Below are 230,686 nucleotides of genomic sequence, written 5' to 3' on the forward strand. Positions count from 1 at the left end.
AATGTTGTTTGTTTATCCACTGATAAGGCAGCTTACCCAGTAAATGCAATGGGAACATCTAAAGCAATGATGGAAAAAGTAGTTGTTGCAAAGGCTAGACAAAGTAAAGACACTAAGATTTCATGTACTCGCTATGGTAATGTTATGTGTAGTAGGGGATCAGTTATTCCACTGTGGATTGATCAAATAAAAGCCGGGAATGCAATAACTATTACGGAACCAACAATGACTCGTTTTATTATGTCTTTAGAGGAAGCAGTTGATTTAGTCCTTTTTGCATTTGAAAATGCGGTTTCAGGCGATATTTTGGTACAAAAAGCTCCTGCTTGTACTATTGAAACGCAAGCAAAGGCAGTTATGGAACTATTTGGCGGTCGGGCAGAGGATATCAAGGTCATTGGAATTCGGCATGGAGAAAAAATGTATGAGACTCTTTTGACAAATGAAGAGTGTGCTAACGCTATTGATATGGGTGATTTCTATCGTGTTCCAAGTGATAAACGTGGTTTAAATTATGATAAATATTTTAGCGAAGGTGATACAGAAAGAATTGAACTAACAGAATTTAATAGTCATAATACTCAGTTGTTAAATATTGAGGAAACTAAAGAAAAAATTGCTGCACTTTCTTATATTCAAGAAAGACTAAGAGAAGAGTGAGTTAGAGGATACTATCAAATGAGTAAATACGAAATGCTAAGTTGGAAGGATAATGACAAGTTAAAACTTTTAATAATTGTTGGAACTCGTCCAGAAATAATTAGGCTTTCTGAGGTGATAAAAAAATCTAGACGATATTTTGATGTTATCCTCGCCCATACGGGTCAAAATTATGATTACAATCTTAATGAAGTATTCTTTAAAGATTTAGATTTAGAAGAACCAGACGTTTACCTTAATGCGGTGGGTGAGCATCTAGGTGCTACAATGGGAAATATTATTTCAGAAAGTTATGATTTGATGTCTACAATTGCTCCAGATGCAGTTTTGGTATTAGGAGATACCAATTCATGTTTGTCTGTCATCGGTGCTAAAAGGCTTCATATTCCCATTTTCCATATGGAAGCAGGAAATAGGAGTAAAGATGAGTGTCTACCAGAAGAAACTAATCGCCGTATTGTAGATATTATTTCTGATGTTAATCTAGCCTATTCTGAACATGCGAGAAAATACCTTGCTGATACGGGGCTACCTAAAGAGAGAACCTACGTTACAGGCTCTCCAATGGCAGAAGTCTTAAAAGCTAATTTAACTAAAATTCAAACTTCAGACATACATAAGAAGCTTAGCCTTGAGAAAGGGAAATATATTCTTCTTTCTGCACACAGGGAAGAAAATATTGATACTGATAAGAATTTTCTAAGTTTATTCAATGCTATAAATAAGCTAGCGGAAAAATATGATATGCCAATATTATATTCTTGTCATCCACGTAGTAAAAATAAAATTTCAGCAATGGGTTTCCAGTTAGATAAGAGGGTTATTCAACACGAACCGTTAGGTTTCCATGATTATAATTGTTTACAAATGAACGCTTTTGCAGTTGTATCTGATTCGGGAACTTTACCAGAAGAATCAAGTTATTTTACGTCAGTTGGTAAATCTATTCCAGCAGTTTGCATTCGTACTAGTACAGAACGTCCAGAGGCTTTAGACAAAGGAACATTTGTTTTATCTGGAATTGATGAAAAAGGGTTACTTCAAGCTGTAGAAGTAGCAGTTGAAATGAACAAAAATCAGCATATTGGGCTACCTGTTCCGGATTATGTTGATGAAAATGTGTCAGATAAAGTAATAAAAATTATTCAATCTTATACAAATATTGTTAATAAAATGGTTTGGCGTAAAGATTAGATTATTTATCTTAGGAGAATTGAATGAGAGTCTTAGTTACAGGCGCAAAAGGAATGGTTGGTACTGCCTTAGTCAATCAACTTAGAAATATTAGAGATAACAAAAACAGAACACGGTCTGATTTAAAGATTGATGATATTTTTGAATATGATATGGATTCAACCGTTGATGACTTAGAATATTTCTGCCAGAATTCAGATTTTATATTTAATTTAGCTGGTGTTAATCGACCAAAAAATACGAAAGAATTTATGGCGGGAAATTTTGGTTTTGCAAGCACATTATTAGACACGCTAAAAAAATATAATAATAAGGCACCTATTATGCTTTCCTCATCAATTCAGGCGACCTTAGTGGGTAGATATGCCGATGGTGACTATGGGAAGAGTAAACTAGCTGGTGAGAATTTATTCTTTGAATACGCTAAGTCAGAAGGTGTTAAAGTAGCTGTATATAGGTTTCCAAATTTAATGGGGCATTCAAAACCGAATTATAATTCAGCAGTATCCACTTTTTGTCATGCTATAGCAAACGATTTAGAATATACTGTCAGTGACAGAAATGTTAAGATAGAACTATTATACATTGATGATCTGATAGAAGGTATGCTAGACTTGTTAGAAAATAAGGAAGTAAGATGTGACTATGATGGTGTCGTTCCTCACCCTTATTTACATGGTAAGTATTGTTATATTCCTAAAACCCATGTAGTAACATTAGGTGAAATTGTTGATTTATTAGAAAAATTCAAACAGCAACCTATTAATTTATTGATGCCAAAAATTCCGGAAGGGTCCTTCGCAAAAAAATTATTCTCCCTTTATTTAACTTACCTACCCATCAATAAATTTAGTTACCCTTTAAAAATGAATATTGATGACAGAGGATCATTTACTGAATTAGTTCATACAGAGGATTGCGGCCAAGTAAGTATTAATATTAGTAAGCCGGGTATTACCAAGGGACAGCATTGGCATAGTAGTAAGTGGGAGCAATTTATCGTTGTGAGTGGTCATGGTTTAATTCAAGAAAGAAATATTGTAACCGGAGAAATTGTTGAGTTTGAAGTTTCAGGTGATAAAATTGAAGCAATCTATATGGTTCCGGGTTGGACTCATAATATTATTAACTTATCTGAAACAGATAATCTTGTAACCGTTATGACTTGTAATGAGATATTTGATCCTGAACATCCAGATACATATTTTGAAGAAGTTTAGAGAATACTTTATAGAGTGGGTAGTATGGAATTAAAAGTAACCAATAAAACAATTCTTGTCACAGGCGCTGCTGGTTTCATTGGGAGTAACCTTGTACTTGAACTATTAAAAGAAGAACATGTTGGTCATATTATCGGTCTTGATAATATGAATGATTATTATGATGTGTCTTTAAAGGAATTTCGTCTTAATCAGATTAATAATCTTGCAGAAACTAGTAAGTCTAGGTGGACTTTTATCAAAGGTTCAATTGCTGATAGAACACTTGTAGATGATATTTTTACAACTTATAAGCCTGATATTGTTGTGAATTTAGCGGCACAAGCGGGGGTGAGGTATTCTATTTCACATCCTGATATTTATATTGAAAGTAATATTATTGGCTTTTACAATATTTTGGAAGCCTGTCGACATAATCCTGTCGAACATCTTGTTTATGCGTCCTCATCATCTGTATATGGATCAAATGCCAAAATTCCTTATAGTACGGAAGATAGGGTAGATAGTCCTGTATCGTTATATGCTGCGACTAAGAAGTCTAATGAGTTATTAGCACATTCTTATAGTAAACTGTATAATATTCCTTCAACAGGCTTGCGATTCTTTACTGTTTATGGACCTGCAGGTCGTCCTGATATGGCGTACTTTGGCTTTACCAATAAATTAATTAAAGGTGAAACAATTCAAATTTTTAATTACGGAAATTGTAAACGTGATTTTACTTATGTTGACGACATTGTCAAAGGCATTACTTTAGTGATGAATGGCGCTCCCAAAAGAAGCCAAGGTGAAGATGGTTTGCCAATTCCTCCGTATGCTATTTATAATATAGGCAATAGCCACCCAGAAAACTTACTTGATTTTGTTACAATTCTTCAGGAAGAATTAATCGCGGCAGGAGTATTACCTCATAATTATGACTTTGAGTCTCACAAAGAACTTGTAGCAATGCAGCCAGGAGACGTTGCTGTTACCTATGCTGATACTAGTGCACTGGAAAAGGAGTTTGGTTACACCCCTAATACAAGTCTTCGTCAAGGGTTGAAACAATTTGCTGAATGGTATTATGACTTCTATGTGAAAGGACAATAACATGAAAAAAATTGCGGTAGCGGGTACTGGATATGTTGGGCTTTCGATGGCGGTCCTTTTGGCTCAACATCATCAGGTAACAGCGGTTGATATTATTCCTGAAAAGGTGGAGATGATTAATCAAAAACAATCTCCTATTCAAGATAAGGAAATTGAGGAGTTTTTGGCGACAAAAAACTTGCATTTAAAAGTAACTCTAGACGCTCATGAGGCTTATGTAGATGCGGAATTTGTTATTATTGCTGCGCCAACAAATTATGATAGCAAGCGTGATTTCTTTGATACTAGTGCTGTAGAATCAGTTATTGAAGCTGTTTTGGCTGTTAATAAAGATGCCGTTATGGTTATCAAATCGACGATTCCAGTTGGTTATACAGAAAGTGTTAGAGAAAAATATCATATAACAAATATCATTTTTAGTCCCGAGTTCTTAAGAGAGTCTCGCGCCTTATATGACAACTTATATCCAAGTCGGATTATAGTTGGAACAGATAAAGGTGATTCTGACCTGACAGATAAGGCAATTGCTTTTGCTAACTTGTTGCAGGAGGGGGCTATTAAAGAAGACATTGACACTTTAATTATGGGATTTACGGAAGCAGAAGCTGTTAAGTTATTTTCAAATACCTACCTTGCCTTACGTGTGTCCTATTTTAATGAGTTAGACACTTATGCTGAAAGTAAAGGGCTTGATACTAAATCTATTATTGAGGGTGTTGGTCTTGACCCCCGTATCGGTAGTCATTACAATAATCCGTCGTTTGGTTACGGTGGTTACTGCCTGCCTAAAGATACCAAGCAACTTTTAGCTAACTATAAAGATGTTCCACAAAATATGATGACGGCTATTGTTGAAAGTAATCGTACTCGTAAAGATTATATTGCTGACAGAGTGCTTGAGATGGCTGGTGCTTACCAAGGATCAAGCGATTACAACCCTGAAAAAGAAAAAGATATTACGATTGGGGTTTACCGCCTCACCATGAAGAGTAATAGTGATAATTTCAGGCAATCTTCGATTCAAGGTATTATGAAACGAATCAAAGCCAAAGGTGCTAAAGTTATTATTTTTGAACCAAGTTTAGATCAATCTGTTACATTTTTCGGAAGTCAGATTATCAATAATTTAGATGAGTTTAAAAAAAAATCACAAGCTATTATTGCGAATCGTTATGATTCAAGCTTGGATGATGTTAAAGATAAGGTCTATACTCGTGACTTATTCCGCCGTGATTAAAGGTTGCTTTTATCCCCTAATTATTATGCATTAGCATTGCCCTTTTAATTTTCTTGTGTTATATTTATAATATAGTTTTTGAGCGAAGTGTATGGTAAAGGATGGTGTTGTATGAGTGTAACTGAACAAGATGGTCACAAAGTTTTAATTCAAAAATTATTGGTCAGTATTCACTATTTGACACTGTTTAAGGATGAGTTATTACTAGTCGAAAAAACGCCTTCTATTTTAGGAGAAAATTTTCCGCCTGCTTTAGTGCAGTCTGAATTAGGAGATATCGTAGCCGCCATCAATGGATTAGATTTCCAGCAACGCTTAATAGAATCTACTTTTTGGTACGAAGAAAACGCCTTCAAATTAATGAATAAAACCCTTCAGATTGTTGATAAATGGGTAAAGGGTTTGGATGATTTGATTTCATTGTGTCAATCAAAAGAAGTTTTTCAAGCAATCTTGGGCGATAACCGGATTCGGGTCTTTGGGGTTTTGATTGATGTTTTTTCTTCTTTGAAAATCATTTCGATGTCCTTAAAAGAAGTACCTGTACCGCCAGTTCTTTATGAGCAAATCAAGATGGTCAATATTGAAGAAGAAGCTTTCCGTAAGCACTACCATAGTCCCAAACAGATGGCTCCTGAAACTCAATTTAGTCCGGAACACATACAAGGATAAAAATCAAGTCTTGCTTTGTACTGACCCCCAAAAGTTAGACATTATATTTTAAGCAAAGGATTTAGTTCTGTATTGTACGGGACTAAGTCCTTTTAGTTTTACTTTGATCCGTTTATTGTTGTAATAATCAATATATTTTTTAATAGCTTTTTCTAAATCTCCCAGAGATTTATAGTAGCTCTCATAGCCATAGAACATTTCTGACTTTAATATGCCAAAGAAGGATTCCATTATCCCATTGTCAGGGCTGTTTCCTTTACGTGACATAGATGGACGGATACCTTTAGAGTTTAAAAAGTGATGATAATAGTTGTGCTGATACTGCCAGCCTTGATCACTATGTAAAATAGTTCCGTTATAGTATTTATCTGGAAATGTCTTTTCTAGCATCGTTTTAATTTGGTTTAAGTTAGGAGAACGTGAAATGGTATAGTTTATTATCTCGCTATTATAACCATCAAGAACTGGTGATAAATAGAGTTTTCCCTCAGGTAAAGCAAATTCAGTCACATCGGTGTAACACTTCTCAAAAGGTTTAGAGGCTTCAAAATGGCGTTGAATAAGGTTATCTGCTTTCTTTCCAACCTCACCCTTATAAGATGAATAGCGTCTTTTGCGACGTATTCTCGCTGCCAAACCTAGTTCTTTCATCAAGCGCTGAACTCTTTTGTGGTTGATGATAAAACCTCTGTTACGCAGTTCCAAAGTGATTCGACGATAGCCATAGTTACCTTTATGTTTCTGATAGACTTCTTGAATTTGGTTTTTAATGGACTTGTCTAAATCATCTTGTTCTAGTTGCTTAAGATGATAGTAATAGGTTGAACGAGCTAATTGAGCTGCTCTTAGAAGTAAACCTAATCTAAATCCTCCATCAACCATTTCTTTAATGATTTCTGTCGTTCTTTCTCGATAGCTTCGTCCCGTTCTTCTAACTCTTTTAACTTTTTTAGGAAGGCGTTCTCCGTTCTGAGATATTCGTTCTCTTCCTGAAGGCGCTCTAATTCAGTCATTTCTTCCCAAGTTTTCTTTGGTTTACGTCCCATTTTTGCTGGTCTCCCTTTTGTTGTCTCAACAATAGTATAACCATTTTTCTTGTATTGCGCTATCCAATTGGCAAGAGTTCCTGGATTTGGGAAGGCGTAATCTAGAGAAACTGACATTAAGGATTGCCCATCTTTCAAGACTTTATTAATCATTTCTTGCTTCATTTCAGGTGAATAAGCTTGGTACTTTTGCTTCTTAACGATCTCAACTCCATAACGATCCATCAGTCGAATGGTATATTTTAAGTTGCAGCGGGTTACTCCAAATTGAATCTCTAATTGAGTCCAGGAAACACCTGACTTCTTTAAACGATAAATTTCTAATTTATCTTCATAACTTAATTTCATACAAAAACACCCCAAATGTTAGATTTTTTGTCCAACTTTTGGGGTGCAGTACACTTTTAGCAGGGCTTTTTGAGTAGACTACTTATACATTTCCCTATGTATTTTGTTAGAAAGTTAACCATTTTTTTGACACTTCTTTTTAAATAAGATATAATAACAAAAATAGCATACCTTTAACAAGTCCAGAGAGGCTTCAAGGTTAAAATAGTAAAAGTAAGAGCGGTTTGCTCTCTATTTTCTGTAACCTTACTCTCTGAGAGTAAGGTTTTTTTGTGTAGAAAGGAAGTTAAATGTTTGAAAAGCGTCCCATTATTGCGTTAGATTTTTCGGATTTTGAAGAAGTGAAGCTCTTTTTAAAGGTTTTCCCTGAGGAGGAAAAATTATATGTCAAAGTTGGAATGGAACTTTATTATGCTGTCGGTCCAGAAATAGTTTACTATATTAAATCTTTAGGGCACAGTGTTTTCCTTGATTTAAAATTACATGATATTCCTCATACGGTTAAAGCCACGATGCAAGTTCTGGCTAATATGAGAATTGATATGACTACTGTACACGCTGCTGGTGGAATTGAGATGCTGAAAGCTGCACGTGAGGGACTTGGTCAAGAAACTCGGTTAATAGCTGTCACCCAATTAACCTCAACTAATGAAGAAGAGATGCGTCAGAACCAGAATATTCAAACATCATTACTTGAGTCAGTTCTTCATTATGCTAAAGGAGCAGTCACATCTCAACTCGATGGTGTGGTTTGTTCAGCTCATGAAGTTAAGGCAATTAAAGAAGTGGCACCGGAGAGATTTATTTGTGTAACGCCAGGTATCCGACCGCAAGGAGCAGAGATTGGAGATCAAAAGCGTGTGGTGACACCTAAAGAAGCAAAAATAATGGGAAGTAACTATATTGTTGTAGGTAGGCCTATTACCCGAGCTCAAAACCCTTGGAAGGCCTATCAAGCTATCAAGAAGGAATGGAATGCCTAAAAGCATTTTTGAAGAGAATTGAGGAGAATAAGATGACTTTAGCTAAACAAATTGCTACTGAATTATTAGAGATTAGAGCTGTTTCTTTAAAGCCTGAACAGCCTTTTACCTGGGCTTCAGGCATAAAATCCCCAATCTATACAGATAATCGGATTACTCTTTCGTATCCCAAAACACGAACCTTAATTGAAGATGGCATCGTAGAAATTATTAAAAGGCACTATCCTGAGGTAGATATCATCGCAGGAACGGCGACAGCAGGTATTCCACACGGTGCTATAGTTGCTGATAAAATGAATCTGCCTTTTGCTTATATTCGTAGTAAGCCAAAAGACCATGGCGCAGGTAATCAGATTGAAGGATATATTGAAAAGGGACAAAAGATGGTTATCGTTGAAGATTTGATTTCAACTGGTGGTTCAGTTCTTGATGCTGCTGCCGCAGCTATTCGAGAAGGAGTAGAAGTACTTGGAGTCGTTGCAATCTTCACTTATGAATTGCCAAAGGCCAAAGCCAACTTTGATAAGGCAGGTATCAAGTGTCAGACTTTGTCTAACTACTCCCTCTTAATCCAAGTAGCCAAAGAAAATGGCTTTGTTAATGCTGAAGGCTTGGCTTTGCTAGAAAAATTCCAAGAAGACCAGGAAAATTGGCAAATGAAATAAAGGATTTTGTTTTTGAATGTTCGTCACCTTTTTCATGATATAATGAGTAGAAAAGGAAGGAGAAGCTTTTGCATGACTTATAAAACTCTTTTAACCGACTACAGTCAGGCTTACCGAGATACGGATCATTTTTATCATTTTAAAGATTCTGATTTGAAAACTCGCTATTATTCAAATTATCTTGATTACAAAATTTTACCCCGTTTAGAGCAGTTAAGTGCAGATTTAGCCTATCTGAGAGAAGAGCAAAAAGATTACCCTCTAGACTACGCAATGGTCTTTTTTCCTGAAAACGCTGAACTTCCGGAAAACATAAAAGCCTACTTGAAAGCTGAACAGTTTGAGATTGAAAAGCACATTATTTTTAGCACCCCTATAAGTCGTTTAAAGCTTAGTCAAAAGGTAATTGATGGTATTACTATTGAGAGATTAAGTGAGCGGCTTTTCAGGGATTACCTTGATTATAAATATCAACAGCGCTTAGTTTATGGCGAAAAATTTGCTAAAGAAATGCATGTCTGGGATCAAGTCCACCTTCCTGAAAAAGGGTCTGAAATTTTGATTGCACGAGATGATCAGGATATTATTGGAGATGTAACGGCTTGGCATTATGGTGACTATATTGAGATGGATGATTTTAGTGTTTTAGAAAACTATCGTGGAAAGGGAATTGGCTCTGCTCTACAAAAAGAAGCTAGTAAGGGATTTCAATATGCTATCCTCATTTCTGAAGAAGAAAACCGTCAAATGTATGAACACCAGGGCTATGAGGAAGTAGCTCATTACTGGACGGGTACTCGCAAAGAGGAGAGTCATAAAAAGAAGGACTAGCTTATCTGTTACCTTAACTCGGAGTATTGTGTAACATAACACTATGAGAAGATAGGTTTAATGACCTTAAAAAGCGATTATTATTGAAATCCAAGCTCACTTTTTAAGAAGTTGTACTTATTTTGATTTAAAAGAAAAAGTGGTTTATACTAAAGCGAGATCAATTTAGCCGGAGAGTACAGAATGAAAACATTAAAAGATGCAAGTGAAATGGCCCATGCTGTCAGAACACGCCGAGTAACGCCACTAGAACTAGTAGAAGATACAATTGCCAAAGCCAACAAAGTTAATCCTGATTTAAATGCGATTGTGTCAACGCGGTATGAAGAGGCGCGTGAAGAAGCTAGGAGTCGTGATTTTTCTAATTTGCCCTTTGCAGGTGTTCCTATTTTTATTAAAGATTTAGGGCAGAATTTGACTGGCTCTTTAGCTACTTCAGGGTCCGTCCTTTTTCAAAAGAACTATGCAACTGTGACTAGTCGTTATGTTCAGAAATTGCGAGACTTAGGTTTTATTATTTTAGGAAAAACCAATGTCCCAGAATTTGGTTTTAAAAATATTAGCGATAGTAAAGCGAATGGTACAGTCAATCTGCCCTTTGATCTTACGCGCAATGCGGGAGGATCGTCCGGCGGAGCAGCTGCTTTGATGGCAGCAGGAGTAACGGTCATCTCAGCAGCTAGCGATGGAGGTGGCTCGATACGAATCCCTGCTTCTTTTAATGGTCTGATTGGTTTAAAACCTAGTCGGGGGCGTATTTCGACGGGGCCTGAGTCCTACCGTAGTTGGCAAGGAGCATCAGTTCATTTTGCTTTAACCAAATCAGTGAGAGATACAAAAAACTTACTGTTCCATCTGCAGGAGTGTCAACTTGAAGGGCCTTTTCCCTTACCTCTACTAAGCGAGGATGTACTTTCTAATGCAAAATCTGTTCCGCTAAAAATTGCTCTATTAAGTAATGAAGTAGACGGAAGCCCTTTTTCAGATGAAGTTAACAAGGCCTTAGGAGAGGTAGTGACCTTTTTAGAAAATAATGGTCATACGATAACTTCTATTAATCGTCTACCCTTTGATATGGAAGCCCTGATTGATTCTTATTACTTTATGAATGCAGCTGAGACAGCAGCCATGTTTGACGAGATTGAGCAAGCAATCAAACGCCCGCTTACAAAAGCTGATATGGAGACAATGACCTGGGCCATTTATCAAGCAGGCCAGAATTTAAAAGCTAAAGATTATTCTAAGGTTATTTCTGAGTGGGACTTCTATAGTGCTTGTATGGCTAACTTTCATAAGGAATATGACTTGTTAATAACACCAACAACGCATGACATTGCTCCTAAGCATAGGCAACTTGACCCAACCCCTGACTTGATGGCAAAATTGGCTCAGGCTGAAGGCTATACGAGCAAAGAACAATTGCAGCTAGTTAAAGAGATGTTTCAAAAAGGTCTAGCACTCAATCCCTATACCCCACTTGCTAATTTAACGGGACAGCCAGCAATAACCTTACCTCTTTCCTTGGTTAAGGATAAATACCCATTAGGTATTCAATTTATAGCGGCAAAGGGTCGTGAAGACTTACTTTTACAAATAGCATCGCTCTTTGAAGAAGCTGGACAATTTAAAATGAAAATCTAATATATAATACAAAGAGAATCTATTATAGGTTAGGTTCTCTTTGTTTGTAAGCATTGCCATGACTGAAACAAAGGGTATAATGGTATACTAAACTTATTAAAAAAAGGAGTGTTTTTTCTAATGAAAAAAATCTATACATATATGTACTGCACCCCAAAAGTTGGACAAAAAATCTAACATTTGGGGTGTTTTTGTATGAAATTAAGTTATGAAGATAAATTAGAAATTTATCGTTTAAAGAAGTCAGGTGTTTCCTGGACTCAATTAGAGATTCAATTTGGAGTAACCCGCTGCAATAAAATATACCATTCGACTGATAGATCGTTATGGAGTCGAGATCGTTAAGAAGCAAAAGTACCAAGCTTATTCACCTGAAATGAAGCAAGAAATGATTAATAAAGTCTTGAAAGATGGGCAATCCTTAATGTCAGTTTCTCTAGATTACGCCTTCCCAAATCCAGGAACTCTTGCCAATTGGATAGCGCAATACAAGAAAAATGGTTATACTATTGTTGAGACAACAAAAGGGAGACCAGCAAAAATGGGACGTAAACCAAAGAAAACTTGGGAAGAAATGACTGAATTAGAGCGCCTTCAGGAAGAGAACGAATATCTCAGAACGGAGAACGCCTTCCTAAAAAAGTTAAAAGAGTTAGAAGAACGGGACGAAGCTATCGAGAAAGAACGACAGAAATCATTAAAGAAATGGTTGATGGAGGATTTAGATTAGGTTTACTTCTAAGAGCAGCTCAATTAGCTCGTTCAACCTATTACTATCATCTTAAGCAACTAGAACAAGATGATTTAGACAAGTCCATTAAAAACCAAATTCAAGAAGTCTATCAGAAACATAAAGGTAACTATGGCTATCGTCGAATCACTTTGGAACTGCGTAACAGAGGTTTTATCATCAACCACAAAAGAGTTCAGCGCTTGATGAAAGAACTAGGTTTAACAGCGAGAATACGTCGCAAAAGACGCTATTCATCTTATAAGGGTGAGGTTGGAAAGAAAGCAGATAACCTTATTCAACGCCATTTTGAAGCCTCTAAACCTTTTGAGAAGTGTTACACCGATGTGACTGAATTTGCTTTACCTGAGGGAAAACTCTATTTATCACCAGTTCTTGATGGTTATAATAGCGAGATAATAAACTATACCATTTCACGTTCTCCTAACTTAAACCAAATTAAAACGATGCTAGAAAAGACATTTCCAGATAAATACTATAACGGAACTATTTTACATAGTGATCAAGGCTGGCAGTATCAGCACAACTATTATCATCACTTTTTAAACTCTAAAGGTATCCGTCCATCTATGTCACGTAAAGGAAACAGCCCTGACAATGGGATAATGGAATCCTTCTTTGGCATATTAAAGTCAGAAATGTTCTATGGCTATGAGAGCTACTATAAATCTCTGGGAGATTTAGAAAAAGCTATTAAAAAATATATTGATTATTACAACAATAAACGGATCAAAGTAAAACTAAAAGGACTTAGTCCCGTACAATACAGAACTAAATCCTTTGCTTAAAATATAATGTCTAACTTTTGGGGGTCAGTACAATATCGCTTTAGCTTTTTCAGTTTTTGTTTTAACGGCTTGCGCCTCAAAAAAAGATGACCAAGGTCAGGCTCAATGGAATAAAATTGAGAAGAAGGGTGAACTGAAAGTAGCAACCTCAGGAACTCTTTTTCCACAGTCATTCCATGATAAGAAGAATAAGTTAACAGGCTATGATGTTGAAATCATCAAAGAAGTTGGGAAACGCTTAGGACTTAAGGTTAAGTTCACTGAGATGGGGGTTGATGGCATGCTTTCAGCTCTTAATAGTGGTCAGGTTGATATAGCAGGATATTCCATTGAAAAGGATAGTAAGAATGCAAAGAAATTCTTGTACACTAATGCCCATAAATATTCCTTTGGTTCGATGATTGTCCGCCAATCAGATGATTCTGGAATTAAATCATTGAAGGATTTAAAAGGTAAAAAAGCTGCGGGAGCTTCGACAACTTCATATATGAAAGTGGCTAAGAAGTTTGGCGCTAAGTTAGTTATCTATGATAATGTGACTAACGATGTTTATCTAGAGGATGTCGCTAATGGCAGAACTGACGTTATTTTAAATGATTTCTATCTTCCAATGGCAAGTAAAGCCCTTCCTGATATTCCTGTGAAAGTCTTAAAAGGTGTTTATTACAACCCTTCAGAATCAAACTTTGCTATTAAGTTAGGTAATGAAAAACTTCAGAAGAAAGTAAACAGTACCTTAGCAGAAATGAAAAAAGATGGGACTTTAACTAAATTATCTAAAGAATTCTTTGCTGGTCAAGACGTATCAAAAGAGAAAAAATATGACTTTAAAAAAATTGACGTTTCAGACGTTGATTAATTAGAAATGGACAGTTGCCGATGAAATTTATTGATTTTCAATTAATGAAAGACAGTCTCTGGTTTGTACTTTCGGGACTACCATACACTATTGGAATCTCGGCGCTGAGTTTTTTAACTGGTATCAGTTTGGGGGTTCTGTTAGCAATCCTTGGAAGATCACAGCATGGCTTTTTCAGAAGAGTTGTGAAGGTTTATATATCAATCATGCGCGGTGTTCCTATGATTGTTGTGCTCTTTATGTTGTATTTTGGGATGCCCTATTTTGACCTGCAATTGCCAGCCTTGCTTTGTGCTTATATTGGCTTTAGTTTGGTGAGTTCGGCTTATATTTCAGAGATATTTAGATCTTCTATTAATGCTGTCGCCTTAGGGCAATGGGAAGCAGCCAAAGCGCTGGGTCTACCTCAAAAAACGGTCATAAAAAAGGTTATCTTACCACAAGCTATTCGAATTGCTATTCCGCCACTTGGAAACGTTGTTATTGATATGATAAAAAGCTCATCACTAGCAGCAATGATCACAGTTCCTGATATTTTTCAAAATGCCAAGATTGTTGGCGGTAGGGAATGGGATTATATGTCCATGTATATTTTAGTGGCGTTCATTTATTGGTCCCTTTGTTATTTATTCGAAAATTTTCAAGCTTATCTGGAACGTAGATTACAACTTCCAAATGGATAAAAAAGTGTTTAACCTCAGAAATCACTGGTTTCTGAGGTTTTTATCTGTAAAATATGCTAAAATATGAGCTAAAGAAATGAAATTTTTTTGCTCTAGAAGAAAGGTAGTTTATGAAACATTCAACTTGGCATAAGATGATAAAAGCGTCTCTTCCGGATGATTATTTTGCTAGAATCAATCACTTTTTAGATCAGGCTTATCAATCAGGGATAATCTATCCTAAACGTGAAAATGTTTTTCGTTCTCTAGTAGAGACGCCCTATGAAGAAACAAAAGTTGTCATTTTGGGTCAAGACCCTTACCATGGCCCTAGACAAGCGCAAGGCCTATCCTTCTCTGTGCCAGATGACCTACCAGCACCTCCGTCTCTTCAAAACATGCTAAAGGAACTAGAGACCGATATAGGACTGCGTGATCATCATGATTTATTACCTTGGGCAAAGCAAGGGGTACTTTTATTGAATGCCTGCTTGACCGTTCCTGAACATCAGGCGAATGGGCACGCAGGGCTTATTTGGGAACCTTTTACAGATGCTGTTATCAAGGTTGCTAATAGCAAAGACACCCCTGTCGTTTTTATCTTATGGGGAGGCTATGCTAGGAAAAAGAAGACATTGATTACCAATCCGAAACATTTGGTGATTGAAAGTGCTCATCCTAGCCCTTTATCGGCCTATCGTGGTTTTTTTGGTAGCCACCCTTACTCACGAACGAACCAATTTCTTGAAGATAATGGTCTTGCTCCCATTGATTGGTTGTCTTAATACGATTTTTAGATAAACTAGAACTTATGCCTGCTACTGATAGGTTCCTAGTTTAGGAGTGTTAAGATTAGTAGTCGAAAAGTTTTTTATTAATTTAAAAATTCCCTCTCGTTTGAAAGGGAATTTTTTTGTGGTTATGATTTTTTCTGCTGGCTTAGGTTTAGTCCCCAAGGAACGAGATTTTCTTTTTTTGATCTGATGCGCTGGATGTTATCTTTATGACGATAAATAATGAGTGTCGCCAGCGAGATGACGATAACAAGCAAGATAGGGTCTGGTTGATTTAAGAGGAAATGGATTCTTGGGAAGACAAGTACAGTAATCGCGGCAATAATGGCTGTGCAGATACTTGATAGTGAAATCATACTGAATAGATAGAGAATCACTAAAAAGATAATGGCCAGAAAAAGGACGTAGAGCGGTGAGTAGCCAAGGATAACTCCAGCACTGGTTGCTACGGCCTTGCCTCCTTTAAATTTAGCAAAAAGAGGGAAGGTGTGTCCGACTACTGCAAAAAATCCAAAAATGATGGGTGATAAAAAGGTAACTCCAAAGATGATTGGCAACAGGGTCGCAATAGTCCCTTTTAGAATATCAATTGCTAAGGTAGCAAGACCGGCCTTAATCCCTAAGATGCGGAAGGTATTGGTTGTACCAGTATTGCCAGATCCGTGTTCTCTCAAATTGATATGGTAAAAATATTGGCCAATCCAGAGCCCTGTAGGTATCGAACCAAGGAGATATGCAATAATAATTAAGAATGTTAGTTTCATAGTTTTTATTATACCATAAAGCTTTTTTTAGATGAGTCAATCTCACTTAAATTTAGATAATAAAAAAATAACTTTGCAAAATTCTCAAAAAACTTGTAAGATTATAAAGATGAAAAAATCTGGAGGTCACTTTGGCTAAAAAAGAAATATCCATAACCAATTATAATGATGATGCAATACAGGTCCTTGAGGGATTAGATGCTGTTCGCAAGCGCCCAGGGATGTATATTGGCTCTACAGATGCAACCGGTCTCCATCATCTCATTTGGGAAATTGTAGATAATGCTGTCGACGAAGCCTTATCAGGTTTTGGTAACGAAATCAAGGTTACCATTAATGCTGATGGCTCAGTTAGTGTTGCTGATAGTGGACGGGGGATGCCAACTGGTAAACATGCTATGGGAATACCAACTGTACAAGTTATCTTCACTGTCTTACATGCTGGAGGTAAGTTTGGACAAGGTGGTTATAAAACCTCAGGTGGTCTCCACGGTGTTGGTTCATCAGTTGTCAATGCCTTGTCTAAGTGGCTTGAAGTTGAAATTACTCGTGACGGTTCAGTTTATAAGCAACGCTTTGAAAATGGTGGTAAACCAGTCTCAACTCTGAAGAAGATTGCTTCAGCTCCAAAGAGTAAAACGGGCACAACAGTTACTTTTATGCCTGACGATAGTATCTTTTCAACAACTGATTTTAAATTTAACACTATTGCAGAGCGGCTTAAAGAATCAGCTTTTCTTTTAAAGGACGTCAAGATGTCTTTGACAGATCTGCGCGGAGAAGAAGCTGTTACAGAAGAATTTCACTATGAAAATGGCGTGCAAGACTTTGTATCTTATCTCAATGAAGATAAGGAAACTTTGACTCCAGTCATTTATGTTGAAGGAGAAGATCAAGAGCTTCAAGTGCAAGTAGCACTCCAGTATAATGATGGTTTTTCTGATAATATTTTATCCTTTGTCAATAATGTGCGAACCAAAGATGGTGGTAGCCACGAGACTGGTTTGAAGACGGCTATAACAAAGGTTATGAATGATTATGCCCGCAAAACAAATCTTTTAAAAGATAAGGACAAAAACTTAGAGGGCTCTGATTATCGTGAAGGATTATCAGCTGTTTTATCGATCTTGGTTCCTGAACAACATTTACAATTTGAAGGACAAACCAAGGATAAACTGGGAAGCCCACTGGCTCGTCCAGTTGTTGATGGAATTGTATCTGAAAAATTGACTTATTTTTTACTTGAGAATGGTGAATTAGCGACTAATCTAGTTCGTAAAGCTATTAAAGCCCGTGACGCTCGCGAAGCTGCTCGGAAGGCTCGAGATGAATCTCGAAACGGCAAGAAAAATAAAAAAGATAAAGGTCTGCTCTCTGGAAAATTAACCCCAGCTCAATCCAAAAACGCTAAGAAAAATGAACTTTATTTGGTCGAAGGGGATTCAGCTGGTGGTTCAGCTAAACAAGGTCGTGACCGCAAGTTTCAAGCTATTTTGCCACTTCGAGGTAAGGTTTTAAATACTGAAAAAGCTAAAATGACGGATATTCTCAAGAATGAGGAAATTAATACCATGGTTTATACCATCGGCGCTGGTGTTGGAGCTGACTTTAGAATTGAAGAGATTAACTACGACAAAATCATCATCATGACGGATGCGGATACTGATGGTGCCCATATTCAAACTTTACTGCTAACCTTTTTTTACCGTTATATGCGCCCACTTGTTGAGGAAGGGCATGTCTATATTGCTTTACCGCCTCTCTACAAAATGTCTAAAGGTAAGGGCAAAACAGCTAAGGTGTCCTATGCTTGGACAGACGGAGAGCTAGAAGACCTACGAAGGGAATTTGGAAAAGGGGCTATGCTACAGCGCTACAAGGGTCTAGGTGAGATGAATGCAGACCAACTATGGGAGACAACTATGGACCCTGAAACTAGGACTCTCATTCGTGTGACTATTGACGACTTAGCGCGTGCAGAGAGACGTGTGTCTGTGCTGATGGGAGATAAGGCGGCCCCTAGACGGCAATGGATTGAAGACAATGTTACATTTACACTTGAAGAGAACACAGTCTTCTAACACGCACAGTGAGTTCTAAGTGAAAATAACAATAGCTTGCTTAAAATTAAAATGCAACTACTTTTAATTTCTCACTTTGTGATTAATATTATATAATTGTATATAATAATTAATTTACTTAACTATTTAGAGCAGTGATTGATCATTCTGTTTCTAATTTGGACGATGTCTTATTTCAAATTTGTGAGGTAGAGCTATGAAAAAACATTTTGATAAAAAGCAAGCTATGGAAGAGTTGCAAAAAGGCTATAAAAAGGCTGATCGCCTGCTAAAAGATGATGCTAAAATGGAATCTTTCCTTGATAAATTGGAAAGAAGAATTAAGTGGATTCCGTTTATCAGACAAGAATTAAAATCGGTACCCATTCTAATTAGTATGGTCCGTAGCTATTGGAAAAGGGATTACAGACAGGTGCCTCGAAGAACTATCGTAGCTATCGTGAGTGCTTTAATCTATTTTCTATCTCCAATTGATTTTATTCCTGACTGGATTCCTTTTTTGGGACAATTAGATGATGCACTTGTTGTCGCTACTTGTTGGAATCTGGTTTATAAGGATATTGAGGATTACCGTCAGTGGAAAAAAGCGCGGCCAGTGTTCTCTGACTAAACTCTTTTCTTCTTGGAAAATGATTCAATAAGGTCTGATTAGTTTTTCAAGACAGGTTCAGGTGGTCATTAACTACAAGAACTTGTCTTGATATTTTGTGTAAGGAATAATTTTTCCAAATTAGCATTAAGAAAAATCTTAAAGCTTTCATGTCGCCTTTGAGTTACCTCTTTTACTTGAAATATACCTTTAAACAAACAGAAAGGAATTGAACCTGCTCTAAATGCTGCATCAAAAAGATAAGTCTCATAGAAAATCAGGATTTCCTAGTGATTATTTATATTATCTTTGCAGTTTTGGGGTTTGGTATCTTAAATATGAGTAACATTCAAAACATGTCCCTAGAGGATATCATGGGAGAACGCTTTGGGCGTTATTCCAAATATATTATTCAGGAGCGGGCTCTACCTGATATTAGAGATGGTCTAAAACCTGTTCAACGTCGTATTTTATATTCCATGTATAAAGATGGAAATACTTTTGAGAAAGGTTTCCGTAAATCTGCAAAATCTGTAGGGAATATCATGGGAAATTTCCACCCTCATGGGGATTCCTCAATTTATGATGCCATGGTGCGGATGAGTCAGGATTGGAAGAATCGTGAAATCCTTGTTGAAATGCATGGTAATAATGGCTCGATGGATGGTGATCCTCCTGCAGCTATGCGTTACACAGAAGCCCGTTTATCAGAAATTTCAGGCTATCTTTTACAAGATATTGAGAAAAATACGGTACCATTTGCTTGGAATTTTGATGATACAGAAAAAGAGCCAACAGTTCTGCCAGCAGCTTATCCTAACCTCTTGGTTAATGGTGCTACTGGTATTTCTGCAGGTTATGCTACCGATATTCCTCCACATAATTTAGCAGAAGTGATTGATGCGACGGTTTATTTAATTGATCATCCTAAAGCTAAATTGGACAAATTAATGGAGTTTTTACCTGGTCCAGATTTTCCGACCGGAAGTATTATCCAAGGTCAAGATGAGATTCGTAAAGCGTATGAAACAGGCAAAGGGCGAGTAGTTGTTCGTTCAAAGACGGAGATTGAAGAGCTTAAAGGCGGCAAACAACAGATTATTGTTACTGAAATTCCATATGAGATTAACAAGTCCGTTTTAGTTAAAAGAATTGATGATGTTCGTGTTAATAACAAAGTTCCTGGAATAGTAGAAGTCCGTGATGAATCTGACAGATCTGGTTTACGAATTGCGATTGAGTTGAAAAAAGATGCCGATACACAGACTGTTTTAAACTATTTGTTGAAGTATACTGATTTACAGGTCAATTACAACTTTAATATGGTAGCTATTGATAACTATACACCACATCAAGTTGGTATTCAAAAGATACTTAGCTCCTATATTGCGCACCGTAAGTCAATCATCGTTGAACGTTCCAAATTTGATATGGCTAAAGCCGAAAAGCGCCTTCATATTGTTGAGGGACTGATTCGAGTTATTTCTATCCTTGATGAAGTGATTGCCTTGATTCGTGCATCTGAAAACAAAGCGGATGCAAAGGAAAACTTGAAAATCAGCTACGCTTTTACCGAGGAGCAAGCAGAAGCTATTGTTACTTTGCAACTATATCGTTTGACGAATACCGATATTGTTACTTTGCAAAATGAAGAGGAAGAACTTCGTAATTTAATAACTACTTTGGGAGCTATTATCGCTGATGAAGCTACCATGTATAATGTGATGAAGCATGAATTACGAGAGGTTAAAAAGAAATTTGGCAATCCTCGTCGTTCACAATTACAAAAAGAGACAGAGACAATTGAAATTGATACTGCTAGCTTGATTGTGGAAGAAGAGACCTTTGTTAGCCTTACACAAGGTGGGTATATTAAACGCACCAGCCCTCGATCCTTCAATGCTTCAACGATTGAAGAGGTTGGTAAACGTGATGATGATCGCTTAATTTTCGTAACCAGTGCAAAAACAACCCAGCATCTTCTTATTTTTACAGATTTAGGAAATGTTATTTACCGTCCTGTGCATGAATTGCAAGATATTCGCTGGAAGGAAGTTGGTGAGCACTTATCTCAAACTATTACTAACTACGGTAATGACGAGAAGATTTTGTATGCTGAGCTTGTTGATGATTTCAAATCAGTAACTTACTATAGTGTGACACAATTAGGTCAAATTAAGCGCTTTGCAAGATCAGAGCTAGCACCATGGCGTACCTATCGCTCTAAATCACTTAAATATGCGAAACTAAAAAATGAGCAGGATCGTATTATTGCTGTTCAGCCTATCCTATTTGACGATATCATGTTGATTTCACATCAAGGTTATGCCCTTCGTTTTTCTAATGAAGAAGTGCCCGTTCAAGGATTAAAAACAGCTGGTGTGAAAGCGATGAATCTTAAAAAAGGTGACTATATTGCTTCTGCTTTCTTAGCCTATACAGACAGTTTCTTTGTCCTAACACAACGCGGCAGCTTGAAGCGAGTTGCTATGGAGGATATCCCGCAAACGAGTCGGGCGAACAGGGGGCTATTGGTTCTGAGAGAATTAAAAAATAAACCTCATCGTGTCTTCTTAGCTGGCGCTGTTAGGAGTTCAGTTTCAACTAAAGCCATTGATCTATTTAGTAATCCTCAAGTTGACAATGATGAACCTAGTTTAAGATTGATAGTTACTAGTAAAACTGGTCAAGAATATTTAGTGAATTTAGCTAACTATTCCTTGTCTGAACGAACAAGTAATGGTACTTTTATTTCAGATACCATCTCAGATCAAGAGGTCTTATCAGTAAGATTTGACTAAAAAGGACGAAAGTTCTTTTTAGTTTGAATCTATTTTTCTGAAAATTAAAAACATTAGAATATAGTTGCTTTTCACGAAAATTACGATACAATATATAAAAGCAGAAATGAGGATACGATATGACACTTGATATAGATTGGAATAATCTAGGATTTGAATACCATAAGTTACCTTACCGTTATATTTCTTATTTTAAAGATGGACAATGGGATCAGGGACAATTCACCGAAGATGCTAATTTACATCTATCCGAAGCAGCACCAGCTTTACACTATGGGCAACAGGCTTTTGAAGGTTTAAAAGCTTATAGGACAAAAGATGGTTCTATTCAGCTCTTTCGTCCTGATTGCAATGCTGCTCGTTTACAAGCAACAGCAGAGCGTTTATTAATGCCACGAATATCAACAGAACAATTTATTGATGCGGTTAAGCAAGTGGTTAAAGCGAACCAAGAGTATGTTCCTCCTTATGGTACAGGAGCAAGTTTATATCTTCGTCCCTTATTAATTGGTATTGGGGATGTTATCGGTGTTAAACCAGCTGATGAGTATATCTTTACTATCTTTGCGATGCCAGTAGGAGCTTATTTTAAAGGTGGCTTAATGCCAACAAATTTTATTGTTTCTGAAGAGTATGATCGTGCGGCTCCATTTGGAACGGGAGCAGCAAAGGTCGGAGGCAACTACGCTGGCTCGCTTTTACCAGGAAAAGCGGCAAAAGCTAATGGTTTTTCTGATGTGATTTATTTAGATCCGGCCACTCATACTAAAATTGAAGAAGTTGGCGCAGCTAATTTCTTCGGTATCACCGCTAATAATGAGTTCATTACTCCTTTAAGTCCATCAATTCTGCCGTCTATTACTAAATATTCTCTTCTCGAATTAGCCGAAAAGAGATTAGGGATGACTGTTATTGAAGGAGATGTTCCAATTGATGATTTGGATAAATTTGTAGAAGCTGGTGCTTGTGGAACAGCTGCTGTTATCTCACCGATTGGTGGTATCCAGTACCATAATCATTTGCATGTTTTTTACAGTGAGACAGAGGTTGGACCAGTAACCCGACGTTTGTATGACGAATTAGTTGGCATTCAGTTTGGTGATATTGAAGCCCCAGAGGGATGGATTGTAAAAGTTGATTAAATCCAAAGCTTGCTCTTGCAAGCTTTCAGATTGAAGACAAACTGGCCTAAATCTCCAGTTTGTCTTTTCTTTTACTTTCATTATGATTATTGGGCTAACTTTGGCAATTTTCAAGCCAATTAAAAAGGATATTCTCGCCATTATCTTACTATATTTTTTCATATTCAAGCACGCTAAAGTCAGTCCAACGGTTGCCTCCATTTTGGACTTTCCTTTTAATCTCGTGTAGCGCAAATTGTGATATTCTTTAGCTGTTCCAAATAAGCGTTCTATCGTTTCTTTGCGCTGTTGATAACATTCTTTCATCCCTTTTTGGTGTCGGATGTCTTCACAGACTTCTAAATCTTCTTTCCATAGATGACGAGTGATAACTTTTTGATGGGTTTTCGATTGGGTACAGACTGATAATAGCGGACAGGTCTGACAGATAGCTGGATCACTTTTGTACTCACTATAGCCATCTCGAGTAGTGGTTGAATAACATAAGGGGTGGTTCTCTGGACAGAGGTAGACATCATAATACTCATCATAGACAAACTCTTTAGGACTAAGCATTCCTTTTTTGCCACGTGGTCTAGTATATGGAAAAACGGGTGTGATACCTAGAGATAATAAATAGTGGGCAATGCTGGGTGTTTTATAACCAGAGTCTGCGATAAGATAGCTTGGTTGTAATGCTTTAATTTGGTCAAACAGTTCTGGGAAAGCCTGACTATCATGAACATTCCCAGCGTGAATACTATATCCTAGTGCCCAACCATATTTATCACAAGCGACTTGAGCATTATAAGCAAAAACTTGTTTGTGTTCTCCCTTATGAAACCAACCGCTATCAGAGTCGGTTGTAGAAATTTTCTTACTTGTGGGCTCTTTTTCTCTGGCGAGCCCTAACAACTTTTTTCCGTGTTTTTCCCTATCTTTGGCAATTTCTCGCTCTAATTGGGCACTCATGAATTTAGCTTGCGCCTCTACTTCCTGATTGATATATTTGTGATTGTTAGCAACTGCTTTAATATGGGTACCGTCCACAAAGATTTCAGTAGGGTCAATTAACCCGGCATTCAGGCAGAGCCCTAAGATATGAGAAAAGATAGCTTCAATGACTTGTTTATCTTGGAAACGACGACTGTAGTTCTTTCCGTATGTTGTGAAATGAGGCACCTTATCTTCTAAAGTCAACCCAAGAAACCAGCGGTAAGCCACATTAACCTCAATTTCCTTGATGGTTTGACGCATGGAACGAATGCCAAAGAGACATTGAATCATGGGAATTTTCACTAACATGACAGGGTCCAAACTAGGACGACCGTTATCCGCACAATAACTGTCCTTCACTAAGTCATAAATAAATGAAAAATCTATCGCTTCATCAATTTGACGCAAGAGATGGTCTTTAGGAACCAAGTCATCTAAACTATAGAAACCAACTTGATTGCGATTGTAGTTAGGATTTTCTTTGTGGAACATACTGAGACCTCCTAGAACTTCTTATCTTTATTATAACTCTTAGCAAAAAGAAAAGCCCTAGAAAAATCAATTTCTAAGGACTTTGTCTTCAATCTGAAAGCTTGCTCTTGCAAGCTTTTTTCTTTTTGTGTAAAATGGATGAAGCGAGGTATAGAATGAGTAAAAAAGATAAAAAAATTGAAATTCAAATTGTTGATCACAAGGTTTCACTTGAGAATACTCTAGTAAATGGTTATCAATTACTAAATGGAAAACGTATTGTTGGTGAAATTGCAGAGCTTGATGAAAGATTCGTTGTTGTCAACAACGGTAGTGCAGAAAGCTTCTTCAAAACCTTGGAACAAGCGGTTGAAAGTATCATTGAAAGCTACAATTTGAATCACTAAAGTGGGTAAAAACACTTGCGTGAGCAATAAAACTATGGTAGAATAGTTTTTGTTGTTATGGAAAGATAGCGAAGAGGCTAAACGCGGCGGACTGTAAATCCGCTCCTTCGGGTTCGGGGGTTCGAATCCCTCTCTTTCCATTTCTATTTGGGGTATAGCCAAGCGGTAAGGCAAGGGACTTTGACTCCCTCATGCGTTGGTTCGAATCCAGCTACCCCAGTCAGAGGTATCAGATAGATTCTGAGACCGTCAAAGATAAGAGTTGTTGTCGTTGCGGGTTACCTTGAGAAAATATATTGTTATCAAAAGCAAGCATAGCTTGCTTTTGTTGGAGGATTTTTTAGAATGAATGAATTTGAAGATTTGCTAAACAGTGTTAGCGAAGTAAACCCTGGTGATGTAGTCACTGCGGAAGTTTTAACAGTTGATAACGGTCAAGCAAACGTTGTTATTGATGGTACTGGTGTAGAAGGTGTTTTGACACTTCGCGAATTGACTAATGATCGTGATGCCGATATCAATGATTTTGTTAAAGCTGGCGACACAGTTGAAGTGCTTGTTCTTCGTCAAGTTGTAGGTAAAGATACTGATACAGTTACTTTCCTAGTATCTAAAAAACGTTTAGAAGCTCGCAAAGCATGGGACAAACTTATTGGTCGTGAAGGTGAAGTAGTTACTGTTAAAGGTACTCGCGCTGTTAAAGGTGGTCTTTCAGTTGAATTTGAAGGTTTACGTGGATTTATTCCTGCTTCAATGATTGATACTCGTTTCGTACGCAACACTGAAAAATTTGTAGGTCAAGAATTTGACGCAAAAATTAAAGAAGTTGATGCTGCTGAAAACCGTTTTATCTTATCACGTCGTGAAGTCATTGAAGAAGCTTCTGCAGCAGCTCGCGAAGAAGTATTTTCAAAACTTTCTGAAGGTTCAGTTGTGACTGGTACTGTTGCTCGTTTAACTAGCTTTGGTGCTTTCATCGATCTTGGTGGTGTTGATGGACTTGTTCACGTTACTGAGTTATCTCATGAACGTAATGTTTCACCTAAATCAGTTGTAAGTGTTGGTGAAGAAGTTGAAGTTAAAGTTCTGTCAATTGATGAGGAAGCTGGTCGTGTATCACTTTCGCTTAAAGCAACTACCCCTGGACCATGGGATGGTGTTGAACAAAAACTCGCTCAAGGTGATGTTGTTGAAGGTAAAGTAAAACGTCTTACTGACTTTGGTGCTTTCGTAGAAGTACTACCTGGAATTGATGGACTTGTTCATATTTCACAAATCTCACACAAACGTGTTGAAAATCCAAAAGATGTACTTTCTGTAGGTCAAGAAGTTACTGTTAAAGTTCTTGAAGTAAATGCAGCTGATGAACGTGTATCACTTTCAATCAAAGCTCTTGAAGAACGTCCAGCACAAGCTGAAGGTGAAAACAATAACAACAACAATAACAGTGAAAAACGCCAATCACGTCCACGTCGTCCAAAACGTGAGGCTAAACGTGACTATGAATTACCAGAAACTCAAACTGGTTTCTCAATGGCTGATTTATTCGGTGATATTGAATTATAATAAAGTTTAAAAGCTAAGATTTTCTTAGCTTTTTTTCTAATCAAAATTTGTGATTTCTATTTCGAAAATTTTATTTTTGTGGTATACTATTATGGTGTTGCCACCTTTAGTGTAATGGATATCACGTAAGATTCCGGTTCTTGAGATGGGAGTTCGATTCTCTCAAGGTGGATTTAAACCGCGTTTTAAAGCCTATTAAATTAGGCTTTTTTTCTTTATTGTCCTAAATAAATTCTTTACTTGACTTACTGATTCCAGTTCTTATTGTTTAAATACATGTAAGTATACTGTCAAGGTGATGTTCGGCTTTGTATGACCAATTAATTTAGAAAACGGGACCACATTGTTCTTATTTTTAATTACGTCCGATACATAAGTATTTCTCAATGAATGAAGATGAATATTGCCTCTGACAACCTTCTTAAGCGTCTTATTAACAAGCAGTACTCAATAACTCGATAAATATTCTATCTTTGATTTTATAATGCTTAATATACTTAAGGTGGATTTATATTTCAGAAACCTTTAAGTAACAAATAAAGCACTAGCCTATAGCTAATGCTTTATTTGTTATATCAATTCTATTTGAGAAGACCCCTTTGGCTAAGCTGGATAAGTTTATCATTTTCGAATAAGAGGTTAATATGGCTTCCTTGAGTATTTGTTTTTAAACCACTAACCCAAACAGCTTGTAGTTGTATTTTGTCACTAGAACTAGCATGAGTATAATCATCTGGCTCAGTTAATATTTTTGTCACTTGGTTATAAGTCATGCCTTTTTGAAGTTTATTATAGTCTTTTAGAGAGATTTTGGGCTTTCTATTAAAAGCAAAATTAGCAATGGACTTGACAATAGTAGAATTTTGATACATATTTGCTTGGATAGTGACTTTATCAAATGTCCAAGTGTAATTATCGAGGGTAACATTCCCAGCAGGTTTTTTTTCGTGCTTACTTGGATTTCCAAATAAGCTTGTTAAGTCCTCGATAGAGGATCCCCCTTTGAATTCTTGATCGGCGCTGGCGATATGAATTTTCTCAAAAGCAAGTCGCTTGTCCTGATGAGAAGCTGTTTCTTGAGACTTGGCGATTAGTGATGGTTTGTCTTTAGATGACGTTTTATTCTCGGAACTTTTGCTACAGCCAACCATACTAAAACAAAGGACAGGAAGGAGTAGTGTCAAAATGAATGAACTTTTTTTCATAGTTTAAATTATTTCTCCGTTAATATTATATCAGTTATAACATATTTCGATCAGGTGTGAGTTAAGCACCCAGTGTAACTCTAGTGAAGGTCTAAAAAATAAAACCCTTACAGGTAAGGGTTCAGTAAGTTTTAATGGAGCTGGTGGGAGTCGAACCCACGTCCAAACACCTGCCAACATATTCGTCTACAACCATAGGTTATGTTTTGATTTAACAAGGTAAGGACACATAACTCAAGCCATTACCGTGCGAATCTAAAAATCTCTTTTTGAGGCAGTAGACACTACCTTAAACGTAGCTTGTTATTTTGAGACTTCTAACAGGACACAAGCAATCTTGTAGAAGTCACGCTAGCTGGTTTTTAGGCAGCTAAAGCGTAAGAGTTTGTATTTTTTGCAGTTATATTTAACTGGCATTTTACATCTGCCGATGGGTCGCAGAACATGTCTCATAATGCCTGTCGAATCCGTAACAACCCCTTTGTTAAAAGGGTAAGAAAAACTTACAAGGATTATTATATCAGAAAATATTTCGTATGGCAAAATTATCTATCTTATGGTATGATAAAAGCATGAAAATCAAGAATCCAAAAGCCTACGCTTTTTTTCAACAATTATTTAAAGTCTTGGGAATTATAGCTCTTATAGGGTCCTTTGTTTTAGCTTTTTGGTTATATAAGATGGGGATATTTAATGATAAAAATGTATTGAAAGATGTTATCAACCAATACAAATTTTGGGGGCCATTTATTTTCATTATCATCCAAATTTTTCAAATTGTTTTCCCAGTCATTCCTGGAGGGATAACAACTGTTTTTGGATTTCTTATTTTTGGTCCTATCAAAGGTTTCTTACTCAATTATTTTGGGATATTAATTGGGAGTTATATTCTATTTATTCTGGTTAGAATTTATGGGAAAAAATTTATTCTCCTTTTTATTGATGAAAAAACGTTCTATAAGTATGAAAAAAAACTAGAGACACCTGGTTACGAAAAACTTTTTATTTTTTGCATGGCCTCTCCTATAGCTCCAGCAGATATTATGGTTATGATTACTGCTCTAACAAATATGTCGGTCAAACGCTTCATGACGATTATGATGATTGCAAAGCCGATATCAATCATTGGTTATAGTTACCTTTTCATCTTTGGGAAAGATATCATTAACTTTTTCTTTAAATAATAAAAAGGTCGGGATAGATTCCCGCCTTTTTCGTTTGTAACTAATTTTAGTATTATTGTAAGTTGAGCTTAGATTTCATGATGAAATGTGTTCCAAAATAGTAGAGAATGATTTGGAATAATCCTTCTAAAGAAGAGATTAAGAAGTAATAATTACTTGTGTAATCAATCTCCCGATCAAAGCCAAGCCCTAAAAGGTTTGTGTTGATGTATGTGAAGATAATGCTGAGAGTAATTTGGATGCAAAAGTATGCCATAAAGGCTTTTAATCCACGACGATTTGCAAATAGCTGACCAATTGAAATAGCGAAATAAATGGCAAGAATACTTGATAGAGTTGATAATACTATCGTAACGCAAATAAAGGCGATGAGGTTCATATGTTGAGGAGCAACTTTTAATATTTCATTAATACCCTTTAGAAGGTCTGATTTATCAAATTGAGGTAGAATTAAAATAGCGAAGGCTACTGCTAATACCAAAAGGTTAAAGAAACTGTAAGTAACTGAGGATACTAATTTTGCTAGAATTAGCTTATGCTCTGATACAGGTAAGGTCATTGTTAGGTAACCTTCTCGCCCATAAATGTTTTTGTTAAATCGGTTAATAATAATCAATAAAGTTGCTAGAAGGGAGCCAGCAATTAGGGCTCCAAAAATAAGGATAAGTGAAAAAGGTAAGAATTTTGAAAAAAGGCTAATATCAGGATTTTTCTTTACTAATATTTTTATAACAAATGATAGAATGGCAGCAATTGCAACTATTCCAGCGTTCAATCCAAAGTACCACTTACCTACTGATTTGAACTCATATTTTAATAATTTCCCAAACATTGCTTCCTCCTATACTTTGTAAGTGTTTCTAAAGAGAGTGTCAATGGACATAGCATGGCTTTCTCTCAACTCATCTACTGATCCCATAATAGCAACTTGTCCATCTTTAAGAAAAATGACTTCATCAAGAATAGGTTCAATATCAGAAATAAGGTGGGTGGAAATGAGAACGGTAGCATCTTCGCTGTAATTATTAATAATTGTTTTCAAAATATAATCACGAGCAGCAGGATCCACACCACCAATTGGTTCATCAAGTATGTAAAGCTTTGCTTTACGACTCATCACAAGAATCAATTGCACTTTTTCCTTATTCCCTTTTGAGAGATTTTTGAGATGATCATTTAGGTTTAAATGAAGATCACGAAGTAAGCTATGGGCTTTAGTAACATCAAAGTCTTCGTAAAAATCACTGAAGTAGTCAATGATATCTGAAATTTTCATATCCTCTCGCAAATAGGAAGTATCAGGTAAATAAGAAATAATTTTCTTTGTATCGGTTGAGGGACGATAGCCATCAATGACGATATCACCTTTATTAGGCTGGATTAGACCATTAATTAGCTTAATCAAAGTCGTTTTCCCAGAGCCATTAGGTCCAAGTAAACCAATGATTTTTCCAGATGGGATTGTCAAGGTTAAATCATCTATAACCTTTTTACCTTTGAAAGCCTTTGAAACATGGTGTAGCTGTAAAAGTTGTGACATCCTAAGAACCCTCCTTTAGAAAATCTTCAAGTTCTGGTACAATTTGTGACTTATCAAAGCCAATTTTTACCATATTGTTAACGAAGGATTTAAGTTCACTTCGAGACAATTCACGACGTTTTTCTGCAATTAATGCTTGATTATCCGTTACAAAACGACCAGCAGTGCGTTGGGAATAAACAATACCTTCACGTTCTAATTCGGTGAAAGCCCGTTGCATGGTATTAGGGTTAACCCCAGCAGTTTCTGCATATTCTCGTACAGTTGGTAATTGTTGACCAATATTAATCTCATGACTGACAATTTGCATTTTGATATGTTGTGCAATCTGAGCATAAATCGGCGATTTTTCATCAAAATTCCAAGACATACGGTCTCCTCTCTTTGTGATTAAGTATCACTTGTACTATATAAATGGTACAGAAAAAAATAGTAAAAGTCAACATATTAATTTCTAAATTGTCCTTAGATCGTTATGAGATATAAAAAGAGAGCACAGTAATCAATTTCATAGTATAATAGAAGAAATCAGTTCAAGGAGAAGCCATGTTTGCACAATTAGATACCAAAACGGTATATTCCTTTATGGATAGTTTAATTGACTTAGATCATTACATCTCAGAAGCTAAGAAGATTGGTTATCAATCAATTGGCATCATGGATAAAGATTGTTTATACGCTGCGTATCATTTTATTATTAAAACTCAAAAGGCTGGTTTGCAACCTATTTTAGGGTTAGCAATAGATTTTCCAATTAATGGGAACGAGGAAGCTTTATATCTCATTGCAAAAAATAATCTGGGATATCAAAACCTTTTAAAAATTTCGACTCTGCGTATGTCGGCTGGGTTTAGCCCTGAGACAATTAAGGATTTTCTTGGTGGTCTGATAGTTATACTGCCTTATAGGTCTCACTTACATGATATTGATCTTGGATTTCCTTACTTCACTGGTGTTTTTGAGGAGACTGAGCTAGCTCAGCCCCTCCCTCTACAAAAATTAGTACCTTTACGAACTGTGCGATATTTTGCTGATTCCGAAAGGGAGACCTTGCAAGTTTTACACGCTATTCGGGATAATGTAACGCTCGCAGAAACGAAAGTCGTAGAAGCTGGGCAATATCTGAAAGATCCATGGGAAATTTCACAAAAGTTTGAGAAGCTTTATCCAGGCATCAATGCCCATCTGGCTAATTTATTGAAAGATGTTCATTACGATTTTAATCATGAATTTAAATTACCAAGGTTTAACCGTCAAAAGGCAGCTAAAGATGAACTGCGACAATTAACCGAAACTGGTTTAAAGGAAAAGGGTCTGTGGCAAGAAATTTATCAAAAGCGTTTGGAAAAGGAGCTTCAAATCATCTCGGACATGGGCTTTGATGACTATTTCTTGATCGTTTGGGATTTGCTCCGCTTTGGGCGTAGTAAAGGCTATTATATGGGCATGGGACGTGGCTCTGCAGCGGGTAGTTTGGTTGCTTATGCATTGAATATTACTGGTATTGATCCTGTTAGGAATAATCTGCTTTTTGAACGCTTTTTAAACAAAGAGCGTTACAGTATGCCCGATATTGATATTGATTTACCAGATATTTATCGTTCAGAATTCTTACACTATGTTCGAAATCGGTATGGTAGCGATCACTCTGCTCAAATTGTAACCTTTTCAACTTTCGGAGCAAAACAAGCTATTAGAGATGTCTTTAAACGGTTCGGTGTCCCTGAATATGAGATTAGCAATTTAAGTAAGAAAATAGGCTTTAAAGATACTTTGGCATCTATCTACGACAAAAACATTAGTTTTCGCCAAACGATCAATAGTCGCTTAGAATTTCAAAAGGCATTTGAAATAGCCAAACGAATTGAAGGTAATCCTAGACAAACATCTATTCATGCTGCAGGAATCGTTATGAGTGATGATCTTTTGACAGACCATATTCCTTTGAAAGAAGGGATAGAAATGATGGTGACGCAATATGATGCACCAGCAGTTGAAGCAAACGGCCTTTTGAAAATGGATTTTCTTGGCTTAAGAAATCTAACATTTGTTCAAAAAATGAAAGAGAAGGTTGCTAAAGACTTTGGCAAAGAAATCATCATAGAAGAGATTGACTTGGAAGATCCGAAAACACTAGAGCTATTTGCTCAGGGTGATACTAAGGGCATTTTTCAATTTGAACAAAGTGGTGCCATCAGCTTATTGAAACGAATTAAACCTAAGCGATTTGAAGAAATTGTTGCAACAACAAGTTTAAATAGGCCAGGGGCTAGCGACTACACTAATAATTTCATTAAGCGTAGAAGAGGGCAAGAAAAAATTGATTTAATTGATCCTATCATCGCACCTATCTTGGAACCGACTTATGGCATTATGCTTTACCAAGAGCAAGTTATGCAAATTGCACAAGTTTTTGCCGGTTTTACTTTAGGCAAAGCCGACCTTCTCCGCAGAGCTATGTCCAAAAAGAATCTATCAGAAATGAAAAAAATGGAGAATGACTTTATAGAAGGTGCCATCGGTCTTGGTCGTTCTGAAGAAACAGCTAAGCTTTTATTTAATAGAATGGAGAAGTTTGCTGGTTACGGTTTTAATAGAAGTCATGCCTTTGCTTATTCCGCTTTAGCTTTTCAGTTGGCCTATTTTAAGGCACATTACCCTGCCGTTTTCTATGATGTCATTATGAATTATTCAAATAGTGATTATATCAGTGATGCCTTAGAATCAGATTTTAAAGTGGTACCCTTGACCATTAATAATATCCCGTATAATGATAAAATTGATGCAAATAGGATTTATATGGGATTGAAAAATATTAAGGGGCTACCACGCGATTTAGCTTATTGGATTATTGAAAAACGGCCTTTTTCGAGTATTGAGTCCTTCCTAAGTGCCTTACCAGCTAAGTACCAGAAAAAAGACTTACTGGAGCCTCTATTTGCTGTTGGTTTATTTGATCTCTTTGAACCTAATCGTAGAAAAATTTTAAACAATCTGGACGGGTTATTAATTTTTGTTTCGGAACTTGGCTCTCTTTTTGCGGACTCGTCCTTTAGTTGGTTGGATTGTGATGATTTTTCAAATAGGGAGAAATACCAGTTGGAAGAAACCTATATAGGTATTGGGCTTAGTCCGCATCCTTTACTAGAAATTGCTGAAAAAACAGATCAAGAGTTTACTCCAATAACAAAACTTCTTAAAGATACTGAGCAGACCGTTCTTGTTCAAATTGAAAAGGTAAGGATTATCCGCACAAAAAGTAGTGGTCAACAAATGGCTTTCCTAACTGTAACTGATACTAAGAAAAAAATTGATGTTACGGTATTTCCTCAAGAGTTTTTGCAGTTTAAACATCTTTTGACAGAGGGGCAGATGGCATTTATCCATGGAAAAGTAAAGGAACGTGACAATCGTCTACAAATTGTTGCGCAAATGATTACTTTAGCTAATCAAAAGAAATACTGGATTTTACTTGAGACTCATGAAAATGATCAGCGGATTGCTAAAATTTTAGGAGAGTTTATGGGCCAATATCCCGTTGTGATTCATTATCAAAAGACCAAGGAAACACTTCAATTAAGCCATATTCTCGTAGATGGTAGTCCAGAATTAGAGGAGGCACTTGAAGAATTAGTTGTGAAAACGGTTTTTCGATAAATTTAGCCCAATAGTGAAGAAATTTGCAAGGGAATATGCTATAATGGGAACGTTAAATTAATTAAAGGAGTACCAAAATAATGAAACGTATTGCTGTTTTATCAAGTGGTGGTGATGCCCCTGGTATGAACGCTGCTATCCGCGCGGTTGTTCGTAAAGCAATCTCAGAAGGTATGGAAGTTTATGGAGTTAACCATGGTTATGCAGGTTTGGTTGCTGGTGATATTTTCCCTATCAGTTCTAGAGACGTTGGGGACAAAATTTCGCGTGGAGGAACTTTCTTATACTCTGCTCGTTATCCAGAATTTGCACAATTAGAAGGTCAATTAGCTGGTATTGAGCAACTTAAGAAAAATAACATCGAAGGTGTGGTTGTTATTGGTGGAGATGGTTCATATCATGGAGCAATGCGCTTGACAGAACACGGCTTCCCTGCAGTAGGAGTTCCTGGAACAATTGATAATGATATTGCTGGCACTGATTTTACAATTGGTTTTGATACAGCTGTAAATACTGCGGTTGAAGCTATTGACAAATTACGTGATACTTCTTCAAGTCATGGCCGTACATTTGTTGTTGAAGTTATGGGACGTAACGCAGGAGATATTGCTCTTTGGGCAGGTATTTCAAGTGGTGCTGATCAGATTATTGTACCTGAAGAAGGTTTTGACATTAAACAAGTTGCCGAAACCATTGAAAATGACTTCAAAAAACAAGGTAAAAACCATCATATTATCGTTCTTGCAGAGGGTGTTATGAGTGGGGCTGAGTTTGCTGAAAAACTTAAAGCTGCTGGGGATAAGAGTGACTTACGTGTAACAAACCTAGGACATATTTTACGTGGTGGTTCACCAACTGCACGTGACCGTGTTCTGGCTTCACGATTAGGGGCACACGCTGTAAAACTTCTTAAAGAAGGCCGAGGTGGTTTGGCAGTCGGGATTCACAATGAAGAACTAGTCGAAAGCCCAATTCTTGGAACTGCCGAAGAAGGTGCTTTATTCAGTCTAGCTGAAGATGGTAAGATTATTGTTAATAATCCTCATAAAGCACGTCTTGATTTTGCTAAATTAAATCGTTCACTTTCAAGATAAAAGTAAGCTGTAAGCTATAATTAATTTTTGTTAAATGTCGACAGTCGACAAAAAAATAAGGAGTTTCATAATATTATGAGTAAACGTGTAAAAATTGTTGCAACACTTGGTCCTGCGGTAGAAATTCGTGGTGGAAAAAGATTTGGCGAAGATGGTTACTGGGCTGGTCAACTTGACGTTGAAGAGTCAGCAAAAAAGATCGCTGAATTAATCGAAGCTGGTGCAAATGTTTTCCGTTTCAATTTCTCACATGGCGACCATCAAGAACAGGGTGATCGTATGGCAACTGTACGTCGTGCAGAAGAAATTGCACGTAAAAAAGTTGGCTTCCTTTTAGACACTAAAGGGCCAGAAATGCGTACAGAATTGTTTGAAGATGACGCTAAAGAATATAGTTACCTAACTGGTGAACGTATCCGTGTTGCTACTGAACAAGGTATTAAGTCTACTCGTGAGGTCATCGCTTTGAGTGTTGCTGGTAACTTAGATATCTATGATGAAGTTGAAGTTGGTCATACTATCCTTATTGACGATGGTAAGCTAGGATTGAAAGTTGTTGAAAAAGATATTGCTACACGTCAATTTATCGTTACCGTTGAAAATGATGGTAGTATTGCAAAACAAAAAGGTGTTAATATTCCAAACACTAAGATTCCATTCCCTGCTCTAGCTGAGCGTGATAATGCTGATATCCGTTTTGGTTTAGAACAAGGCTTGAATTTTATTGCCATTTCATTTGTACGTACTGCTAAGGATGTTGAAGAAGTACGTGACATTTGTCGTGAAACTGGAAATGACCATGTTCAATTATTTGCTAAAATTGAAAACCAACAAGGTATTGATAACCTTGACGAAATCATCGAAGCAGCAGATGGTATCATGATTGCGCGTGGAGACATGGGAATTGAAGTGCCATTTGAAATGGTGCCAGTTTTCCAAAAAATGATTATTACCAAAGTGAACGCAGCTGGTAAAGCAGTTATTACAGCAACAAATATGCTTGAAACAATGACTGAAAAACCACGTGCTACCCGTTCAGAAGTTTCAGACGTCTTCAATGCGGTTATTGATGGTACTGATGCAACTATGCTTTCAGGTGAATCAGCAAATGGTAAGTATCCTGTTGAGGCAGTGCGCACAATGGCGACAATTGATAAAAATGCGCAAACACTTCTTAATGAATATGGCCGCTTAGATTCTTCTACTTTCCCACGTACTAATAAGACAGATGTTATCGCCTCTGCAGTTAAAGATGCAACGCATTCTATGGACATCAAACTTGTTGTAACGATTACTGAAACTGGTAATACAGCCCGTGCTATCTCAAAATTCCGCCCAGATTCAGATATTCTAGCTGTTACTTTTGATGAAAAAGTGCAAAAAGCTCTTATGATTTATTGGGGAGTAACTCCAATTGTCGCAGACAAACCATCTTCTACCGACGATATGTTTGAAGTAGCTGAAAAATTAGCTCTTAAGTCAGGAATGGTTAGCTCAGGAGACAACATCATTATTGTTGCTGGTGTCCCTGTCGGCTCTGGTGGAACTAATACAATGCGAGTTCGTACTGTTAAATAAAATTTCTAAAATCACAAGGAATTCCTTGTGATTTTTTGTTCATTGAATAGTCTTCTTCCAAGTTCTAGTCTTTTGTTATCAGGCATAACATGCTATAATAGACATAAGATTAGGAGTAAATATGGTAAAAAGAGATTTTATTCGAAATATTATTATTATTTTAATTGTAGCTATTATTGGAGTACTTTTAAGTATTTTTGTCTTTTCTACATTTGAAGTTACGAAAGAATCAGAAAATTCTTATCTAAAAGCAGGTGACTTGGTTACCATTAAACACAATGTAGAGCCTCAATATAAAGACTTTGTTGTTTATAAAGTGGATAAAAAAGAATATGTTAGTCGAGTGATAGCTACTGAAGGGCAGAGAGCAACCTATATGGACGATATTTTTTATTTAAATAATCGTATCAAAGACCAACCTTATATCGAAAAGTTGAAAAATGACTACTTAAGACATTCACCTACGGGAAGCCTCTTTACAGATGATTTTAATATATCCACTATTTCAAAAGGAGAGAATACAGTTATTCCTAGTGGGAAGTATCTTTTGTTAAATGATAATCGTCGTAATCGTGCCGATAGCCGTCAGTTTGGTTTGATTGATAAAAAACAAATTAAAGGTGTTGTTACCTTTAGAGTGCTACCTATCGATGAATTTGGTTTTGTAGAAGTTGACTAAAGAAGTGGAAGGCAAGCTCTTCCTAGAAATAAATGATTACTAAAAGGCATGATTTCTGTTTCATACTGAGGGTCATGTCTTTTTAAATTCCTTAAAGAATATCAACCTTAAAATTAGTTAAGAAAATATTTGTGTATAAGCTGTCCTATCCTTGAGAAGGTTTATCAGACCTCCTTTGATAGCTAAAGGGACACTTTTCGTTACCTTTCAAATAGCTTTGATTTTTCTAAATTAGACTATACCAATATAATGTTTGACAATGAAAAATCATTATTATATACTAATAACATAGCTTTTTGAGTATCAAAAGCAGACTATACCAATTTTGAAAATAATAAAAAGAAAGAAGTAAGATAGCTTACTTGGTGTTTATTTATGTGTGGAATCGTTGGAGTAGTAGGGAATCGTAATGCAACAGATATTTTGATGCAAGGACTGGAAAAGTTGGAATATCGCGGTTATGACTCAGCTGGTATTTTTGTGGCAAACGGAGAGAATTCAAGTTTGGTCAAATCTGTTGGTCGTATTGCTGATTTACGTGCAAAAATCGGTATTGATGTAGCTGGTAGCACAGGAATTGGTCATACCCGTTGGGCAACTCATGGACAAGCAACTGTTGAGAATGCTCACCCTCATACTTCAGCTACAGGGCGTTTTGTTTTAGTTCACAATGGTGTTATCGAAAACTATCTACAAATGAAAGAAGAGTTTTTGGCTAATCATAACTTTAAGGGGCAAACCGATACAGAAATTGCTGTTCATCTAATTGGAAAATTTGTGGAAGAAGATAAGCTAACAGTATTGGAAGCCTTTAAAAAAGCTTTGTCAATTATTGAAGGCTCATATGCCTTTGCTTTAATTGATAGAGAAGATGCGGATACCATCTATGTGGCAAAGAATAAATCTCCTTTACTAATTGGTCTTGGTGAAGGCTATAATATGGTTTGTTCAGATGCGATGGCTATGATTCGTGAAACAAGTGAATTTATGGAAATACATGACAAAGAGCTTGTTATCTTAACAAAAGACTCTGTTAAAGTTCTTGATTATAAAGGTAATGTTCTTGAACGTGAGTCCTATACTGCTGAACTAGATTTATCTGATATTGGTAAAGGAACTTATCCTTTCTACATGCTAAAAGAAATTGATGAGCAGCCAACTGTAATGCGTAAATTAATTTCAACTTATGCAAGCGAAGATGGCAAAATGGCTATTGATCCAGCAATTGTAAAATCAGTACAAGAATCTGACCGCATTTATATTCTTGCAGCAGGTACATCATATAATGCTGGTTTTGCTGCTAAATCAATGATAGAGCAGCTCACAGATACCCCAGTTGAATTAGGGGTTGCCTCTGAGTGGGGTTACAACATGCCTTTACTAAGTCAAAAACCAATGTTTATTTTGTTAAGTCAATCTGGTGAAACTGCGGATAGTCGCCAAGTATTAGTAAAAGCTAACCAAATGGGAATTCCAAGTTTAACTGTGACAAATGTTCCTGGTTCAACTTTATCTCGTGAGGCAACTTATACTATGCTCTTACATGCAGGTCCAGAAATAGCAGTAGCCTCAACTAAAGCTTACACTGCACAAGTAGCTGCCTTAGCATTCCTATCAAAAGCTGTTGGTGAAGCAAATGGTAAGAAGGAAGCTGTTGAGTTTGATTTAGTCCATGAGTTGTCACTTGTTGCCCAATCAATAGAAGCAACTTTATCAGAAAAAGACTTGATTGCTGCAAAAGTTGAAAAATTATTAGCGACAACACGCAATGCTTTCTATATTGGTCGAGGTAATGATTATTATGTTGCCATGGAAGCATCTCTTAAATTAAAAGAAATTTCCTACATTCAATGTGAAGGTTTTGCTGCTGGTGAATTAAAACATGGTACGATTTCACTTATTGAAGATCAGACACCAGTTATTGGCTTGATTTCATCTAGTGAACTGGTTGCTGCACATACACGTGGAAATATCCAGGAAGTTGCAGCACGTGGCGCAAGTGTTTTGACAGTTGTTGAAGAAGGACTTGAACGTGAAGGTGATGATATCGTCGTTAACAAAGTTCATCCATATCTTGCAACAATCGGAATGGTTATTCCAACACAATTAATTGCCTACTATGCTTCATTACAACGTGGTTTGGATGTTGATAAACCACGTAACTTAGCAAAAGCTGTAACAGTAGAATAAAAGTTTAAAAGATATCCAGAAATAGATATTTCAGATTGAAGAAAAAGTCCATTTTGGACAATTTTCTTCAATTTTTTTCTTTATTATGAAAATCAATAACTCTCAGAAACATTGGAATAGCAATATCTCTAAGAGTTTAATATTTTGCCATTTTACGCAAGTCTATTCACATTTTTTAATTGTTAGGAGTTTGTCTACGTTTTATAAGATAACTAGAAATAGTTATCTTTTTTGTCACAAATTCTGTGCCAAAGTTTGAGTTTTCCCGATACCTCTTACATGATATGATAAAAATGTAAATAAACTAGGAGGCGGTTCTGATGGAACAAAAATCTTCACTTAAAGTTAAAATTCAAAAGTTAGGTACAGCCCTATCGAATATGGTCATGCCTAACATAGGGGCATTTATTGCATGGGGAGTTTTAACGGCACTTTTTATCCCCACTGGTTGGATGCCAAATAAAGAATTTGGTGCTGTAGTCGGACCAATGATTACCTATTTATTGCCACTACTAATTGGCTACACTGGTGGTTATGTTATACATGGTCAACGTGGTGCAGTGGTTGGGGCCATTGCAACATTTGGAGCTATTGCAGGCTCAACGGTACCCATGTTTATCGGTGCTATGGCTATGGGGCCTTTAGGTGGATGGGTTATCAAAAAATTTGATGAGACCTTCCAAGCCAAAATTCGTCCAGGTTTTGAGATGTTGGTGAACAACTTTTCAGCCGGTTTAATTGGATTTGGGTTATTATTGCTGGCTTTTAAAATTGTAGGGCCATTTGTTGCTGTTTTTACAACTGCTGTTGGTCACGGCGTACAAACCATTATTGATATGAAGCTTTTGCCTTTAGCAAATATTCTTATTGAACCAGCTAAAATTTTATTCCTTAATAATGCACTTAACCATGGTATCTTTACACCACTTGGGGCAGAACAAGTTGCTCAAACTGGTAAATCAATTCTCTTCTTGCTCGAAGCAAACCCTGGCCCAGGTCTTGGTATTTTATTAGCTTACTTAATATTTGGTAAAGGGGCAGCGAAATCATCTTCTTGGGGTGCTTTAATTATTCATTTCTTTGGTGGTATTCATGAAATTTACTTTCCATATGTAATGATGAAGCCTGCTTTATTCTTAGCTGTTATTGGTGGTGGTGTTACAGGTACATTTACTAACCAATTATTGGGTTCAGGTCTTGGAGGACCTGCATCACCAGGCTCTATCATCGCTATTTGGGGAATGGTACCAAAAGGTGATAATTACCTATATAACCTAAGCTCTGTATTAGCAGGTGTATTCTCAGCAGCGGTTGTTTCCTTCTTAATTGCTTCGGTTATATTAAAGGCAGATAAAACAGAAGATGACGAAAGTGCGTTAGTAGAAGCACAAGCGGCAACGAAGCAGGCAAAAGCAGAAGCAAAAGGTCAAGTTGTGACAGATGCAAAGGAAACCTTCTCAGGTGATACTATTCAACAAATCATCTTTGCTTGTGATGCTGGGATGGGAAGTTCTGCTATGGGAGCTTCAATCCTTCGCGATAAGGTGAAAAAGGCTGGGCTAACAATCCCGGTAACCAATAAAGCTATCTCTAATTTAACTGATGTGACAAATACTTTGATTGTGACTCAACAAGAACTTGCAGCTCGTGCAGCTCAAAAAACGCCACGTGCCAGCCATGTTTCAGTCGATAATTTCTTAGCTACGCCAAAATATGATGAGATAGTTGCACAGCTTGTAAAAAAGCCTAATCCAGAAGCTCTTAAGCCTCAAACGCAACCAGTTACAAATCAAGAAGTGATTGATTTACATAATATTGATGAAGTAGTCTTTGCCTACGGTGATGCTAAAGGTTCAGCGACTATGGGACAAGCTACTTTAGAAGAAATTTTCAAAGTTAGAAATATTAGTATTCCAATAACAAAGGTTGAAAATCACAAACTAGCTGACCACAACTCAAGCAATATTTTGATTATTACAAGTATTGATAATCAAGCGCAGGTGCAACAAGTGGCGCCTGCTGCAACCTTACTTGCTCTTGACAGTTTGGTCACTACTAATGAATACGACAAAATGGTCGATAGAATCTCTAAATAAGTTAGAAATGGTGTATAATTAATTTATGCAACTAACAAGACGAGAAGAAGAACTTTTGAAAGCTTTCCTGACTTATGGAAAGCTTTCAATTGATAATATGAGTGATATTCTGAAGGTTTCAAAGCGAACAGTCTATCGGGTTTTGAATGAACTAACTGATAGTTTGAAACCATTGCAATTTGTCATTCATAAAGATGATCAAAAATACTATTTAAGTGGTGATTTGGAACAGTTACAGTCTTTTACTAGTCAGGAACTATTTACTAAATGTGAACGTTTAAATCTGATTACTTATCACTTATTGATCAATGAGCAAGGTGTGACAAATGACTATTTACAAGCTATTTTGGGGGTTAGTAATGTTACTATTATTCAAGATATTGCCTTGATTGAGGAGCGTTTGGCAGATTTTAATATTCCTATCAATCGTCAAAAAGGCTATCAGCTTGGATCAATCCCAATTTCAAGAAGACGATTTCTAGCTATACTTTTATGTAATACCATAAATCTATCTGATTTTTATCAGTTACAAATGGGTTACTATTCTCTTATTCCAAAGGAAACCTTAGCTAGAGCATGTCAGATCTTTCAAAGCTATCAGTCTGAACTACCAGAGATGGATTCAAAGTTGTTCCAATTTTTTGTTTTTCTATTAGCCTTAAGCAATTGGGATCAGATTCCTCAGGAAAAGCAACAGGTCAGTAAACTGTCCCTTGATTTTTCCAAAAAAGTTTTTGCAGACCTTTCCAAGGAACTACAAACTTTTTATCCCTTACAAGAAATTTTATATTTTGCTAGAATGCTTGATCAATTAGTACTCAAGCGTCAAGAAACGCCACTGTTTCAGGAAAATTTTGATAGTGAGTTTTTTTATAATGTAACGAATTTGATTGATAAAGTAGCGCTATACACTAAAATCAACTTTACAAAAGATCCCAAGCTATTTAAATTTTTATTTAACCACATTCGCCTTAGCTTAGCTGTACCTCTTATTTTCGCTGATAGTCATACCACTGATTTAGCTCATCAAGCTCTAAGTCATAGTGATTATCTCCATCGCCTGATTAAATTACTGGTCATGGAGATTTTTCCGCAATTCCTTCGAACTGAAAGTGAGTTGGAGCTGATTACCCTCCACTTTGCTTCCAGTTTGAGACGTAGTCCACAAATTTACCCGATCCGTTTGTTGTTGTTGACTGATGAAAGGCCATTAGCAACTGAGCTATTAATTACTCGCTTGAAAAACATTGCTCCTTTTATTGAAAGTATCCAAACAAAAGGCACTGATAAGCTTTCAAAGAGTGATTTTGAGCTATTTGATGCGGTTTTATCGACAAAATTACTAGCCAATAACCAAGTTCATTTAGTTTCAACCTTTCCTAGTCCAAATGAACTGGTTGAGTTAGAAAAGTTTTTAAATCAGGTACAGGTCAGTCGAGACTTTAAGCCAAGAGATGATATATTCTTACCGTCTAACCTTCATTTTAAAGATTATTTTGAAGCTAGTCAGTTTCTCTTAGAGGCCTTTACAGTCACTTATATCTATAACAGTGCGTGCTTTGAACAAACAATTGTCGAAATCATCTCTGATATCCATCAGGTAAAGGATAAAGATTATCTAGCTCACAAACTTATTGAGCGATTTCATGAAAGCCCTATGGCAATTCCAGAAACCAATCTTGCTCTCGTTCATACTCAGTCCAGTCAGGTGGAACATTCAACCTTTATGGTTTTTGAATTGAATCATCCCGTTAAGGCGAAGTCTATGAATGGTCAAGATGAAGTGGTCAATCGGATTTTGGTCATGCTCACGCGACTCAATGAAAGTGAAGAGATTAGAGATTTAATGACTGCCATAAGTCAATCCTTGATTGAAAACCACCTTTATACGGAAATATATCGTAAGGGAAATTACGACATTATTTATCAATTATTGAATCAAATTTTTACTGAAAAAATTAAAAAATTGGAGAATTAACATGGAATTTCAAAAAGAACTCATAAAACTTAACCAATCTTTTCATAGTTATGAAGAGGCTATTCGTTATTGTGGTCAGCTACTTTACCAAAATGGTTATGTTGAAGAGGGCTATATTCAATCAATGCTTGATCGTAACCAAGAATTATCTGTCTATATGGGAAACTTTATAGCTATTCCCCATGGAACAGATGCAGCTAAAACAAACGTTAAAAAATCAGGTCTGACAGTAGTGCAAGTTCCAGATGGTGTTAACTTTGGGACGCAAGAGAATCCTCAAATAGTTACGGTCCTATTTGGAATTGCAGGCATTGGTGATGAACATTTGCAATTAATCCAAAAAATTTCAATCTTCTGTGCCGATGTTAATAATGTTGTTAAATTAGCTGATGCTAAAACAGAAGAAGAAATCATTAATTTATTAAATACAGTAGACTAATTAGAAATTTGCAGTAAAAGGAGTAAGTCATGAAAAAAGCAGTTCATTTTGGAGCAGGAAATATTGGTAGAGGATTTATCGGAGAAATTTTAGCAGCAAATAATTTCTCTATTCAATTCGTGGATGTTAATGAAACAATTATTAATGCTTTAAACGACAGACATACTTACGAGATTGAAATTGCAGAAGATGGTAAACGTCATATTAAGATAGAAAATGTAGCTGGTATTAACAATCAGTTAAATCCTGAGGCAGTTGTTGAGGCTATTGCTGAGGCTGATATTGTTACAACAGCTATTGGGCCTAATATCCTTCCATTTATTGCAGAATTGATTGCTAATGGTATCCAAAAGCGTCAATCAAATGGTATTCAAACCCCTCTGGATATATTAGCATGTGAAAATATGATTGGTGGATCTCAGTTCTTACTTGAGGAAGTTAAAAAGTATTTATCAGATGAGGCAGACCATTATCTCAATTCCTATATAGGTTTTCCAAATGCAGCTGTAGATAGAATTGTTCCGGCTCAATCACATGAAGACCCCTTATTTGTAATTGTTGAACCTTTTAATGAATGGGTGGTTGAAACAAGTCGAATGAAAAATAAAGATTTACGACTTATCGGTGTTCACTACGAGGAAGATTTAGAACCTTTTATCGAGCGTAAATTATTTTCGGTCAATACCGGCCATGCTACGTCAGCATACACAGGAGCACACGCAGGCGCTAAGACCATATTAGAAGCTTTGCAATTACCAGAAGTAAAAGAAAGACTACAAGCTGTGTTAGCTGAAATTAGATCCTTACTGGTGGCTAAATGGAATTTTGATTTAGCAGAGCTAGAGGCTTATCATAGCATTATCATCAGTCGCTTTGAAAATCCTTATATTGTTGATGACGTGGTTCGGGTAGCAAGGACCCCTATTCGCAAACTTGGATATGACGAACGTTTTATCCGTCCTATTCGAGAACTTAAAGAACGTCAGCTTCCCTATGATCAGCTTTTGAAAACAGTTGCCTATGTGTTTAACTATAAAGATGCGAACGATGAACAAAGCAATCAACTTCAAGTTATGCTATCAGAAAATAATTTAGAAAAGGTTGTAGCAGATGTGACTTCACTTGAAGATCGTGACCTTATTCAAGAAATTGTTACAAGTATTAAGACAACAGCTTAGTTGAGATCTTCCCCTCTGATTAGTAGAGGGGTTTTTCTTTAAAAAAATCATTTTTAAAAACGCATTCAACTTGTCAAATAGCCTTATCTAAAGTAGAATAGTTAAAATACAGAATAGTTAGACTTAGGAGATAATATTATGCCACTACCAAATTGTTTACAATGCCAATCCGAGTATGTTTATGAAGATGGTCTTATGCTCATTTGTCCCATGTGTAGTTTTGAATGGCCAGCAGATCAAACAACTCTCTTAGAAGAAGCGGACACTTTAAAAGTCCTTGATAGTAATGGAACACAGCTACAGGATGGGGATAGTGTTACAGTCATTAAGGACCTTAAAGTAAAAGGTGCACCTAAGGATATTAAACAAGGTACACGTGTCAAAAATATCCGTTTAGTTGAAGGTGATCATAATATTGATTGTAAAATAGATGGTTTCGGTGCTATGAAGTTGAAGTCAGAATTTGTAAAAAAATTGTAGAATATTTTTACTTACCTTGTATCTTTATTCAAAGTTCTCCCAAAATTTCAGATAATTTGGTATAATGAGAACACTTATTTTCATTATTGGAGTATAAATGTCATATATATTACAAGTTCTTCCCAGTTTGTTGGACGGGGCTAAGGTTACCTTACAAGTTTTCTTCATTGTTATTAGTCTCTCCATTCCTTTAGGTGCTCTGTTGGCATTTTTGATGAAGGTACCCTTTAAACCCTTGCAATGGTTTTTGACCCTCTACGTCTGGATAATGCGGGGCACACCTTTACTTTTGCAATTAATCTTTTTCTATTATGTCTTGCCAAATGTGGGCCTTACCTTTGATAGGATGCCAGCAGCCATTTTAGCTTTTACTATGAACTATGCAGCATACTTTGCTGAGATATTCCGTGGGGGTATCGAAGCAATTCCTAAAGGACAATATGAAGCTGCTAAAGTGCTAAGGTTGAATCAGTTGCAAACCATTCGCTATATTATTTTGCCGCAAGTTTTTAAAATTGTACTACCAAGTGTTTTTAACGAAGTGATTAATTTAGTTAAAGATTCCTCCTTGGTTTATGTCTTAGGTGTAGGAGACTTGTTGCTGGCAAGTAAGACAGCAGCTAACCGTGATGCAACCCTCGCACCGATGTTTATTGCGGGGATGATATATCTTTTGCTTATCGGGCTCGTCACAATTTTATCACGACATATCGAAAAGAAATTTAACTATTATAAATAAGGAGGCCACATGTTAGAACTTAAAAATATTTCCAAACAATTTGGCCATAAGCAGATATTTGATCGTTTCAGTTTGACAGTTGCCGATGGCCAAATCCTTTCTTTGGTGGGGCCTTCAGGCGGTGGTAAGACAACTCTTTTAAGAATGTTAGCTGGTTTGGAGCCTATTGATTCTGGGGAGATTATTTATGATGGTGAAGCAGTTCCGATTGATCATTTAGAAAATCGTCATTTACTTGGTTTTGTTTTTCAGGATTTTCAACTTTTCCCACACTTAACGGTACTAGACAATTTGATTTTATCACCAACTCTCACTATGGGTTTAAACAAAAAGCAGGCAAAAGTCAAAGCTGAAGAAATCCTGGGGCGCCTAGGGCTTAAAGATCATCTTGAAGATTATCCTTTTTCCTTATCCGGAGGACAAAAGCAAAGGGTGGCATTAGCAAGAGCGATGATGATTAATCCTCAAATTATTGGTTATGATGAACCAACTAGCGCTTTAGATCCAGAATTACGTGATGAAGTTGCTAAGTTAATCTTGCAAAATCGTCAGATTGGGATTACGCAAATAGTTGTCACTCATGACCTTCAATTTGCTGAAACAATCTCAGATCAGATTATAAGGGTTAATCCTAAATAAATAGGTAATGATAGGAGTAGATCAATGAAAAAACTAGTTATGATTATGATGACAGTCGTAGTCGCTATATTTTTAGTTGCTTGTGGCAAATCTCAGGCCACCAAAGGTGATTCATGGAAGACGTATAAAAAAGACAAAACAATCACTCTAGGATTTGATAACACCTTTGTTCCAATGGGCTATAAGGACGAATCGGGTAAAAATACTGGTTTCGATGTTGATTTAGCTAAAGCAGTTTTTGCAGAGTATGGGATTACTGTTAAATTTCAAGCTATTAATTGGGATTTAAAAGAGACAGAACTTAAAAATGGTAAGATTGATATGATTTGGAATGGTTATTCCATGACTAAGGAACGCCTAGCCAAAGTTGCTTTTTCAAATCCTTATATGAAGAATGAACAAGTCCTTGTATCGAAAAATGATGCTCATATCAACAGTTTTTCAGATATGAAAGGGAAAACTTTAGGCGCTCAATCAGCTTCTTCTGGCTATGATGCATTTACTCGTTATCCAAAAATTTTAAAGAATAATGTTAAAGGTCAAGACGCTACTCAGTACGAAACCTTCACACAAGGCTTTATTGATTTAAAAAATAATCGGATAGATGCTTTACTGATTGATAAAGTTTATGCTAACTATTATCTTAAGCAAGAAGGCGAGTTAGAAAAATACCACATTACGAAAAGTGAATATGCAGGGGAAAACTTTGCTGTTGGTGTTCGCAAAGAGGATAAAACCTTAGTCAAAATGATTAATAAGGGATTTAAAACTCTTTACAAAAACGGAAAATTTCAAGAGATTTCAAAAAAATGGTTCGGCGAGGATGTAGCTACCGATCAAGTAAAATAGATGTAAACAGATACTTTTAATGCTCCTGATTTGTCGAAAATATTGTTAGACAAATCAGGAGTATTTTTGTAATTACTAATATTTTAATAATTATAATAAAAATTATTTATGTCTCATCTAGCTGATTTAAATAGCTAGGTACAAAAAATTAAATATTCAGATAATATAAGCGTGCTTAATAATTTATTTTACCAGCCTTTGTTATTTCAAATGGGAACATAGTTTAATAATTCAAAAAATTAAAAAAACGATACTAGGATGCTGCTCTTGATAAATTTAATCTAATAATATGACTATTAAAGTAACTTTACAAGTCGAAATTATTTCTATTAGTGTACTCAAATTATATTTGACGAAGAAATTGATAAGTAGTATGATACATGCGTAAGTACTTATTACCATATATTGCAATATATCATCAATTAGAAGAGGAATCACTATGGATATTAAAAAAATACTTTATCTATCAGGTTCAGTTGCAAGTATAGCTTTATTTTCACCAGTTCTTACTACCGTAAGTGCAGATCAAGTTAATGGGGCACAAAATACAACTGCAGTAACTAGCATAAATACTCAAGAAAAAGCGCAACTAACTAATCGCTTAACTCAAGAAAGTAATCAATTGAGTGCTTTGAAAGAAGAAGTTAAAGGAACACCTAATGAGAAAACCGTCACTACAGCTATTAATACTGTGAACGGTCTTGAAACATCTTTAAGAGCTAATCCTGAAACTATTTATGATTTAAGTTCAATCGGTGCCAGAGTTGAAGCACTTTCTGATGTTGTTCAAGCTATTGTCTTTTCAACAAATCATTTGACAAATAAAGTGGAACAAGCACATATTGATATGGGATTTGCCATTACCAAATTGCTTATTCGAATTGCTGATCCATTTGCTTCTGTAGATTCTATAAAAGCGCAAGTCGAAGCAGTGAAACAGTTAGAGGTAGCTGTTCTTAAATACCCAGATTTAAAACCAACTGACAGAGCAACTCTTTATACCAAAGCAAAACTAGACAAAGCTATCTGGAGCACACGAATTACCCGCGATCAGAAAGTTTTGAATGTTAAGAGCTTTGAAGTTTATAATACCTTGAATAAAGCTATCACTCATGCGGTTGGAGTGCAGCTAAATCCAAGCGTAACGGTTGCACAGGTTGACCAAGAAATTGTAACGTTACAAAAAGCTTTAGATACTGCTTTGCAATAAAAATATTACGTTCTATACGATATCGTTTCTTCATAATATTAAAAAGCTGAGTAAGTTGAACTCTAGATAGTATTTAGGGTTCAACTTGCTCAGTCTTTTAGTTTCTTTTAGAGATTTTGTAATGTTTTGCCGTGAGACAATGTTTATTTTTGGGTGTTATTTGATGAAAAATTAAGTACCAAATTTCATTGCGCCGCCAAACACTTGTGTGATGACTTTCTTCGAGTTCATAGGTAATGAGCTTTGTCTTTTGGCTAATTGATTGCAAGTGAAAGTTTTTAAAATTGCTAGGATAGAAGGTTGGTTTATTGAGTAGGGTCTGCCGGTTAAAAAGTTTTCCTGTCTGATCAATTAAAGTAAAGTTCTCAGAGATGTGTTCTTCATAACCAGGTATTTTTGAGAGGAATATTTTTTCATTGCGGTAAATTTTTAAGGTAACATTTTCAATCAACTCATCATCAGGAATTTTTGCTGGCTCCACATGAATGTCTATATCGTAAACAGAGAACTTTTCGCTTAAAAGGCTTTCAACTTGCTCAGTAATAGCGTGACTTTCATAAACTGATAAGTCGGGGTTCATTTCTAAAACGATATCTAAGTAGACATTACTACCATAGGTGCGACCTCTCTGGGATTTGACAGCTTTTATTTTGGGGATTTTTAAGATTGCTTCTTCGTATTGCTTCAAGTGCTTATTATCAAAGCCGTCTGATAAACTAAAGGCGCTTTGCATAAAAATATCATAAGCGGTTTTCAAAATAAAAAAGGTAATGATAATAGCAGCGATTCTATCGACAATTGGTAAATTTAGAGAAGCAGCGACAATTGCAATAGAAGTTCCAATTGACGTTACTGCATCTGATAAATTGTCTTTAGAAGCAGCAACTAGAGCGCTAGATTTCACTTGCTTTGAGAGTCTTTTATTGTAGAAGTAAACCATCAGCATTATTATTGCGGAAATAATACCGACAATTGCTCCTAAGGGATCTACAGGGGCTTGCTTATCAAGAACCATATTTTGAATCGTTTGAATAAGCACTTGAAAGCCGACAATAAACATAATAAATGAGGTTATTAGACTAGATAAGTCTTCAAATTTCCAGTGACCAAATTTATGGTTAGCGTCAGCAGGCTGACTCGCAAGCTGGAGACCAATCAGGAGTGCTACATTTCCGACGATATCTGATAGATTATTAAAGCCATCGGCAATTAAAGAGCTTGAGTTAAGGAAGTAACCACTTAGCAACTTTGCAATACTGATGATTAAGTAAGCTACGATACTAACAATAGGACCTCGTTTAGCAAGTTTTAGGTTGATAATAGGATCTTGAGTCATTACTTCTCCTTAAAATTCAATACTTTTATTATATCATATTCTAATATATAGAGATGTGAAACATGTTTCTCAGTTTATGCTTTACCGGAAGAAAGTGTTTTTAAGTCTTTTCTGTTTATTTTAAAATTTGCTTGGAAAGTGGTATAATTTTAAAGTTAATAGATGTATAGAGTTATGAGGAGTAAAAATGAATCCCTTATTAAATGGAATGAATGATAAACAAGTGGAAGCAGTTCAAACAACAGAAGGACCGCTTTTAATTATGGCTGGCGCAGGTTCTGGAAAAACGAGGGTCTTAACCCATCGAATTGCTTATTTAATTGATGAAAAATGTGTCAATCCTTGGAATATTTTAGCTATTACTTTTACCAATAAAGCGGCACACGAAATGCGAGAAAGAGCGCTAGCTTTAAACCCTGCAACACAAGACACCCTGATTGCTACGTTTCACTCAATGTGCGTCAGGATTTTAAGGCGAGAAGCTGATCATATAGGCTACAATCGGAATTTTACGATTGTTGATCCTGGCGAGCAGCGAACTTTAATGAAACGTATTTTAAAATCTTTAAACATTGATTCTAAAAAATGGAGTGAACGGTCAATCTTAGGTACCATTTCAAATGCCAAAAATGACTTGCTAGATGAAAAGGCATATGAAGCCCAAGCCTCTGATATCTATACTCAAATTGTTGCGCGTTCTTATAAAGCTTATCAGGAAGAGCTACGACGTAGTGAATCCATGGATTTTGATGATTTAATCATGATGACTTTAAGGCTTTTTGATCAAAATCCAGAAGTCTTAGCTTATTACCAGCAACGTTATCAGTATATCCACGTCGATGAATATCAGGATACCAACCATGCCCAGTATCAGTTGGTAAAATTGCTAGCCTCACGTTTCCAAAATATCTGTGTGGTTGGTGATGCTGATCAGTCTATCTACGGGTGGCGGGGTGCTGATATGCAGAATATACTGGATTTTGAAAAAGATTATCCCCAAGCAAGAGTTGTTTTATTAGAAGAAAACTACCGTTCAACAAAGACAATCTTGCAAGCTGCTAATGACGTTATCAAGAATAATCAAAATAGACGTGATAAAAAGCTATGGACACAAAATAGCAGTGGTGAACCAATTGTATACTACAGAGCAAATGACGAAAGAGATGAAGCGGTTTTTATTGCGTCGACGGTCTCAAGTATGTGCATGGAAATGGGGAAAAGCTTTAAAGATTTTGCCGTTTTATATCGGACAAATGCGCAGTCTCGGACAATAGAAGAAGCCTTTCTCAAATCAAATATCCCTTATACAATGGTGGGAGGAACAAAATTCTACAGCCGAAAGGAAATCCGTGATTTGATTTCCTATTTAAATATTGTGGCCAACCCATCTGATAATATTTCTTTTGAAAGGATTGTCAACGAGCCTAAACGTGGTGTAGGACCTGGTACACTTGAGAAATTGAGGCTATTTGCCTATGATCAGGAAATGTCATTATTAGAAGCATCTAGTCATTTATTCCTCTCTCCTTTGAAAGGTAAAGCAGCTCAAGCTATTATGGATTTAGCAAGTCTTCTAAGTGATCTGCGCAATCACTTAGACCAATTAACAGTTACTGAATTGGCACAAGAAATACTTGATAAATCAGGTTATTTGCAGGCTCTAACGATTCAAAATACTTTGGAAAGTCAAGCGCGGATTGAGAATATTGAAGAATTCTTATCTGTTACTAAAAACTTTGATGAGGCAAGTGCAACTTTAAAAGAAAGTGGACTTGATAGATTGGGTAGGTTCCTAAACGACCTTGCTTTAATAGCTGACACTGATGACTCTAAGCACGATGTAGCTGAAGTGACTTTGATGACTTTGCATGCGGCTAAAGGTTTAGAATTTCCAATAGTATTTTTAATTGGGATGGAAGAGGGGGTATTTCCTTTATCACGATCTCTTGAAGAGCAGAGTGAATTAGAAGAAGAAAGACGATTAGCTTATGTAGGTATAACTAGGGCTGAGGAGATTCTTTTTTTGACTAATGCTAATACACGTACTTTATTTGGTAAAACCAACTACAATCGACCAACTCGTTTTTTACACGAAATTTCAGATGAATTGCTTACTTACAAGGGCTTAGCACGCCCAACGAGCAGTTCTTTCGGGGTGAAAATGACCCATCAAAATCAGACACAATTTGCCCAAGGAATGAGTTTATCCCAGGCTATTCAAGGGCGTAAGTTGCAAGCTCAACCTCATGCTATTAACTCGGTGGATTTGCCTTTTGGCAGAAATAACCAAAGTAGCGAAGTGCATTGGGAAATTGGTGACATTGCTCAGCACAGAAAATGGGGGAAAGGAACAGTTCTGGAGGTATCTGGAAGTGGCAAGACTGTGGAATTAAAAATTAAATTTCCAGAAGTTGGTCTGAAAAAGTTACTGGCCAGCGTAGCTCCTATTGAAAAAGTTAAATAATATAAAAGGTTAGAAATCTCATCACACTGGGATTTCTAGCCTTTTACTTTTTCAAAAATAAAAAAAATTAAAAATCCAGTGCTTTTTTCTTGCAAATAAAAACGTAAGAGGTATAATAACAATATAAATAAAAAAACGAGTGGTCACTATGACAAAACCTTTAAGTATATGATTAGAACAAATAATTGTTATGCTTTATATTTATACTTTAGATTATTGACACTTGCTTTTAGATTTATGTAGTCACTTTTTAATCGACTAAGGTTAATTACAGAGTGATGAATCTTTTTTACAACAAGCATACAGTGCAATGCACTAATAGAAGGAGAAATACTATGGGTATTATTTGGACATTATTAGTTGGGGCCTTGATTGGTTTGATCGCTGGAGCACTTACAAAGGGTGGCTCAATGGGCTGGATTGCTAATATCTTAGCTGGTCTTATAGGCTCTTGGTTAGGCCAAACTTTATTAGGAACATGGGGACCATCCCTCGCAGGTATGGCATTAATTCCATCAATTATAGGTGCTGTGATTGTTGTCATAATTGCTTCATTCATCCTAAGAAAAGTTAATTAACCCTCGGCTAGAGCTAGAGAGAATTAGTGATATTAAATAAAAATAATTATCAAAATACTAAGGAGAAATATTATGGGACTTATTTGGACATTAATCGTTGGAGGCCTTATTGGTCTAATCGCCGGAGCACTTACAAAAGAAGGTAGCTCAATGGGCTGGATCGCAAATATTGTTGCAGGTCTTATTGGCTCTTGGTTGGGTCAAGCTCTACTAGGAACATGGGGACCCTCCCTTGCAGGTATGGCGTTAATTCCGTCAATTATAGGTGCAGTTATTGTAGTTATTGTAACTTCATTTATGCTACGTAAAGTTGGTTAAGTAGAGTTGCTTATTAGTTGGTAAATAATTGAGTACTTAATAAAGATAGAATCAATTATCCTGATTCTGATAGAGGAGGAAAAATATTATGGGACTTATTTGGACATTAATCGTTGGGGGTCTTATTGGTCTAATTGCTGGAGCACTTACAAAACGTGGTGGCTCAATGGGCTGGATTGCAAATATCGTAGCAGGTCTTGTTGGTGCATGGGTTGGTCAAGCTCTATTAGGAACATGGGGACCATCTCTCGCAGGTATGGCGTTAATTCCGTCAATTATAGGTGCAGTTATTGTAGTTATTGTAACTTCTTTTGTACTAAGTAAACTTAATTAATACATTAATGATTGTCAAAAGTATTAACAGAGCTATTGAAAAGTAAGAAAGAGGTAGGTATGGCAAAGATACTAAAAATATTTTATAGTTTGTTTGGTCTTATCCTCCTATCCATCTTTATTATGGTAATGGGAGTTACTCAGGGTTATCTAGATATGCCTTCAAGTTATGACTGGTTTGGCTGGGATTTAGACAGGGTTCCTGGCTTCCTTGATCCTGGATTGTATTACTATTTTTACTGGGTAGCTGTTGCTTTAGCAGCTTTAACCATCATAGGGATTTTAGTAGTTATATTTTACCCACGTACTTATACAGAGGTACGTCTTAGTAAAAATCAAGGATCCTTGCTTCTTAAAAAGTCAGCAATCGAGTCTTATGTCCGCACCGCGATTCAAAATGCCGGTTTAATGACGAAACCAAATGTCACAGCAACTCTCTATAAGCGGAAATTTAAAATTGATGTTACGGGTCGTTTAGACTCACGGGTAGCTGTTAGTGACCAAATCCGTGGAATAAAAGAAGGTATTGATACTGGTTTTAAAGAATTTTTCGGAATTGATAAACCTGTCAACCTAAAAGTTTATGTAAAAGATATTGCTCAAACTGAAAAAAAATACGGTAAAGGTAGCCGTGTAGAATAGGAGATAAAGATGGAGTTTTTTGAAAAATATAAATATCCTATTGTTGGTGGGGTCATTGGCTTAATACTTGCTATTTTACTAATGACTTTTGGCTTCTTTAAAACCCTCCTAGCTCTCATTTTTATTGTGTTGGGTGTCTATGGTGGTTTATTCGTAAAGAGAACAGGCATTTTTGACCAATTTATCGGCCGTCGATGAGAGAAATAACTCATTTCCTCTCAAGACTATTATTTTTAAATAACGTATCTAAAAAGGAGAATAATTATGACTGACACATTTATCAAAAATACTCAAGTAGCTGACGCACCAACTATTCGTGGTGAATTAACTTACGAAAATAAAGTAATTGAAAAAATTGTTGGTTTAGCAGTAACTCATATTGATGGTTTATTGGCTGTTAATGGTGGTTATCTCGCGAATATCAAAAATAAATTAGTTAACACTGATACAGCCCGTGAAGGTGTTTCGGTTGAAGTGGGTAAAAAGCAAGTAGCTGTTGATTTAGATATTATTGCTGAATATCAAAAACACGTACCAACTATTTTTGATGAAATTAAGAAAACCATTGAAACTGAAGTTAAGAAGATGACTGATTTAGATGTTATTGAAGTTAATGTTAACGTTGTCGATATTAAAACTAAAGCTCAACACGAAGCGGATACTGTTAGCCTTCAAGATAAAGTGGCAGAGGCAGCGCACGCAACAAGTGAATTCACTAGTAAACAAGTTGGCAATGTAAAATCTACAGTTAATGATAATATGCAAACTGAACCTCGCGTGAAATAGTTTAGTAAGGTTAGATTGATAGAAGAAGGTGTTTAAATATGTCAGATGAAAAATTGAAAGCAAAAATGGAACAAGTTACTGGCTCTGTTAAGGAGTCTTTAGGTAAACTTTCTGGGGACAAATCATTGGAAACAGAAGGTAAAGTCAACAAAACAACTGGTAAGGTTGATGAAGTTACTGCTGATACAAAGGATGCGCTTGATGGCCTAGCAAAAGGTCTTAAAGATAAGACTAAAGAGTAGAGGAGAGCTTATGACTGCTAAAGATATCAAAAGTACATTAACTTATGATGATAAAGTGATTGAAAAAATTGTTGGCCATGCCCTTGAAAATGTAGACGGGCTTTTGGCTGTCAGCGGAGGATTTTTCTCAAATCTTAAAAATAACGTTATGAACAGTGATTCAGTAACCGATGGAGTAAATGTAGAAGTTGGTACTGAGGAAGTTGCGGTTGACCTTAATATTATTGTCGAGTATGGCAAAGATATTCCAAAAATTGTTGAACAAATAAAAGCAATTGTGTCTCAAAATGTTGACGTTATGACTCACCTTAACGTTGTGGAGGTTAATGTCAATGTTGTTGATATTAGAACTAAGGAAGAACAAAAAGCTGCAGAAGTAACAGTTCAGGATCGTGTTGAAAGTGCTGCAAGTTCTACGTCAGAATATGTAAATTCAAAGACAAATCAAGTCAAAGAAGCCATTTCTAATAATACTAATACTGAGAAAACAGTTAACTAGTTTTTTAGGTGATTCTTAATGGAAAGACAAGAGAGCTGGTTTTAAACCGCTCTCTGTTTTATGTTATACTTTATAACCGCTATTGAAATCTTTTGTGAAATGTGATTTAATTAGACTGTTTGAGTAAGATTAAGTATAGTAAGGAAGTGAAAAATGACTACAGCTAGTAAAAATGAAGTAACAACTTCAAAATACCAAAAGATTGCTATCTCTGTTGCTCAGAGAATAGCAAGTGGGGAATATGAAGTTGGAGAAAAGTTAAAATCACGGACAACAATAGCATCAACTTTTAACGTATCACCTGAAACTGCAAGAAAAGGCCTTAATATTTTAGCTGATTTAAAAATATTAACCCTCAAGCATGGTAGCGGTGCTATTGTTTTATCTAAAGAAAAGGCTATAGAATTTATTAACCAATACGAGTCAACACACTCTATAGCTGTGATTAAAGAAAAGATTCGGGAAAATATCAAGAAACAAAATGATGAATTAAATGATTTATCTCTACTCGTCAATGATTTCTTAATGCAAAGTCAAAATATTAGTAAGCAATTTCCCTTGGCCCCTTATGAAATTATTGTCAATAAAGATACAGTTCATTTTGGAAAGTCAATTGGTGTGTTAAATTTATGGCATCAAACAGGAGCAACCGTTGTTGCTATTGAACATGAAGGGAAGTTCCTCATTTCTCCCGGGCCATATGCTGTTATTGAAAAAGGAGATCATATCTACTTCGTTGGAGATGAAGCAGCTTATTCTAGAATGAAAAATTATTTTAATTTATCAATGGGACTTTAATAGTGCTTATCTGTCGTTAGTGAGATTTTTCATATTATTTACCTAATGACAAAGACACAAGGTCTTGATACATTTTTTAGGAGGTATAAGCTAATGACAACCTTTATCGGGAAACCCGTAACCTTAGCTGGGCAACAATTTCAAGTAGGTCAAATAGCGCCAGATTTCACCTTATTATCTACGGGTTTAGAGAAAAAATCGTTATCGGATTTTAAGGGTAAAAAAGTTATTAGTGTGGTTCCATCAATTGATACGGGTATTTGTTCAACTCAGACGCGTACTTTTAATAAGGAGTTAGCTAGCTTGGAAGATACCTATGTGATAACAATTTCTGTTGACTTACCATTTGCACAGGCGCGTTGGTGTGGGGCAGAAGGACTTGATCAGGCAATCATGTTATCCGACTATTATGACTATTCGTTTGGTAAGTCTTATGGCTTATTAATGGAGGAATGGCATTTGCTTGCTCGTGCGGTCCTTGTACTAGATGCTGATAATAAAATTGTTTATACACAATATTTAGAAAACGTGAACTCTGAACCAGATTATATTTCAGCAATTACCGCTCTAAAAGCAATTCAATAAAGCTCAGAAAAAGCCAAGAAGCCCCTTTCTTGGCTTTTTCTGAGCTTATTATATGCCAACAGTTTTCAGAATAATATCCGTTAGTTCTTCGGCCGATTGCTGACCGCCGGTTTTAATCCAATAAGAAATGATGCTTTCAATACTAGCTAAGTAAACCTCCAAGGCGTATTCAAAGGGAATACCGCCATATTGTTGTCTGACAATTTTTTGGTGATCTTCTAAAGTTAAGAGCACTTTATAGATAAAATCTTTGAGAATCTCTTTGACATGTAAGCTCTGTGACTGTGAAATGGCTGCAATAAAATCAAATTGTTTGGCCAATACGGTTAAGGTTTCAATTAGTAACTCTCTAGTATTAGTCGCAATTTCAGGGGCATCTAAAACCTGAAAAAGCTTATTAAAATATTCATCTTTGAAGTAGTTAATCATCTCATATTTATCTCGGAAATGTAAATAGAAAGTTCCGCGGTTAATACCTGCTCTTTTGGTTAAGTCTGATACCGAAATAGTTTCAAAATCTTTTTCAGCTAGTAAAGCAATCAGAGCCTCTCTTAAAAAGTTTAGGGTTTCAGTTTGTCTTTTACTCATCAGATTATCTCATCTTAAATCAACACTTCGTTCAGTTTTGTTCTTGTGCGCTAATTGTGAACATTATATAATAGGAATAGAATTAAATCAACAGTCTGTTCAGATAAAAGGAGTATATCTCGTGGCTTACATTGAAATGATTGAATCGAGTAAAGTTTACCGAATGGGAGACAACATCATAAAAGCAAATGATAAGGTGAGTTTTGAGATTGAAAAAGGAGAGTTAGTTGTCTTTCTTGGAGCTTCTGGAGCAGGAAAATCTACTGTTTTGAACATCTTGGGAGGAATGGATACAAATGATTCTGGTCACGTTATCATTGATGGTCAAGATATTTCGCGGTACTCTACTAAAGAGCTAACCCGTTATCGCCGGAGAGATATTGGTTTTGTTTTTCAATTTTATAATTTAGTTCCAAATTTAACAGCAAAAGAAAATGTTGAGCTGGCCGTTGAAATTGTTGATGATGCGCTTGATCCCAGTTATGTTCTTTCTGAAGTCGGTCTAGACAAACGAATGGATCATTTTCCCAGTCAGTTATCCGGCGGTGAGCAACAACGTGTCTCTATTGCGCGTGCGATTGCAAAAAAACCGAAGTTGCTACTTTGCGATGAACCAACAGGTGCTTTAGATTATAAAACTGGTAAACAGATATTGCAATTGCTTCAAGATATGGTTCAGACAAAGGGGGCAACCGTCATTATTGTGACTCACAACTCAGCTTTAGCTGATATAGCTGATCGTGTTATTTATATGCATGATGCCCAGGTCATTAAGACAGTACTTAACAGGAACCCTCTATCCATTGATGACATTGATTATTAGGGAGAGGAAGCTTGTAAATGAATAAAACTTTATGGAAAGAGCTTTGTCGCTCCATTTGGTCAACCAAAGCTCGTTTTATTTCACTATTTTTATTAATGGCTTTAGGCTCTTTTGCCTTGATTGGTCTCAAAGTAACCAGTCCGGACCTATCTAGGACAGCTAACCATTTTATTGATAAAAACAAGATGATGGACCTGAGTTTAGTCACCTCCTATGGATTTTCTGCTGAGGATATACAAGATTTAAAGAGTATTCCGGACGCGGATTATGAATTGGGGCACCTTTTAGATGCAGAAATAATAGAGACGCCAAAATCTATTCGACTTTTTTCAATACCTAAAAAGATTTCTAAGATATCCATTATCAAAGGAAGATTACCGCAAAAAGAGTCTGAAATTGCGATTTCAAGTTGGCAGAGCAAAAATTATCGCCTTGGACAGACAATAGAAGTGAAGCCTGCTAAAAAGAAACTAATAAAGGTTAACAAATTAAAGATTGTTGGTTTTGTTAATTCATCAGATATATGGTCTAAGCAAAATTTAGGAAGTTCACAGGCTGGGGACGGTAATTTAGCTCTATATGGCTTTCTAAGCTCTTCTAATTTCGAAATGGAGAATAACATTGCTAGGATAACTTTTAAAAGTCTAAAAGGCTCTGATGCCTTCTCCAAAGATTATAAATTAAAACTACAAGAAAAAGAAAAAACGGTCGATCGTCTCTTTACTGATAATGCAGAGAAAAGACTTTTATCCCTGAAAGAAGAGTCTTTAAAGAAAATAAGCGTTTCTGAAGAACAAGTGGACAAGGCTAAAAAAGAAATAGCTATTAAAGAAAAATCCTTGCAATTACTACCACAAGTAGATCAAGTTGAGGTCGCCATGAATGAGCTACACACAGCTCAGGCTAAGCTGGAAGAAGAAGATAAACAGATTATAGAAGCCAAAAAACGCATTAATCAATTAGTTAAGCCTAGCTATACTGTCTATAATAGGGAAACAATACCAGGCGGTGATGGCTATAACATTTATGATACTTCAATGACTAGTATTTCACAGGTAGGTAATATTTTTCCCGTTGTTCTCTACCTAGTAGCTGCCTTAGTGACCTTTACTACGATGACACGCTTTGTGGACGAGGAAAGAACTAACTCGGGACTTTATTTAGCCCTGGGCTATAAGAAGAAAGCTATTCTGGTTAAGTTCCTTAGCTATGGTTTTTTAGCAAGTTTTTTTGGAACTAGTCTAGGGATCTTAGGTGGAACTTATTTCTTGTCAAGTATGATTGCAGAGATTATTACCAAACCATTGGTGATTGGACGAGTCCAAATGGATTTCTATATGACGTATACCTTTTTAGCCTATTTCTTAGCGTCCTTATCTGCTTTACTGCCAGTTTATATTATTGTTCGTCGTGAACTTTTCCAAAAACCTGCTCAGCTTTTGTTACCAAAGCCCCCAAGTAAGGGAGCTCAAATCTTTCTAGAGAAAGTACCTTTTATTTGGCAACGACTGTCTTTTACCTACAAGGTAATGGTTAGAAATATTTTTCGCTATAAACTTAGGATGTCGATGACTATCTTCGGCGTTGCTGGTTCTGTAGCTCTCTTATTTTCAGGTCTAGGGATTCAGTCCTCCTTATCAAAAGTGATTGATCATCAGTTTGGAGTGCTGACGCCCTATCATATTATGGTGATTGGCAAAGCTAATCAAGAAGGAGTAGATGATAAACTAAGCCAGTCTCTATTGATGGATAAGGAAATCAGAGAAAAAGAAAGGATTGCTGTGTCTAGCACCAAACTTGTTATAAAAGGTCAAAGTAGCAAAAGGGCAGTTAGTTTAATAGCTACCTCTGATTCAAACTTGTTACCTCTTATTAATTTGCGTGATAGTAAAACGCAGAAAACTTTGGAACTTTCTAAAGAGGGAGTTATCTTGTCAAAAAAATTGGCTTCTTTTTATCAGGTTATTCCTGGACATAGTCTAACTTTGAAAACTGACACAAATCAGACTTATAAAGTTAAAGTAGTCGCAATAGCCGATATGAACGTAGGTCACTATATCTTTATGTCACAAACTTATCAGAAAAAAAAGTTTGGTCAGACAGAGTTTCACCCTGGCTATCTGCTTAGATTGAATAAAGGCGACGCCTCGTTTGTAAAAGCATACGCTAAAAAATTATTAAATAGATCAACTGTTCAAGCTGTAGCACAAAATACCCTTGTCATAGAAACGGTGAAGTCTGTCGTTACTTCCCTAAGAGATGTTATGACATTATTGGTTGTCCTATCACTCATGTTGGCATTGATTATTTTATACAATTTAACGGCCATTAACATTGCTGAGCGGTTAAGAGAACTATCCACGGTAAAAGTCTTAGGTTTTTATGATTATGAAGTGACCTTATACATTTACAGAGAAACGGTAATCTTGAGTATCATTGGTATCATCTTGGGTCTAGTTGCTGGTAAGTATTTGCACCAACTATTAATGAGTCTTATGGGATCATCTACTATGAGCTTTGGCTATCAGGTCGATAGTTACGTTTATTTTGTTCCTGTTATAGCAATTTCTCTTATTGTTATGTTGCTCGGAATTATGGTATCTTATCAGTTACAGAGGTTAGCAATGTTAGATGCTTTGAAATCAGTAGATTAATAATAGAGGCTAGATTTGAATTTTCGAATCTAGCTTTTTTTAACTTGAATAAATACAAAAATAATGGTAGTATTTAAATACTACGATATAATAGAAGGATACTAGAAAATGGATGAACGTCTAGAAAGCTATCTTAATAATAGTGATATCAAAAAGATTATCATAGGCGATGTGGTCGAGTGTTTTAAGGGGAAGGCAGTGAGTAGTAAAGTTGAAGATGGAGAATTTGCCTTAATTAACCTTTCTGACATGAGTTTAGCAGGGATTAATTACCAAAACCTTCGCACTTTTCATTTGGAACGCAGACAACTTTTACGTTATTTTTTAGAAGATGGAGATGTTCTCATTGCCTCTAAAGGAACAGTGAAAAAAGTCTGTGTCTTTCAAAAACAAAAGCGAGAGATTGTTGCATCGTCAAACATTACAGTCTTACGGCCACTGGATAAACTGAGAGGATATTATATCAAATTTTTCTTAGATTCTGATATTGGTCAGGAATTTCTGAATCGTGCGGATCATGGTAAGGATGTTATTAACTTATCTACTAAAGAACTGTTAGAGATACCTGTTCCCGCTATGCCTTTGGTTAAACAAGATTATTTGATTAATCAATATTTACGGGGGTTAAGCGAGTATCAACGGAAAATTCAACGTGCTGAGCAGGAGTGGTACCATTTACAAAATGACATTGAAAAAAGTATATATAAATAAAGGATAACTAATGCCCCTATTAGAACGAACTATTAAAATGGTGGTGACAACCATCTTAGCTATTCTCATTGCTCAAAGTTTACACTTGACCTATGCCATTTCTGCTGGCATTATTGCCTTATTGAGTTTACATGATACAAGGAAAACAAGTTTAAAGGTGGCACGAGAACGGTTATTTGCCTTCTTTTTGGCATTTTGTATCGCTTTTTTGTCTTTTATAGTATTTGGCTTTTCAATGTTAGCTTTTACAGTTTACTTGAGTTTTAGTATTCCAATACTTTACTTTTTGAAATTAGAATCGGGTTTAGTTCCGATAACTGTTCTAGTTACTCATCTTTTCGTTTTTAAAAGTCTTAACTTCCACATTCTGAGTAATGAATTTTTGCTATTTATTGTCGGCACAAGTACGGCCTTGTTAGGGAATGCCTACATGAAGACTCCAAAAAAAGAGATACAGCAGTACCATGAAATAATTGAAAAAGAACTCAAAGACCTGCTTTTTCAACTCGAATCTTCCTTGTTAACGCATTTTGATAACCGACTCTATCACTCTTTAGAACAATTAGAAAATTTATTGGAGCAAGCCTTAGTCTTGGTTTATAGGGATAGCCACAATCAAGTCTTTCAGCAGACTAATTACCATGTTCATTATTTTGAGATGAGGCGTCATCAGCTGAGAATAGTAGACAAGATGGTTAAGAGTTGCAAAAAAATAACAGAACGCAACCGTCAAAGTATTTTGTTAGCTCATTTCATTCATGAAACAGCTGAACAACTCAGTGAAACCAACTCTGCTTTAACTTTGCGGGAAGATATTTCCCTTTTATTAGAGACATATAGGCAAGGGGAACTCCCAAAAACTCGTCTTGAATTTGAAAATCGGTCACAAATTTTTCAAATCTTGCAAGATTTAGAACAGTTTATTCTTGAAAAAATAGAATTTTATAAAGAATACAAAGAATATTATTAATCTATTTTTTAATAGCATCTTAGAAGACCTAGGCTAGGTCTTTTTTTGGTATAATAGGAACAATATAAGTTTAGGATGGAAAATGATTATGAATGAAATAAAATGTCCTCATTGCCAGACAGTGTTCACTATTAATGAGTCAGAATATAGTCAACTACTGGCACAAGTTCGTGGTGAAGAATTTGAAAAAGAGATCAAAGAACGACTCTACAAGGAGTTAGCATTACATGATCAAAAAGCCCAAAACACTTTACAAGAAGAATTAGGTCAAAAAGACTTGCTTATCCATCAACTTGAAAATCAATTGGAGCAACAACTAAAAGAAGAAAAATATAAACAAGAAAACGAATTAGCTAAAAAAGATCAGGAAATCTTGTCTCTTCAAGGCCAACTGGACAAGATTGCTTCACAAAATGCATTGGAACTTGCTAACACTTTGTCAGATAAGGATAAAGAACTGAACAATCTCAAAAATAAATTAGAAAAACTAGAGTTGGAGAATCAGACTAAGCTACAATCTGCCCTTAATAGTGTAGAAAAAGAGCGGGATCGTTTGAAAAATGAATTATTACTGCAAGAAAAAGAAAGTGCCTTATCCCTATCTTCTTTAAAGAGTGATTTCCAATCTCAATTAAAGGCTGCTAATGAACAAGTTGAATTTTATAAAAACTTTAAGGCGCAGCAATCAACAAAAGCAATTGGTGAAAGTTTAGAACTTTATGCTGAAACAGAATTCAATAAAGTTCGCAGCTATGCCTTCCCTAATGCGCACTTTGCTAAAGATAATGAACTTTCTAGTCGTGGCTCAAAAGGAGACTATATTTATCGTGAGCTGGACGCCAATGGGGTGGAAATCTTATCAATCATGTTCGAAATGAAGAATGAGGCTGATACGACTAAAACCAAACATAAAAACAGTGATTTTTTTAAAGAGCTTGACCGTGATCGTCGTGAGAAAAACTGTGAGTATGCTGTTTTAGTGACAATGCTTGAGGCAGACAATGATTACTACAATACTGGAATTGTTGATGTTAGTCATGAGTATGAAAAAATGTACGTGGTACGTCCACAATTTTTTGTGCAAATAATTGGCCTTTTGAGAAATGCTTCGATGAATGTACTGCGATATAAGCAAGAGCTCGCTTTGGTTAAAGAGCAGAATATTGATATTACACATTTCGAAGAAGATTTGAATATTTTTAAAACAGCTTTTGCTAAGAATTACAATTCAGCAAGTACTAATTTCAAAAAGGCTATTGACGAAATTGATAAATCGATTAAAAGGATGGAAGAGGTTAAGCGTTTCTTGACGACTAGTGAAAATCAGCTTCGTCTGGCTAATAATAAACTTGATGATGTTTCTATCAAGAAGCTTACTCGACATAATCCTACTATGGCTGACAAATTTAAGCAACTAAATAAATAGTAGGTGAAGATTTTGGAGAGCCGCTCCATTAAAGAATCTAAAACTCCGAGTTTGGAGTTTTTTCTCTTGGCAATTAAGTTTTAAAACGGTTATAATGATGTGAGTATAGGTCGTATATTAGAAAGATTGAGAAATGAACGGAATCATAAATGTCAAAAAAGAAGCGGGAATGACGTCACATGATGTTGTTTTTAGATTGAGGCGCATTCTTAGAGAAAAGAAAATTGGTCACGGTGGAACTCTAGATCCCGACGTTGTAGGTGTTTTACCAATTGCAGTCGGCAAAGCGACAAGGGTTTTAGAATTTATGACTGAGGCTGGTAAAGTTTATGAAGGACGAGTAACCTTAGGTTTTTCAACGGATACCGAAGATGCCTCAGGATCTATAGTTGAACAGACGCCAGTGACTAGACCACTAGAGGAGGATGTTGTTGATGGGGTAATGGCTTCTTTTCAGGGGGAAATCACTCAAATTCCACCGATGTATTCAGCTGTTAAAGTCAAGGGACGTAAATTATATGAGTATGCCCGTGCAGGTGAGGAAGTTGAACGGCCACAACGACAGGTTACCATCAGCGAATTCAAAAGAACTAGTCCATTAATTTATGAAAACAATCTATGTCACTTTGATTTTAAAGTCTCGTGTAGTAAAGGCACTTATGTCAGAACTTTAGCTGTCGATTTGGGGCAAAAACTGGGTTATGCGAGCCATATGTCTTACTTAGAGCGGACGGCTTCTGCGGGCTTAAAACTTGATAATGCCTTCACTCTATTAGATATTGAAAAAATGGTTGTTGAGACTGATTACTCTTTTTTGTTACCTATCGAATATGGAGTTACAGAATTAGCCAAACTAATGATTAGTGAACAAGAATCAAAAGAATTGTCTTTTGGACGACGGATTCAGTTGCCAAGTTCGGAAGATATTTTAGCTGTATTTCATCAAGAGCAGTTGATAGCCATCGTTGAAAAATGTAATGAGGGTTATAAACCGAGAAAAGTCTTTCTCTAAACTATAAAAAGAGAAGAAGTAGTGAGAAAAAAATGAATATTAAACACATTAAAATTGCAGAGGAAATTTTCGAACCCGAAGAGACTATCCTTGTTTTAGGTTATTTCGACGGTTTACATCGTGGTCATAAAGCACTTTTTGATAGAGCGCAAGCCATTGCCGCAAAAGAATCTCTTAAGGTTGTGACATTCACATTTACTGAGTCGCCAAAGTTAGCATTTGCACGTTTTGAGCCAGAGTTATTGTTACATATTGTTTATCCAGAAAAAAGATATGAGAAATTTGCTGAATATGGAGTGGACAATCTCTATCTTGTTGACTTTACTACCGCATTTTCAAAAATTACTTCTGATAATTTTATTAAAGAATATATTGGTCGGCTAAACGCAAAGCATATTATTGTAGGTTTTGATTATAAATTTGGTCATAACAGAACTAATTCTGATTATTTACAACGAAATTTTGAAGGGACAGTTCATACTATTGAAGAAATCTCTTATGAAGATCGAAAAATTTCTTCAACTTGGATAAGAGAGTTAATTAAAAAAGGTGATGTTGCCAAGGTTAATCAACTGCTAGGTTATGAATTCTCTACAAGAGGAATGGTTGTCCATGGCGATGCGCGTGGGCGCACATTGGGATTTCCAACAGCTAATTTAGCTCCCATTGATCGCACTTATTTGCCTGCTGATGGAGTATATGTGACAGATGTTATTGTCAATGGTCAGCGCTACAGATCAATGACAAGTATTGGTAAAAATATTACTTTTGGTGGTACAGAATTAAGGTTAGAGGCTAATATTTTTGATTTTAATAGGGAGATTTATGGGGAATCAATTGAGATCATCTGGCTAGAAAAGATACGAGAAATGACCAAATTTGAAGGTATTGAAGACTTAGTAGAGCAGTTAAAGCGGGATAAAAAAATAGCTTTAAATTGGCACTGAAATACTTTTGCGTTCTGAAAATCGATGAATTATCCTTAAAAAAGGATAGCCAATTTTATTAAATTTTTGTATAATAAAGTAAGTATATTGATAGAGGGAAAATATGGTTACCTTATTTTTATCACCTAGCTGTACCTCTTGCAGAAAAGCAAGAGCGTGGCTTATAAAACATGAAGTAAATTTTCAAGAACATAATATTATTACTAGTCCACTAAGTCGTGATGAGTTAATGGCTATTTTGGCTTTCACTGAAAATGGTACAGAAGATATCATTTCAACAAGGTCAAAGGTTTTCCAAAAACTTAATGTTGATGTTGATGAATTGTCGATTTCTGACTTGATTACGTTAATTGCTGAAAATCCAAGTTTATTGCGCCGTCCTATCATTATGGATACTAAAAGGATGCAAATTGGTTTTAATGAGGATGAGATACGAGCTTTTTTACCAAGGGATTATCGTAAACAGGAATTGCGTCAAGCAACGATTAAAGCTGAAACTGAGGGATAACATGTCAGATAATTATACTTATCCACTTGACATAAATTGGAGCACTGACGAAATTACATCAGTGCTTTCTTTTTTAAATCAGGTTGAAAAAGCTTATGAAGCGAAGGTAGAAGCTAGCCAACTCTTACAAAGCTATGCTACCTTTAAAAAAATTGTTCCTAGCAAATCGCAAGAAAAGCAGATTGATAGGGATTTTCAAAAAAATAGTGGCTATTCGACCTATCAGGTAGTTAAAAAGGCTAAAGAACTTGAGAAGGGGTATTTTTCACTTGGAAGATAAATATTCATTTGCCCAAAAATTAATTAAAGAAGCTGCAGACTTTATTAAGAAGAAGATGTCTGAAAGTCTAGCTATTCAAGTTAAAAGTAAACATGATGATTTAGTTACCAATGTTGACCAAGAAACACAGGACTTTCTTATCTCAAGCATATTAAATTCTTATCCAAATGATTATATTCTAGCTGAAGAGGATGAGGTTCGTCATCCAATTTCAGATGGTAATGTATGGGTAATTGATCCTATTGATGGGACAGTTAATTTTGTGGTTCAAAGAAACCATTTTGCTATCATGATCGCTTATTATGAAGATGGGAAAGGCCGTTTTGGCCTCATCTATGATGTTATGAATGACTTACTGCTTTCAGGTGGAGGGACTTTTGATGTCTATCTTAACGAGCAAAAAATAGAGCCTTATCGTCACAAACCATTGGATAGATCCTTAATCGGTTGTAACGCGGGCTTGTACCTAAACAATGATTATGGAGTAACTAACTTAATCAGTCATAGTCTAGGGGTCAGAATATATGGCGGAGCTGGTATTTCAATGCTAAAAGTCATGACACAAGAACTAATAGCTTATATCTCCTATATTCAACCTTGGGATTATGCGGCAGCCTTAATAATTGGTCAAAAGTTAGGATATAAAATCCAAACTTTTGAAGGGAGGACACCAGATTTTCAAACGAGACAAAAGTTGATGTTTTTTCCCGAGTCTGAATGGAAGCATTTTGAAAGTTATTTAGATATATAAGTTTTCAATGTGCTTTTTTTATCTTAAAATTTATATAAAATTTAGCCAAAAAAGCTGTAAAAAATATCATCCTTTTGGAGTTAAAGCTCTTTAAATGGTAACTTAGATATGTTACTATTATGTTTGAGTTTATTATTAAAAGCTCCTCTACTTTTTAATGAATAGGAAATTTAAAATGAGTATGAAGAAGAAGTTCTTTTTTGTAAGTGTGTTAGCATTAACCACAGTTTTTCTAACGGCATGTTCTAGTTGGATTCAAAAAGGAGAATCCATCACAGCAGTTGGATCTACTGCTTTGCAACCCTTAGTGGAGGCGACAGCAGATGAATTCGGAAAGCATCATTTAGGAAAGACCATTAATGTCCAAGGTGGCGGTTCTGGAACAGGACTTTCGCAAGTGCAATCAAAATCTGTTCAAATTGGTAACAGTGATCTCTTTGCTGAAGAAAAAGATGGTATTGATGCTAGTAAATTGATGGATCATCAAGTGGCTGTTGCTGGTTTAGCAGTGATTGTTAATCCGAAAATAAAAGTCTCAAATTTAACAACTGAACAACTTCGCCGCATTTTCTCAGGTGAATATACTAACTGGAAAGAAGTTGGTGGTCAGGATTTAAATATCTCAGTTATCAATCGTGCGGCAAGCTCGGGCTCTCGTGCCACTTTTGATGATGTTATTATGGGTGATGTCAATGCCAAGCAAAGTCAAGAGCAAGATTCAAACGGAATGGTGAAATCAATTGTTTCTCAAACACCAGGAGCAATTTCCTACCTGGCCTTCTCTTATGTTGATGATTCAGTGAAAGCTCTCAAATTAAATGGTTTTTCACCAACGGCTAAAAATGTAAAAACAAATGACTGGCCAATTTGGTCATATGAACATATGTATACTTACGGAAAACCTGATGGTCTAACACAAGAATTTTTAGATTATATGTTATCTGAAAGTGTTCAGCAAAAAATTGTAACACACATGGGTTATATTCCAATGACTGAAATGAAAGTTGTTAAGTCACACGATGGAAAAGTAACTAAAAAGTAACGAGGGAATTATGAATAATCAGGATTTAGCGAAAAAACTAGTCTCACCTTCTAAAAATTCACGTTTAGAAAAATTTGGTAGAATTCTTACCTTTCTTTGTTTGGGACTAATTGTATTTATAGTTGCAATGATATTAATTTTTGTTGCACAAAAAGGTCTATCTACCTTCTTTGTTGATAAGGTCAATATTTTTGATTTTCTATTTGGAAATAGATGGGAACCAAGTGTCAAAGGAAAGAACGGTATTCCAATTTTAGGTGCTTTACCGATGATTAGTGGTTCATTTTTGGTCACCATTCTATCTGCTTTAGTAGCTACACCCTTTGCTATCGGGGCTGCAGTGTTTATGACTGAAATCTCACCAAAATATGGGGCTAAATTATTGCAACCAGCGGTTGAATTACTAGTCGGTATTCCATCAGTTGTATATGGTTTTATTGGTTTACAAGTAATTGTACCTTTTATCAGGACAATTTTTGGCGGTACTGGGTTTGGTATTTTATCTGGTGTTTGTGTTTTGTTCGTCATGATTTTACCGACTGTAACTTTCATGACCGTTGATAGTTTGAAAGCTGTCCCTAGGCACTACCGCGAAGCAAGTATGGCAATGGGGGCTACAAGATGGCAAACTATTTGGCGTGTTGTTTTGAACGCCGCTCGGCCGGGGATTTTCACAGCTATTATATTTGGTATGGCTAGGGCATTTGGTGAGGCATTGGCTATTCAGATGGTTGTTGGTAATTCTGCTGTTATGCCAACGTCATTAACAACGCCAGCGGCTACTTTGACATCTGTATTAACAATGGGGATTGGTAATACTGTTATGGGAACAGTTCAAAACAATGTTCTTTGGTCCCTTGCATTGGTTTTATTACTAATGAGCTTAGCTTTTAACTCATTAGTAAAATTAATTACGAAAGAGAGAAAGAGAAACTATGAACGCTAAGAAAGTCGATAAATTAGCAACTGGTACCTTGTACACCATTGCTGGAATCATTGTAGCTATTCTAGCTTCATTAATTCTTTTCATTTTATTACGTGGACTACCACACATTAGTTGGCATTTTCTAACAGGAAATTCATCTTCATATGAAGCTGGTGGTGGTATTGGTATTCAGCTCTATAATTCATTTTTCCTCTTAATCATCACTTTGATTATCTCAATTCCATTATCAACAGGAGCAGGTATTTACCTTGCCGAGTATGCTAAGAAAGGTCCTCTTACAAATTTTATTCGGACGTGTATAGAAATACTTTCATCTTTACCATCAGTTGTCGTTGGTTTATTTGGTTATTTAATTTTTGTTGTCCAATTTCAATATGGCTTCTCAATCATTTCCGGAGCTTTAGCCTTAACGGTATTTAATCTTCCGCAGATGACTCGAAATGTTGAAGATAGCCTCTTACATGTTCACCATACCCAAAGAGAAGCAGGACTAGCATTAGGCCTATCACGTTGGGAGACTGTTTTTCATGTTGTTATTCCAGAAGCTTTACCAAGTATTGTAACAGGTATTGTCTTAGCTTCAGGTCGTATTTTTGGTGAAGCAGCTGCCTTGATTTATACAGCTGGACAATCTGCTCCAGCATTAGACTGGGGAAATTGGAATCCACTTAGTGTCACTAGCCCAATTTCAATTTTCCGTCAATCAGAAACTTTGGCAGTCCACATTTGGAAGGTTAACAGCGAAGGCACTATCCCAGATGGTACTTTGGTATCTGCCGGTAGTGCAGCAGTCTTATTGATCTTCATTTTAATTTTCAACTTATCTGCTCGTTTCATTGGTAAGAAGTTACACTCGAAAATGACTGCGGCAAAATAAGCTAGAGGAGAAAACATGACAGAATATAACTGGGAAGAACGCTATATTAAAACCTTTTCTGAAGCTAACCTTGCGTTATCAACAAAAGATTTACATGTTTATTATGGTAACAAGGAAGCGATCAAGGGTATTGATATGCAGTTTGAAAAGAATAAAATTACAGCTTTAATAGGTCCCTCTGGTTGTGGTAAATCAACCTATCTAAGAAGCTTAAACCGTATGAATGATACGATTGATGTGGCAAAAGTAACAGGTGAAATCATATATCAAGGTATTGATATCAATCGACCTGAAATGAATGTTTTTGAAGTTCGAAAGCATATTGGAATGGTCTTTCAACGCCCTAATCCTTTTGCAAAATCTATTTATCGTAATATTACTTTCGCCCATGAACGTGCAGGTATTAAAGATAAAAAAGTGCTAGATGAGATTGTAGAAACCTCTCTAAAGCAAGCCGCTTTATGGGATCAAGTTAAAGATGACTTGCATAAATCTGCCTTTACCCTTTCTGGTGGACAACAGCAACGTCTGTGTATTGCTCGCGCAATTTCGGTTAAACCTGACATTCTTTTGATGGATGAGCCTGCTTCGGCTTTAGATCCTATTGCAACAATGCAATTGGAAGAAACAATGTTTGACTTGAAGAAAAACTATACCATTATTATAGTAACGCACAACATGCAACAAGCGGCTCGTGCCAGTGATTATACAGCCTTCTTTTATTTGGGAGACTTGATTGAATACGATAAGACACGAAATATTTTTCAAAATGCCAAATGTCAATCAACCAATGATTATGTTTCAGGTCACTTTGGATAGAAAGGAACAGCATGTCAAACCCTATTTTAAAAATAAATGATCTTTCTGTTTACTATAACAAAAAGAAAACCCTGAAAAATGTCTCGCTTGATATCTATCCAAATGAAATCACCTCTTTTATTGGACCTTCAGGATCTGGTAAGTCAACTTTATTGCGCGCTATTAATCGGATGAGCGATTTAAATCCAGAAGTGACCGTTACTGGTTCAATTACCTACAATGGCCATAACATTTATAGTCCAAGAACAGATACGGTTGATTTACGTAAAGAAATTGGAATGGTTTTTCAGCAACCTAATCCCTTTCCGATGTCTATTTATGAAAATGTTGTCTTTGGTTTACGAATTAAGGGTGTGAAAGATAAACAAGTTTTAGATCAAGCTGTTGAGTTTTCATTGAAAGGTGCATTTATTTGGGAAGAAGTCAAAGACAGACTACATGACTCAGCTTTAGGTCTTTCTGGAGGTCAACAACAACGTGTTTGTGTTGCTCGTGTATTAGCGACGAGTCCTCAAATTATTTTGTTAGATGAACCAACCTCAGCCTTAGACCCTATTTCAGCGGGTAAAATTGAGGAGACACTTTTTGCCTTGAAAAAAGACTATACTATGGTTGTTGTTACGCGTTCAATGCAACAAGCTTCCCGCTTATCTGATCGGACTGGATTTTTCTTAGCAGGTGATTTGTTGGAATTTGGTAATACTAAGAAAATGTTTATGAATCCGGAACGTAAAGAGACAGAAGATTATATTTCTGGTAAATTTGGTTAATGTTACCGTAATTGATAAGGAGAAACAATGTTAAGAACGAAATTTGAAGAAGAATTAGATAAATTACATAATCAATTCTATTCAATGGGAACTGAAGTTTTAGCACAACTAAACAAGTCAGTTCGCGCTTTTGTTAGTCATGACCGTGATCTAGCAAAAGAAGTCATTGAAGCAGATGTTATTATTAATGAATTTGAAACAAAATTAGAAAAAAAATCGCTTGAAATTATTGCTTTGCAGCAACCTGTTTCTAATGATTTAAGGACTGTTATAACTGTTCTTAAGGCTTCTAGTGATATTGAACGAATTGGTGATCATGCCTCATCTATTTCGAAGGCAACCATTCGGATGAAGGGTGAAGAACGGATTCCTTTAGTTGAGGAACAGATTAATCTTATGGGTAAAGCCGTAAAACACATGGTTGAAGATGCCCTAAATGCTTACATTACTAGCGATGATGTCAAAGCGTACGAAATTGCTGCTCATGATGAAGTTATTGACAATTATTACCGTGAAATTCAAACTTTGGCAGTAGAAGAAATTAAGAAAACTCCTGATGCAGCATTTGCTGGGAAAGAATATTTCCAAGTCTTAATGTATCTTGAACGAATTGGTGATTATGCTCGTAATTTGTGCGAATGGATAGTCTACTTGAAGACTGGAAAGATTATTGAATTATAATAAAGTATGATATAATAGTGGTTAGAAAGTTTTTTTCTAATCACTATTTTTCTAATCATAAATAAAGGAGTTTTATGAAGACAGTAGAACATCTTATTGAGAAATTTGTTCCAGAAAATTATAATATCTTTCTAGATATTAATCGTGAAAACAAAACATTTACCGGGAATGTTGCCATTAACGGAGAAGCACTTGATCATAATGTTTCATTTCATCAAAAGGATTTAATGATTCATTCTGTTTTATTGGATAACGAAGCTGTTCATTTTCACAAAAATGATGAAAATGAAGCGCTTCATATAGAGCTACCTGTAACGGGCTTGATGACCTTAGTTATTGAATTTTCAGGGCATATTACTGATAATATGACTGGTATTTACCCATCTTATTACACAGTTGATGGCCAAGCAAAAGAGGTTATTTCAACCCAATTTGAAAGCCATTTTGCAAGGGAAGCTTTTCCATGTATTGATGAACCGGAAGCAAAGGCAACGTTTGACCTTAGTATTAAATTTGATCAAGCTGAAGGTGAAATAGTTCTGTCAAATATGCCAGAAATTAATGTGGAGCTAAGAAAAGAAACTGGTTTATGGACTTTTGATACTACGCCAAAGATGTCTTCATATCTCTTAGCTTTTGGCTTGGGAGAATTGCAGGGCATCACAGCAAGGACTAAAAATGGTACAGAGGTTGGGATTTTCTCAACAAAAGCACATCCTAGCAGCGCTTTAGAATTTTCATTAGATATAGCTGTGCGGGTTATTGACTTTTATGAAGATTATTTTGGTGTCAAATACCCTATCCCACAATCCTATAACTTAGCTTTACCTGATTTTTCTGCTGGGGCAATGGAAAATTGGGGCTTAATCACATATCGCGAAATTTATCTACTAGTTGATAAGAATTCCACAGCCTCAAGTCGACAACAAGTTGCATTAGTTGTCGCGCATGAGTTAGCACATCAATGGTTTGGTAACCTAGTCACGATGAAATGGTGGGATGACCTTTGGTTAAATGAAAGTTTTGCTAATATGATGGAATATGTATCCGTTGATGCTATTGAACCCTCATGGAAAATTTTTGAGGACTTCCAAACGGGAGGGGTTCCATTAGCCTTAAAACGTGATGCAACTGATGGTGTTCAATCAGTCCACGTAGCTGTCAATCATCCTGACGAAGTTAATACCTTGTTTGATCCAGCAATTGTTTATGCAAAAGGAAGTCGACTTATGCATATGTTGAGACGCTGGATTGGTGATGCTGATTTTGCTAAAGGATTAGCTCTCTATTTCGAAAAACATCAATATAGTAATACTGTCGGTCGTGATTTATGGAATGCATTAAGTGAAAGTTCAGGTAAAGATGTCGCAAGTTTTATGGATGCTTGGTTGGAACAACCTGGTTATCCAGTAGTAACTCTATCAGTTGAAGATGATCAGCTTCATATTCGCCAAGAACAATTCTTTATCGGCGAACATGACGAAAAAGACCGTCTTTGGCCTATTCCTCTGAATGCAACCTGGGAAGAGATACCAGATATTTTAACGGAAAAAGAACTTGTTATTCCAAATTTTAGTCAATTACAAGCAGACAATATAGTTCCGCTAAGGTTAAATACTGAGAATACGGCACACTATATTACTAACTATCAAGGGCCTATTTTTGAAGCGATACAAGATGACCTCAAACAACTTGATCAAACTAGCCTACTCCAAATTATCCAAGAGCGTCGTTTATTGGCAGAAAGTGGTCTAGTTTCGTATGCCGAGTTAGTAAGCTTGATTGCTAAACTAACCGAAGAAAAAACTTATATGGTAGCTTCCGCTATTGACCAAGTTCTCGTAGGACTAGATACTTTTGTAGATGAAGAATCAACTGCGCAGTTAGATTATAATAAATTGGTAACTACTATTTTTAAAGCTGATTATCGTGCGCATGGCTTTGAAAAAGTAACAGGTGAAACAGATGAAGCAGAAATGGTTCGTCAGATTACCCTAGGTCAGTTAATTGCTACAGGTAATGAAGATGCTGTTCAAGTAGCGAAAACAATATTTGAAGCACATGCTGAAGATTTAACTAAACTACCAGCTGCCACAAGACGTTTTGTTCTCCTCAATCAGATGAAGTATTTTGAAACAGAAGACCTGGTTAACTGCTATTTTGATACTTACATTTCTACGACAGATAACAATATTCGCGTTGATTTGGCTTATGCTATATCTAGAACTCATAGTCAAGCAACTCTTCGTCGGATTTTAGTTAGCCTTAAAGACAAGATGATTGTTAAACCGCAAGATTTAGCAATGTGGTACCGTTTCTTACTTTCTCAAGAGTTTACACAAGAAGCAACTTGGGAATGGGCACGTGAAGACTGGGAGTGGATTAAAGCAGCATTAGGTGGAGATATGAGTTTTGATAAGTTTGTTATTTATCCTGCTAATATTTTCAAAACGAAAAAACGTCTTGATGAGTATCAAGCCTTCTTTGAGCCTAAGTTAGACGATATGGCGATTAGTCGAAATATCAAAATGGGTATTAATGAGATTTCAGCTCGTCTTGCTCTCATCGAAACAGAAAAACTAGCTGTTTATCATGCTTTATCAGATGTTAGCCATAAAGATTAGTAGTTTGTGTTCTCTTTAAATGTGGTAGCTTAATTGATGAAAAGGAAAGCCTAAGGTTTTCCTTTTTTGTGAATACTTTTTTAGAAAATATTAAGCAAAATATGATATGATTTAAGGTGATAGTACTGAACGGAGTGATAACCTTCAGGGATGCTAAATAGGAGAAGTGCAATGATAAAAATATTACTAGTTGAAGATGATTTAAGTTTATCAAATTCTATTTTTGACTTTCTCGATGATTTTGCTGATGTTATGCAAGTTTTTGATGGAGATGAAGGTTTATATGAAGCAGAAAGCGGGGTTTATGATTTAATTCTTTTAGATCTAATGCTCCCAGAAAAAAATGGTTTTCAAGTTCTAAAAGAGCTTAGAGAAAAGGATATCAAGACCCCTGTTTTAATTATGACTGCCAAAGAAGGTTTGGATGATAAGGGGCATGGTTTTGAACTAGGAGCTGATGACTATTTAACAAAACCTTTTTACTTGGAAGAGCTTAAAATGCGTATTCAAGCCTTACTTAAACGAACCGGCAAGTTTAATGAATACAGTATTACATTTGGTAATCTTAGAGTTGACCTTGATCGTAATTCTGTGAAAGTGAATGATAGTGCCGTTGAACTATTAGGGAAAGAATATGATTTACTCATCTATTTGCTTCAAAATCAGAATGTTATTTTACCAAAATCACAAATTTTTGATCGGATTTGGGGCTTTGACAGTGATACCACTATTTCGGTTGTAGAAGTCTATGTTTCTAAAATTCGAAAGAAATTAAAAGATACTGATTTTGCAGCAAACTTACAGACCTTACGTAGTGTTGGCTACATTTTAAAAGCAAATGACTAAATATAGAGCTATTATTACATCAGATAATTTTGATCGTTTCTTTCATTTTTTTGCCGTTTTTACAGGTATATTTGTTGTGATGACGGTTATTATTTTACAAATTATGAAAGTGGGGGGTTACTCATCAGTAGATACAAGTTTGACAGCTGTGGCGACTCATTCAACTCTCTATGCTAACCGAACGATGGAAAGAATTTCTTCTTTCTATTTTGATGGACAAGATTTAAATTTCAAAGCAAATCTAGATGATTTAAAAGGGAAAAACAGTGATCAACCTGTCGCAAATACCGATATTATTCTATTTAATGCTAATGGTATGGTAATTAATACCTTTGATGCCCTTTCTAATTTCCAAAATTTCTCTTTTAAAAAGAGTGATTTAAATGAAATCAAAACTAGAAAACTTGTTAATTACTATGGTCATGAGGAAAAATTCCATACTATTACCGTTAGAGTGCACTCTAATAATTACCCATCAGTTGCCTATTTAATGGCTGTTGTTAATGTAGAGCAATCTGAAAAAACTAATGAACGCTATGAAAAAATAATTATTATAATCATGATTTTATTTTGGCTTATTTCTATTTTGGCAAGTATCTATTTAGCCAATTGGAGTAGCAAACCAATTCTTGAAAGCTATGAAAAACAGAAGATGTTTGTTGAAAATGCCAGTCATGAATTAAGGACGCCTTTGGCCGTACTCCAAAATCGTTTAGAAACACTTTTTCGCAAGCCCAACGAAAGTATCTTAGATAATAGTGAAGCAATTGCCTCAAGCTTAGAAGAGGTTCGTAATATGAGAATATTGACGACGAATCTTTTGAATTTAGCTCGTCGCGATGATGGCATTAAACCTGAAATAGTAGAGATACCAAGTCATTTTTTTGATGGTATTTTTGATAATTATAAATTAATTGCTGAAGAATATGGAAAAGGCTTTGAGTCTGTTAATACCGTTACAAAGCCAATCAGAATGGATAAATCTTTATTAAAACAGTTAATGACAATTTTATTTGATAACGCGATTAAATATACAGATGAGTCAGGTTTTATTAAAATCATTGTTAGAAATACGGATAAACATTTCTTTATTACTGTTGAAGATAATGGACCAGGTATTACAGATGCCGACAAAAAGAAAATATTTGACCGTTTTTATCGAGTAGATAAAGCTAGAACAAGGAGTCATGGCGGCTTTGGATTAGGATTATCACTTGCTCAACAAATCGTTACTTCTTTAAAGGGGACTATTCTTGTGAATGATAATAAAGGCAAGGGTAGTGTGTTTGAGGTTAAACTTCCACTAAATTAAAAAGGTTAGAACCTGTTGTTCTAACCTTTCAGATTGAAGAAAAAGTCCATTTTGGACAAATTTCTTCAATCTTTTTCTTTATTATGAAAATCAAAAACTCTCAGAAATATTGGAACATCAACATTTCTAAGAGTTTAATATTTTGCCATTTTACGCAAGTCTATTCAAATATTTTTATTTTTAAGAGTTTGTCTACGTTCTAAAAGGTTAGAACCTGTTGTTCTAACCTTTTTTGTGTAAAGAAAAAACTCCTTGTGGAGTTTTCATTGGATATTTATTAGCCAAGTTTAGCAGCAAGACGTGCTTTATCGCGGCTAGCTTTGTTAGCGTGAATCAAACCTTTAGACTCTGCTCTGTCGATGCTTGAAGAAGCAGCGCGGAAAAGCTCTTCAGATGGGTTTGCTTCAAATGCCTTGATAGCAGTACGCATAGCTGATTTTTGTGCGGAATTTTTTTCGTTTGCTTTAACATTAAGTTCTGCACGTTTGATAGCTGATTTAATATTTGCCAATGTTTTCACCTCCGTATTAATCTAACTACACTATTATATAGGATTAATACTAGTTTGGCAAGTCATATTTATTTTTTGATAAAGATTTGATCAATTTTGTGATCTTGTGCTTTATGCAAGATGATTTGTGCACGGTTTCGAGTTGGTTCAATATAGTTTTCTAAATTAACCAAATTGACATTTTTCCAGACTTCTTTAGCAAAAGTAATTGCTTCGTCTCTAGGCATGGATACGTATTTAGTGTAAAAATTAGTGTCATCATTTTTGGTTAATTCAAGAATGCTTTCGAACCGTTCAATATACCAATTTTCGATATGGTTCCTATCAGCATCAATATATATTGAAAAATCAAAATAATCGTTCATGTAGAGGCGATTATTTTGCTGATTCTGAAAAACGTTTATTCCTTCAACTATTAAAAAATCAGGGCTTTCAATAGTTTGCAAATGGTTAGGAATAATATCATAAATTTCATGAGAATAAACTGGTACCTCTGTAGTGATACCGTTTTTCATCGCATCTAAGAAATTCAAAAGTAACTCCATGTTATAAGATTCAGGGAATCCTTTGCGATTTAAGATATCATGTTTTGATAAATAATCGTTAGGATAAAGAAAGCCATCAGTTGTCACTAATTCTACTTTACTGGACTTAAAGGTTCTAGCTAAGAGTAGTTGAAGCAGACGACTTGTTGTAGATTTTCCAACTGCCACTGAGCCTGAGACACCGATGATAAAAGGCCGATAATGAGCATCTTTTTTTAAAAAAAGGCTTTTAGAAAAAGACAAATTTTCTTGGTTAATTTTGTATATCTGTATGAGATTTAGAAGTGGAAGATAGACTTCAATAACATCTGTAATGTTGATATTATCGTTTAGACTTGTTATAGTTTCTAGTTCATCTTCGGTTAGCAAGGGACGAGACTGCTGGTGAAGATCTTTCCAGGATTGGCGAGTCATTTTTATAAAATTAATAAATTCATTGGTCATAATAGCTCCTTATTGAATGACAATAGAGCTATTATACCATTTTAAAAAAGATATATAAAAAAATATCGACTATTATATAGAAATAAACCCTTTAGAATAGCTTATGTAAGCGTTTTATTAAGGTATTCACAATAGTCAGATAGTTATCATTCTAAAAGTTCGTAAAAAAACGAACAATATGCAAAAAAGGTTTAAAAATAAGCGTCTTGTAAACCGTTTCAAAGTATGTTAGAATGTATAAGCATCGAAAATAGATAGGAAAAAGCATGTCGAAAATGTATTATGATGAAAATCCAGATAGTCAACATGACATTCATAAATTAGGTGTTAAACTCTTAGGTCAAGAGTTCACTTTTTTTTCAGATTCTGGTGTTTTTTCAAAAAAAATGATTGATTTTGGAAGTCAAGTTCTTCTCAATAGTCTATCCTTTGGAAAGGGAGAAAGTCTATTGGATGTGGGGTGTGGCTATGGTCCCTTAGGAATTACTCTTGCCAAGGCCCAAGGAGTCAGCGCGACACTAATTGATATTAATAACCGAGCTATTGAGCTTGCAAAGAAAAATGCAACCTATAATGAAGTTGAAGTGACGGTATACCAATCAAATATCTATGAAAATGTTATCGGACAGTTTAATCATATTATTAGTAATCCCCCTATTCGAGCAGGTAAAAAAGTTGTGCATGAAATTATCGAAAAAGCCTTCGATTTTCTTCACTCAAATGGTGACCTAACAATTGTCATCCAAAAAAAACAAGGGGCACCAAGTGCTAAAGAAAAAATGGAATCAATCTTTGGCAACGTAGAGATTGTAAAAAAAGTAAAAGGCTATTATATTTTAAGGAGTATTAAAGGATGAGAGCCGTTGATTTAATTCAGAAAAAAAGAGATGGGCAAGAACTTTCCACTCAGGAGATTGAATGGTTGGTTTCTAATTATGCCAAAGGAATTGTGCCAGATTACCAAATGTCTGCATTTGCTATGGCAGTTTACTTTAAAGGCATGACAACTCGCGAGACTAAAGACTTGACTATGGCAATGGTTAAATCTGGTGAGCAGATTTATTTATCGGCAATTCCAGGTATTAAGACAGATAAACATTCTACTGGGGGTGTTGGCGATAAGGTGACCTTAATCCTTGCACCTTTAGTAGCGAGTTTCGGTGTGCCAGTTGCAAAAATGAGTGGTAGAGGTTTAGGCCACACCGGAGGTACACTGGATAAATTAGAAGCTATCAAAGGTTACAATATTAACATTAGTCAGGATGAATTTATTAAACAAGTTCAAGAAATTGGGCTCTCGGTTATTGGCCAGTCGGATAAGTTGGTTAAAGCTGATAAAATGCTCTATGCTTTACGCGATGTCACTGCTACCGTTGATATTATTCCTCTGATTGCTAGTTCTGTTATGAGTAAAAAAATTGCAGCTGGTGCTGACAGTATCTTACTAGATGTTACAGTTGGAGATGGTGCTTTCATGAAGACCATTGAAGATGCTGAAAAATTGTCACGTTTAATGGTTGATTTAGGGAAGGAAGTAGGACGTAAAACAATTGCAGTTATTACTAATATGAGCCAGCCTTTGGGTCGAGCTATTGGCAATCGTTTAGAAGTATTGGAAGCAATTCAGATAATGCAAGGGGAAGGCCGTGAGGATGTAACCAACTTCATTTGTGATTTAGGTCAATTAATGCTAGAACTTGCTGGAATTTCAAAATCAAAAGATGAAATTAAAGAACATCTAGTTTCAGGCCATGCTTTAGCCAAGTTTGAAGAGATGGTTAACCGACAGGGAGGGGATTTAATTGATCTTTACAGACCTTCAAGTGCAAAAGTACAGACTGAAATCTTTGCAAAAGCAGATGGTTATATTACAGAACTACCAGCATTAGAATTTGGCTTATTTGCGATGAAACTAGGAGCAGGTAGAGCTGTTAAAACCGATCAACTTGATTACGAAAGTGGGATTGTTTTTGACAAGAAAATCGGTGATTCTATCACAGTCGGAGACCGTATCGCAGTGATTTATTCTAGTCAAGATTTAAGTCAAAATGTGATTACAGAATTCGAAAAAAATGTTAAAATAGGTGAAGAGCGAATTGCTCCTAAAGAGATTATAGAAGTCATATCTTGAGGTGTTTTAATGAAAATAAATAAATATATTGACCACACTTTATTGAAAGCAGATAGTGTGAAGGAACAATTGAATCAATTATTATTAGAAGCAAAAGAGTATGATTTTGCTAGTGTTTGTGTTAATCCATCTTGGGTATCTTATTGTGCGCAATCTTTAAGAGATTCTGATGTTAAAGTTTGTACGGTAGTTGGTTTTCCTCTTGGAGCAACTACATCAGAAACAAAGGCTTTTGAAACTAAAAATGCTATTGAAAATGGTGCAGATGAAATTGATATGGTCATCAATATTGGACGTATGAAACAAGGTGATTACGACTACGTAGAGAATGACATTCGAGCAGTAGTGGAAGCAAGTGGAGACAAACTTGTGAAGGTCATTATTGAAGCATGTTTATTAACTGATGATGAAAAAGTTAAAGCTTGTACGTTGGCCGTTAATGCTGGAGCTGACTTTGTTAAAACATCAACAGGATTTTCAACGGGTGGAGCTACTGTATCAGATGTTAAATTGATGCGTCAAACTGTTGGTCCCAATGTTGGTGTAAAAGCTGCTGGTGGTGCTCGTTCATTGGAAGATGCGTTAGCTTTTATTGAAGCTGGAGCTACTAGAATAGGTACATCTGCTGGTGTGAAAATTATCAATGGGGAGACATCTAATGGTGGCTACTAAGTTAGAGTCTGCTGCCATTGAGGCTAGCAAATATGCTTACGTTCCCTATTCAAAATTTCCAGTAGGCGCAGCTCTATTGACAAGTGAAGGTAAACTCTTTACTGGATGTAATATTGAAAATGCTAGTTTTGGATTAACAAACTGTGCAGAGCGTACAGCGATATTTAAAGCAGTATCGGAGGGACACAAAGAATTATCTGAAATTGCCATTTTTGGGGAAACACAGGAACCAGTTTCTCCCTGCGGAGCTTGTCGCCAAGTAATGGCTGAATTTTTTGAACCCACTGCCAAAGTAACGCTCATTGCTAAAGATGGTCGTACTACTTTGACAACGGTGAGGGATCTGCTTCCATATTCTTTTACAGATTTATCTTAAAATCTGACTTTAACTTGTTATTTGGCCATAAGGCTATATATATTTTTTCAGCAAGGGATTGCTAGAAACATTTTTAGGAGGGTTCATTTTCATGAACAAGAAATTTATCGGTCTTGGTTTAGCTTCTGTAGCTTTAGTAAGTTTAGCTGCATGTGGACATCGCGGTCCTTCAAAATCTGATAGCAAAAATGCTAAAACAGATTTAAAAGTAGCAATTGTTACTGACACTGGTGGTGTTGATGATAAATCTTTCAACCAATCAGCTTGGGAAGGCTTACAAACTTGGGGTAAAGAAATGGGTCTTAAGAAAGGGGCTGGTTTCAACTACTTCCAATCAAATAGTGAATCTGAATATGCAACTAATCTAGATACAGCGGCAGCTGACGGTTACAAAGTTGTTTACGGTATTGGTTTTGCTCTTAAAGATGCTATTGCTAAAGCAGCAACAGATAATAAAGAAACTAAGTATGTTATCATCGATGATGTTATAGAAGGTAAAGACAATGTTGCTAGCGTAACGTTTGCTGATAATGAGGCTGCTTACCTTGCTGGTATTGCGGCTGCCAAAACCACAAAGACAAAAGTAGTTGGCTTTATCGGTGGTATGAAGGGTACAGTAATTACACGCTTTGAAAAAGGTTTCCAAGAAGGTGTTAAATCTGTTGATAGCTCAATCAAGGTTAAAGTTGATTACGCTGGATCCTTTGGTGATGCTGCTAAAGGTAAGACAATTGCTGCTGCACAATATGCTAGTGGTGCAGATATCATTTATCAAGCTGCTGGTGGAACTGGTGCGGGCGTCTTCAACGAAGCAAAAGCACGTAATGAGAAAAAAACTGACGCTGAAAAAGTTTGGGTTATCGGTGTTGACCGTGACCAAAAAGATGAAGGAAACTTCACATCTAAAGATGGTAAAAAATCAAACTTTGTGCTTGCATCTTCAATCAAAAAAGTTGGTAAATCAGTTCAACTCATTAACAAACTTGTTGTTGATAAAAAATTCCCTGGTGGCAAAACGACTGTTTATGGCTTAAAAGATGGTGGTGTTGATATTGCAACAACTAATCTTTCAGATGATACTATAAAAGCAATCAAAGAAGCTAAAGAAAAAATTATTTCTGGTGACATTACTGTTCCAGATAAATAAATCTAAAGTTTGAGCGACCTTTGTCGGTCGCTCTTTTAGACTGAGATAATTTTTGTCTCAGTAAAGCTTGCGATTGCTGGCAAGCTTTGCTGAAATAAAAGTGTGAATTGAAAGGAAGCGCGATCCTATGACTCAACATGTCATTGAAATGAAAGAGATTACAAAAAAATTTGGTGATTTTGTCGCAAATGATCATATTAATTTGACCGTCAAAAAAGGTGAAATTCATGCCTTACTAGGAGAAAATGGAGCTGGTAAGTCTACTTTGATGAACATGCTGGCTGGATTACTTGAGCCCACTGAAGGCGAAATTTTGATTAATGGTAAACCTGTTCAAATTGATTCTCCTTCTAAGTCTTCTCGCTTAGGAATTGGAATGGTTCATCAACATTTTATGTTAGTTGAAGCATTTACCGTTGCTGAAAATATTATTTTGGGAAATGAAACGGTTAAAAATGGTTGTTTAGATTTAAGGAAAGCAAGTAAAGAAATACGAGACTTATCAACGAAATATGGCTTATCGGTTGATCCTGATGCCAAAGTTGCTGATATATCAGTTGGGGCTCAACAACGTGTTGAAATTTTAAAAACACTTTACCGCGGTGCTGATATCCTAATTTTTGATGAACCAACTGCTGTTTTAACACCTTCTGAGATCCAAGAATTAATGGTTATTATGAAAAACTTGGTTAAAGAAGGTAAGTCTATCGTCCTTATTACACATAAATTAGATGAAATTCGTGCAGTTGCTGATCGCGTAACGGTTATTCGCAGAGGAAAATCAATTGAGACAGCTAATGTTTTAGGAGTTAGCTCTAAGGAATTAGCAGAAATGATGGTTGGACGCTCTATTTCTTTTACAACAGCTAAAAAACCTTCAGAACCAAAGGAAATAGTTTTATCGATTAAGGATTTATTTGTTGATGAAAACCGTGGAGTGCCTGCTGTTAAAGGGCTGTCACTAGATGTTAGGGCTGGTGAAATTATTGGTATTGCTGGTATTGACGGTAATGGACAAAGTGAATTAATTCAAGCTATTACTGGTTTACGCAAAGTAAAATCTGGCATGATTACAATAAAGGGTAAAGACGTTACTCAGTATTCCTCACGTAAAATTACTGAATTATCAGTTGGCCATGTTCCAGAAGATAGGCATCGTGATGGCTTAATTCTAGATCTTTCGTTGGCAGAGAATACGGCCTTACAAACCTATTATAAGGAACCTTTAAGTAAAAATGGTATTTTAAATTATGCTAAAATTAATAATTATGCTCGTCAATTGATGTCTGAATTTGACGTACGTGGTGCTAGTGAATTAGTTCCGGCTAGAGGCTTTTCTGGAGGAAATCAGCAAAAAGCTATTATTGCCCGTGAAGTTGATCGCAATCCTGATTTACTGATTGTTAGTCAGCCAACCCGTGGCCTTGACGTTGGTGCAATTGAGTATATCCATAAACGTCTGATTGAAGAGCGTGACAAAGGGAAAGCTGTCCTAGTAGTTAGCTTTGAACTTGATGAAATTTTGAATTTATCTGATCGAATTGCTGTTATCCATGATGGAAAAATCCAAGGCATTGTTATGCCAGAAACGACTAATAAACAGGAGTTAGGAATTCTTATGGCTGGTGGTTCAATTGATAAGGAGGAAGAAAATGTCTAAAAAGGCACAAAAAATTGCAGTTCCTGTCATTTCCGTCTTATTAGGTTTTGTACTTGGTGCAATCATTATGTTTATCTTTGGATATGATCCAATATGGGGTTACGAAGGCTTATTTAATGTTGCTTTTGGTAGTGTTAAAAATATTGGTGAAATACTAAGAGCAATGGGGCCACTGATTCTTATAGCTTTAGGCTTTACAGTTGCAAGCCGAGCAGGTTTTTTTAACATCGGTCTCTCCGGACAAGCTTTGGCAGGATGGATTTCTTCAACTTGGTTTGCCCTTTCACATCCAGACATGTCTCGTCCATTACTGATTTTATTGACAGTAATAATTGGGATGGTAGCAGGGGGAATCGCTGGAGCAATACCTGGTATTTTACGTGCCTTCCTAGGAACTAGCGAAGTTATTGTAACCATTATGATGAACTATATTATTTTATATACTGGTAACGCTGTTATCCAAAATGGCTTCGCAAAAAATATTAAACAAAGTATTGATTCCTCTGTTCAAGTTAGTCATAATGCTAGCTATCAAATGTCGTGGCTATCCGAATTAACAAATAATTCAAGGCTTAATATTGGCATTTTCTTTGCTCTAATAGCTATCTTTATTATTTGGTTCTTACTAAATAAAACAACTTTAGGATTTGAAATTCGCTCAGTTGTCTAAATCCTCATGCCAGTGAATATGCTGGTATGTCTGCGAAAAGAACTATCATTCTTTCAATGATTATTTCAGGTGCACTAGCTGGCCTAGGTGGTGTTGTTGAAGGATTGGGTACTTTTGAAAATGTATTTGTTCAATCAAGTTCTTTAGCTATTGGTTTTGATGGTATGGCAGTGAGCCTTCTCGCAGCTAATAATCCACTTGGTATCTTTTTCTCATCTTTCCTTTTTGGTGTCCTAAATGTTGGTGCACCTGGTATGAATGTTGCTGGAATTCCTCCAGAACTGGTCAAAATTGTGACAGCCTCAATTATTTTCTTTGTGGGGGCACATTACTTAATTGAACGTTATATGATTAGAAGTAAAAAAACAACTGTGAAAGGTGGTAAATAAGATGTCATTAGTTACAATTCTTTCATTGTTAATATCTTCAATGTTGATTTATGCTACCCCTCTTATTTTCACAAGTATTGGTGGTACTTTCTCAGAAAGATCTGGTGTTGTTAACGTCGGATTAGAGGGGATTATGGTAATGGGAGCATTTTCAGGTATTGTATTCAACTTAGAATTTGTTGATACATTTGGAAAAGCAACCCCTTGGATTGCCGTTTTAGTTGGCGGTTTAGTTGGACTAATCTTCTCATTGCTCCATGCTGTAGCTACCATTAATTTTAGAGCAGATCACATTGTTTCTGGTACTGTTTTAAATCTATTAGCTCCTTCTCTAGCAGTCTTCCTAGTAAAAGTTTTCTACGGAAAAGGTCAAACTGATAATATTCAAGCTTCTTTTGGTAAATTTGATTTTCCTATTTTAAGTGATATTCCTATCATTGGTCATATTTTCTTTAAGGATACAACCTTAGTCGGCTATTTAGCTGTTGGTTTTTCTTTCCTTGCCTGGTTTATTCTTTATAAAACACGTTTTGGTCTGCGCTTACGTTCAGTAGGTGAACACCCTCAGGCAGCTGATACACTGGGAATAAATGTTTACCTAATGAAATATTATGGTGTTATGATTTCTGGTTTCCTTGGTGGTATCGGAGGGGCAGTATATGCACAATCCATTTCAGTTAACTTTGCCGTAACGACGATTTTAGGTCCTGGATTTATTTCACTTGCTGCAATGATTATTGGTAAGTGGAATCCAGTAGGAGCAATGTTATCTAGTTTATTCTTTGGCTTGTCTCAAAGCTTAGCTGTCATAGGGGCTCAGCTACCTTTATTAGAAAAAATTCCGACAGTATATTTAGAGATAGCACCATATCTCTTCACTATCATCATTCTTGCCGCTTTCTTTGGACAAGCAGTAGCACCTAAAGCAGATGGTGTTAACTATATAAAATCTAAATAAAAGATTAAATTTAAAATATGTAAGAAGCTCTAGAATTTCTGGGGCTTTTTACATATTTTAAATTATAGCTTGAAGAATAAAAACGCTAATATTTTACGAAAAATCTAATCTTTTTGAAATCTATTGCTAAACAAATGATAATAATGTATTATTATTAACGGACATTCTATTGGAGGAATATATTGTGAAAAGTAAAATTCGCTCGAAAAAATTAATTATGCTTCAGTTATCACTTGCTGCAACAAGTGTTTTATTAACCCAAGTAAGCAGTGTATCAGCTACTGAATCAAATTCAGAAGCAGTCGTTTCGAAGCAGGTAGAGCAACCTGTTGCTATCAACTCAACAACTGAGTCAGTAGAAACTACTGAGCAGGTTGGTAAGGAAGTAGAAGCTAAAGAAACAATTACTGAACCAGTTTCTGAAGAACAACAAAAACCATTGATTGATCAAGTAGATCCTTCAAATGTTAAAGAACTTTGGGAAAAAGTTGGTAAAGGAAAAGGAGCATTAATTGCTGTCATTGATTCTGGAATTGAACAGACGCATGACATGTTAAAACCTAGTGATAGCAGTGATTTAAAATATAAAAGTGAAGAAGAAATAGAAGCTAAGAAAAAAGAGCGTGGGATTGATAGAGGAAAATGGGTAAATAATAAACTTGTTTTTTATCATGATTATAACTCGGGAGTAAACTCTCCAAAGGCTAATAACGATAATCTATATCACGGAACCCATGTTGCTGGCGTTGCTACAGGTTCAATGAAAAGTGAAAAAAATGAACTTTTAATGGAGGGAGTTGCTCCAGAAGCCCAACTAATGTTTTTAAAAGTTGGGGAAACAAAAGTTATGTCTGAAAAAGAAAATCTGTATGCTTTAGCGATTGAGGATGCAATTGCTCTTGGTGCTACAGCTATTAACATGAGTGTTGGGAATGTTGGTAAAGCCAGTGACGAATTAAAAGAGAGTGTTCATAGAGCGTTAAATGCAGCTAGAGAAAAAGGGGTAGCAGTTGTTGTTGCAGCTGGAAATGAATTTGCAATGGGAGGCTCTTCCTTAAAACCTTTAGCTAAGAATCCTGATTTTGGTGTTATTGGGACACCTGCAACGACAGATGATGTTCTTACTATTGCAGCTTATGTTGCACCAGAAACTATAAGTGAAGTTTTTACTGTTAAGGCTAAGAATGAATCAAAAGAATTAGCGGTAACTGTGGCTAGTCCTTTCCCTAAAGGAAAAGAACTGAATTTTGTTTACATTGGGGATGGTTTAGAAAATGATTACCGTGATAAAGATGTCAAAGATAAGGTTGTCGTTGTAAACTATGGAGGTGTTAAAACTTCAAAAGCAACTGCTGAACTTGCTCAATCTAAAGGAGTAGCTGGCGTTCTTGTTCATCACAAAGATTATAAGCGACCTCTCTTACCTTTAAATTATCACGGGCAATTACCTATGGGTTTTATCAGTCTTGAAGATTTTGACTATCTTAAGTCTTTAGACGAAGCTACTTTAAGCTTTGATCGAAAGAAAAAACTTGTAGCAGTTCCTGGTGGTAGACAAATGGCAAACTTCTCAAGTTGGGGGCTATCTGCAGACGGTAATATGAAACCTGATCTATCTGCTCCAGGCTATGAAATTTATTCTCCATCTTTGGGCAATACCTATAGTCCAATGTCTGGAACAAGTACAGCTAGTCCACACGCTATGGGAATTGTTAGTCTAGTACAAGAATATGTTAAGAAAAAATTCTCTCAATATAGTCCTGAAGAGCAACTAAGATTAGTCAAAAATATTTTAATGTCAACAGCAAGTCCAATTATTAGTCCAGATGATAATACCTATTACTCACCTCGACTCCAAGGCGCGGGTGCTATTGATGCCAAAAAAGCTATTGCTACAGAAGTCTTTGTGACAGGAACAAACGGTTTAGCAAAAATCAATTTAGGTGATGTCTCAAATACATTTGTATTAAAAGTCAAATTACATAATATGAGCAGTCAAGCCAAGCAGTTTAAGTACTATGCAACAGTACTCACAGATAAAGTTGAAGATGGCAAAATGACACTACGTCCTAAGGAATTATATAAAACGGATAAACAAGAGGTTAATCTTGCTCCTAATGAGGTAAAAGAGGTTACAATCACAGTTGATATTAGTAAGTTTGATACTGAATTAAGTAGTAAAATGATTAATGGCTACTTTGTAGACGGTTTCGTTCATTTTGACACAAACGATGGAGTTCAAAATGCTCTTTCAATTCCTTTTATTGGTTTTAAAGGCAAATTTGCTGATTTAGAAGCTCTAGATAGCCCGATCTATAAGAGCCTTGAAGGTACCTTCTATTACACTCCAGAAGCAGAACAAGATAAATTAGACTTCAAAGTTGATGGCATTCAACAAATAAAAAATAGCCACTTTACAGGCTTGATGACAGATTTTACACCTTGGTCAATAGTAGAAGGAAGTAAATCCGAAGAGTTTGTAGCTGAACTTTCTCCAGAGATTTCGACTGAAGATTTCCTTGGTTCCTATACAAAAGAAGGAGATGAGACAGTTCGACGCTTCCATTTCCAAGATGGTAAGCCATATCTCGCTATATCTCCAAATGGTGATAATAATATGGACAGTCTTGTTTTTAAAGGTATTTTCTTAAGAAATACTAAAGATATTAAAGCACAAGTCTTTAAAAATGATGATTTAACAACTCCAATTTGGGAAAGCCAAGTTACACCGTTTGCTCAAAAACACGTCAATACTAATGAATTAAAGCAAGGTGTCTTGGAGAAAACAAGATGGGATGGTAAAGATTCTTCTGGTGATACCGTAAAAGAAGGAAAATATGTTTATCGTGTAATTTATACCCCAATTGCAAAGGGAGCTAAGGAACAGTTTGTGGACTTCAATATTTTAGTTGATTTAACTTTACCAGAGCTTCCTAAGGGTATTAGTTTTGATTCAGAAAAAAGAAGTTTGACAATTCCAAAAGTCTTTAGTGAGCACTCAAATAACGCTTACCGGGATCGTCTTTATTACAAATATGGAGATGAAATTGTTAATTTTATTTTCTTTGACAGAGATGAAAATGGTCAATTTATCTTACCAACAGAAATTGAAGATGAGTTGAGCGGAGAAATGATTACAATCGATATTAGTAAAACGGATCGTTTATACTATGTACTAGAGGATAGAGCTGGTAATTATAGTGCTATCACACTTGAAGAATTGCTTAAAAATAAAGAAAATGAGAAATCAAATGAAATTCTTGTAGGTCAACAAACTCCAGTTTTACCTGAAAAGGAAAATCAATTAAACAAGCAAAGAACTGTTGTAAAACCACTTGTCTCTATAGATGAGCAAAAAGCATCTCAAAACAATGCAAAATCACTTCTCAAAGAACTACATATAACTAAAGAAGGCGTTGATTCTAAAGTAGCTAATGTCGTAGAAGGACAAGAAAAAGAAAATTCATTACCTATGACGAATGATTCACAGAAAACACATAAAGTTTTAGGTAGCCTAGCTCTTATTTTAGCTTTAGTTTTAGCTTCTATATCATTCTTTAAAAGAAAATTACATTAATTCAAAAAAGAAAGTTCTAAAAAGGCACTGCCCCCCTAAAATGAGACAAAAGAAAAACACTCCTGTTGAAATCTAGTAAACTAGAAACAGGAGTGTTTTATTATGGGAAAAAACATATTCTTGGGAAACGAAACTAGCTTGTATCAAAATGAAGAATGCAGGCAAGTCTAACAAGGTTATTATGGAAAATCTAGGTATAAAAAATGATAGTCAAATCTATACTTGGATGAAATGGTACGAAAATGAGGAACTTCATCGTTTCCATCAAGGTGTATATGGCAAGGGATTAGAACAGTTGTCTGAAGTGGAACAATTACAATTACAGGTTGACCTCTAAAAAAGTATCGAGGCTTGATAAGGAAATCGATAAAATAAGTCTTATCAAGCTTGTGGAAGACTATAAAAAGAACTACCCGATTGCTGTCATTCTAGACTGTTTTGATGTTAAGCGGTCGACCTATTACCGTTGGAAAAAGGAATTTGAGAAACCACACAAAAGAGATAAAATCATTGAATTAATTGAACAGCTCTGCGTGGAAAATCACTTTATTTATGGCTATCGTACCATTACGCGTTTACTTAAAAAAACCTACGGACTGACTGTTAATACAAAGAAAGTCTATCGTATCATGAAAAATAATGGCTGGCTTTGTCGGACACGTACCAAGAAATCGCCAAATCTAGGTAAAGCTTATTATTTGACGGATAACAAATTGAATCGGGATTTCCATGCCGATAAGCCTATGGAAAAGCTTGTAACAGATATTACCTACCTAAATTTTGGTAACGGTAAATTGTATCTCTCTTCAATTATGGACCTCTATAATCGTGAGATTATAGCATATACTATCTCAGATTGTCAGGACACCGATTTTGTACTAGACATCCTTAATCAGTTAAAAATGCTTAAAGGGGCAATCTTACATAGCGATCAAGACTCAGTGCATACTTCTAAGGCTTACTATCAGGCTTGCACGAAAAAAGGCATTATCCGATCAATGTCCCGAAAAGGAACACCTGCAGATAACGCCTGTATTGAATGGTTTCACTCCGCCCTAAAGACTGAAACCTTTTATCTCCATGATATGAGAAAATACAACAAGGATAGTATAACAAAAATTGTTAAAATGACATAACATTTTATAATGAAACTAGAATTCAACAGAAACTAAACGATCTGTCTCCTGTACAGTACAGAAGACAGATCGCATAAAAGTGTTTTTCTTTTGTCCCGCTATTGGGGTACAGTGCCAAACTAGAACTTTCTTTTTGATTAATCTTTTACAAAGGAATTGATTTCAGCTTCAATATTTTTGATTTTCATCTCTGCATCAGAAAGGGTAGCACCTACAGTAGCGATGTAAAATTTAATTTTAGGCTCTGTTCCAGAAGGTCTTACAGCGATCCAAGAATCATCAGCTAATGTATACTTGAGAACATTGCTTGGTGGTGTTGTCAGTTTTTCAATACCATCTTTAGTTGTTGACGTTTGCTCTTGAAAATCTTCTGTTTTGATAATATTAGTAGTATTAAATTGGCTTGGCGCATTATTTCGGAATTTATCCATAATCTTCTTAATTTCTGCGGCACCATCAACACCTGATAAGGTAACAGAAATTGTTTTTTCAGCAAAATAGCCATATTCTTTGTAAATTTCATCAATACCATCAGCCAATGTCAAACCTCTGGAGCGGTAGTAAGCTGCAATTTCAGCAACAATTAGAACGGCTTGAATAGCATCTTTATCACGTACAAATGGTCTGATAAGATAACCAAAACTTTCTTCAAAGCCGAACATGTAACTATAATTATGTTTTTCTTCAAATTCTTGGATTTTTTCTGCAATAAATTTAAAGCCAGTAAGGACATTAAACATGGTCGCTCCGTAACTTTCTGCAATCTTTGTTACTAATTCCGTTGAAACAATAGATTTTGCAAGTGCAGGATTTTCAGGCAAAGTTCCTGCTTGTTTATGAGCTTCAAGGATATATTTTGCAATAATTGCGCCAATTTGGTTACCTGATAAGTTCCGATATGAACCGTCAGCTTGACGAATTTCAACACCTAGTCGATCGGCATCTGGATCGGTAGCAACAAGAACATCAGCGTTAACTTGACGACCGAGCTCCTCAGCGAGGGCGAAAGCAGCCTGACTCTCAGGATTAGGTGATGTCACTGTTGAAAAATCAGGATCTGGTTTAGCTTGTGCTTCAACAACTTCAACAGATTCAAATCCTGCCTGTTCTAAGGCGCGACGAGTTAACATTTCTCCAGTTCCATGTAGCGGTGTATAGACAATTTTCATATCCTTACCAAATTCCTTGATAAGTTCATGATTAATGTTAACCTTTTTTACTTCTTTAAGATACTCAGTGTCAACTGCTTCACCAATGACCTCAATTAATCCCATTGCTTTTGAGTCCTCTAAGTTAGCTAATGCGATTGAGAAAGGATTTTCGATGGAACGAATAAATCCTGTCAAGGCATCAGCATCGGCAGGAGGCATCTGCCCCCCATCAGCACCATATACTTTGTATCCGTTAAAAGGGGCAGGGTTATGGCTAGCTGTTATCATGATACCAGCGAAAGCATTTAAATGACGAACAGCAAATGAGAGTTCTGGTGTTGGTCTAAGGCTCTCAAAAACATATGATTTAATCCCATGTGCTGCTAAAACTTGAGCAGACTCAAAAGCGAACTCAGATGAAAAGTGTCGAGAGTCGTAAGCGATAGCTACACCACGATTTTTGGCCTCTGGTCCTTTTGATTCTAATAATTTTGCTAACCCCTCAGTGGCCTGCCGAACAACGATAACATTGATACGATTTGTACCTGCTCCAATAATGCCACGCATACCCGCAGTACCGAACTCAAGATTAGTATAGAAGGCATCTTCTTTGGTTTTTTCATCCATCTGCATTAACTCATCATGTAAATAATCTGGCAGACTAGGTACATTTAGCCACTTTTTAAAGTTTTCTGTATAGGTCATTAACTATCTCCTTATTACTTTTTAAACGCTTACAGTATACCATTTTCGTGGCGAAAAATCACTTTTTTTTGTGGAAATTTGCAAATTTCTTTCAATTGAAATTTTTCAGAAAAAACCTCGCTTATCTCATTTAGCGAGGCTTACTATTTTATTTTTTTATTTTGCTTAAGGTTGGAATGACAGCCATAACAACGATAGCAGATATAACCATTTCCGCAATTGCATTTGAGGATACAATCCCAGCTAAAAGAGACTTTATATTACCAGCAAACACACTTCCAAAGAAGATAAATATTCCTCCAAGTACAAAGATAGTGTTGGTTAGTGATCCAATAATTCCTGAAACTATTAAACCGACCTTATTAGTAAGATATTTATAGCAAAAATAAGGTGTAACTCCAATAAGCACGCGAGGTACAATTGCAATCACTAATGAAAAAATATTACCGTGGTCTACAAATGGTGAGAAGAGATAGCTTGTAGGAAGTAAGATAATAGTATTTGTGATAACACTGATAATTCCCATAAGCCCACCGAGCATGCTGCCGATTCGGGGGCCGTATACTATTGAAGCAACGATGACGGGGATATGAACAAGGGTTGGTTTAATAGGAAGGGGCCAAATATTGAAGACAAAGGAACTGATAAAATGTATCAGCAACATAATCGCAAAAAAGATTGATAAAATTGCGACTTCAGAGGATTTTCGACGATTCATTAGATAACTCTCCATTAAATTTTCTGCAAGGTTGTGGATTTAGAGACTAAAAACTGTTAACCCTCGAAAAAATCAAGGATTATAGTGTAGATATCTTGAACATCAGCAAGTGCTCCTATTCCCGTATCACCACAAGCTAACAAGGATGATTGTGGTAGAATTTCTTGATACCCAATACTCTCAAGTCGTTTGATATTTTCTTGAGTGATGGGATTAGTATACATTTTAGTATTCATTGCAGGTGCAATCATTTTTTGGGTTGTTTGAGGAAGAGCAAGAGCAACGCTCGTGACAATATTATCAGCAAAGCCATAGGCCAAGTGCGCAATAGTATTAGCGGAAGCTGGTGCGACTAGAAATAAGTCTGTCTTTTTAGCCAATTCAATATGGTTGACAATGGCCACGTCATCTTCTCGCATAATGTCAAGATGAACAGAGTTTTTAGATAGTACCTGTAAGGTTAGTGGCGTTATGAATGCTTGCGCTGCCCTAGTCATAAGTACTGTCACATTAAAACCTGCTTTGGTTAGCATACTTGTTAAATCAGCAGCTTTGTAAGCTGAGATACTACCTGTAACGGCTAATGTAATATTTTTAGTCATTGTCAATAATCTTTCTACAAATTAGTTTAGCGATATCTGCTTTAGTTTCTAACTCAATGAGATCATCATGGCCAACTAAATAAGCGTGGTGTCGATCTTCATTTATTTGGCTTAAGTCGTTTGCCAAAATATAGGTAGCTGCATTTTTAATTAAACTTTCTCTAGCTACTGATAGCAACTTTTCTTTTTCCACATTGACTAGAAGCTTAAAGCCAATTAATTTTATTTCAGGGTTCCACTTTTTAACCAAAGAAATTAATTTGGGTGTTTTTTTAAGAAAGAGGACTTGATAATCTGATTGCGAAGAAATTTTACTTTCTGTATTTGATTTAGTCAGTAGGGAGTCTATGTCAGAAGCTTGTTTAACATGGTCAAAATCCGTCATATAGACAGGAGTGTAGTCTGAGACTGCCATGCTATGAATTAAAACATCATGTGTTTTAACTAGAGGCTCTAGGGTTTGTGATAGGCTAGCAACATTTGTAACCTGATAAACAGATAAATGCTCATCTTGTTGAGGTTTCAGAGCATCAGGAGTAGTAACTAAAGTAACATCAAAGCCCTTTTCTAAGAAAGTTTCGGCAATCATTTTACCCAGCCTGCCTGTAGAGTGGTTAGTAATACTTCGAACAGAATCAATTTTTTCAGTGGTTCCACCTGATGTAATTAAAATTTTCATAAGTTTATTTTAACATATTTTAGAGAGCTAAGTAATGGTTTAGCTTCTTATCAGTTTTTATAGCATAATGCTCCTAATTAAGCTAAAATAGATGGAGATAAAATAGACAATCACTTGAACTGAGGAAAATATGACGAGATTAAATATTTTTAATCAATTACCGTTAACTGTAGTGGATGATAGTAAGAAACATGCTACTGTTGTTTTAGCTTTATCAAAATCACAGAGCTTACTAGAGCTGGTTAATACTAATCATAATCAGCTATTTTTGCATTTTTGGCCCCTAGAAAACACGGTTATACTAGGCATGATAGATCGGCAGCTTCCTTCTTTTGAGAGTGCTAAAAAATACTTAGAGAACCAAGGTTATCAAGTTGCTATTCGAAATATCGGTGGTTTAGCAGTTGTTTCAGATAGCGGTGTTCTTAATTTTTCTCTTTGCCTACCAATTGCGGGAGAGGATGATTTGAAATTTCGGATTGCAGATGGCTATTTAATAATGGTCGACTTGATAAAAGAAGTTCTTAGGTCAAGTGGAAAAGTTATTGATGTTAAGGAAATTAGCCAATCTTATTGTCCTGGTAAATATGATCTCAGTATTAATGGTAAAAAATTTGCTGGGATTGCTCAACGTCGCAAGAAAAATGCTGTTCTGGTTTCAATCTATCTAAGTGTCAGTGGTGATCAGAAAGAGAGGTGTCGCATATTGTCTCAATTCTACAAAGAAGGAAACTCTCAAAAATCAAAGATCGCCTTTCCTAATATCAATAGCCAGTGCATGGCAAATCTTTCTGATTTATTAGAAACTCCTCTTACTGTTAATCAACTTATTGATATGATTAAAGTGACCTTGAATCAAAATGGTTTTCAAATTGATCAACCATAAATTAAAAACCTTTCAATATTGGAGTCATTATCACTTGTGTTATAATGAATATATCTAAAAGACATGTATAAAAAAGGAGCCCTATGAAATCAGACATTGACATTGCTCAAAGTGTTACACTTAAACCAATTACAGAAGTTGTTAAAAAAGTTGATATTGATTTTGATGATGTTGAGCTTTACGGAAAGTACAAGGCTAAATTATCATTTGATAAAATCAATGCCATCAGAGAAAATAAGGTTGGAAAATTAATTTTAGTAACAGCAATTAACCCCACACCTGCAGGTGAAGGAAAGTCTACAATGAGTATTGGACTTGCGGATGCCCTAAATAAAATTGGCAAGAAAACAATGCTTGCTTTAAGAGAACCATCATTAGGACCTGTAATGGGAATTAAAGGGGGAGCTGCTGGAGGTGGCTACGCTCAAGTCTTGCCAATGGAAGATATTAATCTTCATTTTACAGGGGATATGCATGCGATTACAACAGCAAATAATGCACTCTCAGCCCTAATTGATAATCATCTACAACAAGGCAATGAACTTGGTATTGACCAGCGTCGCATCATTTGGAAAAGAGTTGTCGATCTCAACGACCGTGCTTTACGTCAGGTTATTGTTGGCCTTGGAGGACCAGTCAATGGCCTTCCTAGAGAAGATGGCTTTGATATTACAGTTGCATCGGAAATCATGGCTATTTTATGCTTAGCGACTGATCTTAAGGATTTAAAAGAACGACTTGCCAATATTGTTGTGGCTTACAGTTATGACCGTCAACCGATTTATGTGCGTGATTTAAAGGTAGAAGGAGCATTAACCCTTATCCTTAAGGATGCTATCAAACCTAATTTAGTACAGACAATCTATGGGACACCTGCCTTAGTTCACGGTGGACCATTTGCTAATATTGCTCATGGTTGCAATTCTATTCTAGCTACTGCAACAGCACTACGCTTAGCTGATTATACAGTAACTGAAGCTGGCTTTGGAGCTGATTTAGGAGCAGAAAAATTCCTAGATATCAAAGTACCTAATTTATCAAAAGTCCCTGATGCTATTGTTATTGTTGCGACTTTACGTGCTTTAAAAATGCATGGAGGGGTTCTTAAAACTCAACTCAATGAAGAAAATGTCAAGGCTGTAAAAGCTGGTTTTGTAAATTTGAAGCGTCACGTTGAAAATATGCGTCAATATGGAATCCCAGTCGTAGTTGCTATCAATGAGTTCATGTCTGACACTGATGCTGAAATTGCTATTTTGAAAGACCTATGTCGTGAGATTGATGTTCCAGTTGAACTAGCTAGTGTCTGGGCAAAGGGGGTTGAAGGAGGAGTAGCTCTGGCAGAAACAATTGTCAAAGTAATCGAAGAAGGACAAGTAGCTTATCAACCTTTATATACCGAGCAAGATACTGTCGAAGAGAAAATTACTAAGATTGTAAAAAATATTTACGGTGGGCAGAGTGTGAACATGTCGGCAAAAGCCCAGGCTCAACTTAGACAGTTTACTGAATTTGGATGGGAAAAATTGCCTATTTGTATGGCTAAGACTCAGTATAGCTTCTCTGATAATCAAACTTTGCTCGGAGCCCCTAAAGGGTTTGAAATTACTATCCGTGAATTTGTTCCCAAAACTGGGGCGGGATTCATTGTAGCTCTAACAGGCGAGGTGATGACCATGCCAGGTCTACCGAAAGTTCCTGCAGCTCTCAATATGGATGTTTCAGAAGATGGTACCGCAATTGGACTATTTTAAAGCTCTTAAAATGGAAAGTTTCTTCCATTTTCGCTTGTTTTTGTAAGCTGATAAAGTACGTTTCTTTACTATGGGAGCGTACTTTATTTCTCTTCTAAATCAAATCTAAACCAAGAGACAAAGTAGGTAATTTTTGATAAACTATAAAAGTAGAGGTTAACCAAAAGTGCACTTCAAATTTAGGATGCTTAATAGCATTAAATATTTGCAAGGTAAAATGTAGTTTATAATATCGGGGTTACTATTTTGAAGAGAGTTGTTCGAATTGATTCTAGTAGTCCTATTGGCGTTTTTAGAGGAGGACTGAATAATAAATAATAAAATCAAAGTTAAACATTTGCTTCATAAAAGTAAGCGGGGGTTTTTGCGAGGCCTATTTAGTCGCGTAACCTTGATTATACTTTTGATTCTCTTGCAAATTTTATTTTTAGTACTATCTTATGCATGGATGGAACAATATCGTTTTTTACTAACAATTGTTGAAGTCATCTTTGCCATTTGTATTGTTCTTTATCTTGTCAATAGTGAGATGGATGCTATTTCTAGAGTAACTTGGCTTATTTTAATTATGGTTGCACCTTTATTTGGTTCCTTACTTCTTATTTATACTAAATTTGATTGGGGTTACCGTGATTTAAAGAAAAGAATCAATCATCTAGTGGAGCTAAGTGAACCTTATTTAAAAGATGATGAGGCGGTAGTTGATATATTGAAAGATAACACATCCACTACTTATCATTTAGTACAATATTTACAGAGAAGCCGGGCAAGTTTTCCTGTTTATGATAATAGTCAGACAACTTATTTTGCTGGTGGTGAAACTTTTTTTGAACAATTAAAAGAAGATTTACTTAAGGCTGAAAAATATATTTTTTTAGAGTTCTTTATTATTGCTGAAGGTTTAATGTGGGGAGAAATTCTCGGTATATTAGAGAAAAAAGTAAAAGAAGGTGTAGAAGTCCGTGTTTTATATGATGGTATGATAGAATTATCTACCTTATCTTCAGACTATTCAAAATTGCTTGAAGGTCTGGGTATAAAAGCAAAAGCATTTCTTCCACTATCCCCTTTTATTTCAACTTATTATAATTATCGTGATCACCGTAAAATCGTTGTTATTGATGGTGAAATTGCCTACACTGGCGGTATTAATTTAGCTGATGAATATATTAATGAAATAGAGCGTTTTGGCCACTGGAAAGATGCTGGTCTCAGAGTAGAAGGTGAGGCTGTAGATAGTTTTCTAATCTTATTTTTACAAATGTGGTCTATCACAGAGAAAGAACTTGTTATTGAGCCCTATTTATCAAAACATGGACAAGACCTTGCTTCTGATGGCTTTTTAATTCCCTATGGGGATTCTCCTTTAGATACGGATAAGATTGGGGAAAATGTCTATATAGATATTCTTAACCATGCTAAAGAATACGTTTATATAATGACTCCTTACTTAATTTTAGATAGTGAGATGGAGCATGCTATTCGCTTTGCTTCTGAGCGCGGCGTAGATATTCGAATTATTATGCCTGGAAAACCTGATAAAGCAGTGCCTTATGCTTTGGCTAAAACCTATTATAAAGCGTTAATGGATTCTGGCGTTAGGATATATGAGTATAGTCCTGGCTTTGTCCACTCTAAAATTTTTGTTAGCGATGGAATGAAAGCTGTTGTTGGCTCCATAAATTTAGATTATCGTAGTTTATATCATCATTTTGAATGTGCAACTTATCTATATCGTGTATCAGCTATTGCAGATATCGTTAAAGATTTCCAAGACACGCAAAATGAGTCACGCCTTGTGACCTATGATTATCTGAAGAAACGGCCTTGGCATCAAAAAGTAGTGGGGCTTTTAGTTAAAACGATTGCTCCCCTCTTGTAATATGATCATTTTTTGCTATAATAGGTTTATGCGATGAGTCGATTATGGTTTTTAACCATATCTGCGCAGGGGAGGTCATTAAGGCAGGAGCCGACTTTGATAAATTGTGTGAACCTTTTTATCACATTCTTTGGATGCCCCTGATTCCTGTCAATTTGACAGGAATCTTTTTTTATCTTTTTATCCAGACAGCAAGATAATCCTGATGCTGTACTATTTTATACAAATTTTAGAGAATTTAACTATATCAAAAAAATTAAAAAACGAGGTTACCTATGGGATATACAATTGCAGTTGTTGGTGCTACTGGAGCAGTAGGTACACAAATGATAAAAATGCTTGAAGAATCCAGTTTACCAATTGATAAACTACGTTTACTGGCATCAGCCCGTTCTGCTGGTAGAACGTTGACCTTTAAAAAACAAGAAATAATAATCGAGGAAACAACTGAAAATTCTTTTGAAGATGTTGATTTGGCCTTGTTTTCTGCTGGTGGAGCAACATCTGCAAAATATGCTCCGTATGCAGTACAAGCTGGAGCTGTAGTTGTAGATAACACTTCTTATTTTAGACAAAATCCGCAAGTTCCTTTAGTAGTCCCAGAAGTTAATGCTGATGCTCTTGATCAACATCAGGGGATTGTTGCCTGTCCAAATTGTTCAACAATCCAAATGATGGTTGCCTTAGAACCAATTCGTCAAAAATGGGGATTAGAACGGATTGTTGTTTCAACTTATCAAGCTGTATCAGGAGCGGGACAGTCTGCTATTAATGAGATGAAAATGCAATATAGTCAAGTTATTAATGAAAACGTAGCTCCTAAAACTCTTACTGCCTCTATCTTACCCTCAGCTGGAGATAAAAAACATTATCCTATTGCTTTTAATGCCTTACCTCAAATTGACTTATTCACTGATAACGATTATACCTATGAAGAAATGAAGATGACAAAGGAAACCAAGAAGATTATGTCAGATGACAAAATTAAGGTTTCTGCAACTTGTGTCCGTATCCCCGTCCTGTCTGCTCATTCAGAATCGGTTTATATTGAAACGAAAACAGTGGCTCCTATTGAAGAAGTCAAAGCAGCTGTTCAAGCTTTTCCAGGAGTCGTCCTTGAAGATGATAGTAAAGAGCAAGTCTACCCTCAAGCGGTCAATGCTGTTGGTAATAAAGAAACTTTTGTCGGTCGCATCCGCAAGGATTTAGATATCGAAAATGGAATTCACATGTGGGTCGTTTCCGACAACCTTCTCAAAGGTGCTGCATGGAACTCCGTTCAAATTGCCGAAACGTTACACCAACGGGGATTGGTTAAACCAACCAAGACATTACTTTTTGAATTAAAATAAATAAGAATTGAAACAATGATAGCAGGAACACTAGTAACCAAATTTTTAATTAAAACTTATTAAATTAGCTTTTCTAATAGCTAAAACTTGACAAAATTAGAAAAGATTAGCATAATGTAAGTAAATTGAAAAGAGATGAAATGAGGGAAAAAGATGCAAATTATCAAGCGTGATGGTCAGGTTGCTGAGTTTGATCCAGATAAGATTTATCAAGCAATCATTAAAGCTGCTCGAACAGTTTATGTCATTGATGAAACGTGGCGTCAGAACCTAGCCCAAGTCACCAAAAAAGTTGTTATTGACTTAGAAGAAGCAAAAGTTGAGAAACCAACTATTAATATGATTCAATCTTTGGTTGAAAATCGTTTGATGGATGCAGGGTTTATCAATATTGCTGAACATTATATTTCTTATCGTCTACAAAGAGATTTGGAAAGAAACGGATATGGTGATAGTGTTATAGTTCATCTCCGCTTTGAACAAACAAAATAAAAAGTTTCCTGTTTTGGCGAAGAGCTTAAATAAGTAGGTTTTACTACAAGAAAAACTTAGTTCTAGATTGTCTAGAACTAAGTTTTTTCTATTCTCATGTTTCGTTTTTTCATTGTTTTATCTCTATTTCCAAGTCTGATAAAAGGGAAGTTAAGAGTTCTGGGGTTGCCCTTAATAAAGGGAGTTTAAGATAAGAAGAACCTTGTAAGTGATGAAAATCGTAAGTTCCCTGCTTTAAAGTTTTAATCATAGGAATCTGTGAAGGAAGAGAAAGTATCACAAATTGTGGTGTTAATCGGTAATCAATTTGAGGATAGTTTTCTGAAAAGTAGGCAATCAGTGTCAACATTTTCTCTTGGAAATAATCATACAACCTATCAAAGTTTCGTTCAAACATGCCATTAGTTAAATAAAGTGAGAGAGCCTTTTGCATGATAGTATTGGTTTCTAAATCAATCATTGCCTTATGATTAAGAAATGGTAGACGAAGCTTTTCGGGTAAGACTAAAGCAGCAATTCGTAAGGAAGGGAAGACACTCATTGAAAAAGATTTAAGATAAATGACTTTTTGATTAGTGTCAAAATAATGAAGAGGCATTTCGTTTTTAGCAGTAAAATCTCCTAAATAATCATCTTCAATAATGTAGACATCATAGCGATTGGCTAAAGTGACAATAGCTTGTTTTTCCTCTTTTGTATATGAGAGTCCTAAAGGATTTGAAAATCGTGAGATAGTATAGAAAAATTTAAACTTGCCACTCTTAAACAAAGACTCTAACTGATCTAGATTAAGTCCTTGGAACGTACGATCAATTGTTTCAAAAGGAACGTCTAAACCTTTTACCATTTGTTCCATACGAGTGTAGGTTGGTTTTTCTAATAAGATTGACTTTTTATATTCTGAAAAAGCCAACTGACTTAAGATATAGAGAGCTTGTTGGGTTCCAGAAGTGATGATAATTTCACTGGCTTTACAATAGACAGTATGATCTGCTAAGTGTTTTTCAAGAGCTACTGCTAATGCATCTAATCCTTCAACTTTAGAATAGTAATTAAAGAGATAGTCACCTTCTTTTGTCATAGTTTCATTTAAGCATAACTTAAAGTTTTTATAGGCAAGACTATTATAATCGGACAAATTAAAATCAATGAGGATGTTCTCTTTGACTTTACCAATCACGTAATAACCACTTTTAGGGACAGAGTAGATATAGTACCGATGCCTAAGTTCCATTAAGGCTCTTTGTACAGTATCTTTACTACAACTATATTCTGTGCTTAACCGACGTATAGAGGGAACTTTATCTCCTTTTTGAAGTTTCTCCTGATCAATAGCCCTTGCTAGGTCATCCACAATTTTTTGGTAAATACTTGTCATAATAAGTGATCCTATATCGTTTAATATTTTCCTTTCTATTGTAACTCATATGCTCACTTACAACAATGGTCATACATTGACAAATATCTTGATTTTTGCCATAATGACAGTAAGTCAATGCCGTAGTAACGGCTTTTTTAGTGAAGTAAAGGATGAATAAATGAGTATATTAGAAGTTAAAAATTTAAGTCATGGCTTCGGAGATAGAGCTATTTTTGAAAATGTCTCTTTTAGGCTGTTGAAAGGAGAGCATATTGGTCTAGTCGGGGCTAATGGTGAAGGGGACAATGCTATAATGATGATAGTACAATAAATCCAAGTAAAATCAATGGTTAAAGGCTTCCACAAAACTTTTAAACTTGATGATGGATTGAGGCTATCATCTTTTTTTATATCTAAAATTATATAAAAGTATAGCATAAAATAAAATCTCTGTATAGAGAAGAAGGAGGGACTTTATGGCAGAAGTTATAACCATAGCCAATCGAAAAGGCGGAGTTGGAAAAACAACTACAACTCTAAACCTTGCCTATTCACTAAAAGAACTAGGTAAAAAAGTATTAGTCATTGACCTTGATCCACAAGCTAATCTTACAAGATGTTTTGATATGGAAAATACCGAAAATATAAAAACCATAGGTCATTTGTTAATGACAGAACTGGAGGAAGAAGAAAGCTATTTTGTAGAGGACTATACCAAATCTTATGATGATATAGATATTATACCTTCAAGCATTTTCTTATCCGCCGTTGAAACACAAATGAGAGCAGAAACAGGAAGTGAACGTATATTATCGGAAATTATTAATCAGGTAAAAGAGTATTATGAATATATTCTTATAGATACATCACCATCACTTAATGTTTTGACCATAAATGCCCTTTGTGCATCGGACAGCGTCCTTATAGTAGCGGATACACAGCTGTTTGCAGTTGTTGGAATCAATGAACTTTTAAAGACTGTTCAAAAAATAAAAAAGAGAGTGAATCCGAAACTGAAAGTACAGGGTATTTTACTAACCATGTATGAGAATAGAACCAATCTGTCCAAAACACTGACGGAGCAGGTAGAAGAAATGTTCCAAAAGAAAATCAAGGTCTTTCAGACTAAAATTCCAAAAACAGTCAAAGTGGGAGAAGCCATCTATAGCGGGCAAAGTATAAAAAAATATGCAAAAGGTAGCAGCGTAGATATTGCCTATGACAATTTGGCAAAGGAGATCTGCTATGAGTAAAAAACTTCTAAAAAGAGAAATCACCGATGCTGTAGATTTTTTGCTTGATGATGGAGATATCTTGGAACAAGGAGATATACAGAATATAGAACTTGATTTGCTTAAAAATTATCATAATCATCCGTTTACTTTATATACAGGTAAGAGATTAGACGATATGGTAGAGAGTATTAAGGAAAACGGAGTTCTTAATCCAATTATTGTCTTGAAAAAAGATAACAACTATGAAATACTTTCCGGACACAATAGAGTAAATGCAGCAAGAATTGTAAAAGTAAAAAGTATTCCTTGTATTGTTAAAGAAAATCTAACGGATAAAGAAGCCTATACCTATGTAATTGAAACAAACCTTATGCAGCGTTCTTTCTCCGATTTACTGCCTACGGAAAAAGCCCTTGTTCTTAAAATGAGATATGAAAAAATAGCAAGTCAGGGCAAGAGAAATGATTTGCAAAAGGAGATAAACAATTTAGATCAGGGGATTATAGAAAAGGAAAGTAAAGAGGAAGATAAAACAGACAGCAGAAAAACACTTGGAAAAGAATATAATCTTTCAGGGGCATCTATTGCAAGGTACCTAAGATTAAATGAATTATCTAAGTCTTGGAAAAAAGAGGTGGATGAAGATGAAATAGGTTTGACGATGGCGGTAGATTTATCCTATCTTTCCAAAGAAATACAGGAACATCTGTATCAGAAGTGCGAAGAATTGGAGCTAAGCTTAAAACCAAGCGATGCCAAATCACTCCATCTGATGAACAGACAAGAAGAGCTGAATCAAGAGATGGTTATAGCATATTTGTTGGACTTGAAAAAACCAAAGGTAAAAGAGTATCAGAATATCAAGTTATCTCAGAGTATTTATCAAAAATTCTTTCAAGATAAAGCGAAACAAGAAGCAGAAGGGATTATAGAAAAAGCACTAGAAATTTACTTTAGAGAGTATCTCCGTTAGCAGAAAGACAAAATTATAAATTTAAGGTATAATATAAGATACTAAATAAGTGAAAAAGCCTGTTTAGCAGGATAAGATATAAAAGAGGCAGGTGTCAGAATGGACGAAATAAAGTTATATGAAAATAAAGAGATACGCTCCATTTGGGACGAAGAAAAAGAAGAGTGGTATTTTTCAGTAGTCGATGTAGTTGGAGTTTTGACAGAACAAGAAAACGCAAGAGGTGCCAGTACCTATTGGGCTGTACTAAAAAAGAGATTAAAAGAAGAAGGAAATGAACTGCTTACAATTTGTAAGCAGTTGAAAATGAAAGCAACAGATGGAAAAATGCGTTTAACTGATGTAGCAGATATGCAAGGAATATTCCGTATTATCCAGTCCATCCCATCCCCTAAAGCAGAACCTTTTAAGTTATGGCTTGCTGAGGTTGGAAAAGAACGAATTGATGAAATTATCGATCCTGAACTTACGATTAACAGAGCCTTAGAAACTTATCTAAAGAAGGGATATACACGTGAGTGGATAAATCAAAGACTTCAAGCCATTCAGGTAAGAAAAGAACTGACTGATGCTTGGGATGACCATGGGATACAAAAAGGCAAAGAATACGCAATTCTTACTGATGAAATCACCAAAGCATGGTCCGGAATGACAACAAGAGGTTATAAAAATCTGAAGGGTTTGAAAAAGGAAAATCTAAGGGATAATATGACCACTCTTGAAATAGTTCTTAATATGCTTGCAGAAGCCACAACAACAGAGCTGACTAAAACGACGAATCCTAATGGCTTGGAAGAAAACAGGAAAGTTGCTAAAGAGGGAGGAAGTGTTGCAGGAAATGCGAGAAAGGAAATAGAACAAAAAACCGGGAAACCGGTCATTACCTCAAAAAATGCAGTTGACCTATCAAGGCTGATTGAAGATGTGGTCAAAGAGCCTCTAAATAAAAAACAAGATAAAAAAGACGATACAAATAATGAAAAATAGATAAAAATAAAATATTAGAGCATTCATTCAGAAAGAGATAGCAAAGAAAAGCAGCTATCTCTTTTTTGATACTTAAAAACATAGGAGGAGGTAGAGAGTATGAGTATAAAATTTAACTACTATTATGGAAAAGAAGCAGAGCAGTTCTCTTTTTTCCGTATTCCCAAACTGTTATTTACAGATCCTATATTTTCCAAATTAAGCAGCGATGCCAAAGTGTTATATGGAATTTTACTTGACCGAATGAACTTGTCTATGAAAAATAACTGGATTGATGAAGAAAATAAGGTATATATCATTTTCACCATAGAAGAAATTGCAGAAATCATGTGTTGTGCTACACAGAAAGCAACAAAAATCCTCCAGGAGTTAGATGATAAAAAAGGAATAGGACTTGTCGAAAAGAAAAGATTAGGACTTGGTAAACCCAACATACTCTATGTAAAGAATTTTATTATTCAGGAAATAAAAGAGAAAACTCACATACAAGAAGAAATCACAAAACAAGAATTATGTAAATCACAATTCAAGAATGATGAAAATCACAATTCAAGAAATGTGAATTTCACAAAACAAGAATTGTGTAAATCACAATGTAATAAGACTAATCTTAATAAAACTGAATATAGTGATACTGAGTATAATAATACCTCCCCCATATCCCCCTTAGGAGAAAAAAATATAAGGGGGGATTTACTTAGTCAAAAGCAGGATATGGAGATGGAAGAAATAACAAAAATACTAAAACAAAATATAGACTACGCTTTTCTTGTGAAAGAACAATCGAAAGATAAAGAAAAAATTGACCTTACTATAAAAGTAATGGCAGAGGCAATTCAAGGTAAGACAGATATAAGAATCAATCGCAGAATGATAGCTTTTGAAACCGTAAAAGAGCAGTTTTTATCACTACAAAAAGAACATATCAATTATGTCCTACTTGTTCTTGATGAAAATAAAAGAAAAATTACAAATTTAAGAGCCTATCTTCTATCCCTTTTGTATAATTCACCGGTCAATATCTTAGGAATGACAACAGAAGTAAAGTCAAATGATACTGATTACAGCAAAGACATGGAAATATGGCAGGAGATTTTCAACACCATATAGCAGGTAAAGATGATAAGGAAAGTGAGTTTAAGAATTGGGAAAATGAAATGAAATTATAAAGATTACAGAAATTATGGAGGAATCATATGGACAGTGTAGGAAATATCTTTGGGGGAGTATTTGAACGTTTGCAAAAAGATATTTTGAACGAAAAAAACGGAGATTATATCAATGAGAATGACGGACTTGTGTATTGTGGAGTATGTCATAGTCCCAAACAGCAAATTAGTAATATAGGAGGAAGTTTAAGAAAAATACCTAAAAACTGTATTTGCAGAGAAAAAGAATTGGAAAAAGAAAGACAGCATTGGAAAGAACTGGAGCATCAAAGAATCCTATCGGATTTAAGAAAACAGGCTTTTGAAGATAAACTGTTGCAAAATCAGACCTTTGATGCAGAAGATGGTGGTTTAGAGCATAGAAAAATCGGAGAAAACTATGTGAAAAAATTTGAGGAAATGGAAAAAGAAAACATAGGATTATTACTTACAGGACCTGTGGGAACCGGAAAAACTTATTTAGCATCAGCAATAGCCAATGCCTTAATTGAAAAAGAAATCTCCGTTAAAATGACCAACTTTGCCACCATTCTAAACGATATGATGAATTTGGACATTAACAAAAATAAGTATGTTGAAAAGCTCAATAAATACAGACTTCTTATCATTGATGATTTCGGAATGGAAAGAGATACTCCTTTTGCCACAGAGCATATTTTTAATATTATTGACAGCAGATACAGAGCAAATAAACCGATTATTTTAACTACAAATCTTAGTGCAAAACAGCTTACAAATCCGAATAATCTTAAAGAACAGAGAATTTATTCAAGGATACTGGAAATGGCAATACCCATTCTTTTTACAGGAGAAAACAGAAGAATATCAAAGATGAAAGAAAAAGCACGAAAGGTAAACACAATACTTATGGAAAGTAGGTGATATATTGATCAATGAAGAAGTTACAAAGCAAGTAATTGCAGTAAAGAAAAAAGCCCTTCATCTAACGGCAAGAGAAGTTGTGAAACTTATGAAAATGATACTGAACAAAGCGGAAAAAGAGAAAAATGGCTTAAAGGATTTCATCGGCAAGCAAAAGCCAACTACAGTAAAAGATTTAGTAAAAAAGGGGAAGGTTGAAACCTTAGAGTTAAATGATGTGGACTTAAAGAACCTAAAAAGAGATTTAAATAAAAATGGCGTTAAATTCAGTATCAAAAAAGATCTCACTACGGGAAACAATATAATTTTCTTTCAGGCAAAAGATGAAAAGGTAATGGAACAGGCATTTAAAGAAGCTGTAGCAAAATTTGCAGAGAAAGATAAACAAAGAGAATCAGTAATAAATAAACTCAACCGATTTAAAAATAAGATTAAGAATATGCCTCAAAAAGATAAAATCAAAGAAAAACATAAAGAACAGAGTTTATAAGGAGTGTGAAATAATTGAAAAATAATGTTAAGGAATATTTAGTTGGTAAAGATGAATTGGAAGAAGAAATTATTGAATTTTTAGAGGAAAATGAAGAAGTTGTAAATGCTTTGATAGAAATAAAAACGGCTTTTGAAAGATGTATAAAAGAAATGCAATTAAGATTTGCAACAAGAATTTTTTTGGAAGCGTTGTGTAAAGAAATAAATCTGATGAGCTTAAAAGAAACAGCCAATCTATTTGGTATATCTAAAAAGGTTCTTATAAAGACATTATTGCGTAGTAGATATTTTTATAAAGACGAAGAAGGTGTTGTACTTCCGATAAATCAGTTTAAAGGTGTTTATTTCCAAGTAAAATCGAATAGAACTAACAAAGGTGAAATGTTCAGAAGACAGATTTTTACAACAGCAAAGGGAAGATATGAAATACTTTCGTTATTAAAATACTACGGTATTTGGACTTAAACTCAAGGTATTTTAAGACAAGAATGATTAAATCAGGAAGGAGTGGTAAAGACGAGGATTGTAAATGAAATACTAAAGGACATAAGAAATATATTTCACATAAGAGATAAGAAAAGATTTGTATTACAAAACCTACCTTATCTCTTTTTCTTTTATCTAGGAAATATATTTTTCGCACATACAGGAAGATATGTAGGTGGAGATATCGTAGATAAAATCTTTCAAGGGATATTGGAAATTCATAAAATGAGTTTTATTCCAAGCATTTATCCCTCAGATTTACTTGCAGGGATAGTAACAGCCTTTCTTATAAAATTCATTGTTCATACGAAAATGAAAAATGCAAAGAAATTTCGCCAAGGAGTAGAATACGGTTCAGCAAGATGGGGAAATTCTAAAGACATAGAGCCCTACGCAGATGAAAAATTTGAAAACAACATACTTTTAACTAATACGGAACGTATTACGATGAATAGTAGACCCAAAAACCCTAAATTTGCCCGCAATAAAAATGTGCTTGTAGTAGGTGGATCTGGAAGCGGAAAGACACGATTTTTCTTAAAACCTAACTTAATGCAAATGCACTCATCCTATGTTGTAACGGATCCAAAAGGAACCGTTCTTGTTGAATGTGGAAAAATGTTAGAAAAAAATGGATATGATATTAAGGTGTTAAACACTATTAATTTCAAAAAATCCATGCACTATAATCCTTTTTCTTATCTAAGAAGTGAAAAAGATATATTAAAATTGGTGCAGACAATTATTGCAAACACAAAGGGAGAGGGTGAAAAATCCAGTGAAGATTTTTGGGTGAAAGCCGAACGTTTGTATTATACAGCCTTAATAGGTTATCTGTACTACGAAGCACCAGAAGAAGAACAAAATTTTCAGACCTTACTTGCCTATATTGATGCCAGTGAAGTCAGAGAAGAAGATGAAAACTTTAAAAATGCAGTAGATTATATCTTTGATGAATTGGAAGAAACAAAACCGAATCACTTTGCAGTAAGACAATATCGAAAATATAAACTGGCTGCGGGAAAAACGGCGAAAAGTATATTGATTAGCTGTGGTGCAAGGCTTGCGGCATTTGATATTGAAGAGTTAAGAAATCTTATGGAATATGATGAAATGGGACTTGATACCATAGGAGATAAAAAGACAGCCCTTTTTATCATCATTTCAGATACGGATGATACCTTTAACTTTGTGGTAGCGATGATGTATACCCAGCTTTTTAATCTTCTATGCGATAAGGCGGATGATGTTTACGGAGGAAGATTACCTGTTCATGTAAGGTGTTTACTTGATGAGTTCAGCAATATTGGTCAAATACCCAAGTTTGAAAAACTCATTGCGACTATTCGTTCCAGAGAAATATCCGCAAGCATTATCCTACAAGCAAAAAGTCAATTAAAAGCAATCTATAAAGACCATTCCGACACGATTCTGGGCAATTGTGATAGCGAGTTGTTTTTGGGCGGAAAAGAAGGAACGACGATAAAAGAGCTGTCCGAAAACTTAGGAAAAGAAACCATAGACCTTTACAATACATCGGAAACAAGATCGAATCAAAAATCATTTGGACTAAACTATCAAAAGCTTGGAAAGGAACTGATGAGCAGAGATGAACTGAAAGTAATGGACGGAGGAAAGTGTATCTTGGAAATAAGAGGAGTAAGACCTTTTTATTCCGATAAATTTGATATAACAAAACATAAGAACTATAAATTGCTTTCGGATTACAACGAAAAAAATGCCTTTGATATAGAAAAATATCTAAAGAGAAAAGATAAAGTTAATCTAAAAGAAAACATGAAAATAACAGTGGTGGATATGGATAAATAAGGTAAGTATAGTCAATGAAATTATAGAATAATTGATCAAAGAAAGACTTAAAAATCAATTTTAAATTGAATAATATCAATTAATATATTATAATTTTTATAATATATTAATAAAGAAAAGAGGATTACTATGGCAGTGAATTATAAACCCTTATGGATACAATTAGCAAAAAAGGGGTTAAAAAAAACAGATGTTATTATTATGGCAGGAATTACAACTAATGTTATGGCAAGCATGGGAAAAGATAAGCCAATAACATTTAAAAATTTGGAAAAAATATGTGAAGCTTTGGAATGTACACCTAATGATGTCTTTTATTTTGATAGTCACAAGGGTGATTAATGTAGAAAAAGTTAGATGAATTTGATACAGAATATTTTTTATTTTTATTGTGCAAAAAAATGTAACATTTTCAAAACTCAATTGTCTTATTTATGAAAAAGGAGGTGTGGTTGTAGGATGCAAGATGATTACAAAAAAGTATATGAACAATATTTTAAAGATGTATATTTATATATATTAAGTATTTGCAAAAATGAATCTTTAGCAGAAGAAATCACACAGGAAGCCTTTTTTAAAGCTTTGAAAAACTATAAATCTTTTAAAGGGGAATGTAAGGTTTATAGTTGGCTATGTCAGATCGCTAAAAATACTTTTTATAATCATTGTAAAAAAGAACGTAAAAATGTATATTTGGATGATTACGAACAAATTGACTTTACAACAGATATTGAGAAAAATTTTGAAGATGCTGAGGAAACCATGAGGGCACATTTATTATTGCATAAATTAAATGAGCCATATAAAGAAGTTTTTTCTTTAAGGGTATTTGCCGATTTGTCATTTAAACAAATAGGAGAAATATTTGGCAAAACAGATAGTTGGGCGAGGGTTACCTTTTATAGAGCTAAGAATAGATTACTGGAGGAAATGAAATGAAAATATCTTGTGAAGTTGTTAAAGATCTGCTCCCTTTATATAAAGATGGTGTTTGTAGTGAAGAAAGTAAGGGTTTAGTAGAAGAACACTTATCTAATTGTGAAGAGTGTAGAAAATTGTTGGATGATATGAATATAGAACTTGATATAGATTATCAAAAAAGCAATTTGGAAGAAGGAATAGATTTGGAAAATTTATCAAAAAAATGGAATAGAAAAATTATATTATCTATGCTGAAAGGTGCAGCTGTAACGGTGATTATAGGAATAACTATTTTATTAGTAGCCTATGTATTTATAGGAATAAGAATAGTTTAGCTTGCTGATGATATCATGAAAGAAGGGGCAATTATGAATATATTAACTGTTAAAAATATAAATAAAATATATCAAGGGAAAGATGTGTTGAAAAATATTTCAATAGATATAAAGGAAGGTGAAGTTTATGGTTTACTTGGTAAAAACGGAATAGGAAAGACAACGTTACTAAAGATAATAACAAGATTAATACCTATTAGTAACTATAATAGGAGAATAGAAGTCAATACGACAAATAAAACAATATCAGCTCTAATTGATACACCAGCATGTTATATGAATTTAAGTGTGAAAACAAATTTGCAATTGTGTTCGTACTTATATTATAAACGTGTAACAGAAAGAAAAAAATATATAGAAGAAATGATTTTATATTTCGATTTAGAAAATATGTTACATAAAAAAATGAGCAATTTATCATTGGGGATGTTGCAAAAAGTAAAATTAGCAATGATATTTATGGCCAACACCGAATGTATAATTTTAGATGAACCTTTCAATGGATTGGATATAGAAAGTTCTTTAATTCTAAAAAATAAAATAAAGTTATTGTCGAAAGAATTAAATAGAACAATTATAATTACCAGTCATAATACAGAACAGTTAGAAAAGATATGTGATAGGTTTGGAATATTAAAAGGAGTTGAAATAATAAATATTGATAAAACACAGTTAAATGATATGAACTTGGAAGAATATTACTATAAAGTTGTTAAGGATGTGTAAATATGGATTTATTTAAAAGAGATTTATTGAGAGCCTTAAATAGTAGGTATATGCAAGTGGGAGCTCTACTTACTTTTATTTCTGGCGTTGTTCTATCTTTATTGATAGGGAGTAATTATAAGATAGGCATATCTATATTTGGAAATCTTACTACGTATAAGACGCTAGAAGAAATTGCTTTAAATGGAATAGATTATAGGAAGGGGATAGGATTACTTATAACAATTCTTGTTTCTGTATTCATATCACAGGATTATCAGTACAAAACATGGCAGCAACCTATTCATGCAGGAAACAGTAGAGTTAAGATATATTTTTGTAGATTATTATTTTCCTTATTGACTGGTATGTTGATATTCTTATCGTATGAAATACCAGTATACATAATATCTATTTTGTTAGGAGAAAAAATACTTTTTTATAATATTGTAAGTATACTTTGCAAGGGGATGATTATTTATTTTGTGATTCCTTGTACTGTAACTTGCTTAGCGATATCTATAAAAAATCATATGTTGAGTGTTTTGATATCTATAATATACATACTGTTTGAACAAGATTTAACCAGATTTATTTTAAATATACTGTCCAGAATTAATTTAGATGAATTAATAGGTAGATTTACTTTGACTGAAATAGGTTTATTTGCTAAAAGTACAGGATTAGAGCTTGTTCCTAACATGATTGTTTCAGGATTTGTTGTTTTTATTATAACGGCATTAATAGGAATTGTATTATTTAATAGACAAGAATTATAAATTTATAGATATAAGGTGGTTAGTATGGAGAAAACTATATGTGATATTGCAAAAAAATACGTAATGACAAGTGATATTGATAAAAATGTGAATATATACGGTATTTTACAGCCGATAGATGTGGTTTGTTTTTTAGAAGAAATAGCTGAGATATTTAAATTAGAAATTGATTTAGACTTTATTAATAAAACGAAAATATTAAGTATCAATAATCTATGTGTTGTTATAGAAGAGTGTATTGATGGCAGGTGATTAGATGAAAGATAAAATAGTTAAAAAATGGATTATACAGTTATTTAAACCATATATTAAAAATATTATTATGATGATTTTATGTACTATTATAGTAGTTTTCTGTGGTTTTATTATTCCATTTTTAACTAAAAATTTAGTTGATGAAAGTATTTTAAATAGAGATATGAGCAGCTTAATTAAAAATTTGCTTATGTTTACTTTGATATATTTCGTACAATATTTAAGTGAATTTATTCAATTTATATTTTACAAACCTCTGTGTGCAGAATTGCCTAATGAATTGAACAGATTAGCTTGGACACATGTATTAAATATAAAATTAAAGTACTTCAAAGAAAAAAATTTTTCGGAAATTTTGGCCGAAAATATGCAAGATATTAGTAATATAGTATCTTTAATAGATATTCAGTTTTTAACATCAATAATTAATCTAATGAAGATGATATCGGGATTTATAGCATTACTTTATATAAGTCCTAAGCTGATGCTTCTTTTAGTTGTTGTAGCACCATTAAAGTTATTTTTAAATACAAAATTTTATAATAAAAAAATAAAAATCAATAAAGAAATTTTAATAGAGCAAACCAAATTTTCTAAATGGATCGGAGACTGTGTTTCTGGTATATATGAGATAAAAATGTGGGATTTGATTGATAAAAAGGAGGGGGAATTAAAAGGTATCTTATCTATATTCAAGAAAATTAGGTATACATTGATGAATTATGGATATATAGAAGCTTTGTTAGGAGCTTTGTTAATGTTAGTTGCTAATTTGGGAATATATTTTTTAGGAGCTTTACTTACTTTTAGAAATGAAATGACAATAGGTGGTTTATTAGCTTTTATTACTTATGCTGCGTTCATTTTCGAACCATTAGAAATAATTTCGGGTATATTAAATAAACTATCTATTGTAACACCATCATTACATAGATTTGAAAGATTTATGGAAACAGATGTTGAATATGAAAGGGATAATGCAATTACTTTATCTGGAATTCCTTCGGTAGATTCAATAGAGTTTAAAAATGTATCTTTTAGTTATGGAAAAGATGAAAGTGAAAAAATGGTTTTAAATAAAATTAATTTTGAAGTAGGAAAAGGTGAAGTGATTGGAATTGCAGGAAAAAATGGATGTGGGAAATCTACTATAGTTGATTTGCTAACTAGATTCTATGATAGTAACGAAGGCACAATATGTATAAATAACATTGATATACGAGATATAAAGTTAAAAGATTATAGAAGATTATTTGGGATAATGAGCCAAAAGAGTTACATATTTAATGATACTATATCTAATAATATTAATATAACTGGGGAACTAACTGAAGAAGATATAAAGCATTTTAGTGATGTATCTGGTCTAGAAAATTCAATTAAAAATATGAAAGATAAATATGATTATGTTGTTGGCTTTGATGGGCAAAAGATGTCAGGAGGGCAGAGACAAAAACTTTCAATGGCAAGAACACTATCTAAATCAGAGGCAAAAGTGTTGATTTTAGATGAAGCGACCTCAAACTATGACATTCAATCTGCACATAAAGTAATTGATGAAATTATAAAAAATAAAAATTTTGATATTGTCATTATAATTTCACATCAACCTGAAATTTTGGAGAAGTTAAATAGAATTGTGTTTTTGAAAAATGGGGAAATAGTATCTGAAGGTTCGTATAAAGAACTTATTAGAAAAAATGCTGATTTTAATGAAATGGTAGAAAATGCTTATATGGGATAAATGAATTTTTGAGATTAAAGGAGGGCATTTATGAGCTATAAAACATTTAAAACATCTTCAAATATGCATTATGTATATGAAGCTAATCGAAACTCTATTTATAGAATTAGTGAATTAGAGTATGAAGCATTAAGTAATACTGAACATAGTTGTTACAGTATGTGTGATAAAGATATTTTGAATAGATTTAATAAAAAGGGACTTTTGAAATCAATGGAAATTGATAAAATTGAGCATAATAATTCAGAGATGTTAAAACTGCAATTCAATAAGGGAGTAAATAATATAGTACTACAAATAACACAAGGATGTAATTTATCTTGTTCGTATTGTCCTTTTGCTGATGGTAATAAAATATATAAGTCTCATAGAAAACACCATAAAAAAGATATGGATATTGAAATTATAAAAAAGAGTATAGACTTACTAGAAAATAACTCAACATATAACTCAAAAAAATATATATCTTTTTATGGTGGTGAGCCTCTTTTAAGGGAAGATTTAGTAGAGTTTGCTGTCGAAGAAGCTATAAATAGATTTGGTAAAGATATGGTGTATTTTGGATTGACAACTAATGGGACATTGTTAACTGAGGACTTTATAGAAAAAATAAAAGATGTAAATTTTACAATACTGGTAAGTTTAGATGGACCAGAAGAGATTCATGATGTTAACAGAAAATTTAAAGATGGAAAAGGTTCTTTTAGTATATTGAATGCTAATTTAGACATTATACGAGAGAAATATCCTAATATATATGATGAAATAAGATTTAATGTAGTTATTCCACCTGGAATTAATTATGCTAAAGTATTTGATTTTATCAGAGATGGAAGCAATCATCTCACATTAAGAAATACGAGTTTAAATACAATTTCAAGTAACTATGCAGAGGAAAATATTGAGTATGAGGACGATTTTTTTGAAGAGGCAAATTATGAAATGGTAAAAACGCTGTTACTTTTATTAGGCATGATAAGAGAAGATATTACTAAATATAAAGGTAATATAGAAAAGATTTATATGTTTAAAAAATTTTTAACACCATTGATGTCTACGAAAGGTGTACAACATCCAGCTGGAACCTGCATACCAGGACTAAAAAAACTTTTTATCAATGTATATGGAGATTTTTATCCATGTGAGAAGGCAAATGAATTATCTAAGATACAAAAAATAGGGAGTATATATGATGGATTTGATTTTGAAAAAATTAAGTATTTGATGAATATAGGTAAGTCAACATCGGAAATATGCAAAAATTGTTGGGCATTTCACCTATGTTCTATATGTCCTATAAGTGCCGATGACGGATATTCGGACACTTATGTGGCAGATTATAAATTGAAAAAGTGCAAATTTATAAAACAAGATATTTTAGCTAATTTAAGGATGTATTGTTTTTTAAAGGAAAGAGGTTTTGACTATAAAGAGGAGTATTGAACTATGAAAAAAATATATGTATATCCTTTCAGTGATGAAGTTCTAAATATTTTAGATAATAAAGATATGCTGAAAGATTTTGAGATAGTAGGTGTCATAAATGACAATAAGTCAGTTGGAGAATTATTGACAAATAAATATGGATGTTTATCTGTGGATAATGAAATACTGGATGATAATCAATATTTTAGAAATATTGATGGTGTGATGTTATATAGCGATGGCTTTTCAAATATGGGTAAAAACAAGTACATAGATTTTATAGTAGAAAAGATAATTAAATATGAAAAGGAGATATTTTTTACCAATGAATTGAAAAAATATATAGACTGTTTTGATTATACAAAAAAAACTTTAATAGATTATTATGCTCAGGATAATATAGATTTAAGCCAATATGAATTAAAATATATTGATAAACCAGTTATATTAATTATGGGGTTAGGCGAGAACTGTGATAAAACTAGAGTTGGGTTGAGTTTATATAAGTTTTTTAAGAATGAGGGATATAAACCATCGATTGTATCTAGTAATAGCTTAGACAAATTAATCGGTTTTAATACATTTTCCTTTTTAAATAATAATTTTAATGATGAGGTAAAGAGATATAATTATATGCTAAGTAGAATTAATATGGATGAGAATCCGGACTTATTAATTGTTGTTGCACCGAGTGGTGTAGTAAAACATGATAATAGAAATAATAATTTATTCGGATACCCTTCATATGTAATAACTAGTGCCATAACTCCAGATATTACAATTTTATCAGTATATGCTGGAAAATATGATATTGAAAATATCAATTATTTGAAGAATATTTGCTATTATAAGTATAATAGCAGATTAAGCTATATACATATTGCTAGAACTGTTTGTGATATGAATCTAGAAACTAATAAATTGGATTATTTACAAATAGATGATGTAGATGCAATGAAATATCTTATAGAAGATGATTTATCTATGTATTCTACCATGGATCACAATAGCACGAATAAAATACATAGCATGATATTGGAAGAACTAAGAGGTAATGTTAAACAAATTTGATTAGTCTATGAAACTTCATATAAAATTTAGACTAAAATAAGACAAAGGAGGTGTAGTTATGGATCTAAATAAGAATAATATAGCACAAATTGAAGTTCCTTCAGCAAACATGATGGGCAAGTGCTGGTGTGTTGCTATATGCTTAGTATTTACGGAAAAAAGGCATTCAGATCTATTAGCAGCAATGCACTCAGTTAAAGCAAATTAATCATCATTAATTTGTAAAGTCAAAATGTTCAATGAGAGGTTAGTATCGCTATTTTTAGCGTATTACTAACCTCTTATTGTTAATGGAGTAGAAATTATTTCATTTAGTTTTATTGTAATAATAAGAAAACTTTAGTTAATGTATAAAAATCTCCGTGTTACGACAATATTGGATTGGTGACCGTATAATTTAAGGTAAAAAGTAATTTGAGCAAAACCATACTCGACCATAGATATGAGGTTGATATATATTTAAATAATATAGATTTATATCATATATTGTAATTATAAATGATATTTGATTATTAAAACAAAAGAATAATTAAAATTGATGAGCAGGGAAAATTTATTTATAAAATATAGTGATGAGTATATTTTACAGTTAAAGGAGGTAATTGAGTCAAGATTATTTTAATATATATTTTGAAAAGGAGAAGCTATTAAATGAGATCAAGAGACAGAAGTCCACCTACTTTTGTTCAAAATGAACAGAAGTGAAAATGAAATATGAAGAATATATAGATAAGACCATGACAAATTAGAAAAAGTCGTGGTCTTTTTTGATTAATCAAAAGAAATGAAATGGAGGAAAGATATGGAAAAAGAAATGTTAAATATCAACGGAAATTTAATCAATGATGTAGAAATCAAAACCATTCAAGGAAAAGACGGAGAAGTAACAGTTGCAAACTTTACACTCTTTAGAAAGATGGGAAAAGATGGAGAAAAAAAGAAGGAGTATATCAACTGTAATGTTTATGGAGAAAAGGCGGAGATTACAAAGGACTTTGAAAAGGGAGATTTCATCCATGTTTACGGATATTACAAAGAGGTTCAAAAAGAGGGTAAGACATACAGAAACTTTATTGTAAAGCATGTCAATAAAATTGATAAAGAAGTAGAAGATGAAAAAGAACAGGAAAATAAGGAGGAATAAATTATGGATTTTTTTGTACAGGCAGTAAATGTGCTTAAAATTTTAGTTATGGCAATCGGTGCAGGACTTGGTGCATGGGGAGTAATTAACTTACTTGAAGGATACGGATCAGATAATCCCGGTGCCAAATCACAAGGCATCAAGCAATTGATGAGCGGTGGAGGAATTGTTTTAATAGGGCTGAAACTAATTCCGTTACTTGCTAATGTCTTGAGATAATGTTTGATTTATTTGGAAAGATAGAAGAGTTTTTCAAGGATATTATGATTGATATTATTAAAGATAATCTTTCTGCAATGCTCGTGGATATTAATGATAAAGTAGGAACCGTTGCAGGAGAAGTGGGAAAGACTCCGAGTTCTTGGAACTCGGAGGTCTTTACCTTCATTAAATCAATCAATACCAATGTTGTTTTACCCATAGCAGCGATAATTCTAACCGCAATACTTTGTATAGAACTGATTCAGGTGGTAATGAGAAAAAATTCTATGCACGATACGGATACCTTTGAATTTTTTAAGTACATCATTAAAATGTGGATAGCTGTATGGCTTGTGTCTCATGCGTTTGATTTTTCAATGGCAGTCTTTGATGTGGCACAGTCCATGATAGGAAAGGCGGCAGGTGTTGTGGGGACAAGTGCGAATATCACACCGGGAAATTTTGATGCTATGGTAGAAGCCCTTAAAACAAAGGAACTTGGAACACTCATTGGGATTGCACTGGAGACGGGATTAGTTAAATTTTCTTTAACGATTCTATCAATCTTAATTACTGTAATCCTATATGGAAGAATGATTGAGATATATATCTATTGCTCTGTTGCGGCAATTCCATTTTCTACGATGGGAAATAAAGAATGGTCAAATATCGGAACAAACTATATAAAAAGTCTATTTGCCCTTGGACTTCAGGGACTTTTCATCCTAATATTTTTTGGAATTTACGCAGTCTTAGTCAAAACCGTAAACTTTACGGATATCCACACAAGTATTTTACAGGTATTGGCATATGGATTGATTCTTGGAGTAATGATGATGAAATCCGGAAGTATAGCAAAGGCGATTTTAAACAGTCATTAAAGAACTTTCGTTCAAAATGAGCAAAAGTTGATGAAATAATCAGAACAAAAAATATAATTATTGGAGGTAAGAATGAATAAAATAAATAAAAAAACAGGGATTTTGATAGGAGTAGGCTCAGCCCTTTCTATCGGTACGATTATTACAGTGCTATCAAAAAAGAAAACGAAAAAATTATCCGATTTTGAAGAAGATGATTTTGACTTTGATTTTGATGAAATAGAAGAAGATTCTTGTGTCAACGATAAATTTGCTACAGAAAATGATAAAGATGATACAGGAAAAGGAGAAATAGATTTTTTAGTAGATGAATCAAAGACGGAGAACGAAAAGCAAGAAGAGTTTAGAGATTTATCGGTAAAGGTAATGGATTTTCTTCTAAAAGAAGTAATTTCAATGAGTGAAACTTTAAATTTGGTAAAAAGAGATATTGATAGAATAGGTGAAGTAAAAGCATTGGTTGAAGAACTGAAAAACTGTAAAGAAGAAATTATCTCACTTTGGGAGCATATGGAAAAGTTATCCGATCTAAGAGAAGAAATTACCGGCAAAAAGAATAGAGGTTAGGCTATGGCTTATGTAAAGATACCAAAAGACCTTACAAAAGTAAAAACCAAGGTAGCCCTGAATATGACAAAAAGGCAGCTTATAGGTTTTAGCATAGCAGGGCTTATCGGTTTTCCTGTATATATGCTGTGTAAAAATTTTCTTAGTACAGATATTTCCATGATTGTAATGAGTATAGCAGTTCTCCCTGTTCTTTTTGTAACGCTTTATGAAAAGGACAATTTACCTTTTGAAAAACATTTAGAATATATCCTCAAGTTTCATAAAAGTAAAAAGATCAGGCTATATAAAGCGAGGAGCATTTATCATACAGAGAGAGCAAAAAAGCAAGATATAGGAAATAAAAATAAGGCAAGCGGAAGGAGGAAAAAAGTTGAACAAAGACAAAAGAAAAAAACAGGAACAACGAATTAAAAAGGATGAGTTGGAGCTTAGGAAAAATAGAAAGGAGTTATCCGAACTTAAAAAAACAGGAAAGAAAAAAACAAAGTCTAAAACAAAAGGGAAATCATCGAAGAAGAATGGGTGGTTTCCTTTTTTTATGAAAGAGGAGAAAAAAGAAACCGTACAGGATACCATTCCATATAAGCGAATGTTAAAAGACGGGATTTGTCAAATTGAAAAGAATAAGTTTAATAAAACCATTCGATTTTTGGACATTAACTATCGCTTAATGGAAGAAATAGACCAAGAGGGAATATTTTCGGAATTTTCTTCTTTTCTAAATTTCTTTGACTCATCTGTGGAAGTGGAGTTCAGCTATATCAACAGTATCGGAGAAAATGAAGAAATCAATAAACTGATTGATATTAAGGAAAATATAGATGATTTTAATGAAATTAGAAACGAATATAGACAAATACTCTTAAACCAAAGCTCTAAAGGAAACAATGGATTATCCAAGAGTATGTACATTACCTTTACCATAGAGGCGGAGGACTTAAAGCAGGCAAAAAGTAGATTAGAGCGAATGGAAATGGATGTATTAAACAACTTTAAGCAGATGGGAGTGAAAGCCTATGTGTTAGATGGAGAGGAAAGACTTAAAACAATTCATGACATTTTAAATCCAAATGATAAACTTGTTTTTTCCTTTGAGGATTTGAAATACAGCGGACTGACGACTAAGGAATACATTGTACCTCCGTCTTTTAACTTTTCCAAGCCGACGTATTTTAAGACAGGAGAAGTCTTTGCGGAAGTAAATTTTTTGCAGCTTTTAGCATCAGATATTAAAGATGAGATGTTATCAGAGTTTTTGGCATTGGAAGAAAATATGATTGTTACCTTTCATATCAGAGCAATCGACCAGATGGAAGCTATTAAACATGTAAAAAGAAAAATAACGGATTTGGATAAGATGAAGCTTGAGGAAAACAAAAAAGCTATTCGTGCGGGCTATGATATGGATATCTTGCCAAGCGACCTTGTAACTTATGGTGCAGAGGCAAAGAACTTGCTATCAGAACTACAAAACCATGATGAAAAGATGTTTCTCATAACAATTTTATTTATGAACACGAGTAAAAGTAAGGGGAAACTCGATAATACGGTATTTACCTTAAAGTCCATTGCAAATAGACATAATTGTAGTTTGAAAAACCTAAATTATAGACAAGAACAAGGGCTTGTTGCAAGCCTTCCACTTGGGATAAATGAAGTGGAGATAGAACGAGGACTTACTACAAGTGCAGCAGCTATCTTTATACCATTTACAACGGAAGAACTCTTTATCAAGGGAGAAAGCCTATATTACGGACTAAATGCACTAAGCAGAAATATTATTATGGCGGACAGGAAGAAATTAAAGAACCCAAATGGTCTAATCTTAGGAACACCGGGTTCTGGAAAGTCCTTTGCAGCCAAAAGAGAGATTACTAATGCGTTTTTGATTACAGATGATGATATTATCATTGCAGATCCGGAAGCGGAAGTGCGACAAGAAGTCGTGTTGTAAATTGCTAGTTTAGCTACTCTATCCATTTGGAGTAATCCTACCACAGCCTGCTTGACTGGTAACGGTCATGTTGGGAAGCCTGTGGGACAATATGGAAAGTCTGATAGCCTAAATCAGATGGACTGTTAGGATAAGAATACTATGGTGAACAGACGTGAATCATCGCAAGAGTCGTTACAGGGACTAAGTGAAATAAGGCTGACACACTTACACCAAAAGGTACGGAGGAGGTCATTGGGGCTTTCGTAACCTGATGACAAATGGACATATTCTTCCCGGCTCAAAGATGGCACCTAAGGTATTCACAATTATTTATAACACGGAACTTGGTAAGCCCTATGTATTCCTTTTAATCGTTAGAAGGTATTGAACTCGTAAGAGGGATAGACGATACAGAGGGTAGAGGAAAGGATAAAAAGCGAATGCTCCAGCTGTAACGGTAGGAGATAGGGGTTCAAACTTTGCCCTGACCTGAAAGGGTGCAGACTTATCCTATGGTATTTTATGACAAGAAATGGAGGTAAACCTATGAATGATAAATATTCAACGACAGCACAAGCTGAGAAGTTATCACACAAGCAACTGCTTGCGAAACAATGGAAAAGCATTGATTGGAAGAGAGCAGAACAAGAAGTGAATAGGCTACAAATCAGGATTGTCAAGGCTACTCAAGCCAAACACACTAACACAGTGAAAAGACTTCAATATTTACTAACCCATTCGTTCTATGCCAAGGCACTTGCCGTTCGTCGAGTAACGACTAACAAAGGCAAGAAAACAGCTGGTATAGATGGTGAACTATGGACGACACCTGCTCAAAAGATGGAAGCTCTCCTGTCTCTAACGGATAAAGGCTACAAAGCCAGTCCGTTAAGACGGGTTTACATCGACAAAAAGGGGAAAAAGAAGAAACGTCCATTAGGGATTCCGACCATGTACGATAGAGCTATGCAGGCACTCTATGCTTTAGCACTAGAACCTATCGCAGAGACAACCGCAGATACCAAATCATACGGTTTTCGAAAAGGAAGAAGCTGTCAAGACGCTTGTGAATATATCTTCACAGCACTATCACGAAAAGCTTCTCCTCAGTGGATTTTAGAGGGGGATATTAAAGGCTGTTTTGACAATATCAGTCATGACTGGCTCTTAGAGAATATTCCGATGGATAAATCTATCTTGAAACAATTCCTTAAAGCAGGTTTTGTGTTCAAGGGTGAGTTATTCCCAACGGAAGACGGCACACCACAAGGTGGTATCATTTCGCCTATCCTTGCCAATATGGCACTAGATGGGTTACAACAGGTCTTATCAGATAGATTCCACACCAATCGTTTAGGGAAAGTCGACCTTCGATTCAAGAATAGCCATAAAGTCAATCTTATCCGTTATGCGGATGATTTTATCGTCACAGCTGCGACACAAGAAATTGCTTTAGAGGCTAAAGAATTGATTAGAGAGTTTCTGCTTGGACGAGGTTTAGAGCTGTCAGAGGAAAAGACATTGGTAACTCATATCAACGATGGTTTCGACCTACTTGGTTGGAATTTTCGGAAGTACAAGGGGAAATTGATTGTCAAACCTTCTAAGAATTCTATTCAAACAGTTATTGGTAAATTCTCAGAAACCATTCTCAAGCGAGGAAAAGCATGGGAACAAGAAGTCCTAATCATGAAACTGAATCAACAGATACGAGGATGGACAAACTACCACCAATCCGTTTGTGCTAGTGAAGCCTTCTCCTATCTGGACTATCAGATATACGAATTATTGTGGCGATGGGCAAAACGTCGTCATCCAAAGAAAGGTCAGTGGTGGATTTCGACCAAGTATTGGCATAGAAGAGGCAATCGAAGTTGGGTATTCGCTTCAGGCGATAAAGAACTCATTCGAGTTGACCATACTGCTATCGTCAGACACACAAAGGTCAGAGAAAACGCTAATCCTTACTTGGATACAGACTATTTTGCTCAACGAACCTTTAATCATGGTATGAAACGGTTGACAGGTCGTTTTAAACTTGTTTGGAAGAAACAAAACGGACGCTGTCATCACTGTGGACTCCCGATGGAACTTGGAGAAGATAGAGAAATTTTCTTTAAAGTTCCAAAATCCAAGGGAGGTGTGGAAGAAATTGATAATATGGCTTATGTGCATCGTTATTGTCAACGACTATTTATTGAGAGCCGCTCGAAAGAGTGATGAAATGCTTGAGCCGTATGAGGGGAAACTCTCACGTACGGTTCTTAGAGAGGAAGGTGGTAGTAATACCACTAACCTACTCGACTATTCTCCGCTTGTAGAGGCACTAAAAGGACAAGTTATCAGAATTTCTCCGATTTCAAAAGACTATGTCAATCCACTGGACATCAATATTGACTATGCGGATGAAGATAATCCTTTGTCTTTAAAATCTGACTTTATTTTGTCCCTATTTGAATTGGTGGTTGGAGAAAAGAAATTAAGTGCAGAAGAAATCTCTGTTATAGACCGTTGTTTACCAATTTTATATAAAACCTACTTTGAAAATCCTGTGCCGGAAAATATGCCGATATTAGAAGATTTATATAATCTTCTTCAAAAACAGGAAGAAACAGTAGGAAAAAAGCTTGCAGTAGAAATGGAAATCTATGTAAAAGGAAGTCTAAATGTATTTAATCACAGAACGAATGTAGATACAAATAACAGAGTGGTTTGCTATGACATCAAAGAACTGGGAAAACAGCTTAAAAAGATAGGAATGTTAGTTGTGCAGGATCAAGTTTGGAATAGAGTTACAATTAACAGAGCAAGTAAAAAAGCAACCAGATATTATGTTGATGAATTTCATCTTTTGTTGAAAGAACCGCAAACAGCCAATTATTCGATTGAGATTTGGAAAAGATTTCGTAAGTGGGGAGGTATGCCGACAGGCTTAACTCAGAACATAAAGGATCTTTTAGCAAGTCCGGAGATTGAAAATATCTTTGATAATACGGACTTTATTTTAATGCTTAACCAAGCAGGAACAGATAGGGATATTTTAGCCAAGAAGCTCAATATCTCCAAGCATCAGCTTTCTTATGTAACAAATTCGGGGGAAGGAGAAGGACTTATCTTTTATGGAAATACGATTGTTCCTTTTATCGATCAGTTTCCAAAAAATACAAAACTATATTCACTAATCACAACCAAACTTGAAGAAGTAAAAAAGGTAGGTGAATAGGATGAGTGTGAGCAGAAGTAAAGAGGAATTCATCAAAGAAAATACAAATAAAATTATTTGTTCGGATGCACTTGAAACTTTAAGAAAAATTCCAGATGAAAGTATAAGCTGCTGCATTACATCTCCTCCATACTATGGGCTTAGGAATTATCATAAAGAAGGACAGATAGGAAGAGAATCTACAGTAGAAGAATATCTGGATAGATTATTACAGGTATTTCATGAAGTAAGAAGAGTTTTAAAAAAAGAAGGTACTTGCTTTATTGTAATGGGAGATTCTTATGCGGGTTCCGGAGGCGGAAAGGGACAATATATCGATCCCAAATATCCAAAGGCAAGAAATGGAAGTAACGCCTTAGCTACAGAAAATATTTCAGGGTACAAGTCAAAAGATTTAATGGGAATACCTTGGAGATTGGCATTACTTTTAAGAGAGGATGGTTGGTATCTGCGTTCTGATATTATCTGGCATAAGGAAAATGCTATGCCGGAGGCGTGTAGAGATAGACCTACTCGTTCTTATGAACATATATTTTTACTTACGAAATCACCAAAGTACTATTATGACTATGATGCTATGGTAGAGCCGATGAAAGAAGTCAGTAAAAAAAGATATGTAAGAGGAAGAAAGGCGGATAACAAATATCTGAAAGAAAATTCCGGAGCAAAGTTGCAAAAAATCAATGAAGCAAGAAAATATGGAGAGTACAAGGGCGATAATGTTCCGCAGTTTCGTAATAAAAGAGATATTTGGACTATCAATACCACATCTTTTAGAGGCAATCATTATGCAACATTTCCACCGAAACTTGTTGAGATTTGTATGATTGCAGGTTGTCCTAAAAATGAAATTGTACTTGATCCTTTCATTGGAAGTGGAACGGTCGGATTTGTGGCACTTCGTCATAACAGAAAGTACATTGGAATTGAATTAAATGAGGAGTATGTAAATCTTGCAAAGAATAGAATCAGTGAGGAGGTGAAAAAATTTAATGAAGAACAAAAACAAGAGGTACAAAAAGAATAGAGAAAAACTCTTCAATCAAGAAATACAGTCTTTACAATCTGAAACTCAAGATAATTATGAAAGAGAATCCTCAAAAAATCAGAATGAAACCTTGCTGAAAGACGAAACTTACAATGAGAAACCACATTTATCTGAAAAGAAATTATCCAATCATTTGGATAACAGACATATAAATAATTATTCGGATAGAACTATATCTTCTTATAGCTTGTCGGATACGGGAAATATAAATCAAAATAGGTCTTCCTTTCAAGCTGAAAAAGATAAAAAAAAGATGCAAAACCAGATAAATAAATTTCAAAAGGGAGAAAAGGAAGTCTACGATCCTTTATCAAAAGATATGGATAATGATGGTGTAATAGACAGGTATGATGTGGATTTTAGGGATAGCAAAGTATCATATCGAACTCTTACAGATGATGAAAAGTATGATAATAACCAAAATGATAAAGGAAAAAATTATGATGACTATGTAAAAAATCCAAAATCTAAGAATAATAGGTATAAAAATTATGTAAAAGACACCTTTTCTAAGGAAAGAATGAAATCAGAAAACCAGAAGAAATATGTGAGGAGCAACTTTGGTGATGAAGAGTTCACAAGGAATAAGGATACGAAAAATAATTTATTTGAGGACGTAAATAATAAAAGAAAAACTACCGATAAAAATTCATCACAAAAAAGAAAAGGAAAATTTGAAAATAAGGAAAAGAAAATATCTAAGTTACAGCAGAAAAAGCAAAGACAAGAGCAGAAACTGAAAAATAAGGGAATTGACGGGAAAAGTCAAAGTGCTAAAAGTGCAGTAATAGCAACGGGTATGGCAAAGAGGTATTTGGAAAGTGGAAAAGAGGATAATGCCGGAGTAGGTACTGCTTATAAGGTTACAGATCAGGTCGAAAATATTTCAAGGAAAATATATTATCATGGAAAAAAGAAAAATTTAAAAAGGCAAAAAAAGATAACAAAATTAGGTAAAAGCATTGATAAACAAGAGAAGAAACTCTTTTTTCAAAAGAATATGGAAGAGATGAAAAAAAGCGTGGATTACCGAAATACCTCAAGGCTCAGACAATTCTTTAAGAGAAGGCAATATAAAAAGCAGATTCAAAAGAAGTATAAAGATAGTGTGAAAAACAGAATAAAAAAATCCTTTATAGAGGGCAGTAAAAGATTTGGCGAATTTGTAAAGGGCAGAGGGAAAAAGATAATATTTCTATCACTTTTAGCGGTAGGAATATTTTTTATGTTATTTCAGGCTGGGAGCATGATGATGAATATGGGAACGGGAATGGTAAGTAATACTGTTTCAACCACCTACTTATCATCAGAAGACACCTTAAAAGAAATCAATCAGGGGTTTTCATCTTTGGAACAGGCTTTGCAAGAAGAAATGGATAGTGTGGAGGAAAATCATCCGGGCTATGATGAATATATTATCAAAGGAAAAGAGAAAATTGGTCATAATGTTCATGAACTCTTGTCATATATCACAGCCAGTTATGGAATTGTAAAGAATATTTCTGAAGTAGAAAGTGAACTAAAACATCTGTTTCAAAAAATGTATACGCTGACTTATAAAGAAGATATTGAAATCAGATATAGAACCGTTACATCCAGCTATACGGATGCTGATGGCAATGAACATACTGAAAGTCATGAAGAGCCGTATGAGTATAGGAAACTCATTGTAACTTTAGAAAAAAGAGAGATGGACGGCATTATTAGAGAAGCATTTAAGCGTTATCCTAATAATTTGGCACACTATGAAACTTTATTTTTGGCACAAGGAAATATGGGAGAAGTATTTGGAAATACTGACCTTATAAATTCAAATGGTGGAATTGGTGGTGGTAAAGAGTATGAAGCATCAAGTGAAGTGCAAAAGAAAATAGTGAATGCCGCTTATATTACACCATCTCCAGGAGCAGGTTGGTGTGCCATGTGGGTATCACAGGTCTATCAAAATGCAGGACTTGGATTTATTGGAGGAAATGCTTGTGATATGTATCGAAATTATACTTTTACTTCTGATAGGTCAAAGTTAAAGGTTGGAATGCTTGTTGCAGTTGAAAGTAGCAGTAGTGGTAGCAGTTTAGGTGTTACCTATGGTCATGTAGGTATTTATATCGGAGATGGAAAGGTAATGGACAATATCGGACACATAAGAGTAACTACCTTAGATGATTGGATTTCAACATTTTGCAAACATCACCCTGTAGGTTTCGGATTTCCACCATCAGTACAAAAATAAGGAGGGAATATTTTGAATAAAAAATATAGAAAAAATATAGAAAAGCAAAAAGATATTCAGGAAAAAATAGAAGAACTCCAGTTAAAACAGGAGATGTTAAAAGAAGAACAGGAAGAGATGGAAAATATTGAGGTTTTAAAGGAATACCGAAGTATTGACATTTCTATTGACGATTTTTTAGAAATGATGAGACGTTATAAAAAAGAGGAAAAACAAGAAAAAATGAAGTTACAGGAAATGAGAAATACAGAAAATCATAATAATATGGAGGAAAATCATGAAAATCAAATGGAAGAATAAAAAAATGGCGATAACATTGTCCGGAGTAATCTTTTTGATACTTGCTTTACTTGGAACAATGCTTTTCAATCACCAGATTGTTTTTGCACAAGGTAGTTTAATCCCGACACTGATTAGTCCCACAGAAGTTTTAGCTCAAACTAAAGTGGAGGTTAAGATAAAATATATATTTAAGGATGAGAGTGTATATAAGGAAGAAATAATTGAAGCAGAAACCGGGCAAGTTCTTGACAGTGGAGATTTACCAATGTTAGAGGATAATATGAAATTTATTGACGAATTTTTGTTCTATAAAGTAAAGGGAGACGGTACAGATGAGATTATCCGTAAAGTAGAAAAAATTACAGTTAAGGATAAAGAAACTCAGACAGAAGAGGAAAAGCCAAAACAGGACGAAGGCACTCAGACGGAAGATAAAAAAACAGAAGATAAGGGAACACAGACAGAGCTTTCTAAAGATGATATTTCCAAAATGGAAAAAGAGGCAAAAGAGCTTCAGGATAAACTTGATAAGTTAAATGGTGAAATCAGGGATAAAGACAAACTAAGCGATAAACAGAAAGAAAAAATCAAAGACCTTGAAGCTGAGATTGAAAGTCTGAAAGAAAAAATGAAGAAAGATAAGGGAAATAAAGACTTATCAGAAGATATGAAAAAGGAAATAGATAAGCTGACGGAAAAGGTGAAAGAGCTTGAGAAAAAGGCAACTGAAACAAACAAAGCTCCTGTAACATCACAGTCAGTTACACCGATTAGTCCTATTTCAGGGATTAAGACAAGCTCAGGTATTTCTTCTCAAACACCACAGAGTTCCGGTAAAGGTTCATCTGATGCAGTAAGCTCCGGCAATATTACAAAAGATACAGGTAAAACTGAATCAAAGGAGAAAGAAAAGGAAGTTCGCTATCCCAATAAGCTGACACCGAAAGCTCCTGCTAATAACAGTAGTCAGGATTCATCAATGGACGGTGCAAGTAGCAATGTAAATACCAATAAGGGTGTGGCTTCAGCTCCGTCAAAGGCAAGAGGAACTGTTACCGAAAATAAAGATAATGCGAATAATGATTATCCAATTCATCATGGGGATAGCAGCGATAACAAAGAAGCAGATAAGTATTCAGCAGATGCAAGACAATTTATTACTTTCCAGACAAAATCCGGCAAGACATTTCATTTAATCATCAATCACGATGAGCAAAGTGAAAATGTAATGCTTTTGACTGAAGTATCTGAAGATGATCTTCTGAATATGGTAGAGAAGAAGGAAAACTCGAAAGAAGAAATCAAAAAAATGGAAGAAACGGTACCGGAAAGCGAAGTAAAAAAAGAAGAGCCGAAAAAGGAAGAAGGTAAAGGTAGCGGCTCATATATTTTTTTAGGAATCATCGTTCTTGCAGTAGTTGGAGCAGGATATTACTTTAAAATCTACAAGAAAAAGCAGGAAGATGATGATTATGATGAAGATGAAGAAGAATATGATGAATTTGAAGATGAGTATGAAAAAGAGGACGATACAGAAGATTTGGAAGAAACAGTAGAAGAACAGCATAACATAGATGATATGGCAATCGACTCTTATGATGAAGAAGATGAGGAATAAAGTTATAAAAAGAGAAATGGAAACCCTGATGTTGCGTTTACACTTAAAAAATGGTATAATGCAAGTGTAAACGCAACAAAGGGGGTGGATGGGATGAATTATGAAAATAAAATTGAAAAATATTTGAAGCAATCAGGTGGAATTATTACAACAGCATACTGTAAGGAAAATAATATACCGACGATATATCTCAGTCGACTATTGAAAGATGGGAGATTGTTAAAAGTAAGAAAAGGAATTTATATAACGAAAGATGGGGATTACGATGAGTATTATTTCTTTCAACATCAGTATAAAAAGGCGATATTTTCTTATGAAACAGCACTTTACCTGCTTGGACAAACAGATAAAATTCCTTGGAGTATCGATGTAACCGTTTATAACGGATATAAATTTAATGAAAAACCGAACGGTTTCAATGTTCATTATGTAAAAAAATCAATTTATGACTTAGGGGTAACCCAAAAACCTACAATGTTTGGAAATAAAGTTAAGGTATATTCATATGAGAGGACACTCTGTGATTTTATTGCTCATAAAGAAGAAATGGATATAGAGGTTTATGTAAAACTTATTCAATCATATTCCTCTTATAAAGAAAGAGATATCCATTCCCTCTATGACATTGCAATGAAAATGGGAATTGAAAATAAAGTAAGAGAGGTTATGGAGGTGGCTTATGAATAAAGCTAAATTAACGGCTCTTTGCCATAAAGTTAGTAAAGAAGTCGGTCTTTCGTTTAATGCTGTTATGTTATATTATTTTTTAGAAAGTATTTTAAAAAAATTAGCAGGAAGCAAATATAGTGAACGATTTATTTTTAAGGGCGGCTTTTTGTTATCAAGTGTAGTTGGAATTGATTCAAGAAGTACTGTAGATATAGACTTTCTTTTGAGAAATATGCAACTATCAGAAGAAAATATTGTTCAAATGCTGAAGGAATCTTTAAAATCGGAAGAGTCGGATGATATAATTTATGAAGTGCAAAGTATTTTGCCAATTAAAGAAGAAGATCAATATGGTGGATTTCGTGTAAATATCTTATGTAAAATGGAAAATATAAGACAGATTGTACCACTTGACATTGCAACAGGAGATGTTATTACACCTCATCCGATAGATTATAAGTATGTGAGTTCTTTTGGAGAAGAAGAAATAATAATCAAGGCTTATCCGATAGAAACTATGCTTGCAGAAAAAATACAAACTATTTATGCAAGAGGATTTTTAAATAGTAGAAGTAAGGATTATTACGATCTTTATATTATTTATAAATTAAAGGATAAAGATGTAAATGTAGAGATATTAAGAGAGGCTTGCAGAAAAACTTTTAGTTATAGAAAAACAGAATTTGACATAGGTAAAATCATAGACTTACTGGAAAAATTGAAAATAAATGAAGCCTTTTTGAAAAGATGGCAAGCCTATTCGAGAAAAAATCTGTATGCGAAAGATATAACTTTTGAAGAAGTATTGGACAACGGAATAAAAATGGTGGAAAAAATAAAGAATGAAAATTAGCATATAACGGTTTTACAATGAAAAGAAGGCGTCAAACATTTTTTTGTAAGTTAGTTCCCAAACAGGAAAATGGATTAAAAAATAGAAAATGAAATATATAAAACTTTAAAAGACAATTGGAGAAATGCAAACTCTGATTGTCTTTTTTCATGTAGAAAAAAGGAGGAATTTATGCAAACACTGGTGATAAGTGAAAAACCGAGTGTTGCAATAAGCATATCAAAGGTGCTTGGAGCAACAAAAAAGAAAGACGGATATTATGAGGGAAATGGATATAGGGTAAGTCGGTGTGTGGGACACCTAATTCAAATGGCAAATCCGGATTCCTATGATGAAAAGTATGCAAAATGGAATATAGAAGATTTGCCGATTGTTCCGAGTGAATACAAATATGAAATAATGAAATCTACAAAGAAACAGTTTGCTATCCTTAAAAAACTGATGAATGATAAGGAGGTGGAATTTGTAATCAATGCTTGCGATGCAGGACGTGAGGGTGAGAGTATTTTTAGACTGGTATATCTTCAGGCGAATTGTAAAAAGAAAATGAAACGCCTTTGGATTTCTTCAATGGAAGATGAAGCAATTCGAGATGGATTTGATAGCCTTAAAGATGGAAAAGAATATGATAATTTATTTGAATCTGCACAGGCAAGAGCGATTGCAGATTGGCTTGTAGGAATGAATTTAAGCAGGTTATATTCTTGCCTTTATAAGCAAAATTATTCTGTTGGCAGAGTGCAAACTCCTACCCTTGCCATGATTGTAAAAAGAGATGATGAGATAGCAAACTTTAAAAAGGAAAGATATTATACCATAGAGATTTCTGTAAATGGGTTTGTTCTTTCCACAGATAGAATTGATGATGAAATAGCAGCAGAACAGCTCTTAAATTTAGTATGTGATAAGATTGAAATTACCGATGTAATTCGGAAAGAAAAGATTACAAAGCCGGATTTACCTTTTGACCTGACAACACTCCAAAGAGAGTGCAATAAATATTTCGGATATAGTGCCAAGCAAACCCTTGATTATGCTCAAAGTCTTTATGAGAAAAAGCTTATTACCTATCCAAGAACAGACAGCAGATACCTTACAACAGATATGATTACAACTATGATAAATAACATATTGGGACAAAATGACTTTGATACAGAGCGTATTAAGGTCGTTTTTAATTCAAGCAAGGTAACGGATCACCATGCGATTGTTCCGACAGTTAGTTCATTGAAAGAAGATGTATCAGATCTTCCTTTAAGTGAGGCTAAAGTTTACTTCCTTATAGCTGATAAATTTCACGCAAGTGTAGGCTATCCTTTAATCGAGAATACTACTAAAATTGTAGCAACTTTTGATGGCTTTGAATTTACAAGCTCAGGAAAAGTTATTGTAGATGAAGGCTTTACAAAGTATTTGAAAGAATATAAGTCCAAGAAGAAAGAAGAACCTGTTTTGCCGGATGTAAATGTAGGAGATGTTTTAAACATTGAAAATAAAGAGATTAAAGAGAAATTTACCCAACCTCCGAAACACTTTACTGAAGGTACGCTCTTAAAGTCTATGGAGATTGCAGGAAATGATGCCTTAGAAAAAGGTGTAGAAGTGGAAAGAAAAGGGCTTGGGACACCTGCAACAAGGGCGGGGATTATTGAAAATCTAATCTTTAAGGGATTTGTAGAAAGAGATAAGAAGAATTTGATTGCAACGCATAAAGGAATTAGCCTTGTAACGATTGTAGCCGATAACTTTAAGTCAGCAGAAACGACAGCAAAGTGGGAAATAGAGTTATCGGATATTGCTCAAGGGAAATCTTCAAAGGAAGAATTTTTAAAGAAAATAGAATCTGAGATAAGAAATGAACTAACTCATTATAAAAAGGAGTAGCTTATGTTTGATACTCTAATAAGACATGATAAAAATAGGGAGAAATTAGACTTTTATGCTACAGATAAAAGGGCAGTACATGAACTTTTAAAAAGAGAACAGTTTACATCACCTATTTATGAGCCAGCTTGCGGAATGGGACATATCGGAAAAATTTTGGAAGAATACGGATATACGGTAAAAGCGACAGATATTTGTTATAGGGGATATGGAGAAGAAAGAGAAGTTGATTTTTTTGCACTTAAAGAAAATAAACTGGATATAATAACCAATCCTCCATATTTTTGTGCAAATGAGTTTTTACGACACGCACTTGAGATTTCAAAAGAAAAGGTAAAGATAGCGATGCTATTTCGATTGGCATTTTTAGAAGGTCAATCAAGGTATGAGTTATTTAGAAAGTATCCTCCTAAGAGAGTATATGTGTTTTCTAAAAGACTAAATTGTGCAAAAAACGGTGAATTTGAAAGATATAGAAGCAGTGCAATTGCCTTTGCATGGTTTATATGGGAGGTGGGACATACCGGAAGTACGGAGTTAAGGTGGATTAGGTAAAGGGTGGAATAAAATGATTAAAAAAACGAAGGAGGACAGTATGGATAATAACGAAGTATTACAATCACAGGAAAACAAGACAAAAAATGTTATGCAGGAGATTAAAGAGGAATATACCAAAACAGCCGACTTTTTAGAAGAACATACAGGCATACAGCTTAATATAGCAGAGGAACTCAAAGATGAGATGAAAAATAAGGACTTTGATGCAAATATTGAAGAGTTAAAAGCACTCAAGGAAGAAATCACCGGATTAAAAGCCGAGATTAAACGATTAAATGAAATGGAAAATATAGGGTTAAGTTCACTGATTGTGCGAGATATTAAGACTGTAGGCAATACCCTTATTAATTTACAGGAAAAAGCCGTTGGAAGTATCAAACATTTGTATGACAATATGAAACATCAGCTTTCTTACAACCTTACTAAAGCACAGGAAAAATTCGTACAGATGAAAATAGGAATTGTAAAAGGATTGGTAAACTCCATGCAAGATTTTATTAAGGATCAACAAAAGAAACTGGATACTTGCCTTGAAAAGTTAGATAATCTATCCAAAGAAATCCAAAAAGATGAAGAAAAATTAGGGAAAGACAGTCTGAATAAAGCGGAAAAACCGATAGAAAAAAAGGAACAAAATGAAAGAAAAAAAGAAGGTCAAAAGGAAAAGACAGAGAAAAAACCGTCTGTACTTAAAAAATTAAAAGAAAATCAGCAAAGAATCAAGAATGAAGAAAAAGTAAGGGATGTAAAGATAGCTAAAAAAGATAAGGGAATGGAAATATAGTAGAGGTAATAGCTATGAATGACCTCATAAAAAATTATGAAAATATTCCTGATAATCTTAAAAAAGAGAAACGATGGTGTCTGTATAAAATCATTCAAAGAGACGGGAAGAACACGAAGCTTCCACTAATGCCAAACAGAAAACCTGCCAAATCCAATGATAAAACGACATGGAATTCTTATGAAGATTGCATAGCAGCACTTAATCGAAATATTGGTGATGGTCTTGGGTTTATGCTTGGAGACGGATATATCGGCATAGATATTGATAAGGTAAGTGATGATATTTTTGTATATAGTATGGATTATCATGCAAAGTCTATGACAGCCGATTTTTTAAGAGGAATTTCCACCTATGCTGAAATATCTCCATCAAAAACGGGACTCCATTTTATAGGAAAAGGTGAGGTGCCGGGAATAAGAAAAAGATACAAAAATCTTGAAATCTATGATAAGGATAGATTTTTTACAGTTACCGGTAATATCATAAAAGACAGAGACAGAAACAAAGTCATAAATATTGACAGTGAGTTAAAATACTTATATGAAAAATATATGCCAAAGATAAATGTAATTAATAGTGAAAATAAAATAAATCCAACTGTAACTTTCTACAAAGAGGATCAGGATATATTAGAAAAGCTATTTGACAGAGGATATTTTTCATATACCGGAGAAGATCTAAGAAGGATATATTATGGGAATTATGAAAGCTATTTTAACAGCCAATCGGAGGCTGATTTTTTTATGCTACAAAGACTGCTTTATTATACCGCTGATGTAGAACAAGCCATATCCTTCATGGAAAATAGCGGACTGAAAAGAGAAAAATGGTATAAAAGACGAGGCAATACCGACTATATCCACTATATTGCAGATAAGGCGATAGGCTCTATCAATCAATTTTATGATTGGGGAAAAGAGAAACCATTAAAGGGTAAAGCAGAAGAAAAAAGACATGAAAATAAAAGAAAAAAGGAGGGAGATACAGTGCCAAGATATGAATTTGATGAAGTCAAACAAATTCTTGATTTTGCAAAAGAAGAATTTAGGGAGAATATAGATAGGTATGAAACTTATCTTAAGGTAGTGGGAAACAACTATAAATATCCGTATTTTAATCAACTTAGCATATATACAGTAAATGAAAAGGCAACAGCCTGTGCGGAATATGACTATTGGAAGAGTATCGGAAGAAATGTAAGTAGGGGAGAAAAGGGGATTCCCGTTTTAGATATCGAAAGGGAAAGGATAAAATATATTTTTGATGTAAGTCAAACGGTGAGTTTAAATCATAATATTTCTGAAGTAAAGTTATGGGAATATAGCAATAATAAGCATGTAGCTGCCTTAGATACTCTTATCGATGTTTTCAAAGAAAAAAACAGTAACCTTATATTTTCTACTGAAGATAAGATAAATACACTCGTTTCACTGTATACAAAGCAATTACTAAATAAGGTACTTAATTCTTTAAGTGATGAAACTTTAAAGGAAAATAAGAAAGTACAAATTCTTCATTTTTTGGAAGAATCTGCAAAAGTATCGGTATATGAGAGAATGGGAGTTACATTTTCCGGTGATATAGAAAAATTAGAGATGCTTTCAAAGGTTTCAAGTATGCAGGATATTGACAGATTACTTTTCTTTACTTCAAACAATGTAAAAAGAATACTTATGGATATAGGTAGAGAAATTTCAAAAGTGGAAGAAAGAGAAAAAATTTCAGAAATTCAAAAAAGGGAGCAGACAAATAGTATTGCGGAGCGTTATACTAATGTTACAGATGAAATTAACGGAAATATCGAAATTATAGAAAATGAAAAAGAAAGAAATGAAGGAGGTTTGGAAGATGAAAGAAACCGTAGTATTGGCGAAGAAGGAGTACATCCTAGAAAACGAGATTTATACACCAATCGTAAAAGAGAGTCCATTCGAGAGACAGGGAGGGACTTACAGATTGGAGAAAATGGAGGATGGAGCGGAAGTATTAGTTCCGAATATGAAAATGCCGGAGAAAATAAACGCAAGCAAACTGAACCGATTTGGCAAGGAGAGACTGAAATATCTCAAAGAGGAGAAACAAGAGGAATATCAGATTATGCTGATGGAAGAAACTTTAATGGATCATTTGATAGATATTCAGGAACAAGTGGAGGATTTCCTGAATATAGAAGAGCTGAGGATGAAAGAAGCTTGGAAAATGACCACAGAAATGCAGGATCAGGACTTTCTGAAATACGTAGGACTGAAGAAGAACTTGGATATGACACTAACAAAAATGGCGATGGAACAGATCGTTTGGGTATAGATGAGTATCGTAAAGAAAATATACAGGAGATAGAACAAAATCATATAGAAAATGAGGATAAAGAAGTTGAGAGGACTTCTTTTTCTTTTGCTCAAAATGTGGGAGTTCAAGGAAGATTTGAATTACCAATGCAGCAAAAAGAGATTGATACTGTTTTAATTCATGGAGGAAATGAGGACAATTTACACTTAAAGGTTTTAGCCGAATACTCTAAAGAAAAAAGCATGGAAGAATTAGCTGATTTTCTTCAAAAAACTTTTCAAGGAGGAAATGGATATGAGATAAATGGAAATAATGTTTGTGCTTGGTATGAAATGGACGGGATACATTTATCCAATGATGTTTCTTCAAGAGAAAATCCTATGCAGATTTTATCGTGGAAAGATGCAGCAATACGCATAGGAGAATTGATTGATCATGGAGAATATAGTACAAATGTTGAGGTAGTAGAAGCCTTTTCTTTTGAAAGAGCAGAACTTTCTGAAAAGCTGTGGTTTTTAAAAGGAGATCTAAGTGAGGAGGTAAAAAATCAGTTTTTGCCAATTCTAAATGAAAAACAAAGAAATGGATATCCTGAAAAAACAGAGTATCTTACAAAAAAATTGGAAGATAAAGAGTTTAGAGTGAACTTAAAAGAGGAGTATATAGAGTTTTTTAAGGCGTATAAGGAGAACTCAAATGTTTTAAGATTTCATAATCATGATTTAGATGATATATCAAAACGATTAGATGATTTGGAACTGCCAAGAAAAGAATTTACCTCAACACTTATAGAATTACCAGCAATACAGGGATTTATCACAGAAGATGAAATTGATAGATATTTAAGCAGCGGTAGCAATGTATCTGGCGGAAAAGAAAGAATATATAACTTTTTTAGGGAAGCCCATACTACCGAAGAACGAGCAAATTTTTTAAAAGACGAGTACGGAACAGGAGGACAGACTCATGCTTTATCAAGGGCAAGAGGAAGTAGTGAGTGGCACGATGCTAAGGGGATAAAACTTGAAAAAGAAAATTGTAAGGATATTATTTTGAAATGGAATCAGGTTGCAAAAAAAATAGATAACCTTATTGAAAATGGAAAATATATTCAAGAAGATGTATATACAGAGCAAGAAAGCATAAAAACTGAGGAAGAATATTTTGATGAAGATACCTATACGGAACAAAACTCTAAAGAAAATGAACAAGATTGGCAAAGAGAACAGGAAATTTTGCTGATTCAAGATGAAAGAGAAGTATCTTATGAAGAGGCGGAGGAAATATATGAAAGGCAAGCAGAAATAGAACATAATGCCTTTGCAACCGGTGTAGAGAATAACATATCGTCAACTCAAAGTAACAAGGATTATTGGATTGTAGAATTTAATGAAGGCTCAAATCTGATAGAAAAAAATTATGCCGGAGAAGTTGTTACGAAAGAATTGCTTGATGAAATCAAGGTGCTTGACGAAAAAATTAGAGTTCATAATAAGACTGTCGGTGAAGATGAATACGGAGAAATGACAGATGAATGGGCAGGTTATTCTAAATTCTATTTTGATCATATTGTAGATGGTAAAGTAGAAGAACACTTCAGAATGGATATCGGGGATGGAAATGAGGTAAATCAAAGAGATTTTCAATATCTTTATGAGCAGATTGAACCGGAAAAAGAAAATAAAGAATACGGTATAGATAGTATAGATAGTGTCATAAAAGATATTTTAGAAAAAGAATCTATGACAGTGGTATCGAGCAAAGATGATTATATAAAGTTATTTCCATATTTTAGAAACTTTGTATATACCGATGGTCTAAGGCTTGATGAATATAATCCGTTTAAAGATGATGAAAATATTTCGGACTTAATTCGACTGACTTTTTTCCAAAATAATGATGGAGAATATAGGGTAGTCTATAACAATGCGGACAGTTTACTGTATTCAAGCAATGTTGACTATTTTTTGGAGAAAATAGAGGCTGAAAAGGTAAGGTTAGAAGATAATATAGCTGAGATACCGAATGAAGATAAAATTGCCGTTAAGGTTGGGAATTACTATGCTGTTGTAGAAAAAGAAAGAGTAAAGGATATATCCTTAGAAGAAACAGGAGTTCGTGTTTATCCGAAAGAAAATAACTTTGAGGGAAAAATTTACCCATTGTATCGTGGCAGCACCTTTGAAGAAAGTGCAAAAATAGATAAACTTTTCGATGAGATTGCAATAGGCATGAAAGAGGTCAATTTGACCGATTTAAATGATGTTTTTTATCTTGAAAATCAAGGACTTTATGAAATTTCATCGGATAGGGTAACGGAAGAAAAAGCCGGATACGATTTTGAAGTGGCAAGTTTTAATGAACAGTTTCCTGATTATTATAATGACATTTATGTATATAACAGAAATTTAAAAATAGATGGTGCTAATCAAAACATTGCATATATCAATAGAGAAAATGAAATACATTTTAATGTAAATCTACCGGAAGAAGAAAAAGCAAAGGTGCTTGAAATTAGAGATAAGAAAGAAGTCTTATCAACTCTTATTTTTAAAGATGTAAAGGAGGTCGGCGAATATCAGTTTCATCCACAAAGCGAAGAATTTATCTTAAATGAATTGAGTATATCTGAAGAAAAATTAAAAGCACCGGAGCACATAATAGATAAGATTGGTGGAAAAGAAGGCTATGAGGCGGAGCTTGTTTTGGATATGAAAAACAAGGAGTTAAGGCAGCATTTAAGATATAACGGATATTTGTTAAATACCAATGTGGCAGTTTCCTATGATAGTTATAAAGAAATGCTTAAAAATCTTCCTTATCTGCTTGATGATAATCATAGAAATATACTTTTGACAGGATATATCAATGAGCAAATAGAAAAAACTAAAGCAAAGGAAGAAATGAAACAGCCTGTATATCAAGAGGGAATGAATGTAAGGTATCAAGGCAAAGAATATATAATTTCAGGAATTCAGGACTATAAAACATATAAAACAATAAAGCTAGATGATCCGGAGGGTTATTTAAACGGCTTTATAACGGGCAGTGAAATTATTCCTTTTAGAAATGAAAGAGAACTTGATTTGGAAATCATATCTACAACAGAGAAGTTACAAGAACAAAGTATAAATGGTGAAGATCTTATTCTGTTAGATATTGAAGATTATAACAAAAAAGGACTTTCCGTTATCTTTCAAAATAAAGAGTATGAAATTACAGGAAATAATTTTAATCCTGTAGGAATGAGCAGGTTACAACTTGTCTCGAATACAGAAAAACTGATGACGGAAATTTCATATACACCTCAAAGACCGATCGCAAATCTTTATGCAAAAAAAGATACCCTTGAACGCTTTAATTTAAATGAGAAAAATAGTGAAAAAAGCATTGAAACAAAGCAAATGTCTTTAACAGATATATTTGAGAAACAGGATACAATAAAGGGAAAAGAAGAAATTTCAAGCGAAAAAGAACGTGTATCTGTCAATATAGGGGCAAAAGTAATCTATCAAGGCGAAGAATATACAGTAAGTGCCTTTGAGTATAATGATATTTTAGAGAAAAATGATATATGGCTAAATCCTGTATCAAAAAATAATTATCAAATTCCGATTATAAGTTTTTCAGACAGAGAAGAGCTAAATGAGAAGCTCATTGTTATAGATACCAACCTTAACTTAGGAGAAGATAAATCGGAACTGTTACATCATAGTTTAGATGTAATAAATGATAAAGGTTCTGTGATTGCCAATCAGTTTATTGTAAAAGTCGATAATCAAAATAGGGAACTTACAGTATATAGTGAACAAAATCCTAATAGCCATAGAGAGTTTGAACTTTCTTTTGATTATCTAAACGGACTTGGGAAAATTGACGGAGATGGAAATAATCTAAAACTTACAAAGCATAAAAAAGAAACCATTGATAAAAAATTGGAAAGTTATCATTTTTGGAAAGAAGATATGAAAAAAAGAGGAATTCCGGGAATAGAAGGTTCTTCCATTACTTCACCTATTACCGACGAAATGTTTTGGCAGATGCAAGAGTATAAAGAAAAATTAAAAGAGAAGGAAAGATACGCCCCTGATAATGAATATATGGGAGGGATTCCACCTGTCAATTACAAAATAAATAGAGAAGATGAAATCTTACCACCTTCGGAAAGACTGAAGAATAATATGGAAGCAATCAAGGTTTTAAAAGAGATTGAGGAAAGACATAGTCATGCAACAAAGGAAGAACAGGATATTTTAAGCAGATATGTCGGCTGGGGTGGACTTTCTGATGTCTTTGATGAGAGTAAAGAAGGACAGTGGCTTGATGCAAGAAAGTTTCTAAAAGAAAACCTATCACCGTCTGAATACGATTCGGCAAGAGAAAGTACCCTTACTGCCTTTTATACACCAAAGATTGTAATCGACAGTATATATCAAGCCCTATCAAATATGGGTTTTGAAAGTGGGAATATCTTGGAGCCAAGCTGTGCAACAGGCAGATTTATAGGAAATTTACCTGACAGTATGCAAAGCAGTAAATTTTATGGTGTAGAACTTGACAGTATAAGTGGTAGGATAGCAAGTAGGTTATATCCTAATGCTAAAATACAGATCAAAGGTTTTGAAAAAACGACTTTTTCAAATAATCTGTTTGATGTAGCGGTGGGAAATGTACCATTTGGAGAATATAAAATAGCTGATCGTGAGTACGAAAAGAACAATTTTCTTATTCACGATTTTTTCTTTGCCAAAACCTTGGATAAAGTGCGTTCCGGTGGACTCATAGCCTTTATAAGTTCAAGTGGAACTATGGATAAAAAGAGTGAAGATATCAGAAGATATATTTCAGAAAGAGCAGAGTTTTTAGGAGCAATTAGACTACCTAATAATACTTTTAAAGGCGAGGCGGGTACGGAAGTAACAAGTGATATTATTTTTCTTAAAAAGAGAGATCGACTGGTAAAACTTGATGAAGAATGGGTAAAACTTGGCACTGACGAAAGAGGACTGACATATAACAAATACTTTGTAGATAACCCTGATATGGTACTTGGAAATATGGAAGAAATATCAAGCAGATTTGGAACAAGTCTTGCCTGTGTTGCAGATGAAAATAGTACTCTGAAAGAACAGCTGGATACCGCCATTAAAAACATTAAAGGAAGTTATGAGAAGATAGAATTAAATAATGAATTTGAAGTGGAAACCATTCCGGCTGATGACAGTGTGAAAAATTATTCTTATGCAGTAATTGATGACAAGGTATATTTTAGAGAAAATTCCGTTATGCAAAAATTGGATTTAAATAAAAATGATGAGGAAAAAGTAAGGGCATATCTTGGAATAGAAAAAGCATTAAGACAGGTAATTGCTTATCAAAAAGAAGATTATTCCGATACGGAAATTAAGGAGAAGCAAGGGGAGTTAAATCGTATTTATGATGAGTTTTCCAAGAAATACGGAATTTTAAACAGTAAGGCGAATAAAAAACTGTTTCGTGAAGACGCTAATTATTCTTTACTGTCCACTTTGGAAAAGCTGGATAAAGAAGGAAACTTTATAGAAAAATCCGATATCTTTACAAAAAGAACAATAAAAAAAGCAGTAGCCATAGAGCATACCGACAATCTGACAGAAGCACTTATCCTATCTGTTTCTCAAAAAGGGAAAGTCAATTTCGAGTATATGGAAAAGCTCACTGAAAAAACAAGAGGAGAAATCATTGAAGGATTAAAGGGAGAAATATTCTTAAATTTAGATGGATTTGATCCAAGTGATACGACTCCTTTTTCTTCAGCCATAGACTTGGGAGATTTTTCAAGATCTTACGTAACTGCTGATGAATATTTATCTGGGAATATCAGAGATAAAATAGAAGTAATAGATTCGTATATAAAGAATGTAGAACATGAATTTGAACAAAATGAACAGCTTGAAAATATTGATGCAGATGTACTGAAACAGGGTAGTGAGACTTTAAAAAAAGAACTGTCCAGTTTAAATTACCAAAGACAAAAGCTGCTAGAAGTAATGCCAAAGGAGCTTGAGGCAAGTGAAATAACCGTTAGAATGGGAGCAACTTGGATACCTGAGAAAGATTATAAGAGCTTTATGTTCCATCTTCTAAAAACATCGGCATCTAATAGATGGAATATTGATATTAAATATACCAATTTTACAGGGGAGTACAGAGTTGAAGGTAAAAGTATAGATAAAGGAAACGACCTTGCCAATTTCACATACGGAACAAGCAGAGTAAGTGCATATAAACTGATTGAAGATACATTAAACCTTAGAGATACCAATGTATATGATCAAGTCATTGATGAAAACGGAAAGAAAAGTTCTGTACTAAATCAAAAAGAAACGATGCTTGCAAGAAGTAAACAGGAAATTATCAAAGAAGAGTTTAAAAATTGGATTTTCGATGATATAGACAGAAGAACAAGGCTTGTAAAAGAATACAATGAGAAATTCAATTCGATAAGGCTTAGAGAATATGATGGAAGTAATTTAACTTTTGACGGAATGAATCCTGAAATAGAGCTTAGACCTCATCAAAGAGATGCGATTGCTAGAGGACTTTTCGGTGGAAACACCCTACTTGCACATGAAGTTGGAGCTGGAAAGACTTTTGAGATGATAGGAATTGCTATGGAGTCTAAAAGGCTTGGAATGAGTAACAAGTCAATGTTTGTAGTTCCAAACCATATTGTAGAACAGTTTGGTAGAGAGTTTAATGAACTGTATCCGGCAGCAAATATTCTTTGTGCAACAGAAAAAGACTTTACACCAGATAAAAGAAAAAGATTTTGCTCAAGGATTGCAACCGGTGATTATGATGCGGTAATTATAGGGCATTCGCAGTTTGAAAAGATTCCAATTTCAAAGCAGCGACAGGAGTATGAACTTCAAAGTCAGATTGATGAAATTATAGATTTTATCGAAGAATATAAAAGGAATAGAGATCGGAAATTCACCGTTAAGCAGCTTGAAAAAACGAAAAAAGGACTGGAGGCAAAACTAAAGAAATTAAATGATGATTATAGAAAAGATGATGTCGTAACCTTTGAAGAATTGGGGATAGACAAGCTATTTGTAGACGAAGTTCATGCTTTTAAAAATTTGTACGTTTTTACAAAAATGCGTAATGTAGCAGGAATTACAACCACAGATTCTCAAAAATCAAGTGATATGCTGATGAAGTGCAGATATATGGATGAAATTACCGGTAATAAGGGTATTGTATTTGCGACAGGAACCCCTGTGAGCAATTCTATGGCAGAGCTTTATACCATGCAGCGTTATCTCCAATATGACGAACTTAAAAAAATGCACTTGCAACACTTTGATTCTTGGGCATCTACTTTTGGAGAAACTGTTACAGCAATTGAACTTAATCCTGAAGGGAACGGATATCGAAGCAAGACAAGATTTGCAAAATTTTATAACCTTCCGGAACTGATGAATATGGTCAAGCAGTTTATGGATATAAAGACTGCTGATGTATTAAATCTTCCCGTTCCAAATGCTCATTATGAAACGATAAAAACCAAACCGACAGAAGAACAAAAACAAATCCTTGAAACTTTTTCTGAGAGAACTGATAAGGTTAGAGGAAAACAGGTGGATTCCTCTGTCGATAATATGCTTCTGATTACCAATGACGGAAAGAAAATGGCACTTGACCAAAGGTTAATTAATCCATTACTTCCTGATGATCCGAACAGTAAAGTAAATACCTGTGTAAATAATATATTCAGTATTTGGGATAAATATAGGGATGAGAAGTCCACACAATTAGTTTTTTGTGATATGTCAACACCATCAAGTGAATTTAATATTTATGATGATATAAAGGAGAAGCTGACAAAAATGGGGATTCCTAAAAATGAAACAGAGTTTATTCATAACGCAAAGAACAACAAAGAAAAAGATAAGATTTTCGATAAGGTACGAAAGGGTGAAATTCGTGTGCTTCTCGGTTCAACGCAGAAAATGGGAGCAGGGACAAATGCTCAAAATAAATTGATTGCTACCCATGATCTCGATGTACCCTGGAGGCCTGCGGATTTGGAGCAGAGAAAAGGAAGAATTGTAAGGCAAGGTAATGAAAATGATGATGTTCATATCTTTCGTTATATTACGGAAAATACCTTTGATGCGTATCTTTTCCAAACACTTGAAACCAAGCAAACTTATATATCTCAAATAATGAATTCAAAGACACCTGTAAGAGTAGCGGAGGATATTGATGAAGCTACATTAAATTATGCGGAGATTAAAGCACTTGCAACAGGAAATCCGCTTATTCGTGAAAAAATGGACCTTGATGTTGAGGTAAGTAAACTTAAAATGCTGGAGTCCAATTTTAAATCCAACCTATATAAAATGGAAGATAAGGTTGTAAAAGTATATCCAAAAGAAATTAAAAGTCTAAAAGAAAAAATAGAAAATTTGAAAAAGGATATAGAAAAAGTGGAACCGTATAGGGAGGAAAAACTAGAAAAATATGATCAGACTACTTTAGAAAATATGGGTGAAAATGAAAAACAAGTGGGGATAAAAGCAGATAAAGAAGCAATATCAAAATTCACATCTTTAACTTTAAATGGGAAAAAATATACCGATAAAAAGCAAGCCGGAGAGTTCTTAATAAACAAGATAAAAGGAATAAAAAAATTAGATGATTTTCGTTCTGAGGAAGTAAAAATCGGAGAATATAGAAATTTCGATTTGTTCGCATATTATGACAGGTTTTCCAATCAGTATAAATTCAATCTGAAGGGAGAAGAAAATCATTATGGGGAGTTTGGAACGGATGAAATCGGAAATATCACCCGAATGGATAATGTACTTGATAGGATGCCTGAGAGATTGGAGCAGACACTTGGAAAACTTAAAGATACCGAGAATCAACTTGAAACGGCGAAGCTTGAAATAAAAAAGAAATTTCCACAGGCAGAGCTTTTAAAAGAAAAGACGTTAAGACTTGCTGAGGTAAATAATTTGCTTGATATGGGACAAAAAGGAGATTTAAAAGAGGAGAAAAATCCACTTTTGGAAGAAGTGAAGGAAGAACTGATTCATTTTCTAAATAAAGAATATGATGAAGCACACAGTATAGAAGATTTCGATACAATGTTTCCTGACTTGACAGATATAGGTTTGGCATATACGACTACACCGGATGAAAAGCATGAGATACAGACAAGTCTTGATTTAATCAATTACAAGATGAACACTTATGTAGACAATACTTTAATTGACAGTTTTCAGTATACTTACGATCCACTTAATGCAAGTGATACGAAGGAACTTATACAAATCAAAACGAACATAGGTTTTTGGGATTTTAATGAGCTGGTATATGTGGATGAAGAAAAGTTAAAAGCATCACTTGGACTTGAAATTGATGACGATGGTAATTTCTATGATCCGCTTTCAAAGGATATGGATTTAGATGGAGTAATGGACAGGTATGATGCAGACTTTAGAGATAGTAAAGTACAAAGTTTTGGAGATTTGGATAAAAAAGAAAAAGCATCCGTAATGGATAGGCTTGGATACTTCAAAGAAAAGATAAAGAAAGGAGGCCTACAAAATGAAAATATTGATAGAAAGATAGAGTGTAAGGAGGAGGTTAGATAGTTGGAATATCACAAAAATATTAGAGCAACGGATAGAGAAATGCAGAAACTTTTTGAAAATGAGGAGTATAACTATTCCGTAAGATATTTTGAAAAAATAGAAGAAAACTTATTTAAAACGATAATTCGCACACCGGAGAATATAGAGTTTCCAAAATCCAAAACCTTGTCTATAAACACGATAAAAAAACTCTTAGAAACAGATGTAAATATTAACTCTATGTATATCAGAGATGAATTCACTAAAATGAAAAATAAGGTATACGAATTTAATCAAAAGAAATATCCGGGTTATGAGGATATGGATATAAAACTAACAATATCTACTATTAAGGGTATCGAGGATTTCGATACCCTTAATGATTTTTATGATAGTTTGAAAAGGAAGGGATATTTAGAAGCGATAAAAGAAAGTATTAAAAATATTATTGATAAAGAATTAGAAGAAAACATACAAGTAAAAGTACAGACCAGCTATCAAATGTCAATACAAAATAAAAAATAAATTTTACACTGACATTATTGCATAGCAAATAAGCCTAATGAATAGGCTTAAAAAATTAATAATACTGACAACTAAATATTTGGAGTATACGGTTTTTGATCTCTTAGGACAGCGAATATAATATTGGTCAATTTCCTTGCAACAGCCCCTATAGCTGTGCCATGAGCTTTGCCTCGTGCTCTCAACCCTTGATAGTATATGGATAAGGCAGGGTCCTTAAAGGCTGCTACAGTGGCGGCAAGCCAAATAGAACGCCTTAAGTAAGGCGAACCTCGCTTGGAAAGTTTTGTATTTGTGGCTGAAAAATCGCCAGATTGTTTTATGCGTGTGTCTAAACCGGCATAGGCAACAAGTTGGTTTGCTCTTTCAAATCTAGAAATATTGCCTATCTCGGATACTATGGACGCACCTAAAACACTACCAATACCCGTTATTGTAGTAATGACTGGACATATATCCTCAAGCAAGCAACTAATCTCAATTTCAATTTCTTTAAGTTGTTCTTCTAGGAATGAAATTTGGCTAATTATTTGCTTGATTTGGAAAGAAAAAGACCTTTTTGCGAACTTAATTCCAAAAGATTCTCTGGCACAGGATTGGATTTCTTCGGCTTTATTTATGCCAAGACGACCCTTGCTACACTCATAAAGTAAGTTGCCAAGCTCCTCAGCAGGAATCGACAGCATGTCTTCTGGTAAAGGATACTTTGACAACAGCTCCTTTGAGGCAACACCATATATATTTGAAAAAAGACTTGAGTACTCAGGGAAAACTTGGTCAAGTATAGCTACAAGCTTTCTTTTCCAATCTGAGCATTCATCAACTAAGGCAAACCTATATCTAGTTAAATTTCTAAGGGCAAATGTATTCTCATCGGAAAAATTAGATATAGAGAACTCTCCAAAACGCATTATTTGAGCAATTATAAATGAATCAACTGAATCATTCTTAGTTTGTCTAACGTACATTTTCCTAAAAGCATCAGACTGAATTGGATTTATAACATAACACGTAAATCCTAGATCAATGATGTATGAGAACAAACTTATCCAATAGTGACCAGTTGCTTCCATTCCAATAATGCAATTATTAGTTGTTACACCAAATTCAGCAATAAAATTATTGAACTTTTCCATCCCTTTTGCAGAGTTAGGAAAGGAAATACTTTTGGATAAGCTCTTTCCAGAAGAATCAATTATTGAAGCTTCGTGGTTTTTCTTAGAAATATCAATACCTATGTAAAACATAAAATCACCTAGCTTTCATATATTTTAGATAGAGAAAGAACCCTCTAAAACTTTACGACAATGCAACCTCGTTAGAGATACAGCAACTTGGTGCTATCCAGCTAATACGCATAAAGACGTAAAGAAGAGGCGTAAGCCTATTTTAGGAAGATATAACTTCAAGGAGGTAGCTACGACCTCTATCTATACTAATATTATCCCACAAAGAATAGGGGATAGAAAAGAAAAAAAGTAGTTTTAACTACAAGTATATTATACGAGGAGGTAAAAAATATGAAATTAGAAAAAGGCGATATTGTAAAAACAGCATTAAGTGAAAACACAACAGTTTTGGATGTGAAAGATAATCAGGCGGTACTGTTTTCAGGTACTCAGTTTGTACTTGCAACAGGGATTAAAGAAAACAAGGAAAGCGGAAAATTTGAATGGGATAATGGGCGATATGCAAATGATTTGAAAAGCATTTCCGATATACAAAACAATAATTTTGAAACGATGAAAGAGACCTTATCTTTTTTAGCAGAGTATAATCATAGCGATTTTGTCAAAGGAATTCGGTCTCTTGAAACAGGAATAGAAAATGAGGATACTCTTGATGCTGCTTATGATAATTATATGAATGATAAAATTATGGGTTTGGTTGATGAAAAATTTTATCATTATATAGATGAAAATGAGATTGAAGCACCTGATTTAGAAAGCGAAATACAGGATAAGAATAGTGTTTTATCCGATGAGGAAAATGTAAAGGAGGACAATAATACTACGAGTGAGAAGTCAAATGAAAATAAGGAAAAAGCAAATACTGTAAATATCAATGGCAATATTGCTTCAGATATAGACATTAAAAATTTGACATCGAAAGATGGTAGAGATTTTACTGTTGCAAGTTTTGCAGTTGCTGAAAATGACAAGGAGGGAAATGTAAAATATACCAACTGTTTAGCCTATAACGATAAGGTAAGTAGTGTAGAAAATTTGAAAAAAGGAGATTTTGTTCATGTATTCGGAAAAGAAAAAATCAGTCAGGGAAAGGACGGAAAGGAATATACATCTCTTAAAGTTTATTCTGCAAAGCTGTTAAAAGCCAAAGAACAGAGCAAAACAAATCAAAATGCAAAGGATGTAAAGAAACCGTCAGCACTTGGCAAGTTAAAAGAGTATAAGGAAAAGGCAGGCGAAAAATCAAAGGAACAGGTCAGTGTCAAAAAAGATAAAAATATAGAGAGATAAAATTATAAAAATAGTGGGTAAATAGCTGATAGGGCTGTTTATCCACTATTTTTCTTTGTTTTTTTATTAGAAATGGAAAAATAAAGGTTTGATAAACTATAACAGGAGCGTTATATTATAAGAAAAAGAAGATTATTTTGATAGAGAGGTGAATGATATGATTGGATTGGTTATTCTTTTTATAGCCTTAATTATACTATATTTGGGAGTCATTCTATTTGCAGGAGCAACATTTGTAAAAATTAGCCTGTTTGCGCTGGATAAACTTGTGGTATTTATAGCAAGCTGGTACTATACCCACCACTACTTTTCAGTGAAATTCTCATCCGGATATGCTATATATTTTTGGGATATTCTGGCAGCAATATTGGTAGTAATAATATATTCTATTCTATTTCAGTTCATACACAAAAAATTTAGAGTGTTAGGGAAAATCTTAAATTTAGCTATTTCATTTTTTAGCTCTATGATTGTATATTGCCTCCTGGTGAATGGATTTATTACAACTGAAAAATCCTATTTTCTGCCACTTTTAAACAACAGCTTTATGAATCAAGTGGTCAATTATATTATAATCGCTATTATTTCTTTGGTTGTGTGGAAAAGAAGAGAGGACTATCTTGTAGAAACACACGACAAATAAGAAAATATTATTGTGAAATATTGTAGAAAATATACTTTTATCAATTTGAGAGCAAGTAAGGAGATTATTCTTACCTGAAATATGGGTAGGGATAATCTCCTTCTTTTTTTTATTTTTCAAGGCTGTTATCAAGGTATAAATCTGTATTTTTCTTTGCTTGTTGCAGCTTGCGAAGCATAGAGTTTTGAGAGGAATATTCTCCCATAAGTGTAGTTTTTTCTTGTTCTAAAAGCATATATTTATCAGATAAATTTTTAATGCTCAATGTTTGAAGCTTTGAATTTTTAAGACTTTTCATAGCTGTTTCATAGGCGATGATCTGTGATTTATATTCTTCATAAAAGGCTTTGTTTTCCTTATCTTTTATATATATATATCATAGGTTAGTTGATTTTCAGAAATCGTATTTTTATTTTCTATTACAGAATAAATGGACTTCATTTCTTTTTCTATTTGCTTTATATGATCCAATAATTGTTGTCTATCTGATGCCACTTTCTTTAATTTTAAATCTAATTCCTCGTAGGAGTTAATACCTGATTTTCTCATTTCATTTAAGGCAGATGCCATAGTTTTCATATTATGTTTACCTGCCCATACTTCATATCCCTTAGATGATTTTACCTTTTCATTGTTTTTCATATCTACAATAGTATCCGGTTTCTTGTAGGAGCGTTTTTCATAATGATATTCCTGATTAACATAAATATTTTGCTTATTTAAATCTTCGATTCGTTCCTTGATTCTCTCTTTTGTATAATCTTCCCCTAAAGTAGATGCTTTCGCTCTGGTAAATCTTCCCTTATCTCTTTTATCTTTATGTCGGAAGGAAAGGTATTTTCCTATTTTGATTTCATAACCGAAATCCTCCATTGTCTTTAGAAATTCCTCGTAAGTTTTGGATTTTAAAACAGCTTTATCAATAGTAAGTTGTAGTTTATTCTTCCAAGAGTTTCCTTTCTTAAATTCGGTATATTCCATATAGGTTTTACCATTTGTAGAGTATCTGTTTTTAAATTTTTTGTAGTTTTCATCAATAACTGACAAGCCATTTTCTCTACATAAATCATCACTGACCGTTCGGATTTGATGATAACTTCTCTTATTACTTTGATATGCCTTTCCTGTTTCAAAGCTGACATTGTTAAACAGAATATGATTGTGTAGATGCCCCTTGTCGATATGTGTTGTAAGGACATATTCATACTTTCCCCTCAAGACTCTCTCACATAGATCCAGTCCGATTTGGTGTGCCTGCTCAGGTGTAGTTTCTCCTGGAGCGAAGGCTTGAATTAGATGCCTTGCCAAGATTTTTGCTTTGGAATTACATTCTTTTTTTGTATGTTCAAATTCAAGATGGGCTGTTTTGGGATTACAGCCAAAAGAGGAGATAAGGATTTTTTCATCGGTTTTATCTTCATTCATAATATAGTTTAATGCTAGATAAAGTGTTTTTTCTATCGGATGAATTTTTGTAACTGCCATTAGATTTCCTCCGTACCACTTGTTCCAAAATTCCCTAATTCATATAGCTTTTTACGAAGAAAGTAGATGTCTTTTCCTTGTTTTTCCAAGAGCTTTTTCAAATCATTGATGTCATCTTTGTAAATTACAGCAGTTGAATTTACCCTTTTTGCAATCTGATTGATGCTACCTGTAATCCTTCCGATATTTGTAGACATCTCCTTAAACACTTTCATATCCAGTACAAAAATATCTTTTTCAAGGATGCACTTCATAATAAACTGTCTTAAACTTTTACAACCGGACAGTTCATATTTTTTATTCAAAATTTCAAGTTCATCATCAGAAAGCATAAGGTATATTCCATTATTTCTTGTTCTGTTTGCCATAGTATAACCTCCAATTCATAGATGTATTAAAAGTTTACAAAAGAAAAAACCTGTAAAATCAAGTACAAACTTGGTATACAGGTTTCATTTTTATATTTCTTTGTCAAGAAATCTCCTGTTAAGAGATAAAATTCTTATTTAAATTTCAAGAGTATTATATCATTTGTTGGAGAAAAATTCAATGAAAGAGAGGTAATATACGGATAAATTTATTGAAAAACTTCAGATAATAATTACAAATAAGATTGATTTCACAGGGGTTTGGGGATTTCCCCAACAAGCTAAAATTGACGAGAATAATCCTATGCAAAAGCAAGGGCTATGTCAATTTTTTCGTAAGTGCATATGCACTTACTGTGCTTGCTCAAAAAGAAAAAAACATATATAATGAATTAGCGAATATATGGTATGAAGTATTCGGAATTTTTATGTTTATGATTGGTTATGATAAAATTTGGTATAAAAAAAGTAGTGTAACAATAATAAGAATGTTGATTTAAAGAATAATTAGAAGGGATAAGTTAGATGAGTTTATGAATAAAATATATCATAAGGAATATGTAGAACAAAATTATTTGGAAAATATTTATACTCTATACTTAGAGCGAGACGAAGTAAGGAATATAGATATAGTAGATAAACTTGGAGTGGCGAGAGCAACTGTAACACATATGTTGAGAAATCTTGAAAAAAAGGGTTACATTAAATATGGTGATGATAAAATTGTTAGATTTACATCAAAGGGAAGAGCTTTAGCAGTTGAGTTATATGAAAAACATATCTATTTGACACAAGTTTTTAAATATATTGGTGTAGATGAGAAGATAGCTGAAATAGAAGCCTGTCAAATTGAACATATAATATCAAAAGATACTTTCAATAAAATTAAAAAATATTTTGAAGACAAGATATAAGATAAAGAACATGCAATTGATTTTTAAAATTGCATGTTCTTTATTTTTGATGGTTATAAAGGATATGTAACTTAGTTTCTTCAAGTCTTTTAAGCATAGAAAATATAACTATAAAACATTGTAAATGTATCGACTTTTTATGTTAGAAGGATTAAACTATTATTGTTAGATACATCTAACAATAATAGTACTAGTAGTATATTAATAATCAGATAGAAGGTGTTTTGATGGGAATGTGGTTTGAATACGTTAATAAAGAGACGGAAAACACTAAAGCTAGTTTGTTTGTGTTTCCGTTTGCAGGTGGTGGAGTATCAGCATTTAGAAAATGGGGAGGACAATTCGAAAATATAAAATTTTTCGTTGCACAATATCCAGGAAGAGAAAACAGGTTTTCTGAAAAAGCAATTAGCAACATAGAAGAACTTGTAAAAGCATTGTTTGAAGACTTAAAAATGACTTTTGATTTTAACTCACCTTATTATTTTTTCGGGCATAGTATGGGAACTAAGATTGCTTATGAGTTGGCTCTGAAAATTAAAGAAAATGGTTTACCAAATCCAAATGGAATTATCATATCAGCTGGGAGAGCACCTTGCTATAAGGAGCCGAACCCGATTTATCATTTAGATGATGCAGGATTTATTGAAGGACTAAGAAGATATGATGGCACTCCAAATGAGATATTAGACAATAAGGATTTGATTGGTATTTTTTTACCAACACTAAGAGCCGATTTTATTGTTGATGAGGACTATCAGGATAAAGAAGGGGAAAAACTGAATAGTAAGATTTTAGGTTTAATGGGTGATATAGATGAAGAAATGGAAGTTGAAGAACTTTTAAAATGGCAGGATTACACGACGAAAGAATTTTCTTATAAATATATTGAAGGTAAGCATATGTTTGTAAATACATCTCCCGAGAGTGTAATAAATGCGATTAAAGAGTTTGTTGATTACAATGAAAATATATAGAATAGAAATTTCAGACAAAAAAGAAATACGAAGTCTAATTGATATAAGTGAGTTACTAATTTTTTTTGACATGGTGTTAGTCGCATCTAACACAAGTAAATTTATGATAAAAGATTTGAAAAAATTTTTGAAAGAGGAAGAACTTGAAAAGCTTGATGCATATAAATCGGAAGTTGCGAAGATAAATTTTGCAGTTTCAAGAAGTCTTCTAAACAAAGCTTTTGAAATGATATTAGATATTCCAATTGAAAATGTAGTTGTTTTGAGAGATAAATATAATAAACCATATATTAAAAATAAAAGCGGAGTGAAATTCAATATTTCACATACGGATGGATTTGTAGTAATTGGTTTTTCAAAGAAAGAGCTTGGAATAGATATTGAAAAAGTGAATGATGGCTTTGCGTTTGAAGATATACTTGAAAATTGCTTTACATCCAGAGAGATTAAGAATATAGGCAGTAATACATCAATGTTTTATAGATATTGGACAGCAAAAGAAGCGTACTTGAAATATGAAGGACATGGTCTTATGAGAAATCCGAAAGAAATAGAAGTTATTTATATGGACGATCGGATAATAAAAATTGAGGATAAGGTAAAAAGTAGCAATAAAGTTTTGGCAGCATTTAGAATTTCATCGAAATATTTTGGAGCAATATGCATATAGGAGGAAGTATGAATATAGAATTAAAAGAAAACTTGGAAAAATTTTATGATGAAGATGTCTGGGAACATATGACCTTAGGAGAGTTTATTACAAACTGTTCGGAGATGTATAAAGACAAAACGGCGATTGTAGATGGAGATACGAGGTTGTCTTATAAAGAACTTGATAAACTTTCAAATAAATATGCTAATGGTTTACTTAAAGCAGGCTTCAAAAAAGGAGATAAGATTGTATTACAGCTTCCCAATTGTTATGAATTTATAGCAATATCCTTTGCGATGTTTAAAACAGGAATTATTCCGATTATGAGTTTGCCTGCACATCGGAAGAATGAATTAAAAGGGATTATCGAAAAATCTGAGGCAGTAGCATATATTGCAAAGGATAGATATTTGGGATTTTCCTATGTGGATATGATTCGTGATATTAAATCCGAATTAAATAAGAAATTAGAAGTTTATATTCTTGGAGATAATCAAGAATATAAAAAATTTTTATCTCTTATTGAGAGTGAATATCCATATGAATATTCGGATGTCGATTATAAGAATATAGGCTTATTGTTATTGTCTGGCGGTACAACTGGAATACCTAAACTGATTCCAAGAAGACATTGCGATTATATCTATGTTGCAAAGAAAACAGGGGACCGATGTAATGTGAATCAGGAAAGTGTATATCTTGCTTCTTTGCCTATAGCCCATAATTTCCCCTTGGGGTGTCCGGGGATAGTGGGTACTTTTGCGAAAGGTGGAAAAGTGGTTTTATGCAATGTGACGAGTCCTGATGAAATTTTGCCTTTAATCGAAGAGGAAAATGTTACGATAACGGGATTTGTTCCTGCAATTGCCAATATTTGTATGGATTATTTAGAGTATGAAGAGTATGATCTTTCCTCTTTGGAGCTTATACAAGTCGGAGGTTCAGTCTTGGAGTCTTGGTTGGCGGAAAAAATTGAAAAAGTTTTTGATGTTAAACTACAACAGATTTTCGGAATCGCTGAAGGGTTGATTTTGACAACAAATAAAGAAGATAATAATAAAATAAGGTGGCAAACACAGGGCAAACCGATTAGTGAGCATGATGAAATACTGATTGTGGATGAGAAAGGGAAAGAAGTAGAGGTTGAAGAATACGGAGAACTTATCGTTAGAGGCCCCTATACTATTTATGGTTATTATAATCTTCCTGAAGTAAATGAAATTTGCATGACAGAAGACTGTTATTTTAGAACAGGAGACAAAGCACGAAAACTAAAGGATGGAAACTATCAAATTGTTGGAAGGATTAAAGAAATTATCAATAGAGCGGGCGAGAAGATAACACCTTCAGAACTAGAAGAAATTTTGCTTACTCATGAACATATAAACTCAGTGCAAGTTGTAGGGATACCTGATTGCTTGCAAGGAGAAGCTATTGCTGTATTTATTTTAAATGGAAATAAGGAGCTTACACTGGAAGAAGTTAGAAAATTCTTGATTTCCAATAATGTAGCGGATTTTAAATTGCCGGATAAAGTTAAATATATTGATGCGTGGCCACTAACAGCCCTAGGGAAAATAGATAGAAATAAATTAAAAGAAACTTTTTAAAGGAGGATTTTGGAATGGAACTTAATACTATAAAGGAAAGAGCTAAAGAATTAGTAAAGGATTGGTTGGCAAGTATATTCGTAGAGAAAGCAGTTTCAGAAAATGAAAATTTAATTGAAAAGGGTTTAAGTTCCATTCAAGTCATGCAACTGTCTGGAAAATTAAAGAAAACGGGGATAAAAATTTCGTTTGCAAAACTTATGGAAGAACCGAATTTATCCAAGTGGTATGAACTTATTGATAAATCCAGATTGAAAAGTGATAAGAATATAGAATCATCAATTATCCAAAGTGATGAAAGCAAGTTTGATTTAACAGATGTCCAGTACTCTTATTTAATCGGAAGAGAAGATGATCAGATTTTAGGTGGTGTGGGTTGCCATGCATATCTTGAAATAGATGGAGAAAATATTGATGAGGATAAGTTAAAAGAGGCTTGGAATAAGCTTCAATACAGACATCCCATGCTTAGAGCAAAATTTACGAAAGACGGGCATCAGGAAATATTACACAAACCGTACAGTGAAGAAATAGAAGTTTTTGATTTATCTGATCTTGATGAAGAAACGCTACATCTAAAATTAGTAGAAATTAGAGAACAAAAATCCCATAGGAAATTAAATGTAAATCAAGGTCAAGTTGCAGGAGTAGCACTGGCAAAATTTTCAGATGAGAAGTCAAGGATATTTTTTGACGTAGATTTGCTTGTATCCGATGTAATGAGCATGAGTATTATGATTAAAGAATTAGCTGAACTTTACTCGGGAGTAGAACTTGATAATTTGAATGAGTATACGTTTAAGGATTATATGCAAAATAGAATCGGCGAATCAATCAATGATGCGGATAAGGAGTTTTGGCAACAAAAAATAAATTCCTTTGAAATAGAAAGACCGAATTTACCATTAAGAAAACAGCCGGAACAAATTAAAGAAACGAAGTTTACAAGAAGAAAGAGAATTATAAAAAAAGATGAATGGGAAACTATAAAAGATATAGCAGCATCGTATCAAAGCACACCATCTATGGTTCTTCTAACTGTTTATTCTCTTGTTCTTGAAAGATGGTGTAATCAGGATAAATTTTTTATAAATATACCGCTATTTAATAGAGATTTAGAAAATGAAAATCTAAAAGAAATGATTGCTGATTTTACAAATATTTTATTGGTAGAGCATGAAGCTGTAGATGATGCAAGATTTTTGGATACTTTAAAAAGAACAAATAAGACATTCTTGGAAAATGTATCTCATAGTGCGTATAGCGGAGTTCAGGTTCAAAGAGATATATCAAAAGATCAAGGTACAAGTGTAAATATAGCACCTGTGGTTTTTGCGTGCAATATAGATTATCCATTGGAAACTAAAATTTCAAGAAAAAATTTAGGGAAAGTATCTTATATGATTTCTCAAACACCTGGAGTTTGGCTTGATTTTCAAACATATATTGTAGACGGTAATTTAATTCTTTGTTGGGATAGTGTGGATGAACTTTTTCCGACAGGAATGTTAGAAGACATGATGGATTCTTTATATGAATTGATTATATCTTTAACGCAGAAGGAAGAATGGGAAAAGAAAGTAGACGTTTTGCCTGAAAAGCAAAAATCTATTAGAAAGCAGGATGTCGAGGGAATTTTACCACTTCAATATCCAAATGAAATATTATATGACGGATTTCTCAGAAATGTAAAACTCAATCCGGATAGAGTTGCTATTATAGATTCTGAAACGAAGGAACAGATAACATATCATAAACTTTATGAAATTTCATTAAAAGTTGCGGATTATTTAGGTAAAAATGGTGTTAAAAAGGGAGATTATGTAGGAGTAACACTTCCAAGAGGTAGTAGACAACTCTATGCTATTTTCGGAATTTTATTTACTGGTGCAGCATATGTATCAATTGGAATTACTCAACCGAATGACAGAAGAACTAAAATTTATGATCAAATCGGAATAAAGCATATTGTAAGTAATGAAAAGACAATAATAGATTGTGGCTTAGATAAAAATAAAGTTAAAATTATTGATTTGGCTGTGGCTGTGGCAAACGAATCTAAATTAGAACAGCCTGTTGAGATCAGCCCTTATGACAGTGCATATATTATTATGACATCTGGAACAACAGGTGTCCCTAAAGGTGTTGAGATTATGCATACAAGTGCTGTTAATACTTGTATTGATTTAAATGAAAAATATAATGTAAATTCTGAAGATACAATACTAATGGTATCTGCGATAGACTTTGATTTATCTGTTTATGATATCTTTGGAATACTTCGTGCTGGTGGGACAGTAGTTACAACTAATGAGGAAAATTATAGGGATCCTGATGAATGGTTAAAATTAGTCGATGAATATAAGGTTACAATATGGGATTCTGTGCCGATTTTATTTGATATGGTTGTTACTATGGCTGAGGGTAAAAATAGAAAATTACCTTTTAGAATTGTTATGCTTTCGGGAGATTGGATTGCTATAAATTTACCAGAAAGATTCTATAATATTAGTGAAAATATAAATTCTATTGTTGTCGCTATGGGTGGAGCCACAGAAGCATCTATTTGGTCAAACTATTTAAATGTGCCAAGAGAAATACCGAAAGATTGGATTTCCATTCCTTATGGTAGACCATTAAAAAATCAAGTGTATAGAGTTGTGGATGAGTTTTGTAGAATTTGTCCTAATTATGTTAAAGGCGAACTTCTTATCGGTGGAGTGGGTGTTGCTAAATGCTATCATGGTGACGAAGAATTAACGAATAAGAAGTATTTTGAGAAAGATAGGATAAGGTGGTATAGAACTGGGGATAATGGAAGAACCTGGAATGATAGAACTATTGAATTTTTAGGTAGGAAAGATAGTCAGACTAAAATTAAAGGGCATAGGATAGAGCTTGGTGAAATTGAAGAGGCAATAAGAAAATTTCCTAATGTAGATAATACTGTTGTTGATTATATTTCTGATAATAGTTTTAATAAAAGGTTGATTTCTTTTGTGAAACTAAAAGAAGACATCATTAACGATGATTACATTGGCATTGTGCAGGAATATAAGAATTTAGGAACTGATTTGAAAAAAGTAGTAGACATAGGAAAATTATCTATGAATTATGATGATTTTATTTATAGTCTTAATAGAATGTGTTTAAGATTTATAATTAATTGTTTTAAAGATATTGGGATAGATTTTTCATCTAATACTAATTTAGAAAAAGAAATACAGAATACATTATTTATATCTACTAAAGGTAAAAAAATTATTTCTAGTTGGATAGATATTTTGGAGAAATTTAATGTTTTAAAACTAGATGAAGATGGATACAGATGTAATAATTATGAAAATATATTTGTAAAAATAGAAAATGAACAATTAGAAAAAATAAATTCCTACTTTTTAAAAATGGTTCCTGATATCAAATATGTATTATCTGACGAAAAAAACCCATTGGAAGTTTTGCACTCAAGAAATTTTAGATTTTATGATATATTAAAAAATTTTGTTGGATATGATGAACTAAAGAAAAATATTTTACAAATAATAAAGCAGGTTAAGAAACAGTTTAAAGGAAGGCAGATTAGATTATTAGAATTAGGTACAAGAGATATAGAAATTACTTCCGATATAGTTAATGAGCTAGAGGGTAGTATAGCAAAATATGTATATGTAGATAATTCTGAGTTTTATAGAAATGACTTTAAAGAATTATTAGAAAAAGATTTTTTTGAATATGAAGTAGTAAAAGAAGAGATTGTTAAAAAATTTAGTGATAACAGTTTTGATATTGTTATTTCTATTAATTCACTTCATCGAAATAATCTTTTGAATTTTGGATTTGATATATCGAAAGTACTTACCTCTAGAGGTCTATTATTAATCACAGAGATTAAAAATACAAGCATATTTCAAGAAACTATCCTAGGAATGATTGATTTAACAAAGAATTACAATGATTCGAATGAAAAAATTGAACCTATTGTTACTATGGAACAGGTAACTGATATTTTAAATGATTTTAATTATGACATTATGTATTCGACAGAAAGAAACAATTTTGAATTTAGTGGAAACATGGTGATAGTTGCGCTAAATCAAAATAAGCAAATACTGAAAAAAGACCAGTTGAACGAATTTTTAAAGGAATTAATACCATCGTATATGATTCCAGATATATACTATACGATACAGGAATTTCCATTAAATAAAAATGGGAAAATAGATAGGAAAAAATTAAGAAATTTAAGTCGAAATTGTTCCAAAAGTAAAAAAAGTCTACAAGAACAAAACGAGGAATATAGTGATGTAGAAAGAAATTTATGTGAGATATGGTCAAATGTTTTATCTTATAGAAATGTTTTTAAGAAAGATAATTATTTTAATATAGGTGGAGATTCTCTAACTGCGACTGAGATAGCAGGAAAGATTAGTAGTTTGTATAATGTTAAGATTTCCGTAAAAGATATTTTTGAGAATCCGACAATAGAAAAATTATCTAATGTAGTAGAGAATAGGAAAAAACAGCATATTTATAGTGAAGGAATGAAAAATCAGATTATAGTGGATATAGATAATAGATATAAGCCTTTTCCACTGACTGATATACAGTTTGCCTATTGGATGGGAAAGAATGGGGGACATAATTTAAGTGATATATCTACTAATTGTTATTTTGAAGTAGAGTTGAAAAGTATAGAAATAGGAAAATTAGAAAAATCATTTAATGAATTAATAAAAAAACATGACATGATGAAGGCTATAATATTGAATGAAGGACAGCAACAAATACTGTCTAATGTTCCATACTATAAAATTCAAGTTTTCGATTTAAGTGATATTGAAGAAGATCGAATTTTGGATAAAATCAATACAATCAGAAATGAAATATATAATAAAATAATACAGTATGATAAATGGCCTTTATTTGAAGTTAGGGTAACTAAGCTAAAAAAAGATATTGTCAAACTACATGTTAGGTTTGAAAACATAATATTTGATGGCTGGAGTATGTTTTATGTGCTAAAGCAATGGCAAATGTTGTATGATGGAAAGTTAATTCCGGATACTGATATAAGCTATAGAGATTATGTTTTAGCCTTAGAAAAGCTAAAACATACAAAAAAATATATAGAGGATAAGGATTATTGGGAAGATAGAATCGAAAGTTTTCCAGAATATCCTAAACTGCCGTTAATGAATTATGAAGGCAATGTTAAAAAAGTAAGGTTTGTAAGAAAAGATTTTTGCTTATCTGAAAATAAATGGAATATTTTTAAGGAGATCTGTAAAAAATATGAAGTTACAACTGGTGCTGCACTTATTACTGCATATAGTGAAACACTTAAGAAATGGTCAAATAACAAACATTTTGCATTAAATATTACGAGATTTGATAGAGAGCAACTTCATAATGATATAAACGGTGTGATAGGTGATTTTACCACTTTAAACTTATTGGAAATCAAAGAAAAATGTGGAGAAAGTTTATATTCTAAAATAACTGATGTTCAGAATCAGTTACTAGATGATATCTCTCATTCACTATATAGTTCAATTGAATTTGAAAGAAAAATAAGGAAAAAAACCAATAATTATATCGAATCAGTAATGCCGATTGTATTCACTAGTGGAATTGGTATAGATGACAGTAGAGAAGAGAAGTGGATTGATAACCTAAGTTATAGTATTTCTCAATCATCTCAGGTTTGGTTAGATCATCAAGTGTTTGTTTTAAAAGGAGGATTATATTTATCTTGGGATTATATAGAAGAATTATTTGAAGAAAATACTATTTTAAAAATGTTTGATGATTATAAAAATATTATTGACTTAATGATTCAAAACGATAATTGGGATAATCTTTATGTCGATACTTTTGATTCAGATGAAGTTGAGATAGAAGTAATATCTTCGAATAAAAATGTAAAGAAGACCTTATATGAAAATGTGGATATTGTAGAAAAAAGCAAATTTCATGACATAGAATATAAGGTAATAAAATTATTTGAAAAAGTTTTATCAACAGAATGCATTAGTAATAATAGTAACTTTTTTATTGAAGGAGGAGATTCTCTTAAAGTTGTTAGATTAGTTAGACTATTAAATGAAAAATTTGATATTCAACTTAATATCAAAACTATTTTTGAGAAATCCACTCCTAGTGAGCTTGCTGAATTTATTTTTTCTATAAGGAAATAGGAGGTTGACATTGATATCAGATGTAAGTGTCTTAAAATATATAATTTATTTAAGAGAAAATAATATTAGATTATATCTAGATGATAAAAAAATAAAATATAAAGCTATGGATGGAACAAGCAATGAATTTATTTCTGAGTTTAGAGAATATATAGGGAAAAATAAAAACCAGTTTATAAAAGTATTAAAAAATATTAATGATGGGATAGAGTTAAGTTCTATTCAAAAATCATATATTTTGGGGATGGATACAGATTGTGAATTGGGTGGAACTAATTGTGCTTATTATATAGAATACAGCATAAACAATATAGACACAGTAAGACTTGAGAAAATAATAAATGAATTGATTTTTGAAAATGAAGGGTTAAGATGTTTTTTTGTTGATATTAATAAGTATGTAATTTTTGATACATTCGATAAGTATAAAATAAAAAAACTTGATAACAATCTTGATTACACTGAAATTAGAAATCTAATTTTTAATAAGAAGTATTCGTATTATGATTGGCCACTTTTTGATTTTTATGTACATAAAGATTCAAATATCGATGATAGATTGTATTTTATATTCAACTGTATAGTATTAGATGCTTGGAGTGCCAGCAATCTAATCAAGAAAATATTTGATAGATATTTTTTTGATATATACAAAAAGAGTGTAAGCACTGACTACAGTATCTATAAAAGAAAAGAAAGTTTATATTTAGATAATTTGGAAACGGAAGAATATCATAAGTATCTTTCGGATGGAATGAAAAAATATAGTATCCCAGAATTGAAATATAAAAGAGATTTTTCGGAAATAAAAAAAGTAACCTTTAAAAGAGTTGATTATGAATTTACTGTAAATGAAACTAAAGAAATATTTAGTAAACTTAAACTATTAGGATACACACCGACTATGTATATTGCGGCTTGCTACGCTAGATTTTTAGCTGAAGTTAGTGGTAAAGAAAGTTCTTCAATAATATTAACTATGAATGGAAGAAAAAATATTATTGAAAATGAAAATGATATAATTGGTGAATTTTCTAATATAGCAGTTTTGAATTATAAAAAAAGTGGAAATTTTTGTGATGATTTAAAAAATATTAGAAATTCTATTTTAGAAATATTAGAATTTATTGAACATGATGGAATGGAGTCATTTAAGTATATAAAACAAAATAAGCTAGGGCAAATAGTATCTCCTTTTGTTTTGACTAGTGTAATAGAAGAAGATACTACTATGGAGGGATTTGTTACAGAAAATTATTCTATTAGTAAAACACCTCAAGTGATAATAGATCATCATATTAGATTAATAAGAAATTCTATGGTTATTTCTTGGGATTATGTAGAAGAGCTATTTGAAAAAGAGTATATTGAAACGCTTTTCAATAACTATATAAAATTGTTACACAATATGAAATTAAATATTTTATAGAAGAAGGAGATAATGTGATGAAAAATACTTGTGTCGAAAAAATTGTTATAAATGGAGCTGAAAAAAATATAACAGGTCAATTTGAATATGATATTAAACATAAAAACATTAAAAAAAATATAGTCTTATTCATTCATGGCTCTGGAGAAAGTGACAAAGATGGAACAGTTTATTTTTCCAACAGGATTGTTTCTAAAAATTTCAAAATAATATCGGATGAGCTTTTAAGAAATGGTGTAAGCACATTTAGGTTTAATAAGAATTATGGTTATCAAATTGATAAAATAGTACAGGACGCTATTTGTGTAACGAAGTATTTAAAAAATAGGAATGATGTAGGTAAGATTTATATCTATGGTTGGAGTGAAGGAGTTAGAGTAATAGCTAATATTATTAAAGAGGTAGATGGGATAGATGGATTAATATTGCAATCAGGTGTTGCTAAAGGTTGGAATTCTTACTTCAAATATATATTAGAAGAGTTAGTTACTATGGAGTTAGAAAAAATAGATAGAGATAATGACGGCTTAGTGAATGTTTCTGATTTTGAAAGATACGAATTAAATTCTTCTTCTGTTTCTTTTGCATTTAATACAATGCTACTAAGGAAAGCGAGTGATGGAATATTAAAGTTTAACGATAGAATTGATACAAATTCAGATGGTGTAATAAACATAAAAAAAGATTGGGGGAACGTTGCAAAACAAATAGGAGATAATTCGTTAAACATTGCAAATTATGTGGAAAATTTTTTTCTCGATTCATGGAATGGAGATTTAGATATTTTTAGCAAGTTTGGTAAACCGGTATTTATATTACATGGAATTAATGATGGATGGATTAATCCTGTGGAGAGCGTGGAGTTTGCAAAGAAAATAAATAAAAATATAGATATAAAGCTATTCCCAGGATTGGGTCATTCTTTACAAAAAGTAAAGTCTCCACTTGAAGATATCGGTGGAGAAATTGACACTGAAGCTATTGAGAGTATATTGAAGTGGGTTATGTTGCAGATGAGAAAGGATATAGGTTAATTTTATGAAAAGTAAGAAAGATATAAAGGTGGAAAAAATTTGTGATATTTGGTGCGAAATTTTAAATGAAAATATCAATAAAGATGATAACTTATTAGAAAGAGGTTTAGATAGTCTTAATGCAACAAAGTTTATCTCAATATTGAATCAAAGGTATGCCATAAATATAAAACTTAAATCTGTGTTTTTATTTGTTACACCAATAGACTTTGTAGAAAAATGTTTAGACAAGATAGAATTAAATGACGATGATATTTTTGAAGGGGAAATCTAATGAAAATGGTTATAGATGATAATAGTACAAATATTAAGATGCATGATCTTACACCGATGCAGCATTCCTATTATATAGGCTCTCAAAATGACATAAAATGGGGAGGTGTAGATTGCCAAGGTTATTTAGAAATAGCTTTAGAAGACTGCGATACTGATAAATTTTTAAACTCATGGGAAATTTTAGTGAGTAGACATGAGATGTTGAGAGCAAGCATTTTTAATGGTAGGTGTATAATAAATGGGTGTGATTATGTTGATAACATAGAGGTGATTGATCTTTCTGATTCTACAGACCATGATATTAAGAATAGACTTTCTATGATACGTGAAGAACTCAAAAATACAGATTATAAAGTTTTTAATAAATCTTTCAAAGGAATTCTAGTAAAAACAAAAAAATGCAGTGCATTGCATTTATCTATAAATTTATTATTTGTAGATTTTGGGAGTGTACAAATTTTATTTAAAGAGCTAAAAGCTTTATTATCCGGTGAATTATTGGATGAAAAACAAGGAGATTTCTTTGATTATCTAGATTTAGTTGGTAAGTATAGTGATAATAGAATATCAGAAGATAAAAAATATTGGAATGATAGAATAAATAATTTTCCATCATACCCTAAACTACCTAGGAGTGGAAGGTTATCTCCAAAAACAAGCATAGGAAATGAGTTCAAACGTTATACTTTTTATCTAAATAGTTCTTGCTTAGAATCATTAAAAAGAAAGTCTATTAAATATGGTTTAACGCTTTCCTCTGTTATTCTTTCCGCATATTCGTATGTTATTAGTTTATGGAGTGAGAACAAAAAATTTTTATTAAACATACCGATACAAAATAGATTACCGGTACTAGATAGTAAAAATATTGTAGGAGAATTTACAGATGTCAATATACTTGAAGTAGATTTTGAACAAACAAAAAGCTTTTTGCAGTATTCTAGGTCTATTTTTGAACAGTTAATGGATGATTTAGATCATAGGAACTATTCTGGCATCGATGTTATTAGTGATTTAAAAAAATTAACTAATAATACAGATTTTATATCCCCCTTTGTGTTTACGGGTGTTTTGCAGAACGATAGTAGAAGTCTGCATATTAAGTATGGAATAACAAAGACTCCTCAAGTATGGGTAGATTGTCAAATAGTCGAAGATGTTAGTGGATTGAATCCCGATAGAGCATTATCTATTAATTGGGATGTAAGGGAAGGGATTTTTGATGACAATCTGATTGATATTATGTTTTTGCGTTTTGAAAGATTTCTTACAGAAGCTGCTGGAGATTCGTTTTCGTGGGAAAATAATTTGGAAAAAAATATAATTTCGCTTGAAAAATTTTATAATAACCACAAAGATATTTCTATCAAAGGACGTATACAAGATAGATTTATTGAACAAGCAATAAAACACCCAGACAGAATAGCTGTAGTATACAGAGGTAAAGAGTATACATATCAAAAACTTTATTATGATGCCCTGAAAGTATCGGATTATATTATTAATAATTGTGTAAGTGATGAAGTTCCATATATAGGGCTTAAAATAGATAAAAATTATAATCAAATAGTTGGTATTTTAGGAATATTAATGAGTGGTTTTTCCTATTTACCAATTGATATTAGCCAGCCATATGAAAGACAACTAAAAATATTAAATAAAGCTAAAGTGAATTTTGTATTGGATGAAGATAGAATTAATGAAGTATTAAAAAAATATAGTTCATTTGATATTGTTGAAAATAAATATATGTCAGATATTGCGTATGTGATTTTTACTTCTGGAACAACAGGAACTCCTAAAGGTGTTGTAATGACACATAATGCTGTATTAAATACACTTGATGCCATAAATAATTTAATCAAACTTACCTCAAATGATAGAATATTGGCTATTTCAGAAGCCTCGTTTGATTTATCTGTTTTTAATATTTTTTCATTGTTAGGGGTCGGTGGTATGATTGTTATTCCAGATTCTGATAGAAAAAATGATCCATCTCATTGGAATGAATTAATAAAAAGATATGAAATTACATTGTGGAATTCGGTACCTGCACAGGCAGAGTTATTGGAGCATTTTTGTAGAGAAAGAGATGTTTTTCCTTCCCTAAGATTTAGTCTTTTATCTGGAGATGTTATTAAAGTAAAATTACCTGAAAAATTAATTAAAATTTTTCCTAATAGTAAGATCTTCAGTTTAGGAGGAGCAACAGAGGGAGGGATATGGTCTATCTATCATGAAATAAATCCTAAGGTTAGAGAATTACCTTCAATATTATATGGGAAACCTTTATATGGGCAATCTGTGGTTATTATTGATAAACATTTAAATGAGTGTGAGATATATTCTGTTGGTCAAATAGCAATTGCAGGATACTCTCTAGCAGAAGGTTATTTGAATGATGAAACTATAACAAAGGAAAAATTTATTTACGATAGTGAGCGAAACTGGCGTTATTATTTAACTGGTGATTTAGGGAGATATCAAAAAAATGGCGAAATTGAATTTATAGGTCGCATGGATAATCAAATAAAAATAAATGGATATAGGATAGAAATATCTGAAATAGAAAGTGAACTTTTAAAGTCTAATACAGTGGAAAATTGCTTTGTTTTAAAGATAGATAATAAAATTATAGCTTTTATTATAGAAAAGAATTCAATAAAAAAGTATTTGGATGCATATAAAATAAATTATGACGATAAAAACATTAATTTGGAATATTTCAATAGATGCTTAGCTGATGCAATATTAAAATCAGTATATGACAATTTGAAGAATCATGAAATTTTTTCAGTTAAATTGGAAAAATATTGGTCAATAGTAAACAAAACTGGTGTAACTAAAGAAAATCAGCCAATATTAGATAGGATGTTGCTATATTTAGAGAAACATGATTATATAAAAAAAATAGAAGATGCCTTTGTAGATAGGAATAAGATTGTGAGTAATGATTTATGGAATCAGTTATGTAAAGACTATAGTATTGTTGCTCCAAAATCTGTTACTAACTATATCAAAAAACATGCAGAAAATTTCTGTGAGTTGTTGTCAGGAAAAATGAATCCACTAGTGAATTTATTTCCAGGTGGAAATATAGATATTGCTGAAACTCTTTATAAACAGACTATTATCTCTAAATATATTAACAATATAATATCAGATGTAGTTTATTTGCATTTGAAAGATACTAGCTGTGCAAATATATTAGAGGTAGGCGGAGGTATAGGAGCCACAACTGACTTCATACTTAGTAAATTTGCAGAAAATGAATATACACACTATAAATATCTATTTACAGATGTTTCGGCATTTTTTTTGAATAACATAAAACAAAAATATCCATATATAAATACTGGAATTTTTGATTTAAATAATGCAGATGATAAGATAAACAGCAATAAATTTGATGTTATAGTTGCAGTTGGAGTATTGAATAATGTCGTTAATATTGACAATTCACTTTCTATTTTAAATGAGATGCTGTCGGATAGTGGTATTATTATAATTGCAGATCCAGTAGGTGAACATATAGAAATAGATATTTCACAGGCATTTATGATGCCAAATCATACTGACAAAAGAGCAAAAAGTGGTAATATTTTTTTCTCAGAAGAGGAATGGGAAGAAAGTATTAAATCTTGTAATTTAGATTTAATATTATCTATTCCAGACAAAAATTCAAATAATTTTTATTCAAATTTTGGACAAAAAATATTTGTTATGAGAAAAAATGATAATAGAAAACAGACTTATAAAGAGTTTTTAGCAGATAAGTTGCCTCAGTATATGATTCCAAGTGAATTTATATATGTAGATATGTTACCTTTAACACAAAATGGAAAAATTGATAGAAAAAGATTAATAGATATCTATATGAAAACACAAGATTCATCCTTTAAACATGGTTTTGGAAATGAGAATAAGTCTAATGATGCAGAAAGAAAATCTAAAGGAAATCATATGTTTAAATCACTATTAAAAATATATATGGAGATAGGAGAAGTAGATAGCTTAACAGAGAAGGATAATTTAAGAGATATTGGATTTGATTCGTTGTTATTGTCGCAGGCAGCTGGAAAGATAATTAATTTGTATGGAGATACTTATGATATTAAGTTTGATGAATTATTAAAAATATCTTTATCTGAATGTAATTTACAAGATATATACAATTATATATTGGATAAAAAAATAAAATCACATAATACAAGTGATAGCTTTTCGAGTGCAATAGTAAAAATATATAAAGATGTTGGAGCTATAGAGAGTTTGAACTTAGATGATGATTTAAGAAAATTAGGGTTTGATTCATTGATGTTATCTCAAGCAGCTGGAAAGATTATGGAATTATATGCTGAAGAATATGATATTAAATTTGATGAATTGTTAAGGGTATCCTTATCAGATGGAACAATTGATAAAATTATCCTGTATATTAAAAATGCAAAAAGAGGAAAAAATTTTAATCAGAATAATACTGAAGAAAATTATAATAATGAAAACTTCAAAACAAGTGGAGTTGTTATTTTTGGAGATATAAATTGTGAGTCATATTTTGAGATAGTAGAAAAATTGAAATTAACAAAATTTGATTTTAAAAAAGTAAAAACATTCAAACATCTAGTTGAATTAGATGACTGCAAAGAGAAAGTTATATTGACTTTTGATAATGAGTTCAATAAAATATTAAACTTTGCGAGTCAAAAAATTATAGATGGGAAGGCTTTCAAAAAAATTGTAGCTATATCTCCTAATTTAGATAATATATATGAGCCATATTTAGGGAGGATGGTTATCTATCATAAAAAAAGGATAGAATTTATAGATAGAAATCCTAACTTTATTGACTGCGATTATAAATTCTATGACAATACAGAACAATTGTTGAATTTAATAATGGAGGAAATTGATGAATGATAAAGTAATAGGGATTTTAGGTTCAAGTGGCAGAATTGGAAGCATTTTAATTCAGATATTACAAGAAAAAGGATATACTGTAAAATGTGGATATAATGAGAACTCGAATGTTAAAAATGAAAAAGGTCATTTTTTTGATGTTAGAGATGAAGAAAAAATAGATTTGTTTTGTAGAGATATTTCAATACTGGTAGGAACAGCAGGACCATCATCAGAATTAAGTGAATTTATGTATTATGCTGCATTAAGGAAAAATATATATTATATTGATCCAAGTGGAGGTAAGTTGCTTCATTTTAAAGATAAATCTGCTGCCAAAGTGATATTAAACACGGGATTTATTCCAGGATTACTTGGAGTGCTTTTAATGAATTTCATTGAAAAAATGAGTGAAATTCCTGATAAAATTGAAATAATTCATGGTGGAGAATACAATTTCTCTAATAGTTCAAAAAAAGATTTCATAAATGCGAAAAGCGAAAATTTTGACGGATATTTCATGAAGAATGTAAAAGGAGGTGAATTAAAGTATTCAGACCAACTGTATCCAAATTATATACCATCGGAATTAAAGGATTGCAAAATATTTCCATATATAATTAATGAAGTCGAATATATCGGAAAAAAATATAAAATAAAGGATATATGCTCCTATACAGCTTTGGGAGAGAATAGTTATAAAGATATTAATTTTAGGGATTCAGAATATGTTAATAAGGAATATTTTGAAAATGTTTCAATTTATATAAATTGTATATTAGACTGCTGTAGTAGAGGGGCTATTTTTTCTACTCCAAATCCTGATTATATAACAGCATATATAATATATACTGCAATAGAAGAGATTTTAGAAAGGGATTTACAAGTGGTCGGTATAAATAGATATTGTGATTTATTTTATAATAAAGGTATTTTTGACCTGTTGAATAAATTACCTATTGTTTCAAAACAAATAAATTAAATATAGAAGAGGTTTTATGATGAGAAAAACGAGTGTTTTAGTTTGTGGTTCTGGGTTTGGTAAGATATATCTTAATGCAATAAGTAAAATGGAGGATTTCTATATATCTGGAATTTTAGGTAGTGGTAGTAAACGTACTAAAATGTTGGCGGATGAATTAGAAGTACCGTATTTTGAAGATGCTAATGATGATAGAATTATAGCCGATTTAGCTTGTGTTATAATTCCAAATTCTGGTGCTGGTGGTCGTGGTTTTGAAGTTGCTAAAAGTTTGTTAAAAAGAGGTATTTCAGTTTTATTAGAACATCCAGCTCATGAAAGAGAAATATTGGAATGCCTTAAAGTGTCAAAAGATACTGGATTTATGATTAATCCATTCTATAGATACACTGAACCATTTTTGGATTTTTTAGATATACTTAATGACTTAAAAAAGCAAAGTAATATTGTTAATATGTCACTAGAGTGTTCAATTAATGTTTTGTATGATGGTATTGATATGTTGAGTTGCTGTTTAAATTCAATATCATCTTGGAAATTAGGTGATGTGAGTGATTTATGTAATTTAGATACTAAAGATAAAATATGTGATACTGTTTTAGTGTCAGAAATAGGAAACACCCCAGTTACATTTAAAATTAATAGAAATGTAGATAAATATGATGCAGATCATCCAATGCATTTATATCATAGAATAGAGGCTACGTTTAGTAATGGAAGATTATGTTTGATAAATACTAATGGACCTATTATATGGTTGCCTTTTATAGAATTACCAAGAGATTCAAATAATTTATTAAGTTTTGATAGTAACAATGAAGCTTTAAAGATACCTACAGCAACTGTAATAGGAAGTAGTGTTGCTCCAAGTATTCTTAATACATTTGAAGAGATATGGATTAACGCTGTTAAAAGAGCGATAGTTGAACTAAATAATCAGGATAGAGATAGCAAATTGTCAAATGTTCAATCACAAATTTTCGTATCAAGATTGTGGTCAGACATATGCAAGAAGATTGGATACACAAATCAAGTGGAGTATCATAAAGTTGGAGATACAAAAAAAATACATGAAAATATAATGAAAAAATATCAAAAATAAAGGAGGGATATGTGATTTGTATGGGGCAGAAGTCGAATTTTACGATATCACAAGTAGAAATTCGTGGAAACAAGATAAAAAAATTATTGATGAAATTATGCCTTTGGTTAGGAAAAAAGGAATAGTATTTGACATTGGTGCAGGAACCGGTAATTTATCAATATATATATCTGAAATGTTTGATTGTGAAAAGATATATGCTATAGAAAAATCTCCAGAAATGAGAATTGCATTAATGTCCAAATTGCAAAATGTTATTGCTAAAAAAAATAATATAACGGTGATTGATACTAATATATTTGAAATTGAATTTACTAAAGATATATCTGCTGTTTTTTTGATGGGGGTAGTAGGACATTTTAATATGCATGAAAGAGAATTTCTATGGCAAAATTTAGGTGAAAAATTAGAAAAGGATACCCCTATACTTATAAGTAATTTAAGTAGAGAGTATTTTTATATAAAGAACGGAACTGTATTGGAGAATGTTAGAGTAGGAGACTATGAATGTGAATTGATAATGAAAGAAAAAAAATACATGGGAAAAAATAAGTTTCAATGGAAGTTTTTGATTAATATTAGTAGAGATAAAGTTTCGCAAAGACAGATGGTATATACATTGGAATGGGAAAATATAGATAATGAATGTATTATTAATGAATTATATAAATTCGGAATTAAAGGGATTCAGATATCAAACAATTATATTTTAGCATATAAGAATTAAATTATTTGTGTTAAAAGCGTAGTACTTACATGTATTAGCATTGAAATTAAAAGAAGAGTGTGCTATAATATAACTAAGTTATATTTGGAGAAAGGAGGAGTAAATCGTGGCTAATGGTGATTACGAAGCAACTCATAAAAAAATATTGGATTGTGGAAAGACTATTTTTAAAACACAAGGATTTGAAAAAGCTAATTTAAGAGCAATCTGCAAAGCGGCGGGTGTAACTACCGGTGCTTTTTATGGTCATTTTGAAGATAAGGAAGCTCTTTTCACCGAATTAGTAGAGCCAATCGTGAATCAGATACAAAGTTCTTATGCCATGTATGAAGATGAGAGTTTTGATGTTTATAAAAGAGAAAATCATATAAAGAAAGAAACTATTTCTAAGATTTTGGAATCAAAAGCACAAGGTGCTATTGAAATGGTTCTATATTTCTTTGAACATAAAGATGTATTTGAATTACTGGTCTTTGGTTCTTATGGAACAAAATTTAACAACTTTTTAGACGGGATTATTGAGAAAGAAGATAAAAATCACTTTGACATTTTGAGCATGATATACGGAGCGGATCATGTAAATAATGTGATAACTAATAGAGGAATTCACCTAATCAACCATGCATATTTTTATGCTTTATCGGAAGTAGCAGTTCATTCTAAAAGTAAAGAAGAAGTGAAATTGAATGCAACTTTGATTTCAGAGTTCTTTAATGAGGGGTGGAAAAAGATTCGAGGAACATAAACAAATTTTTTGCCTGAAACATAACTTAGTTATATTTCAGAATTGCAGAAGAATAAAACAGGATATTGTTTCTATATGAAAATAGAAATATATCATATTTAAAAATCAAGGAGGACAAAATTATGAATTTAAAAGGTATTGTAAAGATAGCAGTATTCTCTGTTATTGGTTTTGTATTAACAATGGGATTAGGGTTTTTGACCGGATCGTTTGGAATGCTTCCAAGTTTATATTTATCATCAGCCCTGCCAACAATTATTGTAGCACCGGTCTTTGTTATTATGTGTAAACAGGTCGGGCAAAGAGGTACAGCATTTTTATACTTTCTATTGATGGGTGTTTTCTATGTTCTCATGGGAATGTGGCCGGTAATTGCTGTTTGTGCTATTGCAGGAGTTTTAGCAGAACTTGTAATTGGTAAAAAGGAAAATTATGAGAATAAGAATATGAAGATTGGGGCTGCGTTTGGAGCAGGTATGTTCATATATTCCTTACATGCTATGTATTTTACGTTTGTATTTGGTGTAGAAGGACTTACAAAGCAATTCCCCAAAATGTTTACAAAGGATTATGCAACATTCCTTTATGATTTTTACACTCCTACAAACATATTAATTTGTCTATTGATTGCAGCTGTCGCATCAGTCATAGGTGCTTATTTTGGAACATATATTTACAATAAATTTTTTAGCGATAGGAAGAAGAAAAGTGTTTTGTAGAGATGAAAAAAATAATATAAGCAAGTACCAACTATCAGATAAAATCAACCCGCTTACTATAGTTGGGTTGATTTTACTATTTTCAGTTATTTTAACAATAGGAGAACAATCCCAATACTTACTTTCCCTTATTTTTGTTTTAGGACTATTATCCTTATTTTCAATTAAAAAAACATTTAGAACGATATGTTCATTGCTTATAATATGGGGACTTATTTATTTACTAAAACCCCATTTAGGAAATGTTTTGATTGGTTCTATATATACAATGCTACTTATAGTATTGAAATTTGCTCCACTTTTCATTTTGGGAAGAGTTCTGTCTTCATATAGCTCTTCGCATCTAATTGCTGCATTTAGAAAAATTGGAATTGATGGTGGAATAGGCATAGGAATTACAGTATTTTTTCGTTTTATTCCGGAAATCTCTATTAGGATGAAGGAAATAAACAACGGCATGAAAATTAGAGGATTTAAAGCAAGCATTTTCAAACCAATTAAAACATTTGAGTTATATTTTGTTCCTCTTATGTATAAGTGCATAGATATAAGCGATACCTTAACTTGTTCAATCATATCAAAAGGGATTGAATATGATGGACAAAAAACAAGTTTTCATGAGGTGAAAATTACACTTGTTGATATCGTAATGATGATCGGAGGGATGATTTTGTTGGGGGCGAGTTTATGGAAAATATTTTAGAGGCAGAAATAAGATCCTTTCATTATGGAGAGGATTTGATATTAAAAGATTTAAAAATGTCTGTAAAGAAAGGCGAAATAGTAGTCTTAACAGGTCTTTCCGGATGCGGAAAAACGACACTTTTAAGACTATTAAACGGACTTATTCCATCCTTTTATGACGGTGATTTGAACGGAGAAATCAAGATTTTAGGGAAGGATATAACGGCATATAAAAAGGGAGAGTTAGCTAAATATATTGGCAATGTATTTCAAAATCCTAAAGATCAATTTTTTTGTGATGTAGTTGAAGATGAAATTGCTTTAGTGGGTGAAAATTTGGGCTTGGACAGGGATACATTAAAAGAAAAAGTTGAAAAAGCAATGGATTTATTAGGAATAAGCCATATTAGCAAAAAATCCATTTTTGAATTATCAGGAGGAGAAAGGCAAAAAGTAGCTATAGCTGGAACTCTTATCTATGATACGGATATTATTTTTTTTGATGAGCCATCAAGCAGTCTTGATTACGATAGTATAAAACATTTCAGTGAAATACTTTTGAGATTAAAGGCAATAGGAAAAACGATAATTATAGCAGAACATAGGCTCTATTATTTAAAAGAGATTTTTAGCAGATTGATTTATATAAAAGACGGTACAATATGTGATATTTTTCCGAATGGGAGTCTTAGTAATGATAAATGTAAGGAACTTGAGTTAAGAACACTCAATGAAAGAGAATTGATATCAGAAAAAGAACCTATTGTTGCTAAAAGATATATCAAAGTAAATAAAGCCTGCATTCATCAAGGCAAAAGAACTTTGATAGAAGAATTAACATTTGAGCTTGGAAAAAGCGAAATAATGGGAGTGATTGGTTCTAATGGTATTGGAAAAAGTACCTTGGCAAAAGCATTATGCGGATTATCTGAAAAATATTTAGATGTCAGCTATGGACAGAAACAAAGAGAAAGGCTTAGAAATTCATATTGCGTGTTACAAGATGTAGATGCTCAGATTTTTTTTGATACCGTAGAAAATGAGTTGATATTTTGTAAAGATCAAAACTCGGAAAGTGATTTAGAAAAAATACGAGAATATCTAAAAGATACAAATCTATGGCATAAAAAAACTAATCATCCGCAGAAACTATCCGGCGGACAGAAACAACGATTGGCGATTATTACTTCGTTTTTATCTGGCCGTAAGCTGATAATTCTGGATGAACCAACATCAGGTCTTGATTATAAGAGTATGAGAATTATGTCTGATTTAATAACAGAAAAAGCAAAGGAGATTCCAATTATTATAATTACTCATGATTTAGAGCTGTTATTTAAAACCTGTCATTCAGTCTTAATGCTTGGTGATAAGGATTATAAAAAAATATCTGTAAAGGGAAATGAAGCGTCAATCATGGATTTTATGGATAAAAAAGGAAATTTATTGAAGGAGAGAAACTATGTTAAATAAGGTTTTCGAATATGCTGGTTCGCATAAAAAATCAATCCACTTAGCAAGTTTTATTATGCTTATTAGTGTAATTATGGGTGTATTACCTTTTCTATTTGCATATCAGATTATCAATCCACTTATTTTAGGTGAGCGATTAGAATTTGAAAGACTTGCTATTTTATTGACAAGTATTTTAGTTTGTTTAGTGTTGCAAGCTCTCTTAGGTGGAGCAGGTCTTAATGTATCTCATAAAGCAGCATACAACACGCTACTTGGACTTCGAACATCCTTACAGAAAAAAATGGAAGATCTGCCATTGGGTGTTGTTGAAGAAAAAGGGACTGGTACAATCAAAAAAATGTTCGTGGATGATATTGGCAGTTTAGAAGTGCTTTTAGCTCATTCACTTCCTGAAGGAATAGCGAACCTAATTGTACCTATTATGGTTTATATTTCAATGTTTTTTATTGACTGGAGATTAGCGTTAATGTCATTAGCTTCTATTCCGATTAGCATTCTTGCAATGATGATTATGTACTCTGTAGGTATGAAGCAAATGGGACCATATTATATGGCAAGTGGAAAAATGAACAATACCATTATTGAGTATGTAAACGGTATGGAAGTTGTAAAAGTATTTAATAAGCAAACAGAGTCTTATGAACGCCTTTCTAAAGATATAAGTAATTACAGAGATTATGCACTCGCTTGGTATAAGACGGCATGGCCATGGATGGCGTTATATAGTGCCTTACTTCCATGCACGATTATTTTAACATTGCCTCTTGGTGGTTATTTTGTGTATATGGGCTATGCAAGTCTTTCTAACTTAATATTAGTGTTATGTCTTTCTTTAAGTATAGGATTGCCACTACTGAAAGCTCTTAGATTTTTACCAACTATGCCACAATTAAATTATAAGATTTCTGCTTTAGAACAAGCCTTAAATATGGCTCCTTTAAAGCAGGGAGAAAATGATTTTAAGGGAACAGGACAGACTATTTTATATGATAATGTTACCTTTGGCTATCAGCTAAACAAGATGGGAGAAAATGGACAGCCCGAAACCTATATTAAGAATGTTATTCATAATGTAAGTTTTACGGCAAGAGTTGGTGAAAAGACAGCGATTGTCGGTGAATCAGGTTCAGGAAAAAGTACTTTAGCTAAACTTTTAATTCACTACTATGATGTTTTAGATGGAAGCATAAGTATTGGAGGACAAGACTTACGGGATATAAGATTGGAATCTCTCAATAAGCAAATTTCTTATGTAGCACAAGACCAATATTTATTTAATACTTCGCTTTTAGAGAATATTCGTATTGGTAATTTAGCTGCAAGCGATGATGAGGTTATTGAAGCAGCTAAAAAAGCTCAGTGTATGGAATTCTTAAATAGACTTCCGGATGGTATTTATTCTTTAGCAGGGGAAGCAGGAAAAATGCTTTCAGGTGGAGAAAGACAAAGAATATCGTTAGCGAGAGCTATTTTGAAGAATGCTCCGATTGTTGTACTTGATGAGGCAACAGCCTATGCAGATCCTGAAAATGAAGAAAAAATGGAAGCAGCTATTCGTGAACTTGTAAAAGGGAAAACCTTAATTGTTATTGCACACAAGTTACCATCTATTGTAGATGCAGATCAGATATTAGTTATGGATCATGGTCATTTAGTTGCAAATGGAAAGCATAAATACTTATTAGAATCTTCAGCAGAATATCGCAAATTATGGGATGCGACACTATTTAGTAAAGATTGGAAAATCAGCAGAAAGGAAGGTGAAATGAATGTTTAGACTAATTTCAAGAATTTTAAATTTATCAGGTAAATACAAAAACAGAATAAAGTCCGCATTTATATTTGCCTTTGTTGAATCTATATTAAGTAAAATGCCGATATTTATTGCATTTACCGTTTTGATTGGATTTTATGAAAAAAGGAATACGTCCCAAACTTTTCTATATGTAGGAATAGGACTTGTTTTAGTGGTTTTATTACAAGCTGTGGTTCACTTCTTAAGCGATAAATTACAAAGTGCAGCCGGCTTTATGATTTTTGCTGATAAAAGAATGGAGCTTGGGAATCATCTTAGAAAGCTTCCGATGGGATATTTTACAGCAGGTAATTTAGGAAAAATAAATTCTGTTTTAAGTTCGGACATGGCTTTTATTGAAGAAGTTTCCATGAGTACGATTGCCAATATGATGAGCTATGTATTATCAACACTTGTACTAACAGTATTCATGTTTGTTTTAGATTACAGAATTGGACTGATTGCGGTGTGTGTAACACTGGTTGCAACATTGCTTGCAAATAGCATGAATAAGATGTCTTTATCGGAGTCGGCTATTAGACAAGAACAAAGTGAAAAACTCACCGATGCAGTTTTGTCATTTGCTGAGGGGATCAGTGTTATTAAAAGTTACAACCTTTTAGGCGAAAATTCTAAATCTCTTACAGATAATTTTATATCCTCAAAGGACACATCTATAAAATTTGAAAATAAAATAACACCATGGACAACCGGTTTAAATATTATTTATGGAATTGGGATTATATTTATTTTAGCAGTGGCTTTATATCTTAATCATCAAGGAACTTTGGGACTTCCATATATGTTGGGGCTTATTTTGTTTGTGTTTGACTTATTCAGCCCTTTAAAAACACTTTATGGTGAAGCGACAAGGCTTACTGTAATGAACGCTGCATTGGATCGTATTGAAGAAGTGTTAAATGAAACTGAACTGCAAGATGTGGGCAAAAAACATATTTCAAAATCTGATACCTCAGAACCTGAAATTTGTTTTAATCATGTTAAATTTTCTTATGGCGAAAAAGAGGTCTTGCATGATATGAGTTTCAAAATGAATAAGAATACAATGACGGCTTTAGTTGGACAGTCCGGGGGAGGTAAATCCACAGTAGCAAATCTTTTGACAAGATTTTGGGATGTAGACTCCGGTGAAATTTTGATTAGAGGAGTGAATATAAAGGATGTTTCACTATCTGAATTGATGTCGGAAATCAGTATGGTTTTCCAGAGAGTTTATTTATTTCAAGATACGATTTTTAACAATATTGCCATGGGGAAAGAAAATGCAACGAAAGAAGAAGTTATAGAAGCAGCCAAGAAAGCAAGATGCTATGATTTTATTATGGCACTTCCTGATGGATTTGACACAATGATTGGAGAGGGAGGAGCAACTTTATCCGGTGGTGAAAAACAAAGAATTTCTATTGCCCGTTGCATGTTAAAAGATGCTCCTATTGTAATTCTTGACGAGGCAACAGCAAGTGTTGATGTGGACAATGAAAGCTATATACAGGAAGCAATTAGTGAATTGGTAAAGAATAAAACCTTATTAGTTATTGCTCACAGATTAAATACGATTAGGGATGCCGACAATATTGTTGTAATCAAGGAAGGGAATATTGCAGAACAAGGAACGCATAATGAGCTAATTGCTTTAAATGGGATTTATAAGAATATGGTAGAACTACAAAATAAAAATAATGGCGTAAAAATACTGTAAGAATATATTTGTAATAAATGGAGGTAAGTACTTGAAACAGGATATGAAAGAACAACTACTAACCAAAAGGCCGATAGACTTACTCTTTCAGCTATCAGTTCCGGCGGTAATCGGAATGATAGTCATCGGTCTATATCCCTTGATGGATGGGATTTTTGCCGGAAAAATTATAGGACAAACAGCAATGACCGCTTGTGGTGTTGCAATGCCCCTCACCTTTTTTAACAGCGGTGTTTCAACCTTGCTTGGTGTAGGTTCTGCGTCTGTCCTATCACGAGCCATTGGAAAAGGGGATCAGAAAACTGTAGATAAAATTATGGGTAACTTAATCTTTTGGGTGATTTTGTTCTCTGCTATCATCACAGTCGGAGGAATCCTCCTCGCACCACACTTTTTAGATATGGTCGGTGCAACAGGTGAAATTAAAGCCTATGGTATCAGATACCTTAGAGTGATTTTTATAGGTTCTCTATTTGTGAACTTTACACAGTCTGCCAATATGGTGATGCGTGGCGAAGGACTGATGAAAAAAGCCATGTTGATTATGTACTGACCCCCAAAAGTTAGACATTATATTTTAAGCAAAGGATTTAGTTCTGTATTGTACGGGACTAAGTCCTTTTAGTTTTACTTTGATCCGTTTATTGTTGTAATAATCAATATATTTTTTAATAGCTTTTTCTAAATCTCCCAGAGATTTATAGTAGCTCTCATAGCCATAGAACATTTCTGACTTTAATATGCCAAAGAAGGATTCCATTATCCCATTGTCAGGGCTGTTTCCTTTACGTGACATAGATGGACGGATACCTTTAGAGTTTAAAAAGTGATGATAATAGTTGTGCTGATACTGCCAGCCTTGATCACTATGTAAAATAGTTCCGTTATAGTATTTATCTGGAAATGTCTTTTCTAGCATCGTTTTAATTTGGTTTAAGTTAGGAGAACGTGAAATGGTATAGTTTATTATCTCGCTATTATAACCATCAAGAACTGGTGATAAATAGAGTTTTCCCTCAGGTAAAGCAAATTCAGTCACATCGGTGTAACACTTCTCAAAAGGTTTAGAGGCTTCAAAATGGCGTTGAATAAGGTTATCTGCTTTCTTTCCAACCTCACCCTTATAAGATGAATAGCGTCTTTTGCGACGTATTCTCGCTGTTAAACCTAGTTCTTTCATCAAGCGCTGAACTCTTTTGTGGTTGATGATAAAACCTCTGTTACGCAGTTCCAAAGTGATTCGACGATAGCCATAGTTACCTTTTGAATTTGGTTTTTAATGGACTTGTCTAAATCATCTTGTTCTAGTTGCTTAAGATGATAGTAATAGGTTGAACGAGCTAATTGAGCTGCTCTTAGAAGTAAACCTAATCTAAATCCTCCATCAACCATTTCTTTAATGATTTCTGTCGTTCTTTCTCGATAGCTTCGTCCCGTTCTTCTAACTCTTTTAACTTTTTTAGGAAGGCGTTCTCCGTTCTGAGATATTCGTTCTCTTCCTGAAGGCGCTCTAATTCAGTCATTTCTTCCCAAGTTTTCTTTGGTTTACGTCCCATTTTTGCTGGTCTCCCTTTTGTTGTCTCAACAATAGTATAACCATTTTTCTTGTATTGCGCTATCCAATTGGCAAGAGTTCCTGGATTTGGGAAGGCGTAATCTAGAGAAACTGACATTAAGGATTGCCCATCTTTCAAGACTTTATTAATCATTTCTTGCTTCATTTCAGGTGAATAAGCTTGGTACTTTTGCTTCTTAACGATCTCAACTCCATAACGATCCATCAGTCGAATGGTATATTTTAAGTTGCAGCGGGTTACTCCAAATTGAATCTCTAATTGAGTCCAGGAAACACCTGACTTCTTTAAACGATAAATTTCTAATTTATCTTCATAACTTAATTTCATACAAAAACACCCCAAATGTTAGATTTTTTGTCCAACTTTTGGGGTGCAGTACATTATGGGTTTTGGTGCTTTGCTTAATATCATACTTGATCCGATACTAATGACCGTTATGGGTGAATATGCTATTGAAGGTGCTGCACTTGCAACGATCACAGCCCAATTTGTTCAAGCTACTGTAACACTACATTATTTCTTGAAAAAGAGTAAGGTCGTTAAAATTCATAAGATACAATCTGATGCGGAAATTAAAAAAGAAATGTTTTCTGTCGGTTCATCCGCTATGATGATGCAGCTCTTATTTATGATACAACAAACAATGCTTTATAAAATGGCATTTAAGTATGGGGGAGATCCAAACGGAATTTTAATGGCAGCATCACTTCGTGTATATGCCTTTTCGTTTATCCCACTTTGGGGAATGAGCCAAGGATTACAACCTATTGTTGGAACTAACTTCGGAGCAAAACAGTATGACAGAGTAAGACAGGCTATGAAGGTGTTTTCTATCGGAGGACTGGTTCTCGCAGCAATCTTTTGGGTTCCAGCCTTATTGCTTTCAAGTCAAATACTATCTTTGTTCGGTGTAGAAGCAAATATTATTGCACAAGGTGTCGGAAACTTTAGATTGTTCTATTCCGTATTTATCCTGTATGGAGTAATGGTTATGACGATTACTTTCTTTCAATCTATTGGAAATGGAAAGAAAGCAGGAATTATTGTTATGCTTAGACAACTGTTCCTATTTGTTCCTGCAATGATCATTTTACCAATGGCATTTGGAGTCAAAGCAGTTTGGTTCACACAGCCTCTTGTATATTTCATTATGATTGTTGTTGGATTTATTATGATGATAAATACAGTAAAGAATCTAGAAAATGTAAATTTAAAGTAAAAGTAATGCTTTGTAGGATTAAAATTTCTAATAGCTAATTTTTAAGGAGGCACATTTAATATGTATTGAGAATGAGGAGCATATATGTGGAAATTGTTTTTATCAACAAGAAAATATTATAAATATATTATATATGTTTTCAAATTATTTTTGATTTCTATATATTGCCCTTTTTAAAGAACTAAAAACTAAATATAAGAAAAACAAAAGAGCTTTCAAATGTTTACATCTAAGAGGATTTCGCATGTCAAAATGCCGGAGTCCTCCTTTTTTATGCTTAAAAATCAAAATTTAGAGTAAAAAAGGAGGACTAAAGGATGTCAAACAAAGAAAAATACATTTATGTCAAGGGGAAAAAGATATATGTACCTGACGAAGTGTATAGAACATATAAAAAAGAGCTTAATCATGAGGCTCATTTAAAAAGATTGGATAGAAAGCATGGTGTACTTCATTTTGGAGACTTTAACACAAGTATTGTAGATATTGCAGATAATACTGTTGATGTTGAAAAAATCATTGAAACAAAAATGCTGATAGAAGATCTGTATCATGCATTAGACAGTTTGAATGATGAAGAGAGAAAACTAATTGAAGCATTATATTTTGAGGATAAGACTCTCGCAGAAGTTGCAAAAAGGGAAGATACAAATCCAATGAAAATCAGTAGATTAAGAAATAAGATTTTAGAAAAGCTGAGAAAACTTTTGGATAAGTAAATTAAGTAGAGGGCAGGGGAAACATCTCTGTCCTCTATTTTTGAAAATTTTTCAAAAATAGTGTTAAAAGTTGTCCTGAAAGTAAGGTTTATATATAGAGGGAGTTTTATACCTCGTTATATATAGATTTGATCTTTGACAACTAGATAGACCAAGACAAGACGTTAACTGGTAATGGAGCAATTTACAATTTACGCCAAGATAAACCTGCTAAGTTAAATTGGTTTAAATGAATACCTACATTTGTAGAGGATATAAGGTTTGGAGCGATAAATAAGTCTGTATAAAAAGAGTGTGGCAACTCTTGTGCGATGATATTAACGGGGATAATGATACTTCTACAGTTGAAGCCGGCTCATCTTGAAAAGGGGCGGAGGTGAAATTCCTATGTAGCAGCCAATGCACTTGTCAATGTCATAAAACTTAAAAATACTGAAGATAAGGAGAAGATATTATGTGTGAAGAACATAATATAGATATTAAGATGGAAATAGATAAAAAAGATAAACAGACAATAAATCAAATTGATGGTTGGAGTGTGGTAATTAAATTTAATGAAAATGGATTTAGCTTAGAAAATTTAGTAGAGGAATACATCAAAGAAAAATTTTCTGTCTATTAGGGGCTGACAAAAAATATAAGGAGCGTTATAATATTTTTGTGGAAGCCTAGCCTTGGTTCGATTTATTGTATGTAAATTGAATTTAAGGAGGCTTTTTTGTGTTTAAAAATAGTGTAGATAAAGAAAATATTGCAGTTATGTATTTGAGGCTTTCAAAAGAAGATGGAGAAAAAGTAGAAAGTAATTCCATATCAAATCAAAGAGAAATTATAAATTCATATGTAAAAAGAAATCAAATTACAATGGTCAAAGAGTATGTTGATGACGGATATTCAGGAGCGAATTTTGATAGACCGAATTTTAAAGAAATGATAAAGGATGCTTATGATAAGAAATTTGATACCATTATTGTAAAAGACCTGTCAAGATTTGGAAGAGATTATATAGAAGCTGGAAAGTTTATACAAAGAATATTTCCGGAAAACGGGATAAGATTTATATCCGTTAATGACAATTATGATAGTAAAAGTGCGGATATGAATGACACACATTTAATACTGCCTATAAAAAATTTTATCAACGACAGCTATTGCCTAGACATTTCTAATAAGGTAAAAAGCTCCCAGAAGATAAAAAGAGAAAAAGGTGATTTTATTAGTGCTTTTGCACCTTATGGATATAAAAAATCTGATGAGAATAAAAATAAGTTGGTGGTTGATGAACAAGCTGCTCCTAACATCAAAAATATATTCGATATGAAGCTATTGGGATATTCTTCAAAGGCAATTGCAGATGAGTTAAATCACTTAGGTGTTCTAACTCCAAGAAAATATAAAGAAAGTCAAGGCTTTAAGTGTAATGGATTTCAAAATATAAAAGGTGGAAATTGGTCAGCGAAGGCAGTAAACAGAATTATAGAAAATGAAGTATATATTGGAAACACCTTACAGGGAAAGAGTATTACCTTAAACTATAAAAATAAAAAGCAAATTGGAAAAGATAAAGAAGAATGGATAAGGGTAGAAGATACCCACGAAGCAATCGTAAGTAAGGAAGTTTTTGCTATTGCAAATACAATGCTTAAAAGAGATTTAAACAACTCTCGTGGTAAGGATAAAATTGATATTTTTACCGGGATGCTGTTTTGTAAAGAATGTGGAAGTTCTTTGATTAGAAGAACTGTAAAGTATAAAGAAAGAGAAGAAGTTTTCTATATATGCTCAAAGTATAACAAGGAAAAATCTTGCAAAAGACACAGCATAAAGGAAGAAACCTTGATAAAAGCAGTGTCTAAAATAATAAAATCATATATTGAATTTAACGAAAAGCTATATTCCAAAGTTCGGCTTATAGATATAAATAGAAATCTGAAAGACAAACAGATTCCTATATTAAAACGAGAAAAAGCTATGACAGAAGAACTCTTATCTTCCCTTTACCTTGATTTAAAAGAGGATGTGATTAGTAAAGAAGAATATCACCTTTTTAGAAAAAACTATATGGAAAAACTCACTAAGCTAGATGAAAGTATCCAGTATAGATTAAGAAAACAAGAAGATACAAAGGATAAAATAGATGAAAATAAGAGCTGGATCATTGATATTAACAGATATAAAAATTTATCTGAAATAGACAGGCTATCTGTTGTGATGCTCATTGATAAAATTTTTATTTCTGAAGATAAGACGATAGATGTCAGGTTTAATCATACCGAAGAGCTATCTTTACTTGAGGAAATGACAAAAGCGGGCAAGACCAAATTTAAGAATAATATTATAGCAAAGAAAAGTATTTCTACAAACGGAAAGTCAAAAGCTATACCTGTTGCTATGAATAAAAGTCTTGTAAGTGCTGAAAGTGAGGTATGTTATGGCTAGAACGAAAAATAGACATAAATCACAATCAGAAATAAATACAGAAAATATAAAAATAGTTGAAAAAACATATATTGCCGGTGTTTATACACGACTATCACAAGAAAGAAAAGAAGATTATAGGGATAAAAGCAATTCACTTGAAATGCAGGAAGAACTTTGTGTAAAAGAAGCAAATGAAAAAGATATAAAAGTTTTTAGAATATATAAAGATTATGAGTATTCCGGAACAAACTTTAAAAGACCAGCTTTTCTTGAAATGATGGAAGATATAAGGATAGGGAGAATAAATTGTATCATCGTAAAAGATATGTCTAGGTTTGGAAGAGAATATTTAGAAATTGCGAATTATATAGAAAAAGTATTTCCGTTCTTAGGGGTTAGATTTATTTCTGTAAATGACAATCTTGATACAAAAAACGGTATAAAATCGGATAAGAGTTATGAAATAGCAATCAAAAATATCTTCAATGACTTGTATGCTAAAGATATTTCAAAGAAAGTAAAAGCCTCAAAAGAAGTAAAAATGAAACAAGGAGCCTTTATAGGAGCTACTGCTCCGTATGGCTATAAGGTAGAAAAAATAGACGGAAAAAGAGTTTTGGTGGTTGATAAAAAGGTAGCAGAAGTAGTAAGGCTTATATTTCATTTAGCTGGTCAAGGCAAATCTAATATACAAATAGCAAGAGAATTGACAAGTATATACACTACACCTGCTGAATACAAAAGAACAGGAGAGCCTTACAAAAATAAACCGGATACAAGACAATGGGATCCTTCTTATCTATCAAAAATTCTTTCTGACGAAGTGTATATTGGAAATTTAACTCAAAGGGTATATTCAAACAGATATGATTCGGGTAGAAAAAGTAAATTTCGTGATAAAGAAGAATGGATAAGGGTAGAAGATACCCATGAAGCACTGGTTGAAAAAGATTTATTTGAAAGGGTAAGAATACTTAAAGAAAAAAATAAAGGTTCATTACCTTATCGTTCATTAAAAAATACCATAAAAGATGGTAAAGAAAATATAGGTTTAAAAATCCAAAGAGACCGAAACAGAGAAGGAAAGTATGATGGTCTCATAATTTGTGGTATATGCGGTAGAGATTTACAAAAACAATATGGTTCAAGGAGGCTCAAGTCTAATGATGAAGTTTGTTATTGCTATTACTGTAAAGGTGGTGATAAATTAAAATTAGAAAAATCTCATATCAGAATTTATGAAACGGATATCGATAAAATTTTCGTTGATACCTTAAAAAGATTATTTTCAAGTTTTTATCAAGAGGATAAAGGATTATATCTTAAAAATTATTTGGAGAAGGCAAGCAATGAAAAAATAAAGCAAGTTTCTTTGAAAATAGATACTGATAGAAAGAAGATTGATGCTCTTAGAGTTAAGCTACAGAAAGAATATGAAAGCTATGTTAGAGGAGATGTTCTTTTAAGGAAATTTAAAGCAGAAAGTAATAAAATAGATAGACAGATAAAAACGATTAAAAATGAATTAAAGGTAGTAGACGATAAAAAGAGGAACATAAAGAGAAGAAAAGATGAAATCAAAAAATTCATAGAAGCTCTATTTTACTGTTTGGAGGATTACAAGAGTATAGAGGTGGATAAAGAACTGGTTGATACCTTAATTAACCGTATAGAAATCTCAAAATACAAGCAAGTAACTATATACTTTAAATTTAGTTTTGATAAAGATATAGAAAAGCAGTTGGAGGTAGAGCATGAATAGAATAGCCATTTATTTAAGACTTTCAGAAGAAGATTATAAAAAAAAGGATGAGAGTGTAAGTATAGTAAATCAGAGAGACTATATAAGAAATTACATTGAAAACGAGAACTCTCTGAAGGATTGTGAGATAGAAGAATATATAGATGATGGCTTTTCTGCTACAAATACAAACAGACCTTCGTTTTTAAGACTTATTGATAATATAAAAGCCGGGAGAATAAATACGATAATTGTAAAGGATATGTCGAGATTTTCAAGAGATTATATATTGCTTGGAGACTATCTGAGTAATATATTTCCATTTTTGAAAATACGGTTTATTGCTATCAATGACAACTACGATTCTATAAATGAAGATGGAAATGGGATAGATACAGATATACAGTTTAAGACATTGTACTATGATTTGTTCAGTAAGGAATTATCGGAAAAAGTAAAAAGTTCTTTTAAACAACTTAAATCACAGGGGAAAAATACTAATTGGGCAGCACCTTTTGGATACATAAAAGATCCAAAAGACAAATATCATATTATACCTGATGAAAAGACAGCTTTTATAGTTAAAGAAGCTTTTGACTTGCTGTTAGAGGGATATTCTTGCAATCAGGTAGCAAATATATTCAATGAAAAAGATTATATAACCTGTTCTGAAAGAAAAGAAGAACTAAAAATTTCAAAGTACACAAGAAATCTTGTTACTGGCAGTAAAATAAATAAAAGAGTTTGGACAAGTGCGGCTATATCCAGAATAACGAGTAATGAATTATATACAGGAGATTATGTATATAATAAATATAAAGATACAAGGATTGGTGGAAGAAAAAGTATATTACTTCCTGAAGAAGAATGGAAGGTAATTCTTAATACTCATGAAGCGATTGTTTCTAGAGAAGTTTTTGATAAAGTAGGGATAATAAAGAAAAAAAGAATTTTCGGGGGATACACAAAAAACAGAGAAGAATCTATTTTTTCTGACAAGATTTTTTGTAAAGAATGCGGTAGACATATGGGATTTAGATGTGATAGTAGGCAAAAGAAAAATCCAAATAAAGTGTATAAATATAGAAATTACTATTGTTATTTCTGTAAAGCTAGTAGAACTCCCAACAATGTCAAAGAAAGAGACATTATAGAGTTGATAAGACCAAAATTAGATGAATTTAAGTCCCAAAATACAGAAAAAGAAGAAAGCATAATAGATTATGAAAAAAGAAAGGAAGAGTATTTAAAAGAAATATCTGAATTAAATAGTAACCTGCAAATAATCTATGAGAATTACAAGAAAAACAGTATTTCAAAAGAAGAATATTTACGAAAAAAAATACTTGTTCAAGACAAAAAGAAGTTACTGGAAAACAAGATAAGAGAATTAGAAAATATAGAAGATGATTCCAAGAAAGAACTGGATATTAATAACTTAGATGAAGATAATTTGTTGAAAATATATGTAGATAATATAATTGATAAAATAATTGCATCAAGAACTGGAGAAATAGAGATTATAGAGAAATAGATAATTCAGGAAATTCTATATCAATTGCTTGACATTGTAGGGGAAATCAACCTTTATGAGCATTGTTACCGGTCATTTACAACCCGATGAAGGAAAGGTTGAATGGTCTAAATATGTCACAGCAGGTTACTTAGATCAGCACACGGTCTTAGAAGCAGGACAAACCGTTCGTGATGTTCTAAGAACAGCTTTTGATGAGTTGTTTAAAACTGAAGCCCGTATTAATGATATCTACTTATCAATGGCTGAAGAAGGAGCTGATGTCGACGGTCTTATGGAAGAAGTCGGTGAATTGCAAGATCGTCTGGAGTCACGAGATTTCTATACACTGGACGCAAAGATTGATGAGGTAGCAAGAGCTCTAGGGGTTATGGATTTTGGCATGGAGTCTGATGTGACAGAATTATCTGGAGGCCAGAGGACAAAAATTCTGCTAGCAAAGCTATTACTTGAAAAGCCAGATATTTTACTGTTGGATGAACCAACAAACTATCTTGACGCAGAGCATATCGAATGGCTTAAACGTTACCTTCAAAATTATGAAAATGCCTTTGTTCTTATTTCACATGACATTCCATTTCTTAATGAGGTTATTAATATTGTCTACCACGTTGAAAATCAGAATCTGGTAAGGTATTCGGGCGACTATTATCAGTTCAAAGAGATTCATGAAATGAAAAAGGCACAATTAGAGGCTGCCTATGAACGTCAACAAAAAGAAATTGCTGATTTACAAGACTTTGTTAACCGTAATAAGGCGCGTGTTGCTACTCGCAATATGGCTATGTCTAGACAGAAAAAATTGGATAAAATGGACATTATTGAGTTGCAGGTTGAGAAACCTAAACCAAACTTTGAGTTTAAAGAATCTCGCACTCCTAGTCGCTATATTTTTCAAGCAAAAGAATTGGTTATTGGCTATGATCGCCCTCTAACAAAAAATCCTTTAACTCTTAATTTTGAACGAAATCAAAAAATTGCTATCATAGGTGCGAATGGTATTGGTAAATCTACACTATTAAAGAGTTTATTGGGTATCATCAAGCCGTTAGCAGGGCAAGTGGAGCGTGGTGATTTTATTGAATTAGGTTATTTTGAACAAGAAGTTTCAGGAGTAAATCGTCAAACACCATTAGAAGCAGTTTGGGATGCTTTCCCAGCTTTAAATCAAGCAGAAGTAAGAGCAGCACTTGCACGTTGCGGCTTAACTTCAAAACATATTGAAAGTCAGATTCAGCTTTTATCCGGAGGAGAACAAGCTAAGGTGCGCTTTTGTCTTCTCATGAATCGAGAAAATAATGTTTTGGTATTGGATGAGCCAACTAACCATTTAGACGTTGATGCTAAAGCTGAACTAAAAAGAGCTTTGCAAGCCTACAAGGGATCTATCTTAATGGTATGTCACGAACCTGATTTTTATCAAGGTTGGGTAACGGATATTTGGGATTTCAACCAACTAACCTAAGTTAAACCTAGATAATAGTTATAAAAAAGTTGGCCAATTGTACCAACTTTTTTTATATCTGATAGCAAAATTCTTGACTAGGATTCAAAATAAAAGTATAATGACAATATAAATAATTAATTGAGTAGTCTCTTTTATTTATCTTGTAATAATAGCTTTGTTAAAGAAAACACAAAGAAAATATTCTATCTATCAACAAAAGTAGCTACATAAAATTAATTATAATGGTCACTTTATAGAGGAGGCATTTTATCATAGAAAGTGAGAACTATCAAAAAGTAATTAATGTCTCAGATAGAAAAGGAGTCTAATATGAACTTTAAGGGAAACAATGTGAAAGCAGGACACACTGTCAATACTAAACATAATAGAGTAAAGATTGCGGAGGTACTTCAATTAGTGTTACTACTTATCCCCGTCTTCAAACTAAGTCGGAAAATTTTGAAAGATCGTAAAATGAAATAGGAGATAGACATGATGAACTCAAAACAAAAAGGTATAGCTATCGCTCTTATTGCCGGAGCCGCCGCAGCAACTATTGCTTATTTAAGCCTATCAGAAACTGACAAACAAGACTTGCTTGAAGAAAGTAATAAGAAGATGGGTGAATTAAATGACACCATTAAGGGTTTTAGTGAGCAGTTTTTAGGAACAGTTACTGAAAAGTTAGAAGATTCAAAATCAAAGATAGACCAGTATTCTGATTTCGCTTCAACTAAGCTTGAAGATTCCCTTTCAAAGGCAAAGGGCACTATTGAACACTACTCAGATGTGGCTGGGGATAAGATTGATGAGCAATTGAATCATTTTAAAAATAAATAAAGCTAGCTATGCTATTCCACATTAAAAAACGAGAGTTTGATAAGACAAAGTAAACTCATTCGGTAAGACACAAAAGGGCTTTTAGCCCTTTTTTTAGAACGTAGACAAACTCCTAACAATAAAAAATGTGAATAGACTTGCGTAAAATGACAAGATATTAAACTCTTAAAGATGTTGATGTTCCAATGTTTCTGAGAGTTTTTGCTTTTCATAATAAAGAAAAAAGATTGAAGAAAATTGTCCAAAATGGACTTTGTCTTCAATCTGAAAGGGCTTTTAGCCCTTTTTTTATATGTATGGATTGTTTTAGGAATTAGGAACGCGAACGGTGACCGCTTCCTTTAAGACTGTGAGTGTCACTGGCACCATATCGCTTTTATCACCATCAATACGGGTTCGAGGTAAAATCAATGTTTTTAATTTTGATGGCGTAATAGTTAACTTCTGAGTTGAAAAGTGTGTAATCTCTTCAGCCATAGAGAAATCTCCTTTACGAAAATCATTTATATGTAATAAAAATTTTATAAATGAAACTTTCTTCATGGTATAGACCTGCAATAGCCCATCATTAACCGTAGCAGAGGGTGAGAAAGATGGAAAACCAGCAATGGAATTGGTCATGGTTACAAGTAAGAACTTTGTCTTAATAGCAAATTGTCGACGATCATCTTCAAGGTTTAGGTAATAGGAACGGTTGCGTTTTAAAATTCGGAAACTATCCTTTAAAAAAGCTAAGGGTCCAAATTTTCGTTTATCTTCAGTGGTCACATTAGCTGCTATATCTGCTAACAGTCCAAGAGTTAGACTACTAATCATATAATGATCATTAACTTTACAAAGGTCTACTCTTTTATCTTGCCCATTTAAAATGGTATCAATAGCTAAATCAGGATCTAATGGAATGGATAGAGATTTTGCAAAGTTATTGACAGTACCAGAGGGGATAAGGCCTATTTTAGTATGCTGACCACCTTCATGGACGCCACCTATTATTTTATTAATAGTTCCATCTCCCCCAAGTGGAATAACCAAGTCAATTCCCCTGCTAGAAGCTTCTTTGGCCTTCTTAAAGGCATCAGAAGCTGACTCAGGGCTAACAACGGTAATGTTCTTTTCAAGAAAACCATGCTTTAGGAAAGAGTCTTTGATATGTTGTGTAAGGTCTTTTTCGTTTTTCTTTCCGGAAAAAGGATTGACAAATAAGTGTACTGTCTCCATAATGAATTACCTTTCTTTCTAATCATACTTATTATAACACTCCTCTATCTATTTGTAAGTAATAAAAAAGCTAGTCTTATTTCATTAGACTAGCACTTCATTATAGCATGTAAAAAACAATGGCAATAAATTGCAGGGCAGACGCTAGCAGAATAAAGAGATGCCAAATCATATGAAAGTAGGGCTTTTTCTTAGCATAAAATATAGCACCAATAGTGTAGGATAAGCCTCCTAAAAACATCAGAATAGCAAATACTAATCCCGTCTTATTAATAATGACCGGTAAAATAAAGATAACTAACCATCCCATAAAAAGATAGAGTATTAAACTGAATTTTTCATTAATAGATTTTGCAAAAATTTTATAGAGAATGCCAAATAAGGTTATTCCCCATTGTAGAATGATAATAAGATAACCTAACCAGCCTCCTACTAAAGAAAGTGCAATGGGTGTATAACTGCCAGCAATAGCAATATAAATCATACTATGATCAATGATTCGAAGTACATATTTTTGGGGTGTTCCATAAGCCATGGAATGATAAATAGTTGATGACAGGAACATCAGAAATAGGCTAATGACAAAAATTGAAGTACCAACAGCAACTTTAAGTTGGTAAGTTTGATAACTATAAATAGCAACAAATGGCAAAATAAACAGCATGACAACGGAACCGACAGCATGCGTTATGGCATTTGCAACCTCTTCTCCAAATGATAGGGGAAGACTTTGTTTAAAAGTTTGATTCAAGGCAAGGACCTCCTTATTCATTTTCCGTTAATGAAAATGTTAGGCAATAATATTTAACAGTTTTACATGCTGCAACGATAATATCATCAACTCCATCAGTTTCTCCACTGTTCCAGTAATTAACAAAAGCACGATAGAGCTGTTCAGAATCGTTTTTATCTTTTAAACTTTGTAGGACCTGACTAATATTTTGAATGGGAAAGCTATGCTTTAGAATCGCTATTGCAATGAGTCGCGCTAACTGATGTCTAGCGTATTTCTTCTTAAAGGGCTTTTCAAGATAGCCATGCTTAACATAATTATTGACCATAGAAGCGGTTAGAGGTTTTTGTTGATTTGGTTCTATAATAGTTGCTACTTGATTAACATATAGTAGAACTTGATCAAGATATAAGTCAATCTCAGGCAAATTTTCCCAATTAGGAAGAATAGTATATTTCATTTCACAAACCCTTTCATCTAGTTATGATAACTAGATTTTACAATAATTAAAATAAAAATACAAGAAAAAATTTTACTTTTAAAATATGAAAATAGGATTAGGCACAATTTCATGATATAATAAGCAGTAATACTATCAACTAGTCTCATATTTGAAACTAGGAAAGGAGAGCTATAAATGGCTATTATTCAATGGTTCCCTGGACACATGTCTAAAGCTCGTAGACAAGTACAAGAAAATTTAAAACATGTTGATTTTGTAACTATATTAGTTGACGCACGTTTACCATTATCTAGTCAGAATCCAATGTTAACGAAGATTGTTGGTGATAAACCAAAGTTGATGATTCTTAATAAGGCTGATTTAGCGGACCAAAGTAGAACAAAGGAGTGGAAACAATTCTACGAATCAAAAGGTATCAAAACACTAGCTATTAATTCAAAGGAACAAGCTACTGTCAAAAAGGTGACAGAGGCTGCTAAAGCTTTGATGATGGATAAAATTGCAAAACTGCGTCAACGTGGTATTCAAAAAGAAACCTTACGGACAATGATTATTGGAATCCCAAATGCTGGTAAGTCAACTTTGATGAACCGTTTAGCAGGTAAAAAAATTGCAGTTGTTGGTAATAAGCCAGGTGTTACCAAGGGGCAACAGTGGTTGAAGTCTAATAAAGACCTTGAAATTTTAGACACTCCTGGTATTTTATGGCCTAAATTTGAAGACCAAGTAGTTGGCTTGAAATTAGCCTTAACAGGTGCCATCAAAGATCAACTTTTACCCTTAGATGAAGTCACTATATTTGGCCTTAACTACTTCAAAGAGTATTATCCTAGTCGTCTAATCGAAAGATTTAAAGGAATAAATCTTGAAGCAGAAGCACCTGATATCATCATAAGCATGACACAGAAACTGGGCTTCAGGGATGATTATGACCGCTTCTATACCCTATTTATCAAAGAAGTTAGAGATGGAAAATTAGGAACTTTTACCTTAGATCAAGTAGAGGAAGCATATGACTCAGACAATCAGGGAAATTAAAGAAAATCTTGAGGCTGTTACTGCCCTTTCTGACCCCATTTGGGAAAAACTTGAGCAGGATGAGCGTCAGGGTGTAAAAAAGGCGATCGCCCTTCGAAAAAAAGTGATAGAAGATAACTCTAAAGAAGAACAACGGCTTGAATACATGCTGCGCTACGAACGAGACATCTACCGACAAGGCTATCATTGTATTGCCGGAATTGATGAGGTAGGGCGGGGGCCATTAGCAGGTCCTGTTGTAGCTGCTTGTGTTATTCTTCCCAGAAATTGTAAAATTAAGGGATTGAATGATTCAAAAAAAATTCCGAAATCCAAGCATAATATTTTGTTTGAACAAATTAAAAATCAAGCTGTTGGTATTGGAATAGGTATTGTTGATAATAAAATGATAGACTCTGTCAATATCTACCAAGCTACTAAACTAGCAATGTTGGAAGCTATTAACGATTTAAAAAAAGTTGAGGTTTTCCCTGATTATTTACTTATTGATGCGATGACGTTAGATATTTCAATACCACAAATGTCACTTATTAAAGGCGATGCCAATTCCTTATCTATAGCTGCTGCTTCAATAGTTGCTAAAGTAACGAGGGATCAGCTAATGATGAGTTACGATCAAAATTATCCTGGCTATGACTTTGCCCAAAATGCAGGCTATGGTACTAAAAAACACTTGTATGGTTTAAAAAAGCATGGTGTCACACCAATTCATCGAAAAAGTTTTGAACCTATTAAATCAATGTTACTGTAGCAATAGTTGTAGTACTATTACTTTATATTTTATATTGATAATAATATGGAGATTAAGATGACTGAATTAGAAAAAATGCTTGCTGGTCACTTGTACGACGCAAGTGACATAGAGTTAAAAGAAATGCGTAATAGAGCACGGCAAATCATGGCTGTCTTTAATGCTGAGACAGATGCTCAAAAAAGAAGTCATCTTTTAAAAAAGTGGCTTGGTAAAACGGGTGAAAATATTTATATGGAAACTCGATTTGTCTGTGATTACGGCTCTAATATTTTTGTAGGTGAGAATTTTTATGCCAATTTCAATACAACCATGTTAGATGTCTGTGAAATAAAAATTGGTGATAATGCCATGTTTGGTCCAAACTGTCAGTTATTAACCCCTCTACACCCTCTTGATGCGCAAGAACGTATTGCTGGACTAGAATACGGAGCCCCTATAACACTTGGCGATAATATCTGGCTAGGAGGAGGAGTTACTATCTTACCTGGAGTGTCACTTGGTGACAACGTTGTTGTCGGAGCAGGAAGTGTTGTAACCAAATCTTTTGGAGATAATGTTGTCTTGGCTGGTAATCCAGCAAAAATTATTAAGTGGTTGGATTAATTAAAAAAACTTTTACTGTCTTAGTAAAAAGTTTTTTAATTTTTGCGAATGGTAGAAGTAGAGAGGTATAATTATGAATAATTTTGAACTTTATAAACTTCGAAAAGCCGGTTTGAAAAATCATCACATTTTAAATGTTATTAATTATTATCAAACTTATGGTAAATCCCTATCTTTACGAAATATCGCAGTTGCTTCTGAAACATCGGATCCAATACAATTTATTGAAACTTACAAAGCAATTGATAGTAAAGCTCTGCGGAAAGAATTTAATCAGTATCCTAGTATTTCCTTACTTGATAAAAATTACCCCTCATATTTAAAAGAAATCTATAACCCACCGGTTTTACTTTTTTACCAAGGGAATTTAGAACTTTTAAATTATCCCAAACTAGCAGTAGTAGGCTCTCGCAAGGCGAGTCAATCAGGCCTAAAAGCGACTCAAAAAATAATAGAAGAATTAAATAATAAACTCATTATTGTTAGTGGTCTTGCCAGAGGAGTTGATACTGCGGCACATTGTTGTGCACTTAAAACAGGTGGTCATACAATTGCTGTCATTGGCTCTGGTTTCACGCATTACTACCCTAAAGAAAACCAAAGATTGCAAAAATTTATTGCTTCTAATCACCTTTTACTAACTGAATATGGACCAAATGATCCGCCATTATCCATTCATTTTTCAGAAAGAAATCGAATCATTGCTGGTTTAGCAAAGGCGGTTTTAGTTATTGAAGCTAAAAGACGATCCGGAAGCTTAATAACATGTCGATATGCTCTTGAAAATGGTCGTGAAGTTTTCGCAATTCCTGGAAATATTAGTGATGGTTTTTCAGATGGCTGTAATCAGCTTATTCAAGAAGGCGCAAAGTGCATCATGAGTGGTTTGGATGTGCTTACAGAGCTTTTTTAACTAATAACTTTCTTCCTATATGGAATTTTTTTATTGACAGTTATCTAAAAATGGGATATTATTCTATAAGCTTTAACCATTAAGTTATAGGAAGTGTGACACATTGGTAACAAAAACCGCAACTAAAACAAATTCAAAAAAAAACACTAAAAAGAAAAAGACAACTACAAAGAAGAATTTGGTTATTGTAGAATCTCCTGCCAAAGCCAAAACAATTGAAAAATATTTAGGGCGCAATTATAAAGTTGTTGCATCAGTTGGTCATATCAGGGATTTAAAAAAATCATCTATGTCAATTGATTTTGAGAATAATTATCAGCCTGAGTATATCAATATTAGAGGTAAGGGACCACTTATCAACTCTTTAAAAAAGGAAGCTAAAAATGCCAAAAAAGTTTTCCTGGCAAGTGACCCGGACCGTGAAGGGGAAGCTATTTCATGGCATCTTTCCCATATTCTAGGTCTTGATATCACTGATAAAAACCGTGTTGTTTTTAATGAGATTACAAAAGATGCTGTAAAAAATGCTTTTGTCGAACCAAGAGAAATTGATATGAATCTAGTTGACTCTCAACAAGCGAGGCGCGTTCTAGACCGAATCGTTGGGTATTCAATATCACCAATTCTTTGGAAAAAAGTTAAAAAAGGATTGTCAGCTGGGCGTGTGCAATCAGTAGCTTTGAAATTGATTATTGACCGTGAAAATGAAATTAAAGCTTTTATTCCGGAAGAGTACTGGACTATTGATGGGCTTTTTAAAAAAGGTAAACATAAATTTCAAGCCAGCTTCTATGGTCTAGATGATAAAAAGATGAAATTAAATACTAATGAGGATGTTCAATTAGTATTGTCAAGGATTACCAGCGATGATTTTAATGTATCTAAAGTTGAGAAGAAAGAGAGACGTCGTAATGCACCATTACCCTATACGACCTCTTCCTTACAACAGGATGCAGCTAATAAAATAAATTTCAGAACACGAAAAACCATGATGGTTGCTCAACAACTCTATGAGGGGATTAATTTAGGTAGCAACGGAACTCAAGGATTAATTACCTATATGCGTACTGATTCAACACGTATTAGTCCTGTTGCTCAAAATGATGCTGCCACTTTTATTAGTCAAAAATTTGGTAGTCATTATTCAAAACATGGAAATCGCGTTAAGAATGCAAGTAGTTCACAAGATGCCCATGAGGCTATCAGACCTTCAAGTGTTTTTCATACGCCTGAATCAATTGCTAAGTATCTTAATAAAGACCAGTTGAAACTTTATACTTTAATTTGGAACCGTTTTGTTGCGAGTCAAATGACTGCTGCAGTTTTTGACACTGTCAAAGTAACCCTAGAACAAAACAAGGTTGTCTTTACTTCTAATGGTAGTCAAATTAAATTTGATGGGTATATGGCGGTCTACAATGATTCCGATAAAAATAAAATGTTACCCGAGATGTCAGAAGGAGAAGTAGTTAAAAAGGAGAAGACAAGTCCTGAACAGCACTTTACCCAACCACCAGCTCGCTATTCTGAGGCAACTTTAATCAAAACTTTGGAAGAAAATGGAGTAGGACGTCCGTCTACCTATGCACCTACCTTAGAGGTCATTCAAAGACGTTACTACGTTAAGTTAGCTGCCAAACGTTTTGAACCAACTGAGCTTGGTGAAATTGTTAATACCTTAATTGTTGAATTTTTCCCTGATATTGTTGATGTTACCTTTACTGCTGATATGGAATCAAAACTAGATCAAGTAGAAACAGGAGAACGTCAATGGCAAACTGTTATTGATAGCTTTTACCAACCTTTTGTGAAAGACTTGGAAAAAGCTGAAGATGAAATTGAAAAAATCCAAATCAAAGATGAGCCTGCTGGGTTTGATTGTGACATTTGTGGCCATCCTATGGTAATTAAACTTGGTCGTTTTGGGAAATTTTATGCGTGTAGTAATTTTCCGGAGTGCCGCAATACCAAAGCAATTACTAAAGAAATTGGTGTGACCTGTCCAATATGCGGTAAGGGGCAAGTTATTGAACGAAAAACCAAACGTAATCGTGTCTTCTACGGCTGTGATCGTTATCCAGACTGTGAATTTACTTCTTGGGATATCCCTATCGGAAGAGCTTGTCCTAAATCTGGCGATTACTTAGTTGAAAAGAAAATTCGAGGTGGTAGTAAACAAGTTGTGTGTAGCAACGAAGCTTGTGATTATAAAGAAGATAAAATCAAATAGAGATTAACCTTTATTGGTTTTGGGTTGAAGAAAAATCTAGTGTGATAATTTTCTTTAGCCTTTTTTCTTTGCTATCCTATAATTGCTGTAATGACTAAAACTGACACAGAGGTTATAAGACTTTTGAGTGTAGATAAATATACGATATTGATAAGTCGAAAAAAGCATGCTATTAGTTTTTAGCATGCTTTTAATTAGTTTTTAGGGTTGATAAAAGTTCCTCAATCATTGGACTGAAAGAGTAGTCATGACGATAAGCAATTCCAATTGGGTAAAAATCATTTTTGTCTTGGAAAGGAATCCAGACTAAGTCGTCTACTTTACTTAGGCTTTCAAATTCACTGGGTAGTATAGCGACAGCATTAAGACTTTTTAGGCTATGAATAATAACTTCCCAGTCATTATGTTTAAAAACTATGTCAGGTTCAAAACCTAATGCCCGACTTCGTCTAGGGAGCATTTCACCTAGCATAAAGTGTTCGTTAAGGGATGCAAATTTACAATCTTTTAAATCGACTAATTTCAAGTGGCTATGGTGAGCCAATTGGTGATTCTTGGGCAGGACAATACTTACTTTATAACCTTTTGTTGATGTCTGTAGAGGCTCAATGACGATATCTTTACGAAGGCTTGGAAAGGAGAGTAACCCAATATCAATCTCACCTTTTGCAAGTAAATCTTGTAATTTTCGAGATCCATCTTGAATTAAAGATACTTCAACGTTAGAATGTGTGGCCATAAAAGTAGAAATTTGCTTCATAAATTGGATAGCAAAAAGTGCTGTCAAACCAACTCGGATGACTTCTTTCTTTTCCTGATTAAGCTGTTGAATTTCAGCGACAATTTGATTGAAATCAGCCATTAAAATTTTGCCTCGTTCATACAAAATATCACCGGCTTCTGTTAGAAGGAGTTGACGACCGTTTTGTGAAAACAAGGTTGTATTTAATTCTAATTCTAGTTTTTTGATTGATTGCGATAGTGTCGGCTGTGTAACAAAAAGACTTTTAGCAGCATGAGAGTAATTTTTTGTCTCGGCAACAGCAATAAAATAAGTTAGTTGTCTGATATCCATAATGAATCCTTTTCTAAAGTTAGTATACCATAAAATGCTATCTTTTATTTAAGAGCATCTATTTATTTGTAGTTTGACAATATAAATTTGTGAACTCTATTATAAAAAGTTATAGTATTATAATTTTTATTAATTTTTATTTTTACTGTGCCTATGTTATAGTTTATATAGTTAGTGAAATCACAAACAATATTTTGAGGAGGCATTTTAATGTCAGAAACAATTCAAAAGCAGTCTGCTAAATCTTTTACAATGAATGTATTAAATGGTATAGCATTAGGAACTGTTATCGTCCTTATTCCAGGAGCAATCTTTGGCGAATTAATGAAAGCTTTATTGCCAATGTGGACAGGATTTGCTACGCTTATCGCAGCAACAGGTCTTGCGACAAGTATGATGGGTCTAGTGATAGGGATGCTTGTCGGGATTAATTTTAAATTTGCTCCAATTCAATCTGCGTCTCTAGGATTAGCTGTTATGTTTGCAGGTGGAGCAGCTAACTTCAGTAATGGTATGGTGATGCTCAAAGGGACTGGTGATATCATCAATATGGGTATTACAGCTGCATTTGGCGTACTCTTAATCCAATTTTTAGCTGATAAAACCAAATCCTTTACCTTGATTATCGTTCCAACTGTGACCTTATTGTTAATTGGGGGTGTGGGCCGTTTTCTATTGCCTTATGTGAAGTTAATTACGGCTATGATTGGGCAGGGAATTGCCGGATTACTAGGTTTACAGCCAATTTTAATGTCAATTTTAATCGCTATGATCTTTTGTTTCTTAATCGTTTCACCAATTACAACGGTTGGTATTGCCTTGGCTATTAGTCTGTCAGGTATTGGTTCTGGAGCAGCCAACTTAGGAATTTGTGCAGCAAGTTTTGGTTTATGTATAGCTGGTTGGACGGTTAATTCTAAAGGAACTTCGCTGGCTCATGTACTTGGTTCGCCAAAAATTTCTATGGCAAATGTCCTTTCTAAACCAATTATTATGTTGCCAATGCTTTCTACAGCTTCTGTTCTCGGACTTCTTACAGCTATCTTTAATATTCAGGGGACTCCTGCCAGTGCAGGATTTGGAATTAGTGGCTTGATTGGGCCTATAAATGCATTAAATCTAGCCAAAGGTGGATGGTCGTTTATCAATATTGTGATTGTAATTCTTATTTTTGTCATAGCTCCAATCGTTTTAAGCTTCGTTTTTAACTACCTCTTTATTAGAGTACTTAAAATCATTAAACTAGAAGATTATAAACTAGATATCTAATTAAGGAGAAACAAAATGAAAATAAAATTATTCAATGTTCGTGGTGAAGAAGCTGTTTTAGCAGAACAGTGGGCAAAAGTTAATCAGGTTGAACTGTCACTTGATCAAGGTCCTCTAACTCTAGATACAGTCAAAGAAGCGCAAGGCTTCGATGGCATCGCTAATGCTCAGATTGAACCACTCGACGACTCTATTTATCCAATTTTAAAAGAAATGGGAATTAAGCAGATTGCTCAGCGCAGTGCAGGAGTGGATATGTACAATCTTGAATTAGCTAAAGAAAATGGAATTATTATTAGTAATGTTCCAAGCTATTCACCAGAATCGATAGCTGAGTTTACGGTAACTATTGCTTTGAACTTGATTCGTAAAGTAGAACTTATCCGATCAAATGTTAAAGAACATAATTTCACTTGGAATCTTCCAATTAGAGGTCGCGTGCTTGGTGATATGACAGTGGCAATAATTGGTACAGGACGTATCGGACTTGCTACTGCAAAAATTTTTAAAGGATTCGGTTGTAAAGTGGTGGGGTATGATATTTATCAAAGCCCAGCTGCTAAAGAGGTTTTAGAATATAAAGACTCGATTTTAGAGGCTATCCAAGTTGCAGATGTGGTTTCACTGCACATGCCACCTACATCTGATAATAGTCACTATTTCAATGCTGAACTATTTAAACACTTTAAAAAAGGAGCTATACTTTTAAATATGGCGCGAGGAGCTTTGATCGATACGGCTGATTTACTAGCTGCCTTAGATCAAGGACTTCTTGATGGTGCGGGGATTGATACGTATGAGTTTGAAGGTCCTTATGTTCCTAAAAACTTCCAAGAAAAAGTAATTACTGATGCTCTGTTTCTTGATTTAATTCATCATCCAAAGGTCATTTATACTCCTCACGCCGCTTACTATACAGATGAGGCTGTTAAAAACCTGGTTGAAGGTGCGCTAAATGCAACTGTTGATGTCATTAAGACTGGTACAACACCAATGCGTGTTAATTAATACTATATCCGTTAGGCAGACTACATTTTCTGTTTTAACGGACTTTTTTTATTTTGTCCATTTTAAACGACTTTTTATATATTTTCCTCTATAATGGACTTTTTTGTTTTTTCCTGTTATAATGAATCTAGAAAAGGAGAAAACGATGGTATATTTAGCACTTATTGGAGATATTATTCAATCCAAGCAGCTTTCTCAGCGTTCAGAGGCGCAAGAGCGCTTGAAGACTTGTTTAAAGCGCTTAAATGAGTTCTTTAAACCTTATATCATCTCTAATTTTTCTCTTACACTTGGAGATGAGTTCCAAGGGCTAATGAGAATTGATGCTCCTATCTTTTATCTAATTGATTTAATTAATGATGAAATGCGTGATATCCCAATGAGATATGGAATCGGAGTGGGTGAAATCCTTACTGATATTAATCCAGAAATTAGCATCGGAGCAGATGGTCCTGCTTATTGGTACGCTCGCGAGGCTATTAAGTTCATTCATCAAAAAAATGATTATGGAATCACTCAAGTTGCTATACGAACAGGAGAAATGGAGGAAGATATTCTTTTAAATAGCTTGTTATCAGCGGGGGAGGCAATCAAATATAATTGGCGAACTAGTCAACTAGAGGTCTTTCATGCGTTATTAATATCTAATATCTACCAAGAACATTTTGATCAGCAACAATTAGGTAAGCTGATTGGTCTATCTCCAAGTGCCTTATCAAAACGTCTGAAAAGTAGTAATCTCAAAATATATTTAAGGAGTCGTCACAGTGCCCAGCAATATATCAACCAAAGATTTGGAAAGGAGGTAGACAAATGATTGAAGGTCTAGCCCCGTTCTTACAAACTCATTCACTACTTACCGTATTGTTAATTTGTCATTTTTTATCTGACTTTCATTTCCAAAGTCCTGAAATAGCTGATCAGAAAGACACTAGTCTTCGTTATCTTGCTTATCATATCCTTGGAGTCGCAGCCCCTTTAATTATTTTGACTTGTTTAATTCCTAAGCTATGGTTAATTACTTTTCTTATAGTGGCTAGTCACAGTCTCATTGATTTGTGCAAATCTAAAGTGATTAAGCTATTCCAATGGAAGCAAGGGTGGATTTTTTTGTTGGATCAGTTTATTCATATCATGATTATTGTTTATGCAAGCATTATTTTGACACCTAATCCCTTACCTCAATGGTTAAGTCATAGGTCTCTACTAGTGATTCTCTTCCTTATTTTAATAACAAAACCGACCAATATTTCATTTAAAATCTTTTTTAGTAAATATCAACCTGAACAAGGGCAAAAGATGGACACCATCAGGGGAGCCGGAGCAACAATTGGTATTTTAGAAAGAATAGTGATTGGCATTTGTATGATAATGGGGCAATTTGCCTCTATAGGACTTGTTTTTACTGCTAAATCAATTGCTCGGTATAATAAAATTTCAGAAAGTCCGGCCTTTGCAGAGTATTATCTAATTGGTTCACTTTTTAGCATTTTAAGTGTCTTCTTGGCAGCATGGATTTGTTTCTTTTAACATAACTATAGTTACGTCATTTAACTCTCGTGCTTTTGCTTTTATAGGAAATTCTGCTATAATATAGCAAGTAAAATTTAAAGAAAGATTTGTGGGAAGGAAACTTTCCAAAGAGGTATTAGTCTATTGTCTCAATCTTATATTAACGTTATTGGAGCAGGTTTAGCTGGCTCAGAAGCTGCTTACCAAATTGCTAAGCGTGGCATTCCTGTAAAGCTCTACGAAATGCGAGGTGTTAAACAAACCCCTCAACATAAAACAGATAACTTTGCTGAATTGGTTTGTTCAAATTCTTTTCGGGGTGATAGTCTTACCAACGCGGTAGGACTGTTGAAGGAAGAGATGCGTCGTTTAGATTCCATTATTATGCGTGCTGGAGAAGCACACCGCGTCCCAGCAGGTGGTGCAATGGCAGTTGATCGTATTGGTTATGCAGAAGCCGTCACGGCTGAGCTGGAGAATCATCCTCTCATCGAGGTTATTCGTGGTGAGATAACCGAAATACCTAGTGATGCTATTACAGTTATTGCAACAGGTCCCCTAACGTCAGATGCTTTGGCTGAAAAGATCCATGCTCTAAATGGTGGTGATGGGTTTTATTTCTATGATGCTGCAGCACCAATTATTGATAAAACAACCATTAACATGAATAAAGTTTACCTTAAGTCCCGTTATGATAAAGGCGAAGCTGCTTACCTTAACTGTCCGATGACTAAAGAAGAATTCATGGCTTTCCACGAAGCTTTAACAACAGCAGAAGAAGCACCACTTAACTCGTTCGAAAAAGAAAAGTATTTTGAAGGATGTATGCCAATTGAGGTGATGGCTAAACGTGGGATTAAAACAATGTTATATGGACCAATGAAACCTGTGGGCTTAGAATATCCAGAAGACTATCCCGAACCACGTGATGGAGAGTTTAAAACACCCTATGCAGTTGTACAATTGCGTCAGGATAATGCTGCTGGAAGTCTCTACAATATGGTTGGTTTCCAAACACATTTGAAGTGGGGGGAACAAAAACGTGTCTTCCAGATGATTCCTGGTCTTGAAAATGCAGAATTTGTCCGTTATGGGGTCATGCACCGTAATTCTTATATGGATTCGCCAAACTTACTCAAACAAACTTTTCAATCACGCGCCAATGACAACCTTTTCTTCGCTGGTCAGATGACAGGAGTAGAGGGATATGTGGAGTCCGCAGCTTCTGGTCTTGTTGCTGGTATCAATGCCGTTAAAAAATTCAAAGGTGAAGAAGAGGTCATCTTCCCAGAAACAACAGCTATTGGTAGCTTACCACATTATGTCACTCATGCTGATAGTAAACATTTTCAACCCATGAATGTTAATTTTGGTATCATTAAAGAACTGGAAGGCCCACGGATTAGAGACAAAAAAGAACGTTATGAAGCCATCGCTGAGCGCTCATTACGAGATTTAGAACCATTCTTAGCTAACTAAGATAAGAGATTAATGAGACTTGAATTTTAAGCACATTTATGGCTTAAAAGATGAAAGTTCCAGTTATAATTGAAACCAAACTAGTAATAAGCAGATTAATATACAAGAAAGCACTCACTAAATAAGTGGGTGCTTTCTTGTAAAATATGATTATCTAAATGCCTATTTTCGTCCAAAAGGGAGTTTGATGTGTTTAAAACTCTCAAAAGTATCTGCAATTTTTTGATTACGCTCTACAGTTCGTAAGTTCTCCTGATCCAAAATTGCCTGACTTTTCTCTAAAACATCATAGGTGACATAGTATAGTTTGACCAGACTACCGACTGGTAATTTCCCAAAACGTGGGGACATAATAACGACTTCATCTAATGAAGCTTTTAACCACTTTTTATCCGGAAGGACAGGTATGGTTGCGACAACAAAGCCTTGTTTTTCAAGATGCTGTCTAGCTTCCTCAACAGGAAGGTTAATGACATTATCGAGACTTTTTAATTTCTCTTCTCTGGCTTGTTTTTGATCCATGTATTTTTCAACTATGGGACGGCCATTATCCAGGCCTTTACCAATAATTTCTGTTGTGTCGGGAATGATAGAGATAATCTTACCGAAAACACCTAATGATTTCGAAAATTTACTGATTTTAACCATAATACTCTCCTTTAGGGAAATTCTTAAGTCTATTATAGCAGAAGAAGAACTGATTCCCTTTTTGAAAACTTACAAAATTGTAAGTTATCAAGCGCAGCCTGTAAGTTTGCAAGCCTGATAGAAATCTATAATAGTAAGTGTCAATAAGTCATCAGACATTAATTCTCAAAAAAAGTTATAATGTTTAAAGGAGACAGTTATGCTATTAGATATTCAACATTTAGAAAAAGTATTTCGCACACGTTTCTCAAAAGAAGAAACAAGGGCCTTACAGGACGTTGATTTTAAGGTGGACCAAGGTGAGTTTATCGCCATTATGGGAGAATCGGGATCTGGGAAGTCAACCTTATTAAATATTCTTGCAACCTTAGAAAAGCCCACCAATGGATCAGTCTTGCTCGAAGGAAAAGATATTACTAAAATCAGAGAGAATCAGTTAGCACAGTTCCGTTTACATCACCTTGGTTTTGTTTTCCAGGAATTTAACCTCTTAGATACCTTGTCTATTCGAGATAATATCTTTTTACCGTTAGTTTTAGGCCGCAAACCTTATAAAGAAATGAGTCGTCGCTTAGACCAGCTGGCGCCAAAACTACGTATTCAAGAATTGCTAGACAAAAGACCTTTTGAAATTTCCGGAGGACAGAAACAGCGTGTTGCCATTGCTCGCAGCTTAATTACAAATCCTAAGTTACTCTTAGCTGATGAACCTACCGCAGCACTGGATTACCGTAATTCAGAGGACCTCTTAAACCTTTTTGAAGATATCAATATCGATGGTCAAACCATCTTAATGGTTACCCACTCTGCCAATGCAGCTAGTCATGCTAAACGCGTCCTCTTTATTAAAGATGGTCGTATTTTCCACCAAATGTATCGAGGCGATAAAACGACGACACAATTCTCCAAGGATATCTCGTTAGCTATGACTGGTTTATTAGGAGGTGAGTAACATGTTCTACCTCAAATTAGCTTGGAATAATCTTAAAAAATCAAAAGAAGTAGTAGCTCCATTCTTACTAGCAAGCTCTGTACTTTTCATGCTTAATGGCATCGTTACCATTATTTTAATGAGTCCTATCTCAAAAGCAATGCAAAATGGCAAAATTCTTTTAGGCTTGGCGGCAGTCGTTCTGACAATTTTTGCTACTATCATGGAAATTTATAGTTACAATTTTCTGTTAAAACAAAGGACTCGCGAATTTGGTCTCTATAATATTCTCGGAATGACCAAAAAACAAATTGGATTGCTTTCTGTTTTAGAGCTGTGGATCCTCTTTCTTGCAGTTATCATTGTTGGTTCCATTGCTTCTTATATTTTCTCCCATCTCTTTTATTTGATTTTTGTTAATTTAGTTCACTATAACAAATTACAATTAGAAATTGCTCCAATTGCTGTTGTGCAAACCAGCATTGTTTTTGCTTTGATTTTTGTCCTACTTATGATCATTGGACTTTTCAAAGTTCGTCAGACATCACCATTAATGCTTTTTAAAGATCAAGAACAAGGGGAAAAAGAACCCAAAGGGAACATCCTCCTGGCATCCTTAGCCATTATTGCAATTAGTATCGGCTATTATATTTCCATTACCTCGACCAAATTAGCGGCATTAGCCGTTTTATATCGCTTCTTTATTGCTGTTATATTTGTCATTATTGGTACCTACCTTTTCTATATTGCCTTTATGACTTGGTACTTAAAACATAAAAGAAGTCAAAAAGCCTATTTCTACCAACCAGAACACTTTGTTTCAACTTCCCAAATGATTTTCCGGATGAAACAAAATGCTGTTGGTTTAGCAAATATCACACTTTTAGCAGTTATGGCTTTTGTTGCAATTGCGACTACAACAGCTTTGTATAACAATACTGAATATCAAACTAAGGAGATTTTCCCTAAGAATACCAAAATTATTCTTGAAGCCAAAAACCCAAAGGAACTTCAACACTATTTTGAAGCTTCTGTATTAAAGCCCTTGGACCGTCCTTCTGAAGAATTTACCACTTATACAAGTGCGATGATAAACTTCCAACTGGATAATAAAAAATCTGTCTCAATAACAGAAACAGGACTAAGAAATCCTAATTATGCTTCCTTAACTTATTCTTACCTTATTACAGCAGCTGACTTTAAAGCACTTGGTAACAAAGTCCCTGACCTTGAGACTAATGAAATTCTCTTTTTTAAGCAAAAGGGTAACAGTCGTTTGGAAAAACTTGATTTTCTGGGCCTATCTTTAAAAGTCAAAAAAAATCTTAAAACTGTTTCTCACCCTGAAACTGTCAATACCTATAATCCCTCTGTCATTGTTGTTAAAGACCGGAAGGTCTTTAACAAGTTGCTTAATCGATATAATCAATACCCTAAATATCCTCAAACACCATCGTTGGTCGTTATAGCTGATTTGAACAAAGAAGAAATCGGGCGACTAATAGATGAAAAAGGTGTCTTGAGTATCAACGATAAATATGTTGGCCATCTCGAACAGCGCACTCAATTTAAAAAAGAATTCTATGCTATTTCAGGTGGTTTTCTCTTTACAGGCTTTATTTTAGGACTTAGCTTTATCCTGGGAGCAGCTTTAATTATTTACTATAAACAATATACAGAAGGTCATCTTGATAAGAAATCATACAAAATCTTACAGGAAGTAGGTATGTCTAAACAACAAGTTAAGAAAACCATTAATTCACAGTTGCTTCTGGTCTTCTTTACCCCAATCATCTTCGCTGTATTACATTATATCGTGGCTTCGGTCATGTTGAACCAAATGCTCTTGCTCTTTGGTGTCACTAATAGTCCCATGATTTACTTGGTAAGTAGTCTAACCATATTGGTTATTATCAGTATATACTTCCTAATCTATCGCTTAACCAGTCATACTTATTATAAAATAATAGAAAGGTAGAAGAAGTAGCGAATTTTCGCTACTTTTTTGTTAGAATAGAGCTATGAAGAAAACCATGAAAATTTACTTAGTGGAAGACGATTCAACCATTCTTTCACTTTTAAAATCACATTTAGAAAAAGACTATCAGGTTGCTGCCGTTAGCAATTTTCGTGATATTAAAAATGAAATCCTAGACTTTGAACCTGATTTAATTCTAATGGATATTACCTTGCCATTTTTTAATGGTTTTTATTGGACCAGTGAGATTCGTAAACAATCAACTGTCCCAATTATCTTTATTTCTAGTTCTAATGATGAGATGGATGCTGTCATGGCCCTTAATATGGGAGGCGATGACTATATAACCAAGCCATTCTCTTTGACCATTCTAGATGCGAAAATAGCAGCCTTTTTACGGAGAGCCACGCAATTTGCTGCAGATTGCTTTAGTTACAAAGATTATCAGTTACATTTTGATTCAATCTTAAGTAAGGGGGAGCAAAAGATTTCTTTATCACCAACTGAGCATAAAATCCTCTCTCTCTTTTTTAGTAAACAAGGGACTATCGTTAGTAAAGAGGATCTCCTAAAATCCTTATGGGATAATGACCAATTTATTGATCAAAACACCTTAAACGTTAATATGACCCGTTTGAGAAAGAAGTTATTAGATATTGATTTTGACTATATTCACACCGTGAGAGGAGTAGGCTATATCCTAAAATGATCCGATTATTTTTTAAAGAATACCGAATCTGGTACCTGCAATTTTGCTTGCTCATACTGATGTATCTATTAGTATTTAGTCTCTATCACTTACCCTTGGCTTATTTCCTAACGGCAAGCCTAATATCGGTTACACTTATTATTCTTGTATCAATTTTTCACTATCTGAGTTTTCGACGTAAACTAAAAACATTACAAGAATTTAGTTATGTAAAAGAATTAGAAACATTAGATGATCCAAGTGATTTAGAATATAGACGGTTAATTTCTAAGGTAATCGCTGAGCAGAATGACCAATTGGACACTGAGAGGTCTCGGCAAAAAGATCTTGATGCCTTAATTAAGATTTGGTCCCACCAAATGAAGATCCCCCTGTCAGCAATCTCTTTAATGGTTCAAACAGATCATTTATCAAAAAATGATTTACAAAAGCAACTCCTTTATCTCGAAAACCATTTAAACCAACTCTTAAGTTATTTGAAATTTAGTCAAAATAAGGATGATTATCGTTTTGAAAAACTTGAAATTTCTAGTATTGTAAAAGATATTCTGAAAGAAATGGCGCCAATATGTTTTAGTAAAGATATCAGCTTTACGATTGATGGAAATTGGACAGTAATAAGTGATAAAAAATGGTTACGTTTTGCATTGATGCAAATTATTGATAATGCCATTAAATACTCCCATCAAGGTGGTCATATTTCTATTAAATTTTCTGATGGTATTAACATATCAGATAATGGTATCGGAATACTTTCAGAAGACATCCCTCGATTATTTGAAGAAGGTTATACAGGTTTCAATGGCCATGAACACCAGAAAGCCAGTGGTTTAGGGCTATTTATGACCAAAACAATTCTTCATCAATTACAACTTGACATCAAAATAGAGAGTCAAGTTGACCAGGGGACAAAGGTCAGTATTTTTAAAAAAGAAAGGTAAAAAATGAGCGATTATAAGCAATTATTTGACAATAAAGAGGAAGAAGTTTTAGATATTTTTTCGACTCTATTAGATTTCTTACATGACTTAGGACCCTTTGACATTGAAGTCAAAAAGACTAGTCTGCACTTGGTTAAAGAAAAAGCCTTTCTAGGCGCTCACCCTAAAAAGAAATGGTTAGATCTGAACATCGTGAGCAATTAAGCCATTGATCATCCGCTGATTACAAAAATTGAACAAGTATCTAAGAATCGTTGGCATAATAATCTTCGTCTGAGTACTGTAGAAGAAGTGGATGACACTTGGTGGAAGTGCCTTATCAGGTGAAACTGCTCAGCAAGCTGCAATGCGAGAAGTCAAATTCGATGATACCTTTTTAGTGGTTGAGAACATCAATCTTGAAGACATTCATTTTACAGATAAGGAAGTTCAGGCTGTTGAATGGGCATCTTATAGTGACATCTGTCAGATGATTGAGCATGGAACTTTTATTACTTACTTTGATAGTAAAATCAGAATGTGTTTTGAAATACGTGGACAATTTGATGCTCATAAGCACCGTCATTAATCATTTGTATTAGTAAAAATCACCGAGAAAATTTCTCAGTGATTTTTAAAATGGCATTTTTTACATAACTATAATTATGTTCATTTAAAATGAAGTGGTGATAAAAAATTTGATTCTTCTAGTTTTATAATTTATCTAAGGCGTTTTTTTGTTCGTCATTGACAATGTGGGTATAAAGGTCAGTAACTTGTGTAGAGGCATGCCCCAGTTGGTGACTGACAAGTACTTGAGATTTTGTAGCATCATATAATCTGGTTGCCAGCGTATGCCTTAATTTATGGGGAGTGACACGAATTTTGAAGTTTTGTGAATATTTTGCTACCATTTTTTCGATACTTGAAGCATCAATGCGGTTAGGGATGCCACGATACTCGGTCAAAAAGAAAGCTTGATCTTGTTTTTCAGCTTTATAACGCTTTTGGCGTATCTCTAAATAGGCTTCCAAATAAGGTTTAGCAAAGCCTGCAACGTTGACTGAGTCCCGTTTACCCCCTTTTCGAGTAACTTCAATGACCATCATTCTGAGATTGACATCTTTAAGATCAAGGTTAACAGCTTCGGATAAACGAACTCCAGATGCCAGAAGTAGGGCAATAATAGCTAAATCCCGTTCTTTATTTTTTCGGAAAGATGATTTCGCCCGATTTGAGAGCTTGTTTTCATATTCACAATCAACATACTCGAGGAACTCCATAGTTTCATCACCTAAGAAGAGTTTTTGCTTAATATTTTCCGCTCTGGATGCTAAGGTTTCTTTTTTCTTCTTAGTAGCAACCTTTTTCATGACATTACGGTAAAAATAAGGTTCGCCCTGTTCATTTTCGACCTCCTCAGTTAAGTACTTAAAGAGTGAAGAGAGGGCTGACAAGGTTCTATTGATGGTTGTTTGAGAGACGCCTTCCTTGTTTGAATAGGTATTAAGTGAGGGTCTTTCCCGTAAATAGAGGACAAATGACTCCATATCTTTTTTGGTCAATTGTTCCAAAGTAACCAGATCTATATCAGTGATTCTAGAAGCATTTGAGATACCAGAGTCCAGTAACCAATCAAAAAAGCGTTTATATTCCTTAAGGTATTCATATAAGGTTGTAAAGCTATAAGGCACAGACAATTTCGATTGATAATACTCTAAAACAAACCACGGCATTATTGCTTTATATTCTTCAATTTTTTCTAAAAGCAGTTCACGTCTCATTGTTTTGATAACCTCATTCATTTATTGTATTATATTATTTTTCTATTAATAGAAGTATAGCATAGTCCTATTTGTTTTTCAAGAAAATTAAAGTTTTTCGGAAAGATGTTATGAGGTTTTATTCTTTGTTTTCTTTGTGATAAAACCCTACGTTATTAGACTAAACCATCAAGACACAGCTGACTATGACAAGTATCTTAATAGCTAGCTGTGTCTTGATTAATTATTTTTTAAACTTTTAGTTTTTAAAGTATTGTAGATTTCTAGGAATGAATCAACTAAGAAAACCGATAATGCAATTGCTCCTGAGACTAACATAGATTCGATGAAGTTTTTCCCAGCTAGATGACTATTTCCTTGGATATAAAAATAAGCAATTTTATAGACCCCAGCTCCTGGGACTAATGGGAAATAACTTGGGATATAGAAAACTGTTACTGGAGACTTTAAGACCCTTGCTGCCAGCTGTGATAAGAAGGCAATTACTATGCCACCACATAAGGTTGCTAAAGCATTATCAGAATAGGGTAAGGTAAGTAAATAAACAGTATAGCCCGAGGCCCCGATGACTCCTGTTTGAAAAACAAGATGACGCGGGATTTCCAAAATAATACCGGATGTTATAGTTGCCACATAAGCCCCTATAATTTGTAAAATCATAGCCATAACAAAATTCCTTTCGCAATAAAGAGTCCCAATGCTACTCCTACTCCTAAACTAATAGCAATGATTAAAGCTTCCACGATTTTTGAAACACCTGCACCATAATCTCCTTTGAAGGAGTCTCTAAAGCCATTTGTAAATGCTGTCCCCGGAAACAGAGGCATTAGCACTGATATGACAACAATATCAAAGGAGCTATCGCTTTTTCCTAACAAATGAATAATAAGTGGAATAAGAGTGGCTACAATTAAGGTTGCTACTGTTCCGAAAATAAAATCGTTAAGTTGGAAAAAAGCTTTTAACCGATAAGAAAACAACAGTAAAACAGCCGCTACCAACGAAAGTAAAATTTCGGTTGTTTGTCCCCCAAGCAAAATGGCAAAGGCTAATACTAATAACAAGGTTGAATAAGAAATAAGCTTTGGAGAATAGTTTTTTCCATCAACATGCTGGAGTTTTGTATAGGCATCCTCAATTGATATTTTTTCACTAGTCAAATCTCTAGAAATTTGATTAACAATGTGAATTTTTCGGAGATTTGTATCCCTTCGTGTAATACGTTTAATGAAGGTTATTGGTTCATCTAAGTCTGGACCATCTAAAGTAATAAAAAGACCAGTTGTATTAGCAAAAACTTCTGTTATCGGTTGATGGCTAACCTGTAAAATGCGAGATACAGTATTCTCAACGCGATAACACTCAGCATTTGCTTCAAGCATTGTCATCCCAGCTAGCGTCGCAACCTCTAACACACGTTTATTGTATTTATCTGTTGTCATTAATAATAAATTTCCTAAAATAAGATTGTGATAGGATAGATTTTGGCTTCGGCAAAAATCCCTTTAAAAATTTTAAAGGGATCTATAAAATTGCCCTTTTCATGATATCCTTCTTCTAAGTATATCATGACTTTGTATTATTGAGGGGAAATTTCCCAGCAAAGACATGAAAATAATCACCAATTTAATATAAAAAACCTTAACTAGTCAGAGACCAGTCAAGGTACATTTTTAAAATCTATCAATTACATATGATTTATTATCAATCTTCATTAGGGTCGTTTTTAGCGTCCTCATGTGTTTTATGAATAGTTCCAGGCACGTGATCAGGACCAGCGTATATTGAATAGATTTTCAGAGGTTTATCGCCGGTATTAGTGACATTATGCCAAGTGTCAGCAGGTACCAAAATCACATCATCATCTGAAACTTCTTGTTCAAAGGTTAAGTTGTCTTCAGCATCCCCCATTTGACATAGTCCCTTACCTTCTTCAATACGTAAAAATTGATCAATGCCTTTATGAACTTCAAGTCCAATATCATCACCTGGTTGGATAGCCATTAAAGTAACTTGAAGTTTTTCACCAGTCCAAATAGTTGTTCGGTAGTTTTCATTTTCTTTGGTATAATCTTCAATGTTGACGATATACTTTTCTTTGCCATGATCCTTATAGTCAAATGTCATTGTGAGTGCCTCCTTTTAGTTTTCTTAATTAGATTTATTCTAATTAACTTATGCCTTTATGATGCCATAATAACCTTGACAAGTCAAGAAAAAAGCATTACCTTACCAAAATTCAGACAGTGGTTAGTCTTAAGATAGTTTCTAGACAAGTGTGGGATTTTTCGATACACTTGGTATGTGGTTTCACTTTTAAGTCTTTGTACTATTGAGACTGAAATATCTTAGAGAGAGGTCTATTCAATGCTAGAAAAAATTAGTCTTTGGGCGAAAAAGGAGCAATCCTCCAAAGCTACCATAGCTCAGACAATCATTGAACATTTAGGGGAAATAGAGCGAATCAGCCTTAATGAACTCGCTAAACTTAGCTATAGTTCTAAGTCTAGTATTGTTCGCTTTGCCCAAGCCTTAGGTTACAAAGGATGGACCGATTTTCTACCAGCTCTTCTATCTGAGCGTTTTTATTCAGACACCCACTATTCCGACGTTGACCATAACCTTCCTTTCCAAGAAGAAGATTCCAGCCAGGCAATCATTCAAAAAGTTGCCACTATTGCGAAAGAAAGTATTCAAGATACGGCTGATCAGATGTCTACTGAAGCTTTAGAAAAAGCTGGGCAAGAATTAAGAAAAGCTAGACGCATCGTTGTTTTTGGTCTAAGTCCCAACGACTACATTGCCCAATTATTTCGTCGTAAAATGCTGACGCTGGGAAAAATAGTTGAGGTGGCTCATACTAGCGAGTTTGGTTTGATGACAGCTTCTCTAAGGAAAGGCGATATAGCTATTCTTGTCTCCTACTCTGGAACTTCTGAATCAAGTGACACCTTAAAACACCTGCGACTATTAAAAGAGCGGGGGATTTTTATCATTGGTCTATCTAGTCACTTTGGTACTTATCTTAAAGACAATTCGGATGCCTTCTTTGCAATTTGTCCCCGTGAAGACAAACATAGAAAAATCGCTAATTTCTCAACTGAAGAATCCATACTCTTCATCTTAAATAGTCTTTATGCTATTTACTTCCAATCCGACTATATGGGACACTATATCCGTAAATTAACTTTGTCCAAAGAATTAGAAAAAGAACGATAGGAAAGACTCCTCTACCGTTCTTTTTTAGTTTATGAGCTTAAAGTAATTGTTTAAGAGTAGTGACTTCAACTTGTAAAACACTTCTAATAAAAGGATATTTTTCCTTCATTTCTTCAAAGTATGGGCCTTCGGTGATAAAGCTTGCGCTGCCGTTGATTCTGAACCCCGTTCCTTGATAACCATTGAAGCCTTCAACATCTCGCGCAGCTAGGGTTAGAATTAGCTGATTGTTGATGGCGATATCTTCTTCAGTACTTCTCATTCCTGCCGCAGGGATAAGGATAAGATTATCCTTTTTCAGAACTAAATAACTATTCCAAGTGCAGGTAACGTGGGGATCTCCTTTACCCCAAGAAGTAATGGAAACTGGACCTTCGTACTGGAGTACTTCTAAGAATGTATCAGTGAACATGGTTTTCTCCTTTAAGATATTCTTTATTTTAAGGCTAGTATTTAAAAAAACAGGTTTGCTATATTATCTAGTTACTTCTTGGTAATTTGTTGATAGGTAGCAATGAATTCTTCTTGTTGCATTTTTATCTCCAAATTTTCTGCTTCTATTATATCAATAAACTGGATAGAAACTTTTTTAGTTATCAGCCTTGATTCATGTGACGGATACCTTCTTCAATTATTTCAATTTGACGGATTGTTTCTTCATCTTTGACAATTTTTTCTTTACCGTGGATAATGCTATCGTGGACAGCCTGATACATACGAGCATAATTTCCTATTTCTGAGATTACCTTCTCTTCATGGTAGAGGCCCTGGTCATCAATATAAGTTAGGGTACCATAGTGCTCAGGGCTATCCATGCCAAAGTCAGGATTAGTGGGCATATAGAAACGCTTTAAATCATCTTCTTGTCGGTCCTTACTTTCTTTGACAAACATCCCTTTTTTGCCATAAACGACAAAACTTGGCCGTTCCTTAATACGAAAATAACTTGATTTAATGGACACTTTTTTAGGACCATAGTAAAAATCCAAATCAAAGTAATCATTCATACGACCTTTACCTAATAATTGACGAACATCATAATGAACAGATTCTGGCATACCAAAGTAAGAAATGACTTGATCGATGGTATGGCAAGCATGCCCATAAAGATAACTTGTATTAATCGAATATTCCTTTGTACCTTCCGGAATTTCTGGACGGAAATAATCAAAATGCATTTCTACCTCAAGAATATCTCCTAAAACACCGCTATCAATAACCTTTTGAACGGTTAAGAAGTCTGAGTCAAAACGTCGATTTTGATAAGCTTGAACAAAAAGTCCTCTTTCTTTAGCAAGCTTAAATAATTCTTTAGCTTCAGCCGCTGTTTCTGTAAATGGTTTTTCCACTAAAGTATTTTTGCCAGCTAGTAAGCATTGTTTAGCAAGACTATAGTGAGCTGAAGGAGGAACTGAAAGGACAACTAATTGAATATCTGGGTCTTCTAAGACATTTTCAATTTTATTTGTATAATGAACTCCAGAAAGAGACTCCCAAGGACTTGGGGTTGGCGAATAAATCGTTTTTATTTTGATATCTTCCAATTGGGTTGAGAAGGGCATGTGATAACGGTTAGCACTTTTTCCATTCCCGATGTAAGCAATAGTCAGCATAATGGACTCCTGTCATTTATTTGCATATTCCACAAACTTTTTGTAAATATGATGAAAAAATTTGTGGAAATAAGTTATTTTCATCATACGACTAATTAGTGGAATTGTCAAAATATACTCATTTTTACTGTAAAAAAACTTGTCATGTAGAAAAATATCTGCTATACTCGTAGTAAAGTTATAACTTTACTAAAGGAGTCGTGAGAATGTTTTCAGGAAAACAATTAAAAGCTATCCGTCAAAAAGAAAAGATGAGTCAAGAGGAACTCGGTGACCAAATAGGTGTCAATAAAATGACTATTTCTAATTGGGAGCAAGGCAAAAACAATCCTAATCAGAAACACCTAGCACAATTAGTTGATATTTTTCGAGTTTCAGAAGATTATTTCAATTCTTACTCTACTATCCTCATACCTTATAAACAGCTGAATAGTGATAACCAAAAAAAGGTAGTGACCTTTTCTCAGACTTTGTTGGCAAAGCAAAGGAATGTTACTACTATATCTACTCTTAAAAAGAAACTGTATCGTTATCGTGTCTACGAGAGTCTTTCTGCAGGTGGTGGCTTCTCTTATTTTGGTGATGGAAACTATGACGAAGTCTTCTACGATGAACAATTAGACTATGACTTTGCTTCTTGGGTGTTTGGGGATTCTATGGAGCCTACTTATCTTAATGGTGAAGTTGTTCTTATAAAACAAGAAGGTTTCGACTACGATGGAGCAATCTATGCCGTTGAATGGGATGGACAGACTTATATAAAAAAGGTCTACCGAGAAGAAAATGGCTTACGGCTAGTTTCTCTAAATAAAAAATATTCAGATAAGTTTGCTCCTTTCGATGAAAATCCACGTATTATTGGTAAGATTATTGCTAATTTTATGCCCTTGGAAGTTTAAAAGTTAGATAGAGAAATAGCAATATAAAAAAGTATTAGTTAGTAAGGTATGTTTCCCTGAATTGCATAGGGGCCATACCTTTTAATATTTCTTTAGGTCTATCGCAGTTATACCAATCCATGTAGGTTTTGATTTGTTGCATGTATCCTTCTCCTTCTCGTTGCTAGGAGGAAATAGTCTTATAGAGTCACTCCTGAGATGGGAAAAGAAATTCTCAAAAGAGGCATTGTCATAACAATTCCCTTTTCCGGAACTTAATGTCTGATTTCAAGCTATATTTTTTAACAATAGCTTCATTCCACCACTTTTCCACTAAGATGGTCCTCCGCTACCTACAATTTGAATTCTAATGGATGCTTTGTAAAGTTACTTCTTTTTTAGCCATAAGAAAAGAACCTCATTATATGAATAGTATAGTACTTTTTATACTATTCATTATAAGAGATTCTTTTTGGAGGAAAGTACTTTTTATATTACCAAGAGAATTCTTCAAAATAGATCCGTTCAGGATCAATGCCTCTAGCTTGAATCACCTTTTGCCAATATCTGCCCATACTGATAGGCCCACTTATAAGAAAAACACAGTCCTTAGTATTTTGAGGTAGGGATTCTAAGATTTCATTCTCGCTAAAGCGCCCAACTTGATAATAAATATTAGTATTGGGACGTCTCTGCAAGTCCAAGAGTTCCTCTTTATAAATCAATTGCTCTTGACTTTTAACTGTGTAAAAAAAGTTAACTGGGATGTTAGGATTACCCTCGATTACTGAAAATAAAGGAACTACTCCTATGCCTCCGCCTATAACAATTAACTGTTTGGGTTTAAAATAATTAATGACAGCTTGGTATTTGCCAAAGCCACCATCGACACGAACTGGTGAATTGCTTGGAATAAAAGGTAACTGTTTGGTAAAATCACCATCACCTCGGATAGCAAAAAATAATTTACCATCTTTTCTCGGTGCTTTGGCTAGAGAAAAAGGGTGAGGCTCTGCCATCTGAGAAATATCCGGAAAGGAAATAAAAGCAAAATCACCTGGTCGAAACTTCAAACCAGACTTTGTTGGAAGTTGAATTACTAACTCTCTAACATTTGGAGCGATTTCCTGGTTAATAAGTAAATTTGCTCTAACTCCGTGAGCATTTGGTTTAAAATGAAACCACATATAAGAACCAAAAACAAAAATAGTGTAAAACCAAATCAAAATAATGAAGGGACTAATGTTGACAATATAATTGATTAATTGAATATGGATAAAAATAAGTATCGTTGCTACTATATTAAGTCGGTGCAACCAAACTGAAAATTCATGCTTAAACAATTGTTCTAAGAAATTTTTTATACTTTGTAATAGAGGAATACGCGTTGTTAACCAGCCAGCCATAAACACTAGAGAATAAGTCGCTAATCCTAAGAAAATAATAAAAGCAAAATCTCCAGTCCACTTAATTAACCCTTCAGATGAATCCAATTCTTTATGGAAAAAGGCTAGAACGAGTGCTAATAGAGCTATTATTCCATGAATCATGTAAGCACTAGGAAGTCCCACCCATCGATCTATCCATTTAGGTTTGGTAGCAATATAGATTGCCGTTAGCATCCATACATAAGCTAAGGCACCTAACAGTATTCCGAAACTACTATGGACATGTAGTTGTTTTAATCCATTGTTTAAAGTATACAGAAAGGGGAAGGGGAGAATAAATAGAATGGTTAGCCAAGAAAGTCCTAAATGACTCGTCAATTTTTTATGCATAATGTTATCTTCCTTTATAATAGTCGTCTCTTGAATTTGAGGTTTAAACACTACTGAGTTGATTTTTTACTTTTAATTGATTAAACCAATAACACTTCAAGAGCTTAAAGAGAGATGAATAAGCTTCGTTTCCCTTCTTTATATTGATTATAAAGAAAAATAACTAAATTTTCTTAAACAAAACTAAAAAGACTGATATTTTAATAAAATCAAGTTTTTAGCAAAAGAGTATCCCTTCAGAGATGAGCGTACATAGTTAAGTAATAAAAAAGAGAGAAGGTGACTACTTCTCAAAAAGCTTAGTTTTTGAGAGTTAGGTTACCTATCTCTTTTATATTTTAATCCTTCTAAAGCGAGGTAAACTTTCTATTATATGAAAAGTTATTTCCGTTTTTTCTTAGCTTTTTTAATTTTGTTAGCTTGACGTTTCATAATCTGCTTCATAGCAAATTCATTAACTTTACCTTTGAGACCCCCACCAAATAGTTGACTCATGTCCATATCAGGCATTGCACTTCCACCCATCATACCTTCTAATGCTGACATATCGGGCATATTAGCACCATTGCTATTTGGCATATTTTTTGGCATGCGACTAGGGTCAATTCCCATTTGTTTCATCGCCTTGTTCATATCTCCAGACATTACCCCTTGCATCATTGCTTTAGCTTGGTTGAAATCTTTGATAAATTTGTTAACGTCAACGAAACTATTACCAGAGCCTGCTGCGATGCGACGACGACGACTTGGATTGAGTAAGTCAGGATTTTCACGCTCTGCTTTTGTCATTGAAGAAACGATGGCACGTTTACGAGCAATTTGCTTTTCATCAATCTTGATATTAGCAAGAGCTGGATTTCCAGCCATACCTGGAATCATTTTTAGCAAATCTTCCATTGGCCCCATGTTTTGAACCTGATCCAATTGATCAATAAAATCATTGAAATCAAAGGTGTTTTCGCGCATTTTTTCAGCTAATTCAAGTGATTTTTGTTCATCGTATTCGTGACTTGCCTTTTCAATTAATGTTAAAAGGTCACCCATTCCCAAAATCCGACTTGACATCCGATCTGGGTGGAAGGTCTCGATATCAGTGATTTTTTCACCAGTACCTGTAAATTTAATGGGTTTACCAGTAATTTCGCGAACCGATAATGCTGCTCCACCACGAGTATCTCCATCAATTTTGGTTAGTACAACTCCTGTTATTTCTAACTGTTTATTGAATTCGTCAGCGACATTTGCTGCCTCCTGACCAATCATACTATCAACAACTAGGAGAATTTCATTTGGATTGGCTAGTGCTTTAACCTCTCGCAACTCAGTCATGAGTTTTTCATCAATTTGTAGACGACCTGCTGTATCAATCAAAACATAGTCGTTGCGATTTTCTCGTGCTAAAGAAAGTCCTTGACGAACAATCTCAACTGCTGAGTGGTCTGTTCCCATATCAAAAACGGGAACATTGATTTGTTGACCTAAGGTTTTTAACTGATCAATGGCTGCAGGACGATAAATGTCAGCTGCAATCATTAAAGGACGTGCATTTTCCTCTTTAATCAGCTTGTTAGCCAATTTCCCTGCAAAAGTTGTTTTACCGGCTCCTTGTAGCCCCACCATCATAATGATTGTGGGAATTTTTGGCGCTTTCTCAATTGTCGCTGTTTCTGACCCTAGAATACCAGTTAGCTCTTCATTAACTATTTTGACAATTTGTTGGGTTGGGTCTAAAGTATCAATGATTTCATGACCTACCGCACGTTCACGTACATGTTTGATAAAAGTTTTAACGACTGGTAGGGCGACATCTGCTTCAAGTAAGGCAAGGCGGATCTCTTTAGTGACCTCTTGAACATCCTTCTCAGATAATTTTTTCTTTCCACGAATATTTTTAAAGACGCCTTGTAGACGTTCCGTTAAACTTTCAAAAGCCATAACTACTCCTCTTAATCTCTATTATCGATGCTTGTTAATATGGAAATTTTCTCTTGTAAATAACTATCAGTAGGATACTTTGTTAATATCTCATCAAAAATTTCATTACGAACAATATAGTCTGAATACATATGTAGCTTCATTTCATAGGTTTCCAAGATCTTTTCTGTTCGCTTAATATTGTCATAAACCGCCTGGCGACTAACCCCAAACTCTTCTGCAATTTCAGCTAGACTATAGTCATCAGCATAATAAAGTTCAATATAGTTCATTTGCTTATCGGTTAATAGCGCAGCATAAAATTCAAAAAGGGCATTCATTCGATTTGTTTTTTCAATTTCCATAATTTTCATTTTACCATATCTTAGTGCATAATAACAGTAGGATATCAGTTAATAGCTGAGCTTTATAGCTAGGTAAAAAAAGAGTTTGGGACCAAACTCTTACTCAATTGTTTTCCAGATAGAATTCAAAGCGATCACCAACGTATTGGCTACGCACGTATTCAAATGGATTTCCATTAGTAAAATAGGATACTTGGGTTAAGGCCAGTATGGCATGTCCCCGACTTACCGCTAAATAACTAGCAATCCGCTCACTAGCCGTTTTTGCATAAATAGTTTGGCGGCTTTTGCCGATTTCATAACCATTAGATATCAGGGTCTTAAAGAAATGTTCAGTAATATCCTCACGTTTGACATCTTTAATAAATTTTTCGGGAATAGATGCCACTTCGTAGACCAAGGGAATATTGTCAGCATAACGAATCCGCTCCATCCGAATAACATAATCCGTTGCTTCTAACTGAAGCTCTTTGATTTCCGTATCTGACGCTAGTTGCTTTTGGTAAGTCAATAGTTTTGAAGAAGGTTTTTTACCTTGAGAATTAACAATCTCGGTAAAGGAAGTTGTCCCTCTCATTTTTTCTTGGACTCTTTGACTGGAAACATAAGTACCACTACCAATACGTCTTTCCAAAATACCTTCTTCAACCAATAAGGTAATAGCTTGTCTAAGAGTCATCCGACTAACCTCAAAATGTTCAGCTAGGTCACGCTCACTGGGAAGACGATCACCAATTGCCCAGACCTGGTCGTCAATGTCTTTTTTGATGGCATCATGAATCTTGATATATGCTGGTAACATGCTCGTGTCTCCCTAAGTATGATTTTATGACTAATTATAGATATTATTTTACCATATTCTAAGAGAATTAACTGATTAATATGGTAAAATAGGATAATTATTCCATTAGTCAAATGATCAAAAATGATATTCCGAAATACTTATAAACCGTTTTTTCACGAAACTATATTCTGAAATATCTTTTAACGTTAAGAAATTACCAAAAGCATACAGCTTATTGAGGAATTCTAATGTTATTTTCTTAAAAATATGCTACAATTAGGTTTAAAATCATTAGTCTATAGTCTAATGGAAATGAAAGGATTACAATGACTGAAATTTCAATTTTGAAAGATCTTCAAAAAATCATCGTTCTTGATTATGGTAGTCAATATAATCAGTTAATAGCTAGACGCATCAGAGAGTTTGGTGTTTTTTCTGAACTAAAGAGCCATAAGATTAGTGCTCAAGAACTTCGTGAGATTAACCCTATCGGTATTGTCCTATCAGGTGGTCCTAATTCTGTTTATGCAGAAAATTCTTTTGGTATTGATCCAGAAATCTTTGAATTAGGTATCCCGATTCTAGGAATCTGTTATGGTATGCAACTCATTACTCATAAACTTGGTGGAAAAGTTCTTCCCGCAGGACAAGCTGGTCATCGTGAATACGGTCAGTCCACCTTAAATCTTCGGAAAGAATCTAAATTGTTTGCAGATACTCCTGAAGAACAGCTAGTTCTCATGAGTCATGGTGATGCTGTCACAGAAATTCCTGATGGATTTCACTTAGTAGGTGATTCTGTGGATTGCCCTTATGCTGCTATTGAAAATACAGAAAAAAATATCTATGGAATTCAATTTCACCCAGAAGTAAGACACTCTGTTTATGGTAACGATATCCTTAAAAACTTCGCTATCTTCATTTGTGGTGCTCGTGGTGACTGGTCAATGGATAACTTCATTGAAATGGAGATTGAAAAAATTAGAGAAACTGTTGGGGATAAAAAAGTCTTATTAGGTCTTTCTGGCGGTGTTGATTCTTCTGTAGTTGGTGTGCTTTTACAAAAAGCTATTGGCGATCAATTAACCTGTATCTTCGTTGATCATGGCCTTCTTCGTAAAGATGAAGGTGATCAAGTTATGGGGATGCTTGGTGGTAAATTTGGTTTAAATATTATCCGCGTTGATGCTAAAGATAGATTCTTAGATTTGTTAGCTAATGTGGATGATCCCGAGAAAAAACGGAAAATCATTGGAAATGAATTTGTCTACGTCTTTGACGATGAAGCAAGTAAGCTTAAAGGGGTAGATTTTCTTGCTCAAGGTACCCTCTACACTGATATCATTGAATCTGGGACAGAAACTGCTCAAACTATTAAATCCCACCATAATGTCGGAGGTCTTCCAGAAGATATGCAGTTCCAATTGATTGAACCCCTCAATACTTTGTTCAAAGATGAGGTGCGTGAGCTTGGAATTGCACTTGGGATGCCTGAAAATATCGTCTGGCGGCAACCATTTCCTGGACCCGGTTTAGCTATTCGTGTTATGGGAGCTATCACGGAAGAAAAACTGGAAACAGTCCGTGAATCAGATGCAATCCTTCGTGAAGAAATTGCTAAAGCTGGTCTTGATCGCGATGTATGGCAATATTTCACTGTGAATACAGGTGTGCGTTCCGTTGGAGTTATGGGAGATGGCCGTACCTATGACTACACTATTGCTATTCGTGCTATCACTTCAATTGATGGTATGACGGCGGATTTTGCCCAACTTCCATGGGAAGTCCTAAAGAAAATCTCAACTCGCATTGTCAATGAAGTTGATCACGTCAATCGTATTGTGTACGATATTACAAGCAAGCCACCTGCAACAGTCGAGTGGGAATAGCAGCGAAACTTGCCTTAATATAGTAATTAAGGGTGTTAAGGTTTTTTTAAGGCTCATTGATTATATTATAAATATCCTAATAACCCTTTTCATTTCTCTTAAACTCGAGTCCTAGTACTCGAGTTTTTTTGGTTTAAAAAGCTTTCGGGAACATAGAGCTTTGTTTGTTAACCAAGTCATGGTATAATAGTAACGATTTATGCAATTTAGGAGACTTATGGAGGAATTATGCAAGAATTATTTCAAATTACCATTATATTAATTGCCAGTTTTTTGGCTATTGAAGTATCAAAGAAGCTATCAATACCAGCTGTTGTGGGACAGTTATTAGTCGGAATTATCATAGGACCCAGTCTCTTAAACTTAGTCCATCAAGGAGAGATTATTCATTTTCTGTCAGAATTAGGGGTCATCTTACTTATGTTCTTAGCTGGACTTGAAGCTGATTTGGGCTTACTAAAAAGGTATTTAAAACCAAGTTTAGCTGTTGCTATTTCTGGTGTTCTCATTCCCGTAGGAATATTCTTTTTGGTCACCAAAATCATGGGATACGAAATGGAAACCTCTATTTTCTACGGTATCGTCTTCGCAGCTACCAGCGTTTCTATCACAGTTGAGGTACTTCAAGAGTATAAAAAAGTTCAAACCAAAACGGGTGCAGTCATTCTGGGTGCAGCTGTGGCTGATGATATTATTGCTGTTCTTCTCTTAAGTTTCTTTGTTTCAAGCATGAAGGGTACTGGTTCTAGTAACCATTTAATCTGGCAAATGCTCGGACAAGCCTTTTTCTTACTATTTTTAATGGTTTTAGTTAAGTACATTGTTCCAGCTATTTACCGTTTAACATTTAAAGTAAGTTTCTTTGAAAAAGACAGCTTTCTGGCTCTTTTAATTTGTTTTAGTATGGCACTACTAGCAACAAGCGTCGGAATGAGTGCTGTTATTGGCTCCTTCTTTGCTGGCTTAGCCATTGGTCAAACTCATAAAGGTGAAGAAATTATGCATGATATCTCCGAACTTTCTTATATGTTCTTTATCCCTATTTTCTTCGCTTCAATAGCACTTCCATTAAATCTAGATGGTATTCTTTCAAATCTTGGAGTTATCTTACTTTTCACTGTTTTAGCAGTTCTTACAAAACTATTGCCAGGTTATTTAGTCGCACGTGGCTTTCAATTTTCTAAAATGGACTCTTTGACAGTTGGTGGCGGAATGGTCAGCCGAGGGGAGATGGCTCTGATTATCGTTCAAATTGGTTTGGCTGAAAAATTAATATCTAATCAAATTTACTCTATCTTGGTTATAGTTGTTATTTTATCTACCATTATTGCACCATTTATTTTAAAAAGATCATTTAAGTAAAAATCTTAAATGGTTTTTTACTTTAGAGAATTATTTGTAATCAATAATTATTATTTATATAAGGAGTTATGCAAGAAAAATTTATATTATAAAATTTTCACAAAATTGACATAATTCCTCATTTAAGGTATGCTATAAGATGTTATTATGAAGGAGATAATTGAGATGAATTCAAATGATACAAAATCATTCTTTGGACATCCTCGTGGTTTGTCCACTCTCTTTTTTACAGAAATGTGGGAAAGATTTTCATACTATGGTATGCGTGCTATTTTACTTTATTACATGTATTATAGTGTCAGTCAAGGCGGTTTAGGATTTGACAAAGTAACCGCTGCTTCTATTATGGCTATTTATGGTTCCCTAGTCTATTTGTCATCGATTATTGGCGGGTATATTAGTGATAGAATCCTCGGAAGTCGTAAATCAGTCCTTTATGGTGGAATTCTTATCATGTTAGGACATATTGCATTGGCAACACCATTTGGGAAAACAGCTCTTTTTGTTTCAATTGCTTTAATCATTTTAGGGACTGGCTTTTTAAAACCCAATGTCTCAGAAATGGTTGGAGGTCTCTATGGTGAGAAAGATTTACGTCGTGATGCAGGGTTCAGTATTTTTGTTTTTGGAATTAATCTGGGTGCTTTTATTGCACCTGCTATTGTCGGTTATCTTGGTCAGGAAATAAATTTTCACCTAGGATTTTCTCTAGCAGCTATTGGGATGTTCTTTGGTTTACTACAATATGTTCGAGATGGTAAAAAATACCTTTCAAAAGATAGTTTACACCCAACGGATCCACTATCAGATGCTGAGAAAAAAGAGTTAAAGAAAAAATTCTTAATTGGTAGTATTCTAGTCGTCTTGTTAATAGTTATTCTTAAATTACTAAACCTTTTAACTATTAATAGTATTATTAATATCTTTACCTTTATTGCCATTGTTATTCCCATCTACTACTTCTTTAAGATTTTAAGTAGTAAGAAAATTTCAGATACTGAGCGGTCGCGAGTTTGGGCCTATATCCCACTCTTCATTGCCTCAATTCTATTCTGGTCAATTGAAGAACAAGGTTCTGTGGTCTTAGCTCTTTTCGCAGATGATCAAACACGTCTTTCTTTTAACCTATTTGGCCAACATATTAATTTCCCATCATCATATTTTCAAAGTATTAATCCCTTATTTATCATGCTTTATGTTCCTTTCTTTGCATGGATTTGGGCAAAATTAGGAAGTAAACAACCATCGTCACCCAAGAAATTTGCCTACGGATTAATTGCAGCTGGTCTATCCTTTGTTTGGATGATGTTCCCAGGTATGTTATTTGGGGTTCATGCTAAGGTTAGTCCTATGTGGCTAATTGTTAGTTGGGCTATCGTAATTGTTGGTGAAATGCTTATTTCTCCAATTGGCTTATCAGTCACAACTAAATTGGCTCCAAAAGCTTTCCAAGCACAAATGATGTCAATTTGGTTCTTGAGTAACGCATCAGCTCAAGCTATTAACGCACAAATTGTGAAGTTTTATACTCCAGGAAATGAAGTGGCCTATTATGGTATTGTAGGTACTATAACCATCGTCTTTGGTCTCCTCTTATTCTTCTATGTACCGCGTATCGACAAATTGATGGCTGGTGTAAAATAAAACAA

The 230,686-nt window shown here is 34.1% G+C and carries 196 protein-coding genes, 3 tRNA genes, 1 other RNA gene and 11 pseudogenes (1 of these 211 running past the window's edge); 174 read left to right on the plus strand and 37 right to left on the minus strand.

What is annotated here, in order from left to right; all coding sequences use genetic code 11:
- The 6 genes from FGK96_RS03615 to FGK96_RS03640 form a co-directional block, all read left to right on the plus strand.
- Window positions 1-660, plus strand: partial view of a polysaccharide biosynthesis protein gene (locus FGK96_RS03615; protein WP_138081476.1) — the 3' portion only. Its footprint begins 375 nt before the window's first position; only the last 660 of its 1,035 coding nucleotides appear in the window; the start codon falls outside the window, past its left edge; it ends in the stop codon at window positions 658-660.
- Window positions 661-678: 18 nt separating this feature from the next.
- Window positions 679-1,854 carry a non-hydrolyzing UDP-N-acetylglucosamine 2-epimerase gene (gene wecB, locus FGK96_RS03620; protein WP_138081480.1) on the plus strand — a complete coding sequence of 392 codons (1,176 nt, stop codon included), beginning with the start codon at window positions 679-681 and terminating at the stop codon, window positions 1,852-1,854.
- 23 nt (window positions 1,855-1,877) lie between these two features.
- Complete coding sequence (locus FGK96_RS03625) at window positions 1,878-3,074, plus strand: NAD-dependent epimerase/dehydratase family protein (RefSeq protein WP_138081483.1); 1,197 nt, start codon at window positions 1,878-1,880, stop codon at window positions 3,072-3,074.
- 24 nt (window positions 3,075-3,098) lie between these two features.
- Complete coding sequence (locus FGK96_RS03630) at window positions 3,099-4,166, plus strand: NAD-dependent epimerase/dehydratase family protein (protein WP_138081486.1); 1,068 nt, start codon at window positions 3,099-3,101, stop codon at window positions 4,164-4,166.
- Window position 4,167: 1 nt separating this feature from the next.
- Entirely contained in the window at window positions 4,168-5,403 is a 1,236-nt protein-coding gene (locus tag FGK96_RS03635; RefSeq protein ID WP_138081489.1) for a nucleotide sugar dehydrogenase, read from the plus strand.
- 111 nt (window positions 5,404-5,514) lie between these two features.
- The gene (locus FGK96_RS03640; protein WP_138081493.1) at window positions 5,515-6,075 is read left to right on the plus strand and encodes a hypothetical protein; all 561 of its coding nucleotides are present in this window, start codon (window positions 5,515-5,517) and stop codon (window positions 6,073-6,075) included.
- A gap of 48 nt (window positions 6,076-6,123) precedes the next feature.
- Here FGK96_RS03640 and FGK96_RS03645 read toward each other — a convergent pair.
- Window positions 6,124-7,469, minus strand: a protein-coding gene (locus FGK96_RS03645) for an IS3 family transposase (protein ID WP_420031098.1) whose coding sequence is annotated in 2 segments (ribosomal slippage) — window positions 6,124-7,028 and window positions 7,028-7,469 — 1,347 coding nt in all. Because the reading frame shifts where the segments join, the coding sequence is not laid out codon by codon here.
- Window positions 7,470-7,759: 290 nt separating this feature from the next.
- Between FGK96_RS03645 and pyrF the strand changes: the two genes are divergently transcribed.
- From pyrF to FGK96_RS03690, 8 genes and pseudogenes are all read left to right on the plus strand, one after another.
- On the plus strand, window positions 7,760-8,452 hold the full coding sequence (gene pyrF / locus FGK96_RS03650) for an orotidine-5'-phosphate decarboxylase (protein WP_138081496.1): 693 nt from the start codon (window positions 7,760-7,762) through the stop codon (window positions 8,450-8,452).
- Between the two features lie 32 nt (window positions 8,453-8,484).
- Complete coding sequence (gene pyrE / locus FGK96_RS03655; protein ID WP_138081499.1) at window positions 8,485-9,117, plus strand: orotate phosphoribosyltransferase; 633 nt, start codon at window positions 8,485-8,487, stop codon at window positions 9,115-9,117.
- Window positions 9,118-9,189: 72 nt separating this feature from the next.
- Window positions 9,190-9,948 (plus strand): GNAT family N-acetyltransferase, encoded by a 759-nt coding sequence (locus tag FGK96_RS03660; protein ID WP_138081502.1) that lies wholly within the window; start codon window positions 9,190-9,192, stop codon window positions 9,946-9,948.
- Between the two features lie 183 nt (window positions 9,949-10,131).
- Window positions 10,132-11,589 carry an amidase gene (locus FGK96_RS03665; protein WP_138081505.1) on the plus strand — a complete coding sequence of 486 codons (1,458 nt, stop codon included), beginning with the start codon at window positions 10,132-10,134 and terminating at the stop codon, window positions 11,587-11,589.
- Window positions 11,590-11,784: 195 nt separating this feature from the next.
- Window positions 11,785-13,128 (plus strand): annotated as a pseudogene (locus FGK96_RS03675) (IS3 family transposase).
- A gap of 34 nt (window positions 13,129-13,162) precedes the next feature.
- Window positions 13,163-13,987, plus strand: coding sequence for a transporter substrate-binding domain-containing protein (locus tag FGK96_RS03680; RefSeq protein ID WP_138081515.1), 825 nt, complete (start codon window positions 13,163-13,165; stop codon window positions 13,985-13,987).
- Between the two features lie 20 nt (window positions 13,988-14,007).
- Entirely contained in the window at window positions 14,008-14,670 is a 663-nt protein-coding gene (locus FGK96_RS03685) for an amino acid ABC transporter permease (protein WP_138081518.1), read from the plus strand.
- 110 nt (window positions 14,671-14,780) lie between these two features.
- Window positions 14,781-15,434 (plus strand): uracil-DNA glycosylase, encoded by a 654-nt coding sequence (locus tag FGK96_RS03690; protein ID WP_138081521.1) that lies wholly within the window; start codon window positions 14,781-14,783, stop codon window positions 15,432-15,434.
- Window positions 15,435-15,568: 134 nt separating this feature from the next.
- Here FGK96_RS03690 and plsY read toward each other — a convergent pair whose 3' ends face one another.
- Window positions 15,569-16,207 (minus strand): glycerol-3-phosphate 1-O-acyltransferase PlsY, encoded by a 639-nt coding sequence (plsY, locus tag FGK96_RS03695; protein ID WP_138081524.1) that lies wholly within the window; start codon window positions 16,205-16,207, stop codon window positions 15,569-15,571.
- 131 nt (window positions 16,208-16,338) lie between these two features.
- Here plsY and parE point away from each other — a divergent pair, with 131 nt between their 5' ends.
- The 4 genes from parE (at window position 16,339) to FGK96_RS03715 (ending at window position 22,820) form a co-directional block, all read left to right on the plus strand.
- A complete protein-coding gene (parE, locus tag FGK96_RS03700; protein WP_138081527.1) occupies window positions 16,339-18,288 on the plus strand; it encodes a DNA topoisomerase IV subunit B in 1,950 nt (649 codons plus the stop codon).
- Between the two features lie 196 nt (window positions 18,289-18,484).
- Window positions 18,485-18,898, plus strand: a complete 414-nt coding sequence (locus FGK96_RS03705; protein ID WP_138081530.1) for a YkvA family protein — start codon at window positions 18,485-18,487, stop codon at window positions 18,896-18,898.
- Between the two features lie 317 nt (window positions 18,899-19,215).
- A complete protein-coding gene (parC, locus tag FGK96_RS03710; RefSeq protein ID WP_138083493.1) occupies window positions 19,216-21,678 on the plus strand; it encodes a DNA topoisomerase IV subunit A in 2,463 nt (820 codons plus the stop codon).
- A 119-nt stretch (window positions 21,679-21,797) separates the two neighbouring features.
- Window positions 21,798-22,820, plus strand: a complete 1,023-nt coding sequence (locus FGK96_RS03715; protein ID WP_138081533.1) for a branched-chain amino acid aminotransferase — start codon at window positions 21,798-21,800, stop codon at window positions 22,818-22,820.
- On the opposite strand, the gene FGK96_RS03720 is transcribed toward FGK96_RS03715, so the two are convergent.
- The gene (locus tag FGK96_RS03720) at window positions 22,758-24,287 is read right to left on the minus strand and encodes an IS1182 family transposase (protein WP_138081535.1); all 1,530 of its coding nucleotides are present in this window, start codon (window positions 24,285-24,287) and stop codon (window positions 22,758-22,760) included. The genes FGK96_RS03715 and FGK96_RS03720 overlap by 63 nt on opposite strands.
- 155 nt (window positions 24,288-24,442) lie before the next feature.
- Here FGK96_RS03720 and FGK96_RS03725 point away from each other — a divergent pair, with 155 nt between their 5' ends.
- From FGK96_RS03725 to FGK96_RS03745, 5 genes are all read left to right on the plus strand, one after another.
- Window positions 24,443-24,673, plus strand: a complete 231-nt coding sequence (locus FGK96_RS03725) for a DUF2969 domain-containing protein (protein WP_138081537.1) — start codon at window positions 24,443-24,445, stop codon at window positions 24,671-24,673.
- 59 nt (window positions 24,674-24,732) lie between these two features.
- Window positions 24,733-24,813, plus strand: a tRNA-Tyr gene (locus FGK96_RS03730).
- 8 nt (window positions 24,814-24,821) lie between these two features.
- A tRNA-Gln gene (locus FGK96_RS03735) sits at window positions 24,822-24,893 on the plus strand.
- A 125-nt stretch (window positions 24,894-25,018) separates the two neighbouring features.
- Window positions 25,019-26,239 (plus strand): 30S ribosomal protein S1, encoded by a 1,221-nt coding sequence (gene rpsA, locus FGK96_RS03740; RefSeq protein ID WP_138081539.1) that lies wholly within the window; start codon window positions 25,019-25,021, stop codon window positions 26,237-26,239.
- A 100-nt stretch (window positions 26,240-26,339) separates the two neighbouring features.
- A tRNA-Arg gene (locus FGK96_RS03745) sits at window positions 26,340-26,411 on the plus strand.
- Window positions 26,412-26,820: 409 nt separating this feature from the next.
- On the opposite strand, the gene FGK96_RS03755 is transcribed toward FGK96_RS03745, so the two are convergent.
- Together FGK96_RS03755 and ssrA are read right to left on the minus strand one after the other, a co-directional pair.
- A complete protein-coding gene (locus FGK96_RS03755) occupies window positions 26,821-27,444 on the minus strand; it encodes a DUF3862 domain-containing protein (RefSeq protein WP_138081541.1) in 624 nt (207 codons plus the stop codon).
- 132 nt (window positions 27,445-27,576) lie between these two features.
- Window positions 27,577-27,924, minus strand: a transfer-messenger RNA (tmRNA) gene (gene ssrA / locus FGK96_RS03760).
- Between the two features lie 92 nt (window positions 27,925-28,016).
- Here ssrA and FGK96_RS03765 point away from each other — a divergent pair.
- Window positions 28,017-28,628: a TVP38/TMEM64 family protein gene (locus FGK96_RS03765; protein WP_172601632.1), complete on the plus strand. Its 612-nt coding sequence runs from the start codon at window positions 28,017-28,019 to the stop codon at window positions 28,626-28,628.
- 52 nt (window positions 28,629-28,680) lie between these two features.
- On the opposite strand, the gene FGK96_RS03770 is transcribed toward FGK96_RS03765, so the two are convergent.
- The 3 genes from FGK96_RS03770 to FGK96_RS03780 are packed head-to-tail and all read right to left on the minus strand — an operon-like array spanning window position 28,681 to window position 30,538.
- Window positions 28,681-29,460, minus strand: a complete 780-nt coding sequence (locus FGK96_RS03770) for an ABC transporter permease (RefSeq protein ID WP_138081546.1) — start codon at window positions 29,458-29,460, stop codon at window positions 28,681-28,683.
- Window positions 29,461-29,469: 9 nt separating this feature from the next.
- Window positions 29,470-30,168: an ABC transporter ATP-binding protein gene (locus FGK96_RS03775; RefSeq protein WP_138081548.1), complete on the minus strand. Its 699-nt coding sequence runs from the start codon at window positions 30,166-30,168 to the stop codon at window positions 29,470-29,472.
- Between the two features lies 1 nt (window position 30,169).
- Window positions 30,170-30,538, minus strand: a complete 369-nt coding sequence (locus FGK96_RS03780; protein ID WP_138081550.1) for a GntR family transcriptional regulator — start codon at window positions 30,536-30,538, stop codon at window positions 30,170-30,172.
- A 176-nt stretch (window positions 30,539-30,714) separates the two neighbouring features.
- On the opposite strand from FGK96_RS03780, the gene FGK96_RS03785 reads away from it, so the two are divergent.
- The 14 genes from FGK96_RS03785 (at window position 30,715) to FGK96_RS03850 (ending at window position 48,974) form a co-directional block, all read left to right on the plus strand.
- Window positions 30,715-33,825, plus strand: coding sequence for a DNA polymerase III subunit alpha (locus FGK96_RS03785; protein WP_138081552.1), 3,111 nt, complete (start codon window positions 30,715-30,717; stop codon window positions 33,823-33,825).
- 80 nt (window positions 33,826-33,905) lie between these two features.
- Window positions 33,906-34,919, plus strand: coding sequence for a 6-phosphofructokinase (pfkA, locus tag FGK96_RS03790; protein ID WP_138081554.1), 1,014 nt, complete (start codon window positions 33,906-33,908; stop codon window positions 34,917-34,919).
- A 75-nt stretch (window positions 34,920-34,994) separates the two neighbouring features.
- Window positions 34,995-36,497 (plus strand): pyruvate kinase, encoded by a 1,503-nt coding sequence (gene pyk / locus FGK96_RS03795; protein ID WP_138081556.1) that lies wholly within the window; start codon window positions 34,995-34,997, stop codon window positions 36,495-36,497.
- 121 nt (window positions 36,498-36,618) lie between these two features.
- The gene (lepB, locus tag FGK96_RS03800) at window positions 36,619-37,176 is read left to right on the plus strand and encodes a signal peptidase I (protein ID WP_138081558.1); all 558 of its coding nucleotides are present in this window, start codon (window positions 36,619-36,621) and stop codon (window positions 37,174-37,176) included.
- 375 nt (window positions 37,177-37,551) lie between these two features.
- Window positions 37,552-39,366 (plus strand): glutamine--fructose-6-phosphate transaminase (isomerizing), encoded by a 1,815-nt coding sequence (gene glmS / locus FGK96_RS03805; protein ID WP_138081560.1) that lies wholly within the window; start codon window positions 37,552-37,554, stop codon window positions 39,364-39,366.
- A gap of 320 nt (window positions 39,367-39,686) precedes the next feature.
- Window positions 39,687-41,462 (plus strand): PTS mannitol-specific transporter subunit IIBC, encoded by a 1,776-nt coding sequence (locus FGK96_RS03810; protein ID WP_138081562.1) that lies wholly within the window; start codon window positions 39,687-39,689, stop codon window positions 41,460-41,462.
- Window positions 41,463-41,487: 25 nt separating this feature from the next.
- Entirely contained in the window at window positions 41,488-43,440 is a 1,953-nt protein-coding gene (locus FGK96_RS03815) for a BglG family transcription antiterminator (RefSeq protein ID WP_138081564.1), read from the plus strand.
- Between the two features lies 1 nt (window position 43,441).
- Window positions 43,442-43,879 (plus strand): PTS sugar transporter subunit IIA, encoded by a 438-nt coding sequence (locus tag FGK96_RS03820; protein ID WP_138081566.1) that lies wholly within the window; start codon window positions 43,442-43,444, stop codon window positions 43,877-43,879.
- A 29-nt stretch (window positions 43,880-43,908) separates the two neighbouring features.
- A complete protein-coding gene (locus FGK96_RS03825) occupies window positions 43,909-45,057 on the plus strand; it encodes a mannitol-1-phosphate 5-dehydrogenase (protein WP_138081568.1) in 1,149 nt (382 codons plus the stop codon).
- Window positions 45,058-45,195: 138 nt separating this feature from the next.
- Window positions 45,196-45,537, plus strand: a complete 342-nt coding sequence (locus tag FGK96_RS03830; protein ID WP_138081570.1) for a zinc ribbon domain-containing protein YjdM — start codon at window positions 45,196-45,198, stop codon at window positions 45,535-45,537.
- A gap of 97 nt (window positions 45,538-45,634) precedes the next feature.
- Window positions 45,635-46,276 carry an amino acid ABC transporter permease gene (locus tag FGK96_RS03835; RefSeq protein WP_138081572.1) on the plus strand — a complete coding sequence of 214 codons (642 nt, stop codon included), beginning with the start codon at window positions 45,635-45,637 and terminating at the stop codon, window positions 46,274-46,276.
- A gap of 9 nt (window positions 46,277-46,285) precedes the next feature.
- A complete protein-coding gene (locus FGK96_RS03840; RefSeq protein WP_138081574.1) occupies window positions 46,286-46,915 on the plus strand; it encodes an amino acid ABC transporter ATP-binding protein in 630 nt (209 codons plus the stop codon).
- 24 nt (window positions 46,916-46,939) lie between these two features.
- Window positions 46,940-47,764 (plus strand): amino acid ABC transporter substrate-binding protein, encoded by an 825-nt coding sequence (locus tag FGK96_RS03845; protein WP_138081576.1) that lies wholly within the window; start codon window positions 46,940-46,942, stop codon window positions 47,762-47,764.
- Between the two features lie 439 nt (window positions 47,765-48,203).
- Window positions 48,204-48,974 (plus strand): CAMP factor family pore-forming toxin, encoded by a 771-nt coding sequence (locus FGK96_RS03850; RefSeq protein WP_003085236.1) that lies wholly within the window; start codon window positions 48,204-48,206, stop codon window positions 48,972-48,974.
- A 97-nt stretch (window positions 48,975-49,071) separates the two neighbouring features.
- Here the strand turns inward: FGK96_RS03850 and FGK96_RS03855 are convergent, their stop codons facing one another.
- Entirely contained in the window at window positions 49,072-50,310 is a 1,239-nt protein-coding gene (locus tag FGK96_RS03855) for a cation diffusion facilitator family transporter (RefSeq protein WP_138081578.1), read from the minus strand.
- Between the two features lie 187 nt (window positions 50,311-50,497).
- Here FGK96_RS03855 and pcrA point away from each other — a divergent pair, with 187 nt between their 5' ends.
- The 11 genes from pcrA (at window position 50,498) to tpx (ending at window position 57,555) form a co-directional block, all read left to right on the plus strand.
- Window positions 50,498-52,774 carry a DNA helicase PcrA gene (gene pcrA / locus FGK96_RS03860; protein ID WP_138081580.1) on the plus strand — a complete coding sequence of 759 codons (2,277 nt, stop codon included), beginning with the start codon at window positions 50,498-50,500 and terminating at the stop codon, window positions 52,772-52,774.
- 335 nt (window positions 52,775-53,109) lie between these two features.
- The gene (locus FGK96_RS03865) at window positions 53,110-53,352 is read left to right on the plus strand and encodes a GlsB/YeaQ/YmgE family stress response membrane protein (protein WP_138081582.1); all 243 of its coding nucleotides are present in this window, start codon (window positions 53,110-53,112) and stop codon (window positions 53,350-53,352) included.
- Window positions 53,353-53,424: 72 nt separating this feature from the next.
- The gene (locus FGK96_RS03870; protein ID WP_138081584.1) at window positions 53,425-53,670 is read left to right on the plus strand and encodes a GlsB/YeaQ/YmgE family stress response membrane protein; all 246 of its coding nucleotides are present in this window, start codon (window positions 53,425-53,427) and stop codon (window positions 53,668-53,670) included.
- An 88-nt stretch (window positions 53,671-53,758) separates the two neighbouring features.
- Complete coding sequence (locus FGK96_RS03875) at window positions 53,759-54,004, plus strand: GlsB/YeaQ/YmgE family stress response membrane protein (RefSeq protein WP_007893258.1); 246 nt, start codon at window positions 53,759-53,761, stop codon at window positions 54,002-54,004.
- 59 nt (window positions 54,005-54,063) lie between these two features.
- Entirely contained in the window at window positions 54,064-54,645 is a 582-nt protein-coding gene (gene amaP, locus FGK96_RS03880) for an alkaline shock response membrane anchor protein AmaP (RefSeq protein ID WP_138081586.1), read from the plus strand.
- 9 nt (window positions 54,646-54,654) lie between these two features.
- Complete coding sequence (locus FGK96_RS03885; protein WP_003083819.1) at window positions 54,655-54,843, plus strand: DUF2273 domain-containing protein; 189 nt, start codon at window positions 54,655-54,657, stop codon at window positions 54,841-54,843.
- A gap of 66 nt (window positions 54,844-54,909) precedes the next feature.
- Window positions 54,910-55,431, plus strand: a complete 522-nt coding sequence (locus FGK96_RS03890; protein ID WP_138081588.1) for an Asp23/Gls24 family envelope stress response protein — start codon at window positions 54,910-54,912, stop codon at window positions 55,429-55,431.
- 38 nt (window positions 55,432-55,469) lie between these two features.
- The gene (locus tag FGK96_RS03895; protein WP_138081590.1) at window positions 55,470-55,673 is read left to right on the plus strand and encodes a CsbD family protein; all 204 of its coding nucleotides are present in this window, start codon (window positions 55,470-55,472) and stop codon (window positions 55,671-55,673) included.
- Between the two features lie 10 nt (window positions 55,674-55,683).
- Window positions 55,684-56,172: an Asp23/Gls24 family envelope stress response protein gene (locus FGK96_RS03900; protein ID WP_138081592.1), complete on the plus strand. Its 489-nt coding sequence runs from the start codon at window positions 55,684-55,686 to the stop codon at window positions 56,170-56,172.
- A gap of 153 nt (window positions 56,173-56,325) precedes the next feature.
- Entirely contained in the window at window positions 56,326-56,970 is a 645-nt protein-coding gene (locus tag FGK96_RS03905) for a TrkA C-terminal domain-containing protein (protein WP_003085302.1), read from the plus strand.
- 93 nt (window positions 56,971-57,063) lie between these two features.
- A complete protein-coding gene (tpx, locus tag FGK96_RS03910) occupies window positions 57,064-57,555 on the plus strand; it encodes a thiol peroxidase (RefSeq protein WP_138081594.1) in 492 nt (163 codons plus the stop codon).
- A gap of 48 nt (window positions 57,556-57,603) precedes the next feature.
- Here tpx and FGK96_RS03915 read toward each other — a convergent pair whose 3' ends face one another.
- On the minus strand, window positions 57,604-58,143 hold the full coding sequence (locus tag FGK96_RS03915) for a TetR/AcrR family transcriptional regulator (protein WP_138081596.1): 540 nt from the start codon (window positions 58,141-58,143) through the stop codon (window positions 57,604-57,606).
- Window positions 58,144-58,264: 121 nt separating this feature from the next.
- On the opposite strand from FGK96_RS03915, the gene FGK96_RS03920 reads away from it, so the two are divergent.
- From FGK96_RS03920 to FGK96_RS04010, 19 genes are all read left to right on the plus strand, one after another.
- Window positions 58,265-58,966, plus strand: a complete 702-nt coding sequence (locus FGK96_RS03920; protein WP_138081598.1) for an ABC transporter ATP-binding protein — start codon at window positions 58,265-58,267, stop codon at window positions 58,964-58,966.
- 17 nt (window positions 58,967-58,983) lie between these two features.
- Window positions 58,984-61,620, plus strand: coding sequence for an ABC transporter permease (locus tag FGK96_RS03925; protein WP_138081600.1), 2,637 nt, complete (start codon window positions 58,984-58,986; stop codon window positions 61,618-61,620).
- Between the two features lie 108 nt (window positions 61,621-61,728).
- Window positions 61,729-62,331: a restriction endonuclease subunit S gene (locus FGK96_RS03930; protein ID WP_138081602.1), complete on the plus strand. Its 603-nt coding sequence runs from the start codon at window positions 61,729-61,731 to the stop codon at window positions 62,329-62,331.
- A gap of 10 nt (window positions 62,332-62,341) precedes the next feature.
- Window positions 62,342-63,301: an aromatic acid exporter family protein gene (locus FGK96_RS03935; RefSeq protein WP_138081604.1), complete on the plus strand. Its 960-nt coding sequence runs from the start codon at window positions 62,342-62,344 to the stop codon at window positions 63,299-63,301.
- 88 nt (window positions 63,302-63,389) lie between these two features.
- The gene (locus tag FGK96_RS03940) at window positions 63,390-64,727 is read left to right on the plus strand and encodes a DUF2130 domain-containing protein (protein ID WP_138081606.1); all 1,338 of its coding nucleotides are present in this window, start codon (window positions 63,390-63,392) and stop codon (window positions 64,725-64,727) included.
- A gap of 133 nt (window positions 64,728-64,860) precedes the next feature.
- Window positions 64,861-65,739 (plus strand): tRNA pseudouridine(55) synthase TruB, encoded by an 879-nt coding sequence (gene truB, locus FGK96_RS03945; RefSeq protein WP_138081608.1) that lies wholly within the window; start codon window positions 64,861-64,863, stop codon window positions 65,737-65,739.
- Between the two features lie 32 nt (window positions 65,740-65,771).
- Window positions 65,772-66,686: a bifunctional riboflavin kinase/FAD synthetase gene (locus tag FGK96_RS03950; protein WP_138081610.1), complete on the plus strand. Its 915-nt coding sequence runs from the start codon at window positions 65,772-65,774 to the stop codon at window positions 66,684-66,686.
- A 103-nt stretch (window positions 66,687-66,789) separates the two neighbouring features.
- On the plus strand, window positions 66,790-67,194 hold the full coding sequence (locus FGK96_RS03955; protein WP_003083419.1) for a Spx/MgsR family RNA polymerase-binding regulatory protein: 405 nt from the start codon (window positions 66,790-66,792) through the stop codon (window positions 67,192-67,194).
- A gap of 1 nt (window position 67,195) precedes the next feature.
- The gene (locus FGK96_RS03960; protein ID WP_138081612.1) at window positions 67,196-67,474 is read left to right on the plus strand and encodes a UPF0223 family protein; all 279 of its coding nucleotides are present in this window, start codon (window positions 67,196-67,198) and stop codon (window positions 67,472-67,474) included.
- Entirely contained in the window at window positions 67,464-68,225 is a 762-nt protein-coding gene (locus FGK96_RS03965) for an inositol monophosphatase family protein (RefSeq protein WP_138081614.1), read from the plus strand. The genes FGK96_RS03960 and FGK96_RS03965 overlap by 11 nt, the downstream gene beginning before the upstream one ends.
- Before the next feature lie 175 nt (window positions 68,226-68,400).
- The gene (locus FGK96_RS03970) at window positions 68,401-69,267 is read left to right on the plus strand and encodes a phosphate ABC transporter substrate-binding protein PstS family protein (RefSeq protein WP_138081616.1); all 867 of its coding nucleotides are present in this window, start codon (window positions 68,401-68,403) and stop codon (window positions 69,265-69,267) included.
- 10 nt (window positions 69,268-69,277) lie between these two features.
- On the plus strand, window positions 69,278-70,213 hold the full coding sequence (pstC, locus tag FGK96_RS03975; protein ID WP_138081618.1) for a phosphate ABC transporter permease subunit PstC: 936 nt from the start codon (window positions 69,278-69,280) through the stop codon (window positions 70,211-70,213).
- Window positions 70,203-71,090 carry a phosphate ABC transporter permease PstA gene (pstA, locus tag FGK96_RS03980; protein WP_138081620.1) on the plus strand — a complete coding sequence of 296 codons (888 nt, stop codon included), beginning with the start codon at window positions 70,203-70,205 and terminating at the stop codon, window positions 71,088-71,090. The genes pstC and pstA overlap by 11 nt, the downstream gene beginning before the upstream one ends.
- 15 nt (window positions 71,091-71,105) lie before the next feature.
- Window positions 71,106-71,909, plus strand: a complete 804-nt coding sequence (gene pstB / locus FGK96_RS03985; RefSeq protein ID WP_138081622.1) for a phosphate ABC transporter ATP-binding protein PstB — start codon at window positions 71,106-71,108, stop codon at window positions 71,907-71,909.
- 11 nt (window positions 71,910-71,920) lie between these two features.
- Complete coding sequence (gene pstB, locus FGK96_RS03990) at window positions 71,921-72,679, plus strand: phosphate ABC transporter ATP-binding protein PstB (protein WP_138081624.1); 759 nt, start codon at window positions 71,921-71,923, stop codon at window positions 72,677-72,679.
- Between the two features lie 27 nt (window positions 72,680-72,706).
- Window positions 72,707-73,360, plus strand: coding sequence for a phosphate signaling complex protein PhoU (gene phoU / locus FGK96_RS03995; protein ID WP_007893157.1), 654 nt, complete (start codon window positions 72,707-72,709; stop codon window positions 73,358-73,360).
- 74 nt (window positions 73,361-73,434) lie between these two features.
- Window positions 73,435-75,984 carry a M1 family metallopeptidase gene (locus FGK96_RS04000; protein WP_138081626.1) on the plus strand — a complete coding sequence of 850 codons (2,550 nt, stop codon included), beginning with the start codon at window positions 73,435-73,437 and terminating at the stop codon, window positions 75,982-75,984.
- Window positions 75,985-76,155: 171 nt separating this feature from the next.
- The gene (locus tag FGK96_RS04005; protein ID WP_138081628.1) at window positions 76,156-76,830 is read left to right on the plus strand and encodes a response regulator transcription factor; all 675 of its coding nucleotides are present in this window, start codon (window positions 76,156-76,158) and stop codon (window positions 76,828-76,830) included.
- Window positions 76,823-78,142 carry a sensor histidine kinase gene (locus FGK96_RS04010; RefSeq protein ID WP_138081630.1) on the plus strand — a complete coding sequence of 440 codons (1,320 nt, stop codon included), beginning with the start codon at window positions 76,823-76,825 and terminating at the stop codon, window positions 78,140-78,142. Before FGK96_RS04005 ends, FGK96_RS04010 begins: the two co-directional genes overlap by 8 nt.
- Before the next feature lie 277 nt (window positions 78,143-78,419).
- Here FGK96_RS04010 and rpsT read toward each other — a convergent pair whose 3' ends face one another.
- Window positions 78,420-78,662, minus strand: a complete 243-nt coding sequence (gene rpsT, locus FGK96_RS04015; RefSeq protein WP_081461234.1) for a 30S ribosomal protein S20 — start codon at window positions 78,660-78,662, stop codon at window positions 78,420-78,422.
- A gap of 59 nt (window positions 78,663-78,721) precedes the next feature.
- Window positions 78,722-79,642: a type I pantothenate kinase gene (gene coaA / locus FGK96_RS04020; RefSeq protein WP_138081632.1), complete on the minus strand. Its 921-nt coding sequence runs from the start codon at window positions 79,640-79,642 to the stop codon at window positions 78,722-78,724.
- A gap of 266 nt (window positions 79,643-79,908) precedes the next feature.
- Here coaA and FGK96_RS04025 point away from each other — a divergent pair, with 266 nt between their 5' ends.
- The 10 genes and pseudogenes from FGK96_RS04025 to FGK96_RS04070 all read left to right on the plus strand — a co-directional run bounded on the left by FGK96_RS04025 (window position 79,909) and on the right by FGK96_RS04070 (window position 92,435).
- On the plus strand, window positions 79,909-80,499 hold the full coding sequence (locus tag FGK96_RS04025) for a class I SAM-dependent methyltransferase (RefSeq protein ID WP_138081634.1): 591 nt from the start codon (window positions 79,909-79,911) through the stop codon (window positions 80,497-80,499).
- On the plus strand, window positions 80,496-81,773 hold the full coding sequence (locus FGK96_RS04030; protein ID WP_138081636.1) for a pyrimidine-nucleoside phosphorylase: 1,278 nt from the start codon (window positions 80,496-80,498) through the stop codon (window positions 81,771-81,773). The genes FGK96_RS04025 and FGK96_RS04030 overlap by 4 nt, the downstream gene beginning before the upstream one ends.
- Window positions 81,774-81,782: 9 nt before the next feature.
- Window positions 81,783-82,445 carry a deoxyribose-phosphate aldolase gene (gene deoC / locus FGK96_RS04035; RefSeq protein ID WP_138081638.1) on the plus strand — a complete coding sequence of 221 codons (663 nt, stop codon included), beginning with the start codon at window positions 81,783-81,785 and terminating at the stop codon, window positions 82,443-82,445.
- Complete coding sequence (locus FGK96_RS04040; RefSeq protein ID WP_138081640.1) at window positions 82,432-82,821, plus strand: cytidine deaminase; 390 nt, start codon at window positions 82,432-82,434, stop codon at window positions 82,819-82,821. The genes deoC and FGK96_RS04040 overlap by 14 nt, the downstream gene beginning before the upstream one ends.
- Window positions 82,822-82,912: 91 nt before the next feature.
- Window positions 82,913-83,968, plus strand: coding sequence for a BMP family lipoprotein (locus tag FGK96_RS04045; RefSeq protein WP_138081642.1), 1,056 nt, complete (start codon window positions 82,913-82,915; stop codon window positions 83,966-83,968).
- Window positions 83,969-84,095: 127 nt separating this feature from the next.
- On the plus strand, window positions 84,096-85,628 hold the full coding sequence (locus FGK96_RS04050; RefSeq protein ID WP_138081644.1) for an ABC transporter ATP-binding protein: 1,533 nt from the start codon (window positions 84,096-84,098) through the stop codon (window positions 85,626-85,628).
- Window positions 85,621-86,687 (plus strand): annotated as a pseudogene (locus FGK96_RS04055) (ABC transporter permease). The gene FGK96_RS04050 and the pseudogene FGK96_RS04055 overlap by 8 nt, the downstream one beginning before the upstream one ends.
- Window position 86,688: 1 nt before the next feature.
- Window positions 86,689-87,645, plus strand: coding sequence for an ABC transporter permease (locus FGK96_RS04060; RefSeq protein WP_138081646.1), 957 nt, complete (start codon window positions 86,689-86,691; stop codon window positions 87,643-87,645).
- Window positions 87,646-87,829: 184 nt separating this feature from the next.
- A complete protein-coding gene (locus FGK96_RS04065; protein ID WP_138081648.1) occupies window positions 87,830-91,222 on the plus strand; it encodes a S8 family serine peptidase in 3,393 nt (1,130 codons plus the stop codon).
- Window positions 91,223-91,364: 142 nt separating this feature from the next.
- Window positions 91,365-92,435: pseudogene (locus FGK96_RS04070) on the plus strand (IS3 family transposase).
- A 60-nt stretch (window positions 92,436-92,495) separates the two neighbouring features.
- On the opposite strand, the gene FGK96_RS04075 reads toward FGK96_RS04070, so the two are convergent.
- The 4 genes from FGK96_RS04075 to FGK96_RS04090 form a co-directional block, all read right to left on the minus strand.
- Window positions 92,496-94,214: a phospho-sugar mutase gene (locus tag FGK96_RS04075; RefSeq protein ID WP_138081650.1), complete on the minus strand. Its 1,719-nt coding sequence runs from the start codon at window positions 94,212-94,214 to the stop codon at window positions 92,496-92,498.
- 148 nt (window positions 94,215-94,362) lie between these two features.
- Window positions 94,363-94,932, minus strand: coding sequence for an ECF transporter S component (locus tag FGK96_RS04080; RefSeq protein WP_138081652.1), 570 nt, complete (start codon window positions 94,930-94,932; stop codon window positions 94,363-94,365).
- Between the two features lie 56 nt (window positions 94,933-94,988).
- Window positions 94,989-95,534 carry a phosphopantothenoylcysteine decarboxylase gene (coaC, locus tag FGK96_RS04085; protein ID WP_138081654.1) on the minus strand — a complete coding sequence of 182 codons (546 nt, stop codon included), beginning with the start codon at window positions 95,532-95,534 and terminating at the stop codon, window positions 94,989-94,991.
- A complete protein-coding gene (locus FGK96_RS04090; RefSeq protein ID WP_138081656.1) occupies window positions 95,527-96,213 on the minus strand; it encodes a phosphopantothenate--cysteine ligase in 687 nt (228 codons plus the stop codon). Before FGK96_RS04090 ends, coaC begins: the two co-directional genes overlap by 8 nt.
- A gap of 130 nt (window positions 96,214-96,343) precedes the next feature.
- On the opposite strand from FGK96_RS04090, the gene FGK96_RS04095 reads away from it, so the two are divergent.
- The 5 genes from FGK96_RS04095 (at window position 96,344) to FGK96_RS04115 (ending at window position 102,579) form a co-directional block, all read left to right on the plus strand.
- Window positions 96,344-97,099: a lipoate--protein ligase family protein gene (locus FGK96_RS04095; protein ID WP_138081658.1), complete on the plus strand. Its 756-nt coding sequence runs from the start codon at window positions 96,344-96,346 to the stop codon at window positions 97,097-97,099.
- A gap of 83 nt (window positions 97,100-97,182) precedes the next feature.
- The gene (locus FGK96_RS04100) at window positions 97,183-98,853 is read left to right on the plus strand and encodes a formate--tetrahydrofolate ligase (protein WP_138081660.1); all 1,671 of its coding nucleotides are present in this window, start codon (window positions 97,183-97,185) and stop codon (window positions 98,851-98,853) included.
- A gap of 364 nt (window positions 98,854-99,217) precedes the next feature.
- Window positions 99,218-100,735, plus strand: a complete 1,518-nt coding sequence (gene cls / locus FGK96_RS04105) for a cardiolipin synthase (protein WP_138081662.1) — start codon at window positions 99,218-99,220, stop codon at window positions 100,733-100,735.
- A 275-nt stretch (window positions 100,736-101,010) separates the two neighbouring features.
- A complete protein-coding gene (locus FGK96_RS04110) occupies window positions 101,011-102,087 on the plus strand; it encodes an aspartate-semialdehyde dehydrogenase (protein WP_138081664.1) in 1,077 nt (358 codons plus the stop codon).
- Window positions 102,088-102,240: 153 nt separating this feature from the next.
- On the plus strand, window positions 102,241-102,579 hold the full coding sequence (locus FGK96_RS04115) for an ATP cone domain-containing protein (protein WP_138081666.1): 339 nt from the start codon (window positions 102,241-102,243) through the stop codon (window positions 102,577-102,579).
- Between the two features lie 109 nt (window positions 102,580-102,688).
- On the opposite strand, the gene FGK96_RS04120 is transcribed toward FGK96_RS04115, so the two are convergent.
- On the minus strand, window positions 102,689-103,957 hold the full coding sequence (locus FGK96_RS04120; protein WP_172601589.1) for a PLP-dependent aminotransferase family protein: 1,269 nt from the start codon (window positions 103,955-103,957) through the stop codon (window positions 102,689-102,691).
- A gap of 160 nt (window positions 103,958-104,117) precedes the next feature.
- On the opposite strand from FGK96_RS04120, the gene FGK96_RS04125 reads away from it, so the two are divergent.
- The 40 genes and pseudogenes from FGK96_RS04125 (at window position 104,118) to FGK96_RS04305 (ending at window position 149,558) form a co-directional block, all read left to right on the plus strand.
- On the plus strand, window positions 104,118-104,270 hold the full coding sequence (locus tag FGK96_RS04125) for a hypothetical protein (protein WP_331855390.1): 153 nt from the start codon (window positions 104,118-104,120) through the stop codon (window positions 104,268-104,270).
- A 145-nt stretch (window positions 104,271-104,415) separates the two neighbouring features.
- The gene (locus FGK96_RS04130) at window positions 104,416-105,192 is read left to right on the plus strand and encodes a ParA family protein (protein ID WP_138081671.1); all 777 of its coding nucleotides are present in this window, start codon (window positions 104,416-104,418) and stop codon (window positions 105,190-105,192) included.
- Window positions 105,185-106,147, plus strand: a complete 963-nt coding sequence (locus FGK96_RS04135; protein ID WP_138081673.1) for a ParB N-terminal domain-containing protein — start codon at window positions 105,185-105,187, stop codon at window positions 106,145-106,147. The genes FGK96_RS04130 and FGK96_RS04135 overlap by 8 nt, the downstream gene beginning before the upstream one ends.
- A gap of 99 nt (window positions 106,148-106,246) precedes the next feature.
- Window positions 106,247-107,134 (plus strand): Bro-N domain-containing protein, encoded by an 888-nt coding sequence (locus FGK96_RS04140; RefSeq protein ID WP_138081675.1) that lies wholly within the window; start codon window positions 106,247-106,249, stop codon window positions 107,132-107,134.
- 99 nt (window positions 107,135-107,233) lie between these two features.
- A complete protein-coding gene (locus tag FGK96_RS04145) occupies window positions 107,234-108,244 on the plus strand; it encodes a replication initiator protein A (protein ID WP_138081677.1) in 1,011 nt (336 codons plus the stop codon).
- Between the two features lie 86 nt (window positions 108,245-108,330).
- Window positions 108,331-109,185 carry an ATP-binding protein gene (locus FGK96_RS04150; RefSeq protein WP_138081679.1) on the plus strand — a complete coding sequence of 285 codons (855 nt, stop codon included), beginning with the start codon at window positions 108,331-108,333 and terminating at the stop codon, window positions 109,183-109,185.
- A 4-nt stretch (window positions 109,186-109,189) separates the two neighbouring features.
- Window positions 109,190-109,675, plus strand: coding sequence for a PcfB family protein (locus FGK96_RS04155; RefSeq protein ID WP_138081681.1), 486 nt, complete (start codon window positions 109,190-109,192; stop codon window positions 109,673-109,675).
- Window positions 109,676-109,689: 14 nt separating this feature from the next.
- On the plus strand, window positions 109,690-110,142 hold the full coding sequence (locus FGK96_RS04160; protein ID WP_138081683.1) for a phage antirepressor KilAC domain-containing protein: 453 nt from the start codon (window positions 109,690-109,692) through the stop codon (window positions 110,140-110,142).
- 57 nt (window positions 110,143-110,199) lie between these two features.
- Window positions 110,200-111,993 (plus strand): VirD4-like conjugal transfer protein, CD1115 family, encoded by a 1,794-nt coding sequence (locus FGK96_RS04165; protein ID WP_138083495.1) that lies wholly within the window; start codon window positions 110,200-110,202, stop codon window positions 111,991-111,993.
- Between the two features lie 129 nt (window positions 111,994-112,122).
- A complete protein-coding gene (locus FGK96_RS04170; protein ID WP_138081685.1) occupies window positions 112,123-112,335 on the plus strand; it encodes a helix-turn-helix domain-containing protein in 213 nt (70 codons plus the stop codon).
- Window positions 112,336-112,452: 117 nt separating this feature from the next.
- A complete protein-coding gene (locus tag FGK96_RS04175) occupies window positions 112,453-112,932 on the plus strand; it encodes an RNA polymerase sigma factor (protein WP_138081687.1) in 480 nt (159 codons plus the stop codon).
- A complete protein-coding gene (locus FGK96_RS04180; RefSeq protein ID WP_138081689.1) occupies window positions 112,929-113,249 on the plus strand; it encodes a zf-HC2 domain-containing protein in 321 nt (106 codons plus the stop codon). The genes FGK96_RS04175 and FGK96_RS04180 overlap by 4 nt, the downstream gene beginning before the upstream one ends.
- Before the next feature lie 33 nt (window positions 113,250-113,282).
- Window positions 113,283-113,975 (plus strand): ABC transporter ATP-binding protein, encoded by a 693-nt coding sequence (locus tag FGK96_RS04185; protein ID WP_172601591.1) that lies wholly within the window; start codon window positions 113,283-113,285, stop codon window positions 113,973-113,975.
- 2 nt (window positions 113,976-113,977) lie between these two features.
- Complete coding sequence (locus FGK96_RS04190; protein ID WP_138081693.1) at window positions 113,978-114,733, plus strand: hypothetical protein; 756 nt, start codon at window positions 113,978-113,980, stop codon at window positions 114,731-114,733.
- 24 nt (window positions 114,734-114,757) lie between these two features.
- The gene (locus FGK96_RS04195) at window positions 114,758-114,985 is read left to right on the plus strand and encodes a hypothetical protein (RefSeq protein ID WP_138081695.1); all 228 of its coding nucleotides are present in this window, start codon (window positions 114,758-114,760) and stop codon (window positions 114,983-114,985) included.
- 4 nt (window positions 114,986-114,989) lie between these two features.
- Window positions 114,990-116,732 (plus strand): ABC transporter ATP-binding protein, encoded by a 1,743-nt coding sequence (locus FGK96_RS04200; protein ID WP_138081697.1) that lies wholly within the window; start codon window positions 114,990-114,992, stop codon window positions 116,730-116,732.
- 30 nt (window positions 116,733-116,762) lie between these two features.
- On the plus strand, window positions 116,763-118,175 hold the full coding sequence (locus FGK96_RS04205) for a radical SAM protein (RefSeq protein ID WP_138081699.1): 1,413 nt from the start codon (window positions 116,763-116,765) through the stop codon (window positions 118,173-118,175).
- Between the two features lie 3 nt (window positions 118,176-118,178).
- The gene (locus FGK96_RS04210; protein ID WP_138081701.1) at window positions 118,179-119,228 is read left to right on the plus strand and encodes a hypothetical protein; all 1,050 of its coding nucleotides are present in this window, start codon (window positions 118,179-118,181) and stop codon (window positions 119,226-119,228) included.
- Window positions 119,229-119,286: 58 nt separating this feature from the next.
- The gene (locus FGK96_RS10440) at window positions 119,287-119,436 is read left to right on the plus strand and encodes a hypothetical protein (protein WP_172601592.1); all 150 of its coding nucleotides are present in this window, start codon (window positions 119,287-119,289) and stop codon (window positions 119,434-119,436) included.
- 594 nt (window positions 119,437-120,030) lie between these two features.
- Window positions 120,031-120,372: a single-stranded DNA-binding protein gene (locus tag FGK96_RS04215; RefSeq protein ID WP_026624434.1), complete on the plus strand. Its 342-nt coding sequence runs from the start codon at window positions 120,031-120,033 to the stop codon at window positions 120,370-120,372.
- 3 nt (window positions 120,373-120,375) lie between these two features.
- Window positions 120,376-120,591 (plus strand): Maff2 family mobile element protein, encoded by a 216-nt coding sequence (locus tag FGK96_RS04220; protein WP_012679632.1) that lies wholly within the window; start codon window positions 120,376-120,378, stop codon window positions 120,589-120,591.
- Window positions 120,591-121,454: a VirB6/TrbL-like conjugal transfer protein, CD1112 family gene (locus FGK96_RS04225; protein WP_026624435.1), complete on the plus strand. Its 864-nt coding sequence runs from the start codon at window positions 120,591-120,593 to the stop codon at window positions 121,452-121,454. The genes FGK96_RS04220 and FGK96_RS04225 overlap by 1 nt, the downstream gene beginning before the upstream one ends.
- 72 nt (window positions 121,455-121,526) lie before the next feature.
- A complete protein-coding gene (locus FGK96_RS04230) occupies window positions 121,527-122,021 on the plus strand; it encodes a conjugal transfer protein (protein ID WP_138081703.1) in 495 nt (164 codons plus the stop codon).
- A gap of 3 nt (window positions 122,022-122,024) precedes the next feature.
- Window positions 122,025-122,435 (plus strand): PrgI family protein, encoded by a 411-nt coding sequence (locus FGK96_RS04235; protein WP_138081705.1) that lies wholly within the window; start codon window positions 122,025-122,027, stop codon window positions 122,433-122,435.
- Window positions 122,395-123,954, plus strand: a pseudogene (locus tag FGK96_RS04240) (VirB4-like conjugal transfer ATPase, CD1110 family); the annotation flags it as partial. The gene FGK96_RS04235 and the pseudogene FGK96_RS04240, both read left to right, overlap by 41 nt.
- 552 nt (window positions 123,955-124,506) lie before the next feature.
- Window positions 124,507-126,180 carry a group II intron reverse transcriptase/maturase gene (ltrA, locus tag FGK96_RS04245; protein WP_138081137.1) on the plus strand — a complete coding sequence of 558 codons (1,674 nt, stop codon included), beginning with the start codon at window positions 124,507-124,509 and terminating at the stop codon, window positions 126,178-126,180.
- Window positions 126,181-126,262: 82 nt separating this feature from the next.
- Window positions 126,263-127,183: pseudogene (locus FGK96_RS04250) on the plus strand (VirB4-like conjugal transfer ATPase, CD1110 family); the annotation flags it as partial.
- Between the two features lies 1 nt (window position 127,184).
- A complete protein-coding gene (locus FGK96_RS04255) occupies window positions 127,185-128,210 on the plus strand; it encodes a DNA-methyltransferase (protein ID WP_138081709.1) in 1,026 nt (341 codons plus the stop codon).
- Entirely contained in the window at window positions 128,176-130,464 is a 2,289-nt protein-coding gene (locus tag FGK96_RS04260) for a CHAP domain-containing protein (protein WP_138081711.1), read from the plus strand. Before FGK96_RS04255 ends, FGK96_RS04260 begins: the two co-directional genes overlap by 35 nt.
- Before the next feature lie 12 nt (window positions 130,465-130,476).
- Window positions 130,477-130,764, plus strand: a complete 288-nt coding sequence (locus FGK96_RS04265; RefSeq protein WP_026624440.1) for a conjugal transfer protein — start codon at window positions 130,477-130,479, stop codon at window positions 130,762-130,764.
- The gene (locus FGK96_RS04270; RefSeq protein ID WP_420031101.1) at window positions 130,742-132,364 is read left to right on the plus strand and encodes a CD1107 family mobile element protein; all 1,623 of its coding nucleotides are present in this window, start codon (window positions 130,742-130,744) and stop codon (window positions 132,362-132,364) included. Before FGK96_RS04265 ends, FGK96_RS04270 begins: the two co-directional genes overlap by 23 nt.
- 93 nt (window positions 132,365-132,457) lie before the next feature.
- Window positions 132,458-133,051 carry a type IV toxin-antitoxin system AbiEi family antitoxin domain-containing protein gene (locus FGK96_RS04275; RefSeq protein ID WP_138081713.1) on the plus strand — a complete coding sequence of 198 codons (594 nt, stop codon included), beginning with the start codon at window positions 132,458-132,460 and terminating at the stop codon, window positions 133,049-133,051.
- Window positions 133,044-133,886, plus strand: coding sequence for a nucleotidyl transferase AbiEii/AbiGii toxin family protein (locus FGK96_RS04280; RefSeq protein WP_138081715.1), 843 nt, complete (start codon window positions 133,044-133,046; stop codon window positions 133,884-133,886). Before FGK96_RS04275 ends, FGK96_RS04280 begins: the two co-directional genes overlap by 8 nt.
- Before the next feature lie 171 nt (window positions 133,887-134,057).
- On the plus strand, window positions 134,058-135,770 hold the full coding sequence (locus FGK96_RS04285) for a DNA topoisomerase 3 (protein ID WP_138081717.1): 1,713 nt from the start codon (window positions 134,058-134,060) through the stop codon (window positions 135,768-135,770).
- A gap of 3 nt (window positions 135,771-135,773) precedes the next feature.
- Window positions 135,774-136,325, plus strand: a complete 552-nt coding sequence (locus FGK96_RS04290) for an NAD(P)-dependent oxidoreductase (protein ID WP_138081719.1) — start codon at window positions 135,774-135,776, stop codon at window positions 136,323-136,325.
- Window positions 136,326-136,365: 40 nt separating this feature from the next.
- Window positions 136,366-137,112 (plus strand): conjugal transfer protein, encoded by a 747-nt coding sequence (locus tag FGK96_RS04295; RefSeq protein ID WP_138081721.1) that lies wholly within the window; start codon window positions 136,366-136,368, stop codon window positions 137,110-137,112.
- 554 nt (window positions 137,113-137,666) lie between these two features.
- Window positions 137,667-138,011: pseudogene (locus FGK96_RS10690) on the plus strand (hypothetical protein); the annotation flags it as partial.
- Between the two features lie 1,108 nt (window positions 138,012-139,119).
- Window positions 139,120-139,422, plus strand: a complete 303-nt coding sequence (locus tag FGK96_RS10695) for a TnpV protein (protein ID WP_420031110.1) — start codon at window positions 139,120-139,122, stop codon at window positions 139,420-139,422.
- A 2,213-nt stretch (window positions 139,423-141,635) separates the two neighbouring features.
- Window positions 141,636-149,054 carry a helicase-related protein gene (locus tag FGK96_RS10555; protein WP_232045831.1) on the plus strand — a complete coding sequence of 2,473 codons (7,419 nt, stop codon included), beginning with the start codon at window positions 141,636-141,638 and terminating at the stop codon, window positions 149,052-149,054.
- A complete protein-coding gene (locus tag FGK96_RS04305; RefSeq protein ID WP_232045792.1) occupies window positions 149,055-149,558 on the plus strand; it encodes a hypothetical protein in 504 nt (167 codons plus the stop codon).
- Window positions 149,559-149,629: 71 nt separating this feature from the next.
- On the opposite strand, the gene FGK96_RS04310 is transcribed toward FGK96_RS04305, so the two are convergent.
- Entirely contained in the window at window positions 149,630-150,805 is a 1,176-nt protein-coding gene (locus FGK96_RS04310) for an IS110 family transposase (RefSeq protein WP_138080574.1), read from the minus strand.
- A gap of 273 nt (window positions 150,806-151,078) precedes the next feature.
- On the opposite strand from FGK96_RS04310, the gene FGK96_RS04315 reads away from it, so the two are divergent.
- Together FGK96_RS04315 and FGK96_RS04320 are read left to right on the plus strand one after the other, a co-directional pair.
- Window positions 151,079-152,038: a single-stranded DNA-binding protein gene (locus tag FGK96_RS04315; protein WP_138081725.1), complete on the plus strand. Its 960-nt coding sequence runs from the start codon at window positions 151,079-151,081 to the stop codon at window positions 152,036-152,038.
- A gap of 157 nt (window positions 152,039-152,195) precedes the next feature.
- A complete protein-coding gene (locus FGK96_RS04320; protein ID WP_012679616.1) occupies window positions 152,196-152,681 on the plus strand; it encodes a hypothetical protein in 486 nt (161 codons plus the stop codon).
- 109 nt (window positions 152,682-152,790) lie between these two features.
- Here the strand turns inward: FGK96_RS04320 and FGK96_RS04325 are convergent.
- Both FGK96_RS04325 and FGK96_RS04330 read right to left on the minus strand, forming a co-directional pair.
- Window positions 152,791-154,166: pseudogene (locus FGK96_RS04325) on the minus strand (relaxase/mobilization nuclease domain-containing protein).
- Window positions 154,166-154,534: a plasmid mobilization protein gene (locus tag FGK96_RS04330; RefSeq protein WP_012679614.1), complete on the minus strand. Its 369-nt coding sequence runs from the start codon at window positions 154,532-154,534 to the stop codon at window positions 154,166-154,168. The pseudogene FGK96_RS04325 and the gene FGK96_RS04330 overlap by 1 nt, the downstream one beginning before the upstream one ends.
- Before the next feature lie 533 nt (window positions 154,535-155,067).
- Here FGK96_RS04330 and FGK96_RS04335 point away from each other — a divergent pair.
- From FGK96_RS04335 to FGK96_RS04425, 19 genes and pseudogenes are all read left to right on the plus strand, one after another.
- A complete protein-coding gene (locus tag FGK96_RS04335; RefSeq protein WP_091993273.1) occupies window positions 155,068-155,448 on the plus strand; it encodes a metal-dependent transcriptional regulator in 381 nt (126 codons plus the stop codon).
- A 227-nt stretch (window positions 155,449-155,675) separates the two neighbouring features.
- Window positions 155,676-156,425, plus strand: coding sequence for a thioesterase II family protein (locus FGK96_RS04340; RefSeq protein ID WP_026624789.1), 750 nt, complete (start codon window positions 155,676-155,678; stop codon window positions 156,423-156,425).
- A complete protein-coding gene (locus FGK96_RS04345; protein ID WP_138081727.1) occupies window positions 156,412-157,095 on the plus strand; it encodes a 4'-phosphopantetheinyl transferase family protein in 684 nt (227 codons plus the stop codon). Before FGK96_RS04340 ends, FGK96_RS04345 begins: the two co-directional genes overlap by 14 nt.
- An 8-nt stretch (window positions 157,096-157,103) precedes the next feature.
- Window positions 157,104-158,687 carry a (2,3-dihydroxybenzoyl)adenylate synthase gene (locus tag FGK96_RS04350; RefSeq protein WP_138081729.1) on the plus strand — a complete coding sequence of 528 codons (1,584 nt, stop codon included), beginning with the start codon at window positions 157,104-157,106 and terminating at the stop codon, window positions 158,685-158,687.
- A 14-nt stretch (window positions 158,688-158,701) separates the two neighbouring features.
- Window positions 158,702-164,884, plus strand: coding sequence for a non-ribosomal peptide synthetase (locus FGK96_RS04355; protein ID WP_138081731.1), 6,183 nt, complete (start codon window positions 158,702-158,704; stop codon window positions 164,882-164,884).
- Window positions 164,885-164,894: 10 nt separating this feature from the next.
- Window positions 164,895-166,313 carry a condensation domain-containing protein gene (locus FGK96_RS04360; protein ID WP_117279717.1) on the plus strand — a complete coding sequence of 473 codons (1,419 nt, stop codon included), beginning with the start codon at window positions 164,895-164,897 and terminating at the stop codon, window positions 166,311-166,313.
- Window positions 166,314-166,330: 17 nt separating this feature from the next.
- Window positions 166,331-167,347, plus strand: coding sequence for an alpha/beta hydrolase family protein (locus FGK96_RS04365; RefSeq protein WP_026624707.1), 1,017 nt, complete (start codon window positions 166,331-166,333; stop codon window positions 167,345-167,347).
- A gap of 4 nt (window positions 167,348-167,351) precedes the next feature.
- Window positions 167,352-167,621, plus strand: a complete 270-nt coding sequence (locus FGK96_RS04370; RefSeq protein WP_026624708.1) for an acyl carrier protein — start codon at window positions 167,352-167,354, stop codon at window positions 167,619-167,621.
- Window positions 167,621-172,543: an AMP-binding protein gene (locus FGK96_RS04375; RefSeq protein ID WP_138081733.1), complete on the plus strand. Its 4,923-nt coding sequence runs from the start codon at window positions 167,621-167,623 to the stop codon at window positions 172,541-172,543. The genes FGK96_RS04370 and FGK96_RS04375 overlap by 1 nt, the downstream gene beginning before the upstream one ends.
- Complete coding sequence (locus FGK96_RS04380) at window positions 172,536-173,504, plus strand: hypothetical protein (protein WP_026624710.1); 969 nt, start codon at window positions 172,536-172,538, stop codon at window positions 173,502-173,504. Before FGK96_RS04375 ends, FGK96_RS04380 begins: the two co-directional genes overlap by 8 nt.
- Window positions 173,505-173,520: 16 nt before the next feature.
- Window positions 173,521-174,606, plus strand: coding sequence for a Gfo/Idh/MocA family oxidoreductase (locus tag FGK96_RS04385; RefSeq protein ID WP_081654695.1), 1,086 nt, complete (start codon window positions 173,521-173,523; stop codon window positions 174,604-174,606).
- Window positions 174,607-174,622: 16 nt separating this feature from the next.
- On the plus strand, window positions 174,623-175,333 hold the full coding sequence (locus FGK96_RS04390; RefSeq protein WP_026624712.1) for a class I SAM-dependent methyltransferase: 711 nt from the start codon (window positions 174,623-174,625) through the stop codon (window positions 175,331-175,333).
- Between the two features lie 106 nt (window positions 175,334-175,439).
- The gene (locus FGK96_RS04395) at window positions 175,440-176,078 is read left to right on the plus strand and encodes a TetR/AcrR family transcriptional regulator (protein ID WP_138081735.1); all 639 of its coding nucleotides are present in this window, start codon (window positions 175,440-175,442) and stop codon (window positions 176,076-176,078) included.
- 122 nt (window positions 176,079-176,200) lie between these two features.
- The gene (locus FGK96_RS04400) at window positions 176,201-176,797 is read left to right on the plus strand and encodes an MptD family putative ECF transporter S component (protein ID WP_009530392.1); all 597 of its coding nucleotides are present in this window, start codon (window positions 176,201-176,203) and stop codon (window positions 176,795-176,797) included.
- On the plus strand, window positions 176,787-177,500 hold the full coding sequence (locus FGK96_RS04405) for an energy-coupling factor transporter transmembrane component T family protein (RefSeq protein WP_009530368.1): 714 nt from the start codon (window positions 176,787-176,789) through the stop codon (window positions 177,498-177,500). The genes FGK96_RS04400 and FGK96_RS04405 overlap by 11 nt, the downstream gene beginning before the upstream one ends.
- Window positions 177,485-178,954 (plus strand): ABC transporter ATP-binding protein, encoded by a 1,470-nt coding sequence (locus FGK96_RS04410; protein WP_138081737.1) that lies wholly within the window; start codon window positions 177,485-177,487, stop codon window positions 178,952-178,954. The genes FGK96_RS04405 and FGK96_RS04410 overlap by 16 nt, the downstream gene beginning before the upstream one ends.
- A complete protein-coding gene (locus FGK96_RS04415) occupies window positions 178,944-180,734 on the plus strand; it encodes an ABC transporter ATP-binding protein (protein ID WP_138081739.1) in 1,791 nt (596 codons plus the stop codon). Before FGK96_RS04410 ends, FGK96_RS04415 begins: the two co-directional genes overlap by 11 nt.
- A complete protein-coding gene (locus tag FGK96_RS04420; protein ID WP_138081741.1) occupies window positions 180,727-182,472 on the plus strand; it encodes an ABC transporter ATP-binding protein in 1,746 nt (581 codons plus the stop codon). The genes FGK96_RS04415 and FGK96_RS04420 overlap by 8 nt, the downstream gene beginning before the upstream one ends.
- A 31-nt stretch (window positions 182,473-182,503) precedes the next feature.
- A pseudogene (locus FGK96_RS04425) lies at window positions 182,504-183,019 on the plus strand (MATE family efflux transporter); the annotation flags it as partial.
- Window positions 183,020-183,049: 30 nt separating this feature from the next.
- On the opposite strand, the pseudogene FGK96_RS04430 reads toward FGK96_RS04425, so the two are convergent.
- Window positions 183,050-184,376, minus strand: a pseudogene (locus FGK96_RS04430) (IS3 family transposase).
- A gap of 52 nt (window positions 184,377-184,428) precedes the next feature.
- Here FGK96_RS04430 and FGK96_RS04435 point away from each other — a divergent pair.
- The 9 genes and pseudogenes from FGK96_RS04435 to FGK96_RS04470 form a co-directional block, all read left to right on the plus strand.
- Window positions 184,429-185,268 (plus strand): annotated as a pseudogene (locus FGK96_RS04435) (MATE family efflux transporter); the annotation flags it as partial.
- A gap of 317 nt (window positions 185,269-185,585) precedes the next feature.
- Window positions 185,586-185,987 (plus strand): sigma-70 family RNA polymerase sigma factor, encoded by a 402-nt coding sequence (locus FGK96_RS04440; RefSeq protein ID WP_117279702.1) that lies wholly within the window; start codon window positions 185,586-185,588, stop codon window positions 185,985-185,987.
- A 454-nt stretch (window positions 185,988-186,441) separates the two neighbouring features.
- Window positions 186,442-186,609 carry a hypothetical protein gene (locus tag FGK96_RS04445; RefSeq protein WP_026624720.1) on the plus strand — a complete coding sequence of 56 codons (168 nt, stop codon included), beginning with the start codon at window positions 186,442-186,444 and terminating at the stop codon, window positions 186,607-186,609.
- A gap of 137 nt (window positions 186,610-186,746) precedes the next feature.
- Window positions 186,747-188,426: a recombinase family protein gene (locus tag FGK96_RS04450; RefSeq protein WP_420031111.1), complete on the plus strand. Its 1,680-nt coding sequence runs from the start codon at window positions 186,747-186,749 to the stop codon at window positions 188,424-188,426.
- The gene (locus tag FGK96_RS04455; protein ID WP_138081745.1) at window positions 188,419-190,170 is read left to right on the plus strand and encodes a recombinase family protein; all 1,752 of its coding nucleotides are present in this window, start codon (window positions 188,419-188,421) and stop codon (window positions 190,168-190,170) included. The genes FGK96_RS04450 and FGK96_RS04455 overlap by 8 nt, the downstream gene beginning before the upstream one ends.
- On the plus strand, window positions 190,163-191,683 hold the full coding sequence (locus tag FGK96_RS04460; protein WP_117279696.1) for a recombinase family protein: 1,521 nt from the start codon (window positions 190,163-190,165) through the stop codon (window positions 191,681-191,683). The genes FGK96_RS04455 and FGK96_RS04460 overlap by 8 nt, the downstream gene beginning before the upstream one ends.
- A 40-nt stretch (window positions 191,684-191,723) precedes the next feature.
- Window positions 191,724-193,148, plus strand: a pseudogene (locus tag FGK96_RS04465) (ABC-F family ATP-binding cassette domain-containing protein); the annotation flags it as partial.
- Between the two features lie 312 nt (window positions 193,149-193,460).
- A complete protein-coding gene (locus FGK96_RS10445) occupies window positions 193,461-193,613 on the plus strand; it encodes a hypothetical protein (protein WP_172601593.1) in 153 nt (50 codons plus the stop codon).
- 9 nt (window positions 193,614-193,622) lie between these two features.
- Window positions 193,623-193,970: a hypothetical protein gene (locus tag FGK96_RS04470; protein ID WP_138081747.1), complete on the plus strand. Its 348-nt coding sequence runs from the start codon at window positions 193,623-193,625 to the stop codon at window positions 193,968-193,970.
- A gap of 306 nt (window positions 193,971-194,276) precedes the next feature.
- On the opposite strand, the gene FGK96_RS04475 is transcribed toward FGK96_RS04470, so the two are convergent.
- The 3 genes from FGK96_RS04475 to FGK96_RS04485 form a co-directional block, all read right to left on the minus strand.
- Entirely contained in the window at window positions 194,277-195,188 is a 912-nt protein-coding gene (locus FGK96_RS04475) for a diacylglycerol/lipid kinase family protein (RefSeq protein ID WP_138081749.1), read from the minus strand.
- 100 nt (window positions 195,189-195,288) lie between these two features.
- Entirely contained in the window at window positions 195,289-195,939 is a 651-nt protein-coding gene (gene trhA / locus FGK96_RS04480; RefSeq protein ID WP_138081751.1) for a PAQR family membrane homeostasis protein TrhA, read from the minus strand.
- 13 nt (window positions 195,940-195,952) lie between these two features.
- Window positions 195,953-196,381, minus strand: coding sequence for a DUF1836 domain-containing protein (locus FGK96_RS04485; RefSeq protein WP_138081753.1), 429 nt, complete (start codon window positions 196,379-196,381; stop codon window positions 195,953-195,955).
- A 177-nt stretch (window positions 196,382-196,558) separates the two neighbouring features.
- Here FGK96_RS04485 and ylqF point away from each other — a divergent pair, with 177 nt between their 5' ends.
- From ylqF to topA, 5 genes are all read left to right on the plus strand, one after another.
- Window positions 196,559-197,422, plus strand: a complete 864-nt coding sequence (gene ylqF / locus FGK96_RS04490) for a ribosome biogenesis GTPase YlqF (protein ID WP_138081755.1) — start codon at window positions 196,559-196,561, stop codon at window positions 197,420-197,422.
- Complete coding sequence (locus FGK96_RS04495; protein ID WP_138081757.1) at window positions 197,397-198,173, plus strand: ribonuclease HII; 777 nt, start codon at window positions 197,397-197,399, stop codon at window positions 198,171-198,173. Before ylqF ends, FGK96_RS04495 begins: the two co-directional genes overlap by 26 nt.
- A gap of 57 nt (window positions 198,174-198,230) precedes the next feature.
- Window positions 198,231-198,779, plus strand: a complete 549-nt coding sequence (locus FGK96_RS04500; RefSeq protein WP_138081759.1) for a sugar O-acetyltransferase — start codon at window positions 198,231-198,233, stop codon at window positions 198,777-198,779.
- A 73-nt stretch (window positions 198,780-198,852) separates the two neighbouring features.
- Window positions 198,853-199,692, plus strand: coding sequence for a DNA-processing protein DprA (dprA, locus tag FGK96_RS04505; protein ID WP_138081761.1), 840 nt, complete (start codon window positions 198,853-198,855; stop codon window positions 199,690-199,692).
- 103 nt (window positions 199,693-199,795) lie between these two features.
- Window positions 199,796-201,922 (plus strand): type I DNA topoisomerase, encoded by a 2,127-nt coding sequence (gene topA / locus FGK96_RS04510; RefSeq protein ID WP_138081763.1) that lies wholly within the window; start codon window positions 199,796-199,798, stop codon window positions 201,920-201,922.
- Between the two features lie 190 nt (window positions 201,923-202,112).
- Here topA and FGK96_RS04515 read toward each other — a convergent pair whose 3' ends face one another.
- Entirely contained in the window at window positions 202,113-202,997 is an 885-nt protein-coding gene (locus FGK96_RS04515; protein ID WP_138081765.1) for a LysR family transcriptional regulator, read from the minus strand.
- 210 nt (window positions 202,998-203,207) lie between these two features.
- Here FGK96_RS04515 and FGK96_RS04520 point away from each other — a divergent pair, with 210 nt between their 5' ends.
- The 5 genes from FGK96_RS04520 to trmFO all read left to right on the plus strand — a co-directional run bounded on the left by FGK96_RS04520 (window position 203,208) and on the right by trmFO (window position 208,265).
- Window positions 203,208-204,266, plus strand: coding sequence for a PTS transporter subunit IIC (locus FGK96_RS04520; RefSeq protein WP_138081767.1), 1,059 nt, complete (start codon window positions 203,208-203,210; stop codon window positions 204,264-204,266).
- Between the two features lie 15 nt (window positions 204,267-204,281).
- A complete protein-coding gene (locus FGK96_RS04525) occupies window positions 204,282-205,274 on the plus strand; it encodes a D-lactate dehydrogenase (RefSeq protein ID WP_138081769.1) in 993 nt (330 codons plus the stop codon).
- A 145-nt stretch (window positions 205,275-205,419) separates the two neighbouring features.
- Complete coding sequence (locus FGK96_RS04530; RefSeq protein WP_138081771.1) at window positions 205,420-206,091, plus strand: SatD family protein; 672 nt, start codon at window positions 205,420-205,422, stop codon at window positions 206,089-206,091.
- Window positions 206,088-206,804, plus strand: coding sequence for a DUF3307 domain-containing protein (locus tag FGK96_RS04535; protein WP_138081773.1), 717 nt, complete (start codon window positions 206,088-206,090; stop codon window positions 206,802-206,804). The genes FGK96_RS04530 and FGK96_RS04535 overlap by 4 nt, the downstream gene beginning before the upstream one ends.
- Before the next feature lie 126 nt (window positions 206,805-206,930).
- Window positions 206,931-208,265, plus strand: coding sequence for a methylenetetrahydrofolate--tRNA-(uracil(54)-C(5))-methyltransferase (FADH(2)-oxidizing) TrmFO (gene trmFO / locus FGK96_RS04540; RefSeq protein ID WP_138081775.1), 1,335 nt, complete (start codon window positions 206,931-206,933; stop codon window positions 208,263-208,265).
- 162 nt (window positions 208,266-208,427) lie between these two features.
- On the opposite strand, the gene FGK96_RS04545 is transcribed toward trmFO, so the two are convergent.
- Entirely contained in the window at window positions 208,428-208,913 is a 486-nt protein-coding gene (locus tag FGK96_RS04545) for a PASTA domain-containing protein (protein WP_138081777.1), read from the minus strand.
- A 199-nt stretch (window positions 208,914-209,112) separates the two neighbouring features.
- On the opposite strand from FGK96_RS04545, the gene FGK96_RS04550 reads away from it, so the two are divergent.
- The 6 genes from FGK96_RS04550 to FGK96_RS04575 all read left to right on the plus strand — a co-directional run bounded on the left by FGK96_RS04550 (window position 209,113) and on the right by FGK96_RS04575 (window position 214,040).
- Window positions 209,113-209,865 (plus strand): ABC transporter ATP-binding protein, encoded by a 753-nt coding sequence (locus FGK96_RS04550; protein WP_138081779.1) that lies wholly within the window; start codon window positions 209,113-209,115, stop codon window positions 209,863-209,865.
- A gap of 1 nt (window position 209,866) precedes the next feature.
- Window positions 209,867-211,822 carry an FtsX-like permease family protein gene (locus tag FGK96_RS04555; protein ID WP_138081781.1) on the plus strand — a complete coding sequence of 652 codons (1,956 nt, stop codon included), beginning with the start codon at window positions 209,867-209,869 and terminating at the stop codon, window positions 211,820-211,822.
- Between the two features lie 43 nt (window positions 211,823-211,865).
- Window positions 211,866-212,531 carry a response regulator transcription factor gene (locus FGK96_RS04560; protein WP_138081783.1) on the plus strand — a complete coding sequence of 222 codons (666 nt, stop codon included), beginning with the start codon at window positions 211,866-211,868 and terminating at the stop codon, window positions 212,529-212,531.
- Window positions 212,528-213,472: a sensor histidine kinase gene (locus FGK96_RS04565; RefSeq protein ID WP_138081785.1), complete on the plus strand. Its 945-nt coding sequence runs from the start codon at window positions 212,528-212,530 to the stop codon at window positions 213,470-213,472. Before FGK96_RS04560 ends, FGK96_RS04565 begins: the two co-directional genes overlap by 4 nt.
- A gap of 3 nt (window positions 213,473-213,475) precedes the next feature.
- On the plus strand, window positions 213,476-213,676 hold the full coding sequence (locus tag FGK96_RS10560; RefSeq protein WP_232045793.1) for a DUF5655 domain-containing protein: 201 nt from the start codon (window positions 213,476-213,478) through the stop codon (window positions 213,674-213,676).
- A 91-nt stretch (window positions 213,677-213,767) separates the two neighbouring features.
- Window positions 213,768-214,040, plus strand: a complete 273-nt coding sequence (locus tag FGK96_RS04575) for a hypothetical protein (RefSeq protein WP_197733240.1) — start codon at window positions 213,768-213,770, stop codon at window positions 214,038-214,040.
- A gap of 124 nt (window positions 214,041-214,164) precedes the next feature.
- Here the strand turns inward: FGK96_RS04575 and xerS are convergent, their stop codons facing one another.
- The 4 genes from xerS to FGK96_RS04595 form a co-directional block, all read right to left on the minus strand.
- Complete coding sequence (gene xerS, locus FGK96_RS04580) at window positions 214,165-215,235, minus strand: tyrosine recombinase XerS (protein WP_138081787.1); 1,071 nt, start codon at window positions 215,233-215,235, stop codon at window positions 214,165-214,167.
- A gap of 219 nt (window positions 215,236-215,454) precedes the next feature.
- Window positions 215,455-215,901, minus strand: a complete 447-nt coding sequence (locus FGK96_RS04585; protein ID WP_138081789.1) for a threonine/serine exporter family protein — start codon at window positions 215,899-215,901, stop codon at window positions 215,455-215,457.
- Window positions 215,892-216,677 (minus strand): threonine/serine ThrE exporter family protein, encoded by a 786-nt coding sequence (locus tag FGK96_RS04590; RefSeq protein WP_138081791.1) that lies wholly within the window; start codon window positions 216,675-216,677, stop codon window positions 215,892-215,894. Before FGK96_RS04590 ends, FGK96_RS04585 begins: the two co-directional genes overlap by 10 nt.
- 262 nt (window positions 216,678-216,939) lie before the next feature.
- Window positions 216,940-217,362, minus strand: a complete 423-nt coding sequence (locus FGK96_RS04595) for a cupin domain-containing protein (RefSeq protein ID WP_138081793.1) — start codon at window positions 217,360-217,362, stop codon at window positions 216,940-216,942.
- Between the two features lie 240 nt (window positions 217,363-217,602).
- Between FGK96_RS04595 and FGK96_RS04600 the strand changes: the two genes are divergently transcribed.
- Window positions 217,603-218,454 (plus strand): MurR/RpiR family transcriptional regulator, encoded by an 852-nt coding sequence (locus FGK96_RS04600; RefSeq protein WP_138081795.1) that lies wholly within the window; start codon window positions 217,603-217,605, stop codon window positions 218,452-218,454.
- 37 nt (window positions 218,455-218,491) lie between these two features.
- Here the strand turns inward: FGK96_RS04600 and FGK96_RS04605 are convergent, their stop codons facing one another.
- Together FGK96_RS04605 and FGK96_RS04610 are read right to left on the minus strand one after the other, a co-directional pair.
- Window positions 218,492-218,866, minus strand: a complete 375-nt coding sequence (locus FGK96_RS04605; RefSeq protein WP_138081797.1) for a pyridoxamine 5'-phosphate oxidase family protein — start codon at window positions 218,864-218,866, stop codon at window positions 218,492-218,494.
- A 184-nt stretch (window positions 218,867-219,050) separates the two neighbouring features.
- Complete coding sequence (locus tag FGK96_RS04610; RefSeq protein WP_138081799.1) at window positions 219,051-220,067, minus strand: Gfo/Idh/MocA family oxidoreductase; 1,017 nt, start codon at window positions 220,065-220,067, stop codon at window positions 219,051-219,053.
- A 206-nt stretch (window positions 220,068-220,273) separates the two neighbouring features.
- On the opposite strand from FGK96_RS04610, the gene FGK96_RS04615 reads away from it, so the two are divergent.
- On the plus strand, window positions 220,274-220,966 hold the full coding sequence (locus tag FGK96_RS04615) for a LexA family transcriptional regulator (RefSeq protein WP_138081801.1): 693 nt from the start codon (window positions 220,274-220,276) through the stop codon (window positions 220,964-220,966).
- A 34-nt stretch (window positions 220,967-221,000) separates the two neighbouring features.
- On the opposite strand, the gene FGK96_RS04620 is transcribed toward FGK96_RS04615, so the two are convergent.
- The 5 genes from FGK96_RS04620 to FGK96_RS04640 all read right to left on the minus strand — a co-directional run bounded on the left by FGK96_RS04620 (window position 221,001) and on the right by FGK96_RS04640 (window position 225,804).
- A complete protein-coding gene (locus FGK96_RS04620; RefSeq protein ID WP_138081803.1) occupies window positions 221,001-221,108 on the minus strand; it encodes an IS3 family transposase in 108 nt (35 codons plus the stop codon).
- Window positions 221,109-221,439: 331 nt separating this feature from the next.
- Window positions 221,440-222,723 carry an iron reductase gene (locus FGK96_RS04625; protein ID WP_138081805.1) on the minus strand — a complete coding sequence of 428 codons (1,284 nt, stop codon included), beginning with the start codon at window positions 222,721-222,723 and terminating at the stop codon, window positions 221,440-221,442.
- Window positions 222,724-223,104: 381 nt separating this feature from the next.
- The gene (gene ffh / locus FGK96_RS04630) at window positions 223,105-224,658 is read right to left on the minus strand and encodes a signal recognition particle protein (RefSeq protein WP_138081807.1); all 1,554 of its coding nucleotides are present in this window, start codon (window positions 224,656-224,658) and stop codon (window positions 223,105-223,107) included.
- An 11-nt stretch (window positions 224,659-224,669) separates the two neighbouring features.
- Window positions 224,670-225,002, minus strand: a complete 333-nt coding sequence (locus FGK96_RS04635) for a putative DNA-binding protein (RefSeq protein WP_232045833.1) — start codon at window positions 225,000-225,002, stop codon at window positions 224,670-224,672.
- Between the two features lie 103 nt (window positions 225,003-225,105).
- The gene (locus FGK96_RS04640) at window positions 225,106-225,804 is read right to left on the minus strand and encodes a GntR family transcriptional regulator (protein ID WP_138081811.1); all 699 of its coding nucleotides are present in this window, start codon (window positions 225,802-225,804) and stop codon (window positions 225,106-225,108) included.
- Window positions 225,805-226,112: 308 nt separating this feature from the next.
- Here FGK96_RS04640 and guaA point away from each other — a divergent pair, with 308 nt between their 5' ends.
- From guaA to FGK96_RS04655, 3 genes are all read left to right on the plus strand, one after another.
- Complete coding sequence (gene guaA, locus FGK96_RS04645; RefSeq protein WP_138081813.1) at window positions 226,113-227,675, plus strand: glutamine-hydrolyzing GMP synthase; 1,563 nt, start codon at window positions 226,113-226,115, stop codon at window positions 227,673-227,675.
- Window positions 227,676-227,903: 228 nt separating this feature from the next.
- Window positions 227,904-229,037: a cation:proton antiporter gene (locus FGK96_RS04650; RefSeq protein ID WP_138081815.1), complete on the plus strand. Its 1,134-nt coding sequence runs from the start codon at window positions 227,904-227,906 to the stop codon at window positions 229,035-229,037.
- 165 nt (window positions 229,038-229,202) lie between these two features.
- Window positions 229,203-230,681: a peptide MFS transporter gene (locus tag FGK96_RS04655; protein ID WP_138081817.1), complete on the plus strand. Its 1,479-nt coding sequence runs from the start codon at window positions 229,203-229,205 to the stop codon at window positions 230,679-230,681.
- The last annotated feature ends 5 nt before the right edge of the window (window positions 230,682-230,686 follow it).

It is taken from the genome of Streptococcus porcinus (genome assembly GCF_901542335.1).
In the GTDB taxonomy this organism is placed as follows: domain Bacteria; phylum Bacillota; class Bacilli; order Lactobacillales; family Streptococcaceae; genus Streptococcus; species Streptococcus porcinus_A.

Coding starts and splice junctions, on each gene's coding strand:
- FGK96_RS04120 (WP_172601589.1), bottom strand. CDS start 103,957: ATGACAAGTATTTACCAAAAAATTGTGGATGACCTAGCAAGGGCTATT.
- FGK96_RS03915 (WP_138081596.1), bottom strand. CDS start 58,143: ATGAGTAAAAGACAAACTGAAACCCTAAACTTTTTAAGAGAGGCTCTG.
- FGK96_RS04235 (WP_138081705.1), top strand. CDS start 122,025: ATGGCTTATGTAAAGATACCAAAAGACCTTACAAAAGTAAAAACCAAG.
- FGK96_RS04620 (WP_138081803.1), bottom strand. CDS start 221,108: ATGCAACAAATCAAAACCTACATGGATTGGTATAACTGCGATAGACCT.
- FGK96_RS04220 (WP_012679632.1), top strand. CDS start 120,376: ATGGATTTTTTTGTACAGGCAGTAAATGTGCTTAAAATTTTAGTTATG.
- FGK96_RS03815 (WP_138081564.1), top strand. CDS start 41,488: ATGCAACTAACAAGACGAGAAGAAGAACTTTTGAAAGCTTTCCTGACT.
- FGK96_RS04285 (WP_138081717.1), top strand. CDS start 134,058: ATGCAAACACTGGTGATAAGTGAAAAACCGAGTGTTGCAATAAGCATA.
- FGK96_RS04400 (WP_009530392.1), top strand. CDS start 176,201: ATGAATTTAAAAGGTATTGTAAAGATAGCAGTATTCTCTGTTATTGGT.
- FGK96_RS04310 (WP_138080574.1), bottom strand. CDS start 150,805: ATGTTTTACATAGGTATTGATATTTCTAAGAAAAACCACGAAGCTTCA.
- FGK96_RS03835 (WP_138081572.1), top strand. CDS start 45,635: ATGTCATATATATTACAAGTTCTTCCCAGTTTGTTGGACGGGGCTAAG.
- FGK96_RS04355 (WP_138081731.1), top strand. CDS start 158,702: ATGGAACTTAATACTATAAAGGAAAGAGCTAAAGAATTAGTAAAGGAT.
- FGK96_RS04610 (WP_138081799.1), bottom strand. CDS start 220,067: ATGCTGACTATTGCTTACATCGGGAATGGAAAAAGTGCTAACCGTTAT.
- FGK96_RS04380 (WP_026624710.1), top strand. CDS start 172,536: ATGAATGATAAAGTAATAGGGATTTTAGGTTCAAGTGGCAGAATTGGA.
- FGK96_RS03765 (WP_172601632.1), top strand. CDS start 28,017: ATGAAAATCAAGAATCCAAAAGCCTACGCTTTTTTTCAACAATTATTT.
- dprA (WP_138081761.1), top strand. CDS start 198,853: ATGAATAATTTTGAACTTTATAAACTTCGAAAAGCCGGTTTGAAAAAT.
- FGK96_RS04230 (WP_138081703.1), top strand. CDS start 121,527: ATGAATAAAATAAATAAAAAAACAGGGATTTTGATAGGAGTAGGCTCA.
- FGK96_RS04530 (WP_138081771.1), top strand. CDS start 205,420: ATGGTATATTTAGCACTTATTGGAGATATTATTCAATCCAAGCAGCTT.
- FGK96_RS04345 (WP_138081727.1), top strand. CDS start 156,412: ATGAAAATATATAGAATAGAAATTTCAGACAAAAAAGAAATACGAAGT.
- FGK96_RS03640 (WP_138081493.1), top strand. CDS start 5,515: ATGAGTGTAACTGAACAAGATGGTCACAAAGTTTTAATTCAAAAATTA.
- FGK96_RS04135 (WP_138081673.1), top strand. CDS start 105,185: ATGAGTAAAAAACTTCTAAAAAGAGAAATCACCGATGCTGTAGATTTT.
- glmS (WP_138081560.1), top strand. CDS start 37,552: ATGTGTGGAATCGTTGGAGTAGTAGGGAATCGTAATGCAACAGATATT.
- FGK96_RS03825 (WP_138081568.1), top strand. CDS start 43,909: ATGAAAAAAGCAGTTCATTTTGGAGCAGGAAATATTGGTAGAGGATTT.
- truB (WP_138081608.1), top strand. CDS start 64,861: ATGAACGGAATCATAAATGTCAAAAAAGAAGCGGGAATGACGTCACAT.
- parC (WP_138083493.1), top strand. CDS start 19,216: ATGAGTAACATTCAAAACATGTCCCTAGAGGATATCATGGGAGAACGC.
- FGK96_RS03855 (WP_138081578.1), bottom strand. CDS start 50,310: ATGACTCAAGATCCTATTATCAACCTAAAACTTGCTAAACGAGGTCCT.
- FGK96_RS04640 (WP_138081811.1), bottom strand. CDS start 225,804: ATGTTACCAGCATATATCAAGATTCATGATGCCATCAAAAAAGACATT.
- pyrE (WP_138081499.1), top strand. CDS start 8,485: ATGACTTTAGCTAAACAAATTGCTACTGAATTATTAGAGATTAGAGCT.
- pfkA (WP_138081554.1), top strand. CDS start 33,906: ATGAAACGTATTGCTGTTTTATCAAGTGGTGGTGATGCCCCTGGTATG.
- ffh (WP_138081807.1), bottom strand. CDS start 224,658: ATGGCTTTTGAAAGTTTAACGGAACGTCTACAAGGCGTCTTTAAAAAT.
- plsY (WP_138081524.1), bottom strand. CDS start 16,207: ATGAAACTAACATTCTTAATTATTATTGCATATCTCCTTGGTTCGATA.
- pstB (WP_138081622.1), top strand. CDS start 71,106: ATGACAGAATATAACTGGGAAGAACGCTATATTAAAACCTTTTCTGAA.
- FGK96_RS03660 (WP_138081502.1), top strand. CDS start 9,190: ATGACTTATAAAACTCTTTTAACCGACTACAGTCAGGCTTACCGAGAT.
- FGK96_RS03775 (WP_138081548.1), bottom strand. CDS start 30,168: ATGTCACAACTTTTACAGCTACACCATGTTTCAAAGGCTTTCAAAGGT.
- FGK96_RS04520 (WP_138081767.1), top strand. CDS start 203,208: ATGTCAGAAACAATTCAAAAGCAGTCTGCTAAATCTTTTACAATGAAT.
- FGK96_RS03840 (WP_138081574.1), top strand. CDS start 46,286: ATGTTAGAACTTAAAAATATTTCCAAACAATTTGGCCATAAGCAGATA.
- FGK96_RS03870 (WP_138081584.1), top strand. CDS start 53,425: ATGGGACTTATTTGGACATTAATCGTTGGAGGCCTTATTGGTCTAATC.
- FGK96_RS04095 (WP_138081658.1), top strand. CDS start 96,344: ATGACGAGATTAAATATTTTTAATCAATTACCGTTAACTGTAGTGGAT.
- FGK96_RS03900 (WP_138081592.1), top strand. CDS start 55,684: ATGACTGCTAAAGATATCAAAAGTACATTAACTTATGATGATAAAGTG.
- FGK96_RS04450 (WP_420031111.1), top strand. CDS start 186,747: ATGTATTTGAGGCTTTCAAAAGAAGATGGAGAAAAAGTAGAAAGTAAT.
- FGK96_RS04470 (WP_138081747.1), top strand. CDS start 193,623: ATGATGAACTCAAAACAAAAAGGTATAGCTATCGCTCTTATTGCCGGA.
- FGK96_RS04635 (WP_232045833.1), bottom strand. CDS start 225,002: ATGGAAATTGAAAAAACAAATCGAATGAATGCCCTTTTTGAATTTTAT.
- FGK96_RS04010 (WP_138081630.1), top strand. CDS start 76,823: ATGACTAAATATAGAGCTATTATTACATCAGATAATTTTGATCGTTTC.
- FGK96_RS04025 (WP_138081634.1), top strand. CDS start 79,909: ATGTCGAAAATGTATTATGATGAAAATCCAGATAGTCAACATGACATT.
- FGK96_RS04315 (WP_138081725.1), top strand. CDS start 151,079: ATGAAATTAGAAAAAGGCGATATTGTAAAAACAGCATTAAGTGAAAAC.
- FGK96_RS04275 (WP_138081713.1), top strand. CDS start 132,458: ATGAATTATGAAAATAAAATTGAAAAATATTTGAAGCAATCAGGTGGA.
- FGK96_RS03940 (WP_138081606.1), top strand. CDS start 63,390: ATGAATGAAATAAAATGTCCTCATTGCCAGACAGTGTTCACTATTAAT.
- deoC (WP_138081638.1), top strand. CDS start 81,783: ATGAAAATAAATAAATATATTGACCACACTTTATTGAAAGCAGATAGT.
- FGK96_RS04030 (WP_138081636.1), top strand. CDS start 80,496: ATGAGAGCCGTTGATTTAATTCAGAAAAAAAGAGATGGGCAAGAACTT.
- FGK96_RS04330 (WP_012679614.1), bottom strand. CDS start 154,534: ATGGCAAACAGAACAAGAAATAATGGAATATACCTTATGCTTTCTGAT.
- FGK96_RS04130 (WP_138081671.1), top strand. CDS start 104,416: ATGGCAGAAGTTATAACCATAGCCAATCGAAAAGGCGGAGTTGGAAAA.
- FGK96_RS04445 (WP_026624720.1), top strand. CDS start 186,442: ATGTGTGAAGAACATAATATAGATATTAAGATGGAAATAGATAAAAAA.
- FGK96_RS03810 (WP_138081562.1), top strand. CDS start 39,687: ATGGAACAAAAATCTTCACTTAAAGTTAAAATTCAAAAGTTAGGTACA.
- FGK96_RS10695 (WP_420031110.1), top strand. CDS start 139,120: ATGCCGGAGAAAATAAACGCAAGCAAACTGAACCGATTTGGCAAGGAG.
- FGK96_RS04145 (WP_138081677.1), top strand. CDS start 107,234: ATGAGTATAAAATTTAACTACTATTATGGAAAAGAAGCAGAGCAGTTC.
- FGK96_RS03845 (WP_138081576.1), top strand. CDS start 46,940: ATGAAAAAACTAGTTATGATTATGATGACAGTCGTAGTCGCTATATTT.
- FGK96_RS04370 (WP_026624708.1), top strand. CDS start 167,352: ATGAAAAGTAAGAAAGATATAAAGGTGGAAAAAATTTGTGATATTTGG.
- pcrA (WP_138081580.1), top strand. CDS start 50,498: ATGAATCCCTTATTAAATGGAATGAATGATAAACAAGTGGAAGCAGTT.
- FGK96_RS04190 (WP_138081693.1), top strand. CDS start 113,978: ATGGATTTATTTAAAAGAGATTTATTGAGAGCCTTAAATAGTAGGTAT.
- FGK96_RS03755 (WP_138081541.1), bottom strand. CDS start 27,444: ATGAAAAAAAGTTCATTCATTTTGACACTACTCCTTCCTGTCCTTTGT.
- FGK96_RS03830 (WP_138081570.1), top strand. CDS start 45,196: ATGCCACTACCAAATTGTTTACAATGCCAATCCGAGTATGTTTATGAA.
- FGK96_RS04260 (WP_138081711.1), top strand. CDS start 128,176: ATGAAGAACAAAAACAAGAGGTACAAAAAGAATAGAGAAAAACTCTTC.
- FGK96_RS04655 (WP_138081817.1), top strand. CDS start 229,203: ATGAATTCAAATGATACAAAATCATTCTTTGGACATCCTCGTGGTTTG.
- FGK96_RS04110 (WP_138081664.1), top strand. CDS start 101,011: ATGGGATATACAATTGCAGTTGTTGGTGCTACTGGAGCAGTAGGTACA.
- FGK96_RS03905 (WP_003085302.1), top strand. CDS start 56,326: ATGACTACAGCTAGTAAAAATGAAGTAACAACTTCAAAATACCAAAAG.
- rpsA (WP_138081539.1), top strand. CDS start 25,019: ATGAATGAATTTGAAGATTTGCTAAACAGTGTTAGCGAAGTAAACCCT.
- ylqF (WP_138081755.1), top strand. CDS start 196,559: ATGGCTATTATTCAATGGTTCCCTGGACACATGTCTAAAGCTCGTAGA.
- FGK96_RS03630 (WP_138081486.1), top strand. CDS start 3,099: ATGGAATTAAAAGTAACCAATAAAACAATTCTTGTCACAGGCGCTGCT.
- FGK96_RS04500 (WP_138081759.1), top strand. CDS start 198,231: ATGACTGAATTAGAAAAAATGCTTGCTGGTCACTTGTACGACGCAAGT.
- FGK96_RS03935 (WP_138081604.1), top strand. CDS start 62,342: ATGCCCCTATTAGAACGAACTATTAAAATGGTGGTGACAACCATCTTA.
- FGK96_RS04495 (WP_138081757.1), top strand. CDS start 197,397: ATGACTCAGACAATCAGGGAAATTAAAGAAAATCTTGAGGCTGTTACT.
- FGK96_RS04585 (WP_138081789.1), bottom strand. CDS start 215,901: ATGGCTATGATTTTACAAATTATAGGGGCTTATGTGGCAACTATAACA.
- FGK96_RS04420 (WP_138081741.1), top strand. CDS start 180,727: ATGTTTAGACTAATTTCAAGAATTTTAAATTTATCAGGTAAATACAAA.
- FGK96_RS04140 (WP_138081675.1), top strand. CDS start 106,247: ATGGACGAAATAAAGTTATATGAAAATAAAGAGATACGCTCCATTTGG.
- pyk (WP_138081556.1), top strand. CDS start 34,995: ATGAGTAAACGTGTAAAAATTGTTGCAACACTTGGTCCTGCGGTAGAA.
- FGK96_RS04115 (WP_138081666.1), top strand. CDS start 102,241: ATGCAAATTATCAAGCGTGATGGTCAGGTTGCTGAGTTTGATCCAGAT.
- FGK96_RS04440 (WP_117279702.1), top strand. CDS start 185,586: ATGTCAAACAAAGAAAAATACATTTATGTCAAGGGGAAAAAGATATAT.
- FGK96_RS04605 (WP_138081797.1), bottom strand. CDS start 218,866: ATGTTCACTGATACATTCTTAGAAGTACTCCAGTACGAAGGTCCAGTT.
- pstC (WP_138081618.1), top strand. CDS start 69,278: ATGAATAATCAGGATTTAGCGAAAAAACTAGTCTCACCTTCTAAAAAT.
- FGK96_RS04560 (WP_138081783.1), top strand. CDS start 211,866: ATGAAGAAAACCATGAAAATTTACTTAGTGGAAGACGATTCAACCATT.
- FGK96_RS04100 (WP_138081660.1), top strand. CDS start 97,183: ATGAAATCAGACATTGACATTGCTCAAAGTGTTACACTTAAACCAATT.
- FGK96_RS04455 (WP_138081745.1), top strand. CDS start 188,419: ATGGCTAGAACGAAAAATAGACATAAATCACAATCAGAAATAAATACA.
- FGK96_RS04545 (WP_138081777.1), bottom strand. CDS start 208,913: ATGGTTAAAATCAGTAAATTTTCGAAATCATTAGGTGTTTTCGGTAAG.
- FGK96_RS04590 (WP_138081791.1), bottom strand. CDS start 216,677: ATGACAACAGATAAATACAATAAACGTGTGTTAGAGGTTGCGACGCTA.
- FGK96_RS03955 (WP_003083419.1), top strand. CDS start 66,790: ATGGTTACCTTATTTTTATCACCTAGCTGTACCTCTTGCAGAAAAGCA.
- phoU (WP_007893157.1), top strand. CDS start 72,707: ATGTTAAGAACGAAATTTGAAGAAGAATTAGATAAATTACATAATCAA.
- FGK96_RS04200 (WP_138081697.1), top strand. CDS start 114,990: ATGAAAGATAAAATAGTTAAAAAATGGATTATACAGTTATTTAAACCA.
- FGK96_RS04175 (WP_138081687.1), top strand. CDS start 112,453: ATGCAAGATGATTACAAAAAAGTATATGAACAATATTTTAAAGATGTA.
- FGK96_RS04320 (WP_012679616.1), top strand. CDS start 152,196: ATGATTGGATTGGTTATTCTTTTTATAGCCTTAATTATACTATATTTG.
- FGK96_RS04050 (WP_138081644.1), top strand. CDS start 84,096: ATGACTCAACATGTCATTGAAATGAAAGAGATTACAAAAAAATTTGGT.
- FGK96_RS03635 (WP_138081489.1), top strand. CDS start 4,168: ATGAAAAAAATTGCGGTAGCGGGTACTGGATATGTTGGGCTTTCGATG.
- FGK96_RS10440 (WP_172601592.1), top strand. CDS start 119,287: ATGGATCTAAATAAGAATAATATAGCACAAATTGAAGTTCCTTCAGCA.
- FGK96_RS03925 (WP_138081600.1), top strand. CDS start 58,984: ATGAATAAAACTTTATGGAAAGAGCTTTGTCGCTCCATTTGGTCAACC.
- FGK96_RS03960 (WP_138081612.1), top strand. CDS start 67,196: ATGTCAGATAATTATACTTATCCACTTGACATAAATTGGAGCACTGAC.
- FGK96_RS04125 (WP_331855390.1), top strand. CDS start 104,118: ATGAGTATATTAGAAGTTAAAAATTTAAGTCATGGCTTCGGAGATAGA.
- FGK96_RS04005 (WP_138081628.1), top strand. CDS start 76,156: ATGATAAAAATATTACTAGTTGAAGATGATTTAAGTTTATCAAATTCT.
- FGK96_RS04075 (WP_138081650.1), bottom strand. CDS start 94,214: ATGACCTATACAGAAAACTTTAAAAAGTGGCTAAATGTACCTAGTCTG.
- FGK96_RS04565 (WP_138081785.1), top strand. CDS start 212,528: ATGATCCGATTATTTTTTAAAGAATACCGAATCTGGTACCTGCAATTT.
- coaA (WP_138081632.1), bottom strand. CDS start 79,642: ATGACCAATGAATTTATTAATTTTATAAAAATGACTCGCCAATCCTGG.
- FGK96_RS04535 (WP_138081773.1), top strand. CDS start 206,088: ATGATTGAAGGTCTAGCCCCGTTCTTACAAACTCATTCACTACTTACC.
- FGK96_RS03725 (WP_138081537.1), top strand. CDS start 24,443: ATGAGTAAAAAAGATAAAAAAATTGAAATTCAAATTGTTGATCACAAG.
- FGK96_RS04460 (WP_117279696.1), top strand. CDS start 190,163: ATGAATAGAATAGCCATTTATTTAAGACTTTCAGAAGAAGATTATAAA.
- xerS (WP_138081787.1), bottom strand. CDS start 215,235: ATGAGACGTGAACTGCTTTTAGAAAAAATTGAAGAATATAAAGCAATA.
- FGK96_RS03820 (WP_138081566.1), top strand. CDS start 43,442: ATGGAATTTCAAAAAGAACTCATAAAACTTAACCAATCTTTTCATAGT.
- FGK96_RS04180 (WP_138081689.1), top strand. CDS start 112,929: ATGAAAATATCTTGTGAAGTTGTTAAAGATCTGCTCCCTTTATATAAA.
- FGK96_RS03895 (WP_138081590.1), top strand. CDS start 55,470: ATGTCAGATGAAAAATTGAAAGCAAAAATGGAACAAGTTACTGGCTCT.
- FGK96_RS03720 (WP_138081535.1), bottom strand. CDS start 24,287: ATGTTCCACAAAGAAAATCCTAACTACAATCGCAATCAAGTTGGTTTC.
- FGK96_RS04555 (WP_138081781.1), top strand. CDS start 209,867: ATGTTCTACCTCAAATTAGCTTGGAATAATCTTAAAAAATCAAAAGAA.
- FGK96_RS03785 (WP_138081552.1), top strand. CDS start 30,715: ATGTTTGCACAATTAGATACCAAAACGGTATATTCCTTTATGGATAGT.
- guaA (WP_138081813.1), top strand. CDS start 226,113: ATGACTGAAATTTCAATTTTGAAAGATCTTCAAAAAATCATCGTTCTT.
- pyrF (WP_138081496.1), top strand. CDS start 7,760: ATGTTTGAAAAGCGTCCCATTATTGCGTTAGATTTTTCGGATTTTGAA.
- FGK96_RS04080 (WP_138081652.1), bottom strand. CDS start 94,932: ATGAATCGTCGAAAATCCTCTGAAGTCGCAATTTTATCAATCTTTTTT.
- FGK96_RS03865 (WP_138081582.1), top strand. CDS start 53,110: ATGGGTATTATTTGGACATTATTAGTTGGGGCCTTGATTGGTTTGATC.
- FGK96_RS03780 (WP_138081550.1), bottom strand. CDS start 30,538: ATGTCTTGGAATTTTGATGAAAAATCGCCGATTTATGCTCAGATTGCA.
- FGK96_RS04525 (WP_138081769.1), top strand. CDS start 204,282: ATGAAAATAAAATTATTCAATGTTCGTGGTGAAGAAGCTGTTTTAGCA.
- FGK96_RS04365 (WP_026624707.1), top strand. CDS start 166,331: ATGAAAAATACTTGTGTCGAAAAAATTGTTATAAATGGAGCTGAAAAA.
- FGK96_RS04595 (WP_138081793.1), bottom strand. CDS start 217,362: ATGACATTTGACTATAAGGATCATGGCAAAGAAAAGTATATCGTCAAC.
- FGK96_RS03950 (WP_138081610.1), top strand. CDS start 65,772: ATGAATATTAAACACATTAAAATTGCAGAGGAAATTTTCGAACCCGAA.
- FGK96_RS03625 (WP_138081483.1), top strand. CDS start 1,878: ATGAGAGTCTTAGTTACAGGCGCAAAAGGAATGGTTGGTACTGCCTTA.
- lepB (WP_138081558.1), top strand. CDS start 36,619: ATGGTAAAAAGAGATTTTATTCGAAATATTATTATTATTTTAATTGTA.
- FGK96_RS04415 (WP_138081739.1), top strand. CDS start 178,944: ATGTTAAATAAGGTTTTCGAATATGCTGGTTCGCATAAAAAATCAATC.
- ltrA (WP_138081137.1), top strand. CDS start 124,507: ATGAATGATAAATATTCAACGACAGCACAAGCTGAGAAGTTATCACAC.
- FGK96_RS04485 (WP_138081753.1), bottom strand. CDS start 196,381: ATGAAATATACTATTCTTCCTAATTGGGAAAATTTGCCTGAGATTGAC.
- FGK96_RS04575 (WP_197733240.1), top strand. CDS start 213,768: ATGACACTTGGTGGAAGTGCCTTATCAGGTGAAACTGCTCAGCAAGCT.
- FGK96_RS03690 (WP_138081521.1), top strand. CDS start 14,781: ATGAAACATTCAACTTGGCATAAGATGATAAAAGCGTCTCTTCCGGAT.
- amaP (WP_138081586.1), top strand. CDS start 54,064: ATGGCAAAGATACTAAAAATATTTTATAGTTTGTTTGGTCTTATCCTC.
- FGK96_RS04090 (WP_138081656.1), bottom strand. CDS start 96,213: ATGAAAATTTTAATTACATCAGGTGGAACCACTGAAAAAATTGATTCT.
- FGK96_RS03770 (WP_138081546.1), bottom strand. CDS start 29,460: ATGTTTGGGAAATTATTAAAATATGAGTTCAAATCAGTAGGTAAGTGG.
- FGK96_RS04550 (WP_138081779.1), top strand. CDS start 209,113: ATGCTATTAGATATTCAACATTTAGAAAAAGTATTTCGCACACGTTTC.
- pstB (WP_138081624.1), top strand. CDS start 71,921: ATGTCAAACCCTATTTTAAAAATAAATGATCTTTCTGTTTACTATAAC.
- FGK96_RS10555 (WP_232045831.1), top strand. CDS start 141,636: ATGAAAGAGGTCAATTTGACCGATTTAAATGATGTTTTTTATCTTGAA.
- FGK96_RS04195 (WP_138081695.1), top strand. CDS start 114,758: ATGGAGAAAACTATATGTGATATTGCAAAAAAATACGTAATGACAAGT.
- FGK96_RS04375 (WP_138081733.1), top strand. CDS start 167,621: ATGAAAATGGTTATAGATGATAATAGTACAAATATTAAGATGCATGAT.
- FGK96_RS04040 (WP_138081640.1), top strand. CDS start 82,432: ATGGTGGCTACTAAGTTAGAGTCTGCTGCCATTGAGGCTAGCAAATAT.
- tpx (WP_138081594.1), top strand. CDS start 57,064: ATGACAACCTTTATCGGGAAACCCGTAACCTTAGCTGGGCAACAATTT.
- FGK96_RS04270 (WP_420031101.1), top strand. CDS start 130,742: ATGAAAATCAAATGGAAGAATAAAAAAATGGCGATAACATTGTCCGGA.
- FGK96_RS03715 (WP_138081533.1), top strand. CDS start 21,798: ATGACACTTGATATAGATTGGAATAATCTAGGATTTGAATACCATAAG.
- FGK96_RS04255 (WP_138081709.1), top strand. CDS start 127,185: ATGAGTGTGAGCAGAAGTAAAGAGGAATTCATCAAAGAAAATACAAAT.
- FGK96_RS04295 (WP_138081721.1), top strand. CDS start 136,366: ATGGATAATAACGAAGTATTACAATCACAGGAAAACAAGACAAAAAAT.
- FGK96_RS04350 (WP_138081729.1), top strand. CDS start 157,104: ATGAATATAGAATTAAAAGAAAACTTGGAAAAATTTTATGATGAAGAT.
- FGK96_RS04215 (WP_026624434.1), top strand. CDS start 120,031: ATGGAAAAAGAAATGTTAAATATCAACGGAAATTTAATCAATGATGTA.
- FGK96_RS04410 (WP_138081737.1), top strand. CDS start 177,485: ATGGAAAATATTTTAGAGGCAGAAATAAGATCCTTTCATTATGGAGAG.
- FGK96_RS04210 (WP_138081701.1), top strand. CDS start 118,179: ATGAAAAAAATATATGTATATCCTTTCAGTGATGAAGTTCTAAATATT.
- FGK96_RS04205 (WP_138081699.1), top strand. CDS start 116,763: ATGAGCTATAAAACATTTAAAACATCTTCAAATATGCATTATGTATAT.
- FGK96_RS04515 (WP_138081765.1), bottom strand. CDS start 202,997: ATGGATATCAGACAACTAACTTATTTTATTGCTGTTGCCGAGACAAAA.
- FGK96_RS03970 (WP_138081616.1), top strand. CDS start 68,401: ATGAGTATGAAGAAGAAGTTCTTTTTTGTAAGTGTGTTAGCATTAACC.
- FGK96_RS04060 (WP_138081646.1), top strand. CDS start 86,689: ATGTCATTAGTTACAATTCTTTCATTGTTAATATCTTCAATGTTGATT.
- FGK96_RS04000 (WP_138081626.1), top strand. CDS start 73,435: ATGAAGACAGTAGAACATCTTATTGAGAAATTTGTTCCAGAAAATTAT.
- FGK96_RS04290 (WP_138081719.1), top strand. CDS start 135,774: ATGTTTGATACTCTAATAAGACATGATAAAAATAGGGAGAAATTAGAC.
- FGK96_RS03850 (WP_003085236.1), top strand. CDS start 48,204: ATGGATATTAAAAAAATACTTTATCTATCAGGTTCAGTTGCAAGTATA.
- FGK96_RS04150 (WP_138081679.1), top strand. CDS start 108,331: ATGGACAGTGTAGGAAATATCTTTGGGGGAGTATTTGAACGTTTGCAA.
- FGK96_RS04475 (WP_138081749.1), bottom strand. CDS start 195,188: ATGGAGACAGTACACTTATTTGTCAATCCTTTTTCCGGAAAGAAAAAC.
- FGK96_RS03890 (WP_138081588.1), top strand. CDS start 54,910: ATGACTGACACATTTATCAAAAATACTCAAGTAGCTGACGCACCAACT.
- FGK96_RS03705 (WP_138081530.1), top strand. CDS start 18,485: ATGAAAAAACATTTTGATAAAAAGCAAGCTATGGAAGAGTTGCAAAAA.
- FGK96_RS04170 (WP_138081685.1), top strand. CDS start 112,123: ATGGCAGTGAATTATAAACCCTTATGGATACAATTAGCAAAAAAGGGG.
- FGK96_RS03930 (WP_138081602.1), top strand. CDS start 61,729: ATGGATGAACGTCTAGAAAGCTATCTTAATAATAGTGATATCAAAAAG.
- FGK96_RS03665 (WP_138081505.1), top strand. CDS start 10,132: ATGAAAACATTAAAAGATGCAAGTGAAATGGCCCATGCTGTCAGAACA.
- FGK96_RS03685 (WP_138081518.1), top strand. CDS start 14,008: ATGAAATTTATTGATTTTCAATTAATGAAAGACAGTCTCTGGTTTGTA.
- FGK96_RS04280 (WP_138081715.1), top strand. CDS start 133,044: ATGAATAAAGCTAAATTAACGGCTCTTTGCCATAAAGTTAGTAAAGAA.
- FGK96_RS04185 (WP_172601591.1), top strand. CDS start 113,283: ATGAATATATTAACTGTTAAAAATATAAATAAAATATATCAAGGGAAA.
- FGK96_RS03885 (WP_003083819.1), top strand. CDS start 54,655: ATGGAGTTTTTTGAAAAATATAAATATCCTATTGTTGGTGGGGTCATT.
- FGK96_RS04225 (WP_026624435.1), top strand. CDS start 120,591: ATGTTTGATTTATTTGGAAAGATAGAAGAGTTTTTCAAGGATATTATG.
- FGK96_RS04045 (WP_138081642.1), top strand. CDS start 82,913: ATGAACAAGAAATTTATCGGTCTTGGTTTAGCTTCTGTAGCTTTAGTA.
- FGK96_RS04650 (WP_138081815.1), top strand. CDS start 227,904: ATGCAAGAATTATTTCAAATTACCATTATATTAATTGCCAGTTTTTTG.
- FGK96_RS10445 (WP_172601593.1), top strand. CDS start 193,461: ATGAACTTTAAGGGAAACAATGTGAAAGCAGGACACACTGTCAATACT.
- coaC (WP_138081654.1), bottom strand. CDS start 95,534: ATGACTAAAAATATTACATTAGCCGTTACAGGTAGTATCTCAGCTTAC.
- FGK96_RS04340 (WP_026624789.1), top strand. CDS start 155,676: ATGGGAATGTGGTTTGAATACGTTAATAAAGAGACGGAAAACACTAAA.
- FGK96_RS10560 (WP_232045793.1), top strand. CDS start 213,476: ATGAGCGATTATAAGCAATTATTTGACAATAAAGAGGAAGAAGTTTTA.
- FGK96_RS04385 (WP_081654695.1), top strand. CDS start 173,521: ATGATGAGAAAAACGAGTGTTTTAGTTTGTGGTTCTGGGTTTGGTAAG.
- FGK96_RS04335 (WP_091993273.1), top strand. CDS start 155,068: ATGAATAAAATATATCATAAGGAATATGTAGAACAAAATTATTTGGAA.
- FGK96_RS03875 (WP_007893258.1), top strand. CDS start 53,759: ATGGGACTTATTTGGACATTAATCGTTGGGGGTCTTATTGGTCTAATT.
- FGK96_RS04625 (WP_138081805.1), bottom strand. CDS start 222,723: ATGCATAAAAAATTGACGAGTCATTTAGGACTTTCTTGGCTAACCATT.
- FGK96_RS04615 (WP_138081801.1), top strand. CDS start 220,274: ATGTTTTCAGGAAAACAATTAAAAGCTATCCGTCAAAAAGAAAAGATG.
- wecB (WP_138081480.1), top strand. CDS start 679: ATGAGTAAATACGAAATGCTAAGTTGGAAGGATAATGACAAGTTAAAA.
- FGK96_RS04600 (WP_138081795.1), top strand. CDS start 217,603: ATGCTAGAAAAAATTAGTCTTTGGGCGAAAAAGGAGCAATCCTCCAAA.
- pstA (WP_138081620.1), top strand. CDS start 70,203: ATGAACGCTAAGAAAGTCGATAAATTAGCAACTGGTACCTTGTACACC.